The 230686-nt window shown below is 72.5% G+C and carries 188 protein-coding genes, 1 tRNA gene and 4 pseudogenes (2 of these 193 only partly in view); 108 read left to right on the forward strand and 85 right to left on the reverse strand.

All coding sequences use genetic code 11. The features are described 5' to 3' along the window. Positions 1–49, reverse strand: the start of a protein-coding gene (locus ACYQ8Q_RS35890) for a Gfo/Idh/MocA family protein (protein WP_460070825.1). Its footprint begins 956 nt before the window's first position; 49 of the gene's 1005 nt are visible here — the first part of the coding sequence; the start codon lies at positions 47–49; its stop codon lies beyond the left edge, outside the window. 129 nt (positions 50–178) lie between these two features. On the opposite strand from ACYQ8Q_RS35890, the gene ACYQ8Q_RS35895 reads away from it, so the two are divergent. The 9 genes from ACYQ8Q_RS35895 to ACYQ8Q_RS35935 all read left to right on the forward strand — a co-directional run bounded on the left by ACYQ8Q_RS35895 (position 179) and on the right by ACYQ8Q_RS35935 (position 11410). Further along, the gene (locus tag ACYQ8Q_RS35895; RefSeq protein ID WP_460073620.1) at positions 179–916 is read left to right on the forward strand and encodes a GntR family transcriptional regulator; all 738 of its coding nucleotides are present in this window, start codon (positions 179–181) and stop codon (positions 914–916) included. A gap of 149 nt (positions 917–1065) precedes the next feature. After that, complete coding sequence (locus tag ACYQ8Q_RS35900; protein ID WP_460070826.1) at positions 1066–2214, forward strand: ROK family glucokinase; 1149 nt, start codon at positions 1066–1068, stop codon at positions 2212–2214. Next, a complete protein-coding gene (locus tag ACYQ8Q_RS35905; protein WP_460070827.1) occupies positions 2211–2369 on the forward strand; it encodes a hypothetical protein in 159 nt (52 codons plus the stop codon). Before ACYQ8Q_RS35900 ends, ACYQ8Q_RS35905 begins: the two co-directional genes overlap by 4 nt. Next, entirely contained in the window at positions 2366–2959 is a 594-nt protein-coding gene (locus tag ACYQ8Q_RS35910; RefSeq protein ID WP_460070828.1) for a sugar kinase, read from the forward strand. Before ACYQ8Q_RS35905 ends, ACYQ8Q_RS35910 begins: the two co-directional genes overlap by 4 nt. 61 nt (positions 2960–3020) lie before the next feature. Then, the gene (locus ACYQ8Q_RS35915; RefSeq protein WP_460070829.1) at positions 3021–5891 is read left to right on the forward strand and encodes a DEAD/DEAH box helicase; all 2871 of its coding nucleotides are present in this window, start codon (positions 3021–3023) and stop codon (positions 5889–5891) included. Continuing rightward, entirely contained in the window at positions 5891–8410 is a 2520-nt protein-coding gene (locus ACYQ8Q_RS35920) for an SWIM zinc finger family protein (protein WP_460070830.1), read from the forward strand. Before ACYQ8Q_RS35915 ends, ACYQ8Q_RS35920 begins: the two co-directional genes overlap by 1 nt. 170 nt (positions 8411–8580) lie before the next feature. Continuing rightward, a complete protein-coding gene (gene pcaDC / locus ACYQ8Q_RS35925) occupies positions 8581–9912 on the forward strand; it encodes a bifunctional 3-oxoadipate enol-lactonase/4-carboxymuconolactone decarboxylase PcaDC (RefSeq protein ID WP_460070831.1) in 1332 nt (443 codons plus the stop codon). 52 nt (positions 9913–9964) lie between these two features. After that, positions 9965–10600: an MBL fold metallo-hydrolase gene (locus ACYQ8Q_RS35930; protein ID WP_460073622.1), complete on the forward strand. Its 636-nt coding sequence runs from the start codon at positions 9965–9967 to the stop codon at positions 10598–10600. Positions 10601–10630: 30 nt separating this feature from the next. After that, on the forward strand, positions 10631–11410 hold the full coding sequence (locus tag ACYQ8Q_RS35935) for an exodeoxyribonuclease III (protein ID WP_055634558.1): 780 nt from the start codon (positions 10631–10633) through the stop codon (positions 11408–11410). A gap of 20 nt (positions 11411–11430) precedes the next feature. Here the strand turns inward: ACYQ8Q_RS35935 and ACYQ8Q_RS35940 are convergent, their stop codons facing one another. After that, positions 11431–13155, reverse strand: coding sequence for a GDSL-type esterase/lipase family protein (locus ACYQ8Q_RS35940; RefSeq protein ID WP_460070832.1), 1725 nt, complete (start codon positions 13153–13155; stop codon positions 11431–11433). Positions 13156–13320: 165 nt separating this feature from the next. On the opposite strand from ACYQ8Q_RS35940, the gene ACYQ8Q_RS35945 reads away from it, so the two are divergent. Continuing rightward, positions 13321–13740 carry a DUF6278 family protein gene (locus ACYQ8Q_RS35945; RefSeq protein WP_460070833.1) on the forward strand — a complete coding sequence of 140 codons (420 nt, stop codon included), beginning with the start codon at positions 13321–13323 and terminating at the stop codon, positions 13738–13740. A 282-nt stretch (positions 13741–14022) separates the two neighbouring features. Here ACYQ8Q_RS35945 and ACYQ8Q_RS35950 read toward each other — a convergent pair whose 3' ends face one another. Both ACYQ8Q_RS35950 and ACYQ8Q_RS35955 read right to left on the reverse strand, forming a co-directional pair. Further along, positions 14023–15597 (reverse strand): CocE/NonD family hydrolase, encoded by a 1575-nt coding sequence (locus tag ACYQ8Q_RS35950; RefSeq protein ID WP_460070834.1) that lies wholly within the window; start codon positions 15595–15597, stop codon positions 14023–14025. A 79-nt stretch (positions 15598–15676) separates the two neighbouring features. After that, the gene (locus tag ACYQ8Q_RS35955; RefSeq protein WP_460070835.1) at positions 15677–16423 is read right to left on the reverse strand and encodes a hypothetical protein; all 747 of its coding nucleotides are present in this window, start codon (positions 16421–16423) and stop codon (positions 15677–15679) included. Between the two features lie 143 nt (positions 16424–16566). On the opposite strand from ACYQ8Q_RS35955, the gene ggt reads away from it, so the two are divergent. After that, positions 16567–18378, forward strand: a complete 1812-nt coding sequence (gene ggt / locus ACYQ8Q_RS35960) for a gamma-glutamyltransferase (RefSeq protein WP_460070836.1) — start codon at positions 16567–16569, stop codon at positions 18376–18378. On the opposite strand, the gene ACYQ8Q_RS35965 is transcribed toward ggt, so the two are convergent. Beyond that, entirely contained in the window at positions 18373–20910 is a 2538-nt protein-coding gene (locus tag ACYQ8Q_RS35965; protein WP_460070838.1) for an ATP-dependent Clp protease ATP-binding subunit, read from the reverse strand. The genes ggt and ACYQ8Q_RS35965 overlap by 6 nt on opposite strands. Positions 20911–21089: 179 nt before the next feature. Then, complete coding sequence (gene map / locus ACYQ8Q_RS35970) at positions 21090–21860, reverse strand: type I methionyl aminopeptidase (protein ID WP_460070839.1); 771 nt, start codon at positions 21858–21860, stop codon at positions 21090–21092. 32 nt (positions 21861–21892) lie between these two features. Here map and ACYQ8Q_RS35975 point away from each other — a divergent pair, with 32 nt between their 5' ends. From ACYQ8Q_RS35975 to ACYQ8Q_RS36015, 9 genes are all read left to right on the forward strand, one after another. Continuing rightward, on the forward strand, positions 21893–22144 hold the full coding sequence (locus ACYQ8Q_RS35975) for a helix-turn-helix domain-containing protein (protein WP_055634566.1): 252 nt from the start codon (positions 21893–21895) through the stop codon (positions 22142–22144). Positions 22145–22296: 152 nt separating this feature from the next. After that, positions 22297–24636 (forward strand): hypothetical protein, encoded by a 2340-nt coding sequence (locus ACYQ8Q_RS35980; RefSeq protein ID WP_460070840.1) that lies wholly within the window; start codon positions 22297–22299, stop codon positions 24634–24636. Between the two features lie 178 nt (positions 24637–24814). Beyond that, the gene (locus tag ACYQ8Q_RS35985) at positions 24815–25657 is read left to right on the forward strand and encodes a nitrilase-related carbon-nitrogen hydrolase (RefSeq protein ID WP_460070842.1); all 843 of its coding nucleotides are present in this window, start codon (positions 24815–24817) and stop codon (positions 25655–25657) included. Beyond that, positions 25654–26937 carry an aspartate aminotransferase family protein gene (locus ACYQ8Q_RS35990; RefSeq protein ID WP_460070843.1) on the forward strand — a complete coding sequence of 428 codons (1284 nt, stop codon included), beginning with the start codon at positions 25654–25656 and terminating at the stop codon, positions 26935–26937. The genes ACYQ8Q_RS35985 and ACYQ8Q_RS35990 overlap by 4 nt, the downstream gene beginning before the upstream one ends. 61 nt (positions 26938–26998) lie before the next feature. Continuing rightward, complete coding sequence (locus tag ACYQ8Q_RS35995) at positions 26999–28582, forward strand: PucR family transcriptional regulator (RefSeq protein ID WP_460070844.1); 1584 nt, start codon at positions 26999–27001, stop codon at positions 28580–28582. 192 nt (positions 28583–28774) lie between these two features. Then, the gene (locus ACYQ8Q_RS36000) at positions 28775–29617 is read left to right on the forward strand and encodes a nitrilase-related carbon-nitrogen hydrolase (protein WP_460070845.1); all 843 of its coding nucleotides are present in this window, start codon (positions 28775–28777) and stop codon (positions 29615–29617) included. 105 nt (positions 29618–29722) lie between these two features. Continuing rightward, positions 29723–31126, forward strand: a complete 1404-nt coding sequence (gene hydA / locus ACYQ8Q_RS36005; protein WP_460070847.1) for a dihydropyrimidinase — start codon at positions 29723–29725, stop codon at positions 31124–31126. An 11-nt stretch (positions 31127–31137) separates the two neighbouring features. Further along, positions 31138–32157 (forward strand): TIGR03842 family LLM class F420-dependent oxidoreductase, encoded by a 1020-nt coding sequence (locus ACYQ8Q_RS36010; protein ID WP_460070848.1) that lies wholly within the window; start codon positions 31138–31140, stop codon positions 32155–32157. Positions 32158–32282: 125 nt separating this feature from the next. After that, positions 32283–33812 carry an NCS1 family nucleobase:cation symporter-1 gene (locus ACYQ8Q_RS36015; RefSeq protein WP_460070849.1) on the forward strand — a complete coding sequence of 510 codons (1530 nt, stop codon included), beginning with the start codon at positions 32283–32285 and terminating at the stop codon, positions 33810–33812. 59 nt (positions 33813–33871) lie between these two features. Here ACYQ8Q_RS36015 and ACYQ8Q_RS36020 read toward each other — a convergent pair whose 3' ends face one another. Beyond that, on the reverse strand, positions 33872–34546 hold the full coding sequence (locus ACYQ8Q_RS36020; RefSeq protein ID WP_460070850.1) for a hypothetical protein: 675 nt from the start codon (positions 34544–34546) through the stop codon (positions 33872–33874). A 215-nt stretch (positions 34547–34761) separates the two neighbouring features. Between ACYQ8Q_RS36020 and ACYQ8Q_RS36025 the strand changes: the two genes are divergently transcribed. From ACYQ8Q_RS36025 to ACYQ8Q_RS36055, 7 genes are all read left to right on the forward strand, one after another. Beyond that, a complete protein-coding gene (locus ACYQ8Q_RS36025; protein WP_460070851.1) occupies positions 34762–36027 on the forward strand; it encodes a YhgE/Pip domain-containing protein in 1266 nt (421 codons plus the stop codon). A 29-nt stretch (positions 36028–36056) separates the two neighbouring features. Then, positions 36057–37874 carry a gamma-glutamyltransferase family protein gene (locus ACYQ8Q_RS36030; RefSeq protein ID WP_460070852.1) on the forward strand — a complete coding sequence of 606 codons (1818 nt, stop codon included), beginning with the start codon at positions 36057–36059 and terminating at the stop codon, positions 37872–37874. 99 nt (positions 37875–37973) lie between these two features. After that, a complete protein-coding gene (locus tag ACYQ8Q_RS36035) occupies positions 37974–38840 on the forward strand; it encodes an inositol monophosphatase family protein (protein ID WP_460070853.1) in 867 nt (288 codons plus the stop codon). A 130-nt stretch (positions 38841–38970) separates the two neighbouring features. After that, entirely contained in the window at positions 38971–40383 is a 1413-nt protein-coding gene (locus ACYQ8Q_RS36040) for a phytoene desaturase family protein (RefSeq protein ID WP_460073624.1), read from the forward strand. Between the two features lie 66 nt (positions 40384–40449). Continuing rightward, on the forward strand, positions 40450–40959 hold the full coding sequence (locus ACYQ8Q_RS36045) for an O-acetyl-ADP-ribose deacetylase (protein WP_460070854.1): 510 nt from the start codon (positions 40450–40452) through the stop codon (positions 40957–40959). Between the two features lie 64 nt (positions 40960–41023). Beyond that, on the forward strand, positions 41024–42100 hold the full coding sequence (locus tag ACYQ8Q_RS36050) for a right-handed parallel beta-helix repeat-containing protein (RefSeq protein WP_460070855.1): 1077 nt from the start codon (positions 41024–41026) through the stop codon (positions 42098–42100). A 48-nt stretch (positions 42101–42148) separates the two neighbouring features. Continuing rightward, positions 42149–43177, forward strand: a complete 1029-nt coding sequence (locus ACYQ8Q_RS36055; protein ID WP_460070856.1) for a methyltransferase — start codon at positions 42149–42151, stop codon at positions 43175–43177. Between the two features lie 82 nt (positions 43178–43259). Here the strand turns inward: ACYQ8Q_RS36055 and ACYQ8Q_RS36060 are convergent, their stop codons facing one another. From ACYQ8Q_RS36060 to ACYQ8Q_RS36110, 11 genes are all read right to left on the reverse strand, one after another. Next, positions 43260–43592 (reverse strand): TcmI family type II polyketide cyclase, encoded by a 333-nt coding sequence (locus ACYQ8Q_RS36060; protein WP_460070857.1) that lies wholly within the window; start codon positions 43590–43592, stop codon positions 43260–43262. Positions 43593–43614: 22 nt separating this feature from the next. Further along, a complete protein-coding gene (locus tag ACYQ8Q_RS36065; protein WP_460070858.1) occupies positions 43615–44094 on the reverse strand; it encodes an SRPBCC family protein in 480 nt (159 codons plus the stop codon). A 4-nt stretch (positions 44095–44098) separates the two neighbouring features. After that, positions 44099–44356 carry an acyl carrier protein gene (locus ACYQ8Q_RS36070; RefSeq protein ID WP_460070859.1) on the reverse strand — a complete coding sequence of 86 codons (258 nt, stop codon included), beginning with the start codon at positions 44354–44356 and terminating at the stop codon, positions 44099–44101. A gap of 48 nt (positions 44357–44404) precedes the next feature. Then, positions 44405–45655 (reverse strand): ketosynthase chain-length factor, encoded by a 1251-nt coding sequence (locus tag ACYQ8Q_RS36075; protein ID WP_460073625.1) that lies wholly within the window; start codon positions 45653–45655, stop codon positions 44405–44407. After that, positions 45655–46920 (reverse strand): beta-ketoacyl-[acyl-carrier-protein] synthase family protein, encoded by a 1266-nt coding sequence (locus tag ACYQ8Q_RS36080; protein WP_460070860.1) that lies wholly within the window; start codon positions 46918–46920, stop codon positions 45655–45657. Before ACYQ8Q_RS36080 ends, ACYQ8Q_RS36075 begins: the two co-directional genes overlap by 1 nt. Beyond that, positions 46917–47318 carry a cupin domain-containing protein gene (locus ACYQ8Q_RS36085; RefSeq protein WP_460070861.1) on the reverse strand — a complete coding sequence of 134 codons (402 nt, stop codon included), beginning with the start codon at positions 47316–47318 and terminating at the stop codon, positions 46917–46919. Before ACYQ8Q_RS36085 ends, ACYQ8Q_RS36080 begins: the two co-directional genes overlap by 4 nt. Positions 47319–47375: 57 nt before the next feature. Continuing rightward, entirely contained in the window at positions 47376–48473 is a 1098-nt protein-coding gene (locus ACYQ8Q_RS36090; protein WP_460070862.1) for a SchA/CurD-like domain-containing protein, read from the reverse strand. Between the two features lie 180 nt (positions 48474–48653). After that, positions 48654–49370: a class F sortase gene (locus tag ACYQ8Q_RS36095; protein ID WP_460070863.1), complete on the reverse strand. Its 717-nt coding sequence runs from the start codon at positions 49368–49370 to the stop codon at positions 48654–48656. A 118-nt stretch (positions 49371–49488) separates the two neighbouring features. Further along, positions 49489–50073: a hypothetical protein gene (locus tag ACYQ8Q_RS36100; RefSeq protein WP_460070865.1), complete on the reverse strand. Its 585-nt coding sequence runs from the start codon at positions 50071–50073 to the stop codon at positions 49489–49491. Positions 50074–50270: 197 nt separating this feature from the next. Next, positions 50271–51959, reverse strand: a complete 1689-nt coding sequence (locus ACYQ8Q_RS36105; protein WP_460070866.1) for an FAD-dependent oxidoreductase — start codon at positions 51957–51959, stop codon at positions 50271–50273. Between the two features lie 203 nt (positions 51960–52162). Beyond that, entirely contained in the window at positions 52163–54016 is a 1854-nt protein-coding gene (locus ACYQ8Q_RS36110) for a M1 family metallopeptidase (RefSeq protein ID WP_460070868.1), read from the reverse strand. Positions 54017–54406: 390 nt separating this feature from the next. Here ACYQ8Q_RS36110 and ACYQ8Q_RS36115 point away from each other — a divergent pair, with 390 nt between their 5' ends. The 6 genes from ACYQ8Q_RS36115 to ACYQ8Q_RS36140 all read left to right on the forward strand — a co-directional run bounded on the left by ACYQ8Q_RS36115 (position 54407) and on the right by ACYQ8Q_RS36140 (position 66698). Further along, the gene (locus tag ACYQ8Q_RS36115) at positions 54407–58462 is read left to right on the forward strand and encodes a molybdopterin-dependent oxidoreductase (protein ID WP_460073627.1); all 4056 of its coding nucleotides are present in this window, start codon (positions 54407–54409) and stop codon (positions 58460–58462) included. A gap of 118 nt (positions 58463–58580) precedes the next feature. After that, entirely contained in the window at positions 58581–62492 is a 3912-nt protein-coding gene (locus ACYQ8Q_RS36120; RefSeq protein ID WP_460070869.1) for a glycoside hydrolase family 2 TIM barrel-domain containing protein, read from the forward strand. Between the two features lie 70 nt (positions 62493–62562). Beyond that, entirely contained in the window at positions 62563–63975 is a 1413-nt protein-coding gene (gene lpdA, locus ACYQ8Q_RS36125; protein WP_460070871.1) for a dihydrolipoyl dehydrogenase, read from the forward strand. Between the two features lie 141 nt (positions 63976–64116). Then, entirely contained in the window at positions 64117–64641 is a 525-nt protein-coding gene (locus ACYQ8Q_RS36130; protein ID WP_460070872.1) for a DUF7144 family membrane protein, read from the forward strand. A 67-nt stretch (positions 64642–64708) separates the two neighbouring features. Then, positions 64709–66202 (forward strand): AlkA N-terminal domain-containing protein, encoded by a 1494-nt coding sequence (locus ACYQ8Q_RS36135; RefSeq protein ID WP_460073629.1) that lies wholly within the window; start codon positions 64709–64711, stop codon positions 66200–66202. A gap of 10 nt (positions 66203–66212) precedes the next feature. Continuing rightward, a complete protein-coding gene (locus tag ACYQ8Q_RS36140) occupies positions 66213–66698 on the forward strand; it encodes a methylated-DNA--[protein]-cysteine S-methyltransferase (protein WP_460070873.1) in 486 nt (161 codons plus the stop codon). Positions 66699–67002: 304 nt separating this feature from the next. Here ACYQ8Q_RS36140 and ACYQ8Q_RS36145 read toward each other — a convergent pair whose 3' ends face one another. Together ACYQ8Q_RS36145 and ACYQ8Q_RS36150 are read right to left on the reverse strand one after the other, a co-directional pair. Continuing rightward, positions 67003–67737, reverse strand: a complete 735-nt coding sequence (locus tag ACYQ8Q_RS36145; RefSeq protein WP_460070874.1) for an SIR2 family NAD-dependent protein deacylase — start codon at positions 67735–67737, stop codon at positions 67003–67005. A gap of 64 nt (positions 67738–67801) precedes the next feature. After that, positions 67802–69601 carry an endo alpha-1,4 polygalactosaminidase gene (locus ACYQ8Q_RS36150; RefSeq protein WP_460070875.1) on the reverse strand — a complete coding sequence of 600 codons (1800 nt, stop codon included), beginning with the start codon at positions 69599–69601 and terminating at the stop codon, positions 67802–67804. 209 nt (positions 69602–69810) lie between these two features. On the opposite strand from ACYQ8Q_RS36150, the gene ACYQ8Q_RS36155 reads away from it, so the two are divergent. Then, a complete protein-coding gene (locus ACYQ8Q_RS36155; RefSeq protein ID WP_460070876.1) occupies positions 69811–70011 on the forward strand; it encodes a DUF2191 domain-containing protein in 201 nt (66 codons plus the stop codon). A gap of 18 nt (positions 70012–70029) precedes the next feature. Here the strand turns inward: ACYQ8Q_RS36155 and ACYQ8Q_RS36160 are convergent, their stop codons facing one another. Then, on the reverse strand, positions 70030–70530 hold the full coding sequence (locus tag ACYQ8Q_RS36160) for an NUDIX domain-containing protein (RefSeq protein ID WP_460070879.1): 501 nt from the start codon (positions 70528–70530) through the stop codon (positions 70030–70032). Between the two features lie 122 nt (positions 70531–70652). Beyond that, positions 70653–71732, reverse strand: a complete 1080-nt coding sequence (locus ACYQ8Q_RS36165; RefSeq protein WP_460070880.1) for an ADP-ribosylglycohydrolase family protein — start codon at positions 71730–71732, stop codon at positions 70653–70655. A 216-nt stretch (positions 71733–71948) separates the two neighbouring features. Between ACYQ8Q_RS36165 and ACYQ8Q_RS36170 the strand changes: the two genes are divergently transcribed. Next, positions 71949–73067: a glycerate kinase gene (locus ACYQ8Q_RS36170; protein ID WP_460073631.1), complete on the forward strand. Its 1119-nt coding sequence runs from the start codon at positions 71949–71951 to the stop codon at positions 73065–73067. Positions 73068–73194: 127 nt separating this feature from the next. Here ACYQ8Q_RS36170 and pssA read toward each other — a convergent pair whose 3' ends face one another. From pssA to ACYQ8Q_RS36215, 9 genes are all read right to left on the reverse strand, one after another. Further along, on the reverse strand, positions 73195–74049 hold the full coding sequence (pssA, locus tag ACYQ8Q_RS36175; RefSeq protein WP_240512876.1) for a CDP-diacylglycerol--serine O-phosphatidyltransferase: 855 nt from the start codon (positions 74047–74049) through the stop codon (positions 73195–73197). After that, positions 74036–74692, reverse strand: coding sequence for a phosphatidylserine decarboxylase (locus tag ACYQ8Q_RS36180; RefSeq protein ID WP_460070881.1), 657 nt, complete (start codon positions 74690–74692; stop codon positions 74036–74038). Before ACYQ8Q_RS36180 ends, pssA begins: the two co-directional genes overlap by 14 nt. Positions 74693–74862: 170 nt before the next feature. Continuing rightward, positions 74863–76068, reverse strand: a complete 1206-nt coding sequence (locus ACYQ8Q_RS36185; RefSeq protein ID WP_460070883.1) for an acyl-CoA dehydrogenase family protein — start codon at positions 76066–76068, stop codon at positions 74863–74865. A gap of 3 nt (positions 76069–76071) precedes the next feature. After that, positions 76072–76584, reverse strand: coding sequence for a MaoC family dehydratase (locus ACYQ8Q_RS36190; protein ID WP_416977500.1), 513 nt, complete (start codon positions 76582–76584; stop codon positions 76072–76074). Between the two features lie 2 nt (positions 76585–76586). Beyond that, positions 76587–77546 (reverse strand): HpcH/HpaI aldolase/citrate lyase family protein, encoded by a 960-nt coding sequence (locus ACYQ8Q_RS36195; protein WP_460070885.1) that lies wholly within the window; start codon positions 77544–77546, stop codon positions 76587–76589. Continuing rightward, entirely contained in the window at positions 77543–79591 is a 2049-nt protein-coding gene (locus ACYQ8Q_RS36200) for a protein meaA (protein ID WP_460070886.1), read from the reverse strand. The genes ACYQ8Q_RS36195 and ACYQ8Q_RS36200 overlap by 4 nt, the downstream gene beginning before the upstream one ends. A gap of 17 nt (positions 79592–79608) precedes the next feature. Next, positions 79609–80952, reverse strand: coding sequence for a crotonyl-CoA carboxylase/reductase (gene ccrA, locus ACYQ8Q_RS36205; RefSeq protein WP_460070887.1), 1344 nt, complete (start codon positions 80950–80952; stop codon positions 79609–79611). A gap of 370 nt (positions 80953–81322) precedes the next feature. Beyond that, positions 81323–82138: a TetR family transcriptional regulator gene (locus ACYQ8Q_RS36210; RefSeq protein ID WP_460070889.1), complete on the reverse strand. Its 816-nt coding sequence runs from the start codon at positions 82136–82138 to the stop codon at positions 81323–81325. A gap of 169 nt (positions 82139–82307) precedes the next feature. Then, the gene (locus ACYQ8Q_RS36215; RefSeq protein WP_460070891.1) at positions 82308–84113 is read right to left on the reverse strand and encodes a 3-hydroxyacyl-CoA dehydrogenase family protein; all 1806 of its coding nucleotides are present in this window, start codon (positions 84111–84113) and stop codon (positions 82308–82310) included. A gap of 387 nt (positions 84114–84500) precedes the next feature. On the opposite strand from ACYQ8Q_RS36215, the gene ACYQ8Q_RS36220 reads away from it, so the two are divergent. Beyond that, the gene (locus ACYQ8Q_RS36220) at positions 84501–85076 is read left to right on the forward strand and encodes an adenylosuccinate lyase (RefSeq protein ID WP_460070892.1); all 576 of its coding nucleotides are present in this window, start codon (positions 84501–84503) and stop codon (positions 85074–85076) included. 163 nt (positions 85077–85239) lie between these two features. Further along, entirely contained in the window at positions 85240–86388 is a 1149-nt protein-coding gene (locus tag ACYQ8Q_RS36225) for a tryptophan dimethylallyltransferase family protein (protein ID WP_460070895.1), read from the forward strand. Positions 86389–86527: 139 nt separating this feature from the next. Here the strand turns inward: ACYQ8Q_RS36225 and ACYQ8Q_RS36230 are convergent, their stop codons facing one another. After that, a complete protein-coding gene (locus tag ACYQ8Q_RS36230) occupies positions 86528–88102 on the reverse strand; it encodes an alpha/beta hydrolase (RefSeq protein ID WP_460070896.1) in 1575 nt (524 codons plus the stop codon). 146 nt (positions 88103–88248) lie between these two features. Next, positions 88249–89301 carry an Rv2578c family radical SAM protein gene (locus tag ACYQ8Q_RS36235; protein WP_460070898.1) on the reverse strand — a complete coding sequence of 351 codons (1053 nt, stop codon included), beginning with the start codon at positions 89299–89301 and terminating at the stop codon, positions 88249–88251. A 210-nt stretch (positions 89302–89511) separates the two neighbouring features. On the opposite strand from ACYQ8Q_RS36235, the gene ACYQ8Q_RS36240 reads away from it, so the two are divergent. From ACYQ8Q_RS36240 to ACYQ8Q_RS36255, 4 genes are all read left to right on the forward strand, one after another. Beyond that, complete coding sequence (locus ACYQ8Q_RS36240) at positions 89512–89955, forward strand: SRPBCC family protein (protein ID WP_460070899.1); 444 nt, start codon at positions 89512–89514, stop codon at positions 89953–89955. 151 nt (positions 89956–90106) lie between these two features. Further along, positions 90107–92551: an MFS transporter gene (locus ACYQ8Q_RS36245; protein WP_460070901.1), complete on the forward strand. Its 2445-nt coding sequence runs from the start codon at positions 90107–90109 to the stop codon at positions 92549–92551. A 142-nt stretch (positions 92552–92693) separates the two neighbouring features. After that, positions 92694–95174, forward strand: coding sequence for an ATP-binding SpoIIE family protein phosphatase (locus ACYQ8Q_RS36250; protein ID WP_460070903.1), 2481 nt, complete (start codon positions 92694–92696; stop codon positions 95172–95174). A gap of 166 nt (positions 95175–95340) precedes the next feature. Continuing rightward, positions 95341–96066 carry a methyltransferase domain-containing protein gene (locus ACYQ8Q_RS36255; RefSeq protein WP_460070905.1) on the forward strand — a complete coding sequence of 242 codons (726 nt, stop codon included), beginning with the start codon at positions 95341–95343 and terminating at the stop codon, positions 96064–96066. A gap of 458 nt (positions 96067–96524) precedes the next feature. Here ACYQ8Q_RS36255 and ACYQ8Q_RS36260 read toward each other — a convergent pair whose 3' ends face one another. After that, on the reverse strand, positions 96525–97109 hold the full coding sequence (locus tag ACYQ8Q_RS36260) for a rhodanese-like domain-containing protein (protein WP_460070906.1): 585 nt from the start codon (positions 97107–97109) through the stop codon (positions 96525–96527). A gap of 80 nt (positions 97110–97189) precedes the next feature. Here ACYQ8Q_RS36260 and ACYQ8Q_RS36265 point away from each other — a divergent pair, with 80 nt between their 5' ends. Then, the gene (locus ACYQ8Q_RS36265) at positions 97190–97468 is read left to right on the forward strand and encodes a metal-sensitive transcriptional regulator (protein ID WP_460070908.1); all 279 of its coding nucleotides are present in this window, start codon (positions 97190–97192) and stop codon (positions 97466–97468) included. A gap of 57 nt (positions 97469–97525) precedes the next feature. Here ACYQ8Q_RS36265 and ACYQ8Q_RS36270 read toward each other — a convergent pair whose 3' ends face one another. Together ACYQ8Q_RS36270 and ACYQ8Q_RS36275 are read right to left on the reverse strand one after the other, a co-directional pair. After that, complete coding sequence (locus tag ACYQ8Q_RS36270; RefSeq protein ID WP_460070910.1) at positions 97526–98269, reverse strand: sulfite exporter TauE/SafE family protein; 744 nt, start codon at positions 98267–98269, stop codon at positions 97526–97528. Then, entirely contained in the window at positions 98266–99966 is a 1701-nt protein-coding gene (locus tag ACYQ8Q_RS36275) for a rhodanese-like domain-containing protein (RefSeq protein WP_460070911.1), read from the reverse strand. The genes ACYQ8Q_RS36270 and ACYQ8Q_RS36275 overlap by 4 nt, the downstream gene beginning before the upstream one ends. 171 nt (positions 99967–100137) lie before the next feature. On the opposite strand from ACYQ8Q_RS36275, the gene ACYQ8Q_RS36280 reads away from it, so the two are divergent. The 7 genes from ACYQ8Q_RS36280 to ACYQ8Q_RS36310 all read left to right on the forward strand — a co-directional run bounded on the left by ACYQ8Q_RS36280 (position 100138) and on the right by ACYQ8Q_RS36310 (position 107290). After that, positions 100138–101139 carry an Lrp/AsnC family transcriptional regulator gene (locus ACYQ8Q_RS36280; protein WP_460070913.1) on the forward strand — a complete coding sequence of 334 codons (1002 nt, stop codon included), beginning with the start codon at positions 100138–100140 and terminating at the stop codon, positions 101137–101139. 32 nt (positions 101140–101171) lie between these two features. Then, positions 101172–102005: a M55 family metallopeptidase gene (locus ACYQ8Q_RS36285; protein WP_460070914.1), complete on the forward strand. Its 834-nt coding sequence runs from the start codon at positions 101172–101174 to the stop codon at positions 102003–102005. A 65-nt stretch (positions 102006–102070) separates the two neighbouring features. Then, positions 102071–103387, forward strand: coding sequence for a M20/M25/M40 family metallo-hydrolase (locus tag ACYQ8Q_RS36290; protein ID WP_460070915.1), 1317 nt, complete (start codon positions 102071–102073; stop codon positions 103385–103387). Between the two features lie 15 nt (positions 103388–103402). Beyond that, on the forward strand, positions 103403–105466 hold the full coding sequence (locus ACYQ8Q_RS36295; protein ID WP_460070917.1) for a S9 family peptidase: 2064 nt from the start codon (positions 103403–103405) through the stop codon (positions 105464–105466). Further along, positions 105463–106392: a S66 peptidase family protein gene (locus tag ACYQ8Q_RS36300; RefSeq protein WP_460070919.1), complete on the forward strand. Its 930-nt coding sequence runs from the start codon at positions 105463–105465 to the stop codon at positions 106390–106392. Before ACYQ8Q_RS36295 ends, ACYQ8Q_RS36300 begins: the two co-directional genes overlap by 4 nt. Positions 106393–106428: 36 nt before the next feature. Continuing rightward, the gene (locus tag ACYQ8Q_RS36305) at positions 106429–106704 is read left to right on the forward strand and encodes a LapA family protein (RefSeq protein WP_460070920.1); all 276 of its coding nucleotides are present in this window, start codon (positions 106429–106431) and stop codon (positions 106702–106704) included. A 19-nt stretch (positions 106705–106723) separates the two neighbouring features. Then, positions 106724–107290, forward strand: coding sequence for a GNAT family N-acetyltransferase (locus ACYQ8Q_RS36310; protein WP_460070921.1), 567 nt, complete (start codon positions 106724–106726; stop codon positions 107288–107290). On the opposite strand, the gene ACYQ8Q_RS36315 is transcribed toward ACYQ8Q_RS36310, so the two are convergent. Further along, positions 107262–107609, reverse strand: a complete 348-nt coding sequence (locus tag ACYQ8Q_RS36315; protein WP_460070922.1) for a DUF6204 family protein — start codon at positions 107607–107609, stop codon at positions 107262–107264. The two genes, ACYQ8Q_RS36310 and ACYQ8Q_RS36315, sit on opposite strands and share 29 nt — an antisense overlap. A gap of 58 nt (positions 107610–107667) precedes the next feature. Here ACYQ8Q_RS36315 and ACYQ8Q_RS36320 point away from each other — a divergent pair, with 58 nt between their 5' ends. Beyond that, on the forward strand, positions 107668–108579 hold the full coding sequence (locus ACYQ8Q_RS36320; RefSeq protein ID WP_460070923.1) for an arginase family protein: 912 nt from the start codon (positions 107668–107670) through the stop codon (positions 108577–108579). On the opposite strand, the gene ACYQ8Q_RS36325 is transcribed toward ACYQ8Q_RS36320, so the two are convergent. After that, positions 108576–108704 carry a hypothetical protein gene (locus ACYQ8Q_RS36325; RefSeq protein ID WP_460070924.1) on the reverse strand — a complete coding sequence of 43 codons (129 nt, stop codon included), beginning with the start codon at positions 108702–108704 and terminating at the stop codon, positions 108576–108578. The genes ACYQ8Q_RS36320 and ACYQ8Q_RS36325 overlap by 4 nt on opposite strands. Before the next feature lie 483 nt (positions 108705–109187). Here ACYQ8Q_RS36325 and ACYQ8Q_RS36330 point away from each other — a divergent pair, with 483 nt between their 5' ends. The 3 genes and pseudogenes from ACYQ8Q_RS36330 to ACYQ8Q_RS36340 all read left to right on the forward strand — a co-directional run bounded on the left by ACYQ8Q_RS36330 (position 109188) and on the right by ACYQ8Q_RS36340 (position 112597). Next, positions 109188–111050: a transketolase gene (locus tag ACYQ8Q_RS36330; protein WP_460070925.1), complete on the forward strand. Its 1863-nt coding sequence runs from the start codon at positions 109188–109190 to the stop codon at positions 111048–111050. Positions 111051–111617: 567 nt separating this feature from the next. Beyond that, positions 111618–111698: pseudogene (gene gvpJ, locus ACYQ8Q_RS36335) on the forward strand (gas vesicle protein GvpJ); the annotation flags it as partial. 86 nt (positions 111699–111784) lie between these two features. Continuing rightward, positions 111785–112597: a GvpL/GvpF family gas vesicle protein gene (locus ACYQ8Q_RS36340; protein ID WP_460070926.1), complete on the forward strand. Its 813-nt coding sequence runs from the start codon at positions 111785–111787 to the stop codon at positions 112595–112597. Between the two features lie 44 nt (positions 112598–112641). Here the strand turns inward: ACYQ8Q_RS36340 and ACYQ8Q_RS36345 are convergent, their stop codons facing one another. Beyond that, a complete protein-coding gene (locus ACYQ8Q_RS36345; protein ID WP_460070927.1) occupies positions 112642–113463 on the reverse strand; it encodes a methyltransferase domain-containing protein in 822 nt (273 codons plus the stop codon). A 197-nt stretch (positions 113464–113660) separates the two neighbouring features. On the opposite strand from ACYQ8Q_RS36345, the gene ACYQ8Q_RS36350 reads away from it, so the two are divergent. The 3 genes and pseudogenes from ACYQ8Q_RS36350 to ACYQ8Q_RS36360 all read left to right on the forward strand — a co-directional run. Beyond that, positions 113661–114320: a histidine phosphatase family protein gene (locus ACYQ8Q_RS36350; protein WP_460070928.1), complete on the forward strand. Its 660-nt coding sequence runs from the start codon at positions 113661–113663 to the stop codon at positions 114318–114320. A gap of 42 nt (positions 114321–114362) precedes the next feature. Further along, positions 114363–115982 carry an ABC-F family ATP-binding cassette domain-containing protein gene (locus ACYQ8Q_RS36355; protein ID WP_460070929.1) on the forward strand — a complete coding sequence of 540 codons (1620 nt, stop codon included), beginning with the start codon at positions 114363–114365 and terminating at the stop codon, positions 115980–115982. Between the two features lie 27 nt (positions 115983–116009). Further along, a pseudogene (locus ACYQ8Q_RS36360) lies at positions 116010–116288 on the forward strand (DUF6158 family protein); the annotation flags it as partial. A gap of 198 nt (positions 116289–116486) precedes the next feature. Here the strand turns inward: ACYQ8Q_RS36360 and ACYQ8Q_RS36365 are convergent. Together ACYQ8Q_RS36365 and ACYQ8Q_RS36370 are read right to left on the reverse strand one after the other, a co-directional pair. Next, positions 116487–116777, reverse strand: a complete 291-nt coding sequence (locus tag ACYQ8Q_RS36365) for a hypothetical protein (protein WP_460070930.1) — start codon at positions 116775–116777, stop codon at positions 116487–116489. 202 nt (positions 116778–116979) lie between these two features. After that, the gene (locus tag ACYQ8Q_RS36370) at positions 116980–117360 is read right to left on the reverse strand and encodes a DUF2795 domain-containing protein (protein ID WP_460070931.1); all 381 of its coding nucleotides are present in this window, start codon (positions 117358–117360) and stop codon (positions 116980–116982) included. Positions 117361–117610: 250 nt separating this feature from the next. Here ACYQ8Q_RS36370 and ACYQ8Q_RS36375 point away from each other — a divergent pair, with 250 nt between their 5' ends. From ACYQ8Q_RS36375 to ACYQ8Q_RS36385, 3 genes are all read left to right on the forward strand, one after another. Next, positions 117611–118492: a hypothetical protein gene (locus ACYQ8Q_RS36375; RefSeq protein WP_460070932.1), complete on the forward strand. Its 882-nt coding sequence runs from the start codon at positions 117611–117613 to the stop codon at positions 118490–118492. 211 nt (positions 118493–118703) lie between these two features. Further along, complete coding sequence (locus ACYQ8Q_RS36380; protein ID WP_460070933.1) at positions 118704–119951, forward strand: aminotransferase class I/II-fold pyridoxal phosphate-dependent enzyme; 1248 nt, start codon at positions 118704–118706, stop codon at positions 119949–119951. Further along, the gene (locus ACYQ8Q_RS36385) at positions 119948–121048 is read left to right on the forward strand and encodes an MBL fold metallo-hydrolase (RefSeq protein ID WP_460070934.1); all 1101 of its coding nucleotides are present in this window, start codon (positions 119948–119950) and stop codon (positions 121046–121048) included. The genes ACYQ8Q_RS36380 and ACYQ8Q_RS36385 overlap by 4 nt, the downstream gene beginning before the upstream one ends. Positions 121049–121067: 19 nt before the next feature. Here the strand turns inward: ACYQ8Q_RS36385 and ACYQ8Q_RS36390 are convergent, their stop codons facing one another. After that, complete coding sequence (locus ACYQ8Q_RS36390; RefSeq protein ID WP_460070935.1) at positions 121068–121694, reverse strand: DedA family protein; 627 nt, start codon at positions 121692–121694, stop codon at positions 121068–121070. Then, positions 121691–122464: an MBL fold metallo-hydrolase gene (locus ACYQ8Q_RS36395; protein WP_460070936.1), complete on the reverse strand. Its 774-nt coding sequence runs from the start codon at positions 122462–122464 to the stop codon at positions 121691–121693. The genes ACYQ8Q_RS36390 and ACYQ8Q_RS36395 overlap by 4 nt, the downstream gene beginning before the upstream one ends. 85 nt (positions 122465–122549) lie before the next feature. Here ACYQ8Q_RS36395 and ACYQ8Q_RS36400 point away from each other — a divergent pair, with 85 nt between their 5' ends. The 6 genes from ACYQ8Q_RS36400 (at position 122550) to dnaK (ending at position 130998) form a co-directional block, all read left to right on the forward strand. Beyond that, positions 122550–122951, forward strand: coding sequence for a hypothetical protein (locus tag ACYQ8Q_RS36400; RefSeq protein WP_340374770.1), 402 nt, complete (start codon positions 122550–122552; stop codon positions 122949–122951). 118 nt (positions 122952–123069) lie between these two features. Then, the gene (locus tag ACYQ8Q_RS36405) at positions 123070–125238 is read left to right on the forward strand and encodes a phage holin family protein (protein WP_460070937.1); all 2169 of its coding nucleotides are present in this window, start codon (positions 123070–123072) and stop codon (positions 125236–125238) included. A 76-nt stretch (positions 125239–125314) separates the two neighbouring features. Then, complete coding sequence (locus ACYQ8Q_RS36410; protein ID WP_460070938.1) at positions 125315–126376, forward strand: ATP-binding protein; 1062 nt, start codon at positions 125315–125317, stop codon at positions 126374–126376. Between the two features lie 151 nt (positions 126377–126527). Beyond that, on the forward strand, positions 126528–128327 hold the full coding sequence (locus tag ACYQ8Q_RS36415) for a vWA domain-containing protein (RefSeq protein ID WP_460070939.1): 1800 nt from the start codon (positions 126528–126530) through the stop codon (positions 128325–128327). Between the two features lie 68 nt (positions 128328–128395). Further along, a complete protein-coding gene (locus tag ACYQ8Q_RS36420) occupies positions 128396–128821 on the forward strand; it encodes an OsmC family protein (RefSeq protein WP_460070940.1) in 426 nt (141 codons plus the stop codon). A 272-nt stretch (positions 128822–129093) separates the two neighbouring features. Then, complete coding sequence (dnaK, locus tag ACYQ8Q_RS36425; protein WP_460070941.1) at positions 129094–130998, forward strand: molecular chaperone DnaK; 1905 nt, start codon at positions 129094–129096, stop codon at positions 130996–130998. Between the two features lie 154 nt (positions 130999–131152). On the opposite strand, the gene ACYQ8Q_RS36430 is transcribed toward dnaK, so the two are convergent. Together ACYQ8Q_RS36430 and ACYQ8Q_RS36435 are read right to left on the reverse strand one after the other, a co-directional pair. Continuing rightward, positions 131153–131962 (reverse strand): SAM-dependent methyltransferase, encoded by an 810-nt coding sequence (locus ACYQ8Q_RS36430; protein WP_460070942.1) that lies wholly within the window; start codon positions 131960–131962, stop codon positions 131153–131155. Positions 131963–132029: 67 nt separating this feature from the next. Further along, positions 132030–132893, reverse strand: a complete 864-nt coding sequence (locus ACYQ8Q_RS36435; protein ID WP_460070943.1) for a helix-turn-helix domain-containing protein — start codon at positions 132891–132893, stop codon at positions 132030–132032. A gap of 277 nt (positions 132894–133170) precedes the next feature. On the opposite strand from ACYQ8Q_RS36435, the gene ACYQ8Q_RS36440 reads away from it, so the two are divergent. Further along, entirely contained in the window at positions 133171–133599 is a 429-nt protein-coding gene (locus ACYQ8Q_RS36440; protein WP_460070944.1) for a hypothetical protein, read from the forward strand. Here ACYQ8Q_RS36440 and ACYQ8Q_RS36445 read toward each other — a convergent pair. Then, positions 133585–134418, reverse strand: coding sequence for a helix-turn-helix domain-containing protein (locus ACYQ8Q_RS36445; protein WP_460070945.1), 834 nt, complete (start codon positions 134416–134418; stop codon positions 133585–133587). The genes ACYQ8Q_RS36440 and ACYQ8Q_RS36445 overlap by 15 nt on opposite strands. A 60-nt stretch (positions 134419–134478) precedes the next feature. Here ACYQ8Q_RS36445 and ACYQ8Q_RS36450 point away from each other — a divergent pair, with 60 nt between their 5' ends. The 4 genes from ACYQ8Q_RS36450 (at position 134479) to ACYQ8Q_RS36465 (ending at position 138967) form a co-directional block, all read left to right on the forward strand. Further along, the gene (locus tag ACYQ8Q_RS36450; protein WP_460070946.1) at positions 134479–135573 is read left to right on the forward strand and encodes an ADP-ribosylglycohydrolase family protein; all 1095 of its coding nucleotides are present in this window, start codon (positions 134479–134481) and stop codon (positions 135571–135573) included. 95 nt (positions 135574–135668) lie between these two features. Then, a complete protein-coding gene (locus ACYQ8Q_RS36455; protein WP_460070947.1) occupies positions 135669–135974 on the forward strand; it encodes a 4a-hydroxytetrahydrobiopterin dehydratase in 306 nt (101 codons plus the stop codon). A gap of 193 nt (positions 135975–136167) precedes the next feature. Beyond that, complete coding sequence (locus ACYQ8Q_RS36460; RefSeq protein WP_460070948.1) at positions 136168–136941, forward strand: class I SAM-dependent methyltransferase; 774 nt, start codon at positions 136168–136170, stop codon at positions 136939–136941. Positions 136942–137095: 154 nt separating this feature from the next. Beyond that, positions 137096–138967: a rhamnogalacturonan lyase gene (locus ACYQ8Q_RS36465; protein WP_460070949.1), complete on the forward strand. Its 1872-nt coding sequence runs from the start codon at positions 137096–137098 to the stop codon at positions 138965–138967. Between the two features lie 63 nt (positions 138968–139030). On the opposite strand, the gene ACYQ8Q_RS36470 is transcribed toward ACYQ8Q_RS36465, so the two are convergent. From ACYQ8Q_RS36470 to ACYQ8Q_RS36480, 3 genes are all read right to left on the reverse strand, one after another. Then, complete coding sequence (locus ACYQ8Q_RS36470; protein WP_460070950.1) at positions 139031–139378, reverse strand: hypothetical protein; 348 nt, start codon at positions 139376–139378, stop codon at positions 139031–139033. 107 nt (positions 139379–139485) lie between these two features. After that, on the reverse strand, positions 139486–142158 hold the full coding sequence (locus ACYQ8Q_RS36475; RefSeq protein WP_460070951.1) for a cellulose binding domain-containing protein: 2673 nt from the start codon (positions 142156–142158) through the stop codon (positions 139486–139488). A gap of 144 nt (positions 142159–142302) precedes the next feature. Then, a complete protein-coding gene (locus tag ACYQ8Q_RS36480; RefSeq protein ID WP_460070952.1) occupies positions 142303–145218 on the reverse strand; it encodes a glycoside hydrolase family 48 protein in 2916 nt (971 codons plus the stop codon). Between the two features lie 264 nt (positions 145219–145482). Between ACYQ8Q_RS36480 and ACYQ8Q_RS36485 the strand changes: the two genes are divergently transcribed. The 4 genes from ACYQ8Q_RS36485 (at position 145483) to ACYQ8Q_RS36500 (ending at position 152716) form a co-directional block, all read left to right on the forward strand. Further along, positions 145483–146979 carry a cellulase family glycosylhydrolase gene (locus ACYQ8Q_RS36485; protein ID WP_460070953.1) on the forward strand — a complete coding sequence of 499 codons (1497 nt, stop codon included), beginning with the start codon at positions 145483–145485 and terminating at the stop codon, positions 146977–146979. A gap of 93 nt (positions 146980–147072) precedes the next feature. Beyond that, positions 147073–148797, forward strand: coding sequence for a glycoside hydrolase family 6 protein (locus ACYQ8Q_RS36490; RefSeq protein WP_460070954.1), 1725 nt, complete (start codon positions 147073–147075; stop codon positions 148795–148797). 165 nt (positions 148798–148962) lie between these two features. Continuing rightward, on the forward strand, positions 148963–149949 hold the full coding sequence (locus tag ACYQ8Q_RS36495) for a class I SAM-dependent methyltransferase (protein WP_460073633.1): 987 nt from the start codon (positions 148963–148965) through the stop codon (positions 149947–149949). Between the two features lie 214 nt (positions 149950–150163). After that, the gene (locus ACYQ8Q_RS36500) at positions 150164–152716 is read left to right on the forward strand and encodes a hypothetical protein (RefSeq protein ID WP_460070955.1); all 2553 of its coding nucleotides are present in this window, start codon (positions 150164–150166) and stop codon (positions 152714–152716) included. A 65-nt stretch (positions 152717–152781) separates the two neighbouring features. Here ACYQ8Q_RS36500 and ACYQ8Q_RS36505 read toward each other — a convergent pair whose 3' ends face one another. The 3 genes from ACYQ8Q_RS36505 to ACYQ8Q_RS36515 form a co-directional block, all read right to left on the reverse strand. Further along, positions 152782–153618: an aldo/keto reductase gene (locus ACYQ8Q_RS36505; RefSeq protein ID WP_460070956.1), complete on the reverse strand. Its 837-nt coding sequence runs from the start codon at positions 153616–153618 to the stop codon at positions 152782–152784. Between the two features lie 144 nt (positions 153619–153762). Next, positions 153763–155589 (reverse strand): AMP-dependent synthetase/ligase, encoded by a 1827-nt coding sequence (locus ACYQ8Q_RS36510; protein WP_460073634.1) that lies wholly within the window; start codon positions 155587–155589, stop codon positions 153763–153765. A gap of 453 nt (positions 155590–156042) precedes the next feature. Further along, positions 156043–156948, reverse strand: coding sequence for a LysR substrate-binding domain-containing protein (locus tag ACYQ8Q_RS36515; protein ID WP_460070957.1), 906 nt, complete (start codon positions 156946–156948; stop codon positions 156043–156045). Positions 156949–157086: 138 nt separating this feature from the next. On the opposite strand from ACYQ8Q_RS36515, the gene ACYQ8Q_RS36520 reads away from it, so the two are divergent. Beyond that, positions 157087–158103 (forward strand): bile acid:sodium symporter family protein, encoded by a 1017-nt coding sequence (locus ACYQ8Q_RS36520; protein WP_460070958.1) that lies wholly within the window; start codon positions 157087–157089, stop codon positions 158101–158103. An 80-nt stretch (positions 158104–158183) separates the two neighbouring features. Beyond that, a complete protein-coding gene (locus ACYQ8Q_RS36525) occupies positions 158184–158711 on the forward strand; it encodes an isochorismatase family protein (protein WP_460070959.1) in 528 nt (175 codons plus the stop codon). Between the two features lie 73 nt (positions 158712–158784). On the opposite strand, the gene fdhD is transcribed toward ACYQ8Q_RS36525, so the two are convergent. The 5 genes and pseudogenes from fdhD to ACYQ8Q_RS36550 all read right to left on the reverse strand — a co-directional run bounded on the left by fdhD (position 158785) and on the right by ACYQ8Q_RS36550 (position 165227). Then, positions 158785–159633 (reverse strand): formate dehydrogenase accessory sulfurtransferase FdhD, encoded by an 849-nt coding sequence (gene fdhD / locus ACYQ8Q_RS36530; RefSeq protein ID WP_460070960.1) that lies wholly within the window; start codon positions 159631–159633, stop codon positions 158785–158787. 7 nt (positions 159634–159640) lie between these two features. After that, positions 159641–160501 carry a 2Fe-2S iron-sulfur cluster-binding protein gene (locus ACYQ8Q_RS36535; protein ID WP_460070961.1) on the reverse strand — a complete coding sequence of 287 codons (861 nt, stop codon included), beginning with the start codon at positions 160499–160501 and terminating at the stop codon, positions 159641–159643. After that, positions 160498–162320: pseudogene (locus tag ACYQ8Q_RS36540) on the reverse strand (NADH-ubiquinone oxidoreductase-F iron-sulfur binding region domain-containing protein). The gene ACYQ8Q_RS36535 and the pseudogene ACYQ8Q_RS36540 overlap by 4 nt, the downstream one beginning before the upstream one ends. Before the next feature lie 5 nt (positions 162321–162325). Further along, on the reverse strand, positions 162326–164245 hold the full coding sequence (locus ACYQ8Q_RS36545) for a molybdopterin oxidoreductase family protein (RefSeq protein ID WP_460070962.1): 1920 nt from the start codon (positions 164243–164245) through the stop codon (positions 162326–162328). Positions 164246–164255: 10 nt separating this feature from the next. Further along, positions 164256–165227, reverse strand: coding sequence for a 2-dehydropantoate 2-reductase (locus ACYQ8Q_RS36550; protein ID WP_460070963.1), 972 nt, complete (start codon positions 165225–165227; stop codon positions 164256–164258). 240 nt (positions 165228–165467) lie between these two features. Between ACYQ8Q_RS36550 and ACYQ8Q_RS36555 the strand changes: the two genes are divergently transcribed. The 4 genes from ACYQ8Q_RS36555 (at position 165468) to ACYQ8Q_RS36570 (ending at position 168980) form a co-directional block, all read left to right on the forward strand. After that, positions 165468–166853: an OFA family MFS transporter gene (locus ACYQ8Q_RS36555; protein ID WP_460070964.1), complete on the forward strand. Its 1386-nt coding sequence runs from the start codon at positions 165468–165470 to the stop codon at positions 166851–166853. Further along, positions 166819–166962, forward strand: a complete 144-nt coding sequence (locus ACYQ8Q_RS36560) for an MFS transporter small subunit (protein ID WP_167738980.1) — start codon at positions 166819–166821, stop codon at positions 166960–166962. The genes ACYQ8Q_RS36555 and ACYQ8Q_RS36560 overlap by 35 nt, the downstream gene beginning before the upstream one ends. 172 nt (positions 166963–167134) lie before the next feature. Continuing rightward, entirely contained in the window at positions 167135–168082 is a 948-nt protein-coding gene (locus tag ACYQ8Q_RS36565; protein WP_055633984.1) for a beta-ketoacyl-ACP synthase III, read from the forward strand. Positions 168083–168302: 220 nt separating this feature from the next. Then, entirely contained in the window at positions 168303–168980 is a 678-nt protein-coding gene (locus tag ACYQ8Q_RS36570; RefSeq protein WP_460070965.1) for a GntR family transcriptional regulator, read from the forward strand. A 140-nt stretch (positions 168981–169120) separates the two neighbouring features. Here the strand turns inward: ACYQ8Q_RS36570 and ACYQ8Q_RS36575 are convergent, their stop codons facing one another. From ACYQ8Q_RS36575 to ACYQ8Q_RS36595, 5 genes are all read right to left on the reverse strand, one after another. Continuing rightward, positions 169121–170545 (reverse strand): OFA family MFS transporter, encoded by a 1425-nt coding sequence (locus tag ACYQ8Q_RS36575; protein ID WP_460070966.1) that lies wholly within the window; start codon positions 170543–170545, stop codon positions 169121–169123. A 3-nt stretch (positions 170546–170548) separates the two neighbouring features. Next, positions 170549–171937, reverse strand: a complete 1389-nt coding sequence (locus tag ACYQ8Q_RS36580) for an OFA family MFS transporter (RefSeq protein ID WP_460070967.1) — start codon at positions 171935–171937, stop codon at positions 170549–170551. Positions 171938–172059: 122 nt separating this feature from the next. Then, a complete protein-coding gene (locus ACYQ8Q_RS36585) occupies positions 172060–174204 on the reverse strand; it encodes an acetate--CoA ligase family protein (protein ID WP_460070968.1) in 2145 nt (714 codons plus the stop codon). A gap of 4 nt (positions 174205–174208) precedes the next feature. After that, positions 174209–175441, reverse strand: a complete 1233-nt coding sequence (frc, locus tag ACYQ8Q_RS36590; protein ID WP_460070969.1) for a formyl-CoA transferase — start codon at positions 175439–175441, stop codon at positions 174209–174211. 11 nt (positions 175442–175452) lie between these two features. Further along, the gene (locus ACYQ8Q_RS36595; RefSeq protein WP_460070970.1) at positions 175453–177135 is read right to left on the reverse strand and encodes a thiamine pyrophosphate-binding protein; all 1683 of its coding nucleotides are present in this window, start codon (positions 177133–177135) and stop codon (positions 175453–175455) included. A 144-nt stretch (positions 177136–177279) separates the two neighbouring features. Here ACYQ8Q_RS36595 and sucC point away from each other — a divergent pair, with 144 nt between their 5' ends. Genes sucC through ACYQ8Q_RS36610 form a run of 3 tightly spaced genes read left to right on the forward strand, consistent with a single transcriptional unit; the run spans position 177280 to position 180876 of the window. Further along, complete coding sequence (gene sucC / locus ACYQ8Q_RS36600; RefSeq protein ID WP_460070971.1) at positions 177280–178416, forward strand: ADP-forming succinate--CoA ligase subunit beta; 1137 nt, start codon at positions 177280–177282, stop codon at positions 178414–178416. Positions 178417–178433: 17 nt separating this feature from the next. Beyond that, positions 178434–179324 (forward strand): succinate--CoA ligase subunit alpha, encoded by an 891-nt coding sequence (gene sucD / locus ACYQ8Q_RS36605; protein ID WP_460070972.1) that lies wholly within the window; start codon positions 178434–178436, stop codon positions 179322–179324. A gap of 10 nt (positions 179325–179334) precedes the next feature. Then, complete coding sequence (locus ACYQ8Q_RS36610) at positions 179335–180876, forward strand: aldehyde dehydrogenase family protein (protein ID WP_460070973.1); 1542 nt, start codon at positions 179335–179337, stop codon at positions 180874–180876. 11 nt (positions 180877–180887) lie between these two features. Here the strand turns inward: ACYQ8Q_RS36610 and ACYQ8Q_RS36615 are convergent, their stop codons facing one another. Together ACYQ8Q_RS36615 and ACYQ8Q_RS36620 are read right to left on the reverse strand one after the other, a co-directional pair. After that, positions 180888–181190 carry a hypothetical protein gene (locus tag ACYQ8Q_RS36615; RefSeq protein ID WP_460073780.1) on the reverse strand — a complete coding sequence of 101 codons (303 nt, stop codon included), beginning with the start codon at positions 181188–181190 and terminating at the stop codon, positions 180888–180890. Then, positions 181093–181578 carry an LLM class flavin-dependent oxidoreductase gene (locus ACYQ8Q_RS36620; RefSeq protein WP_460070974.1) on the reverse strand — a complete coding sequence of 162 codons (486 nt, stop codon included), beginning with the start codon at positions 181576–181578 and terminating at the stop codon, positions 181093–181095. Before ACYQ8Q_RS36620 ends, ACYQ8Q_RS36615 begins: the two co-directional genes overlap by 98 nt. 7 nt (positions 181579–181585) lie before the next feature. Between ACYQ8Q_RS36620 and ACYQ8Q_RS36625 the strand changes: the two genes are divergently transcribed. The 6 genes from ACYQ8Q_RS36625 to ACYQ8Q_RS36650 all read left to right on the forward strand — a co-directional run bounded on the left by ACYQ8Q_RS36625 (position 181586) and on the right by ACYQ8Q_RS36650 (position 186020). After that, positions 181586–181670 (forward strand) — tRNA-Leu (locus tag ACYQ8Q_RS36625). 482 nt (positions 181671–182152) lie between these two features. Continuing rightward, complete coding sequence (locus ACYQ8Q_RS36630) at positions 182153–183325, forward strand: ATP-binding protein (RefSeq protein ID WP_460070975.1); 1173 nt, start codon at positions 182153–182155, stop codon at positions 183323–183325. Then, positions 183322–183723, forward strand: coding sequence for a roadblock/LC7 domain-containing protein (locus ACYQ8Q_RS36635; RefSeq protein WP_055639150.1), 402 nt, complete (start codon positions 183322–183324; stop codon positions 183721–183723). The genes ACYQ8Q_RS36630 and ACYQ8Q_RS36635 overlap by 4 nt, the downstream gene beginning before the upstream one ends. Next, a complete protein-coding gene (locus tag ACYQ8Q_RS36640; RefSeq protein WP_460070976.1) occupies positions 183720–184097 on the forward strand; it encodes a DUF742 domain-containing protein in 378 nt (125 codons plus the stop codon). The genes ACYQ8Q_RS36635 and ACYQ8Q_RS36640 overlap by 4 nt, the downstream gene beginning before the upstream one ends. Then, positions 184072–184665, forward strand: coding sequence for a GTP-binding protein (locus ACYQ8Q_RS36645; protein WP_358995559.1), 594 nt, complete (start codon positions 184072–184074; stop codon positions 184663–184665). Before ACYQ8Q_RS36640 ends, ACYQ8Q_RS36645 begins: the two co-directional genes overlap by 26 nt. 8 nt (positions 184666–184673) lie before the next feature. Further along, positions 184674–186020, forward strand: coding sequence for a cytochrome P450 (locus ACYQ8Q_RS36650; RefSeq protein WP_460070977.1), 1347 nt, complete (start codon positions 184674–184676; stop codon positions 186018–186020). A gap of 125 nt (positions 186021–186145) precedes the next feature. On the opposite strand, the gene ACYQ8Q_RS36655 is transcribed toward ACYQ8Q_RS36650, so the two are convergent. From ACYQ8Q_RS36655 to ACYQ8Q_RS36685, 7 genes are all read right to left on the reverse strand, one after another. Then, positions 186146–187444 (reverse strand): flavin-containing monooxygenase, encoded by a 1299-nt coding sequence (locus tag ACYQ8Q_RS36655; protein ID WP_460073636.1) that lies wholly within the window; start codon positions 187442–187444, stop codon positions 186146–186148. Between the two features lie 168 nt (positions 187445–187612). Then, positions 187613–188323, reverse strand: a complete 711-nt coding sequence (locus tag ACYQ8Q_RS36660; protein WP_460070978.1) for a GntR family transcriptional regulator — start codon at positions 188321–188323, stop codon at positions 187613–187615. Positions 188324–188457: 134 nt separating this feature from the next. Further along, complete coding sequence (locus ACYQ8Q_RS36665) at positions 188458–189459, reverse strand: proline racemase family protein (protein ID WP_460070979.1); 1002 nt, start codon at positions 189457–189459, stop codon at positions 188458–188460. A 70-nt stretch (positions 189460–189529) separates the two neighbouring features. After that, a complete protein-coding gene (locus ACYQ8Q_RS36670; protein ID WP_460070980.1) occupies positions 189530–190426 on the reverse strand; it encodes a dihydrodipicolinate synthase family protein in 897 nt (298 codons plus the stop codon). A 183-nt stretch (positions 190427–190609) separates the two neighbouring features. Next, entirely contained in the window at positions 190610–192004 is a 1395-nt protein-coding gene (locus tag ACYQ8Q_RS36675; RefSeq protein ID WP_460070981.1) for an FAD-dependent oxidoreductase, read from the reverse strand. Then, entirely contained in the window at positions 191997–192296 is a 300-nt protein-coding gene (locus tag ACYQ8Q_RS36680) for a (2Fe-2S)-binding protein (RefSeq protein ID WP_460070982.1), read from the reverse strand. Before ACYQ8Q_RS36680 ends, ACYQ8Q_RS36675 begins: the two co-directional genes overlap by 8 nt. A 31-nt stretch (positions 192297–192327) precedes the next feature. After that, positions 192328–193488 (reverse strand): NAD(P)/FAD-dependent oxidoreductase, encoded by a 1161-nt coding sequence (locus ACYQ8Q_RS36685; protein WP_460070983.1) that lies wholly within the window; start codon positions 193486–193488, stop codon positions 192328–192330. A 222-nt stretch (positions 193489–193710) separates the two neighbouring features. On the opposite strand from ACYQ8Q_RS36685, the gene ACYQ8Q_RS36690 reads away from it, so the two are divergent. Both ACYQ8Q_RS36690 and fusA read left to right on the forward strand, forming a co-directional pair. Further along, positions 193711–194412, forward strand: coding sequence for a nucleotidyltransferase domain-containing protein (locus ACYQ8Q_RS36690; protein ID WP_460070984.1), 702 nt, complete (start codon positions 193711–193713; stop codon positions 194410–194412). A gap of 344 nt (positions 194413–194756) precedes the next feature. Further along, entirely contained in the window at positions 194757–196889 is a 2133-nt protein-coding gene (gene fusA, locus ACYQ8Q_RS36695) for an elongation factor G (protein ID WP_460070985.1), read from the forward strand. A 101-nt stretch (positions 196890–196990) separates the two neighbouring features. Here the strand turns inward: fusA and ACYQ8Q_RS36700 are convergent, their stop codons facing one another. After that, positions 196991–198829, reverse strand: a complete 1839-nt coding sequence (locus ACYQ8Q_RS36700) for a coagulation factor 5/8 type domain-containing protein (RefSeq protein WP_460070986.1) — start codon at positions 198827–198829, stop codon at positions 196991–196993. Between the two features lie 264 nt (positions 198830–199093). Between ACYQ8Q_RS36700 and ACYQ8Q_RS36705 the strand changes: the two genes are divergently transcribed. Continuing rightward, positions 199094–199462, forward strand: a complete 369-nt coding sequence (locus tag ACYQ8Q_RS36705) for a hypothetical protein (RefSeq protein ID WP_460070987.1) — start codon at positions 199094–199096, stop codon at positions 199460–199462. 89 nt (positions 199463–199551) lie between these two features. Here ACYQ8Q_RS36705 and ACYQ8Q_RS36710 read toward each other — a convergent pair whose 3' ends face one another. Both ACYQ8Q_RS36710 and ACYQ8Q_RS36715 read right to left on the reverse strand, forming a co-directional pair. Continuing rightward, positions 199552–199944: an SCO5389 family protein gene (locus ACYQ8Q_RS36710; protein WP_460070988.1), complete on the reverse strand. Its 393-nt coding sequence runs from the start codon at positions 199942–199944 to the stop codon at positions 199552–199554. A 62-nt stretch (positions 199945–200006) separates the two neighbouring features. Next, a complete protein-coding gene (locus ACYQ8Q_RS36715) occupies positions 200007–200954 on the reverse strand; it encodes an ATP-binding protein (protein ID WP_460070989.1) in 948 nt (315 codons plus the stop codon). A gap of 151 nt (positions 200955–201105) precedes the next feature. Between ACYQ8Q_RS36715 and ACYQ8Q_RS36720 the strand changes: the two genes are divergently transcribed. Genes ACYQ8Q_RS36720 through ACYQ8Q_RS36735 form a run of 4 tightly spaced genes read left to right on the forward strand, consistent with a single transcriptional unit; the run spans position 201106 to position 206376 of the window. Beyond that, a complete protein-coding gene (locus tag ACYQ8Q_RS36720) occupies positions 201106–201651 on the forward strand; it encodes a GNAT family N-acetyltransferase (protein ID WP_460070990.1) in 546 nt (181 codons plus the stop codon). A gap of 11 nt (positions 201652–201662) precedes the next feature. After that, positions 201663–203189: an ABC transporter substrate-binding protein gene (locus ACYQ8Q_RS36725; RefSeq protein WP_460070991.1), complete on the forward strand. Its 1527-nt coding sequence runs from the start codon at positions 201663–201665 to the stop codon at positions 203187–203189. 5 nt (positions 203190–203194) lie between these two features. Continuing rightward, positions 203195–205126, forward strand: a complete 1932-nt coding sequence (locus ACYQ8Q_RS36730; RefSeq protein ID WP_460070992.1) for an ABC transporter permease subunit — start codon at positions 203195–203197, stop codon at positions 205124–205126. Continuing rightward, positions 205123–206376, forward strand: coding sequence for an MDR family MFS transporter (locus ACYQ8Q_RS36735; protein WP_460070993.1), 1254 nt, complete (start codon positions 205123–205125; stop codon positions 206374–206376). Before ACYQ8Q_RS36730 ends, ACYQ8Q_RS36735 begins: the two co-directional genes overlap by 4 nt. A gap of 123 nt (positions 206377–206499) precedes the next feature. On the opposite strand, the gene ACYQ8Q_RS36740 is transcribed toward ACYQ8Q_RS36735, so the two are convergent. Continuing rightward, positions 206500–207258 (reverse strand): CDP-alcohol phosphatidyltransferase family protein, encoded by a 759-nt coding sequence (locus ACYQ8Q_RS36740; RefSeq protein ID WP_460070994.1) that lies wholly within the window; start codon positions 207256–207258, stop codon positions 206500–206502. Positions 207259–207378: 120 nt separating this feature from the next. Between ACYQ8Q_RS36740 and ACYQ8Q_RS36745 the strand changes: the two genes are divergently transcribed. The 5 genes and pseudogenes from ACYQ8Q_RS36745 to ACYQ8Q_RS36765 all read left to right on the forward strand — a co-directional run. Then, entirely contained in the window at positions 207379–208371 is a 993-nt protein-coding gene (locus ACYQ8Q_RS36745; RefSeq protein ID WP_460070996.1) for a zinc-dependent alcohol dehydrogenase, read from the forward strand. 116 nt (positions 208372–208487) lie between these two features. Further along, complete coding sequence (locus ACYQ8Q_RS36750) at positions 208488–208886, forward strand: 6-pyruvoyl trahydropterin synthase family protein (protein ID WP_055633342.1); 399 nt, start codon at positions 208488–208490, stop codon at positions 208884–208886. After that, complete coding sequence (locus tag ACYQ8Q_RS36755; protein WP_460070997.1) at positions 208883–210109, forward strand: glycosyltransferase family 4 protein; 1227 nt, start codon at positions 208883–208885, stop codon at positions 210107–210109. Before ACYQ8Q_RS36750 ends, ACYQ8Q_RS36755 begins: the two co-directional genes overlap by 4 nt. Further along, positions 210106–211251, forward strand: a complete 1146-nt coding sequence (locus tag ACYQ8Q_RS36760; protein WP_460070998.1) for a trans-aconitate methyltransferase — start codon at positions 210106–210108, stop codon at positions 211249–211251. Before ACYQ8Q_RS36755 ends, ACYQ8Q_RS36760 begins: the two co-directional genes overlap by 4 nt. Next, positions 211251–212474 (forward strand): annotated as a pseudogene (locus ACYQ8Q_RS36765) (lysylphosphatidylglycerol synthase transmembrane domain-containing protein); the annotation flags it as partial. The gene ACYQ8Q_RS36760 and the pseudogene ACYQ8Q_RS36765, both read left to right, overlap by 1 nt. Before the next feature lie 278 nt (positions 212475–212752). On the opposite strand, the gene ACYQ8Q_RS36770 reads toward ACYQ8Q_RS36765, so the two are convergent. Continuing rightward, positions 212753–213634, reverse strand: coding sequence for a creatininase family protein (locus ACYQ8Q_RS36770; RefSeq protein WP_460070999.1), 882 nt, complete (start codon positions 213632–213634; stop codon positions 212753–212755). Between the two features lie 38 nt (positions 213635–213672). Between ACYQ8Q_RS36770 and ribA the strand changes: the two genes are divergently transcribed. The 4 genes from ribA (at position 213673) to ACYQ8Q_RS36790 (ending at position 217884) form a co-directional block, all read left to right on the forward strand. After that, positions 213673–214332 carry a GTP cyclohydrolase II gene (ribA, locus tag ACYQ8Q_RS36775; RefSeq protein WP_460071000.1) on the forward strand — a complete coding sequence of 220 codons (660 nt, stop codon included), beginning with the start codon at positions 213673–213675 and terminating at the stop codon, positions 214330–214332. Positions 214333–214452: 120 nt separating this feature from the next. After that, positions 214453–215598: an NAD(P)/FAD-dependent oxidoreductase gene (locus ACYQ8Q_RS36780; RefSeq protein WP_460071001.1), complete on the forward strand. Its 1146-nt coding sequence runs from the start codon at positions 214453–214455 to the stop codon at positions 215596–215598. Then, a complete protein-coding gene (locus ACYQ8Q_RS36785; protein ID WP_460071002.1) occupies positions 215595–216677 on the forward strand; it encodes a saccharopine dehydrogenase in 1083 nt (360 codons plus the stop codon). Before ACYQ8Q_RS36780 ends, ACYQ8Q_RS36785 begins: the two co-directional genes overlap by 4 nt. After that, positions 216670–217884 (forward strand): saccharopine dehydrogenase family protein, encoded by a 1215-nt coding sequence (locus ACYQ8Q_RS36790; RefSeq protein ID WP_460071003.1) that lies wholly within the window; start codon positions 216670–216672, stop codon positions 217882–217884. The genes ACYQ8Q_RS36785 and ACYQ8Q_RS36790 overlap by 8 nt, the downstream gene beginning before the upstream one ends. Before the next feature lie 3 nt (positions 217885–217887). Here ACYQ8Q_RS36790 and ACYQ8Q_RS36795 read toward each other — a convergent pair whose 3' ends face one another. The 3 genes from ACYQ8Q_RS36795 to ACYQ8Q_RS36805 are packed head-to-tail and all read right to left on the reverse strand — an operon-like array spanning position 217888 to position 221199. Beyond that, entirely contained in the window at positions 217888–219117 is a 1230-nt protein-coding gene (locus tag ACYQ8Q_RS36795; protein ID WP_460071004.1) for a serine hydrolase domain-containing protein, read from the reverse strand. A 58-nt stretch (positions 219118–219175) separates the two neighbouring features. Further along, entirely contained in the window at positions 219176–220612 is a 1437-nt protein-coding gene (locus ACYQ8Q_RS36800; RefSeq protein WP_460071005.1) for an MFS transporter, read from the reverse strand. Next, a complete protein-coding gene (locus ACYQ8Q_RS36805; RefSeq protein WP_460071006.1) occupies positions 220609–221199 on the reverse strand; it encodes a TetR/AcrR family transcriptional regulator in 591 nt (196 codons plus the stop codon). Before ACYQ8Q_RS36805 ends, ACYQ8Q_RS36800 begins: the two co-directional genes overlap by 4 nt. 120 nt (positions 221200–221319) lie before the next feature. Here ACYQ8Q_RS36805 and ACYQ8Q_RS36810 point away from each other — a divergent pair, with 120 nt between their 5' ends. Further along, entirely contained in the window at positions 221320–221769 is a 450-nt protein-coding gene (locus ACYQ8Q_RS36810; RefSeq protein ID WP_460071007.1) for a PPOX class F420-dependent oxidoreductase, read from the forward strand. 122 nt (positions 221770–221891) lie between these two features. Here ACYQ8Q_RS36810 and ACYQ8Q_RS36815 read toward each other — a convergent pair whose 3' ends face one another. Both ACYQ8Q_RS36815 and ACYQ8Q_RS36820 read right to left on the reverse strand, forming a co-directional pair. After that, positions 221892–223235 carry an MFS transporter gene (locus ACYQ8Q_RS36815; RefSeq protein ID WP_460071008.1) on the reverse strand — a complete coding sequence of 448 codons (1344 nt, stop codon included), beginning with the start codon at positions 223233–223235 and terminating at the stop codon, positions 221892–221894. Positions 223236–223540: 305 nt separating this feature from the next. Further along, on the reverse strand, positions 223541–224224 hold the full coding sequence (locus ACYQ8Q_RS36820) for a TetR/AcrR family transcriptional regulator (protein ID WP_460071009.1): 684 nt from the start codon (positions 224222–224224) through the stop codon (positions 223541–223543). 172 nt (positions 224225–224396) lie between these two features. Between ACYQ8Q_RS36820 and ACYQ8Q_RS36825 the strand changes: the two genes are divergently transcribed. Together ACYQ8Q_RS36825 and ACYQ8Q_RS36830 are read left to right on the forward strand one after the other, a co-directional pair. Next, complete coding sequence (locus ACYQ8Q_RS36825; protein WP_460073638.1) at positions 224397–225275, forward strand: shikimate dehydrogenase; 879 nt, start codon at positions 224397–224399, stop codon at positions 225273–225275. Positions 225276–225347: 72 nt separating this feature from the next. Further along, positions 225348–227174 carry a bifunctional sugar phosphate isomerase/epimerase/4-hydroxyphenylpyruvate dioxygenase family protein gene (locus tag ACYQ8Q_RS36830; RefSeq protein WP_460071010.1) on the forward strand — a complete coding sequence of 609 codons (1827 nt, stop codon included), beginning with the start codon at positions 225348–225350 and terminating at the stop codon, positions 227172–227174. 11 nt (positions 227175–227185) lie between these two features. On the opposite strand, the gene ACYQ8Q_RS36835 is transcribed toward ACYQ8Q_RS36830, so the two are convergent. The 4 genes in view from ACYQ8Q_RS36835 to pgi are tightly spaced (at most 41 nt apart) and all read right to left on the reverse strand, a layout consistent with a single transcriptional unit that may run on beyond the window. After that, positions 227186–228628 carry a membrane-associated oxidoreductase gene (locus ACYQ8Q_RS36835; RefSeq protein ID WP_460071011.1) on the reverse strand — a complete coding sequence of 481 codons (1443 nt, stop codon included), beginning with the start codon at positions 228626–228628 and terminating at the stop codon, positions 227186–227188. 41 nt (positions 228629–228669) lie between these two features. Then, positions 228670–229263, reverse strand: coding sequence for a histidine phosphatase family protein (locus tag ACYQ8Q_RS36840; protein WP_460071012.1), 594 nt, complete (start codon positions 229261–229263; stop codon positions 228670–228672). 6 nt (positions 229264–229269) lie between these two features. After that, positions 229270–230151 (reverse strand): phosphogluconate dehydrogenase (NAD(+)-dependent, decarboxylating), encoded by an 882-nt coding sequence (gene gnd, locus ACYQ8Q_RS36845; protein WP_460071013.1) that lies wholly within the window; start codon positions 230149–230151, stop codon positions 229270–229272. Between the two features lie 9 nt (positions 230152–230160). After that, positions 230161–230686, reverse strand: partial view of a glucose-6-phosphate isomerase gene (gene pgi / locus ACYQ8Q_RS36850; RefSeq protein ID WP_460071014.1) — the end only. It continues 1115 nt past the right edge of the window; 526 of the gene's 1641 nt are visible here — the last part of the coding sequence; the start codon falls outside the window, past its right edge — the gene reads right to left on this strand; its stop codon occupies positions 230161–230163.

The following is a 230686-nucleotide window of genomic DNA, read 5'->3' on the forward strand; positions in this document are numbered from 1 at the left end:
TCGCATGAATCGTGCCGATGCGGCCCGTCCCGATGACCCCGATGCGCATGAAAACAAAGTGACCTCGCAGGCCGCACGATGTCAATCCGTATGTCCGGACAACCGAACTACACAACTTCCCGTCAACAGCGCCCGCGGCTACGCTCGGCGGGTGCCGAAACCAGAAGTGGACCCGACCGTGCAGCTCGAACTCCGCGTGGACCGAAGCTCCCCGGTGCCCTTGTACTTCCAGCTGTCCCAGCAGCTGGAGGCCGCGATCGAGCACGGATCGCTCACCCCCGGCAGCCTCCTGGGCAACGAGATCGAGCTCGCCGCGCGGCTCGGCCTCTCCCGCCCGACCGTGCGCCAGGCGATCCAGTCGCTCGTCGACAAGGGGCTGCTGGTGCGCCGCCGGGGCGTCGGCACCCAGGTCGTGCACAGCCAGGTCAAGCGCCCCCTGGAGCTCAGCAGCCTCTACGACGACCTGGAGGCGGCCGGCCAGCGCCCCGCCACGTCCGTCCTGGTCAACACCGTCGTCCCCGCCTCCGCCGAGGTCGCCGCCGCGCTCGCGGTCGCCGAGGGCAGCGAGGTGCACCGGGTGGAACGGCTGCGGCTCGCGCACGGGGAGCCGATGGCGTACCTCTGCAACCACATCCCGGGCGGACTGCTCGACCTGGACACCGGCCAGCTGGAGGCCACCGGGCTGTACCGCCTGATGCGGGCCGCCGGGATCACCCTGCACAGCGCCCGCCAGTCCATCGGCGCCCGGGCCGCCACCCCCGCCGAGGCCGAACGCCTCGCCGAGGAGCCCGGCGCCCCCCTGCTCACCATGCAGCGCACCACCTTCGACGACACCGGCCGCGCGGTCGAATTCGGCGACCACATCTACCGCCCGAGCCGCTATTCCTTCGAGTTCCAGCTGCTCGTACGGTCCTGAGGTCTGTCCGGGCCTTGCTGCGGCGGACCTCAGGGGCGCGAGGAACTGCGCGACCAGCCCCGATGCACCCGCACTCGGCACACGGCGTGCATTCCCCTTTGCTCCCCCGCACAGCACCCACCCGGAGGGTGAGGCAGAATCGGGCATTGATGAGCACCTACGGCAACTTCAGCGCCCCCATCGGCTCCAGGCGTGCCCCCGCACTGCGGACAGTGGGCACCAGAGAGCGCCGCTCACACCTGACGGCGCCCCGCGTGCCGACGGTGGGCATCGACATCGGCGGCACCAAGGTGATGGCGGGCGTCGTGGACGCCGACGGCAACATCCTGGAGAAGGTCCGCACCGAGACCCCGGACAAGTCGAAGAGCCCCAAGGTCGTCGAGGACACCATCGTCGAACTGGTCCTGGACCTCTCCGACCGGCACGACGTGCACGCCGTCGGCATCGGCGCGGCCGGCTGGGTCGACGCCGACCGCAACCGCGTCCTGTTCGCCCCCCATCTGTCCTGGCGCAACGAGCCGCTGCGCGACCGCCTCTCCGGCCGCCTCTCGGTCCCCGTCCTCGTCGACAACGACGCCAACACCGCCGCCTGGGCGGAGTGGCGCTTCGGCGCGGGCCGCGGCGAGGACCACCTGGTCATGATCACGCTGGGCACCGGCATCGGCGGCGCGATCCTGGAGGACGGCCAGGTCAAGCGGGGCAAGTACGGCGTCGCGGGTGAGTTCGGGCATATGCAGGTGGTGCCCGGCGGCCACCGCTGCCCGTGCGGCAACCGCGGCTGCTGGGAGCAGTACAGCTCCGGGAACGCCCTGGTCAGGGAGGCCAAGGAGCTCGCCGCCGCCGACTCCCCGGTGGCGTACGGGATCATCGAGCACGTCAAGGGCCAGATCGGCGACATCAGCGGCCCGATGATCACGGAGCTGGCCCGCGAGGGCGACGCGATGTGCATCGAGCTGCTCCAGGACATCGGCCAGTGGCTCGGCGTCGGCATCGCCAACCTGGCCGCCGCGCTCGACCCCTCCTGCTTCGTGATCGGCGGCGGTGTGTCGGCCGCCGACGAGCTGCTCATCGCCCCCGCGCGCGACGCCTTCAAGCGCCAGCTCACCGGGCGCGGCTACCGCCCGGAGGCCCGGATCGTCCGCGCCCAGCTCGGCCCCGAGGCCGGCATGGTCGGCGCCGCGGACCTCGCGCGCCTGGTCGCCCGCCGCTTCCGGCGCGCCAAGCGGCGCCGCGTCGAGCGCTACGAGCGCTTCGAACGGTTCACGGACGCCGCCCGCCGCACCCGGGACACGGCATGATCCAGGCACCACCCCGCACGACCCCCGCGTCCGGCCCCGGCCGTGGGGCCCGCACCACCCGCGACATCCGCACCACGGGTTACCTCCGCACCATCCGCACCATCTGTGACATCCGTGCCGCCCGCACCGCCCGCACCACCAGGGACATCGCATGACCGCCTCGCTGCCCCGCCAGGCGGCGCCCCCCGACGAGCCGCCCCGGCCGCCGGAGGACCGCCGCCATGTGATCCGGCGCAGGGCGCTCACCCTGCTGATCATCGTGCTGCTCATCGGCGTCCCGGCCGGGTACCTGGTGATCTCCGCCAACCAGAGCCGGGACAGCGGCAAGGACAAGGAGGCGAAGTACTCGGCGACCGGCCTGACCGCCGGCTGGCCCTCCAAGGTCCAGCGCCGCCTCTACCAGGTGCCGGTCCCGCACCCGTCCAACCAGGTCGCCTACTACGAGACGAACAACTGGAAGACCAGCCGGCTCTACGTGCAGTTCCAGACCACGCACGCCGGCCTCGACCAGTTCCTGCGCCAGATCGGCGCCGCCCGGACCGACCTCAGGCGCGGCGACATCACCATCAGCGCCCGGGACCAGGGCATCACGGGCTGGCGGTTCAAGGGACCGGGCGCCCGCACGGGCCAGTTCTACGGCATGGTCGTCGAGAAGAAGAACCCCACGCCCACCCTGGACGTCGTCGTGAACTACGGCAACCCCGTCTACCCCTTCGTGTACGTCGTCTCGCGCACGGTTCCCTAGGACAGGTCGCCGGGACCGGTTGTCAGACCCCGCCCGTAGAGTCGAAGACGAGTGATCCGGGATGCGGGCGGGAGGTGGACAAGTGCGTACGGGCGACAGCTCTCCGGCGGAACGGGCGGGCGTCCCGGTGCGCCTCGCCGCGGTCTTCCTGCCCGCCCCGCTCCCGCGCGAGGGCCGCATGGTGTTCTGGGACCCCACCGCGGCCTGGGACCCGCCGCCCGCCCCGGTGGACCTGACCGAGCTGACCGTCGTCCGCCCGCACGGCGCCACCGTCCGCCGTAAACAGGTCCCCGCCCTGACCCTGCCCCTGGACCGGGCGCTGCCGCTGCTGGTGCACGCCCGCCGCGACCCCGCCGCCCACCCCGCCACCGCCTGCTGGGGCGCGGCCGCGCTGCACGCGCTGCGGCTCACCGCCCGGGGCCGGCTGCTCCCCGGCCTGACCCCCTCCGGCCAGGACGCCTGGCGGGCCGGCCCTCTGGATCCGGAGGACATCGCGCATCTGCGCGCGATCGCCGCAGCCCTGCCCCACGAGGGGCACGCCGTCCCCCTGCCCGGCCCCGGACCGCTCCGGCTGCCGCAGCCGGAGGCCCTGGTGCGCGCCTTCCTGGACGCCGTCGCCGACACCCTGCCCCGCACCCCGGCCGCGCCGCACGCCGCCGGGAAACCCTTCGCCGACCGCCGCCCCCAGCGGCTGCCCGGAGCGCACGACTGGGCGGCGGAGGTCGCCGCCGGCATGGACGCGGGCGTGCGCGTCTCGCTCCGCCTCGACCTGTCCGCGTACGACATGTTCGACGCCTCCGACGCGTCGTCCGACGACGGCGGGCGCGGACGCGCCGCCGGTGCCGCGATCGTCCAGGTGCACAGCCTCGCCGACCCCACCCTGGTGACCGACGCGGCGGCCCTGTGGGCGGGCGAGGCGGACACGGCCTTCGGACCCCGCGCGCGCGTGGACGCCGCCCTCGCCGTGCGGCGCGCGGCGCGCGTGTGGCCGCCGCTGGCCCGGCTCGCCGAACAGCCCACGCCCGACGTACTGGCCCTTTCCGAGGACGAGTTGGGCGATCTGCTCGGCGTGGCGGCGACCCGGCTCGCGGCGGCCGGGGTCGCCGTGCACTGGCCGCGGGACCTGGCGCAGGACCTCAGCGCCACGGCGGTGGTCCGGCCCGCGCCGGGCTCGGCGACCGACGGCACCGGCTTCTTCGACAGCGAGGAACTGCTCCGGTTCCGCTGGCAGCTGGCGCTCGGCGGCGACCCGCTCAGCGAGGCCGAGATGGACGCGCTGGCCGAGGCCCACCGGCCAGTGGTGCGGCTGCGTGACCAGTGGGTGCTGGTCGACCCGGCGCTGGTCCGCAAGGCCCGCAGGCGCGAACTGGGCCTGCTGGACCCGGTGGACGCCCTGTCCGCCGCCCTCACCGGCACCGCCGAGGTCGACGGCGAGAGCGTGGAGGCGGTGCCGGTGGGCGCCCTCGCGGCCCTGCGCGACCGCCTCACGGCCGGGGTGCACCCGGCGGCCCCGCCCCCCGGTTTGCACGCCACCCTCCGCGACTACCAGCTCCGCGGCCTGGCCTGGCTGGACCTCATGACCTCCCTCGGCCTCGGCGGCTGCCTCGCCGACGACATGGGCCTCGGCAAGACGATCACCTTGATCGCCCTGCACCTCAAGCGGGAGCGCATCGAACCCACCCTCGTGGTCTGCCCCGCCTCCCTCCTGGGCAACTGGCAGCGCGAGATCACCCGCTTCGCCCCCGGCGTCCCCGTCCGCCGCTTCCACGGACCCGACCGTTCCCTGGCCGACCTGACCGGCGGTTTCGTCCTCACCACGTACGGCACCATGCGCTCCACCGCCGCGACACTGGCCGCCCAGCCGTGGGGCATGGTCGTCGCGGACGAGGCGCAGCACGTGAAGAACCCCTACTCGGCGACGGCGAAGGCACTGCGCACGATCCCGTCCCCCGCGCGCGTCGCCCTCACCGGCACCCCCGTCGAGAACAACCTCTCCGAACTGTGGGCCCTGCTGGACTGGACGACCCCCGGCCTCCTCGGCCCCCTGAAGTCCTTCCGTGCCCGGCACGCGCGCGCGGTGGAGAACGGCGAGGACGCGCAGGCGGTGGAGCGCCTGGCCCGTCTGGTCCGTCCCTTCCTCCTGCGCCGCAAGAAGTCCGATCCCGGGATCGTCCCCGAACTGCCGCCCAAGACCGAGACCGACCGTCCGGTGCCGCTCACCCGTGAACAGGCCTCCCTGTACGAGGCGGTGGTGCGTGAGTCGTTGCTCGCCATCGAGACGGCACAGGGGATCGCTCGCCGGGGCTTGGTGCTGAAGCTGCTGGGCGCGCTGAAGCAGATCTGCGACCACCCCGCGCTGTATCTGAAGGAGGAGACCGTCTCCGTCGGAGAGCGGCTGGCCGCCCGCTCCGGCAAGCTCGCCCTCCTCGACGAACTGCTGGACACCGTCCTCGCCGAGGACGGCTCGGTGCTGGTCTTCACCCAGTACGTCGGCATGGCCCGGCTGATCACCGCCCACCTCGCCGACCGGGCGATCCCGGTGGAGCTGCTGCACGGCGGCACACCGGTCCCGGAACGCGAGCACATGGTCGACCGCTTCCAGGCCGGCGCCACCCCCGTCCTCGTCCTCTCCCTCAAGGCCGCCGGCACCGGCCTGAACCTCACCCGCGCGGGCCATGTCGTCCACTTCGACCGCTGGTGGAACCCCGCGGTGGAGGAACAGGCCACCGACCGCGCGTACCGCATCGGCCAGACCCAGCCCGTCCAGGTGCACCGCCTCATCACGGAGGGCACGGTCGAGGACCGCATCGCCGAGATGCTCGCCTCCAAGCGGGCCCTGGCCGACGCCGTCCTGGGCTCCGGCGAGGCCGCCCTCACCGAGCTGACGCACAGTGAGCTGACCGACCTGGTGCGACTGCGGAGGGAGGCGTGATGAGCGGGCGGGAGGAGCGCGGGGAGCCGGTGACGGACCCGGCGGCCGAGCGGCCGGCCGACGCCGCACGGCGCGCCCTGCGGGCGGCACGGGAGGAGCCGGTGCAGACGCCGGGGGCGGGCGACACGGCGGCGGCCGAGCGGCCGGCCGATGCCGCACGGCGCGCCCTGCGGGCGGCACGGGAGCGGGGGAGCCGGGGCGAGGCACCGGCACCGGTCGGACCCGGTGCGGGGGAGACCCCGCCCGTCCGCGACGACCTGGTTCCCCCGACACGACAGAAGACACCACCCGAAGCCACCCCCACCGAAGCCGCACCACACCCGACGGCCGCCCCGGACGACGGTCTCGTCCCGGACGGCGGTCCCTTCCCGGGCGGTGGCCCCGCCCAGGCCACGGACTCAGCCGTGGGTGGCCCCGTCCCGGCCGTTGACTCAGCCGTGGGCGTGCCTGCCCCGGCAACCGACTCCACCGTGCGCGGGCCCGCCTCGGCAACCGACTCCACCGTGGGCGGGCCCGCCTCGGCTGCCGACTCCGCGCTGCGCGGCTCCGCCACGGGGGACCTTGTCGACCCGGGCGCCCCCGACGTGAACTCCCCCAGGCCGACCGCCCGTCCCGGGGACATCGCGCGGGAGGCGTTGCGGGCCGCCCGGGCCCAGGCGCGGCGGAACGCGGCCGAACCGGGGGAGCCGGACGCCGGGCGGCCCCGGCCGTCCGCCAGGACCAGGGGCGCCGAACGTCCCGCCGTCCCCGGCACCGCCGACCCGTTCCTGCGCCGCCCGAGCCGCCCGAGGGACCCCGCCGGCGGTGACCGCAAGGCCCGCGAACGCGCCCGGCTGGTACGGGAGTCCCTCGCCGACGCGTTCCGGATGCCCTCCGACGACCTGCCCCCGTCCACCGCACCTGACTCGGCCGCCACCACCCCCGACGCCGCCCCACGCCCCACCCCCGCACCGGACCGAGCCGCGACAACTCCCGACATCGCCCCACGCCCCACCCCCGCACCGGACCGAGCCGCGACAACTCCCGACATCGCCCCACGCCCCACCCCCGCACCGGACCGAGCCGCCACCACCCCCGACACCACCCCACGCCTCACCCCACGCCCCACCCCGACACTCGGTGACGCACCCCGCCCCGGCCCCGCCCACGAGCCGTACCCGACTCCTCTCACTCCAGCCGCATTCCCCGGCCCACCCCAGGCTGCCTCCGCTCCCACCCCCGTCTCCCCCCGCTCCATGGCCGCCCCCTCCCGTGACGGGGAGCACCGGCGTACCTTTCCCGCCTTTCCGGCCCTCCCGGGGCCCGGAGAGGGGGAGGAAGCCCGGTTCGCCGAGACCTGGTGGGGGCATGCCTGGGTGGCCGCGCTGGAGGAAGGGGCGCTGGACGTCAAGCGGCTGGCCCGGGGCCGGGGTTACGCCCAGCGGGGGCACGTGGACGCCATCACCGTCACCCCCGGACTCGTCCTCGCGTACGTGCAGGGCAGCCGGCCCCGCCCGTACCGCGTACAGGTGCGGCTGCGGACGCTCGGGGACGAGGACTGGGAGCGGTTCCTGGCCGCCGCGGTGGACCGCCCCGCGCACATCGCCGCACTGCTCGACAAGGAGATGCCGGAGTCCCTCGCCGACTGCGGGGTGCCGCTGCTCCCCGGCCCCGGCGACCTCGAACCGCACTGCAGCTGCCCCGACCGCGCCCACCCCTGCAAACACGCCGCCGCCCTCTGCTACCAGACCGCGCGGCTGCTGGACGCCGACCCGTTCGTGCTGCTCCTGCTGCGCGGCCGGGGCGAGCGCGAACTGCTGGACGCGCTGTCCCGTCGTAACGCCGCCCGCGCGGCCCGGGCCGCCCAGGAGCGGGAACCGGCCACCCTGCCGGGCGTCCGCGCCACGGAGGTGTTCGCCCCCGGCCCCGCGCGTCGACTGCCGCCGCTGCCCGCCCCCTTGCCCGTCCCGCCGCACCCGGAGCAGCCCCCCGCCTACCCCTCCGCACCGAACGGCCCCGACTCCTTCGCCCTGGACCAGCTCGCCACCGACGCCGCCGCGCGCGCCCACGCCCTGCTCGCCACCGGCCACGACGAGATCGGCGAACTGACCCTGTGGCAGGACGCCGTACGGCTGGCCGCCGCCCGTCCCGGCTCCGGACTCACCCTCGCCACCCGCGCCCTGTACGCCTCGCTCGCCTCCGCCGCCGGCCGCACCCCGTCCGAACTGGCCCGCGCGGTCGCCGCCTGGCGGCAGGGCGGACCGGACGGCCTCACCGTCCTGGAGGAGCCCTGGGACCCGCCGGCGGGCCGTTTCGACCGGGCCCGCCCGCTCCTCCTCGCCGCCGACCTCCCCGCCTTCCGCCCCTGGCGCAACCACCTCACCCACCCCGGCGGCCATGTCCAGCTCCGCTTCGGCCGCGACGGCCTGTGGTACCCGTACGAGTCCGAGCCCGGCCACGACGACTGGTGGCCCCGCGGCACCCCCGACCCCGACCCGGTGGGCGCCCTGACCGGCCTCGGCGGCACCGAGGAGCCGTAGCGGACCGCACCGTCTGTACGATGCACGCGCACCGGTGCCGCGGGCCGTGCCCGCCGGAGGGCCTTCCCGACGCCGCCACACAGGGCGGACGCTTCCACAAAGTGGGACGGGCCGCACGGGGTTCCGACCCAGGTGCGTGAGAAGCCGTGAGATGTGGGAGCGTGAGCCGGGTGAGTGAGAGTACGTCCAGCACCCTTCAATACCGCTTTGACGGGCCGGAAGACGCCCCGGTCCTGATCCTGGGGCCCTCCCTGGGCACCACCTGGCACATGTGGGACCGTCAGGTCCCCGAACTGGCCCAGCAGTGGCGGATCTTCCGGTACGACCTGCCCGGTCACGGCGGCGCCCCGGCCTACCCGGCCGGCTCCGTGTCCGATCTCGCCGAGCGGCTGCTCGCCACCCTCGACGGGCTCGGGGTGCAGCGCTTCGGCTACGCGGGCTGCGCCTTCGGCGGCGCGGTCGGCGTGGAACTGGCACTGCGTCACCCGGAGCGGGTCGCCTCGCTCGGGCTGATCGCCGCCTCGCCGAGGTTCGGCACCGCGGACGAGTTCCGCCAGCGCGGGGTGATCGTCCGTACGAACGGGCTCGACCCCATCGCCCGCACCTCGCCCGACCGCTGGTTCACGGCCGGCTTCGCGGCGGCGCAGCCCGCGATCACCGAGTGGGCCGTGCAGATGGTGCGCACCACCGATCCCGGCTGCTACATCGCGGCCTGCGAGGCGCTCGCCGCGTTCGACGTCCGCGCCGAACTCGGCCGGATCGGCGTCCCCACGCTCGTGCTCGTCGGCTCCGACGACCAGGTGACCGGCCCCGCCGAGGCGCGCACCCTGGTCGCCGGCATCCCCGACGCCCGTCTGGCCGTCGTACCCGGCGCCTCCCATCTGGTCCCGGTGGAGCAGCCCGCCGCCGTCACCGACCTCCTGGTGCGGCACTTCTCCACGGCCTGGCAGCCCGCCTACGAGACCACGACCGGGCAGACGGCCGTGCCGGGCATCCCCGTCCGCGCGGTGACGAACCAGACCCTGACCCAGCTCCAGACCTCGGTCCCGCCGCCGCAGCCGGTGGCCATCGCCGAGATCGCGCCCGCCCCCGTCGAGGAGCCGGTGCAGGTCATGGGCCGCCCGGATCCGTACGACGCCGGGCTGAAGGTGCGCCGCGAGGTCCTCGGGGACGCGCACGTGGACCGGGCGCTGTCCCAGGCCGACGACTTCTCCGGGGACTTCCAGGAGTTCATCACCCGCTACGCCTGGGGCGAGATCTGGGACCGCCCCGGCCTCGACCGGCGGTCGCGCTCCTGTGTCACGCTCACCGCCCTGGTCGCCGGGGGTCACCTCGACGAACTCGCGTTCCACACCCGGGCCGCCCTGCGCAACGGCCTCACCCCCGACGAGATCAAGGAGGTGCTGCTGATGGCGGCGGTCTACTGCGGGGTACCGGCGGCCAACAGCGCCTTCCGGGTGGCCCAGCAGATCATCCGGGAGGAGACCACCCCGGTCGACTGAGCCGCGCCGCCCGCGCCGGGGCAGGATGGACCCCATGACGAGCATGACGACCATGAAGCTGACGAAGAAGGCGCACTCCTGCGTCCGTCTGGAGAAGGACGGGCGCACGCTCGTCCTCGACCCGGGCGGGTTCAGCGAGGCGGACGCGGCCGTCGGCGCCGAGGCGATCCTGGTCACGCACGAGCACCCGGACCACTTCAGTGAGGAGCGGCTGCGGGCGGCCCTGGACGCGAATCCCGCCGCCGAGATCTGGACCCTGCGCTCGGTCGCGGAGAAGATCTCGGCGGCCTTCCCCGGCCGTGTCCACACCGTCGGCCACGGCGACACCTTCACCGCGGCCGGCTTCGACGTCCAGGTCCACGGCGAACTGCACGCCGTCATCCACCCGGACATCCCCCGCATCACCAACGTCGGCTACCTGATCGACGACGGCCGCCTCTTCCACCCCGGCGACGCCCTCACCGTCCCCGACCGGGCCGTCGAGACGCTGATGCTCCCGGTCATGGCCCCCTGGAGCAAGATCTCCGAGGTCATCGACTACGTCCGCGAGGTGGGGCCGCAGCGCGCCTACGACATCCACGACGCCCTGCTCACCGACCTCGCCCGCCCGATCTACGACAACCAGATCGGCGCCCTCGGCGGCGCGCCGCACCTCAGGCTGGCGTCCGGGGAGAGCGCGGCACTGTGAGTGTCGGTGGCGCCCGGTAGGTTGGAGGACATGCGCATCGCGACCTGGAACGTCAACTCGATCACCGCCCGCCTGCCCAGGCTGCTGGCCTGGCTGGAGAGCAGCGGCACGGACGTGCTGTGCCTGCAGGAGGCCAAGCTGGCCGAGGAGCAGTTCCCCTTCGACCAGCTGCGCGAACTGGGCTACGAGGCGACGGTCAACGCCACCGGCCGGTGGAACGGCGTGGCGGTGATCTCCCGGGTCGGCATCGAGGACGTGGTGAAGGGCCTGCCCGGCGACCCCGGTTACGACGGCTCCGTGGAGCCCCGGGCGATCTCCGCGACCTGCGGCCCGGTCCGCGTCTGGTCGGTGTACGTGCCGAACGGCCGCGAGGTGGACCACCCGCACTACGCCTACAAGCTCCAGTGGTTCGAGGCCCTGAAGGCGGCCGTCGCGGGCGACGCGGCGGGCGGCCGCCCGTTCGCCGTCCTCGGCGACTACAACGTGGCGCCGACGGACGACGACGTCTTCGACGTGGCGGCCTTCGAGGGCCTCACCCATGTCACCCCGGCCGAGCGCGCCGCCCTGACCTCCCTGCGCGAGGCCGGCCTGTCCGACGTCGTCCCACGGCCCCTGAAGTACGACCACCCGTTCACGTACTGGGACTACCGTCAGCTGGCGTTCCCCAAGAACCGCGGCATGCGCATCGACCTGGTCTACGGCAACGAACCGTTCGCGAAGGCCGTCAAGGACTCCTACGTCGACCGCGAGGAGCGCAAGGGCAAGGGCGCCTCCGACCACGCGCCGGTCGTCGTCGACCTCGACGTCTAGCCCTCACCCACGTCCGGCGCTCACAGCAGCCGCAGGTCCACCGCCCCGGCGAGCGCCGCGTACCCCGCGTCCCCGGGATGCAGATGGTCCCCGCTGTCGTACGTGGCGAGCATCCGCTCCGGGGCGGCGGGGTCGCGCAGGGCGCGGTCGAAGTCGAGGACGGCGTGGAAGGCGCCGGTGGTCCGGATCCAGGCGTTCAGCGCGGCCCGCTCGGCCTCCACGGCGGCCGTGCAGCCCGCGGAGCCCCCGCAGGGCGGCAGCGTCGCGCCGAGCACCCGCAGGCCGTGCGCCCGCGCCCGCCCGGCGATCTCCCGCAGCCCGGCGGCCACCGCGGCGGCCGCCGTCCCGTCCCGCAGGTCGTTGATGCCCTCGAACACGACCAGCGTGCGGACCGAGGTCTGCGCGAGGACGTCCCGGTCCAGCCGGTGCGGGGCGCTGACCCCGCCGCCGACCGGGGCGATCCCGTCGCCCGGGTAGCGGTCGGCCGCCACCCGGTTCGACGCGATCCCCGCGTTGAGCACGCCGTAGGACGGCACCGCGTGCTGTCGGCGCAGCCGGGCCGCGAGGGCGTCCGGCCAGCGCCGGTTCGCCCCCACCGTGGACCGGTCGCCGTCGGTGATCGAGTCCCCGAGCAGCACCACCGCACCGGGCCCGCCGCCCACGTCCACCCCGGTCAGCAGGGGCCAGGTCCCGATCGTGGCGGGGTACGCCGTCCCGTCCGCGTCCGCCGTGTGGTCGCCCGGTCCGCTCAGGTACGACCGCTGCACCGCGAGGCCGTGCCAGGGCACCGCGGTCACCGTGCCGGGCAGATGGAGACTCACCAGCAGATCCGTGTCCGCGGGCACGGTGAACGGCAGCGGATCGCCGACCGCCTGCGCCCCCGCGGGCACCTCGACGCCCGGCGGGCCCCCGAAGGACAGCGGCACCGGGGCCGACCGCGGTGCCGCGCCCGCCGAACGCACCGCCACCGTCGCCGCCCCGATCCGCACCGGCGCCGAGGCGAACGCGTTGTCGAAGCGGAGCCGTACCCGGGGCCCGCCCACCGAGGTGTGCACCACCAGCCGCAGAGTGCGGTCGGTCCACGGGCCGACCGCCGCCGACGCGGAGGGCGAGGCCGCCCAGGTGCCGGTCCAGTCCGTCGGCGCGGGGCGCACGGCCAGCGCGAACACATGCAGCCGGGGCGCGAAGGGCAGCCGTACCGAGACGACCTCGCGCCCCCGGGCCAACGGGACCGTCACCACGTACAGCCGGGGCCGCTCGGTGACGGGCCCGCCGGGGGTGCCGAGGTGCGCCAGGGCGAAGGCCTTGGTGGCGAGCGGGCCGGTGCGCCAGTCGGGGGCGGTCAGCAGGAAGGGGGAGCGTGTGCCGTCGGCGTAGGTGACGCTGCCCGGGCCGCCCGCCGCCCGGCCGCCGGTGCTCGTGACCAGGAAGGCGAGGGCGTCGCCGTGCCCGTCGGCCCGTACGGTCTGCGCGGCGGCGCGGACGTTGTCGGGGGAGCCCGGCGGGTGCGGGGGCCAGGCCAGCCGGGCGCCCCGTACGGTCGGCGCGCGTCCCGGGAGCCAGCCCGCGGCGGCCAGGGCGGAGGCCGGCAGATGGTTGCCCGCGCCGTCGAGGTCCACGGTGGAGGCGTTGTCGTACCACGCCTGGAGCGGGGGCGGCAGCGGCGGGGCGACGGCCCGCGCGGGCGCGAGGAACAGCCCGGACCAGACGAGGGCCAGGGCGACCCCCCACGCACGTCGGCGCATGAACCGATCCCTCCCGCACACCCGTCGGCCGGCAGCGCCTCGCGACGCTGGGCAGCGGGCGGGGCCCGGTCAACGCGCCATGCGGGCCCGGGCGGAGGATTCGACCGTACGTACGTGCCAGCGCGCCTGTGGTGCGCACGTCGGTGCGAATGACACGCTGGAGGCATGGACATCCCTTTCCTGGGCAACAGGCGCAAGAAGCACGGTGAAGCGGTCCTGGCCGCCGACCCCGAGGGGGTGGCGGAGCTCCTCTCCGAGTGCGAGCTGCTGCGCTCCCAGGCGGCCCGGGCGGGGATCAGACTCGACGACACGGTCGCCTCGTTGGAGGCGCTCGACCAGATGGTGCCGCGCTGGCGCGACGACGAGGAGACCCTGCCCTGGCTCGGTAACGACGCCGGGCTCTACCTGGGTACGGTCATCGTGCGGACCGTGCCCGGCGCCGGGTGGCAGTTCCGGGTGGACGGGCAGCCCGTCGTACGGCTCGCCTCGGGGCGGGAGTTCGACGTCGTGGACTCCGGGCGTGCGTGGGCGGCCAGTGGAGTGCCCGAACTGTCCCAGCTGTACGGCGAGGTGGCCGAGGCCTGAGCCCTCGCACGTCAGCGGTATAAGGCCGACGTAAATACGGCTTATGTCCCAGGGGTGCGTGTCGTGTCCTGGGGCGGAGCCGCGCTGGATAGTTTCCTCCAAGATTCTCAAGCACTGAAGGGGGCGACTAGGATGGGCCGTTCATCCCCCAGAACCGGGGTCGCGACCGCCGCGGCGGCAGAACCGGGGACGCTGCTGCCAGGTGGTGGGGGACTCTCCGCGGCAATCCGGCCGTAGGGGGCGGAAGTCACAGAGCCCTGCCCGGCCGGCGCCGGTCGCAGATCACTGCTCGCGCAGCGGGACCGACACGTACGACGGGTCGGTCGCCGGCGAGGAGAAGGTCAGCCGCGCGCCGGACGGGTTGTGCTCGAGGTAGAGCGGGTCGACCGTGTCGACCACCAGGGCCAGCCGATGCCCTGCCGGGACGTCGTAGGCCGTGGAGAACAGCTCCAGGTCGAGACCGAACGGCTTTCCGGGCGTTCGCCCGTGGAAGGTGTACGGCGCGTGCGAGACCAGCTTGCCGAGGCCGAGCGGCCCCACGTCATAGACGTAGGCGACGAGGGTGCCGCTCTCCTCGGTCGGGGTGAGCGTGGTGTGCAACCGGGCGGTACCGCGCACCTGTTGCGCCGTGGCGTACTTCTGCGACTGCCACACGGCGGCCCAGTACCGGGGGAGCAGGGGGATCGAGGCGACCGGGGGGACCCGTGCGACCTGGTCGAGGATGCTGGAGAGGAACACGATCCCGCCGTCGGCGCCCGAGTCGACGTTCGTGTGGATCGTGGTGGTGCCGGCCAGGGCGATCTTCTCGCGGGTGGCGCCCACCGACTTCCAGTCCGGATAGCCCTCGTAGCCGTCCGTGGAGCGGGACGTGAGCTGGACGGGCTGTTCGCGGTCGATGCCGTTGTCGACGCCCTTGAGGTAGTGGTCCATCCAGCGCCGGGTGTCCGTCCACACGTCGTTGGGCAGGCCGAACAGGCCGGGGAGTTCGGCGGTCGCGTGGTCGCCGGGGCGCAGTTCCAGCCGCTTGGGGCCGGTCAGCCGCTCGTAGAGGGCGGCGGACTGGTTGGGCGGGAAGATGGTGTCGCCCCAGGCGCCGGCCATCAGCACGGCCGTGCCGTTCTCGTCGAGCAGGTCCAGGTAGCTCGCGGGGGAACGTTTCCTCCCCCAGGCGACGATCTCCTGCTCCTTCGTCAGGTCGGAGTCGTAGAAGGCGGAGAAGATCTCCCGGGACTCCGCGCTCTGCCGGCCGGCGACCGTGCCCACCGTGTCGAGCACGGCGGCCGCCTGGAGGTGCTGGGTGCGGCCGGAGTAGATCGAGTCGATCAGATCTCCCCAACCGCTGAGCGAGGCCACGGCCTTGACCCGCGGATCGTGCGCGGCGGCCAGCAGGCTGATGCCCGCGCCGTAGGAGACGCCCGCCATGCCGATGTGCCGCGCGTCCGCCGGGGTGTGGGCGAGCGCCCAGTCGACGACCTTGGACGCGTCGGCCACGTCGCGCGGACCGGCCACGTCGATCTCGCCGCCCGACTGCCAGAAGCCGCGCACGTTGTAGCCCAGCACGACATACCCGTCGTCGGCGAGCCGCTGCGCCTGGGCGAGGTACTGCACCTGAGGGAAGCCCCAGCTGGTGGGGAGCACGATCAGCGGGTAGCGGCGGGCGCCGTCGGCGCCGGCCGGGGTGATCACGTTGGCCTTCAGGACCGTGCCGCCGTCCCCGGCGATGTCGACGTACCGGACCGCGCCCTCGGCGGCCTGCGCGGCGGGCGCGAGGCCCAGGACGCCACCGGCGACCAGGGAGGCGGACACGGCACCGACGGCGGTCGTGCGCAGGGCCCTACGGCGCGGTCGTCGTCCCACGGGTCACTCCTCGGCTGCGTCACTGCAAAAGTGACCCGACGGTAACCGGCGGCCTTACCGGAAGTAACCCGTCAGTAAGTTACGTGGCGGTAACGATTGGTTCGGCGGGCAGCGGCGCCTGGGACACCCGGGTCACGTCCTCGACCAGCTCGACCACATCGGGGCCGTACGCCTGCGAGTTGACGACCTTCAGGAGCAGGACGAAGGAGTTGCCGCCGTACTTGCGGGCCAGCCGCTCGTGATGCCGGACCAGATACCGGGTGGCGGCCTGGTTGTTGATGGCGCGCTGCCCGCAGAACAGGAACACCGGCCGCGCCTCGCGCCGCTGACCCGCCGTCAGCCGGGCCAGCAGCACGTACTCGGTGATGCCCGCGTCCATCCGGTACTGCTCGGTGCCGATCCGGAACGCGAGGCGGTCCGGCCCCGGCTCCCGGTCGGTGTTGACCCGCACCCCGGGCAGCATCGCCTGGAGATGGGCCGCCATCCGCCGGTTGGACCCCGGGCCGCCCATGCAGAACTCCGTCCGCTCCCCGAACCCCTGCCGGGCCGCGTCCTGGGTGACCACCTCGGCGCCCGCCCCGCAGTCCTTGATGAGCGCGGCGAGCTCCAGCAGCGCGAACACGTCGTGGCGGTGCACCGCGAGATCCGGGCCGCCCGCGTCACGGTTGACGACGAGCAGGCACTCGGAGTGCTCCGGCAGCCCGAAGAAGGCCTGCTTGCGCCGGAGTTTCCGGCGCCACAGGTAGGTCCGGGCCACCCAGCCGAGCGCGGCGCTCAGGCCGGTCGCGACGATCCCCAGGACGATGTTGCGCACGTCGTCGTTCATGGGCGCGCATGGTAGCGGGCGGACATGCCGTTGACGTACCCGTGTTCGAGGTGTGGCAGTCGTATGACAGTGCCCGGAAGGAGCCTGTCGAGGCCCCCCGAATCTGGCTACGCTGCGCGGACGGTTCCCGACTGGAGGTACGGATGCGTCGCCCTGTCGCGCGGAAACTGTCGGTCCTGGCGGTCTCGGCCGCCGTGGTCACGGTGGGGGCCGCAGCGCCGCCCGCCGCCGGGAGAACGACCCCTGGGAAGGTCCCCGTCGCCGTCGGGTACGGCGGTGCCGTCGCCAGCGTCGACGCGGACGCCTCCGCCGCCGGCATCGAGGTGCTCAGGAAGGGCGGCAACGCCGTCGACGCGGCCGTCGCCACCGCCGCCGCCCTCGGCGTCACCGAGCCCTACTCCTCCGGCATCGGCGGAGGCGGCTACTTCGTCTACTACGACGCCAAGTCCCGTACGGTGCACACCATCGACGGCCGCGAGCGGGCACCGCTCACCGCCGACGCGAACCTGTTCCTGGAGAACGGCGCCCCGCTCGCCTTCGCCGACGCCGTCAGCAGCGGCCTGAGCGTCGGCACCCCCGGCACCCCAGCCACCTGGGCGACCGCGCTGGACCAGTGGGGCAGCCAGCAGCTCGGTTCGGTCCTGAAGCCCGCGGAGCGCATCGCCCGCGAGGGCTTCACCGTCGACGACACCTTCCGCTCCCAGACCGCCGCCAACGAAACCCGCTTCCGCTACTTCCCGGACACCGCGAAACTGTTCCTGCCCGGCGGCCAACTCCCGTCCGTGGGGTCCACGTTCAAGAACCCCGACCTCGCGGGGACCTACCGGGAGCTGGGCCGCAAGGGCGTCTCGGCGCTCTACGAAGGCGACCTCGGCGAGGACATCGTCGACACCGTCAACCACCCGCCCGTGGACCCGGCCTCGGGCTGGAAGGCCCGCCCCGGCGCCCTGACCGCGAACGACCTCGCCGCCTACCGCGCCAAGCTCCAGGCGCCCACCAGGACGACGTACCGCGGCCTCGGCGTCTACTCCATCGCCCCCTCCTCCTCCGGCGGCACCACCGTCGGCGAGGCCCTCAACATCCTCGAGAACACGGACCTCACGAAGGCGAGCGAGGTCCAGTACCTGCACCACTACATCGAGGCCAGCCGGATCTCGTTCGCCGACCGGGGGCGCTGGGTCGGCGACCCCGCCTTCGAGGACGTCCCGACGAAGCAGCTGCTGTCGCAGAAGTACGCCGACTCGCGCGCCTGCCTCATCAAGGACGACGCGGTGCTCACCAGCCCCGTCGCACCCGGCGATCCGCGCAACCCGGCCGCCTGCGGCACCGGGGGCACGGCGGCGCCGACGACGTACGAGGGCGAGAACACCACCCATCTCACGGTGGCCGACAAGTGGGGGAACGTCGTCTCCTACACGCTCACCATCGAGCAGACCGGCGGCAGCGCGATCACCGTCCCGGGCCGCGGCTTCCTCCTCAACAACGAGCTGACGGACTTCTCCTTCACCCCCGCCAACCCGGCCGTGCACGACCCGAACCTGCCGGGTCCGGGCAAGCGGCCGCGTTCCTCCCTCTCCCCGACGATCGTCCTCGACCGGCAGGGCAAGCCGGTGGTGGCGCTCGGCTCGCCCGGCGGAGCCACCATCATCACCACCGTGCTCCAGACCCTCACCGAGTTCCTCGACCGGGGCCTGCCGCTCGTCGACGCGATCGCCGCGCCCCGCGTCAGCCAGCGCAACGCGGCCCAGACGGACATGGAACCCGCCCTCTACAACGACACCGGCCCCGACGGCATCAGGTCCCAACTGGAGGCGATCGGGCACTCGTTCAGGCTGAACGCCGAGATCGGCGCGGCGACCGGGGTGCAGCGGCTGCCCGGCGGGAAGTGGCTGGCCGCCGCCGAGACCGTACGGCGCGGCGGCGGTTCGGCCCAGGTCGTGCACCCGGCGTCATAGCTCCGGGGCGGGGACGGGCGGCTCGGTGCGGAACGCGAGCTGCCCGTCCTCCGCCTCCACCCGGACCCGGTCCCCGTTCTTGATCCGGCCGTCGAGCAGCAGCCGCGACAGCCGGTTGTCCACCTCGCGCTGGATCGTGCGGCGCAACGGCCGGGCCCCGTACTCGGGTTGGTAGCCGCGCTCGGCCAGCCAGTCCACCGCCCCGGCCGCGAACTCCACACCGATGCCCTGCGCCTGCAGCAGCCGCCGGGTCTTCTGCAGCAACAGGTCGGTGATCTGCCGCAGTTGGTCGCCGGTGAGCTGGTGGAAGACCACGATCTCGTCGATGCGGTTGAGGAACTCCGGCCGGAAGTGGTCCCGCAGCGGCCGCAGGATCTGCTCCCGCCGCGCCTCCTCGTCCGCCTCGGCGCCGCCCGGTCCGAAGCCGATGCCGGCGCCGCGCCGGCCGATCGCCTCCGATCCCAGGTTGCTCGTCATCACGATCACCGTGTTGGTGAAGTCGACCGTACGGCCCTGGGAGTCGGTCAGCCGTCCGTCGTCGAGCACCTGCAGCAGGATGTTGAAGACGTCCGGGTGTGCCTTCTCCACCTCGTCGAGCAGCAGCAGCGAGTACGGGTGCCGGCGCACCACCTCGGTGAGCTGACCGGCCTCCTCGTGGCCGACGTACCCGGGCGGGGCGCCCACCAGCCGGCTGACGGTGTGCCGCTCCTGGTACTCGCTCATGTCGAGCCGGACCATCCGCTCCTCGCTGCCGAACAGGGCCTCCGCGAGCGCCCGGGCCAGCTCGGTCTTGCCGACCCCGGTCGGCCCGAGGAAGAGGAAGCTGCCGATCGGCCGCTCCGGGCTCGACAGCCCGGCGCGCGAGCGCAGCACCGCGTCCGAGACGACCCGTACGGCCTCCTCCTGGCCCACCACCCGCTGGTGCAGATGCTCCTCCAGCCCCAGCAGCCGGTCCTTCTCCTCCTGGGTGAGGCTCGCGACCGGGATGCCCGTCTGCCGGGACACCACCTCGGCGACGGCCTCCGCGGTGACCTCCAGGTGCTGGCCCTCGTCGACCTCCTCCTCACCCGAGGTGTCCGCGATGCGCTGCTTCAACTCGGTGATCCGGTCACGCAGTTGGGTGGCCAGCTCGTACTGCTCGTCCGCGACGGCCTGGTCCTTGTCCCGGGCGAGCTGCTCGGCCTCGCGCTCCATCGCCCGTACGTCCGTGCCCTTGGTGCGGGCGCCGAGGCGCACCCGGGCCCCGGCCTGGTCGATCAGGTCGATCGCCTTGTCCGGCAGCCGGCGGTCGGTGAGATAGCGGTCCGACAGCTCCACGGCCGCCACCAGCGCCTCGTCGGTGTAGCGGACCTGGTGATGGGCCTCGTAGCGGTCGCGCAGCCCGCGCAGGATCTCGATCGTGTCCGGCACGGTCGGCTCGGGCACCAGGATCGGCTGGAAGCGGCGGGCGAGCGCCGCGTCCTTCTCGATCCGCCGGTACTCCTCCAGCGTCGTCGCCCCGACGACATGCAGCTCGCCGCGCGCCAGCGCCGGCTTGAGGATGTTCCCGGCGTCCATCGAGCCGCCCTCGCCGCCCCCGCCCGCGCCGACCACCGTGTGCAGCTCGTCGATGAACACGATCAGCTGGTCGGAGTGGGCGCGGATCTCGCCCACGATGCTGTTCAGACGCTCCTCGAAGTCGCCCCGGAAGCGGGTGCCCGCGACCACCCCGGTCAGGTCCAGGGCGATCACCCGGCGGCCGTCCAGCACGTCCGGCACGTCCCCGTCCGCGATGCGCTGGGCGAGCCCCTCCACCACGGCGGTCTTGCCGACGCCCGCGTCCCCGATCAGCACCGGGTTGTTCTTGCCGCGCCGGGACAGCACCTCGATGGTCTGCTCGATCTCGTCGTCCCGGCCGATCACCGGGTCGATCCGGCCCTGGCGGGCCAGCTCGGTGAGGTCGCGGCCGTACTTGTCCAGGGTGGGGGTGCCGGTGGGGCGCTGCCGCTCGGGGTGCGCCTGGGCGGTCTCCGTGGCCTCGGGCGGCAGCCCGGCGGGGGCGAACCGGGCCGCGTTCAGGATGTGCCCGGCCGCCGAGTCCGGGTTCGCGGCGAGGGCGCTGAGCACATGCTCGGGGCCGATGTACCCCGCCCCGCGCGACCGGGCCAGGTCGTGCGCGTCCAGCAGGGCCCGTTTGGCGGCCGGGGTGAGGGACAGCGAGGTCGGCGGGGGCGCCTCGCCCGGCGGGTGCTGCACCGGCCCCGACCGCTTGTCGATCTCCGCCGCCAGCGAGTCGGGATCCGCGCCGACCCGGCTGAGCAGGCTCCGGGTCGGCTCCGCGGAGAGGGCCGCGCGCAGCAGATGCTCGGTGTCCAGGTCACGGCTGCCGTGCTCGGCGGCGTACTGGGCGGCGCCCCGGACCAGTTCCCGGGCCGGCTGGCTCAGGAGCTGGCCGATGTTGATCTGGCGGGGGCCGGGGCGGGGGCCGCCGAAGAAGCGGGCCAGGAATTCACCGAAGGGGTCGCCCTCCGGGCCGATGTAGCCGCTGGTCATGGCGTTCCGTTCGATCGACGTGCGTGGCCGGGCGGACGGGTGCCCTGGCCGTGCCGGGCTACACCACGATTGCACGTTCCGAATGGCGCGGCATGTCCTGCGCGGTGCCGTTGTGTGGCGAGTGCGGGTGGTATGTGGTTGATCGCGCAGTTCCCCGCGCCCCTTGAGGTTGGCTGTGGTCACCGCCTCTCTGTCAGGACCCGGGGACCCTCCTCCGTGATCGCCACCGTGTGTTCCGTGTGGGCGGCTCTTGAGCCGTCGTTGGTGCGGAGGGTCCAGCCGTCGGGGGCCGTGTGCCAGTCGTCGCGGCCGCTCGCGATGAGCATGGGCTCGATGGCGATCGCCATGCCGGCGCGCAGGCGCAGGCCCCGGCCGGGGCGGCCCTCGTTGGGGACCCCGGGGTCCTCGTGCATATGGCGGCCGATGCCGTGGCCGCCGAAGCCGTCGGGGATGCCGTAGCCGCCCGTACGGCAGACCGTGCCGATCGCGTGGGCGATGTCGCCGATGCGGTTGCCGGGGACCGCCGCCGCGATGCCGGCCGCCAGGGCCCGCTCCGCCGTGTCGATCAGCCGGAGGTCCGCCGGGCGCGCCCGGCCGACGGTGAAGCTGATGGCCGAGTCGCCGACCCAGCCGCCCAGCCGTGCCCCGCAGTCGACGGAGACGAGGTCGCCGTCGCGCAGCCGGTGGGCGGTGGGGATGCCGTGCACGATCGCGTCGTTCACGGAGGTGCAGATCACCGCCGGGAACGGGGTCGGCGCGAAGGCCGGACGGTAGCCGAGGAAGGGCGAGTCCGCGCCCGCCTCCCGCAGGACGTCCCGCGCCACCTCGTCCAGTTCCAGCAGGGAGACGCCCACGCCGGCCGCCTCGCGCACCGCGGTCAGGGTCCGCGCGACGACCTGGCCGGCTTCGTACATGGCGTCGATCGACGCCCGGGTCTTGAGTTCCACCATGCCAATTACTATACCGGTATTAGAATGACGGCATGGTGCGTAACCCGTTGACCCCCGAAGAGCGCGAGCGCGGCGAGCGGCTCGGGCGGTTGCTGCGCGAGGCGCGCGGCGGCCGGAGCATGGCCGAGATCGCGGCGAGCGCGGGCATCTCCGCCGAGACCCTCCGCAAGATCGAGACCGGACGGGCGCCGACCCCGGCGTTCTTCACCGTTGCCGCGCTGGCCGTCGCGCTGGGGCTGTCCATGGACGAGCTGGCGGGGCGGTGTGCGTTGGCCGGGGTGTGAGGGCGGCGCGTACTCGGCCGGGGCGGGGCTCTTTCCGGCCAAGGCGCGTGCGGCGCCCTCCGCGTCCGCTTTGAAAACTCGTCGTAGCCCGGCTGTAACACTGCTGGTGTTTTCTGACGGTCGGAGTGTTCCGGTCGGGCGGGAGCTGTGCGATGGGTGTGGATCAACTCCCGGGCCGGGTGCGGGAGTTCGCGAACTACCTGAACGGGCTGCTGGCGCGCCTCGATCAGGGCGGCGGCTGGTGCGCGGTGTTCTGGCAGCGCGATCCCGACGGTATGCAGGCCTGCCTCGACGGGCGGGAGATGCCGCCCTGGGACGTCGTGGAAGCGGTGCTCCAGGACTTCGCCGCGGAGTACGGCACCCCGGCCGCCGCCCAGGAGGCCGATCGCGCCCGGTCCCTGCACGCGGCCGCGCTCCTCGCGTACGACGCGCGTCCCGGCGGCCGTGAGGCGCTCGGCGACCGGCTCGACGTGATGCTCCGCGAGCAGCGCTACGCCGCCGAACGCCAGGCCGAGTTGGGGCGGCTGCTCGGCGCCGCGGCCACCCAGGAGGACGCCGAGGCCATCCGTCTCGACCTCGCCTGGGCCCATGACGACCACGAACGCGCGGTCGCACGCTGCGCCGAACTCCGCCACCGGATGACCGAGTGGGAGCGCCGGGCGGGGGAGGACCGCATCGCCGACACCCATGCGCTACGCCGGCCGTCGACCACGTACGGGAGCACGTCGTCGTACGGGAGCGGGAGTGACAGTTGGGGCGTGAGGGAGGCGCAGGGCGACCCTGAGGCCTTCGGGAGCAGGGCCGCGGGCGGCCTCGCGGCCTCCGGCCGCGGCATGCAGGCCGAGGCGTCCCACCCGGACCCCCGACACGGCGGCGAAGCGGCGGCGGGACCCGGCGGCCACACACACGGACCCGAGGCCGTGCCGGCCCCCGCCGGTCACCTGCGGCCCGAGGCGGCGCCGGCCCCCGGCGGTCACCCGCACGCCGAGGCTGGCCAGGTCTCCGGCGGTCATGTGCGGGGTGAGGTGGGTCAGGTCTTCGGAGGTCATCCGGGGGGTGAGGCTGCGCGGGTCTCCGGCGGTCGTTTGCGGGGTGAGGTTGGTCAGGTCTCCGGTGGTCATCCGGGGGGTGAGGCTGCGCGGGTGTCCGGCGGTCGTTTGCGGGGTGAGGTTGGTCAGGTCTCCGGAGGTCATCCGGGGGGTGAGGCTGCGCGGGTGTCCGGCGGTCGTTTGCGCGGTGAGGCAGGCCAGGCTTCCGGCGGTCATCTGCGGGGCGAGGCTGCGCAGGCCCCCGGTAGTTCCTTGGGCGCCGAGGCGATCTCGGCGCCCGGCGGGCACCCGGGGGCCGAGACGGCGCCGGTGCCCGGCCCCTCGGGGTACGGCGTCGGTGCGGCGGCCGGTTCCCCGGATCCCGCCCGCGACGGGGAACCCTCGGTGGGCGGCCGAGGCGCCGCCGGACCGGCTGCCGGTTCCCCCGCGTTCAACCCGGCTTCCCCCTCCGCCTTCACCCCGGCCTCGGCCTCCGGCTCGGCCTACGCCCCGGCCGCCCCCTCCGCCTTCACCCCGGCCCCGGCCGTCTCCTCCGGCCACACCCCGGTCGCCCCCTCCACCTCCGTCTTCGACTCGGTCTCCGTGTTCGAGCCGGCTCCCGGGCAGGGGGCCGGGCGTCAGGACGGCGGTGAACTCGCCCCGGAGGAGGAGACCGGTCCCGCCCATGACCGGAGTGCGCAGGCCGACCCCGAGCCCGGGAAGGGCGCCAAGCAGAAGAAGCGGCGGCGGGGCAGTGCCCGGTTCGCCGGGATGGCTCAGGAGGAGGACGACGCCGTCGTCGTACCGCCGAGTGCCGCGCCCTTGGCGCCCGAACCCGGTCCCGCGGCCCGGCGTACGCTGCGCGGCGCCCGGTTCGCCGGGGCGGCCGCGCGGGCGGAGCGGCGGGAGGAGCCGCAGCGGGAGCCGCTGGACGCCGAGGCGCGGCGGGAGACCGTGCGGGCGGTGGAGCGGCTGGTGGGGCTGCGGGGGGAGGGCCGCAGCGGCGAGGCGCACGCGCTGCTCGTCGAGCTGGCGTACTGGCCGGCCGCCCGGATCCCGCTGCTCGCCGCGGAGCTCCAGCGCGCCGGGCTCAGCGCCGACTGGACGACCCTGCTCTGGGAGGCCGCCTCACTGCCCGCCGACCGGCTGGTGGAGGCCGCGGACGCCCTGGTCGCGGTCGGGCGCACGGCGGACGGCGAGCAGATCCTGCGGCAGGGCGTCGCGCGTCCGGCCGAGGAGATCGGCGAGGCCGTCCTCGGGCTGCACACGGGCGGCCGCCGCCGCGAGGCCCGCGCCCTGCTCGACGCCTACGTCCGCGTCCGCACCCCGGAGGAGGCCGCCCGCAGCGCCGCCCCCGACCCCCAGACCCTCGTCCCGCTGCTCCTGGAGGCCGCCCGGGGCGTCTCGGAACAGCGCCGCTGGGACCTGGTGCACGCCCTGCGGGTGGCCGGCTTCACCGCCTGACGGGGGCGCACGCTACGCCGTACGCCTCCCGGCTCACCCACGTGAGTGTGAAACGCGATCGACTCCGCGGGTTAACGACGATGGTCTTGGCAAGCCCCTCCCGGAGGCTTACGTTCGTCCCTCTACGACCTTCGTCTACGGGCGTAGAGGCTCTGACGTCCCGTCGAAGGAGCAGCTCATGACCGACGTCGTACGTGCCGCACTGGTCCAGGCCACCTGGACCGGCGACACCGCGTCCATGGTGGCGAAACACGAGGAGCACGCCCGCGAGGCGGCCCGGCAGGGCGCGAAGGTGATCGGGTTCCAGGAGGTCTTCAACGCCCCCTACTTCTGCCAGGTGCAGGAGCCCGAGCACTACCGCTGGGCCGAGCCGGTGCCGGACGGGCCGACCGTGCGTCGTATGCAGGACCTCGCGCGCGAGACCGGCATGGTGATCGTCGTCCCCGTGTTCGAGGTCGAGCAGAGCGGTTTCTACTACAACACCGCCGCCGTGATCGACGCCGACGGCTCCTACCTCGGCAAGTACCGCAAGCACCACATCCCGCAGGTCAAGGGCTTCTGGGAGAAGTACTACTTCCGGCCGGGGAACCTCGGCTGGCCCGTCTTCGACACGGCCGTCGGCAGGATCGGCGTCTACATCTGCTACGACCGCCACTTCCCCGAGGGCTGGCGGCAGCTCGGCATCAACGGCGCCCAGCTCGTCTACAACCCCTCCGCCACCCACCGCGGTCTGTCCAGCCACCTGTGGCAGCTGGAGCAGCCCGCCGCGGCCGTCGCCAACGAGTACTTCGTCGCCGCGATCAACCGTGTGGGAGTGGAGGAGTACGGGGACAACGATTTCTACGGGACGTCGTACTTCGTCGACCCGCGAGGGCAGTTCGTGGGCGAGGTCGCGAGCGACAGGAGCGAGGAACTCGTCGTCCGCGACCTGGACTTCGACCTGATCGAAGAGGTGCGGCAGCAGTGGGCCTTCTACCGCGACCGCCGCCCCGACGCCTACGAAGGGCTGGTACAGCCGTGAGCGACCTGTACGCGCGTCACCGGAACGTCCTGCCGGACTGGCTGGCGCTCTACTACGAGGAGCCGCTGGAGATCACGCACGGCGAGGGACGGCACGTCTGGGGCGCCGACGGCACGAAGTACCTCGACTTCTTCGGCGGCATCCTGACGACGATGACCGCCCACGCCCTGCCCGAGGTGACCAAGGCGGTCAGCGATCAGGCCGGGCGCATCGTGCACTCCTCCACGCTGTACCTCAACCGGCCGATGGTCGAGCTCGCCGAGCGGATCGCCCAGCTCAGCGGCGTCCCCGACGCCCGGGTCTTCTTCACGACCTCCGGCACGGAGGCCAACGACACGGCCCTGCTGCTCGCCACCACCTACCGGCGCAGCAACACCGTGCTGGCCATGCGCAACAGCTACCACGGCCGCTCCTTCAGCGCCGTCGGCATCACCGGCAACCGTGGCTGGTCCCCGACCTCCCTGTCCCCGCTCCAGACGCTGTACGTGCACGGCGGGGTGCGCGGCCGCGGACCGTTCGCCGAGCTGGACGACGAGGCGTACATCGCGGCCTGTGTCGACGACCTCAAGGACCTGCTGGGACACACCCGCCCGCCGGCCGCCCTCATCGCCGAGCCCATCCAGGGCGTCGGCGGCTTCACCTCGCCCCCCGACGGCCTGTACGCGGCCTTCCGGGACGTGCTGCACGAGCGGGGCGTCCTGTGGATCGCCGACGAGGTCCAGACCGGCTGGGGCCGCACCGGCGACCACTTCTGGGGCTGGCAGGCGCATGGCCGCAGCGGCCCGCCCGACATCGTGACCTTCGCCAAGGGCATCGGCAACGGCTCCTCCATCGGCGGGGTGATCGCCCGCGCCGAGATCATGAACTGCCTGGACGCCAACAGCATCTCCACCTTCGGCGGCACCCAGCTCACCATGGCCGCCGGCCTCGCCAACCTCACCTACCTCCTGGAACACGACCTCCAGGGCAACGCCCGGCGCGTCGGCGGTCTGCTCATCGAGCGGCTGCGGTCCGTCGCCGCCCAGGACCCCGGCGTACGGGAGGTGCGCGGACGCGGTCTGATGATCGGCGTCGAGCTGACGAAACCCGGCACCGACCGGGCCGACCCGGAGCGGGCGTCCGCCGTGCTGGAGGCGGCCCGCGCGGGCGGACTGCTGATCGGCAAGGGCGGCGGGCACGACACCAGCGCCCTCAGGATCGCCCCGCCGCTGTCCCTCACCGTCGCGGAGGCCGAGGAGGGCGCCGCGATCCTTCAGAGCGCGCTGAGGAGCACGCAGTAGCAGCGGCACCCGCCGCGCAGTCCCGGCGCCCACCGCGCCGGTCGAGCAAGGGAACACCGCCATGACCACCACCCTGGAGACCTGGGGCCCCGTCGAGCCCCTGGAACCCGCCCTGTCGGTCCGTCAGGTCCTGTCCCTGGAACGCGTCCTGGCCGGGGACCCCGAGGTGGTGGCCGGCGCGGACCGGCTCGACCGGCCGGTGCGCTGGGTGCACGTCGCCGAGGCGCCCGACGTCGGCGTGATGCTCACCGGCGGCGAGATGGTCCTCACCACCGGTGTGCTGCTCGCCGGGGACGAGACCGCCCAGGCCGAGTACATCCGGTCCCTGCACCGCGCCGAGGCCGCCGCCGTGGTCCTCGGCCTCGGGCGCGCCTTCCCCGCCCCGCCCGACGCGATGCGGCGTGCCGCCGAGCGCTGCGGGCTGCCCCTGGTCGTGCTGCACCGGCCGTTCCCGTTCGCCGAGCTGACCGAGGAGGTCCAGTCCCGGCTGGTGCGCCGCAAGTTCGCCGCCGTCAGCCTCTCGGAGGCCGTACGGACCGCCCTGACCGGGCTGATGACCGCCGGGGCGCCGCTGCAGCGGCTGCTCGACGAGATCGCCCACCACACCGGCTGTCCCGTCGTCGTCACCAACCTCGCCCACCGGGTGCTGGCCACCGGCGGGGAGCGGTCGGCGGTCGACGACGTGCTGCGGGACTGGGAACGCATCGCCCGGCAGGCCGGCGGCAACGAGGGCGACGGCTGGATCCGCGCCGAACTCGGCGGCCGCGGCGAACGGTGGGGCGAGATCATGCTCTGCGGCTACCGCGGCGACACCGCCGGCGGCCGGCTGCTCGCCGACCGGGCCGCCGAGGCGCTCGTCCTGCACCGCATGCTCGGCGGCGCCTCCGCCCACACCTGGGAGGAGCAGTCCGCGCAGAGCCTGCTCACCGACCTCGCCTCCGGTGTCGTACCGGCCCGCCAGCTGCTGCCGCGGGCCCGCGCGGCCGGACTGCCCGTCAACCGGCGCACCTTCGTCCCCCTCGTCGTCCGCGACGGCGAACCCGCCGCACTCGACCGCATGCTGCGGCTGCTGGGCCTGCCCGGACTGGTCGCGGAGCTCGCCGACGGGGCCACCGCCGTGCTGCTCAGCCTCGCCCGCGACCAGGACGCCGAGGTCCTCGCCGCACACTTCGCGGCCCGGCTGCGCACCGAGTCCGGCGAGGCCCGCACGGTCGTCGCCTCGGCCGGAGGGCGCACCCTCTGGGAGGACGTCCCGGCCGGACTGCGCGAGGCCCAGCACGTCGCCGACGCCGTCGCCGACTCCTCGGCCGCCCTCGACCTGCCGCCCGTCGTGCGGCTCAGGGACGTCCATCTGCGCGGTCTGATCAGGCTGCTGCGCGACGACCCGCACGTCCAGGCCTTCGCCGAGCGCGAGCTCGACGGACTGCTCTGCGCGGCCGGCGACGACCTCCTCGCGGTGCTGCGCACCTATCTCGCCACCGGCCGCAACAAGTCCCGCACCGCCCAGCTCCACCATGTCTCCCGGCCGGCCCTCTACCGCCGTCTGGAGGCGATACAGGCCCGGCTCGGGGTGGACCTGGACGACTTCGAACAGGCCGCCTCGGTCCATATCGCGCTGCTCGCGCACGACGCCCAGCAAGCCTGAACCCACCGGTCCCGGCAGCCCCGGGCAACAGCCCCGAAACATGGAACGACCTGCGAAAACGGCGGTGAAACATGGGACTTGGCGGACGTGACACGGTGGCACGCCCAGCTCCCCCAGACGTGACACCGTGCAACTCAAAGCGGGCTCGCGGGCTTTCTAAGGTCCTCTCACACCGAGCGACCGGAGGTCCCGATGAGCAGAGTGATCCGCGCCGCCGTGTTCCAGACGGCCTGGACCGGCGACAAGGAATCGATGATCCAGGTACACGAGCAGGCGGTCCGCGACGCGGCCGCGCAGGGTGCTCAGGTCCTGTGCTTCCAGGAGCTGTTCTACGGGCCCTACTTCTGCCAGGTGCAGGACCCGCAGTTCTACGAGTACGCCGAGCAGATCCCGGACGGCCCGATCGTCCAGCGCTTCCAGGCGCTCGCCCGCGAGCACGGCATCGTCCTGGTGCTCCCGATGTACGAGGAGGAGCAGCCGGGCGTCCTCTACAACACCGCCGCGGTGATCGACGCCGACGGCTCCTACCTCGGCAAGTACCGCAAGCACCACATCCCGCAGGTCAAGGGCTTCTGGGAGAAGTTCTACTTCCGCCCGGGGAACGTCGGCTGGCCGATCTTCGACACGGCCGTCGGGAAGATCGGCGTCTACATCTGCTACGACCGCCACTTCCCCGAGGGCTGGCGGGCCCTCGGCCTCGCGGGAGCCGAGATCGTCTTCAACCCCTCGGCCACCTCGCGCGGCCTGTCCGCCTACCTCTGGCAGCTGGAGCAGCCGGCGGCGGCCGTCGCCAACGAGTACTTCGTCGGCGCCATCAACCGGGTCGGCACCGAGGAACTCGGCGAGAACGACTTCTACGGGACCTCCTACTTCGTGGACCCGGAGGCCCAGTTCGTCGGCGAGGTCGCCAGCGACAAGGAGACCGAACTCGTCGTCCGCGACCTGGACATGGCCAAGCTCCGCGAGGTCCGCGACCGCTGGCAGTTCTACCGCGACCGCCGCCCGGAGGCGTACGGCCCGCTGACGACCCCGTGAACCTTGCAGTTCCCCGCGCCTGTGTCTTTCAGGGGCGCGGGGAACTGCGCGACCAGCCCCCACCGACCCGCACCCGACCGACCAACTACCTCTCCGGAGCCGGAAATGAGCAGCCGTAAAATCATCCGCGGCGGTCTCGTCATCACCGCGTCCGACGAGATCCACGCCGACGTCCTGATCGAGGACGGCCGTATCGCCGCCCTCGCCGCCTCCGGCACCCCGGCCGCCGAGGCCTGGACCGACGGGCAGGTCATCGACGCCACCGGGAAGTACGTCATCCCGGGCGGGGTCGACGCCCACACCCACATGGAGCTGCCGTTCGGCGGCACCTTCGCCTCCGACACCTTCGAGACCGGCACCCGGGCCGCCGCCTGGGGCGGTACCACCACGATCGTCGACTTCGCGGTGCAGAGCGTCGGGCAGAGCCTGCGCGACGGCCTGGACGCCTGGCACGCCAAGGCCGAGGGCAACTGCGCGATCGACTACGCCTTCCACATGATCGTCTCCGATGTGAACGAGGGGACGCTCAAGGAGATGGACCACCTGGTGGAGGAGGGCGTCACCTCCTTCAAGCAGTTCATGGCCTACCCGGGGGTCTTCTACAGCGACGACGGCCAGATCCTGCGCGCCATGCAGCGCTCCGCCGACAACGGCGGCCTGATCATGATGCACGCCGAGAACGGCATCGCGATCGACGTCCTGGTGGAGCAGGCGCTGGCGCGCGGCGAGCGGGACCCGCGCTACCACGGCGAGGTCCGCAAGGCCCTCCTCGAGGCCGAGGCCACCCACCGCGCCATCCGGCTCGCGCAGGTCGCCGGCGCGCCCCTGTACGTCGTGCACGTCTCGGCGATGGAGGCGGTCGCCGAGCTGGCCCGGGCACGCGACGAGGGGCTGAACGTCTTCGGCGAGACCTGCCCGCAGTATCTGTTCCTGTCGACGGACAACCTCGCCGAGCCGGACTTCGAGGGCGCGAAGTACGTGTGCAGCACCCCGCTGCGGCCGAAGGAGCACCAGGCCAAGCTGTGGCAGGGCCTGCGCACCAACGACCTGCAGGTGGTCTCCACGGACCACTGCCCGTTCTGCTTCGTGGGCCAGAAGGAGCTGGGGCGCGGCGACTTCTCCAAGATCCCCAACGGTCTGCCGGGCGTCGAGAACCGGATGGACCTGCTCCACCAGGCCGTCGTCGACGGGCACATCACCCGCCGCCGCTGGATCGAGATCGCCTGTGCGACCCCGGCCCGGATGTTCGGCATGTACCCGAAGAAGGGCACGATCGCCCCCGGCGCCGACGCGGACGTCGTGATCTACGACCCGCACACCGAGCAGACCCTCTCCGCCGAGACCCATCACATGAACGTCGACTACTCCGCGTACGAGGGCAAACGCCTCACCGGCCGCGTCGAGACGGTCCTGTCGCGGGGCGAACTCGTCATCACCGAGCGGGAGTACACCGGACGCGCGGGTCACGGCGTCTACACCCCGCGCTCCACCTGTCAGTACCTCACCTAGGAAGGGTGCCCATGGACTTCGGACTCGTCCTGCAGACCGACCCGCCGGCCTCGAAGGTCGTCGAGCTGATGCAACGCGCGGAGGACAACGGCTTCACCTACGGCTGGACCTTCGACTCCGCCGTGCTCTGGCAGGAACCGTTCGTGATCTACAGCCAGATCCTGGCCGGCACGAGCAGGCTGACCGTCGGGCCGATGGTGACCAACCCGGGCACCCGCACCTGGGAGGTCACCGCCTCCACCTTCGCCACGCTCAACGACATGTTCGGCAACCGCACGGTCTGCGGCATCGGCCGCGGCGACTCCGCGATGCGGGTGGCGGGCCGCGCCCCGAACACCCTCGCCCGGATCAGCGAGGCCATGAAGGTCATCCGCGCCCTCGGCTCGGGCCAGGAGGCGGACCTCGGCGGCACGGTGATCCGGTTCCCCTGGATCAAGGAGGGCGCGGAGCTTCCCGTCTGGATGGCCGCGTACGGGCCGAAGGCGCTGAAGATGACCGGCGAGGAGGCCGACGGGTTCATCCTCCAGCTCTCCGACCTGTACCTCACCGAGTACATGGTGAAGGCGGTCAAGGACGCGGCGGTCGCGGCCGGCCGTGACCCCGGCGACGTGAAGATCTGTGTCGCCGCCCCCGCCTACGTCACCGACGACGACTCGCCCGAGGCGCTCGCCCACGCCCGCGACCAGTGCCGCTGGTTCGGCGGGATGGTCGGCAACCATGTCGCCGACCTGGTCTCCAAGTACGGCGCGCACTCCTCCCAGGTCCCCGAGGAACTCACCGACTACATCAAGGCCCGTGAGGGGTACGACTACTCCCACCACGGCCGCAGCGACAACCCCGACACCGCGTTCGTGCCCGACGAGATCGTCGACCGGTTCTGTGTCATCGGCCCCGTCGAGAGGCACATCGAGAAGCTGAACGCCCTGCGCGAGCTGGGCGTCGACCAGTTCGCCGTCTACGACATGCACGACGCGCGCGAGAAGGTCATCGACGCGTACGGCACCACGGTCATCCCCGCCGTCAACGGCTGACACAGCCCGGACAGCCAACTCCCCATCCCCCCACTCCAGTTCTCCCCTCCTCCACCGTCCTGGAGGAGGGGGCCGGAGACCCGCACGGCCTTTCCGGATCCGCCCCTCGTTTGATTGGCCTGCCCATGACCGACACCGCTCCCACGGCCATACCCGTGTCCGACCAAGTCACCCTCCCCGACGGGCGCGTGGAGTTCGCCCCGGGCGCCCCGCCGCCCAGCGGCCCCTACGCCAACGAGGACCTCCTGCCGGTTCCCGTCGAGAAGCGCACCTGGACCACGTACAACTTCTCGGCGCTGTGGGTCGGCATGGCCCACAACACGGCGTCGTGGACGCTCGCCTCCGGTCTGATCGCCGTCGGCATGGACTGGAAGCAGGCGGTGTTCACCATCGCCCTGGCCAACGTGATCGTGCTGGTCCCGATGCTCCTCACCGGGCACGCCGGACCGAAGTACGGCATCCCCTTCCCGGTCTTCGCCCGCGCCTCCTTCGGCATCCGCGGCGCCAACCTCCCCGCCGTCGTCAGGGCGTTGGTGGCCTGCGGCTGGTTCGGCATCCAGACCTGGATCGGCGGTGAGGCGATCTACTTCCTCGCCGGAAAGCTGATCGGCAACGGCTGGAGCGACGCCGGGCAGATCGGCGGCCACCCCTGGACCATGTGGCTGTCGTTCGCGATCTTCTGGGCGATCCAGGTGGCCATCATCTACCGGGGTATGGAGACCATCCGCCGCTTCGAGAACTGGGCGGCGCCCTTCGTCATCGTCGGCGCGCTGGTGATGCTGATCTGGATGAGCAACAAGGCGGGCGGCTTCGGCCCGCTGCTCGACCAGCCCTCCAAGCTCGGCTGGGGCGGCGACTTCTGGAAGCTGTTCTGGCCCTCCCTCATGGGCATGATCGGCTTCTGGTCCACGCTGTCGCTGAACATCCCGGACTTCACCCGGTACGGGAAGTCGCAGAAGGCGCAGACCTGGGGCCAGGCGCTGGGCCTGCCCACGACGATGACGCTGTTCGCGCTGCTGTCGGTGCTGGTCACCTCCGGCTCGCAGGCCGTCTACGGCGAGACGATCTGGGACCCGGTCCAGCTGGCCGCCAAGACCGACAACGTCTTCGGGCTGCTGTTCGCGCTGGTGACCGTGCTGGTGGCGACCCTGTCGGTGAACATCGCGGCCAACCTGGTCTCGCCCGCGTTCGACTTCTCCAACGTGGCGCCGCGCCGGATCAGCTTCCGCACCGGAGCCCTCGCCACCTGTGTCATCGGGGTGCTGATCTTCCCCTGGAAGCTGTACTCCGACCCGCAGGGCTACATCTTCACCTGGCTCGGTCTGGTCGGCGGTCTGCTCGGCACGGTCGCCGGCATCCTCATCGCCGACTACTGGATCCTGCGCCGCGGCAGACTGGACCTGACCGACCTGTACCGGGCGGGCGGCCGCTACTGGTACGAGAGCGGCTGGAACTGGCGGGCCGTCGCGGCCTTCCTGACGGGCGGCGTCCTCGCGATCGGCGGCGCCAGCTTCAAGCCGATCATCGACGGCAGGCCCATCCCGGCCCTGGAGCCCCTCGCCGACTACGGCTGGGCGGTCGGCCTCGGCACCTCGACGGTGGTGTACCTGGCCCTGATGCTGCTGACCGGACGGCGCAAGCACATCGGTGGCTGACGCACGGACACAGCGGAACGGCCGGAGGAGTCCTGGACTCCTCCGGCCGTTCCGCGTGCTCAGCCGGCGCTCTTCTGCAGAGCGGCCACGGCCTCCTTCGCCGCCTTGATCGCCCCCGTGTTGATCACGTCCGTGCTGGGGGCCTTCTTCGACTCGAAGTCGCTGCCGTTGTAGGTGACGACGACCAGCGCGTTGGAGACGCGGGCGATGACGGTGCCCTCCCGGGTCTGCTGCTTGTCCTCCGTGGTCAGGTTCACCACCGAGTACCCGGCGTCGCCGAGGCCCGGCACATCGCCGCCGCCGCTCTTCTCCTTCAGCCGGTCCGTGTACGAGGACTGCGCCTCGGCGTCCGAGTCCGTGATCTCGAAGGAGATGTCGAGCCAGCGGTAGTCGAACCCCTTGAGCGCGTTCCAGGAGCAGGTGCGGCGCAGCTTGGTGTCCGTGGAGGGGATCTCCTTGCCGGCCGTCTTGGCGCCCGGCACCAGCGAGGTGATCGTCTTGGTGGCCACGCTCGTGCAGGGCGCGAGCGCGGCGTCGTACGTCTTGGACGCGGCGGCCTCGGACGAGTCGCCGTCGGCGGTCTTCTTCTCGGACTGGGTCTGCTGGGTGTCCTTGGCCGCGGTGTCCTGGGCGTCGGCGTCCGAACCGGACGTCATCGCCCAGCCCGCGCAGGCCAGCACGACCACCGGGGTCAGACGGGCGGTGAGGGCGAGCGGCAGTGGGAGAGAACGCACGGCGCACTTTCGTGGGGGACGGTGCGGACAGCAGTCCGCAGTGCGGACAAGGACGCCAGTGTCACACGACTCCCTGTGGGGCGGAAGCGAAAACTCGCAGCGTGCCTGCGCGGTGACGAAGGGGCACGAGCAGGCGCGCCCCTCCTGACATATCGTCGGATTTTTCGGGTGTACGGGGATAAATTGGCACCACGACCAGTCATCTACGGAGAGCCATGCCCGAATCCGCCGCCCCCGAGGCCCGCGCCCGCACCCTGCTGGGCCGCCCCAAGCTGTGGCTGCTGCCCACGGTCCTGACCGGACTGCTCGCCCTGCTGCTGTCCCTCCTCTACATGGGCGGCATCGTCAACCCCAAGGGCGACCTGCACGACCTGCCCGTCGCCCTCGTCAACAGCGACACCGGCAAGCCCCCCGCCGGGCAGCGGCAGAACCTGGGCACCCAGGTCGCCGCCGCCATCGCCGCCGACACCGCCGGCGGCTCGGTCGACTGGCGCCTCCTGACCCGCGCCGAGGCGCAGGACGAACTGGACTCCGGGAAGGTGTACGGCGCGCTCGTCATCCCCGCGGACTTCACCGACTCCCTCACCGCGCTCACCACCACCCACGCCACCGTGCGGCCGACGATCACCACCCTCACCAACCCCGGCAAGGGCAGCCTGGGCTCCTCCCTGGCGAGCCAGATCACCACCACGGCGGCCCACCAGGTCTCCCTCACCATCGGCAAGCAGCTCACCGCCGCCGCCCCCGCCGCCGACTCCACGACCGCGCTGCTGCTCGCCGACCCCGTGAACGTCGTCACCCAGGTCGGGCACCCCATCGGCACCCACAGCGGTCTCGGTCTGACCGCCTTCTACTACACCCTGCTGCTCGTCCTCGCCGGCTTCATGGGCGGCAACGTCATCAGCAACGGCGTGGACACCGCCCTCGGGTACGCCGACAACGAGATCGGCCCCTGGCACACCCGCCGCCCCACCGTGCCGATCGACCGCACCCAGACCCTGCTGCTGAAGATGGCGATGACCGCCGGCATCACCCTCGTCAGCGTCTCGCTGGTGATGCTCGCCTGCGTCGCGATCCTGGACATGGACGCCTCGCACCTGCCGCTGCTGTGGATCTACTCCTACTGCGCGACCCTCGCGGTCGGCCTCGGCGTCCAGGCCATCAACGCGGCCTTCGGCGGCATCGGCCAGCTGGTGTCCCTGTTCGTCTTCATCGTCCTCGGCCTGCCGTCCTCCGGCGCCACCGTCCCCCTCCAGGCCGTGCCCGACTTCTACCGCTTCCTGGCGAACTTCGAGCCCATGCGGCAGCTCAGCGACGGCGTCCGCGCCATCCTCTTCTTCGACGCGCGGGGCGACGCCGGACTGACCCGCTCCTGGATCATGATCGCGATCGGCACCGCCCTCGCCCTCCTCTTCGGCTTCACCATGACCCGCTACTACGACCGCAAGGGCCACAAGCGCCTCACCCCGCAGCCCGCGTGATCCCCACCCCGGCCGGATAGCCTTCCGGGATGAGCTTCACCACGCGGCCCACCCTCCAGGGCACCTTCGGCATGGTGTCCTCCACGCACTGGCTGGCCTCCCAGTCCGCGATGGCCGTCCTGGAGGACGGCGGCAACGCCTGTGACGCCGCCGTCGCCGGGGCGTTCGTCCTGCACGTCGTCGAACCGCACCTCAACGGCCCCGCCGGCGAGGTCCCCGTCCTGCTCGCCCCGGCCGGCGGCGAGGTCCGCGTGCTGTGCGGGCAGGGCGTCGCACCGGCGGGCGCCACGGTCGCCCACTACCGGGGCCTCGGCCTGGACCTCGTCCCCGGCACCGGCCCGCTGGCCGCCGCCGTGCCCGGCGCGTTCGACGCCTGGATGGTCCTGCTGCGCGACCACGGCACCAAGGACCTCGCCGACGTCCTGAAGTACGCCGTCGGGTACGCCGAGCACGGGCACGCGCCCGTGGAGAACCTCGGCGCGACCGTCGAGACGGTACGGGAGCTGTTCGAGACGGAGTGGACCTCGTCGGCGGAGGTGTACCTGCCCGGCGGCCGGGCGCCCCGGCCCGGCGCGCTCTTCCGCAACCCCGCCCTCGCCGCCACCTGGCGGCGGCTCCTCGCCGAGACCGCCGGGGCCGGGGACCGGGAGGCGCGCATCGAGGCCGCGCGGGAGGTGTGGCGCACCGGCTTCGTCGCCGAGGCGCTCCTGCGCCAGTCCGCCCGGCCCACCCTGGACACCAGCGGCGTGCACCACACCGGCACCCTCGCCGCCGCCGACCTCGCCGGCTGGTCCGCGGCCTACGAGACACCGGCGACGTACGACTGGAACGGCTGGACCCTGTGCAAGGCCGGCCCCTGGAGCCAGGGCCCGGCCTTCCTCCAGCAGCTCGCCCTGCTCCCGCCCGAACTGCCCGCGTACGGCTCCGCGGAGTACGTCCATCTGCTCGTCGAGGGCTGCAAGCTCGCCATGGCCGACCGCGAGGCCTGGTACGGCGACGCGGCCGAGGTCCCGCTGACCGACCTGCTCTCGGCCGGCTACAACGCGGGGCGCCGCGCGCTCGTCGGCGACAAGGCGTCGTACGAGCTGCGCCCGGGCAGCCCCGGCGGACGCCCGCCCCGGCTCGGCGCGCAGGCGCACACGGTGCTCTCCGACGAGCCGGGGTTCAGCCCGATGGGGGCCGGCGAACCGACCGTCGCCACGCCGAGGGGCACCGGGCCGCGGGTCACCGGGGACGGCCTCACCCGGGGCGACACCTGCCACCTCGACGTCGTCGACCGCTGGGGCGCCATGGTCGCGGCCACGCCCAGCGGCGGCTGGCTCCAGTCCAACCCGGTCGTCCCGGAGCTGGGCTTCCCGCTCGGCACGCGGCTGCAGATGACCTGGCTGGAGGAGGGGCTGCCCAACTCCCTCACCCCCGGCCGCCGCCCCCGCACCACCCTCACCCCCTCCCTCGCCCTGCGCGACGGGGTGCCGGTGCTGGCCTTCGGCACCCCCGGCGGCGATCAGCAGGACCAGTGGCAGCTGCACTTCTTCCTCGCGGTCGCCCACCACGCGCGCGTGCGCGGCGGCCTCGACCTCCAGGGCGCGATCGACGCCCCGAACTGGCACACCGATTCCTTCCCCTCCTCCTTCTATCCGCGCGGCATGCGGCCGGGCAGCGTCACCGTCGAGTCGCGGACGCCGGCCGAGGTGGTGGAGGGGCTGCGGCGGCGCGGCCACGACGTGACCGTCGGCGCGCCCTGGTCCGAGGGCCGGCTGTGCGCCGTCGCCCGCGACCCCGGGACGGGGATCCTGTCGGCGGCGGCGAACCCGCGCGGGATGCAGGGGTACGCGGTGGGCCGCTGACCGGTGCCCCTGGGGGCGGCACCGGTTCTTCATCCCGATTCCGCCCGGAGTGCACCGGCGGGGTGGGGAATGTCAGTGGGGCGTGCTCTCATGGGGGACATGATCGAAGAGAAGGAACCCCTCGACGGCTTCGACGAGTTTCTCGCCCGTCACTCGGCCGATGTGGAGGAAGCGGTCCGCAAGGCCGCCGAGGCCGAGATCATGCCCCGCTTCCGGCAGCTCGCCGAGCACGAGGTCGACCAGAAGAGCGGTCCCCACGACCTGGTGACCGACGCCGACCGGGGCGCCGAACTGTTCCTCACCGGGGCCCTCGGCGCCCTGCTGCCCGGCTCGGTCGTCGTCGGCGAGGAGGCGGTCCACGCCGACCCCACGACGTACGAGGCGATACGGCACGACGCACCGGTCTGGATCGTCGACCCGGTCGACGGCACCCGTCAGTTCGTCCGCGGCGAGGAGGGCTTCTGCACCCTGGTCGCCCTCGCCCACCGCGGTGTCCTGCTCGCCTCCTGGACCTACGCCCCGGCCCGTGACCAGCTCGCCACCGCGGTGCGCGGCGGCGGCGCCCTCCTCGACGGGGAGCGGCTGTTCGCCGGACCGCCCGCGCCCGGCCGCGACCTGGTGGTGGCCACCTCGCACCCGGACTACACCACCGACGAGCAGAAGCGCGCCCTGCTCGCCCTGCGCACGGAGGGCGTGGCCCCCCGCCCCTGCGGATCGGCCGGCCTGGAGTATCTCGCCATGGCCCGGGGCGAGTTGGACGCGACCGCCTTCTCCTGGGAGGCCGCCTGGGACCACGCGGCCGGACTGCTGCTGGTCGAGGAGGCGGGCGGCGCCCATCTGACCCTCACCGGCGAGCCGTTCCGCATCACCGGCGGCAACTCCCTGCCCTTCACCGCCGCCCGCGACGCGGCCACGGCCCGCCGCGTGGCGGACCTGCTGGCGAGCGGCCAGTCCACGGCGGGCTGACGTTCCACAGCGGGCCGACGCCCTGGGGCGGGTGCCCTTCGGCGGGGTGTCGTACCCCCGGCATATCCTGATCCCGGAGGCCGCCGGGCTGCGGGGGCCGCCCGCTGACGAAGGGGTCGAAGTGCCGTCGATGCTCGATGCGGTCGTGGTGGGGGCGGGGCCCAACGGGCTCACCGCCGCAGTGGAGCTGGCCCGCCGCGGCTTCTCCGTCGCCCTGTTCGAGGCGCGCGACACCGTGGGCGGGGGATGCCGCACCGAGGAACTCACCCTTCCGGGCTTCCGGCACGACCCCTGCGCGGCCGCCCACCCCCTCGGCATCAACTCACCGGCGTTCCGCGCCCTGCCGCTCCAGCGGTACGGCCTTCAGTGGCTGCACGCCGAACTGCCCATGGCGCACCCGTTCCCCGACGGCACCGCCGCCGTGCTGTCCCGCTCGGTCGCCGAGACCGCCGCCTCCTTCGGCCCGCGCGACGCCGGCACCTACCGCCGGCTGGTGGAGCCGTTCCTGCCCCACTGGGACACCCTCGTGCGCGACTTCATGTCGCTGCCGCTCACCGCGCTCCCGCGCGACCCCGTCACCCTGGCCCGGTTCGGCCTGGCCGGGCTGCCCCCCTCCACCTGGCTGATGCGCCGGTTCCGCGACGAACCGGCCAGGACCCTCTTCGCCGGACTCGTCGCCCATGTCATGGCCCCCCTCGGCGGCCTCGCCACCGGCGCCGTCGGCCTGGTCTTCGCCCTCGCCGCGCACGCCCGCGGCTGGCCGGTGGCCCGCGGCGGCTCCCAGGCGATCTCCGACGCGCTCGCCGCCTACCTGAAGGACCTCGGCGGCAGCGTCCACACCGACTACGAGGTCAAGCGCCTCGACGACCTGCCCCCGGCCCGCGCCTACGTCTTCGACACCACCCCCACCGCCCTCGCCCGTATCGCCGGCTTCGGCAGCCACTACGCGCGCTTCCGCTACGGCGCCGCCGCCTTCAAGATCGACTACGCGCTCGACGGACCGGTCCCCTGGACCGCGCCCGAGGCACGGGTGGCCGGGACCGTCCAGGTCGCCGCCGACAGCACCGAGATCCGCACCGCCCTGCGTGCCGCCTCCCAGGAGGGCCGGGCACCCGAGCGCCCCTTCCTGATCACGGTCCAGCCCGGAGTCGTCGACCCCACCCGCGCCCCGGCGGGCAAGCAGGTGTTCTGGGCCTACGGGCATGTGCCCAACGGCTGGACCGGCGACCTCACCGACGCCGTCGAACGCCAACTGGAGCGTTTCGCCCCGGGATTCCGCGACCGCGTCCTCGCCCGCGCGATCGCCGGCCCGGCCGAACTCGCCGTCCGCAACGCCAACTACGTCGGCGGCGACATCGCCGCCGGCGCGGCCACCGGCCTCCAGCTCCTGCTGCGGCCCAAGCTCTCCCTGCGCCCGTACGCCACCCCGCACCCGGCCGTGTTCCTCTGCTCCTCGTCCACCCCGCCGGGCCCCGGGGTCCACGGCATGTCGGGTCACAACGCGGCGAAGGCCGTGTGGCGGAGGCTGCGCGCCCAGTCCTGACACACCCGCGCAGAGCCCCCGCGAAATGCGCGGGCCCACCGGGGCGGCCGGTGGGTATACAGAGCCATGACCACCATCACGCTCGTGCAGGGCGACATCACCGGCCAGTCCGTGGACGCCGTCGTCAACGCGGCCAACTCCTCGCTGCTCGGCGGCGGCGGTGTCGACGGCGCCATCCACCGCCGGGGCGGCCCGGAGATCCTCGCCGACTGCCGCCGCCTGCGCGCCTCCCACTACGGCAGGGGCCTGCCCACCGGCCGGGCGGTCGCCACCACGGCCGGTGACCTGGACGCCCGCTGGGTCATCCACACCGTGGGCCCCGTGTACAGCGCGAGCGAGGACCGCTCCGAGCTGCTGGCCTCCTGCTACCGCGAGTCCCTGCGCGTCGCGGACGAACTGGGCGCCCGCACCGTCGCCTTCCCCGCCGTCTCGGCCGGTATCTACGGCTGGCCGCTGGACGACGCCGCCCGCATCGCGGTGGAGACGGTACGCACCACACCGACCCGGGTCGAGGAGATCAGGTTCGTCCTGTTCGACGAGCGGGCGTACGCGGCGTTCGCGCGGCAGGCCGGCTGAGAGGACACGCCGCCGGACGGCCCATGCCACGGCTTCCGCAGCATCCGGACATATCTTGTGAAATATGACCAAATGCCATGTGCTGTACCTGGCGTGCACCGCCGCGATCGTCGGGACGGGGCTCGGTGCCGCCCCGGCGGCCGCCGGGCACCACCCCCACCACGTGACCCATGTGGTCCGGCAGGGACAATCCATCCAGAAGGCGGTGGACGCCGCCGCCCCCGGTGACACCGTGTACGTGACCGCCGGGACCTACCGCGAGAGCGTCACCGTCGCCACCGACGGGGTGACGCTGGCCGGCGGCCCCCGCGCCGTGCTGCGACCGGCCCCGGTCAAGAAGAAGGCCGTCGGCACCTGCGCCGCCGACGGCAACGGCATCTGCGTGACCGGCACCAAGGCCCACAAGGTCAAGGACGTCACCGTCGCCGGACTGACCGTCACCGGGTTCACCAGGAACGGCGTCTACGCCACCGCCACCGACAAGCTGACCGTACGCAACGTCACGGCCGAGAAGAACGGCGTCTGGGGCATCGCCACCGAGGCCTCCGAGCGCACGCTGCTGCGCGGCAACACCGCCCGCGACAACGGCGACGCCGGACTGTTCCTCGCCAACACCGTCAAGGAGGAGCAGGGTGCCACGGAAACCCGGGGCACCCGGGTCCTGGGCAACAAGCTGGAGGGCAACCGCATCGGCGTCACCGTCCGCCGGCTGCGCGACCTCACCGTCGCCCGCAACGAGATGACCGGCAACTGCGCGGCCGTCTTCGTCGTCGGAGACGAGAACAAGCCCAAGGCCGGCCGCGTCACCGTCCGCGACAACCGCATCGTCGCCAACAACAAGTCCTGCCCGAAGACCGCCCGGCTCGACGCCCTCCAGGGCACCGGCATCGTCCTCACCGGCGCCGAGGACAGCGTGATCACCCACAACGTGATCCGCGACAACGCCGGCAACTCCTCGCTCTCCGGCGGCATCGTCCTGCTCAAGAGCTTCGTGGGCACCACCAGCGACCGGAACCGGATCAGCGACAACACCCTGTCCGGCAACTCCCCGGCCGACCTCGTCGTCACCGACACCGAGGGCAAGGGCAACACCTTCGAGCGCAACTCCTGCAAGGCCTCCAGGCCCGCGGGTCTGTGCTGACCGGACACCCGTCCCCCTGACAGGTTCCTTCGAGAAGAAAGGCGGCACATGACGACCGCTCAAAGCGCCCCGCCCCCACCCATGCGGCTGCGGGAGCTCGTGTTCGGGGCGGCATGTGCCGCCGCCCTGCGTGCCTCGGCCCGGCTCGGCGTCGCCGACGCCCTCGGCGAGGCCCCCATGACCGTGGAGGACCTCGCGGCCGCGGTGAAGACCGAGCCCAAGCCGCTGCGCCGGCTGCTGCGCGCCCTGTCCTGCTACGGAGTCTTCGCCGAGCGCCCCGACGGTATGTTCACCCACACCGACATGTCCCGGCTGCTGCGCGAGGACGACCCGCACAGCCTGCGCAACATCGCCCTGTGGTGCACCGAACCCTGGACCTGGGACGCCTGGCCCAAACTGGACGAGGCGGTGCGCACCGGCCACAACGTCGTGGAGGACCTCTACGGCAAGGAGTTCTTCACCTACCTCAACGAGGACGCCCCCGAGTCGGCCGAGGTCTTCAACCGGGCCATGACCACCTCCAGCGAGCAGTCCGCCCGGGAGGTCGCCGCCCTGCTCGACCTGTCAGGCGCCGCCTCGGTCGCGGACATCGGCGGCGGCCAGGGCCATGTGGTGGCCAGCCTGCTCGACAAGTACCCGGCGATGCGGGGCACCCTGCTCGACCTGCCCCGCGTGGTCGACAACGCCGTGCCCCGGCTGCGCGAGGGCGGCGACCTCGCGGGCCGCGCCCGGATCGTCCCCGGCGACGTCCGCAAGGCCGTCCCCGTCCAGGCCGACGTCTACGTCATCAAGAACATCCTGGAGTGGGACGACGAGTCCACCGCCAGGACCCTCGCCAACGTCATCGCGGCGGGCGGCCCCGGCACCCGGGTCGTCGTCATCGAGAACCTCGTCGACGACACCCCCTCCATGCGGTTCAGCACCGCCATGGACCTGCTGCTGCTCCTCAACGTCGGCGGGGCCAAGCACACCACCGAGTCCATGGTGAGCCGGCTCACCGAGGCGGGCCTGGTCATCGACGACATCCGGCCCGTCAACCCCTATCTGCACGCCTTCGACTGCCACGTCCCCGGCTGACCGAGGGGCCGTACACCCCCGAACCACCGGTCGCCGGGTCCGCGACGATGCGGACCCGGCGACCGGTGACACCGGCGCGGACTCAGCCGGCCGGGTCGCGCTCCCAGAGGTAGAAGCGCTGCGCCATGGCGTCCTTCGGGGAACGCCAGGTCTCGGGGTCGTACGCGCTGACGTACGCCGTCAGCCGCTCGCTGACGTCCCGGAACTCGGGGTGGTTCGTGACCTTGGCGATGGCCGGACCGGGGTCGCGCTCCGACTCGATCAGATGCAGGTACACATCGCCGAACTGGAAGAGGCTGCGCCGGACGACCCCGACGAGATGCGGCAGCTCTCCCCGGTCGGACTCCTCGAACACCTTGGCGATGCCGGGGGCCGAACCGGGGGCCATACGGGCGACGATCAGGGCTTGGTGCATGGGGGAGTGTCCTCCGTCCGGTTCAGTCGGTCAGGCCCGGAGTGGTTCCGCGCTCCGCGGCGGCCTTCTCGATGCGGTCCCGGATCAGGGCCAGCTGGACCTTGGAGTTCCGGTTGATGTTGTCGGTCATCCACTCGTCGTCGACCGGCGCGTCCGGCTTCATCGCGAAGTCCTGCGTCCAGATCATCCGCACCCCGGCCGGCACCTCCTCGTACCGCCAGTGGATGTCCATGTGGGCGAACGGACCCGTCTCCACCCGGCGGGCCCGGACGGTGAGCGTCTCGCGGTTCGGCTCGCGCTCGGAGACCCAGCTCCAGACCTTGCCGTTGTCGTCCGGGTGCATGGTCAGCCGGAACGTGGTCTTCCGTCCCTCGCGGGAGAGGACCTCCACGGACGCGTACTCGCTGAACAGCCGCGGCCAGTTCTCCAGATCGTTGGTCATGTCCCAGACCAGGTCGAGCGGAGCGCCGATGGTGATCTCGTTCTGCGTGTGTCCGGTCATGGCGTCACGCCCCCGCCGGCAGCGCGCTGTTGACCCGGTCGAGGAACTCCCGGGGTGTCCGGCAGGCCTCCAGGTCCAGGTCCAGGGCCGTACCGAAGCGGTTCTCCAGCTCGCCCACGATGCCGAGCATGCCCAGCGAGTCGATGCCGAGCTCGGCGAACTCGCCGTCCGCGTGCTCCTTCAGCTGCTCCGGCGGCACGGTGATCCCGGCGGCCTTCTTCATCAGACCGGCGAGATCGTCCAGGGTGATGCGGTCACTCATGCGATACCTCTCCTTCGTGCTGGTCCCTGCTGTGCGTGCCCCGCCTCGCTACGAGGCGTGGGCGGCGCCGTGCCGCAGCACCAGCGCCGAGTTCGACCCCATGAGGCCCCGGCTGAGGACCAGCGCCGTCCGCATCTCGGCGGGACGCGCGCGTTCGGTCACCAGATCCAGGTCATGGCAGATGTCGAAGACATGGGGGGTGGGCGGGATCAGACCGTGCTCCATCGCCAGCACCGCGGCCGCCGTGTCCAGCACCGGCGCCCCGCCGAAGGCCCGGCCGATCCCGGTCTTCGGCGCCGTCACCGGCACCCTGCGGCCGTGCGCGCCGAGCGCGTCGGCGATCGCGAGCGCCTCCGCCCGGTCCGCCTCCGGCACCCCGAGGGCGTCGGCGAAGACCACGTCGATCTCCTCCGGCGCACAGCCCGCCTCGTCCAGGGCGACCCGGACGGCCTGGGCGAGACCCTCCCGGGACTCCGCCCAGCGGCCGGCGCCGGTGAACGTCGCCGCGTGCCCGTCCAGGGTGGCCCGCACCCGGGCCCCCCGCTCCAGCGCCGAGGCCTGTGCCTCCACGACGAACATGGCGCCGCCCTCGGCGGGCACGAACCCGCACGCCGCGTCGGTGAACGGACGGTAGGCGCGCTCCGGCTCCGCCACCGTGCTCAGCGCGTCGTAACCGAGCTGGCAGACCATCGAGTACGGGGCGAGCGGGGCCTCGGTCGAGCCGGTCACCAGCACGTCCGTGCCGCGCCGCACCGCCCGCGCCGCGTGCGCGAGGGCGTCCAGGCCGCCCGCCTCGTCCGCGGCGAGGACCGAGCAGGGGCCCTTGAAGCCGCGGCGGATCGAGATCTGGCCGGTGCTCGCCGCGTAGAACCAGGCGATCGACTGGTACGGCCCGACGAACCGGCTGCCCTTGCCCCACAGCTGCTGGAGCTCGCGCTGCCCGAACTCGCCGCCGCCGCTGCCGGCCGCGGTGACCACGCCCACCGAGTAGGGGGCCTCGGCGGTGTCGGCCTGGCCGAGCCGGGCGTCGTCCAGCGCGAGATCGGCGGCGGCCATCGCGAAGTGCGTGAACCGGTCCGTCTGGACGAGGAAGCGCTCCTCGACGGCGGCCGCCGCGTCGAAGTCCCGGACCTCGCCGGCCACCCGCAGCGGCAGGTGCTCGCACCCCTCGCGGGTGACCCGGTCCAGGACGCTGATGCCTTCCTGCGTGGCCTTCCAGAAGGCCTGGGTGCTGGATCCGTTCGGCGCGACGACACCGATTCCGGTGACGGCGGCGCGCCGTGGCTGCGGTGCGCTCATCATGTCCTCTCCCTCGGCCGGGTCAGGACCACCGCGGACTGGAACCCGCCGAACCCGCTGCCCACGGAGAGCACGCTGTTCAGCGTCCGTTCGCGCGCGACCCGCGGCACGTAGTCGAGGTCGCACTCGGGGTCGGGGGTCTCGTAGTTCGCGGTGGGCGGTACCACCTGGTGGGCCATGGCCAGGACACAGGCGACGACCTCGATCGCGCCGATCGCGCCGAGCGAGTGACCCACCATGGACTTGATGGAGCTCATCGGGGTGGCGTACGCGTGCTGCCCGAGGGCCCGCTTCACGGCGGCCGTCTCATGACGGTCGTTCTGCAGGGTGCCCGACCCGTGCGCGTTGACGTAGTCGATGGCCGTGGGGTCGAGCCGGGCGTGGTCGAGGGCGAAGTCGATCGCCCGGGCCATCTCCAGGCCCTCCTTGGTCAGGCCGGTCATGTGGTACGCGTTGCCGAAGGTGGCGTAGCCGCCCAGCTCGCAGTACACGCGCGCGCCACGGGCCTTGGCGTGCTCCAGCTCCTCCAGGACGAGGACGGCGCCGCCCTCGCCCATCACGAAGCCGTTGCGGTCGGCGTCGAAGGGGCGGGAGGCATGGGCGGGGTCGTCGTTGTTCGGCGACGTCGCCTTGATCGCGTCGAAGCAGGCCATCGTGATCGGGGAGATCGGCGAGTCCGACGCGCCGGCTATGCAGACGTCGGCCCGGCCCTCCTCGATCGTGTGGAAGGCGTACCCGACGGCGTCCAGCCCCGAGGTGCAGCCGGTGGAGACCGTCTGCACCGGGCCGCGCGCCTCGAACCGCTCGGCGACCGTGGCCGCGAGCGTGGCGGGCGTGAACGCGCGGTGCAGCTCGGGCTCCGCGCGCCTCTGGTCGACGTCCCAGCGCTGCCCGTGATGGCTGACCAGGACGTAGTCGTGCTCCAGCCGGGTGGTGCCGCCGACCGCGGTGCCCAGCGACACCCCGACCCGCCACGGGTTCTCGCGGGCCAGGTCGAGGCCCGAGTCCCGCACCGCCTCCTCCCCGGCGACCAGCGCGAACTGTATGTACCGGTCGCTTCGGGCGACCTCCTCGGCGGCCAGCCCCGAGGCCGCCGGGTCGAAGTCGCACTCGGCGGCGATCCGCGACCTCAGGCCGGCCGGATCGAAGAAGGTGATGCCCCGGGTCGCGGTCCGCCCGTGCGAGAGCAGGTCCCAGAACGCCGGTGCGCCGATGCCGCCGGGTGCGACCACGCCTATGCCGGTGACCGCCACCCGCCTGCTCATGAGACGACCTCGGCGGTCTCCTCGGTGTCGACGTGACCGAGCGGCGGGCTCGGGGCCAGCGGCCCCAGGTGGAAGACGAGCCGCGCCTCCACCCTGCCGACATTGCGGAAGCGGTGCTTCATGTGCATGGGGATCAGCAAGCCCTGCTCCGGCTGGAGCGGGACCGGCTCGCCGTCCAGGTCGACCTCCAGCTGTCCGCACAGGACGTACACGAACTCCTCGGAGTACGGGTGGTAGTGCTCGCCGATGCGGTCACCGGGCTGGATGAGGGCCACGCCCATGAAACCGCTGGTGGAGCCGACCGTGGCCGGGGTGAGCATGGCGCGCAGGTCGCCGCCGCGCCGGGTGTTGGGCTCGACCTCGCTGAGATCCACGACTCTGGGACGGGAATTGATCACGACGTTGCTCCGATCGTGTGCTGTGCTGTGCTCTGCCGAGGGGCGGGGCGGGACGGGTCAGGCGCCGGGGGAGCGGCGGTCGGTGACGAGGGTCATCCGGGTGGGCCCGGCGGCACCCTTGGCGGCGCGGCCGTCCAGCAGCCGCTTCAGCTCGGCCGCCTTCGGGGACAGCGCCGGGTCGTCGGCGCGGACACCGTGCCGCACGTCCACCAGGCGCACCACGACGTCGTCGCGCTGGAAGATCGTGCTGCTCAGCACCGGGCACTTCGGGTCGTCCGCCGCCGCCTCGTCCTGCTCGGCCAGCAGCCGGGCCAGCTCCAGGCCGTGGCCGGCCTTCGCGGGGTAGTACAGGGCGTGCCGTTCGGCCTTCGGGTTCTCCTGGTCCGCCGCCACGTGGTGGACGGCGGGCAGTGCCGCCCGGGTGAAGAAGACCCGCGCGGAGTCCGGGTCGTCGAGGTCCCGGTCCTGCTCCAGATGGGGGTTGATGGCCTCCTCGACGGCCCGCACCTCGGGCTGCCGGGCGACGTGCCGCAGCGCGGCCATCAGGTCGCCGCGCACCTCGACGGCCCGCACCACCCGGTTGCCGTGCATGAACAGCGAGGTGCGGCACAGCCGGGTGGTCTCGTCGACCTTCGGCTCGGGCGAGGCGTAGTCGGCGAGGATCTTCGCCACGGCCTCCTCGCTGCCGGGCTTCACGGTGAAGGTGAGCGCGTGCCGGATCACGCCGTCGCCCATCCGGGGCGCGGTCTGCAGGCTGCGCGCGGTGGCCGACGCCGGGCCGCCGGTCTCCCGTACGACGTGGAAGCGCAGGCTGCGGGTGTCTCGGACGCAGCTGTGCAGCGGCTTGACCATCTCCACGTGCTCCTCGCTGTTCACCCAGGTGAGGAACGGCGGGGCGCTCTCCCATTCGCTGGTGATCAGCCACTGGGAGGGGTTCTCGATCGACTGGCAGAGCTGGTCGCTGACATGGCCGGGGACGGAGGCGACCTGGTTGCAGAGTTGCTCGTAGGCCTCCAGGAACTGCTGCTGGGCGCCGTCGTGGACGTCCACGAGCAGGACGACCCGCAGCCGGGAGCCGTCGAACACGGACTGGGAGACCCGCTGCGACACGCGGCGGGTGAGCGGGGCGGAGGCGGGAGCGGACGTGGTGGTCATGCGGGGCACATCTCCTTCGCGGGAAGAGGGCGGTGGACTTCGCCCGCGGTGCCGCGGGGTGAGGTCACCGTCCGCGCGGTGGGCGTGACTCGATCGTGGGCCGCTCCCCGCGGGCGCGCGATTCGGTGGGGACTACGCGGGTGACCGCTCACCCCTGGGGGTGACGGCCCGGGTGACGGTTCATCGGAGGTGGGCGAAGACGACCAGGTTGTCCTTGTAGTCCTTGGCCGAGTGGTCGTAGTTGCCGGCGCAGGTGATCAGCCGGGCCTCGGCCCGCGGTGAGTCGGCGTAGACCCGCTCGCTGGGGAAGTCGTCCTTGGCGAACGTCTCGGTGTCGTCGACCTCGAAGTGCGCGACGCTGCGGTCGGCCCGCACGACGTCGAAGACATCGCCCTTCTTCAGGTACTGCAACCCGGCGAACACGGCGGCGGAGGTCTTGGTGTCGACGTGACCGGCGATGATCGCGGTGCCCGTCTCGCCCGGGGAGGGGCCGGCGGCGTGCCAGCCGACGAGGTTGGTGTCGTTCGGGGGCGGCGCCTCGAGCTGTCCCTTGTCGTTCAGGGAGAGGTCGGTGAAGGGGGCGTCGACCGAGATCCGGGGGATGCGCAGCCGGACCGGCCGGGAGCGGGGCAGATGCCGGCCCACGGGCCGGTCGGCGCCCGCGCCGGGGGCGGAGGAACGCGGCGGCGCCGGGGAGAGCGCGGTCCCGGGGCCCTGGGGCGCCTGCCGGGCCTGCGGCGGGAGAGAGGGGGAGCCGGCGGACGACCCGTCGTTGCCGCCGATCAGGCTCACCGCCAGGATCAGCAGCGCCACGGCGCACAGCACGGTCAGCGTGGAGCGCGACTCCTGGCCGCCCGGCTCGTCGGCGGCGGCGGGGGAGGGAGGGGGGACTGCCATCGGGTAACACCTCGGACAGGGCAGGTCTGCGGGGGCGGACGGGCGGGGCCGGGAACCGGCCGGGCGGCCGCCACACGATGCACCGGTGGCGGCCGCGGCTCTATCGCGTCCGGCATGGTCAGGCCAGGCCGTGGGCCGACTTCTTGCGGCGCACGCCGTACAGACCGGCCCCGGCGACCGCGAGGACGGCCAGGCCGCCCGCGGTCACGGCCGGAGCGGCCAGGGCGCCACCGCCGGTGTGCACACCGCCGTGGGGCTTGTCCTTGCCGCTCCAGGAGTCCTCACTGTCCTCCTTGCTCCAGGACGAGTCGTCCTTGGCGGAGTCGTCCTTGGTCCAGGAGTCCTCCTTCGACGAGTCGTCCTTGCTCCAGGACTCCTCCTTGGAGCCGTCCTCCTTGCTCCACTCCTTGGCGCCCTTCTCGTGGCCGTCGGTCACGAAGGTCAGGGCGCCGCCGCCGGTGTGCATGCCGCCGTGGGGCTTGCCGTGCTCCTTGCCGGAGTCCTCCTTGCCGGAGTCCTCCTTGCTCCAGTCGGAGTCGTCCTTGGTGTAGCCGGAGTCCTCCTTGGTCGACGACTCGTCCTTCTTGCTGTAGGACGAGTCGCCCTTCTCCCAGTCGCCGTCGGCCGCGTAGGCGCCGGGCGCGGTGAGGGCGAGGACGGCCGAGGCCGCCGCGCTGGCCAGGATGATGCGAGCTGAACGCATGTGCGGGGATCCTTCCTTCCGTCATGGCCGGGCAGCTGGTGCTTCGTCAGCTGGGATGAACCGGCCCTGACGTGATCCACCGTCAGTCACGGTGTCGCGCCCCACCACTCGGGGCGGTCACGCGGGTGAACGGGCCCCGCCAAACGAGTCGGCCGGCAGCGCGGGGCTGCCGGCCGAGGTCGTGCGGGTCGTGCGGGTCAGGGCAAGGACAGGACGGTGTCCAGTACCTGACGCAGCGTCGACTGGGGGTCCGGGACCGGACCGGGGGAGCGCCAGGCGACGAATCCGTCCGGCCGGACCAGGACGGCGCCCCCGGGCCCGACCCCGTGCGCGGCGCGCCAGTCGGTGCCCGCGGGGCCCTCCAGCGGGGTCAGGTCGGCGTCGCGCGCGGCGCCCACCCGGTACGGGGCCAGCGGGATCGCGTCCCGGTCGGCGAGGCGGGCGGCGGCCTCCTGCCAGGCGCCCGGCTCACCGCCCGCGTCCTCGTCGTCGGCGTCGCTGAGCAGCACCAGGGTGCGCTCGTACAGGTCGAGCGTGGAGATCCGCTCGCCCGCGCGCCGTACCCACAGATGGGGCGCCCTGCTGCCGGGCTCCCCGGTCAGGGAGAGCCCGTCCGGGACGACGGGGGTCGACGGGTCGGCGCCGGCGACGGCGCCCCGCGGATAGCGGTAGCCGAGGGCCACGTTGAGGATGCCGCGCTGCGGTCCGCCGCCGCCGGCGCCGGGCGGCGGCGCGAAGCCGGGGTGGCTGTGCTCCGCCGAGCGGGCGGCGGCGCGGGCGCTGGTGGCCTCCGCGACCGGCCGGCGCTCCGCGTCGTAGGTGTCGAGGAGCCCGTCGCCCGCCCAGCCGCCGAGCACCGCCGCCAGCTTCCAGGCGAGGTTGTGGGCGTCCTGGATCCCGGTGTTGGAGCCGAACGCGCCGGTGGGGGACATCTCGTGCGCCGAGTCGCCGGCCAGGAAGACCCGCCCCGAACGGTAGGCCCGGGTCACCCGCTGGGCGGCGTGCCAGGGCGCCTTGCCGGTGATCTCCACGTCCAGGTCGGGGACCCCGACCGCCCGGCGGATGTGCGCGATGCAGCGTTCGTCGGTGAACTCCTCCATCGTCTCGCCGTGTTCGGGGTGCCAGGGGGCGTGGAAGACCCAGTTCTCGCGGTTGTCCACGGGCAGCAGCGCACCGTCGGCGTCCGGCTCGGTCAGGTAGCAGACGATGAAGCGGCGCTCGCCCACCACCTCGGCGAGGCGGCGGGAGCGGAACGTCATGCTGATGTTGTGGAACAGGTCGCCGGGGCCGCTCTGCCCGATGCCGAGCGCCTCCCGCACGGGGCTGCGCGGGCCGTCGGCGGCGACCAGGTAGTCCGCGCGGATCGTGGTGTGCTCGCCGGTGTCCCGGCTCTTGACCAGCGCGGTGACGCCCTGGTCGTCGGCTTCGAAGGACATCAGCTCGGTGTGGAAGCGCAGATCGCCGCCGAGCGCCGCGGCCTGGTCCAGCAGCACCGGCTCCAGGTCGTTCTGGCTGCACAGGCACCAGCCGCTCGGACTGAACCGGGCCAGGCCGCCGCCCGGGTCGATGTCCTTGAACAGCCACTCGCCCGCGTCGCCGACCAGGGTGGGCGTCTGCAGGATGCCGTGGTTCTCGGCCAGCGTCGCCGCGGCCTCGTGGATCCCGGGTTCGGCTCCGGCGACCCGGAACAGCTCCATCGTGCGGACGTTGTTGCCGCGGCCGCGCGGATGGACGGAGGTGCCGGCGTGGCGCTCCACCAGGGTGTGCCGCACCCCCAGCCGGCCCAGGAACAGGGACGTCGACAGGCCCACCAGGGAACCGCCGACGATGAGGACCGGGACCCTGTGGACCCTCTCGCCGGCTCCGCCGGCCATCTCGTTCGTCATTCCTTCATCACTCGCCTCCAGGCATCATGTCCGCCGGCTCCACCGGAATGGGTCCGCGGGTTCATGCATTGCCCCGCACGGCGGACACCGCCTCGGGCCGCGGCCGCTTCACCCGCTTGACCCACCCGATTCACCGTGCTGACGCCCTCACGGGCGAACGGGTGACGCCGCACCGGCGCCACCCGTGACGAACCGCCGCCCGCTCAGCCCTCGATGCGGTGCGTGCTCCAGAAGGAGGTGAGGTCCGTGGTCGTGGCGGCCTGCGCGGCCGCCTTGAACTCGGCCGTGGTCGACACGCCGTACCAGTGTGAAGTGGCGTAGCTCTTCAGCAGGTTGGCCATCGCCGTGTCCCCGATGAGCCGCCGCAGGTCGTGCAGGGCGCACTTGCCGTAGGTGTAGACGACCGTGCCGTACCGGGAGGAGTGGGCGTCCCAGTAGGCCATCGAGTTGGTGATCTTCTCCTCGGACGACGCCCACGACACGCTGTTCCAGCAGTTCGTGCCGGTGCTGCCCAGGGCCAGGTCGGTGGCGTAGTCGGTGAACGACTCGTCCAGCCAGGGGCTGTTGTACTCGTCGTCGCCGACGATGCCGTACCACCACTGGTGGCCGATCTCATGGGTGAGCGCGGTGGTGCTGACCAGGTCGAGGACGAATCCGGGGTACTCCATGCCGCCGAACCAGAAGTTGTTGTCGATGACGGCGTCCAGCTCGCCGTACGGGTACGCCCCGAAGCGTGCCGCGTGGGCGTCGACCGCGGTCTTCGCGGTGCTGAGCATCGACTGGGCGCTGCTGGAGCTGATGCCGGAGACCGAGTAGACGTTGATCGGCGTCCCCGCGGTGGAGGTGCCGGAGATCTTGCTGAAGGGCCCGGCCGCCCAGGCGAAGTCACGGACCTGGGTGGCGGTGGCCGTGGTGACGGTACGTCCGCTGGAGCCGGCCGCGTCGACGGAGGTGCCGGTGGCCGGGACCAGCAGGGTGGTCGGGTGGTCGAGGGTCACCTTGAAGTCGGCGGCCAGGGAGTAGAAGGACTCGCCGTTGTTGGTGTACGGGTCCAGGTGCCAGCCCGTGCCGTCCTTGACGGCGAGCACGGGCAGCGCGTTGCCGATGAAGCTGAAGGAGCCGTCGTAGCCGAACCGGTCCGCGCCGCTGGGCACCGAGATGCCCAGGTCGAAGCCGATGGTGGCGCTCTGGCCCTGGGCGAGCGGGGTGGCCAGGGTGATCGGCAGGGCGGTGCAGGAGACCGCGAGGGCGCCGGCCGTGCCGCCGGTGACGTTGGTGACGGTGATCGGCGGTGCGGAGCAGGTGCCGTGGTAGTTGTCCCACAGCCGCAGGTACACCTCGCTCAGCGCGGTGGCGGAGGCGTTGGTGAAGGTGGCCGTCTCGTGCCCGGTCCACACCGTGCCGGCGGTGTTGCTGGTGAGGCTGACGGTGTACGCCGGTGCGGCGGGCGTCCGGGTCGCGTCGGCGGGCGGAGTGGTCGCGGCGGAGGTGTCCAGGGCGATGTCGTCGAGGACGAAGCTCGACTGGAGGCTGGAGTCCTCGGTGCCGGTGAAGGACAGAGCGACGGTCTGGCCCGCGAACGCGGACACGTCGAACGACTTCTGGACGTACCCGGTGTTCTTGTCGAGGTTCGAGTACGTCGCGAGGGTGGTCGAGCCGATCTTGGCGGTGAGCTTGTCGTAGGCGGTGGAGGACGTCGTCTCGGCCGTGTCGATGTGCAGCCAGAAGGTGAGGGTGGCCTTCGCGCAGTCGGAGGGGACGGTGACGGTCTGCGAGAGCGTGTCGGTGTGCGTGCCGCCGGTGCCGTCCAGCCATGCGTAGTACCCGCCGCCGTGCGCGCTCTGGCCGGTGCGGTTGGTGACGACGGTGGTCGAGGACTGGGTCCAGGAGGTGGCACCGCTCTCGAAGCCGCCGTTGGCGACGGCCTGGGAGGGGGTGCAGGCCGCGGCCGCCGCCGCGGGGGCGGCGCCCGCCGGGACGGCGGGCAGGACGAGGGCGGCCGTCGCGGCGAGGGCGAGCGCGCTCGCGGCGAGGGCCTTGCGGGGTACGGGTCTCACACGTGGCTCCTTGTGGGGTGTGCGGAGGGTGAGCGGCGGTGTGCGACGGGTGGGGGAAGCCTGACAGAATTGACGGGTCCATGCCACAACGGCAAGGCAAAGGAATCTCACAGACGTATGCGCGGCCGACGCGCGGCTGACGTATCTCACACCGCGGAAGACCCCGCTCACACCCCGCCCGCCCCCGCTGTGCGGCACGCTTAACCCCCGGCGCCCCATCGGGGAGACACCTGCGTAATGCACACTTCGTACCTTCGACAAGGCCCCCACCAGGGCCGTTCACCAGAACGCGGCAGAACGAGAGGGGCGCCCGTGGCCGTGCCGGACCCGCGGACCGACAGCGCGACCAAGGTGCGCACGGTCTGCTCGTACTGCGGTGTCGGCTGTGGCATGGTCCTCGACGTCGGCCTCGGCCCCGACGGACGCCGTACGGTCCTGAAGGCGTCCGGCGACAAGGAGCACCCGGCGAACGCCGGCCGGCTCTGCACCAAGGGCGCCACCACCGCCGACCTGCTCGCCGCCCCCGGCCGCCTCACCGCCGCCCTGGTCCGCGCCGACCGGGGTGATCAGGCCGAGCCCGCCCCCGTGGACGAGGCCGTCGCCGAGACCGCGCGCCGGCTGCGGGCCGTCGTCGACGCGCACGGTCCCGACGCGGTCGCCCTCTATGTCTCCGGCCAGATGAGCCTGGAGGCCCAGTACCTCGCGAACAAGCTCACCAAGGGCTATCTGCGCACCAACAACATCGAGTCGAACTCCCGGCTGTGCATGGCGAGCGCCGGCACCGGCTACAAGCTGTCCCTCGGCGCCGACGGCCCGCCCGGCTCCTACGCGGACCTCGACCGGGCGGACGTGTTCCTCGTCATCGGCTCCAACATGGCCGACTGCCACCCCATCCTCTTCCTGCGCATGATGGACCGGGTCAAGGCGGGCGCGAAACTGATCGTCGTCGACCCCCGGCGCACCGCCACCGCCGCCAAGGCCGACCTGTTCCTCCAGGTCAGGCCGGGCACCGACCTCGCCCTCCTCAATGGCCTGCTGCATCTGATCCACGACAGCGGCCACACCGACCCCGCGTTCACCGCCGCGTACACCGAGGGCTGGGAGGCGATGGAGGAGTTCCTCGCCGACTACCCGCCCGCCACCGTCGCGGAGCTCACCGGCATCCCCGAGGCCGACCTGCGCGAGGCGGCCCGGCTGATCGGCGAGGCGGGGGAGTTCACCAGCTGCTGGACCATGGGCCTCAACCAGTCCACGCACGGCACCTGGAACACCAACGCCCTGGTCAACCTGCACCTCGCCACCGGCAAGATCTGCCGCCCCGGCAGCGGCCCCTTCTCCCTCACCGGCCAGCCCAACGCCATGGGCGGCCGCGAGATGGGCTACATGGGACCGGGGCTGCCCGGCCAGCGCTCGGTCCTCGTCGACGCCGACCGCGCCTTCACCGAGGAGGTGTGGGGCCTTGGGCCCGGCACGATCCGCGCCGACGGCGTCGGCAGGGGCACGATCGAGATGTTCCGGAAGATGGCCGACGGCGAGATCAAGGCCTGCTGGATCATCTGCACCAACCCGGTCGCCTCCGTGGCCAACCGCAGGACCGTCATCGAGGGCCTGGAGGCCGCCGAGTTCGTCGTCGCCCAGGACGTCTTCGCCGACACCGAGACCAACGCGTACGCCGACGTCGTGCTGCCCGCCGCCCTGTGGACCGAGACCGAGGGCGTCCTCATCAACAGCGAGCGCAACCTCACCCTCGCCCGCCCCGCCGCCGACCCGCCCGGCGAGGCCACCGCCGACTGGCGCCTGATCGCCGACGTCGCCCGCGCGATGGGCTACGAGGACGGCTTCTCCTACACGAGCGCGGAGGAGATCTTCGAGGAGATCAAGCGCTTCCACAACCCGCAGACCGGCTACGACCTGCGGGGAGTCACCTACGACCGGCTGCGCGAGACCCCCGTCCAGTGGCCCGCCGCCACCGCCGACGGCCCCGACCGCAACCCGGTCCGGTACGTGAACCCCGACGGCACCCTCACCTTCGCCACCCCCTCCGGCCGCGCCGTCTTCCACGCCCGCCCGCATCTCGACCCCGCCGAGATGCCGGACGACGACTACCCGTTCGTCCTCAACACCGGCCGCCTCCAGCACCAGTGGCACACCCTCACCAAGACCGCCAGGGTCGCCAAGCTCAACAAGCTTAACCCCGGACCCTTCGTCGAGGTGCACCCCGAGGACGCGGCCGCGCTCGGTCTCGCCGACGGCGACTCCGTCGAGGTCGCCTCGCGGCGCGGCCGGGCCGTGCTGCCCGCCGTCGTCACCGACCGGGTGCTGCCCGGGTCCTGCTTCGCGCCGTTCCACTGGAACGACCTGTTCGGCGAGTACCTCAGCGTCAACGCCGTGACCAGCGACGCCGTCGACCCGCTCTCCTTCCAGCCGGAGCTGAAGGTGTGCGCGGTGTCCCTGACGAAGGTGTCGACCCCGGTGAGCGTGTCCGGGCCGGTGAGCACGCCGGAGCCGCAGGTGCTCGCGCCCACCGCCGTGCTGCCCTCCGCCGCCTCCGTCTTCGGCCTGGAGCCCGCCCCGCCGCCGGTCCTCACCGAACACGAACGCCGGTACCTGGTCGGCTTCCTCGCCGGCATCCCGGCCGGCGCCCCCGGCGTGCCCGTCCTGCCGCCGGACGCCCCCTTCAGCCCCGACCACGCCCTGTGGGTCAACGGCACCCTCGCCGGCATGTACTCCCGCACCGCGACCGCACCGGCGCCCGAGGAGCGCGCCGGGCGCCAGGTGGTGATCCTCTGGGCCTCGCAGACCGGCAACGCCGAGGAGTTCGCCGCCACCACCGCCGAGCGCCTCACCGCGGGCGGCCACACCCCCTCCCTCGTCGCCATGGACGAGGCCGACCCGGCCGCCCTGCCCGCCGGCGCCGATCTGCTGCTGATCACCAGCACCTTCGGCGACGGCGACGCCCCCGACAACGGCGCCGGCTTCTGGGACGGCCTCGACGCGTTGGACACCGGCCGCCTGGAGGGCCGCCGCTACGCCGTCCTGGCCTTCGGGGACTCCTCCTACGACGACTTCTGCGGGCACGGGCGGCGCCTGGACGACCGTATGGGCGAACTCGGCGCGGTACGGCTCGCCCCGCGCACCGACTGCGAACCCGACTACGAGCCGCAGGCCGAGGTCTGGCTGGACCAGGTGCTCACGGCGCTGAAGGAGGCCACCGACCACGGCGGCGCGGCCTCCTCCGTGGCCACCCCCGCCGTCCCGGCGGCCGTCCGCGCACCGGTCCCGGCACCCGTCCCGGCACCGGCCGCCGCCCCGCCCCGCCCGAAGCGCCCCACCCCCGTCACCGCCCGGCTCGCCGGGAACCGGCTGCTCAGCCGGGCCGGTTCCGGCAAGGAGGTGCGCCGCTTCACCTTCGACACCCGAGGCGGCGAGACCCCCCTGGTGTACGAGGCGGGCGACGCCCTCGGCGTACGGCCCCTCAACTCCCCCGCGCTGGTGGAGGAGTGGCTGGCCGTCACCGGTCTGGACGCGGACGCGGCCGTCCAGGTGGCCGGGACCGGCGAGGTCGGTCTCGGCCAGGCCCTGCTGCGGCACCTCGACATCACCCGGATCACCCCGGCCCTGCTGCGCTTCACCGCCGACCGCGCCCGCGACCCGCGCGAGCTGCGCAAGCTGCTGCGGCCGGACAACAAGGGCGAGCTGGCGAAGTGGTCCTGGGGCCGGCAGGCCGTCGACGTGGCCGCCGAGTTCGGGATCCGGGCCGGCGCCCAGGAGTGGACCGAGGCGCTGGGCCGCCTCCAGCCGCGCCTGTACTCGATCTCCAGCAGCCCGCTGACCGACCCCCACCTGGTCTCGCTGACCGTCTCCGTGGTGCGCTACGAGAACCTCGCCGGCCGTCCCCGCCAGGGCGTCTGCTCGCCGTTCCTCGCCGACGCCGCCCCGGACACCGAGGTCCCGGTACACGTCCAGCGCTCGCCGCACTTCCGCCCGCCCGCCAACCCGAACACCCCGATGGTGATGGTCGGGCCCGGTACCGGTGTGGCGCCCTTCGTCGGCTTCCTGCAGGAGCGCCGGGCCCGTGGCCACCGGGCCCCCAACTGGCTGTTCTTCGGCGAACAGCGCCGATCCACCGACTTCTACTACGAGGAGGAGCTCACCGCCCTGCTCGCCGACGGCGGCCTCGCCCGGCTCGACACCGCCTTCTCCCGCGACCAGCGCGCCAAGGTGTACGTCCAGGACCGGATGCGCGAGCACGGCTCCCACCTGTGGTCCTGGCTCCAGGACGGCGCCCACTTCTATGTCTGCGGCGACGCCTCCCGGATGGCCAAGGACGTCGACCAGGCGCTGCGCGACGTCGCCGTCGTGCACGGCGGACTGGGCGAGACGGAGGCCGCGGCGTATGTCAAGCAGCTCGCCTCGGACAAGCGCTACGTGCGAGACGTGTACTGACCGGTGAAATCCGGCCAGAACGGCGCGCCCCTGTTCGGTTTATCAACACTATCCGACAAGATCTGACGCACCCTCCGTCCGTGCCGTCGCACGGGTCCCCCAGAGGAAGGTCGTGGTCATGTCGCACCCGCACGCGTCGCCCATGGACCGGCCGGACCGCCCCGCGCGGGTGGCCGTCAGCCGTCGCCGTCTGCTCGAGGGATCGGCCGCCGTCCTCGGCGCCCTCGCCCTGTCCGCCCCCGGCGCCCACCGCGCCGCCGCCGCGGGCGCCGTCGTGGACAACCCCGAGTGGAACGGCCGCCTCGACGTCTTCCGGCTCGGCACCGAGGCCCCGCACGCCACCCTCATGCCGTACGCCGACCTCGCCCAGGCCCTCGCCGCCGACCGCACCCGCTCCCCGTACCGGCTGAGCCTCGACGGCACCTGGAGGTTCGCCCACGCCGACCGGCCCGACGACCGCGACCCCGACTTCCACCGCACCGACCTCGACGACAGCGACTGGGCGACCCTCCCGGTCCCCTCCGCCTGGCAGCTGCACGGCTACGACCGCCCGCTCTACGTCAACATCACCTACCCCTGGTGGGGTCCCAACGGACTCGGCGAGGACGCCCAGCCGCCGGCCGCGCCCACCCGCTTCAACCCCGTCGGCCAGTACCGCCGTACCTTCACCGTCCCGCGCGGCTGGGCGGGCCGGCGCACCTTCCTCCACTTCGAGGGCGTCAAGTCCGCCCACTACGTCTGGATCAACGGCGAACTCGTCGGCTACCACGAGGACTCCTACACCCCCGCCGAGTACGACATCACCCCGTACCTGAGACCCGGCACCAACCAGATCGCCGTGGAGGTCTACCGCTACTCCGACGGCGACTGGCTGGAGGACCAGGACATGATCCGGCTGAGCGGCATCTTCCGCTCGGTGTACCTCTACTCCACCCCGGCCGTGCACCTGCGCGACTTCCGCCTCGACACCCCGCTCGGCGACGGTCACACCACGGCCGCGCTGTCGGTCACCGCGAGCGTGCGCGACTACGGCGGCGAGGGCGCCGGCCGGTACGCCGTCGAGACCCAGCTCTACGACGCGGGCGGCCACCCGGTGTGGTCCCGGCCGCTGCGCCAGGCGGCCGACCTCGGCTCCGGCGAGGAGCGGACCGTACAGGCCGAGAAGGCCGTGCCCGCGCCGCGCCTGTGGTCGGCCGAGCATCCCTACCTCTACACCGCCGTGCTCCGGCTGCGCGACCCGGCCGGCCGGGTGATCGAGACCCTCTCGCACCGCGTCGGCCTGCGCGAGTTCGTCCTGAAGGACGGGCTGATGCGCATCAACGGCAAGCCGGTCTCCCTGCGCGGCACCAACCGGCACGAGATGCACCCGGCGCGCGGCTCCGCCCTGACCCGCGCGGACCTCGTCGAGGACATCCGGCTGGTCAAACGTCTCAACATCAACACCGTGCGCACCTCCCACTACCCCAACAACCCGCTCTGGCTGGAGCTCGCCGACGCGTACGGCCTCTACCTCGTCGACGAGACCAACCTCGAGACCCACGGCATCCGCGGCCAGTACCCCGGCGACCACCCCGAATGGACCGCGGCCTGTGTGGCCCGCGCCCAGAACATGGTCCACCGCGACAAGAACCACGCCTCGGTCGTCATCTGGTCCCTCGGCAACGAGGCCGGCGGCGGCAGCACCTTCACCGCCATGCACGACTGGATCCGCTCCTACGACACCACCCGGGTCATCCAGTACGAGGGCGACGACCGCCCCGGCATCAGCGACATCCGCTCCGAGATGTACGACACCCCCGCCCGCGTCGAGGCCCGCGCGCAGGACACCGCCGACACCCGGCCGTACGTGATGATCGAGTACGCCCACTCGATGGGGAACTCCACCGGCAACCTCACCGAGTACTGGGACCTGGTCCGCGGTCACGACGTCCTCCAGGGCGGCTGGATCTGGGACTTCGTCGACCAGGCCCTGAGCTGGCCCACCCCGGTCCGCACCCTGTTCACCGAGTCCGGGCCCGCCGCGCTGGCCGGCGAGATCGTCAACCCCAGCGGAAGCTTCCGCCGCGACCGGGGCGTCTCGGGCGCCACGGTCTTCGCGCGCGACCCGCGCCTGGACCTCACCGGCTCGCTCACCCTGGAGGCCTGGGTCACCCCGCACGTCACCGGCTACCACCAGCCGATCCTGGTCAAGGGCGACACCCACTACTCCCTGAAGCAGTCGGGCCGCACCCTGGAGTTCTTCATCTACGGCAGCGGCCAGTGGATCAGCGCGAGCTGGGCGGTCCCCGACGACTGGACCGGCCGCGAACACCACGTCGCGGGCGTCTTCGACGCCGACGCCGGCACCCTCACCCTCCATGTCGACGGCGCGGTCCGGGCCACCCGCACCACCACCGTGCGCCCCGCCGTCAACACCGCGCCCCTGTCCCTGGCCGGCGACGTCGACAACGCGACCCGGGAGTTCAGCGGCACGATCCGCGCCGCCCGCGTCCACGCCCGCGCCCTGACCGCCGCCGAACTCGCCTCCGACGACCGCGGTCCCGGCGACGACGGCGTACGGTTCTGGTTCGACGCCGCCACCGTCGACGTCACCGAGAAGCGGCCCCGCGGGAAGACCTTCCTGGCCTACGGCGGCGACTGGGGCGACAACCCCAACGACGGCGCCTTCTCCGGGGACGGCATCGTGCTGGCCGACCGCGGCCTCACCGGAAAGTCCGCCCAGGTCAAACGCGTCTACCAGGCCGTCCGGGCCCGCCCCGCGACGGGCGAGCGGCTGGCCCCCGGCGACCGGGTCACCCTCACCAACGAGTACCTCTTCACCGACCTCCGCGACTTCGACGGCCACTGGGAGCTGCTCGCCGACGGCAGGGCGGTGCAGCGCGGCAGGCTGAGCCGGGACCGGCTGAAGCTGCCCCCGCTGTCCGCCAGGGACATCACCGTGCCCTTCGCCCCGCCGCGCGACCCCGCGCCCGGCACGGAGTACTTCCTGAACCTGTCCTTCACCACCCGGGAGACCACCCCGTGGGCCAGGGCGGGCTTCGAAGTGGCCCGGCAGCAGATCCCGGTCGACGCCGGCAGCCCCGCCGTCACCCCCGTGCCCCTCGCCGCCGTCCCCGCCCTCACCCACGAGGACGGCGCCACGTCCGTCACCGTCACCGGCAAGGACTTCTCCGTCACCGTCGACAAGCGGACCGGCGTCATCACCTCCTACCGCTCCGGCGGCTCCCCCCTGATCGTCTCCGGGCCCGCCCCGAACTTCTGGCGCGCCCCCACCGACAACGACCGCGGCAACGGCCAGCACACCCGCAACCAGACCTGGCGCGACGCCGGCGCCCGCCGCAAGGTCACCGGCATCGCCGTACGGGCCCTGCGCGACCGGGCCGTCGAGATCGAGGTCACCGGCACCCTGCCCACGACCACCGAGTCGGCGTACTCCACCACCTACACCGTCTTCGGCAACGGCGAGATCAAGGTCGACCACACCCTCCACCCGGGCGCCGCCACCCTGCCGTACCTCCCCGAGGTGGGCACGCTGCTCTTCCTGCCCGCCCGGCTCGAACACCTGCACTACTACGGCCGCGGCCCCGAGGAGAACCACTGGGACCGCAACGACGCCACCGACGTCGGCCTCCACACCGGCACCGTCAGCGGCCAGTGGACCCCCTATCTGCGCCCGCAGGAGAACGGCAACAAGACCGACGTCCGCTGGGTCGCCCTCACCGGCGGCGACGGCCCGGGACTGCTCGTCAGCGGCGAGCCGCTGCTGGAGTTCAACGCCTCGCACTTCACCCCCGAGGACCTCTCCGTCGGCGCCCGGCACGACTACCAGCTCACCCCGCGCAGGGAGGTCGTCCTGCGGGTGAACCACCGCCAGATGGGCGTCGGCGGCGACAACAGCTGGGGCGCCCACACCCACGACGCGTACAAGCTCCTCGCCGACCGCGACTACTCCCACACCTACCGGCTGCGCCCCCTGACCGACCCGGCCCGGGCGACGCGGGCCTCGCGCCGGCCGACGGCCACGCAGTAGCGGGCGGACCGTCCCTGGGTACCGTTTCCTGACGGAACACGAAACGGTACCCAGGGAACAGGAACCTCTCATGACCGAGCAGGACGAGCGATTCGACGTTGTCGTACTGGGCGCCGGCCCCGGCGGCTATGTGGCCGCGGTCCGTGCCGCCCAGCTGGGCAAGCGCGTCGCCGTCGTCGAGGAGAAGTACTGGGGCGGGGTCTGCCTGAACGTGGGCTGCATCCCCACCAAGGCCCTCCTGCGCAACGCCGAACTCGCCCACATCTTCACCCACGAGGCGAAGACCTTCGGCATCAAGGTCGACGGCCAGGTCTCCTTCGACTACGGCGAGGCCTACCGCCGCAGCCGCAAGGTCGCCGACGGCCGCGTCAAGGGCGTCCACTACCTGATGAAGAAGAACGGGATCACCGAGTACGACGGCCGCGGCACCTTCCTCGACCCGCACACCCTCCAGGTCACCGGCTACGACGGCGAGACCCGCACGATCGGCTTCGAGGACTGCATCATCGCCACCGGCGCCACCCCCAAGCTGCTCCCCGGCACCCGCCGCACCTCCCGGGTCGTCACCTACGAGGAGCAGATCCTCGCCGAGGAGCTCCCGCAGTCCGTGATCATCGCGGGCGCCGGTGCCATCGGCATCGAGTTCGCCTACGTCCTGAACAACTACGGCGTGAAGGTCACCGTCGTGGAGTTCCTGGACCGCGTCGCGCCCCTGGAGGACGCCGAGGTCTCCGCCGAACTCGCCCGCCAGTACCGCAAGCTGGGCATCGACGTCCTCACCTCCACCCGGGTCGACTCCATCGACGAGTCCGGGCCCCAGGTCCGGGTCACCGTCACCGGCAAGGACGGCGCCCCGCGGGTCCTGGAGGCCGACAAGGTCCTCCAGGCCATCGGCTTCGCCCCGAACGTCACCGGCTTCGGCCTGGAGAACACCGGCGTCACCGTCACCGAGCGCGGCGCGATCGAGGTCGACGGCCGCTGCCGCACCTCCGTGCCGCACCTGTACGCCATCGGCGACGTCACCGCCAAGCTGATGCTCGCCCACACCGCCGAGGCCATGGGGGTGATCGCCGCCGAGACCCTCGCCGGCGCCGAGACCATGGAACTCGACTACGCGATGATCCCGCGCGCCACCTACTGCCAGCCGCAGATCGCCAGCTTCGGCTACACCGAGGCCCAGGCCCGCGAACTCGGGTACGACGTCAAGGTCGCGAAGTTCCCCTTCACCGCCAACGGCAAGTCCCACGGCCTCGGCGACACCACGGGCTTCGTGAAGCTCATCTCGGACGCGAAGTACGGCGAACTGATCGGCGGCCACCTCATCGGCCCCGACGTCACCGAACTCCTGCCGGAGCTGACCCTGGCCCAGCAGTGGGACCTCACCGTCCACGAGGTCGCCCGCAACGTCCACGCCCACCCCACCCTCGGCGAAGCCGTCAAGGAAGCCGTCCACGGCCTCGCCGGTCACATGATCAACATGTGAGCCCGGGCGGCGGGGCCGTCCGGGGCACCCACCCGAACGGCCCCGCCGCGCTCGCCGCCCGCCGACGCCCGGGATGTCCTGGCACCAGCCGCAGGACCTTCAGCGACGGCACGCGGCGCAGCACCGGAAGGGACGCCCCCCATGACCTCCCACCCCTCTCCGCACAGCCCGAACGGCCCCACCGGCCACACCCAGGGTGAGATCGGCACCGCCTGGTCCGTCCCGCCCGGCGGCCCGCGCCGGTCCGCGGCGGCCGCCCGCGACAGCTTCGCCTCCGGCGGGATCGTCTTCGCCGGCGTCCTGCTGCTCTGCGGCGGTCTCCTGTCCGTCGTCCAGGCCGTGGTCGCCCTCGCCGGTGACGACGTCTACGCCAGTGTCGGCTCCTACGTCTACGAACTCAGCCTCACCGGCTGGGGCGCGATCCACCTCACGCTCGGCGTCCTCGCCGCCGCGACCGGCGCGGCGCTCCTGCGCGGCGTGGCCCGGGCCCGCTTCCCCGGCATCCTCCTGGCCGCGCTCAGCCTGGTCGCCCAGTGGCTGTTCCTGCCCTACGAACCACCGTGGTCGGTCACCGTCATGGCGATCGACGTGTTCGTGATCTGGTCCCTGGCCATGCTCCCGGAGCGGACCCGACCGGAACCGCCCCGAGCCCGCCGGAGCGGATGATGTCCATGTCGGATTCTCGCCAGCGCCGACGCGGCCGGTGGCCGATGCTGGACGCATGCAGAACGCGATGCACACCGACCGCGAGCGCTGTGTGCGCGCCGTGCAGTCGAAGGACGCACGGTTCGACGGATGGTTCTTCACCGCGGTCCTGACCACCGGTATCTACTGCCGGCCGAGTTGCCCCGCCGTGCCGCCCAAGCCGCAGAACATGGTCTTCCACCCGAGCGCCGCCGCCTGTCAGCAGGCCGGCTTCCGCGCCTGCAAGCGCTGCCGGCCGGACACCAGCCCGGGGTCCCCGGAGTGGAACCAGCGGGCCGACCTGGTCGCCCGCGCCATGCGGCTGATCGCCGACGGGGTCGTCGACCGGGACGGTGTGCCCGGACTCGCCGTCCGCCTCGGCTACAGCACCCGCCAGGTGGAACGCCAGCTCCTCGCCGAACTCGGCGCGGGCCCCCTGGCGCTGGCCCGCGCCCAGCGTGCCCAGACGGCCCGCCTCCTCGTCGAGACGACCGGACTGCCCATGGCGGACGTGGCGTTCGCCGCCGGCTTCTCCTCGGTGCGCACCTTCAACGACACCGTGCGCGAGGTGTTCGCGCTGTCCCCGAGCGCGCTGCGCGCCCGCGTCCCGAAGAAGGACCAGCCCCCGCCCACCGGCCCCGCGGCACCGGCCACCGGCGGCACCCTCCAGCTCCGGCTGCCGTTCCGGGCCCCGCTCAACCCCGACAACCTCTTCGGACACCTCGCCGCGACCGCCGTCCCCGGTGTGGAGGAGTGGCGCGACGGCGCCTTCCGGCGCACCCTGCGGCTCCCGTACGGCCACGGAGTCGTCGCGCTCACCCCGCACCCCGACCACATCGGCTGCCGGCTCACCCTCACCGACCTGCGCGATCTCACCGTCGCCACCAGCCGCTGCCGGCGCATGCTCGACCTCGACGCCGACCCGGTCGCCGTCGACGACCAGCTGCGCACGGACCCGCTGCTCGCGCCCCTGGTCGACAAGGCGCCCGGCCGCCGGGTGCCGCGCACGGTCGACGAGGCCGAGTTCGCCGTACGCGCCGTGCTGGGCCAGCAGGTGTCCACGGCGGCCGCCCGCACCCACGCGGCCCGGCTGGTCACCGCGCACGGCGAGCCGGTCGACGACCCGGAAGGCGGCCTCACCCGTCTCTTCCCGTCCCCCGAGGCCCTGGCCGACGTCGACCCCGAGTCCCTGGCGATGCCCCGCACCCGCCGCACCACCTTCACCACCCTCGTCCGCCATCTGGCCGACGGAACACTCCATCTGGGCCCCGAGAGCGACTGGCCGGAGACCCGCGCCCAGCTCCTCGCCCTCCCCGGCTTCGGCCCCTGGACCGTCGACGTCATCGCCATGCGCGCCCTCGGCGACCCCGACGCCTTCCTCCCCACCGACCTCGGAATCCGGCGTGCCGCCCAGGAACTGGGCCTGCCGTCCACCCCGGCGGCCCTGACGGCCCGCGCGGCGGCCTGGCGCCCCTGGCGGGCGTACGCGGTCCAGTACCTGTGGGCGACCGACAGCCACCCGATCAACTTCCTGCCTGTCTAGGGACGTTCCCATGAAGAAGCACACCGTCATCGACAGCCCGTACGGCCCCCTCACCCTCGTCGCCGACGACGACGGCGTGCTGTGCGGCCTCTACATGAGCGGACAGCGCCACCGGCCGCCGCAGGAGAGCTTCGGCCCGCGCGACGACACCCTCTTCGGCGCGGCCGAGGAACAGCTGGAGGCCTATTTCGAGGGCGGACTGAAGGAGTTCACCCTCCGACTCCGCATGACGGGAACCCCGTTCCAGCGCGAGGTGTGGGACCAGCTCCGCAGGATCCCGTACGGCGAGACCCGCTCCTACGGCGAACTCGCCGAGTTCCTCGGCAACCCGGGCGCCTCCCGCGCCGTGGGCCTCGCCAACGGCAAGAACCCGATCGGGATCATCGTCCCCTGCCACCGCGTGGTCGGCGCGAACGGCGGCCTCACCGGTTACGGCGGCGGCCTGGACCGCAAGCAGCGCCTGCTGGACTTCGAGAGCGGCACGGCACTGTTCTGACCCGCGGACCGCTCACGTCCCTCTCCCCCAACCCCACACAAGCACTTGAAGGTCATGCTCGAACCATGCGTATGGAGCAGATCCACCGGGGGGCGACCTTCCCGAGAGCGCGTGGGGAGACGCGTTCCTCTCCTACGCCCCCGACGGCCGGATGCCCTCGCGCGGCCAGCCGTACGGGACGATCGTCACGAAGGACGGGGAGGATCGCGGTGGTCAACCCCGCCGAGGGGACGACGGAGTTGGTCCTGCGACTCCTGCACGCCGCCCATGCCATCGCCCGCGCCCGCCGCGAGCGGTGAGGCGCTCAGACCGGCCGGGGGTCCAGCTCCCGCAGCAGCCGTGGCAGGGCGGTGCCGATCGGTTCGCGGACGACCTCGTCGGCGATCTCGTCGTACGGGGTCGGCTCGGCGTTGACGATGAGCAGGCGGGCGCCGTGGTCGGCGGCGACACCGGCGAGGCCCGCGGCGGGCTGGACCTGGAGGCTGGTGCCGACGGCGATGAACACGGTGCAGGCCTTGGTGATCGCGAGCGCGTCGCCGAGGACGACCGGGTCGAGCCGCTCGCCGAACATCACGGTGGCCGTCTTCAGGATCCCGCCGCACTCCAGACAGGGCGGGTCCGGCTCGCCGGCGTCCACGCGGGCGAGGGCGTCCGCCATCGACCCACGGGCGTGACACTTCGTGCAGACCACGCCGTGCGCGGTGCCGTGCAGCTCCAGCACCTTGCGGTCGGGCAGGCCCGCGCGCTGGTGGAGGCCGTCCACGTTCTGGGTGATCACCCGCACCGGGGTCCCGGACCGCTCCAGCTCGGCGACGGCCAGGTGCGCGGCGTTCGGCTCGGCCCGCAGTGCGCCGGTCTCCCGCCGCATCAGCCAGGAGCGCCGCCGGATCTCCGGGTCCCGCATGTAGAAGTCGTAGGTCACGAGCTTCTCGGCCTCGGGGTCGCGCCGCCACAGCCCGTTCGGACCGCGGTAGTCGGGGATCCCGGAATCGGTGGAGATGCCGGCACCGCTGAGGAGGGCGACGAGTGGCCTGTTCATGGGCCTGAGGGTAAGGTGCCCGCCCGCTCGGGGCGAACGGATATCCGGTGCGCCGGCCGGGGCGTCAGCAGGTCTGGCGGACGTAGCCGGCGGAGCCCTCGGGCACGACCTCCTCGTCGCGGCGCACGACGCCGAGGGTGTCGCCCCAGCCGGAGCAGGCCTGCGCCAGCCCCTTCGCCGTGTACTCGACCACCAGCACGTTGTCGTCGAACGCCTCGGCGAACGCGCCGCACTCGTCGTAGTCGGCGCACTCCTCCACGATGGCGAAGTCCAGGCCCACGGCCTCCCGGTCGGCCACGAGTTCGACGGTGTTCTTCTGGGCGATGGCCAGCCCGTCGGCGTGCGCGTGTGCCGCGAGCAGCTTCATGAGCGCCTCGGCCTGGTCGGCCCGGAGGTAGGACGGGAAGCGGGTGAAGGTGTCGTAGTTGTCGGGCTCGACGGCCCGGTAGCCCTTGGCCGCGCACCCGTCGATCCAGGTGTTCAGCTCGGCGGCGATACGGCGGCGCTTGGCGTCGGTGCGGATGTCCAGGACCGCCTCGTCCCAGTCCTTGTCGTAGACGACCTCGCCCTCGGCGTCGCGCAGCAGCAGATCGGCGTCCCAGTCGCCCTCCGCGCCCTGCTGCGCCTGGAAGGCGTTGATGTTGCAGATGGTGTAGACACCGGGCGCGGGGGCGCTCTCGTGGCTGCGGCTCACCACCTTCACCCCGGCCTGCGGGGTGTACGCGCCCCCTATCTGGTAGTCCCACCGCACATGCTTCGGCGGCGGCGTCACGGCGCCGGCGGACGCGGAGGCAGAGGGGGAGGGGGAGGGGGAGGGGGAGGGGGACACGGACGGGGTCTCCGACGGGGACGCGGTCGCGCCGGGCGCGTGCGCCGCGGTGGCGCTGCTCTGGGGACGCGAGGTGATCTTCACGGCCGCGACGCCCAGCCCGGTGACGGCCAGGACCGCGGCGAGGCCGACGAACACGCGCCGCCTTCGACGCCCGCGTCCGTTTCCGGAGCCGGGCGGGGGCGGCGCGGCGGGCTCCCCGGGCTCCCCGGTCTCCACCGGCCCCTCGGAATCCGGCAACGCCCGCAGCGTACGGCGCAGTTCGTCGAGGCCCGGGCGGGCCGCCGGGTCCTTGTCGAGGCAGCGTTCGGCGATGCCGCGCAGCGGTTCGGCGACTCCGTCCAGGGCCGGCGCCTCGTACATCACCCGATAGCCCGTCAAGTACGGGCTGCTGCCGTCGAACGGGCGGTTGCCGGTGGCCGCGTAGACCAGCAGCGACCCCAGCGAGAAGACGTCCGAGGCACCGGTGACCTCGCGCGGCGCGGTGAACTGCTCCGGCGACATGAAGGGCGGGGTGCCGATCAGCCGGCCGGTCATGGTGAGGGCCTCGTTGTCCACGGCGTGCGAGATGCCGAAGTCGATGACACGGGGGCCGTCCTCGGCCATCAGGACATTGCTCGGCTTCAGATCACGGTGCACCACACCGGCCCGGTGGATGTCCCGCAGTGCCTCGACGAGCCCCAGCGCGAGCACCCGCAACGCGCGTCCGCGCAACGGGCCGTCCTCGGCCACGATGTCCGACAGCGTGCGGCCCGGGATGTACAGGGTCGCCATCCACGGCTGCGCCGCGTCCGGATCGGCGTCCACCACCGGCGCGGTGAAGGCCCCGCTGACCCTGCGGGCCGCCGTGACCTCCTGCCGGAAGCGCGTGCGGAACTCCTCGTCCAGCGCGTACGGCGGGTGCACGACCTTGACCGCGACCCGCCGTCCGGAGTCCGACAGGCCCAGATAGACGATGCCCATGCCACCACTGCCGAGCCGGTCGACCAGGGTGTAGCCGCCCATGGACTGCGGATCGCCGGGGCTCAGCGACATCGCGCGTCACCTTTTCCAAGTGCCGGGCTCCGAGAAGCTGTTCAAGGGGCAACAGACTAGGCCCTGTCCGGGCACGCACCCCCGCCGGGCCCTCGGCCGCCGTCGGCCGATCATGACGCATGCCCCGCATGCTGTCGATGTCCGTTGTTGCTCGGACCTTGTTCGCCGGTTGCCTGTGCGGATGCCGCGCGCGGTGTTAGCGTCCCGGCATGGCCAAGGTCACCGTCTCCCTCGATGCCCGGCTCGTCGTCGAGGTCATGGTTCTCTCCGGGGTCGGCAACCCCCAGGACGCCGTCGAACTCGTCGTCCGGGACTACATCGAGCGCGGGCACCGCACGGAGGCCCGGGTCGCCGCCCGCGACGAGGCGCTGCGCGAGGTGGACGGCGCACCGCCCAACCCCGAGGGCTGAGCCGGCGGCGTCCATGGCTCAGGTCGCCGGGTGGCCGTTCTCCAGTTCGACCGGTCCCGAGCCGTCCGCGAGGGCGTCGAGGGCGGCCAGGACACGGTGGCCGAGGGCGCCCAGCAGATGGCCGGTGATCTCCTCGCGCGGGACCAGCCGCCAGGACAGCAGTTCCTCCTCCTGGAGCCGGATCGCCTTGAGGTCGTCCTCGTCGAGGATCCCGCCGTCGTAGAGGTACGCCACCAGCGGCGGCCTGCCCGGTCCGACCGACCAGTCCACCGCGAGCAGCCGCCCGAGCGGACGGTCGAGGCCGATCTCCTCCAGCGTCTCGCGGCGCGCGCCCTGCCGGGGGGTCTCGTTCAGGTCGGACTCCACGGTGCCGCCCGGCAGCGCCCAGCCGTCCCGGTAGTTGGGCTCGACGAGCAGCACCTGCCCGCGCGCGTCCCGGAAGAGGACGGCGGCGCCGGCCAGGATGCGCGGCAGGGAGGCGATGTACGCGGCGAAGTCGGAGGCGCTGGAGGCAGTCATCCCAGCAGGGTATCCAGCCCCCTCGCCCGGTTCCGCCGCCCGCGCCCGCACGCGCCCGCCCATGACACCCCGGTGCGCTCGCACACCCACCCGCGCGCCCCTCGCGCCCCCCTTCCGTTCCCTTACGCCTCCACCAACCGCACCGTCCGCTCCGCCAGCTCGCTGATCCGGGCCCCGTCGAAGCCGAACACCGCGCTGTGCACGGTGTCCTCCAGCGGGTCCGTCCAGTGGGCGGGGATCGCCCGTGCCCCCGCCAGGACGCCGGCCACCGAGCCCGCCGTGGCGCCGTTGGAGTCGGTGTCCAGGCCGCCGCGGACGGTGAGGGCGAGGGTGCGCGTGAAGTCGCCGTCGCCGTAGAGCAGCCCGGCGGTGAGGACGGCGGCGTTCGGGACGGTGTGGATCCAGCCCAGGCCGGACGTCTCGGCGCCGATCGTGGCGAGGGTGTCCTCCCAGCTCAGGCCCGTGTCGTGGAGAGCGGCGACCCGGCGCACGGTCCGGGCGAGACGGCTGCTCGCCGGGATGACGGCCATCGCCTCCTCGAACGCGCCGCGCACCGTCGGCGCGGTGAACGCCGCCGCGATCAGCGCCGCCGACCACATCGCGCCGTAGACCCCGTTCCCGGTGTGCGAGAGCACCGCGTCCCGGCGGGCGAGGGACGCGGCGCGCCGTGGGGCGCCGGGGCTGGTCCAGCCGTAGACGTCGGCGCGGATGAGGGCGCCGATCCACTCCTGGTACGGATTGTCGTACGTCGCCGTCAGCGGCGGTCTGATGCCGCCCGCGAGGTTGCGGTAGGCGGCGCGTTCCGCGGTGAACGTCTGCAGGTACGGCAGCCGCAGCAGCCACAGGTCGCCGACCTGCTCGGTGGTGAAGGCGAAGCCGTGGGTCTCCAGCAGGTCGAGGCCGAGGATCGCGTAGTCGACGTCGTCGTCGCGGCAGCTGCCGTGGACCCGGCCGCGCACACAGCTGCGCCACTCGGGCCGCAGCCGCCCGCGGTCCTCCTCGGTGGCGGGCTCGGGCAGATAGTCGGTGAGGGGGAGCGCGCCGGCGCGGCGCAGATAGCCGTCGATGCGCTCGCGGGTCCACACCTCGCCCTGTTCGACCGGTTTGCCGAGCATGTTGCCGGCGATCCGGCCCAGCCAGCCGCCGAGCACACGGTCGGCGAGGGCGGGCCCGGTGGTCCGGGAAGTCCCCATGGGGGTCATGGATCCGGTTTACCCGATTCCGGGCGGGCGCGCGCGGTTTTCGGCGGCCTCCACAGGCGGCCCTCAGGCTGTCCCAGGGTGCGGGCAACGCATGACGGCGGGGGCGTCCTCCGGTTAAGGTCGCTGCGGCGCGACTGGCCCTGACGTGCGCGGGGCCCGGAGAGCAAGGGGATGGAAACGGTGGCGGACGCTGCAACGCAGGGCACCCGACAGCGGGTGCTCGTGGCCGCGGACAAATTCAAGGGGTCGCTGACGGCCGTACAGGTCGCCGAGCGGGTGACGGCCGGGCTGCGCCGGGCCGTGCCGGACGTCGAAGTGGAGGCCCTGCCGGTCGCCGACGGCGGCGACGGCACCGTCGACGCGGCGGTCGCGGCCGGGTTCGAGCGCCGGGAGGTACGGGTCGCCGGTCCCCTCGGGCACGAGGTCACCGCCGCGTTCGCGCTGCGCGGCGACACCGCCGTGGTGGAGATGGCGGAGGCGAGCGGTCTGCAACGGCTGCCCGCCGGTGTCTTCGCCCCGCTGACGGCCTCGACGTACGGCTCCGGAGAGCTGCTGCGGGCCGCGCTGGACGCGGGTGTCCGGACGATCGTGTTCGGGGTCGGCGGCAGTGCGACCACCGACGGCGGCGCGGGCATGCTGTCCGCGCTCGGGGCCCGGTTCCTGGACGAGGACGGCGAGCCGGTGGCGCCGGGCGGCGGCGGACTCGCGGACCTGGACCGCGCCGACCTGTCCGGTCTCGACCCGCGGCTGAAGTCCGTGGAACTGGTCCTCGCCAGCGACGTCGACAACCCGCTGACCGGCCCGAAGGGCGCCCCGGCGGTGTACGGGCCGCAGAAGGGCGCCTCCCCGGACGACGTGGAGGCGCTGGACGAGGCGCTCGCGCACTACGCGAAGGTCCTGGAGGCGGCCGTCGGTCTGCGGGCCGCGGAGTACGCGGTCGCGCCGGGCGCCGGGGCCGCGGGCGGCATCGGCTACGGCGCCCTGCTGCTGGGGGCCCGGTTCCGGGCCGGCATCGAGGTGATGCTGGACGTGCTGGGCTTCGCGCCGGCCCTGGAGCGGGCGGAGCTGGTGATCACCGGCGAGGGCTCGCTGGACGCGCAGACGCTGCACGGCAAGGCCCCCGCCGGGGTCGCGGCCGCCGCCCGTGCCGCCGGCAAGGAGGTCGTCGCGGTCTGCGGCCGGCTCGCCCTGCCGCCGGAGGCCCTCGGCCGCGCCGGCATCCGCCGGGCATACCCCCTGACGGAGATCGAGCCGGACGTCTCCACGTGCATCTCGGACGCGGGCCCGATCCTGGAGCGGGTCGCCGAGCGCATCGCCGGGGACTTCCTGACCTGACAGCACCACAAGCGCCCCTCAAGGGGCGCGGGGAACTGCGCGAAGGGCCACGACGGCGCAGCAGACGAACAACCAGCACGAAGGGCCCCGGACCACATCGGTCCGGGGCCCTTCGACACGCGTACCGCTACGGCAACTGGGCCGCCCGTGCCTCACGCCGGTTGTCGCGGAAGTTGTTCACCCGGCGGGCCGTGGCGAACAGCGGGATCACCGCGCCCATGACGAGCTGCAGCGCGCAGCCGGTCTGCAGCAGCAGCTGACCGCTCGGGGCGTCGAACGCCCAGGCCGCCAGCAGCCCCATCGACAGCACGATCCAGACGAGCACCGCGCCGGCGAGGCGGCCCCGCGGCTTGGGGTACTCGACCCGGCTCACCATCAGCCAGGCGGTGCCCAGGATGGCCAGCAGCGTCGCCACGAAAGGCAGCTCGAGCAGCACGATCGAGACGACGGTGAGCGCGCCGAACGGCGAGGGCATGCCCTGGAACATGCCGTTCGGCGGTGTCACGCACGAGAATCTCGCCAGTCGCAGCACCACGGCCAGCAGGACGACGATCGCGCCGAGCGCCGCCACCCGCTGGTGGGCGTCGTCGGCGACCATGCCGTAGACCAGGACGAAGTACGCCGGGGCCAGGCCGAAGCTGATCAGGTCGGAGAGGTTGTCCAGCTCCGCGCCCATCGGCGAGCTGCGCAGCTTGCGCGCGACCAGGCCGTCGAACAGGTCGAACACGGCCGCGCAGAGCATCAGGATGACGGCGGTGGCCGCGCTGTGGCGGGCCATGCCGGTCTCCTGGTCCCCGGTGAGGTGCGGGATCAGGATGCCGGTGGTGGTGAAGTACACCGCCATGAAGCCGCACGTGGCGTTGCCGAGGGTGAGGGTGTCCGCTATCGACAGACGCAGCGAGAGGGGCATCTCCTCCTCGTCGTCCGCGTCGTCGGCCTCGGGCACCCAGCCCGCCTGGGTCTCAGGGTCAATCACGGTCAATGCGAGTCACCCCCGCCACGGTCTTCTGGCCGACCTCGACCGCGACCTCCACGCCCTCGGGCAGGTAGATGTCGACGCGCGAGCCGAAGCGGATGAGGCCGATCCGCTCGCCCTGCTCGACCTTCGTGCCCTCGGGGAGGTAGGGGACGATACGGCGGGCGACGGCACCGGCGATCTGGATCATCTCGATGTCACCGAGTTCGGTGTCGAAGTGCCAGACGACGCGCTCGTTGTTCTCGCTCTCCTTGTTGAACGCCGGAACGAACCCGCCGGGGATGTGCTCCACGGACGTGACCGTGCCGGAGAGCGGCGCGCGGTTGACGTGGACGTTGAGCGGGCTCATGAAGATCGCGACCCGGGTGCGTCCGTCCTTCCACGGCATGATGCTCTGCACCACTCCGTCGGCGGGGGAGATGACCCGGCCCGGCGCGATCTCGCGCTCGGGGTCGCGGAAGAACCACAGCATGCCCGCCGCGAGAGCGGTGGCGGGTACGGCGACGGCCTTGGCGACGCCCGAGCGGCGGGCGCGGACCAGGCTGACGGCTGCGGTGGCGACGGTCGGCAGAAGCCACGGCGATGCTCCGCGCGCGAGGCGTGCGCCTACCAGGCGGTCGCGGTGTGCAGAGGTTTGGCTGTGGGGCATGGATGACCTTCGTAGCGGACGATGCCGCGCTTCGACGGGGGACGGCGGCTTTCCGGCGATCGTAGCGGTTCGGGGGCGCAACTGGGTAAGCCAGGAAGCCGAGTCGACGGCCGGGGGAAGTTGACGGGGTGTGATCTTCTTCTCGAAGAAAACACCCCCAACCCGGACATCTAGCCCTGGAACCGATACTCTTCGAGCAGTCGGCGCCCGATGATCATTTTCTGGATTTCGGCGGTACCTTCACCGATCAGCAGCATCGGGGCCTCCCGGTAGAGGCGCTCGATCTCGTACTCCTTGGAGAAGCCGTAGCCGCCGTGGATCCGGAAGGCATCCTCCACGACCTCCTTGCAGTACTCGGAGGCGAGGTACTTCGCCATACCGGCTTCAAGGTCGTTTCGTTCCCCGGAGTCCTTTTTGCGTGCCGCGTTCACCATCATGGCATGCGCGGCCTCGACCTTGGTAGCCATCTCGGCGAGCTTGAACTGGATCGCCTGGTGCTGGGCGATCGCCTTGCCGAACGTGTGCCGCTGCTGGGCGTACTGAACGCCCAGCTCGAAGGCACGCTGAGCGACGCCGCAGCCACGCGCCGCCACATTCACGCGTCCCACCTCGACGCCGTCCATCATTTGGTAAAAACCTCGGCCGGTGACCCCGCCGAGCACCCGATCGGCGGGAAGCCGCAGGCCATCCATGATCAGCTCGGTGGTGTCGACACCCTTGTAGCCCATCTTCTCGATCTTGCCGGGGATCGTGAGGCCGGGGCGGACCTCTCCGAAGCCGGGCTCCTTCTCGATCAGGAAGGTGGTCATCGACTTGTGGGGGGCCGTGCCCTCGGGGTGTCCTTCGTCACTTCTGACCAGAACGGCCACCAGCGACGACGTACCGCCGTTCGTCAGCCACATCTTCTGACCGTTGAGGACGTACTCCTCGCCGTCCCGCACCGCCTTCGACGTGATCGCCGACACGTCCGAGCCGAGACCCGGCTCCGACATCGAGAACGCGCCCCGGACGTCGCCGGCCGCCATCCGCGGCAGGAAGTGGTCCTTCTGCTCCTGCGTGCCGTGCTGCTTGAGCATGTACGCCACGATGAAGTGCGTGTTGATGATCCCGGAGACCGACATCCAGCCCCGGGCGATCTCCTCCACGCACAGCGCGTAGGTGAGGAGCGACTCGCCCAGACCCCCGTACTCCTCGGGGATCATCAGGCCGAACAGGCCGAGTTCCCTGAGGCCGTCGACGATCTGCTGCGGGTACTCGTCGCGGTGCTCCAGCTCGGTGGCGACCGGGATGATCTCCTTGTCCACGAAGTCGCGGACGGTGGAGAGGATCTCCTGCTGGACGTCGGTCAGACCGGCGGTCTGGGCGAGACGGGCCATGGCCTACTTCTCCTGCTGCTTGAGTTCGGGGCGGCCGGGCTGCTCGCCGCCGCGCTCCTTGATGTACGTCTCGGTCGGCACCATCACCTTGCGGCGGAACACGCACACGAGCGTGCCGTCCTGCTTGTAGCCCTTGGTCTCGACATGGACGATCCCACGGTCGTTCTTCGACTTCGAGGGCCACTTGTCCAGCACGGTCGTCTCGCCGTAGATCGTGTCGCCGTGGAAGGTCGGCGCCACGTGCCGGAGCGACTCGATCTCCAGGTTGGCGATCGCCTTGCCGGACACGTCCGGCACGGACATGCCGAGCAGCAGGGAGTAGATGTAGTTCCCGACCACCACGTTCCTGCCGAAGTCCGTGGTGTTCTCGGCGTAGTTGACGTCCATGTGGAGCGGGTGGTGGTTCATGGTGAGGAGACAGAACAGATGGTCGTCGTACTCGGTGACCGTCTTGCCCGGCCAGTGCTTGTACGTCGCCCCGACCTCGAACTCCTCGTAGGTGCGTCCGAACTGCATCGTCACGCCTCCGGGATCTCGAACGCCGACGTGCGCTTCATGCCGGCCGCGCGGCCCTTGCCCGAGATGACCAGCGCCATCTTGCGGCTGGCCTCGTCGATCATCTCGTCGCCGAGCATCGCCGAGCCCTTCTTCCCGCCCGCCTCGGACGTGTAGTAGTCGTACGCGTCCAGGATCAGCTCGGCGTGGTCGTAGTCCTCCTGGGAGGGCGAGAAGATCTCGTTGGACGCCTCGACCTGGCCGGGGTGCAGCACCCACTTGCCGTCGAAGCCGAGCGCGGCGGCGCGCTGCGCGACCTCGCGGTAGCCGTCGACGTTGCGGATCTGGAGGTAGGGGCCGTCGATCGCCTGGAGGTCGTTGGCGCGGGCGGCCATCAGGATCTTCATCAGGATGTAGTGGTAGGCGTCGGCCGGGTAGCCGGGCGGCTGCTCACCCACGACCAGCGACTTCATGTTGATCGACGCCATGAAGTCGGCCGGGCCGAAGATGATCGTCTCGATGCGCGGGGATGCCTGCGCGATCTCGTTGACGTTGTTCAGGCCCTGGGCGTTCTCGATCTGCGCCTCGATGCCGATCCTGCCGACCTCGAAGCCCATGGTCTTCTCGATCTGCGTCAGCAGCAGGTCCAGGGCGACGATCTGCTGGGCGTTCTGCACCTTCGGCAGCATGATGCAGTCGAGGTTCGGGCCGGCGCCCTCGACGACCGTGACGACGTCACGGTACGTCCACTCGGTCGTCCAGTCGTTGACGCGCACGACCCGGGTCTTGCCGGTCCAGTCGCCCTCGTTGAGGAACTTGACGATGGTGTGCCGCGCCTCGGGCTTGGCGAGCGGGGCGCACGCGTCCTCCAGGTCGAGGAAGACCTGGTCCGCCGCCAGGCCCTGCGCCTTCTCCAGGAAGCGGGGGTTGCTGCCCGGGACCGCGAGACACGAGCGGCGCGGACGCAGACGGTTGACGGTCATGCGGGGACCTCCAGGGGGTCGAGCTTGTTCGCTTTGCGGATCTCGTCGACGATGCGGCCGATGATCCCGGTGATGTCGAAGTCCTTCGGGGTGAAGACGGCGGCCACTCCGGCGGCCCTGAGCTGCTCGGCGTCACCATTCGGGATGATGCCACCGGCGATCACCGGTATATCTGTGGCACCGGCCACACGGAGCCGTTCCAGCACGTCCGGCACGAGTTGCGCGTGCGAGCCGGACAGGATCGACAGGCCCACCGCGTGCACGTCCTCGGCCAGCGCCGCGTCCACGATCTGCTCCGGGGTGAGCCGGATGCCCTGGTAGACCACCTCGAAGCCGGCGTCGCGGGCGCGCACGGCGATCTGCTCGGCGCCGTTGGAGTGCCCGTCCAGGCCCGGCTTGCCGACCAGGAAGCGCAGCTTGCCCGTGCCGAGGTCCTGCGCGGTCGTCTCCACCCTGCGGCGGACCTCCGACATGGCCGAGCCCTCCTCGGCGGGGACCGCCACCGGAGCCGAGGAGACCCCGGTCGGCGCCCGGAACTCGCCGAACACCTCGCGCAGGGCCCCGGCCCACTCACCGGTCGTGACCCCGGCGCGGGCGCACTCCAGGGTGGCCTCCATGAGGTTGTCGGTGCCCTTGGCGGCCTCCTTCAGCTTCTCCAGCGCCTTGCAGGGCCGCGGGTGGTTGAAGGGCGGCTGGTAGCGGGTGTCGCGCCAGGTCCGCAGCGATGAGACGACACGAGCCTCGACAGCCGGATCGACTGTCTGGATGGCTGTATCGAGATCGGCCGTCAAGGGATTCGGCTCGGTGGTGTTGAAGATGTTGACGCCGACGATCTTCTCTTGACCGGACTCAATACGAGCGCGGCGCTCGGCGTGCGAGGAGACCAGCTGCGACTTCAGGTAGCCGGACTCCACCGCGGCCATCGCGCCGCCCATCTCCTGGATCCGCCCGATCTCCGCGAGCGACTCCTCGACGAGCTTGGCGACCTTCGCCTCGACGACGTGCGAGCCCTCGAAGAGGTCCTCGTACTCCAGCAGATCGCTCTCGTGCGCGAGGACCTGCTGGATCCGCAGCGACCACTGCTGGTCCCAGGGCCGGGGCAGGCCCAGCGCCTCGTTCCAGGCCGGCAGCTGCACGGCACGCGCGCGGGCGTCCTTCGACAGCGTCACGGCCAGCATCTCCAGCACGATCCGCTGGACGTTGTTCTCCGGCTGCGCCTCGGTCAGCCCGAGCGAGTTGACCTGGACGCCGTACCGGAAGCGGCGCTGCTTGGGGTTCTCGATGCCGTACCGCTCCCGTGTGATCTGGTCCCAGATCCGCCCGAACGCCCGCATCTTGCACATCTCCTCGACGAAGCGGACGCCCGCGTTCACGAAGAAGGAGATCCGGGCCACGACGTCGCCGAACTTCTCGGCGGGGACCTGTCCCGAGTCGCGCACGGCGTCGAGCACCGCGATCGCGGTGGACATCGCGTACGCGATCTCCTGGACCGGCGTGGCGCCCGCCTCCTGCAGGTGGTAGCTGCAGATGTTGATCGGGTTCCACTTCGGGATGTGGGAGACCGTGTACGCGATCATGTCCGTCGTCAGGCGCAGGCTCGGTCCCGGCGGGAAGACGTGCGTGCCCCGGGACAGGTACTCCTTGACGATGTCGTTCTGGGTCGTGCCCTGGAGCCGGGTGATGTCCGCGCCCTGCTCCTCGGCGACGACCTGGTAGAGCGCCAGCAGCCACATGGCGGTGGCGTTGATCGTCATCGAGGTGTTCATCTGCTCCAGGGGGATGTCCTGGAACAGCCGGCGCATGTCACCGAGATGGGCCACCGGCACGCCGACCCGGCCGACCTCGCCGCGGGCGAGGACGTGGTCGGAGTCGTAGCCGGTCTGGGTCGGCAGGTCGAACGCCACCGACAGGCCCGTCTGGCCCTTGGCGAGGTTGCGCCGGTACAGCTCGTTGGACGCCTCGGCGGTGGAGTGGCCGGCGTACGTGCGCATGAGCCACGGCCGGTCCTTCTCCCGCGTGCCGTCGGCGGGCTGACGCTCAGTCATCTATGACCCCGGGTGTCTCAGATGTTGCGGAAGCGGTTGATGGCGTCGAGGTGCTGGGCGCGCATCTCCTCGTCGCGCACGCCGAGGCCTTCCCCGGGGGCGAGGCACAGGACGCCGACCTTGCCCTGGTGGAGGTTGCGGTGCACGTCGTACGCGGCCTGGCCGGTCTCCTCCAGGGAGTAGGTCTTCGACAGGGTCGGGTGGATCCTGCCCTTCGCGATGAGCCGGTTGGCCTCCCAGGCCTCGCGGTAGTTGGCGAAGTGCGAACCGATGATCCGCTTCAGGGACATCCACAGGTAGCGGTTGTCGTACTCGTGCATGTAGCCCGAGGTCGAGGCGCAGGTGGTGATGGTGCCGCCCTTGCGGGTGACGAAGACGGAGGCGCCGAAGGTCTCGCGGCCCGGGTGCTCGAAGACGATGTCGATGTCCTCGCCGCCGGTGAGTTCACGGATGCGCTTGCCGAAGCGCTTCCACTCCTTCGGGTCCTGGGTCTGCTCGTCCTTCCAGAACCTGTAGCCCTCGGCGTTGCGGTCGATGATCGCCTCGGCGCCCATCGCACGGCAGATGTCCGCCTTCTGCGGCGAGGAGACGACACAGATGGGGTTGGCGCCGCCGGCCAGCGCGAACTGGGTGGCGTACGAGCCGAGTCCGCCGCTCGCGCCCCAGATCAGGACGTTGTCGCCCTGCTTCATGCCGGCGCCGTTGCGGGAGACCAGCTGCCGGTAGGCGGTGGAGTTGACCAGACCGGGGGCGGCGGCCTCCTCCCAGCTGAGGTGGCCCGGCTTGGGCATCAGCTGGTTGGACTTGACCAGGGCGATCTCGGCGAGGCCGCCGAAGTTGGTCTCGAAGCCCCAGATGCGCTGCTCCGGGTCGAGCATCGTGTCGTTGTGGCCGTCGGAGGACTCCAGCTCGACGGACAGACAGTGCGCGACGACCTCGTCGCCCGGCTTCCAGGCGTTGACGCCGGGGCCGGTGCGCAGGACGACGCCCGCGAGGTCGGAGCCGATGATGTGGTACGGCAGGTCGTGGCGCTTGGTCAGCTCGCTGAGCCGGCCGTAGCGCTCCAGGAAGCCGAACGTGGACAGCGGCTCGAAGATCGAGGTCCACACGGAGTTGTAGTTGACCGAGGAGGCCATGACGGCCACCAGGGCCTCGCCCGGGCCGAGCTCGGGCAGCGGAACCTCGTCGAGGTGGATCGACTTGCGCGGGTCCTTGTCGCGGGTCTCGAGCCCGGCGAACATCTCGGTCTCGTCCTTGTGGACGGTGATCGCACGGTACGACTCGGGCAGCGGCAGGGCGGCGAAGTCGGCCGGCGTCACGTCCGGCGACTGGATCGCGTCCAGGATGTCCTGAGTGGTCACGGTGTTGCCTCCGGCGGTGAGCGCCCTGAGGGAGGGGCGCTGTGAGGGTTGGTTCGGTGCTGTTCGGCGGCGCTTTGTGGCGCGGGAGGTTGCCTGTGACGCAGGCGTCCGGGCGCGCAGGCCATGAGCTGCGGGGACAGCCGGCGTACGAAAGGTCTCTGCACGCCGGCCGCCCGGACACCTCCAACGTATGACACCGCGTGTCACCTCGCAAGGCACTGAGTGCCAGAACTTCCTCTCAGATGAAATCTTTACGTAACAAATGAGCGATGATCGATCGAACGGGGTCTGAAATCCGCCTGAAAAGATGCCCTGACATGCCAAAACGGCCACCCGGGCGGGTGGCCGTCATCACAGGGCGAAAGCGCGGTCAGCGCTCCTTGAGGGCCTGCTCGATGGCGCGCATGACCTCGTCGAGCGGGGCGTCGGTACGGGCGACCGTCACCAGCACCTCGCCCTGCGCGGAGATGGCCGCGGGGGCCGGCCTGGCCGGCGCGCCGCCGCTGCGTCCGGCGCCGATGCCGGTGCCGAAGGTCCGGCGGACGATGGCGAAGGCGTGGTCGAGCTGGGTCTCGACGTCGCCCTGGCCGCCCGCCCGCAGCCAGCGCCGCAGGACGTGGTTGTGGGCGGTGACCACGGCGGAGGCGGCGACCTCGGCCAGCAGCGGGTCGTCGTTGGCGTCGTCGTCGTGCGCGTGCTCGTCGAAGTGGCCGAGGAGGTAGCGGGTGAACAGCCGCTCGTAGCGGGCCACCGAGGCGATCTCCGCCTCCCGCAGGGTGGGCACCTCACGGGTCAGCTTGTAGCGGGCGACCGAGATCTCCGGCCGCGCCGCGTACATCTTCATGACCTCCTTGATGCCGCGGCACACGGTGTCGAGGGGGTGCTCGTGGGCCGGGGCCGCGTTGAGGACGGCCTCGGCGCGGATCAGGGTGTCGTCGTGGTCGGGGAAGATCGCCTCTTCCTTGGAGCGGAAGTGGCGGAAGAAGGTGCGGCGGGCGACGCCGGCCGCGGCCGCGATCTCGTCGACGGTGGTCGCCTCGTACCCCTTCGTGGCGAACAGTTCCATGGCCGCGGCCGCCAGTTCGCGGCGCATCCTGAGCCGCTGGGCGGCCGCGCGGCTGCCCGCGGCACTCTCCGAAACGTCGGGCGTGGCTGGTGTACGTGGGGACCTGGCGGGCTGGGACATGCCCCGAACGTACTGCATGTGCGCAGCTCTCTGCGCAGGTCCGGGGTTTCCCCCGCTCCCGGGGAGCGGGGGAGAACCGGGCCCGGCCGGCGCCAGGGGCCCGCCGGGGTCGAGCAGTCCGCCCCAGGCCCCACCGTCGGCTGAGCCTTCGAGCCGGTCGCCGACGCCGTCAGCGGCGGGCATATTCGCGGAAACCCCGGCCCGTCTTGCGGCCGAGGCAGCCCGCGGCCACCAGGTGCTCCAGGAGCGGGGCCGGGGCGAGGCCCGGGTCGCGGAACTCCCGGTGCAGGACCTTCTCGATCGCGAGGGAGACGTCCAGCCCGACGACGTCCAGCAGTTCGAACGGACCCATCGGGTAACCGCCGCCCAGCTTCATCGCGGCGTCGATGTCGTCGAGAGACGCATAGTGTTCCTGCACCATCTTGATCGCGTTGTTGAGGTACGGGAACAGCAGGGCGTTCACGATGAATCCCGCACGGTCCCCGCAGTCCACGGCGTGCTTCTTGATCCGTCCGCACACCTCGTGAACCGTCGAGTGGACGTCCTCGGCCGTCAGCACCGTACGGACGACCTCGACCAGCTTCATGGCCGGCGCCGGGTTGAAGAAGTGCATCCCGATGACGTCCTGCGGGCGCGAGGTGGCCCGGGCGCAGGCGACGACCGGCAGCGAGGAGGTGGTGGTGGCCAGCACGGCACCCGGCTTGCAGACCTTGTCGAAGGTCGCGAACAGCTGCCGCTTGATCTCCAGGTCCTCGGCGACCGCCTCGACGGCCAGGTCGACGTCGGCGAACGCGTCGTAGGAGCCGGCCGGGGTGATCCGCTCCAGGGTCTGCGCGGCGGCCTCGGCGGTCATCCGGCCCTTGTCGACCGAGCGCGCCAGGTTCTTGCCGATCCGGGCCTTCGCCGTCTGCGCCTTCTCCTCGCTGCGGGCGGCCAGGACGACGTCGTAGCCCGCCTTGGCGAACACCTCGGCGATCCCGGAGGCCATCGTGCCGGAACCGGCCACCCCGACGCTGCGGACCTCGCGGCCGGGGACGCCGGAGCCGCCGGTGGCGGGCGTCAGCGCGTCCGGGACGACGGTCGCGCTGCCCGGCGCCTCGTAGGTGTAGAAGCCGCGGCCCGCCTTACGGCCCGTCAGACCGGCCTCGCTGAGCTGCTTGAGGATCGGGGCGGGCGCGTGCAGCCGGTCGCGCGACTCGGCGTACATCGCCTCCAGGACCGTACGGGCCGTGTCGACGCCGATCAGGTCGAGCAGCGCCAGCGGGCCCATCGGCAGCCCGCAGCCGAGCCGCATCGCGGCGTCGATGTCCTCACGGGAGGCGTAGCGCGCCTCGTACATCGCGGCGGCCTGGTTGAGGTAGCCGAACAGCAGCCCGTCCGCGACGAATCCGGGGCGGTCGCCGACCGCGACCGGCTCCTTGCCGAGGTCCAGGGCGAGGTTGGTGACGGCGGAGACGGCGGCCGGCGCGGTCAGCACCGAGGACACCACCTCGACCAGCTTCATCGCGGGCGCCGGGTTGAAGAAGTGCAGACCGAGCACGCGCTCCGGACGGGCCGACTCGGCGGCGAGCCGGGTCACGGACAGGGCGTTGGTACCGGTGGCGAGGATCGTCTCCGGCCGGACGATGCCGTCCAGCTCGCGGAAGATCTGCTGCTTGATCTCGTACGACTCCGGAGCCACCTCGATCACCAGCTCGGCGTCGGCCGCCGCGCGCAGGTCGGTGGCGGTGCGGATCCGGGCCAGGGCGCCCGTGCGCTCCTGCTCGGTGAGCCGGCCGCGCTGCACGGCACGGGCGGTGGAGGACTCCAGCACGGCGAGCGAACGGGCCGTGCGCTCCTCGCTGATGTCGATGCCGATCACCTCACGGCCGGCCTTGGCCAGGACCTCGGCGATGCCGGTGCCCATGGTGCCGAGGCCGACGACGGCGATCGTCCGGAGCGGGGACAGAGAGGTGTCGGAGAGGGGAGTGGCCATCGCGGGACTCCAGAAGAAGAGGGTGACGACTGGGAACGCCCCCGGGTGCGCCGGGAGAACCTCTGCGAGGCCTGGGCGCACCGGGTGCGGAAAGGGTTGCGGGTGGTGCCGGGCTACGAGCGCACACGCCCGGTGCCGGTCGCCGGGGGCGCGCACAACGCCCTGCGGACGAACGGGAGATCCGACCGGCCCTGTCCCGTGGCCGGGTCGTACAGCGGTACGTGGTACCGAACCGACTTCCTTCGCGGAGGCTGCGTCACCAGGCCGCCGCGAGGAGGATGCGAGTGGGTGACTCGCTCTCCTGAGCTTAACCGGCGGGTAACGAGCGCGCCAGCCCCCGAAATGTGAGCTGACTCGCTCCGCCGTCCACCGCCTAGGCTCGCCCTCATGGACGAAGAGTTGCGGGCGCTCACGGAGCGTTTACGGCAGGAGTCGGGCGGCACGGCGGCGTACGAGCGGCTGGCGGCGGACGCCGGCCCCGACGAACTGGCGGCGGTGCTCACCGAACCGGGGCGGCCGCTGTGGGCCCGGGAGCTCGCCGCCTTCCGGCTGGGCCTCGCCGGGGACCGGCGCGCCTTCGAGGCGCTCGTCCTGCTGCTCAACCACCGTGACCCGCCGCGCTGTGCCGGTGCCGCCCACGCCCTGGCCCGGCTGGGCGATCCCCGGACCGCCCGTGCGGCGGCGGCCCTCGCCACCAACGAACTGCGGGTCGCCTACGCCCTGCACCCGGTCCGCCTCCTGGTGGAGCTGCGGGCGCCGGAGTCGGTGCCCGCGCTGATCACCACCCTCCGGCGGCGGCTGACGCCCCACGACCCCTACCGGCGCGTGGCCCTCGCCTGTGTGGAGGGTCTCGGTGCGCTCGGCGACGCCCGCGCCCGGCCCGTTCTGAGCGACGCCCTCGCCCATCCGGCGCTCGCGGAGGCGGCCGTGCACGCGCTGGCGCGGATCCCCCGACAGCGCTGACTTACCGTCAACAGCGTTTTATCGCCAATTAGTTCGAGATTTGAATACCCGTTCGAGGGGAAGATCGCCTTCCGCCGAAATCCGGCTCGGTGTGCCCGCAGGGCTGCTGCCGAACTGACCGCGGACAAGGCCGGACCTGTCCGGCTACGGAGGGTGAGAGACAGTGACCAGTGCGCAACTCCCGGACGAGATGGACGAGATATCCGACCTGGCCCTACGTCAAGACCCGGTAAAAACGTTCGGCCGGTTCCTCGAGGAGAAGTGGACGGCGGTCTGCCGGGGACTGGAGATAGACCCGTGGCAGACCGAGACCGTCCTCGGGGATCTGCGAGAGGTGCTCCACCCCTGGGGCGAGCGGCCCGTCGGCACGCGCTGCGAACCGCCCTCGTTCGTCTCGGCGGACGGCTTCCCCGCCGAACTCTCCGTCAGCTGGAAGGCCGGCCGGCCCGAGGTCCGCATCCTCTTCGAGTCGCTCGGCTCCGACGGCACCCCGCTCGGCTGCCAGGAGGCCGGCCGGGACCTGACGCGCCGGCTCGCCGGGAGCCCCAGGACGGACATCGCGCGGTACCTGGGCATCGAGGACCTGTTCCTCACGTCGGACCCCGAGCGCTACCGGGCCACGCTCTGGCACTCCCTGGCCTGGAGACCGGGACACCGGCCGCACTACAAGGTCTACCTCAACCCGCAGGTGAACGGCCTGGACCGGGCGTACGAGGTGATGGCCGAGGCCATGCACCGGCTCGGCCTGGCCGACGCCTGGCGGCCGGTGGCCGAGCGCGGCAGGGAACTCGCCAAGCAGGGGCACGAACTGGAGCTCATGGCCCTCGACCTGGACGCCGGGAACACCTCCCGGGTCAAGGTCTACTACCGGCACCTTCCAATGGAGATGGAGGAACTGGACACGGTCGCGGCCCTGGCGCACCGCTACGAGCCCGAGCGGGCGGCCCGGGCGCGGTCCGTCATCTACGGGCGGGACAGCGGCACCGTGAGCAACGAGCCGATGACCTGCCTGGCGTTCCGGGAGGGCACCCCCGGTCCCGAGGAGGCCAACCTCTATCTGCGCCTGCCGGACAACACCCACGACGACGCGGAGGCGGCCGCGCGTGTCGCCCGGCTCATGGACCTGGAGGGGGTCGACCCCCGTCCGCTCGCCAAGATCCTGCGGGAACTGGGGGCGGGCGGCCCGGGGGTCACCGGCGCGCTCCAGGAACTGTGCAGCTACCGGACGATCTCGCCGCGGACGCCCGCGGACATCGGCCTGTACCTGCGGTTCGGCACGTACGCCGAGCACCAGGCCGGCCTCCCGGTCTGACCCCGGAGCGACCCGTCCGAGCGAGGTGACGGCCCTTCAGGGGCCCCTCCGGGACCGGCGCAACGGCTCCGTGCGGTCAACGGCGACCTCGCGGAGCCCTCGCGGAACCCTTCTCGCGGCAGGGTCCTCGCGGCAACGGTCAGCCGCGGAAGCCCAGCAGCCCGTGCAGCACCGAGCCGTGCGCCGCCGGTGAGGCGACCTTGCCGGTCGGCGGCCTGGGGTCGGGCTGGGCCCGGCATGTCGCGTCGACCGCGCCGATGCCGCGCGGGACCGTGCCGTCGGTCAGATAGGCCGCCAGGTGCCGGTCGAGGCAGCTGTTCCCGCTCAGCGTGATGCCGTGGTTCCCGCCGCCCTGTTCGACCACGAGACTGGAGCCGCGCAGCAGGGCGTGGACGATGGTGCCGCCCTCGTACGGGGTGGCCGCGTCGTTCGTCGCCTGGAACAGCAGGACCGGCGGCAAAGCCCCGCCCGCGATGTTCACCGGGCCCCGCGACCGGGTCGGCCAGAACGCGCACGGCGCGTTGTACCAGGCGTTGTTCCAGGCCATGAACGGCGCCTTGCGGTACGTCTCCCAGTTGTCCGAGCGCCACTCCTCCCAGTCGTGCGGCCAGTGGGCGTCCCGGCACTGCACCGCGGTGTAGACGCTGTACCCGTTGTCCCCGGAGGCGTCCACGGCGGCGAAGTTCTCGTACGCCCGCACCAGCGGGTCGGCCTTCTTGTCGTTGACGTACGCCGCGAACGCGTTGGCGAGGTGCGGCCAGTAGCCGTTGTAGTAGCCGCCCGGCAGGAAGGTGTCCTCCAGCTCCGCGGCGCCCACCTTGCCGCCGGCGGGCCTGCGGGCGAGCGCCGCCCGCATCGCGTACCACTTCCGCTCGACCTCGTCCGGGTCGCGGCCCAGCCGGTAGGTGTCGTCGTACCGGGCGATCCATGCCATCAGCGCGCGGTGCCGGTCGTCGAACGCGCGGTCCTGGGTGAGGTTGTCGTCGTACCAGACGCCCGTGGGGTCGACGATCGAGTCGAGGACCAGGCGCCGCACCCGCTGCGGGTACAGCTTGGCGTAGACCGCGCCGAGGTAGGTGCCGTACGAGTAGCCGAAGTAGTTCAGCTTCGGCGCGCCGGTGGCGGCGCGGATCGCGTCCATGTCGCGCACGGTGCTGATCGTGTCGATGTACGGCAGCACGCGCGCGTACTTCCTGCCGCACGCCTCGGCGAAGGACCGCGCCCGCTCCAGGTTGGCCTTCTCGACCGCCTCGGCGGCCGGCACGGAGTCCGGGCGCACGGGCGCGAAGTGGCCGGGGGCGCAGTCCAGCGCGGGCGTGCTCTTTCCCACCCCGCGCGGGTCGAAGCCGATCACGTCGTACTGGGCCGCGACCGCCTTCGGCAGCGCGGAGGCGACGAAACCGGCGAGGGACAGCCCGCGTCCACCGGGCCCGCCGGGGTTGACCAGCAGCGGACCCTGGTACGTCTGCGCGGTGTGCGGGACCCGGGAGAGCGCCAGGGTGATCCGCTCCCCGTCCGGGTCGTCGTGGTCGAGCGGCACCTTCAGGGACGCGCACTGGAGCGTCGGCTGGTCGGCGGTGGCGCACTTCTTCCAGGTGAGCTGCGTCGCCCGGGCGGCGGCCGCGGGCGCCGGGGACGCCCCGGCCGGTACGGCCGTGACGGTCCCGGCCAGGACGACGGCGGTGGCGCACAGCACGGCTGCGCGAGTGTTCAAGAAGTCCTCCCAGGACGGAGGGGGGCCTTAAGACGGCCGGGCCGCGTGGCTCACGGCCCTCGCGGCATCGTCCCGGAAAGATCGTCCGGAGATAGGTATTGCCGGGCGATTTGACCCGTTCGGGCGCGTGACGCGCCCGGACGCGCTCAGATCAGGGTGAGCTGGGTCGGCGCGGACACCTCCTCGGCCGGCGCGTGCTCCTCCTGCTCCGGCGGCCGGATCCGGCGCGGCATCCCCGCGGGCGCGGGCCCGATGCCGTACTCCTGGGCCAGTTCGTGCACCTGGCGGGTGATCCGGCGCTGGTACCACTTGGGGGCGTACGCGCCGTCGGCGTACAGCCGCTCGTAGCGGCGCACCAGGTGCGGGTGGTGCTGACCCAGCCAGGCCATGAACCACTCGCGCGCCCCGGGCCGCAGATGCAGCACGAGCGGGGTGACGGAGGTCGCCCCCGCCGCCGCGACCGCCCGCACGGTGGCCCGCAGCTGCGCCGGTTCGTCGGACAGGAACGGGATCACCGGCGCCATCAGCACGCCGACGCCCAGACCGTGCTCGGTGAAGGTCCGTACGACGTCCAGCCGCCGCTCGGGGGCCGGGGTGCCCGGCTCCACGGTCCGCCACAGCTCGGTGTCGGTGAAGCCGACCGAGACGGAGAGGCCGACGTCGGTCACCGCGGCGGACTGCTTCAGCAGCTCCAGGTCGCGCAGGATCAGCGTGCCCTTGGTCAGGATCGAGTAGGGGTTCGCCCGGTCGCGCAGGGCGGCCAGGATGCCCGGCATCAGCCGGTAGCGGCCCTCCGCGCGCTGGTAGCAGTCGACGTTGGTGCCCATCGCCACGTGCTCCCCGTTCCAGCGCGGCGAGGCCAGCTGGCGGCGCAGCACCTCGGGCGCGTTCACCTTGACGACGATCTGGGTGTCGAAGCCGATCCCGGTGTCCAGGTCGAGATAGCTGTGCGTCTTGCGGGCGAAGCAGTACACGCACGCGTGGGTGCAGCCCCGATAGGGGTTCACCGTCCACTCGAACGGCATCCGGGAGGCCCCCGGCACCCGGTTGAGGACCGTGCGGGCCCGCACCTCGTGGAACGTGATGCCGGCGAACTCGGGCGTGTCGAACGTCCGGGTCGTGACCGCGTCCGCGCCGAACAGCGCGGGGTCGGCCGGACGGTCGTGGCGGGACTCCGGGGCGAGATTCTCCCAGCGCATGACGCCTCCTCCGTAGCACTCCCCTGCACCTGGACCCACAATAGAACATCTGTTCCCATGATCGTGCGAACGGGCGTCTGCCTCGGCGTTTCGCGCACCCCGTGATCGTTTACCCCACCCCGATTTGGGCGGCCGTGGAGCGGGGTGGTTGGCTTGCCCTTCCCGGGAAACCCCGAGCAATCCTGAGCAACACGGACCTGGAGGAACTTCATGGCGCAGGTCGAGGCCACCACCGAGCGGGTCGTCGCGGCGGACCCCGACAAGGTGTTCGACACGCTGGCCGACTACAGCGGCACGCGCGCGAACCTGCTGCCCGCCCACTTCAGCGAGTACGAGGTGCGCGAGGGCGGCGACGGCGAGGGCACCCTCGTCCACTGGAAGCTCCAGGCCACCAGCAAGCGGGTCCGCGACTGCCTCCTGGAGGTCACCGAGCCCACCGACGGCGAACTGGTGGAGAAGGACCGCAACTCCTCCATGGTCACCGTCTGGCGCGTCACCCCGGCCGGCGAGGGCAAGGCCCGCGTGGTCGTCACCAGCACCTGGAAGGGCGCCGGCGGCATCGGCGGCTTCTTCGAGCGGACCTTCGCGCCCAAGGGCCTCGCCCGTATCTACGACGAGATCCTCGCCAAGCTCGCCACCGAGGTCGAGAAGTAGCAACCCCCGGGCGACCGCCGCCCGTTGCACCCCCTCACCGGTTCGGGTGGATTCCGCCCGCGACCGGGACGGCGCCGTAACCCCGCGCACCTGCCCCGAGTTGCCGCTTCACGCGGGAACCGTGCGGCAGGTGCGACGAGGGGAGCGGCCCATGGGCGGGACCACACGGGCACGGCACGAGCCGGTTCCGGCACCCCGGCCCCAGTTAGGCCCCGAACGCTCGGACCCGCCGCCCTCGCCGCCCGGCACCGGGACGACCCCGAGCCCCCGCCGGGCCCGCCCCGCCCTGCTCGGACTGCTGCTCGCCCTGTTCCTCGCCACCGTGGAGCAGCCGGCCGTCGTCGTCGCCCTGCCGACGATCGCCGGCGACCTGCACGCCCTGGACCGGATGACCTGGCCGGTCACCGCCTCCCTCCTCGCCGCCGCCGTCGCGCTGCCCGTGCACGGCCTGCTGGGCGCCCGCTTCGGCCGCAAGGGCGCCCTCCAGTGCGCGATCCTGATCTGCGTCGCGGGCGCCGCGCTCGCCGGACGCGCCCGGACCATGGACCAGCTGATCGCCTTCAGCGCCCTCCAGGGCCTCGGCGCCGGCGGCATCCTGAGCGGCGTCCGGAACCTCCTCACCCACCTCGTCCCGCCCCGGCGGCGCGGCAGCCGCGCCGGACTCGCCGGAGCCGTGTCCGGACTGGCCTGGGTCACCGGACCACCCCTCGGCGGCCACCTCACCGACCAGCTCTCCTGGCGCTGGTGCTTCTCCGCCGCGATCCCCGCCGGGCTGCTCGCCCTGGCCCTCGTCAGCCTCGCCCCGAAGCCGCCCGAGCCTCGGTCCGGGCCGCGCCTCGACGTGCTCGGCACCCTGCTGCTCACCGCCGCCGCCACCTGCGCGGTGCTGCTGGCCGGCCTGGCCGGCACCCGCCACGCCGGGGACTCCGCCGTCGTCGTCGGCCTCGCCGCGGGGGCGGCCGCCGCCGTCCTCCTCTTCCTCCTCGCCGAGGGCGTCGCCACCGACCCGCTCATCCCGCTGCGGCTGCTGCGCGACCCCGTCTTCACCGTCACCGGCCTGGTCGGCCTGATCACCGGCGCCGCCCTGTCCGGCGCGGCGAGCTGTCTGCCGGCCTATCTCCAACTGGCCGACGGCACCTCCGCCACCGAGGCCGGACTCCGCACGCTCCCGCTCACCGGCGCCGTCGCGGGCGCCTCCCTGCTGTGCGGACGGCTGGTCCGGCGCACCGGCCCCCACCGGACCTTCCCGGTCCTCGGCAGCGCCCTCATCGTCCTCGCCACCTGGCTGCTGTCCCGCCCCGACCCCGGCACGCCCCGGCTGACGCACGGTCTGTGGACCGCCGTCCTCGGCGCGGGCATCGGCCTCGTGACCCCCGTTTTGCTGCCCGCCGTGCGCAACGCCGCCCGCCCCGCCGACCTCGCCGCCGCCACCGGTGCCCACACCGGCCTGTACCGGCTCGGCGGCGCACTCGGCGCCGCCCTGTGCGGCGCCCTCCTCGCCCACCGGCTCACCGGCGCCCTCGCCGACCGTCCGCCCACGGCCCCCGGCCTCCCCGACCCGCGCTCCCTCACCCCGGACCTCGTGCACACCCTGCCCCCGGCCCCGCGCGCCGCCTGGACCGGCGCCTACGCCGACGCCCTGCCCGGGATCCTCCCCCTCCTCGTCCCGGTCCTGCTGCTCGCCCTGCTCACCGCCTGCTTCCTCAAGGAGACCTCCCCGCCCCGCACCCGGACCCCCCGCCCGACCGCAGCGCCCGCCCGCCCCGCCGCCGAAACGGAGCCCGTGACCGTGACCGCCCGCATCCCGCAGGCCCGCACGCCGTACACCGCCGGCCTCCCCCTCTCCGGCACCGTCCGCCACCACGACGGCACCGCCGTACCCCACGCCGCCCTCACCCTCATCGACGCCACCGGCGCCCAGGTCGGCCGGGGCGCCGGCGGCGAGGACGGCCGCTACGCCCTGTCCACGCCCGGCCCCGGCGCCTACGTCCTGATCGCCGCCGCCGGTGGTCACCGCCCCCAGGCCGTCACCGTCACGGTCGCGGAGCGGCCCGTCGCACTCGACCTCGTCCTCGGCGGCGCCGGACGCCTCACCGGGACCGTCGTCACCGCCGACGGCAGCCCCGTCCCCGACGCCGTCGTCACCCTCGCCAACGCCCACGGCGAGGTCGTCGCGAGCACCCGCAGCGACCGCGCCGGCGACTACGCCGTCACCGGACTGATCGCCGGCGCGTACACCCTCGCCGCGAGCGCCCCCGCCTTCCGGCCGTCCGCCCTCCCGGTCACCGTCACGGCCTCCCTGGAGACCCGCCAGGACATCGAACTCGCGGGCGGCTCCGTGGTCCGCGGCACCGTCCGCGACGGCACCGGCCGGCCCGTCGAGGACGCGCGCGTGACCCTCCTCGGCGCGGCGGGCACCGTCCTCGACACCCTCACCACCGGCCCCGACGGCACCTTCCGCTTCGTCGACCTGGCCTCGGGCGAGTACACCGTCATCGCCACCGGATACCCGCCCGTCGCCACCGTCCTGAAGGTCGCCGGCGGCACCCGCACCGAACACGACGTGCGGCTCGCCCACGCGGACCGAGAGGACTGAACGGAGCGTGAGCCCCGCGGCGTACCCCGGCGCGCTCCGGTGAAACCAATTACAGAATTGCCGCACATCCCGACCTGCGCGCGCCGTACGGTTGGTGCTGCGGACAGATCTTGCACAGCTCTGGGGAGAGAGGGCCTGGGCCATGGACCGTGGCACCGAGAGGGACGCACCTCCCAGCCGCGGAGCGAACAGCGCGGCGGCGGACGACACCGCCGATCCCGGGCGCGTCCCCCTGGCCGTGGTCGTCGTCGACCGCGACGGCCTCGTCTCCCACTGGAGCACCGGCGCACGCCGGCTCTTCGGCGTCGCCAAGGAGGAGGCGATCGGCGAGCCCGCCATCGATCTCCTCCCCGTCTCCGGCGCCCTCCCCGAACCCGAGGACACCTACGGCGAGTACGGCGCCTACGACGGCCTGGGACCGGGCCTGGACTCCTCCCTCGACCAGGGCCTGGGCTACCCCGCCGCCGGACGCGCCCGCCTCACCGTCCCCGGACGGGACCGCGAGCGCGCCGACGTCCTGTGGTGGGCCTACCCGCTGGTCGGCCCCGGCCGCGAACGGCTCCTGGTGCTCGCCGCCGACGCGGGCGCACTCCACCAGGAGCAGCCCGCGGACCCGTACGCCGTCGAACGCATCGCACCCGGCTTCGCCCTGCACACCGACTTCCCCGGCGCCGAGGACCTCGCCCGCAGACTCCCCGACATCCTGCCCAGCATGAGCGTCGGCGAGAGCGCCCGCATCGTCGCCCAGATCCTCGAACTCGGCTATCCCGTCCTGGAGTTCAGCCAGAACGACCGGGTGCCCGTCACCCCCGACTGGGGCGTGACCCGGCGCACCGAACGCAGGGTCCGCCGCGAACGCGCCGTCCGCGCGGCCGCCGAGGGCCGGCCGCTGCCGCAGGACCTCGCCGACGAGGCCGAGGACCTCGAGTACGCCGCCGTCCGCGAGCGCCTGGAGTTCCTCAACGAGGTCAGCGGAAGGATCGGCACCTCCCTCGACCTGTCCCGCACCATCAACGAGGTCTGCAGGGCCGTCGTCCCCCGCTTCACCGATGTCGCCGGCACCTATCTGCGCGAACAGGTCGTCGCCGGCGAGGGGTTCGCGGAAGGTGTGCCGGACACCACGACCATGTGGCACCGGGTCGCCGTCGAGCACACCGACGAACCCGGCCGCTGGGACGACGTCATCCCCGTCGGCGAGGCCATGCCCTTCCCGGCGCACACCCCGTTCTTCCAGTGCATGACCACCGGCAAGCCCGTCCTGGTGCCGCGGATCAGCGAGCAGATGGGCCACGCCATCGCCTCGCAGTTCGAAAAGCGCGACATCCGGCCCCTCATCAACGGCCGCTCCATGCTCGTCGTCCCGCTCAAGGCCCGCAACGTCGTCCTCGGCTTCATGGTCCTGCTACGCCACCCCGCACGCGCCGAGTTCAACGACATGGACCGCGTCACCGGCGCCGAACTCGCCGCCCGCGCCGGCCTCGTGCTCGACAACGCGCGCATGTACACCTACCAGGAGTCCGTCGCCGAGACCCTCCAGGACAGCATGCTGCCGCACATCCCGCCGCGCATGGCGGGCTGCGACATCGCCACCCGCTATCTGCCCGGCACCCTCCTCGGCCGGGTCGGCGGCGACTGGTTCGACTCCGTGAAACTCCCCGGCGCCCGCACCGCCCTCGTCGTCGGCGACGTCATGGGTCACGGCCTCAACTCGGCCGCCATGATGGGCCAGTTGCGCACCGCCGTACAGACCATGGCCGCCCTCGACCTGCCGCCCGCGCAACTCCTGCGCAACCTTGACGACCTGGCGCAGCGCCTCGGCGACACCTACCTCGCCACCTGCCTGTACGCCGTCTACGACCCGATCGAGGGCGAACTGCACCTCGCCAACGCCGGCCACATCCCGCCGGTGCTGGTGCGGGCCGTCGACGGCCGCAGCGAACTCCTCGCCCTGCCCACCGGAGCGCCCATCGGCGTCGGCGGAGTGCCCTTCGAGTCCGTACGCCTGCGCGTGGAACCCGGCGACCGGCTCGTGATGTGCACCGACGGCCTGGTGGAGGTGCGCGGCGAGGACATCGGCGTGGGCCTGGCGGCCCTGTGCGAGTCCGCCGCCCACCCGGCCGCCTCCATGGACGACGCCTGCGACACCATCATCCGCGCCCTGGCTGCGACATTTTCGGAAGCGGGCCGCGGCGGCCGCAAGGACGACGTGGCCCTGCTGATGGCCCGACTGAACGGCATCGAACCCGACGACGTCGCCGAATGGCGCTTCCGCCTCGACCCGGCCGAGGTCCCCCGGGCCCGCGCGGCCGTCCGCGAACAGCTCCACGACTGGGGGCTCGCGAAACTGGCGTACCCCGCGGAGCTGATGGTCGGCGAGCTGGTCACCAATGCCGTACGGCACTCCCACCGGCTGCCCGTCGCCCTGCGGCTGGTGCGCGGCGAGACGCTGCTGTGCGAGGTGGACGACGACCACCACGATCTGCCGACCCTGCTGAGCGCCGGACCCGAGGACGAGGCCGGACGGGGACTGCGGGTGGTGAGCACCCTGGCCCGTGAGTGGGGGACCAGCCGCACCGGCACCGGCAAGTCGGTGTGGTTCGAACTGACGCTGCCGAGACGCTGAAGAACGTGCGCCCACCCCTTTCGACACAAGGGGCGCACAACGGCGTACGCGGCGCGCACCAGGCGTGAAGGAACCGCGCGTTCTGCTTGTCGCGGCAACCCGGGGGCGGTAGACCGTACTCGCCCGTCACTCATGACGGATCGGCGCCGCACCCTGGGGAGTTGGGATGAGCGTGACGATGCGATACCGGGAGGCCTGGGAGGGCTTCTGGCGTGAGGCCCCTCATGACACCGGCGCGGTGTTCTGGGACGCGGACCCCAAGGTGACCGCGGCCCTCCACCTCGCCCTGTTCGAGCCGTACGTCGCCGACACCGTACTGCCGTTGATCGACCTCGGCTGCGGCAACGGCACCCAGACCCGCTTCCTCGCCGACCGCTTCCCGCAGGTCCTCGGCGTCGACCTGGCGGCCGCCGCCCTCGACCACGCCCGGCAGGCCGACCCCGAGGGCCGTGCGCGGTACCGGCTGCTGGACGCCGCCGAACGGGGTGCCGTCGAGGCCCTGCACGCCGAACTCGGCGACGCCCACGTCTATATGAGGGGCGTCCTGCACCAGTGCGAGCCCGCCGACCGGCAGCCCCTCGCCGACGGGATCGCCGCGCTCCTCGGCGAGCGGGGCCGGGTCTTCCTCGTCGAACCGTCCCAGGCCGCCGGCGCCGTGCTCGGCGGCCTCGCCCACGGGCCGGCCGGCCCGCCCCCGAAGCTCGCGCCGATCTTCCGCCACGGCATAGCGCCCGGCGAGGTCGCGGACGCCGCCGTGCCCGCCCACCTCGAGGCGGCCGGCCTCACCGTCCTGGCGAGCGGCGAACTCCCGCTCACCACCACGGAGTCCACCCCGAACGGCACCCTGATCGAACTACCGTCGAACTGGCTGGTGGCGGGCCGACCGACCTGACCACCACACGAGCCCTCACCGGTCCCGGCCGACCGCCGCGTCGGTTCGCCGACCGGCTGGGGCGGGGCGGGGTTCGTCCTTGCCGGCCTAGGTCGGGTGGCGCGTTCGTACCGTCCCGGTTCTCCGGTCGGGCGGGGTAGGGCGGTGTGCCGTCGGCGGTTCCGGCCGGGTGGGGTGGGGTTCGTCCTTGCCGCGTCGGTTCGCCGACCGGGCGGGGCGGGGTGGTTCGCCCATGTGGGTCTCGGTCGGGTGGTGTGTTGGTGCCGCGTGGGTTCGTTGGTCGGGCGGGCGGGGCCGGGGGGGGGCGACACCACCCGGCCCCGCCCGCCCGGGTGGCGAGGCCGTGGGCTGTCCGCCCGGCCGGTGGGCCGGTCAGGCGTGCGTCCTGCCCGTCTGCCGGCGGGCGAGCCGGTCAGGCCGGGCGCCTCGCCCCTGGACCGTTGGACCGTCGAACCGGGTCAGGCGGTGAGCCGGGTCAGTGTCTCCTCGAAGGGGAGTGCGTCCCGGCCCGGACGGTTGTGGGGGAGGCGGGCGAGGAGGGCCGCCATGCCGCAGGTGTCGGTCGCGCCGGAGAACACCAGTCCGGCGCCGATCAGCCCCGACAGCCAGTGCGCCGGCGGCCAGGCGAGGCCCGCCAGGAATCCGGCGACGACCAGGGAACCGGCGGCCAGCCGCACCTGGCGGTCCATCGGCCACGGGGTGCGGGCACCGACCGCCCGCTCCAGCCGGTGCCCGGCCGCGGCCCACGCCCCGGTGCCGCCCTCCAGCGTGGCCGCCGGGACCCCGAGGTCCGCGAGCCGGGCACAGCCCCGCGAGGACCGGGCCCCGGAGGCGCACACGATCAACAGGGGGCGCCGGAGTGCCGCCTCCGTCAGCGCGGCCGAGGCCTCGCCGAGCCGGTCCAGCGGCACGTTGTGCGCGCCGGGCAGATGACCCGAGGCGTACTCGCCCGGGGTACGGACGTCCACGACAGTGAACGCGTCGAGCCGGGCGGCCGCCTCGGCGGTGGCCAGTGCGGCCGGGGTGGTCTGCGGACCGTTCACGGAACAGAACCTTTCTGTGGGGTGTTGTCCCGCACGGGTAGGATACCCGCGGGGGTATGTGGGGATATGGAGGAGGAACCGTGCAACTCGACATGTCGGCCGAGGAGCTGAAGTCCGCGCTCAACCGGCTGCGACGCGCCCAGGGGCAGCTCGCGGGCGTGATCCGGATGATCGAGGAGGGCCGGGACTGCGAGGACGTGATCACCCAGCTCGCCGCGGTCTCCCGGGCCCTGGACCGGGCCGGTTTCGCGATCATCGCCACCGGCCTGGAGCAGTGCATGACCAGCGAGGACCCGGAGGTCCGGGACTCCACGCAGATGCGCGCCCGCCTGGAGAAACTGTTCCTGTCGCTGGCCTGAGCCGGGCGTCGGGCCCGCGGGCCGGGCCGGGGAGGGGCCATCTGCGGCGGCCGGCGGTCACAGCACGGCCGTCAGGCCCATCCCCGCCGCGACGGTGAGCAGCACCGCGCCGAAGATCCGCTGGAGGGTGGCGGGGGAGACCCGCGCGGCGAGCCGCCGCCCGTCCCAGGCCCCCAGCACGGCCGTCGCCAGGAACGGCAGGATGAGGGCCCAGTCCAGCCCGCTCGCCGTGTAGGCGCGCGCCCCGAGCGCCACCAGCGCGTTCGTGACGATCACCAGCAGACTCGTGCCCACGGCGGCCCCCATGGGCACCGCCAGGACACCCACCAGCGCCGGCACGGCGAGGAAGCCGCCGCCGACCCCGAGGAACCCGGTCACCGCGCCGAGACCCGCCCCCGCCCCGGCCGCCCGGGCCGCCGAGACCGACGTCCGCGCGCGGGGGGTGACGCGACGCAGCATCCGTACGGCCGCCACGGCGGCGAGCACCGCGAACATCGCCGTCAGCACGGTCTGCGGGATCCGCGCGGAGAGGGCGCCGGCCGTCGCGGCGGGCAGTACCCCCGCCGCCGCGAACAGCAGCCCCGCCCGCCAGCGCACCGCCCCCGCGCGGGCGTGGGCCACGAGCGCGGTGACCGAGGTGACGATCACGATGACCAGGCTCGCGGTGGTCGCCGAGGCCGGGTCGAAGTCCAGCAGGTAGATCAGCGCCGGTACGGTCAGGATGCTGCCGCCCGCCCCCAGCGCGCCCAGGGCGACACCGACCAGGGCCCCGGCGAGCAGTGCCAGCGCGAACGCGCTCACCGCACGGTCCCGGCGGCCCCGCGCGCGCTCTCGACGGGCAGACCCAGGGCGGCCCACTCCCGCATCCCGCCGACCACGTCCGGCGCGGACACACCCCGCGCGGCGAGCAGCCCGGCCGCCTGCCGGGAACGGCTGCCGGACCGGCAGATCAGCACCGGGTCCCGCCCGTCGGGCAGCCCCGCCACCTCGTCGGCCATCCCGTCCGTCAGCGCGGACAGCGGCAGGTGGACGGCGCCCGGCGCATGACCGGCGGCGAACTCCTCCTCCTCGCGGACGTCGACCAGCACGGCCGTACCCTCCTGGAGCAGCCGGTGGGCCTCGGCGGGGGTGACCCGGCCCGTGGCGAGCCGCAGACCGGCCCCGGCCGCCGCGGCGAAGCCGTCGTCGACGGCCACCACCGCCCGGCCCGCCGCGTCGAGCAGGGACGCGGCGATCGCCGCCCGCATCCCGCCCGCGCAGTGCACCCACACCGGGCCGGCCGGCACCTCCGCCAGCCGCCGGTGCAGCTGGTGCACCGGGATGTGGACGCTGCCCTCGATCCAGCCGGCGGCCCGCTCGCCGTCGCGGCGCACGTCCAGCACGACGACGTCGTCGCGGCGCGCCCGGGCGGCGGCGAGTCCGGCGAAGGTCGACCGGGGGAAGGAGGCGGGGGCCGTCCCCTCGGGGAGCCAGTCGGCCGGGGAGCCGACGGCCGCCGCGGCCGGCCGGTCGATGCCGACCCGGCTCAGCTCCCGCTGCGCCCGGGAGACGTCCTCGGCGCTCGCCGCGAGCAGCGTCACCGGCTTGCCCCACGGGACCATCCAGGCGAGATAGGTCGCCAGCTGCCCGTCGACCTCGAAGTTGAACGCGCCCGCCACATGCCCCTCGGCGAACGCCACCCGGCCGCGCAGGTCCACCACCCACTCACCGGCCGCGAGCCGCCGGGCGAGCTCGGCCGCGTCGGCCCGCCGGGGCGGCGTCAGATCCACCGGCGCCGGCCCGCCCGCGTTGGCCGGGCCCATGTGCGCGTAGTACGCGGGCACGTCGTCCAGCCCGGCCAGCAGCTCCTTCACGAACGTGTCCACGTCCTGCGCCAGCGCCGGATTGGACGCCTTCTCCGCGCCGATCGTGCTGCTCTCGCCGTCCGTCTGCGCGGCGGAACAGAAACTTCCGAAGCCGTGCGTCGGCAGCACGGACACCTCGTCGCCCAGCTCGGCGGCGAGCCGGTGCGCGGAGGCGTGCTGGGCCCGGGCCAGCCGCTCGGTCAGCCGCGGTTCCACCAGGTCGGGGCGGCCCACGCTGCCGATCAGCAGCGACCCGCCGGTGAACGCCGCCACCGGCCGCCCCGACTCCTGAAGGACGTACGCCGTGTGGTGCGGGGTGTGCCCGGGCGTGGCCACCGCGCGCAGCACCAGGTCCTCGTCGACCGGCTCCAGGTCCCCGTCGGCGACCGGCACGCGCGGGTACGCCACCTCCGCCCCGGCCGGCACCAGATAGCGGGCCCCGGTCAGCCGGGCCAGCTCCAGGCCGCCGGTCACGTAGTCGTTGTGGACGTGGGTCTCGGCGACGGCCACGATCCGCACCCCGCGCCGGGCCGCCGCGGCGATCACCCGGTCGATGTCCCGCGGCGGATCCACGACCACCGCGGCCCGGACGCCGCCCGCCAGATAGCTGCGGTTTCCCAGCCCCTCGGTCTTGAGGACGTCGGCAAAGAACACGGCACTCTCCCTCGCTGAAGAATTACCCCCCGGGGTATCTGTCCCTCACCGTAACAGAGATACCCCCAGGGGTATTCCGGCGGGCGTTCCGGTCCCCGATCCGCGCGCCTTCACCCGCCCCGGATGACACGGTGTCCCCGGACATCCACGCCCCGGCCCAGGAGAACCCCGGTGAACCCACCCGCACTCGACGCCCTCGACCTGAAGCTGCTCCAGGCGCTGCAGCTCGACGGCCGGGCGCCGTTCAGCCGTCTCGCCCAGGTCCTGGGGGTCTCCGACCAGACCGTCGCCCGCCGCTTCCGCAGGCTGCGCACCACCGCCGGGCTACGCGTCCTCGGCATGACCGACGAGGTCCGGCTCGGCCGCAGCAACTGGATCGTCCGGCTCTCCTGCACCCCCGACGTCGCCGACCCGCTCGCCGCCGCCCTCGCCCGCCGCCCCGACACCATGTACGTCGCCCTGATCTCCGGCGGCACCGAGGTGATGTGCGCGATGCGGCCCCGCAGCCGCCGCGAACGCGACGAACTCCTCCTCGGCCACCTCCGCCGCATCCCGCGCGTCACCTCGATCAGCGCCCACTGCCTCCTGCACTCCTTCTACGGCGGCCCCCTCGGCTGGCTCACCAAGACCGACGCCCTCACCCCCGACGAAGCCGCCGCACTGCGCCGGCCCCACCCCGAGGCCCCCGCCGGACCGGTCGGCGTCGACGCGGACGACGAACGCCTCCTCGCCCTGCTCCACGAGGACGGCCGCACCCCCCTCACCGCACTCCAGACCGCCACCGGCCTCACCGAGTCCGTGGTCGCCCGCCGTCTGGAGCGGCTGCTCGCGACCGGCGTGCTCTACTTCGACGTCCAGCACGACGTCGAACCCCTCGGCCAGGAGATCGAGGCACTGCTCTGGCTCACCGTGGAACCCGCCGCCCTGGCCGCCGTCGGCCACGCCCTGGCCGCCCACCCCGAGGTCCGCTTCGCCGCCGCCACCACCGGGCAGGCCAACCTCTTCGCCGCCACCCTGCACACCGGCCCCGGCGCCCTCTACGCCTACCTCAGCGAGCGCATCGGCGCCCTGGCGGGCGTACGGTCCGTCGAAACCCTCCTGACACTCCGCCAGGTGAAGCAACTCGCCTACGACCGGAGTCGCTCCCCGGGCGGCCGGGGAACCGCCCACTAGGCTCGGCACCCTCCAGCGGAAGGGAACGGGACGTGAAGATCCTGATCAGCGCCGACATGGAGGGCGCCACCGGCGTCACCTGGCCGGCCGACGTACTGCCCGGGACCCCGCAGTGGGAACGGTGCCGGTCGATGTTCACCTCCGACGTCAACGCCGCCGCCCTCGGCTTCTTCGACGGCGGCGCCGACGAGGTGCTCGTCAACGAGGCCCACTGGACCATGCGCAACCTCCTCCTCGAACGCCTCGACGACCGCGTCGAGATGCTCACCGGCCGCCACAAGTCCCTCTCCATGGTGGAAGGCGTCCAGCACGGGGACATCGACGGCATCGCCTTCGTCGGCTACCACGCCGGCGCAGGCATGGAGGGCGTCCTCGCCCACACCTACCTCGCCAACTCCCTCACCGGCGTCTGGCTGAACGACGTACGCGCCAGCGAGGGCCTCCTCAACGCACGTGTCGTCGCCGAGTACGGCGTCCCCGTCGTCCTGGTCACCGGCGACGACGTGGCCTGCGAGGACGCCCTCGGCTACGCCCCCGAGGCCCTGAAGGTGGCCGTCAAGGACCATGTCTCCCGCTACGCCGCCGTGTGCCGGACACCGGCCCGCACCGCCGCCGACATCCGCGCCGCGGCCAAGGAGGCGGCGGCCCTCGCCGTACGACGGGATCCGGCCGACGGCGGACCGTACACGGTCGCCGTCGAGGTCGACGCCGAACACCTCGCCCTCGCCGCCACCGTCGTACCCGGCGTGAGACGCACCGGCGAACGTAGGATCGCGTACACCAGCGGCACGATGTACGAGTGCATCCGCACCTTCAAGGCGGTCACCACCGTCGTCTCGGCCGCGATCGAGGAGCAGTACGGCTGAGCAGCGGTACGGCGGTACGGCAGAGCGGCAGAGCGGCAGGGCCGCACGGCGGGAACAGGAGCGGGATGGCTGACGCGCAGGCTCGGGACGAGGTCGTCCGGTTCACCTCCGACCTCATCCGTATCGACACCACCAACCGGGGCGGCGGCGACTGCCGGGAACGGCCCGCCGCCGAGTACGCGGCCGCACGGCTGGCCGACGCCGGCCTCGACCCCGTCCTCCTCGAACGCACCCCCGGACGCACCAACGTCGTCGCCCGCGTCGAGGGCACCGACCCCTCGGCCGACGCCCTGCTCCTCCACGGCCACCTCGACGTCGTCCCCGCCGAGGCCGCCGACTGGACCGTGCACCCCTTCTCCGGCGAGATCCGCGACGGGGTGGTGTGGGGCCGCGGCGCCGTCGACATGAAGAACATGGACGCGATGATCCTCGCCGTGGTGCGCGCCTGGGCCCGGCAGGGCGTGCGCCCCCGCCGCGACATCGTCCTCGCCTTCACCGCCGACGAGGAGGCCAACGCCGAGGACGGCGCCGGATTCCTCGCCGAGCGGCACGCCGCCCTCTTCGAAGGGTGCACCGAGGCCGTCGGCGAGTCCGGCGCGTTCACCTTCCACGACGGCGCCGGCCGCGAGATCTACCCCATCGCGGCGGGCGAGCGCGGCACCGGCTGGCTCCGCCTCACCGCCCGCGGCCGCGCCGGACACGGCTCCAAGGTCAACCGGGAGAACGCCGTCACCCGCCTCGCCGCCGCCGTCACCCGGATCGGCGAGCACGCCTGGCCGCTGCGCCTGACCCCCACCGTCCGCGCCGCCCTCACCGAACTCGCCGCCGTCTACGGCCTGGAGAGCTCCCTCCACGACCCCGAAGCCGTGGACATCCTGCTGGACAAGCTCGGCCCGGCCGCGTCCCTCGTCGAGGCGACGGTCCGCAACAGCGCCAACCCGACCATGCTGGAAGCCGGTTACAAGCTCAACGTCATCCCCGGCGAGGCCGTCGCCCATGTCGACGGACGCTATCTCCGGGGCACCGAGGACGAGTTCGCCGCCACCCTCGACGAACTCACCGGCCCCGACGTCGACTGGGAGTTCCGCCACCGCTCCGTCGCCCTCCAGGCACCCGTCGACGCCCCCCTCTACGCCAAGATGCGGGCCGCCGTCGAGGAGTTCGCCCCCGGGGGACACGTCGTGCCGTACTGCATGTCCGGCGGCACCGACGCCAAGCAGTTCTCGCTGCTCGGCATCGACGCCGCCTACGGCTTCGCCCCGCTGAAGCTGCCCGAGGGCTTCGACTACCAGGCCCTCTTCCACGGCGTCGACGAACGCGTCCCCGTCGAGGCCCTGCACTTCGGCGTCCAGGTCCTCGACCGGTTCCTGCGCACGGCCTAGACGAGCGGGGAGAACGTGCAGATCCTGCCGTACGGTTCCTGGCCCTCACCTCTCGACGCCCGCCTCGCCGCCGCCCACGACGGGCGGCCCGAGTACGTCGGTTTCGTCGGCGACGAGGTGTGGTGGACCGCGCCCCGCCCCACCGAGGACGGCCGCCGCACCCTCGTCCGCCGCCACCCCGACGGCACCGAGGAGTCGCTGCTGCCCCCGCCCTGGAACGTCCGCAGCCGCGTCCACGAGTACGGCGGCCACCCCTGGGCGGCCGCCCCGCTGGCCGACGGCCCGCTGCTGGTGTTCGTCCACCACGCCGACCAGCGTCTGTACATCCGCCGCCCCGGCCACGAGCCGCGCCCGTTGACACCCCTTTCCGCCCTCGGCGGCGGACTGCGCTGGGTGGAACCCCTGTTGCTCCTCGACCGGGGCGAAGTCTGGTGCGTCCTGGAGGAGTTCACCGGCCCCGCCCCCACCGACGTCCGCCGTCTCCTGGCCGCCGTCCCCCTCGACGGCTCGGCCGCCCACGACCGCGGCGCCGTCCGGGAACTCACCGGCGACCACCACCGCTTCCTCACCGGCCCCCGCCTCTCGCCCGACGGCCGGCACGCCGCCTGGCTGGTCTGGGACCACCCCCGGATGCCCTGGGACGGCACCGAGGTGATCGTCGCCGAGGTCACCCCGGCAGGGACCCTGAGCGGGGCACGGGTGGTGGCGGGCGGCCCGGAGGAGTCGATCACCCAGGTGGACTGGCAGCGGTCGACGGGCGGCGGTATGCGGTCCGCAGGCTTCGGTATGCAGTCCGCGGTCGACGGCGTCCGGTCCGCGGACGACGGTATGCAGTCCACCGGCGACCGTAGCCGGCCTCCCGTCGACCGCCTCCTGTATGCGAGCGACCGCACCGGCTGGTGGAACCTCTACCGGGACCACCAACCCCTCTGCCCTCGTGAGGAGGAGTTCGGCGGCGCCCTCTGGAAGCTCGGCCTGTGCTGGTTCGCCCCGCTGGACGACGGGCTCGTCGCCGTCGTGCACGGCCGGGGCGCCACCGCGCTCGGCATCCTCGACCCGGAGACCGGGGAACTGGTCGACGCGGCGGGGCCGTGGACGGAGTTCGCCCCGACGCTGGCCGTGCGCGGGAACCGGGTGGTCGCGGTGGCGGCCAGCCCGCGGACCGGCTACGAGGTGGTGGAGCTGGACGCCCGGACCGGCCGGGCCCGGGTGATCGGCGGCGCGCACGAGGACTCCGTGGATCCCGTGTACTACCCCGAGCCCCAGATCCGCACCTTCGCCGGCCCCGACGGGCGGGAGGTCCACGCCCACGTCTACCCACCGCACCACCCCGCCTGCGCGGCGCCCGGGCACGAGCTGCCGCCCTACGTGGTGTGGGCGCACGGCGGGCCCACCGACCGGACGCCGCTGGTGCTGGACCTGGAGATCGCCTACTTCACCTCCCGGGGCATCGGGGTCGCCGAGGTCGACTACGGCGGGTCGACCGGATACGGCCGGGAGTACCGGGAGCGGCTGCGCGAGCAGTGGGGAGTGGTGGACGTCGAGGACTGCGCCGCCGTCGCCCGGGCGCTCGCCGACGAGGGCACCGCCGACCGGGCCCGGCTGGCGATCCGCGGCGGCAGCGCCGGAGGCTGGACCGCCGCCGCCTCACTGACCGGAACCGAGGTGTATGCGTGCGCCACCATCCGGTATCCCGTACTGGACCTGGTGGGCTGGGCGACGGGCGGGACCCACGACCTGGAGTCCCGCTACCCGGACACCCTGGTGGGCCCGCTCGCCGAGGTGCCCGCCCGCTACGCGGAGCGCTCGCCCGTCGAGCACGCCGAGCGGATCACCGTACCGTTTCTGCTGTTGCAGGGCCTGGACGACGTGATCTGCCCGCCGGCCCAGTGCGACCGGTTCCTGGCCCGGCTGGCGGGACGGCCGGTGCCGTACGCCTACCTCGCGTTCGAGGGCGAGGGCCACGGCTTCCGGCGGGCCGGGACCACCGTGCGGGCGCTGGAGGCCGAGCTGTCCCTGTACGCTCAGGTGTTCGGGCTGCGCCCGCCCGGCATCCCCACCCTGGAGTTCACGCAGTGAAGGACCTCGTGCGGCCGTCCCGGCTGGCCCCCGGCGCCCGGGTGGCCGTCGTCGCCCCCAGCGGCCCCGTGGCGGAGGAGCGGCTCCAGGCCGGGCTCGATCTGCTGCGCGGCTGGGACCTCGACCCGGTGGCCGCGCCGCACGTCCTGGACCGCCACCCGGACCTCGGACATCTCGCCGGCACGGACGCCGACCGGGCCGCCGACCTCCAGCGGGCCTGGTGCGACCCGTCCGTGGACGCCGTGCTGTGCGCCCGCGGCGGCTACGGCGCGCAGCGCGTCGTCGACCTGCTGGACTGGGAGGCGATGCGGGCGGCCGGGCCCAAGGTGTTCGTCGGGTTCAGCGACAGCACCACGCTCCACGAGGCGTTCGCGGTCCGCCTCGGCCTGGTCACGCTCTACGGCCCGGTCGCCGCCGGCATCGACTTCGTCAAGAACGCCCGCGCCCAGGACCACCTCAGGGCCACCCTCTTCGCCCCCGAGACCGTCCGCACCCTCACCTCCGCCACCCCCGGCCGCGCCCTCGCCCCCGGCCGGGCCCGGGGCGTCACCCTCGGCGGCTGCCTCACCCTCCTCGCCACCGGACACGGCACCCCGCACACCCGGACCGGCGCGCGCGGTGGGCTGCTGCTCATCGAGGACGTGGCCGAACCGCCGTACGCCGTGGACCGCGCCCTCACCCAGCTGCTGCGCACCGGATGGCTGGACGGCGTCGCCGGGATCGCGCTCGGCTCCTGGGACCGCTGCGGGCCGTACGAGGAGCTGCGGCCGGTCTTCGCCGACCGGCTCGGCGGGCTCGGCGTGCCGGTCGTCGAGGAACTCGGCTTCGGGCACCGCGAGGGCGCGCTGACCGTGCCCTTCGGGGTGGGCGCCGAGCTCGACGCGGACGCCGGCACCCTCACCCTGGACGGGCCGGCCCTGCGCTGACGTGCGGGGCGGCCGTTCGCGGCCCACCCTGGACGTATGACCGCGAAGACCACGAAGACGGGGAAGTCCGCGAAGGCCTCCGGCACCCACCGCGGCTCCGGTGGCTGGCGCGCGTCGATGACACCCGGCCGGGTCACCATGATGGTGCTCGCCGCGCTCACTCTGATCTTCATCTTCGAGAACACCCAGGAGACGAAGATCAGACTGCTGATCCCCGAGGTGACCATGCCGCTGTGGGCGGCGCTGCTCGCCACCGGGCTGATCGGCGCGCTGTGCGGGGCGTACTTCGGCATGGGCCGCCGTCGCCGCTGACCGGCCGTAGGCTGACGGGATGCCGCACACCGCCTCCCGCCATCTCGCCGAGGGCCCCCGCGTGGGGATACGCCATTTCACCTATGCCGACGGGGCCGAGTTCACCGCGCGGGTCCGTGAGAGCGCGGACCTGCACCACCCGTGGCTGTTCCCGCCGGCCACCCCCGAGGCGTACGACGCCTACGCGGGACGGTTGATCGAGGACCCGACGAAGGCCGGGTTCCTGGTCTGCGAGACATCCGGCGACGTGCGGGGCGACGGCGCGATCGCCGGGTTCATCAACATCAACAACATCGTGCACGGCGCCTTCCAGTGCGGTGCGCTCGGCTACGGCGCCTTCGCGCACGCGGCCGGCCGCGGGCTGATGCGCGAGGGGCTCGACCTGGTGGTCGGGTACGCGTTCGGGCCGATGCGGCTGCACCGGCTGGAGATCAACGTGCAGCCGGGGAACGCCGCGTCGATCGCCCTCGCCCGCGCGTGCGGGTTCCGGCTGGAGGGATTCTCCCCGAAGATGATCAACATCGACGGGGAGTGGCGGGACCACGAACGATGGGCGCTCACCGCCGAGCTGCGGACTTCCGGTTGATCTTCATGGTGTCGAGGTCCGTCACCGTCGACCTCAGCCCGGCGAACCCGTAGCCGAGCTCGCGCAGGGCCGTCTCCGCCCGGTCCTCGGCGAGCGCGCCCGCCATCTCCTCGCCGTCCGCCGGGTCGGACACCACCACGAACCGCATCGAGAAGTGCTTCAGCGGCCGCGGCTCGTACGACAGCGTGCCCTCCTCGGTGAAGCGCATGCTGGTCATGCCGTGGTCGGCGGCCTCGGCGACCAGCCGGGCACGGGCCTCCTCGGTCAGACCGTCCCACGTACCCCGGACGATCACCCGGTAGGTGTGCCGCTCGCTCATGTTCGCTCCTCGCTCAACTCCTTGGACGGCCGAGGGTACGTCGGCGAGGATGCGGCGCATGCGGAATTTCGTCGTGGTCGACGCTCCCTCGAACCTGGGGCTGCGGCCGCCCGCGCCCGGTACCGTCCCCGGCTGCCACAAGCTCGCCGGCGCCCTGCGGGACCAGGGGATCCTGCGGCGGCTCGGCGCGGCCGAGGGCGGGGTGGTCGTGCCGCCGCGCTACGACCGGGGCGACTGGCAGGAGGGCGACGGCGTCTTCAACGCGGCCGCGCTCGCCGTGTACACCCGCCGGCTCGCCGACCGGATCGAACGGCATGTGCGGGCCGGCGGCTTTCCCGTCGTCCTCGGCGGGGACTGCTCGATCCAGCTCGGCGCGTCGCTCGCCCTGCGCCGCCTCGGCCGGTACGGGCTCGCGGTCGTGGACGCCTCGCCCGACTTCCGGCACCCGGGCAACTCCGACCGCGTCGGAGCCGCGGGCGGCGAGGAGGCCGCCCTCGCCACCGGCCGCGGCCAGCGCGACCTCACCAACCTGGAGGGCCTCGGCCCCTACCTCCGCGACGAGGACATCCGCTTCCTCGGCGTCCGTGACGCCTACCTCGAGGATCCCGAGGTCGTCGAACTCCGCGCCCTGAAGGTGCCCGTCGTCACGGTCGGCGAACTGCGCACCTGGGAACCCGAGGCACTCGGCGACGCCACCGCCCAGGCCTTCGAGATCCCCCAACTGGACGGCTTCTGGGTCCACTTGGACGCCGACGTCCTCGACCCGACGGTCATGCCGGCCGTGGACAGCCCCGACCCCGACGGACTGCTCCCCGGCGAACTCCTCGCCCTGCTGCGGCCGTTGCTCGCCTCCCCGCGCTGCGTCGGCCTCAACGTCACCATCTACGACCCCGACCTGGACCCCGACGGCACCGCCGGCGCCCTCCTCACCGACCTCGTGGTGTCCGCGCTCACCCCGGACACGACCTAGCCGACGGCACTGCGGTCGACGTACTCGTACACCGAGCCGTCCGGGTGGCGGACGATCAGGTTGCGGCCCGGCCGACGACCGGGGGAGAGGCGGAACTCGGCCACGCCGCCCGGCGCGCGGAACACGGCCCCGACCCCGGCGCCATGCCCCCGGCCGGCCCGGCCGCCGGTCTCGGCACCCCCTACCCGCCGATGCCGCCCGCCCCGCCCGGTACGGACACGGACAAGATCGACCCGGAGAACCCGCACCACCGGGCGTGACACCGCATGCCGGGCCCGGGCCGCGCACGTTTGGCCGTCCCGGCCGGGGGGACGCGGAAGTCCCGTACACGCGACACCCCGCACGGAGGTGATCCGTGGCACCGCCTCGCACCGTGAGCACCGGCGGAACCGGCGACCGCGACCGGCACGCCGCCGTGGTGGCGCCGACCCCCGAGGCCGTGAAGAACCGCCGGCGACCGGATTCGCCCGAACCCGACCCGACGGACGGCACCTCGGAGGAGGCCCGCCACGCCGCCATCGTGGCGCCGACCCCGGAGGTCGCCAAGCGCCGGTCCGGCGCCCGTGCGACCCGCCCCCGCCCCCCTTCCGAAGGAGGCCAGTTATCCGATGGACACCGCCGAACTCACCGCACTCACCGAACTCGGACAGCAGTTGCGCGTGGACAGTGTGCGTGCGGCCGCCGCCGCCGGTTCCGGGCATCCGACGTCGTCGATGTCGGCCGCGGACCTGATGGCGGTGCTGCTCGCGCACCACCTGCGCTACGACTTCGACCGTCCCGCCCACCCGGCCAACGACCGCTTCGTCCTCTCCAAGGGGCACGCCTCCCCCCTCCTGTACTCCGCCTACAAGGCGGCCGGCGCGATCGGCGACGACGAGCTGCTCACCTTCCGCACGCTCGGCAGCCGGCTGGAAGGGCATCCCACCCCGCAGCGGCTGCCCTGGGTCGAGACGGCCACCGGTTCGCTCGGCCAGGGCCTGCCCGTCGGCGTCGGCATCGCCCTCGCCGGCAAGCGACTGGACCGCACCGGCTACCGGGTGTGGGTGCTGTGCGGGGACAGCGAGCTCGCCGAGGGCTCGGTGTGGGAGGCCGCCGAGCACGCGGCGTACGAACATCTGGACGATCTCACCGCGATCGTCGACGTCAACCGGCTCGGCCAGCGCGGCCCGACCCGGCACGGCCACGACCTCGACGCCTACGCCCGCCGCTTCCAGGCCTTCGGCTGGCACACCGTGGAGATCGACGGCCACGACGTGGCCGCGATCGACCGGGCGTACGGCGAGGCGGTCTCCACCCGGGGGCAGCCCACCGTGATCCTCGCCCGTACCCTCAAGGGCCGCGGCGTGGCGGGCGTCCAGGACCGCGAGGGCCTGCACGGCAAGCCGCTGCCCGACCCCGACGAGGCGATCGAGGAACTGGGCGGCCCGCGCGACCTGCGCGTCGAGGTCCATGAGCCGCCTGCCGCGCGCGCACTGCGCTCCGTCCCCACCGGACGGCCGGACCTGCCCCGCTGGGAGAAGGACTCCGGCGAGCAGGTCGCCACCCGGGACGCCTACGGGCAGGCCCTCGCCGCCCTCGGCGCCGCCCGCCCCGACGTCGTCGCCCTGGACGGCGAGGTGAGCGACTCGACGCGCGCCGAGTACTTCGCCAAGGAACACCCCGACCGCTTCTTCGAGTGCTACATCGCCGAACAGCAGCTCGTCGCCGCCGCGGTCGGTCTCGCGACGCGCGGCTGGGTGCCGTACGCCTCCACGTTCGCCGCCTTCCTGACCCGCGCCCACGACTTCGTGCGGATGGCGTCCGTCAGCGGTGCCGGCATCAACCTGGTCGGCTCGCACGCGGGCGTCGCCATCGGGCAGGACGGGCCCTCGCAGATGGGGCTGGAGGACCTCGCGATGTTCCGGGCCGTACAGGGCTCGACCGTGCTCTACCCGTGCGACGCCAACCAGACCGCGCGGCTGGTCACCGCCATGGCCGGGCTCGACGGCATCCGCTACCTGCGCACCTCGCGCGGCGGCGGCCCGGCGCTGTACGGGCCCGACGAGGAGTTCCCGATCGGCGGCAGCAAGGTGCTGCGCGCCTCCGACCGCGACCGGATGACGATCGTCGCGGCCGGGGTCACCGTCCCCGAGGCCCTCTCGGCGGCCGACGCGCTGGCGGGCGCGGGCATCGCGGTCCGGGTCGTCGACCTGTACTCGGTCAAGCCGGTCGACCGGGTCACCCTGCGCCGCGCGGCCGAGGAGACCGGTGCTCTGCTGACGGTGGAGGACCATCATCCGCAGGGCGGCCTCGGCGACGCCGTCCTCGACGCGTTCCTCGACGGCCGTCCCGTGCCCCGGCTGGCGCGGCTCGCGGTCCGTACGACACCGGGCTCCGCGTCCCCGGCCGAGCAGCTGCACGCCGCGGGCATCGACGCCGAGTCGATCGCCGCGTCCGTCCGGCTGCTGGTGGAGACGGCGGTCGTGCCGTGAGCCGGGACCACGCTCGCGGCCGGAAAGCGGCTGAACCTGACCCCGCAGGCGGTCACGGAGCTGCTGTCGCAGCAGCTGAAGGACAAGCGCCACCGGCGCCCTGGTCGAACGCCGGACGGAGGCCCTCGCCGACCGGCTGCACGACCGCACCTCGGAGGTGCGCGACCAGCTGGAGAGCGGGATGTCCGACAACGAGGAGGACGACTCCGAGGCCGAGGCGGAGTACGAGGGCGGAGGGGACGCAGGGGACGAGGGGACACAGAGGACACGGGAAAGACCGAGGACGGAGGGTGCCAGGGCACCACGAAGGGTGTCGTCTCCTTCCACCGTCCATCTGGCGTGCCCAGGGCCGCCGCGCCCGGCTGGGCCTGACGAACTTCGCCCGCTTCATCAGGCTCAACACCTCCCACGAGGACGCGGTAGCGGAGGAGGACGCCCGGGAGGACGATGAGGGGAACCGGGAGGAGGACGAGGAGTACGAGGACGACGAAGAGGAGGGTGAGCCCGAGGACGAGTACGACGAGGAGGAGCCCGAGGACGACTACGAGCAGGAACCGGAGGACGCCTGTCATCGCCGGCGGCATCCGGATCAACCTGCTCGACATCGAGCTGCTCACCGTCAAGCTCCGGCTCGTGGTGCGACTGGTGGGCGACCCGGGTGCGCGCCCGGCTCAACCGCCTCGAGGAACTGGCCCCGGCACGTGCCCCGCAGGACGTCCGTGAGGAGAGTCTCGATGACCGGACTGCGTTACGTCTACGCCGTGTGCCGGCCGCTCGGCGCACCCTTGCAGGCCGATCTGACGGGGGTCGCGGGCGATCCGCCCCGGCTGCTCACCCACCACGGTCTGATCGCCGTGGTCAGCCACGTACCGGAACGGGACTTCTCCGAGGAGGCGCTGCGCCGCCATCTGGAGGACCTGGACTGGCTGGCCGCCACCGCCCGCGCCCATCAGCAGGTCGTCGACGCGCTCACCGCCGTCACGACCCCGCTCCCGCTGCGGCTCGCCACCGTCTTCCGTGACGACAGCGGCGTACGCGTGATGATGGAGCAGCAGGAGGACCACTTCCGCCGCACGCTGGACCGGCTGACCGGGCGTGTGGAGTGGGGCGTCAAGGTGTACGTCGAACCGGAGCCCGAGCCGGTGACGGCCGCGCCGTCGCCCGTGCGGCCCGCCTCCGGGCGGGACTCTCTCCAGCAGCGCCGGCGGCAGGCCAGGACACAGGAGGACACCTTGCAGCGCGCCGAGCGGTTCGCGGCCCGGCTGCACTCCACGCTCCGCGCGCACGCCGAGGACGCCCGGCTCCATCCGCCGCGGAACTCCACGCTTTCCGCGGCCGGCGCGGGGCAGAACGTGCTGAACGCCGCCTATCTCGTGCCGCGCGCCCGGTCCGAGGAGTTCGTGGAGATCGTGGACCGCACGAAGGGCGAGGAACCCGGAATCCGCGTGGAACTCACCGGACCGTGGGCCGCCTATTCGTTCGTCGAGCAGGCCGAAGAAGTCGAGCAGGCCGAAGAAGAGGGTGGCGAGGAGAAAATGAGCCCTTGAGGGCCCGTGGGAAAACCGTGGTGTGAACCTCCTGCGGCCATGGCTCAGGCGTTCTTTCGGCACAGGATCTCTCCGTGCAGCACGGCGAACCAGCCGTCCTCCTGCCGGCCCCACTCCCGCCAGGCCTCCGACACGGCCCGCAGCTGCTCCGGCGTGGCGTGCCCGCCCTCGACGGCGCGTTCCGCGTACGCCGACGCCAGGGTCCGGTCGGCCCACAGGCCGCTCCACCACGCCCGCTCCTGCGGGCTGCTGAACGTCCAGGTGGCGGAGGTCGCCGTGATGTCGGTGAAACCGGCTGCCAGCGCCCAGGACTTCAGCCGCCGTCCGGCGTCCGGCTCGCCCCCGTTGGCCCGTGCCACCCGCCGGTACAGGTCCTGCCAGTCGTCCATGCCGGGCGAGGCGGGGTGCCAGATCATCGCCGAGTAGTCCGAGTCGCGCACCGCGACGTACCCGCCCGGCTTCGTCACCCGCCGCATCTCGCGCAGCGCCTGCACCGGATCGCCGACGTGCTGGAGCACCTGGTGGGCGTGGACCACGCAGAACGAGTCGTCCGGGTGTTCCAGTGCGTGGACGTCGGCGACGGCGAAGTCGACGTTGGTCAGGCCCCGGTCGGCGGCGGTGGCCCGCGCCTGTTCCAGGACGTCCTCGGCGCGGTCGACACCGGTGACGTGCCCGTCGGGGACCAGGGCCGCCAGGTCGGCGGTGATCGTGCCCGGGCCGCAGCCGATGTCCAGGATCCGCATGTGCGGCTTCAGCGAACCGAGCAGGTAGGCCGCGGAGTTGGCGGCGGTTCGCCAGGTGTGGGAACGCAGCACCGACTCGTGGTGCCCGTGGGTGTAGACGGCGGTCTCCTGTGCCTTCGGCATGGCTCGGTCCCTCTTCTCGACGTACCGGCCCCCGGGCTCGGGGAGTCCGGGGCGATGCTCGTCACCGTACGCGCATCGACCGCATCTTGAGACCATCTGTTTTGCCATGTGGACTGACTGGGCGTCAGAAAGTGGTCGGCTACCCTGAAGCCGCCGCCTCCCGCGCGGGCGGCGTCCGCGACCGGGAGGGTCCCCGTATGCGCCTGCTGCTCGTCCGCCACGGCCAGACCCCCACGAACGTCCACTGCCTCCTCGACACCGCCGCCCCCGGCCCCGGCCTCACCGCGCTCGGCGAGCAGCAGGCGGCCGCCCTGGTCGACGCCCTCGCAGGCGAGCACCTCGACGCGGTGTACGCCTCCACCCTGGTGCGCACCCAGCTCACCGCCGCCCCCCTGGCCGCCGCCCGCGGCCTCGACGTGCAGGTCCGCGACGGCATCCGCGAGGTCTTCGCGGGAGACCTGGAGATGCGGCCCGGCGAGTCCCCGCAGGCCGCGCTCTACATGCGCACGGTGTTCGCCTGGGCCGACGGCGACCTGGACCTGCGGATGCCGGGCGGCGAGAGCGGCGCCGAGTTCCTCGCCCGCTACGACGCCGTGGTCGCCGAGGCCGCCGCCGGTGCGTCGGCCGCGGCCCTGGTCAGCCACGGCGCCGCCATCCGCACCTGGACCGCCGCCCGCGCCCGCAACGTCGACGTCCCCTTCGCCGCCGCCCACCGCCTAGCCAACACCGGCGCGGTGATCCTGGAGGGCGACCCCGTGTCCGGCTGGCAGGTCCTGACCTGGGCGGGCGCCACGGTGCGGCCGGCGGGCGAGGGCGGCCCGGCGGGCGAGCCCGCCACCGGGGACCGGGAGGATTAAGAGTTTGCCGCCCGGCGGGGGCGGACCGCAGAATGCCTCCTCATGGGACACCTGGAAGCCGCGCACCTCGAGTACTACCTCCCCGACGGGAGGGCGCTGCTCGGCGACGTGTCCTTCCGGGTGGGCGAAGGGGCCGTGGTCGCCCTGGTCGGCCCCAACGGCGCCGGCAAGACCACCCTGCTGCGCCTGATCTCCGGCGAGCTGAAGCCCCACGGCGGCACCGTGACCGTCAGCGGCGGCCTCGGCGTGATGCGCCAGTTCGTCGGTTCCGTACGCGACGAGACGACCGTGCGCGATCTGCTGGTGTCGGTGTCCTCGCCCCGGATCCAGGACGTCGCGAAGGCCGTCGACCGGGCCGAGCACGCGATCATGACCGTCGACGACGAGGCCGCCCAGCTCCAGTACGCGCAGGCCCTCTCCGACTGGGCCGAGGTCCGCGGCTACGAGGCCGAGACGCTGTGGGACATGTGCACCACGGCCGCGCTCGGGGTGCCGTACGACAAGGCGCAGTTCCGGCTCGTGCGCACGCTCTCCGGCGGCGAGCAGAAGCGGCTCGTGCTCGAGGCCCTGCTGCGCGGCACCGACGAGGTGCTGCTGCTCGACGAGCCCGACAACTACCTCGACGTCCCCGGCAAGCGCTGGCTGGAGGAGCGGCTCAAGGAGACCCGCAAGACGGTCCTCTTCGTCTCCCACGACCGCGAACTCCTCTCCCGCGCCGCCGAGAAGATCGTCTCCGTGGAGCCCTCGCCCACCGGCGCCGACGCCTGGGTGCACGGCGGCGGCTTCGCCACCTACCACGACGCCCGCCGTCAACGCTTCGCCCGCTTCGAGGAGTTGCGCCGCCGCTGGGACGAGAAGCACGCCCAGCTGAAGAAGCTCGTGCTGAACCTCCGTCAGGCCGCCTCCATCAGCCCCGACATGGCCTCCCGCTACGCGGCCGCCCAGACCAGGCTGCGCAAGTTCGAGGAGGCCGGCCCGCCGCCGGAGCCGCCGCGCGAGCAGGACATCAAGATGCGTCTCAAGGGCGGCCGCACGGGCGTACGGGCCGTCACCTGCAAGGGACTTGAGCTCACCGGCCTGATGAAACCGTTCGACCTGGAGGTCTTCTACGGCGAACGGGTCGCCGTCCTCGGCTCCAACGGCTCCGGCAAGTCCCACTTCCTGCGCCTCCTCGCCGGCGACGGCGTGGCCCACACCGGCGAGTGGAAGCTCGGCGCGCGGGTCGTGGCCGGGCACTTCGCCCAGACCCACGCCCACCCCGAGCTCCAGGGCCGCACCCTCCTCGACATCCTGTGGAAGGAGCACGCCCAGGACCGGGGCGCGGCGATGTCCCGGCTGCGCCGCTACGAGCTCACCCAGCAGGCCGAACAGGCCTTCGACAAGCTCTCCGGCGGCCAGCAGGCCCGCTTCCAGATCCTGCTGCTGGAACTGGAGGGCGTGACCGCGCTCCTGCTCGACGAGCCGACCGACAACCTCGACCTGGAATCCGCCGAGGCGCTCCAGGAGGGGCTGGAGGCCTTCGAGGGCACGGTCCTCGCCGTCACCCACGACCGCTGGTTCGCCCGCTCCTTCGACCGCTACCTCGTCTTCGGCAGCGACGGCCGGGTCCGCGAGACGCCGGAGCCGGTGTGGGACGAACGACGGGTGGAGCGCGCCCGGTAGCGGACGCCCGGGGGCCCGGGGGGCCGAATGTTCGTACAGTGGAGTGGACGCAGTAGGCGGAACGACGAGCGGGGCACCACCATGACCGGAGTCGACCCTGACCGGCTGGACGACCAGCAGCTCATGAAAGAGCTGGAGACGATCCACCGCACGCGCCACGACACCCTGCTGTACGGCTCGAACGACGCCCTGCGCGCCCACAACGACCGCATGGCCCGGCTGGAGGGCGAGTACCTGCGCCGCAACCCGCGCCGCTTCGTCGCCCCCGGCCGCACCCGCGAGGGGGCCAGGGAACGAGCCGTCGCGGCGAACGGGGGCCGCGGCGCACGCCCGGCGACCGGGACGGCCGCGGCGGAGACTCCGGTCGGCAAGTGGGGGCCGGGCTCGGCGGGCGGGGGCTCCGGGGCGAGGTGAGCGGACGGACGGCCGCGGCGGCCGTCCGGGCGCGAGGCGGCCCCGGGATCCGCGGTCGGATCCTGGGGCCGCCCTGTTCAGCGCTGTGCCTTACTGGCCGCTGTCCTCGCCGCCATCGGCCTGGACGCTGCCGTTGCCGTTGCCGTTGATGCAGCTGTACTGGGCGCCGTTGTCCTGGTTGGCCGACCCGAGGCCGAGCAGCGCTCCGAGTCCGAGGTTCAGCTTCGAGAGGTTCACCAGGCCGACGTTGACCTCGCCCGTCTGGGTGCAGTTCTGGGCGTTGCCGTCCGAGCCGCCGTAGGCGGAGGCGGCGCCCGCACCGGCCAGGGTGAGGCTGCCGATCATTGCGGCCACGAGGCCGGCCTTGCGAAGCGTGCGCATTACATCCCCTTTGCTTTCTGGGTGGTGTGTCTCGTGATGTAACTGAACGTTACGAGTGTGCACCGTATGTTACGATTGCACCTTTTGCACCCCAACACGCCGACCCATTCACGGCAACCACCGGCATGCCACTCGGGGGACACGGGGCCGCCGAAGTCGCCTGTTCGGAGCTGTACCGCGGACCTCAGCGGCCTCAGCGGCCTCAGCGGCCGCTCGCGACCACCGCCTCGGCCAGTTCGGACGCGTTGGCGTAGCGCTTCCTGTGCGACAGCCGGTGCACGGCGTCCACCAGCGCGTCGGGCGCGTTCTCGCGGCGCAGGGCCACGGACAGCTCCCGCGGATCCGCGGGGAAGGAACCGCGCCCCAGGATCCGGCCCAGCTCCTGCCGGACCGTCGCCAGCGACGCCTGGGGGGAGCCCGGTACCACCGGACCGCCCCAGATCTGCGGATCGTCCTCGGCGGACGGCTCCGGATCGTGCCACTCCGTGGACCGCGTGGGGTGTCCCGAGCGGAGCAGGCCCTGCAACTCGTGCTTCATCTCTTCGTCCCGGTGCACGCTCAACCGGTCGCTGCCTCGCTGCATGTCTCCCTCCAGATCTTCGGGCTGGGCCCACCGCGTACCCGGGCCCCGGGGGCCGACACGGGATCCCGGGGATCCTTCACCGCCGCGCGCCCCTGGCCGGGTGCCCGGCCTGCGTTCCGCAGGTCACCCGTGTGGCGGGCCCCGTCCCGCCAATGGACCGTGGCCGCGCGCGGTCGCGCGGGTCTGCGGCTGTGATGGGGGCGGGGCGTGAACGCCGTGCCCCGTCCTCGTCGGCCGAAGGAGCCGTCCCATGCGCCGCACCGCCCCCTTCCTCCTCGCCGCCGCCCTGCTGGTCGCCGCCGGGCCGGTCGCGGCCGCCGATCCGGCGGCCGAGGTCGGCCCGGGCAGCGTCGCCCCCGGGGGCAGCGTCACCGTGTCGGTCACCTGCGACCCCCTCGGCGGCACCGCCCCGGAGACCCTGGACGCCGCCTCACAGGCGTTCTCCGCGGGGACCGTCAAGCTGACCAAGGTCCCCGGCGCCGACGGGACCGCCGCCGGGCCCGCCTACCAGGGCAGCGCCCTCGTCGCCGCCGGCCTCGGCGCGGACGACGGCGGGCTCGGCCCGGACACCGCCTGGACCGTCGACGGCACCTGCCCGGCACCCCCCGGCGGCCAGGGCAGCCCCTGGAGCGCCACCTTCGACGTCAACCGGCCCACCACCGCGGACGGCACCACCGGCGGGGACGGGGGCGGGGGCGCAGACACGGGAGCGGACGGGGGAACCGGCGGGAGCGCAGGCGCGGGCCTGGACGGGGGAGCGGGTCTCGACGCAGGCGTCGGTGCGGATCTCGGTGCGGATCTCGGTCCCGATCTCGGCGGGGCTGTCGGTGGAGGCGTCGGCGGGGGCGGCATCCCGCCCTGCCCCCTGACCCCCGGCCAGAGCGCCCCCTCCTGCGACGGCGGCCGCGCCTGCCCGCACGACAAGCCCTGCCCCACCGCCCGCCCCACGCAGCACCCCACGGAGCGTCCCACCGCCCCGGCCTCCGTCGACCACGGCGTACGGGCCGGCACGGGCGGCGCCTTCCGTGACTCCGTGCCCGCCCTCGTCGCCGGCGGACTGCTCATCGCGGGCGCGTTCGGCGCCGCCGCCCACCGGCTGCTGCGCCGCCGCAGGACCCCGGCGGACGCCTGACCCGGCCCGACGGCCGGCCCGGCCCCCGCTGTGACCGGCGCGACGCGGGCGGGCGGCCATGGGCCCGGGACCCACGGGGTACACACAGCACGGGGGCACGACCCGCCCCGTACGAGACGGCACGCACCACCGGCACCCCGGGCACCGCACCCCACGTGGCCCCGGCGGACGCCGGCACCCGGCACCAGGGACGGACTGCGCGGAGGACCCCATGCGGCGCACGGAACCGGAGGACCACGGACCCGTCCGCTACGGCCCCCCGCTCCCGCCCGACGGACTGCCCGTCCTGCCCGAACTCGCCGACGTCCTCGCCCGGGCCGCCACGCGCGCGTACGGCGAACCCGTCGGCGGCAGCCCCGAGCTGCTGGACGCCGCCCGCGGCCACCTGGAACGACGCGGCGCCCCCGCCGGGCACGGGCGGGTCGTCGCCGCGCCCGGAGCGCCCGCGCTGCTGGTCGCGCTGACCGCCGCGCTCGGCGGCGACGTCCTGGTGCCCCGGCCCTGCGCGGCCTGGTGGGCGCCGTACGCCCGCCTCCTCGGCCGGCCCGTCTTCCATGTGGCGACCCCCGCCGAGTGCGGCGGCGTACCGGACCCGTACGCCCTGCTGGAGACCGTGCGCCGAGTGCGCGCCGAGGGCGGGGAACCGCGGCTGCTGGTGCTGTCCCCCGCCGACGACCCCACCGCCACCGTCGCCCCGCCCGAGGTGCTCCACGAGGCCGTCGAGGCCGCCGCCGGGGAGGGCCTGCACCTGGTCAGCGACGAGACCTGGCGCGACACCCTGCACAGCCCGCACGACACCGTGCCGGTCGGCCCCGCCGAGATGCTGCCCGAGCGGGTCACCGTCGTCACCGACCTGGCCGGCGCGCTGCTGCCCGGCGGCTGGCCCGCCGCCGTCGCCCGGCTGCCCGCCTCGGCCGCCGGGGACGACCTGCACGCGCGCGTGCTCGACGTCCTCACCGCGCTCGACGCCCGCGTGGCCGCGCCTGTCGCCGCGGCCGCCGCGTACGCCCTGGCCGACCCCGAGGCGGTCACCGCGCGCGTGGCCGCCACCGTAGGGCTGCACGCGCGCGTGGCCCGCGCCCTGCACGCCACGGTCGTGGCCGCGGGAGCCCTCGCCCCGCCGCCGCAGGCCGGACGCCACCTGTACGCCGACCTCGGCCCCCTGCGGGAGGCGCTCGCCGCGCGCGGGGTGGGCGACGCCCAGGACCTGGAGGACTTCCTCACCGCCCGGCTCGGTATGCCCGCGCCCGGCGGCCACCGCTTCGGGGACGACCTCGGCGCGCTGCGCGTCCGCCTGTCCACCGGCCCCCTGCTGGGCGGCACGGACGCCGAGCGCGCGGAGTGCCTCACCTCGCCCACGCCGTTGGAACTGCCACACGTGCAACGCGCGTTGACGCTTCTGAGGTCGGTCTTCGACGATCTCCGTGACGACGCTCAGCGACGGGAGTCTCCTCGATGACGCAGCAGTCCGAGTCGCCCACCACCGCCGGACCCGTGCCCCGGCCGGACACCGACACCCTGGTCCCGCCCCCTTTTCCCCCGCTCGCCGAGCCCCGCCCGCCGGGCGAGCGGCGGGTGTGGCCGCGCTCCTTCCGCGACCGGCTGACCGCCCCGCTGCCCGGCCTCAAGGCCCTCGCCCGCTTCGCCCGCGAGGGCTCCGTACGCCCCGGCAGGGAAGGCCTCGCCGACGTCCCCCGGCTGCCCTTCGCCCCCGCTCCGCTGCCCCGCGCGGACGCCGGCACCCTCGCCGTCACCTGGGCGGGACACGCCAGCTGGGTGCTGCGCATCGGCGGACTCACCGTCCTCACCGACCCGGTCTGGTCCCGCCGGATCCTCGGCACCCCGGCCCGCATCACCCCCGTGGGCCTGCCCTGGGAGGACCTGCCGCCCGTCGACGCGGTCGTCATCAGCCACAACCACTACGACCACCTCGACGCCCCGACCCTGCGCCGACTGCCGCGCGACACCCCCGTGTTCGTGCCCGCCGGGCTCGGACGCTGGTTCCGGCGGCGCCGGTTCACGGCCGTGACCGAGCTGGACTGGTGGGAGGCGGCCGAACTGTCCGGCGTCCGCCTCGACTTCGTCCCCGCCCACCACTGGTCCAAGCGCACCCTGCTCGACACCTGCCGTTCCCTCTGGGGCGGCTGGGTGCTCACCGCCCCCGACGGACAGCGCCTGTACTTCGCCGGCGACACCGGCTACGGCCACTGGTTCTCCCTCATCGGCCGCCGCCACCCCGGCATCGACCTCGCCCTGCTGCCCATCGGCGCCTACGACCCCCGCTGGTGGCTCAGCGACGTCCACTGCGACCCCGAGGAGGCCGTCCGGGCCACCCTCGACCTCGGCGCCCGCCGTATGGCCCCCATGCACTGGGCGACCTTCGTCCTCTCCGCGGAACCGGTCCTGGAACCCCTGGAGCGGGTACGGGCCGCCTGGGCGAAGGAAGGCCTGGCCCACGACGACCTCTGGGACCTCCCCATCGGAGGCTCGCGGCTGCTGCAACCCCCTCAGGGGCGCGGGGAACTGCGCGACCGGCCACAACCGGCCCGCAGATGACCACGGGCTCCTCCCGGCTTCACCTGGCGGAGCGGAACCTCCGCCACACACTCGGCGCCGCGCCGACCAGAACGGTCAGCGCGACCGCCGTCACCACCCCCTGCCACGGCTCCGGGAACAGCGAACCCCCCAGAATCCCGATCAACTGATAAGTGAGCGCCCACGCCAGACAGGCCGGAAGGTTGCCCCGCGCGAACCGCCGCAGCGGCCAGTCCGCCATCAGACAGGCCAGCATCACCGGGATCCGGCCCGCCGGCACCAGCCGCGACAGCACCAGCACCGCCACATCGTGCTCGGCGAGCCGGGTCTGCGCCTGCTCCAGCCGCTGCTCCGGCGCCCGCGCACGGATCGCCTCCAGCCAGCGCGAGCCGTTCCTCGAACGCATCCCGCGCCGCCCCAGCCAGTACAGGGTCGCGTCCCCGAGGAACGCCGCCAGCGACGCCGTCACGAACACCAGCGCCAGCGAGAACGGCGCGGTCTGATGAAACGCCACCACCGCCGCCGAACTCACCAGCGCCCCCGTCGGCACCACCGGCACCAGGGCCCCGATCAGCACCAGCAGGAACAGCGACGGATAGCCGATCGCCTGCTGCGTGGACTCCGTCGGCACGACCGTCGTGGCGGCCGCGGCGAGCCACCACCTCACCGCACGACCTCGGGGCGCACGCTCTCGCCGTGTTCCAGCCGGTGCACCGTCACGCCCGGCGCACGCAGCGCCGCCAGGCGCACGAACTCCTCACCCGGCGCATGGAACTCATGGGGGCGCACGGCGTCCATCCCGATGGGCCAGTACGTGCCGTAGTGCACCGGCACCGCGCTCCCCGGCGCCAGCCGGGCCAGCGCCTCGGCCGCCCGGCCCGCGTCCAGATGCCCCTCGCCCAGGTACGGGCCCCAGCCGCCGACCGGCAGCAGCGCCACGTCGACCGGCCCGACCTCACGCGCCATGTCCTCGAACAGCCCGGTGTCCCCGGCGAAGTAGGTGCGCGCCTCGCCCTCGACGACGTACCCGAGCGCGGGGGAGCGGTGCCGGCCCACCGGCAGCCGCCGCCCGTCGTGCCGCGCGGGCACCGCCCGTATCCGCACCCCGCCCACCGAGGTCACCTCACCCGGCTCCACCTCGCTGACCTGGAGATGCGACAGCCGCCGCAGCGCCGGGACGGCGCGCGGCGCACCCCGGGGCACCAGCAGGCGCGTACCCGGCGCGAGGCGCGCCAGCGACGGCACATGGAGATGGTCGGCGTGCAGATGGGAGACGACCACCACGTCCGCCCGCCACGCGGCCGGCGGGGGGAGCACACCCCGGCGGCGGCGCAGATGCGCGAGCCGGCGCACGAACAAGGGGTCGGTCAGCACGCGCACGTTCGCATCCTCGACCGTACAGGTCGCGTGACCCCACCAGGTGATCTCCACCGGCACCCCCTTTGCCTCCTTCGCGCGACTCCCCCGAAGCCTACGGGCAGGAGTAGGGTCGGCGGCGAAACCCGGAGGTGAGGGGGACGCCATGGGACCGGTGCGGGTCACGGCGATCGCGAGTCTGACACCGCTCGAGGAACTGGACGCCGATCCCTTCCTGGTGGACTCCCGCAGCCAGCACGCGATGTGCGCGCGCTGGGCCGCCCAGCGCGGCTACACCGTCAGCCGCGAGCTGCTGGTGCGCGGACTGCGCGCCGACCACTGCGTGCTCTGGGACGGGGTGCGGCCCGGTGTCGACCTGTTCGTCGCGCCCAGCCGCCGGGTCCTGGAGAGCGCCCTGTCGGACGTCGAGGAGTTCACCGAGGAGTGCGCCCGCCGCGGGGTGCGCGTGGAGACCGTCGGCTACGCCGAACCCGCCTACGACGCCCAGATGAAGGCCCACGTCCACCGACGCCTGTCGATGCCGACGGCCGGCTACGACGGACGCTGAGGGCCGGGCGCGACGGACGGTGAGAACGCCGACCGGGCCGGTTGTCAGTCCCGTGTGACAGGGTGGACGGCGGCCCCTCCTCTCGGTGTCGGGGCCGGAAGGGGCGAGGTGACGGGGCGTGCACGGGGTGCGGTGGCGGCGGGCCGTCAGCCAGGCGGGGCGGAGCCTCGCCGTGTGGGCCGTCTCCACGCTGACGATGCTGGTGCTCGCGGGGATCCTGCCCGACTTCCGGCTCCAGTCCGCCGACGGCGACAGCGCCACCACCATCGCCGTCACCGCGGCCGTCGGCGCCGGCGTCTTCGGTCTCCTCTCCGCCCTGGTCTGGCCCCTCCTCGTCCGCCTCCTGCTCCTGGTGCCGGCGCTCGTCCTCGGCCTGCTGGTGTTCTTCCTCAACGGCTCCCTGCTGCTGATAGCGCTGCGGCTGACGCCCTCCGGACAGACCGAGGCCGCGCCCGAGACCGCCGTCATCGTCGCCGCCGTGATGTCCGCCGTCGCCTCCGCGACCGGCGGCGCCCTCGCCGTCCGCGACGACGACGCCTACCGCCGCCGCCTCTACCGCCTCGCCGACCGCCGCCGCCGGGGCGGCCCGCCCTGCGCCGCCACCCCGGGCACCGTGTTCCTCCAGCTCGACGGCGTCGGCCACGACGTGCTCTCCGCCGCCGTCGACAAGGGCCTGATGCCGACGATCGCCACCTGGCTCGGCCGCACCCCGGGCACCGCCCCGGCCTTCGCCGCCGACGGCACTCCGGGCACCGCGCCGGCCTCCGCCGCCGACGGCACCCCCTGCCGGGGCACCCGCCCCACCGCCCTCCCCACCCACCGCCTCACCCCCTGGCACACCGACTGGTCCAGCCAGACCGGCGCCAGCCAGCTCGGCATCCTGCACGGCAGCAACCACGACGTGCCCGCCTTCCGCTGGTACGAGAAGGACAGCCGGGAGGTGATGGTCTGCAACCGCCCCACCAGCGCCGCCGAACTCCAGCGCCGCGCCGTCGAGCGCACCGGCGACGGCGGACTGCTCACCCTGGACGGCGCCAGCCGCGGCAACCTCTTCGGCGGCGGCGCCGACGAACAGGCCCTCGTGCTGTCCATCGCCACCCGCCGCAGAGGCCGCGACACCCGCTCCCGCGCCGGCTACTTCGCCTACTTCTCCGACCCCGCCAACGCCGTGCGCACCGCCCTGTCCTTCGTCGCCGAGGTGGTCCGCGAGATCGCCCAGTCCACCCGCGCCCGGCTGCGGGGGGAGCGCCCGCGCGTGAGCCGCGGCGGCCTGTACCCGTTCGTCCGCGCCTTCGCCACCGTCGTGGAACGCGACGTCGTCGTGGCCGCCGTCATGGGCGACCTGCTGGCCGGCCGCACCGCCGTCTACGCCGACCTGGTCGCCTACGACGAGGTCGCCCACCACTCCGGCCCGCTCGGCCGGGACACCGGCCAGGTCCTCGGCCGCCTCGACCGTGCCCTCGCCCTGATCGAGAAGGCCGCCGAGCACGCCCCCCGCCCCTACCGGATCGTCGTCCTGTCCGACCACGGCCAGAGCCCCGGCGAGACCTTCCGCGCCCGCTACGGCCTCACCCTCGGCGACCTGGTGCGCGCCGGCAGCGGCCTGCCCGTGCCGCGCCGCGCCGAGAGGACGCACAGCGGCGCCGAGGCCCGCGCGGCCGTCCGCGCCGCGCTGCGCCGGCCCGTCGAGGAGAGCGGCGAACGGCACCGCCCGGCCGGCCGCCGCTCCGAGCCGATCGTCCTCGCCTCCGGGAACCTCGCCCTGATCTCCTTCCCCGACGTCCCGCACCGGATGACCAAGGAGGAGATCGACGCCCGTCACCCCGCCCTGCTGTCCACCCTCGCCAACCACCCCGGCATCGGCTTCCTCCTCGTCCGCAGCGAGGAGCACGGCGGGGTCGTCCTCGGCGCCCACGGCGCCGAGACCCCCCTGGACCGGCTCGACGACGACCCCGGCCCGCTGGCCCCGTTCGGGCCCGGCGCCGCCGACGCCGTGCGCCGCACCCACTCCTTCCCGCACACCGCCGACATCATGGTCAACTCCTGCCACGACCCGGCCGACGGCGAGGTCCTCGCCTTCGAGGAGCAGATCGGCTCCCACGGCGGCCTCGGCGGCGCCCAGTCCAGACCCTTCCTGCTGTCCCCGCTCGCCCTGTCCGCCCCCGTCGACGACGGCGGGATCCTCACCGGCGCCGAACACGTCCACCGCGTCCTGCGCCGCTGGCTGCGCGAGTCCGACGGACCCCAGATACCGCTGGAGCCGGCCCCGGAGGAACGGGCCGCCTGAAAATCGGCTGCGCCGCCACGGCCGTACACCCACACTGGCCGTGTCGCCCTCCCCCCAGCCCCAAGGAGCAGCAGCGTTGCAGGCTGCCGTCACCGTCACGCCCTCCCGCATCCCCGACCTCCTTCTCGGTCTCGCCACCGTGCGGCCCGTCTTCCTCTGGGGCGCCCCCGGCATCGGCAAGTCCTCCCTGGTCCGGGAGTTCGCCCAGTCGCTGGGACTGGAGTGCGTGAGCCTGCTCGGCACGCAGCTCGCGCCGGAGGACCTGATCGGCGTGCCCCAGATCCGCGAGGGACGCTCGGTGTTCTGCCCGCCGGAGGCGATCGCCCGCGACGAGCCGTACTGCCTGTTCCTGGACGAGCTGAACGCGGCCGGCCCGGACGTGCAGAAGGCGTTCTACTCGCTGATCCTGGACCGCCGTATCGGCACCTACGAACTCCCCAAGGGCTCGATCGTCATCGGCGCCGGCAACCGCGCCACCGACAACGCGCTCGCCCGGCCCATCGCCTCCGCGCTCGTCAACCGCCTCACCCACGTCCACCTGGAGGCCTCCCCGAGGGACTGGCTGGCCTGGGCGGCCGCCCACGGCATCCACCCCTGGATCCTCGACCACCTCACCGACCGGCCCGACCACCTGTGGTCCAAGCCGCCGAAGACCGAGGAGCCCTTCTCCACGCCCCGCTCCTGGCACATGCTCTCCGACGCGCTGCACTCCTTCGGCCGTGACCTCGACGAGGACACCCTCAAGGTCCTCGCGCACGGCACGCTCACCCCCGCGCACGCCACCGCCTTCTGCGGCTACGTCAAGATCGTCCGCAGCCGGTACGGCATCGAGGCCGTCCTGCGGGGCGACGCGCCCTGGCCGCACCGCGTCGAGGACCGCGACCTGCTCTACTACCTCGCCGACTCCTTCCGCGGCCGGCTGATCAAGGAACTCCCCGCCGTCAAGGAGCACATGCCGGCGAACGGCCGGCAGACCGCGTACCGCGCCAAGTCGCTCCTCGTGCAGCTCGCCGAGATCTCCGTCGAGGTCGCCCAGACCGTCATCGCCTCCGACCCCGACGGCAACCCCGTCCTGCCGGCCTGGTTCCTGGTGGAGGCGGCCCGTGACATGCCCCGGCTGGTGGAGGCACGGCGATGACGCGGGCGGACCGGGCGGACCAGGTGGACCGGGTGAAACAGGTGAACGGGGTGAACCGGCGGGGACGCGGCCGGGAGCGGGATGCGGGCACGGCGACGAGCGGAGCCACCCCGCAGACGGGCACGGCGCCGGAGCGGACGCGGGAGGGGCGATGAGCAAGGGCGGGCGGGGGAGGAAGAAGCGGGACCTGGCGGCGGAGGCGTTCACGGAGGGGCTGCGGCTGATGCACGCCAACCCGGCCCTCGACGCCGTCGCCTTCGACGTGTGCCGCGAGGAGGACTGCGAACTGGCGCCCCGCGACGGCCTCGTCCGGGTCGACTCCGAAGGCACCGCCCACGCCCACCCGGCCCGCATCGCCGACCCCGCCGTCTGGGCCTGGTCCCTCGCCCACGCCGCCCTCCACCTCGGCTTCGGCCACCTCCCGGCGGCCGAGGGCGCCCGCGTCCAGCCCGACCGGTACGACATCGCCGCCCGCTGCACCGTCGTCAACCGCTTCCTGCTCACCTTCCCCGTAGGCAGACCCCCCGAGGACCGGCCGCTCACCTACCCCGACGGCGACGAGGAGCAGCTCGCCGCCCGCTGGCGCCGCGACGGCCTCCCCACCGCCTACCAGCACTGCGGCACCGCGGGCCCGGACCCCGACCAGCTGCTGCTGCCCTGGGACACCCGGTGGCGCGGCCGGCCCCCCGACCGGCAGCTCGCCTTCGCCACCGCCCTCACCCGGACCGTATCCGCCGCCATGGACATGGCCGGCGGCCGGCGCGCCTCCCTCGACGACGACCTGGACCCCGCGCGCCCCTGGGAACGGGCCCTGAGCTGGTTCATCTCCTCCTACCCGCTCCTCGGCGGCATCGCCGCAGGCATCACACTCGTCCCCGACGCCGAGCTCGCCCGCGCCCACGGCATCCGGATCGCCGCCGTCGACGCCGAGGCCGGCGAGATCTACCTCAACCCCCTGCACCACCTCGAGGACGACGAATGGCGCTTCGTCCTCGCCCACGAGATGCTGCACGCCGCCCTGCGCCACGGCGACCGCTGCGGCACCCGCGACCCCTACCTCTTCAACGTCGCCTGCGACTACGTCATCAACGGCTGGCTGCGCGAGATGCAGATCGGCACCATGCCCGAGGGACTGCTGTACGACCCCTCGCTCGCCGGTCTGTCCGCCGAGGAGGTCTACGACCGCATCGCCGGCGACCTGCGCCGCCTGCGCCGGCTGTCCACCCTGCGCGGCAAGGGCGTCGGCGACGTCCTCGGCGGCCCCCTCGGCCCGCCCCGCGACTGCGTCGACCTCGACGGCTTCTACCGGCGCGGCCTCGCCCACGGCCTCGACCTGCACCAACGCGAGGAACGCGGGCTGCTCCCCGGCGCTCTCGTCGAGGAGATCCGCGCCCTCAGCCACCCTCCGCTGCCCTGGGACGCCCGCCTCGCCCGCTGGTTCGACGAGTTCGTCCCCCGCCCCGAGCCCGTCCGGTCGTACGCCCGCCCCGCCCGCCGCCAGGCCTCCACCCCCGACATCCCGCGCGCCGGCCGCCATTTCCCGCCCGAGGAGGTGCCCCGCTGCACCTTCGGCGTCGTCCTGGACACCTCCGGCTCCATGAACACCTCCCTCCTCGGCAAGGCCCTCGGCGCCATCGCCTCCTACGCCGAGGCCCGCGACGTACCCGCCGCCCGCGTCGTCTTCTGCGACGCCGTCCCGCACGACGCCGGCTATCTCCCCGTCACCGAGATCGCCGACCGGGTCAGGGTCCGCGGCCGCGGCGGTACGGTCCTGCAGCCCGGCATCGACCTGCTGCACCGCGCCGACGACTTCCCGCGCGACGCTCCCGTGCTGGTCATCACCGACGGCTGGTGCGACGTCCTGCGCGTCCGGCGCGAACACGCCTACCTGATCCCGCAGGGCGGCCGGCTGCCGTTCACGGCTCAGGGGCCGGTGTTCCGGGTGCGCTGAGCCAGAGTGTGATCGGATGGGGCCCACGGAAACCCGTCCGACGGGAAACCCACGCGAAAGGAACAACCGTGGCCACCACGCGCTCCGCTCACACCGTCTGGGAAGGCAACCTGCTCGAGGGCAACGGCGTCGTCACCTTCGACTCCTCCGGCATCGGTCAGCAGCCGGTGTCGTGGCCGTCGCGCGCCGAGAAGGCGAACGGCAGGACCAGCCCCGAGGAGCTGATCGCCGCCGCCCACTCCAGCTGCTTCTCCATGGCCCTGTCGCACGGGCTGGCGGGCGCGGGCACCCCGCCCACCAAGCTCGTCACCTCGGCCGATGTCACCTTCCAGCCGGGTGAGGGCATCACCGGCATCCACCTCACCGTCGAGGGCACGGTCCCCGGCATCGACGACGACGCCTTCGTCGCCGCCGCCGAGGACGCCAAGAAGAACTGCCCCGTCAGCCAGGCCCTCACCGGCACCACGATCACCCTGTCGGCCAAGCTCGCCTGACCGACACCCCCACCCCGCCACCGGCCGGCCCGCACCCCGCGTGCCGGCCGGTGCCGTACACCCGCTCGCAGGCGCGGTGCGGCCGACCCGCGCACGGGCTGGTGCGGCCCGCTCACGCTGCGGGTCCACCTCCCGCGCGGGCCGCCCGTACGACGGCCCCGCCGGGGAATCCGCCCGGGGTGTGCCCCGGGCGCCCCATTGACAGAATCCCGCGCACGATTTGTGCTGGAAGTCCGGTGGCACGGGTGGCTCCCTGGCGGAAGGGGACGGCGATGGGACGTCCGGTCGGCATCGATCTCGGCACCACGAACTCGGTGGTGGCCGTCCTGGAGGGCGGCGACCCCACGGTCATCGCCAACGCGGAGGGCGCACGGACCACCCCGTCCGTCGTGGCCTTCGCCAAGAACGGCGAGGTGCTCGTCGGCGAGGTCGCCAAACGGCAGGCCGTCACCAACGTCGACCGCACCGCCCGCTCGGTCAAGCGCCACATGGGCGACGTGCACTGGCGCTTCCCCGAACAGGGCGACGTGGACGGCACCCGCTACCGCGCCCAGGAACTCTCCGCCCGTGTCCTGCAGAAACTGAAGCGGGACGCCGAGGCCTACCTCGGCGAGGACGTCACCGACGCCGTGATCACCGTCCCCGCCTACTTCGACGACTCCCAGCGGCAGGCCACCAAGGAAGCCGGGGAGATCGCCGGTCTGAAGGTGCTGCGGATCATCAACGAGCCGACCGCCGCCGCCCTCGCCTACGGACTCGACCGCAGCCAGGAACAGACGGTCCTCGTCTTCGACCTCGGCGGCGGCACCTTCGACGTCTCGCTCCTGGAGATCGGCGACGGCGTCATCGAGGTCAAGGCCACCAACGGCGACACCCTGCTCGGCGGCGACGACTGGGACCAGCGGGTCGTCGAGCACCTCGTGAAGAAGTTCAAGGGCCAGTACGGCATCGACCTCGGCAACGACAAGATGGCGGTGCAACGGCTGCGCGAGGGAGCCGAGAAGGCGAAGATCGAACTGTCCTCGTCCTCCGAGACCACCATCAACCTCCCCTACATCACCGCCTCCGCCGAAGGCCCCCTGCACCTCGACGAGAAACTGACCCGCGCTCAGTTCCAGGAGCTCACCGCCGACTTGCTCGACCGCTGCCGCACGCCCTTCCACCAGGCGGTCAAGGACGCCAAGGTCAAGCTGTCCGCGATCGACCACGTCATCCTCGTCGGCGGCTCCACCCGGATGCCCGCGGTCACCGATCTGGTACGGGAGCTGACCGGCAAGGACCCGCACAAGGGCGTCAACCCCGACGAGGTCGTCGCCGTCGGCGCCGCCCTCCAGGCGGGCGTGATCCGCGGTGACGTCAAGGACGTCCTCCTCCTCGACGTCACCCCGCTGTCCCTCGGCATCGAGACCAAGGGCGGCATCATGACCAAGCTCATCGAACGCAACACCACGATCCCCACCCGCCGTTCGGAGATCTTCACCACCGCCGCCGACAACCAGCCCTCCGTCGGCATCCAGGTCTACCAGGGCGAACGCGAGATCGCCGCCTACAACAAGAAGCTCGGCGTCTTCGACCTCACCGGTCTGCCGCCCGCCCCGCGCGGGGTCCCGCAGATCGAGGTCGCCTTCGACATCGACGCCAACGGGATCATGCACGTCTCCGCCAAGGACCTCGCCACCGGCCGCGAACAGAAGATGACCGTCACCGGCGGCTCGGCGCTCCCCAAGGACGACATCGACCGCATGATGCGCGAGGCCGAGCAGTACGCCGACGAGGACCGCGCCCGCCGCGAGGCCGCCGAGACCCGCAACCAGGCCGAGCAACTCGTCTACCAGACCGAGAAGTTCCTCCGCGAGAACGAGGAACGGGTACCCGCCGAGACCAGGGAGGAGGTGTCCTCGGCGGTCACCGAGCTGAAGGGCCTGCTGGAGCAGCAGGCCGACACCGCCGCTCTGCGGACCGGCCTCGACAAACTGGCCGGCGTCAGCCAGAAGATGGGCCAGGCGATGTACGCCCAGGCCCAGCAGCAGCCGACCGCCACCCCCACGGGCGACCACGACACCGACCACGACACCGACCGCGGCCGCCGGGACACCGGCCGGACGGCGGACGACGACGAGACGGTCGTCGACGCGGAGATCGTCGACGACGACACCGACCAGGCCAGGGGAGCCTGACGCGGCAGCGGCAGCGGCAGCCGCAGCCGCAGTGGCAGCCGAAGCCGCAGCCGCAGTGGCAGCGGACGTGGGTGGCGTGTGACGCCGCAGCCGACGCGGAGGCGCTGCCCGGGACACCCGGGCGCGCCCGCCGCGCGCCCCCCGCCTCCCTCGCTCACGCCTTGCGGGCGACCCCCGCGTACACCGGCACGATGCCCTCCGCCTGCGCCGCCACGTCCTCCGGCTCCGGCCGCCAGCCCGAGACCGGGATCAGACCGGGGCCGAGCAGTTCCAGCCCCTCGAAGAACCGCGCGAACTCGGGGAGGGAGCGCGGGAAGAACGGCGTGCCGCTGCGCCGGAAGTGGTTCGCCGCGTTCTCCATGGCCTCGGGGCTGAGGTCCGGGGTCACCTGCGAGAGGATCAGCCAGCTGCCCGGCGCGAGCCGCGCGACGTACTCCCGTACGAGGTCGTAGGCCCCGTCGTCGAGGTAGTGCGTCAGCGCCACCAGGGACAGCGCCACCGGCTGTTCGAGGTCGAGGGACTGCGCGGCCCGCTCCAGCAGCGCCGCGAGGTCACGGACGTCGGCGTGCACGTACTCGGTGGAGCCCTCCGCGGTGCCGTGCAGCAGCGCCTCGGCGTGCCGCAGCACGATCGGGTCGTTGTCCGCGTACACCACCCGCGCCTCCGGCGCCACGCCCTGGGCGACCTGGTGCAGGTTCGGCTCGGTGGGGATGCCCGTGCCGATGTCCAGGAACTGCCGGATCCCCGCCTCGGCGGCCGCCCGCACGGCCCGCTGCATGAAACGCCGGTTGCCGCGCGCCCCGCGCAGCACCGTGCCGTCCACGGCGAGGATCTTCCGGGCCAGCTCCTCGTCCACCGGGTAGTTGTCCTTGCCGCCCAGCCACCAGTCGTAGACGCGCGCCGGATGCGGCCTGCTGGTGTCGATACGGACGGGTGCCTTCCGGTCCTCGGATCCGGTCGTCATACGGGCTCTTCTCCTCGCGAGTGGGGCGGACAGGGCGGACAAGGGGGGCAGGGCGGTCAGATGGTGCTCAGAGGGTCTCGCGGAGGTCCTCCAGGAGCCCGCGGGTCTCCTGGGCGGACGCGGCGTGCGTCGTCAGATGGTCCAGGACCTCCAGATGCGCGGAGACCTCCTTGCGCGAGTCGAGATACAGGGCGCCCGTCAGATACTCGGTGACGACCATGTCGGGCAGCTCGGGCTCGGCGAAACGGAACAGCGAGAAGGGCGCGGCCGTCCCCGGATGCGGGCCGTCGGCGAACTCGGCGATCTGCAGGGTGATCCGGTCCCGCTCCGTCAACTCCAGCAGTTTGTCGAGCTGTTCGCGCATGACGGAAGGGTCCTCGCACACCGGCCGGCGCAGCACCGTCTCGTCCAGCACCGCCCACAGATGCGGGGGGTTCAAACCCTCCAACAGCCGCTGCCGCGCCATCCGCAGCGACACATGCCGTTCGATCGCGTCCGGGGTCGTCCGCCCGACCGTGCCGGCCTCCAGCACGGCACGGGCGTACCGCTCCGTCTGCAACAGCCCCGGCACGAAGTGCGGTTCGTAGCTGCGGATCAGCCGGGCCGCGCCCTCCAGGCTGACGTAGAGACTGAACCACTCCGGCAGCACGTCGTGGAAGCGCTGCCACCAGCCGGGGAGGTTCGCGTCCTCGGCGAGCCGGACGAACGCCGCGGCCTCGCCCTCGGAGACGCCGTACGCCTCCAGCAGCACCTGCACGTACGGGATCTTCAGCGCGACCTCGGCCGTCTCCATGCGCCGTACGGTCGCCGGAGCCACCCGCAGCGCGCGGGCAGCCTCCTCACGGCCGATACCGGCCGCCTCGCGCAGCTCCTGAAGCCGTCTGCCGAGCACCACCTGGCCCACCGTAGGCGCGGGCCGCCGTTCACTCACGCCACGTCTCCCCTACGTGTCGAGGCACGCGGGTCAGTGTGTCATGTTCCGGCCGCAGTCTCACCGGTACGGCGATGATGTCCTCGCCACGCGTGACACCAGAGGTACGTGGGGTGGGCGGGGCATGACGTCCGGGGTAATCGACTCGTCCCGATCCGGGCGGGATCGTGGAGCCATCGGGTTCCGGGCCGGCGCACTCCGGCCCGGAACCCGTCCGAGACCCCGATCCCCCAGCCGATCCGCAGCTGATTCCGACCTCGACGGAGGGGGATTCGCCATGTCCGCAGCCCAGCCCGCCCCACTCACCGCACTTGCCCGCACCGCCGAGCCGTACACCGCACTGCGCCGCTTTTTGGCCGCGGACGCCGTCGTCACCGGCGTGAACGCTCTCGCCTATCTCGCCGCGTCAGGCCCGCTGGGCCGCCTCCTGGGCGTCGACGCCACCCTGCTCCTCGCCCTCGGCGCGTTCCTCACGATGTACGCGGTCGCCGTCGGCGCACTGGCCTCGCGGACCCGGCCGGCCGCGCTGCCGGTGCGGGCGGTGGTGGAGGCCAACCTCGCCTGGAGCGTGCTCAGTTGCCTCGCCCTCGCCCTCTGGCTGTCCCCGACCGCGGCGGGCGCGGTGTGGACGGTGCTCCAGGCCCTGACGGTGGCCGGTTTCGCCGTACTCCAGCACTTCGCCCTGAAGGCGTCAACTCATCAGTGAGTGCAGATACTTGACCGTCGCCGGGTCCGCCGGAAGCAGCGTCTCGACGGCCAGCTCGGCGACGGTCACGTCCATGGGCGTGTTGAACGTGGAGATCGACGAGATGAACGACAGGGTCCGCCCCGCGTGCTCGATCTGCATCGGCAGCGCGAAGTACGGTACGGGCTCCGCAGGTTCGGCGGTCCGCCCGCTCCCCTCCGGCACCGGATAGGCGGCGACCTCCTCGTACAGCGCCCGCAGCGGAGCCGAACGGTGCAGGGCGATCTGACGCTCCATCTGGGCGAGGAGATGCCCCCGCCACTCGGGCAGATTACGGATGCGCGGCGCCAGACCCCGCGGATGCAGCGTCAGCCGCATCGCGTTCAACGGCGGCGCGAGCAGCGACTCCGGCAGCCCCTCCAGCAGCATCGCGATGCCCCGGTTGGCCGCCACGACGTCGTACCTCGCGTCCACCACCAGCGCCGGATACGGCTCGTAGCCCTGGATGAGCCGCTCCAGACCGGCCCGCAGCGCGTCCAGCGCCGGGTCGTCGAGCGGGGTCTCCGGGTAGCGCGGGGCGTAACCCGCCGCCAGCAGCAGCGCGTTGCGCTCGCGCACCGGCACCTCCAGATGCTCCGCCAGCCGCAGCACCATCTCCTCGCTGGGCCGGGAGCGGCCCGTCTCCACGAAACTGATGTGCCGCGCCGACGAACCCGCCCGCAGCGCCAACTCCAGCTGACTGACCCGCCGCCGCTCGCGCCAGGCCCGCAGCAAGGGGCCCACCCCCGGCTCGGCGGGGACGGCGGACGCGGCGTTCGTACGGGTCGCGACAGTGGCCATAGGGTCGACCGTAGTCGACAGAGCCCGCGCAGGGGTGCGGGCGAGAGGTGGTGGACGACCGTGCCGTGGATCGCACGCCGGAACGCGTTCGAGGCCGAGGCGGTGTACCGGGCACGAGTGCGCGGCTGTCTGCTGGGCGGGGCCCTCGGCGACGCGCTGGGCTACCCGGTGGAGTTCGACTCCCTCGCCCGGATCCGCGCCGCGCACGGCGAACGCGGCGTCACCGGGCTCGTCCCCGACGCGGCCGGCGTGGTCGGCCGGATCAGCGACGACACCCAGATGACCCTCTTCACCGCCGAGGGCGTCGAACAGGCCGTGCGCCGCGAACGCGAGAAGGGGATCGGCGGCGGAGCGCCCCGACTGGTGCGCTGGGCCTACGAACGCTGGCTGCACACCCAGCGCGTCCCCGCACCCGACGGCGGCCCCACCGCCCACGGCTACGCCGGACCGGCCGGCGGACTCGTCACCGAGCCCTGGCTGTACGCCCGCCGCGCCCCGGGCAACGCCTGCCTGAGCGGTCTCCAGCAGGACTTCGTCCCCGAGCCCTGGACCGAACTCGGCCCACCCGGACCGGTCAACCCGGACTCCAAGGGCTGCGGCGCCGTCATGCGGGCGGCACCCTTCGGCCTCACCGGCGCCTCCGCGGAGTCCGCCTTCCAGCTCGCCGCCGTCTGCGCCCAGATGACCCACGGCCACCCCACCGGCTACTACGCGGCCGGTGCCCTCGCCGCCATCGTCCGGCACCTCCTCGACGGCGAGTCCCTCGAGGGCGCGGTCCTGCGCACCCTGCGCCTGCTGGCCCGGCACCCCGGCCATGAGGAGACGAGCACCGCCCTGCGACAGGCCCTGGACCTGGCGGCGGACGGCGACCCCACCGCCGAGAAGACCGAACGCCTCGGCGCCGGCTGGATCGCCGAGGAGGCCCTCGCCATCGGCGTCTACGCAGCCCTGGCCCACACCGACGTGGAACGCGCCCTGCTGCTCGCCGTCAACCATTCGGGCGACAGCGACTCCACCGGCTCCCTCTGCGGCAACCTCGTCGGCGCCCGCCACGGCGACCTGGGCCTCCCGCACACCTGGCTGCGCCGACTGGAGGGCCGGGCCCGGATCGCCGCCGTGGCCGACGACCTCGCCGACGAGGCGGCCCGGGCCTGAGCGGCTGCGTCGCGCCATGGCTTGCGACCAGGGCCGCCGCAGCTCCGCTGTGGCAGGCTGGACGGGTACGCGACACCCACGAACGGAGTCACCCCGTGGCTGTGGAACCGCTTTCCCAGAAGGAGATCGAGGACCGTCTGTCCGAACTGCCCGGCTGGGCCGTGGACGGCGACCGCCTCACCCGCTCCTACCGTCTGGCCTCCCATTTCGCCGCGACCGCCCTCGTCGTCCAGGTGGCGCAGATCCAGGACGCGCTCGACCACCACTCGGACCTCACCCTCGGCTACAACACGGTCTCCCTCGCGGTGAACACCCACAGCGTCGGCGGGGCCGTCACCGCGCTGGACTTCGAACTGGCGCGGCGGGTGGAGGCGGCGGCGGGCGGACACGGGGCGGAGTGACGCACACCGCCGGGGCGACGGCATACAGTCCGCGAAATAGTGCGTACGGAGGTCGGTCGCCGGTCACCTGTATGCCGCATCCGGTCCACAGCATTCGATAGATGACATACGGCGAGCTGTATGCGGCTCGCGGCATACAGTGTGGCGCACATCGCACATCGCATACAGCCGACGGGCGGACCGGGGAGCGCGCGTGCTGGACTACGACAAGGAAGCCGAACGCTACGACGCCTCACGCGGCGGCGAACCCCGCGCGGCCGCCGCCGCTGACGCCGTCCTCGGTCTGCTGCCGCCCGGTACCCGCAGTCTGCTGGACGTCGCCTGCGGCACGGGCATCGTCACCCGCCGGCTCGCCTGTGGCCGCGGCGCCCCGCGGGTGACGGGCGTCGATCTGTCGCCCGAGATGGCCCGGCACGCGGGCGCCCGGCTGCCCGGCGCGATCGTCCGCGCGGACAGCCGCCGACTGCCCTTCCGCGACGGCCGGTTCGACGCGGTGAGCAGCGTGTGGCTGCTGCATCTCGTCGACGACCCGGGGGACGTGCGGAGGATCGTCGCCGAGTGCGCCCGGGTGCTGCGGCCGGGCGGGGTGTACGTCACCACCGTCGACAAGGGCGCCTCGCACAACGTGGGCAGCGACATCGACGCCGTCCTCTCGTCCCGCCCGCGCCGCCCCGCCTCCGACGCCACGGCGCTCGTCGAGTCGTACGCCGCCGGGTGTGGTCTGGTCCCCGCCGGGCAGGCCCGTTTCGCCGGCCGCGGGCAGGGGCGCAGCCCGCGCCGGGCGATCGCCGACCTCAGGCGCGGCTGGTTCGTCACCTTGCCGCCCGGCGACCCGCTGGCCGACGAGTTCGCCGCCCGCCTCGCGGCCCTGCCCGACCAGGAACGCCCGCGCCCGGAACCGGAGTTCACCCTGCGCGCCTTCCGGAGACCGCGGCAGGCGCTGCCGGACCCGGAGTCGAACCGCTGAACCCGTCGGTCCTGTCGAACCTGCCCGGTCGGACCGCCCGGTCGAACCGGCCGCCGAAGTGAACGCAGAAGTGGCCGAAACACACGGCAACGTGGCCGGACCCCACGGCGACTGAGAGTGCGGAACCCGTCCGTCCTCTCTGGAGGTTCGTCCCGTGCAGCACCCGCGCAAGCACCGCAGACGCCGAGCCCTCCTCTCGGCGACGACAGCCGCCGCGGCCCTGGTCGCCGCAGGCCTGACCGCCCTCGGCACCGGCACCGCCACGGCCGCCACCGCCCGCCAGGTCGAGGCCCTCGACCGGGGCGTGGTCAGCGTCCACACCGACAGCGGCAACCTGGTCAGCTGGCGCTGGCTGGGCACCGACCCCGACAGCGTCTCCTTCAACGTCTACCGGGCCGGCACCAAGGTCAACGCGACCCCGATCACCGGCTCCACCGACTACTTCCACTCCGGCGCCCCCGCCCAGGCCGACTACACGGTCCGCGCGATCGTCAATGGTGTCGAACAGGCCGACTCGGTCCACGCGATCCAGTTCCGCACCGGCTACAAGGACGTCCCGATCACCCCGCCGGCCGGCGGCACCACCCCCGACGGCGTCGCCTACACCTACGAGGCCAACGACGCCTCCGTGGGCGACCTCGACGGCGACGGCGCCCTGGACTTCGTCCTCAAGTGGCAGCCGACCAACGCCAAGGACAACTCCCAGTCGGGATACACCGGCAACACGATCGTCGACGGCATACGACTGGACGGCACCCGGCTGTGGCGGGTCGACCTGGGCCGCAACATCCGTTCCGGCGCCCACTACACGCAGTTCCAGGTGTACGACTACGACGGCGACGGCAAGGCCGAGGTCGCGATGAAGACCGCCGACGGCACGGTCGACGGCACCGGCGCGGTGATCGGCGGTTCCACCGCCGACTACCGCAACTCCAGCGGCTACGTCCTGTCCGGCCCCGAGTACCTGACCATGTTCAACGGGCAGACGGGCAGGGCGATGCAGAGCGTCGACTACGTCCCGGCCCGCGGCACGGTCTCGTCCTGGGGCGACTCGTACGGCAACCGCGTCGACCGCTTCCTCGCGGGGACGGCGTACCTCGACGGCTCCCGGCCCTCCCTGATCATGGCGCGCGGCTACTACACCCGAACGGTGATCGCCGCCTGGGACTGGCGCGGCGGCGCCTTCACCCGCCGCTGGACCTTCGACACCAACTCCTCCACCAACAGCGGCAAGGGCTACGACGGCCAGGGCTCGCACAGTCTCTCCGTCGGGGACGTCGACGGTGACGGCAAGGACGAGATCGTCTACGGGGCGATGGCGGTCGACGACAACGGCAACGGTCTGTGGACGACGAAGACGGGCCACGGCGACGCCCAGCACCTCGGCGACCTCGACCCGTCCCACGCGGGCCTGGAGTACTTCAAGGTCTCGGAGTCGGGCAGCCAGCCCGCCGAGCTGTACATCAACCCGGCGAACGGCACGGTCAACTGGCAGCTGGCCGCCTGCTGCGACAACGGCCGCGGGGTCGCGGGCGACATCTGGGCGGGCAACGACGGCGCCGAGGTGTGGTCGGCCTCCGACTCCTCCATCCGTGACGAGGCGGGCGCGACGAAGGGCCGCGAACCCTCCTCGGTCAACTTCCTGTCCTGGTGGGACGCCGACACCACCCGGGAACTCCTCGACGGCACCCACATCGACAAGTACGGCACGTCCTCCGACACCCGCCTGCTGACCGGCTCCGACGTCCACTCCAACAACAGCACCAAGGCCACCCCGTCGCTGTCCGGGGACATCCTCGGCGACTGGCGCGAGGAGGTCGTCTGGCCCACCACCGACAACACCGCCCTGCGGATCTACTCGACCCCGTACGAGACCACGACGCGCATCACCACGCTCCTGCACGACACGATGTACCGCACCGGCCTGGCCTGGCAGAACACGGCCTACAACCAGCCCCCGCACCCGAGCTTCTTCATCGGCGACGGCATGGCGACGGCTCCCCGGCCGACGGTGTACACCCCCTGACCGGGGCGTGCGGAAGGCCCCGCCCGAGGTTGGACGGGGCCTTCCGCACGGCCGTGCGACGGATCAGTTCAGCGCTTTGGACACGTTCCCGTAGAACGTGATGGCGGGCCAACCGCGCGAGGTGAGCAGCTCGTTGATGGCGTTGGCGACCTCCAGCGCCGTGACGTCCATCGCCGGCGGCCCGGGCATCTGGTCGATGGTGAAGTTGACGATGATGTATCCGTCCTCCGCCGGGTCCGGCTGATTGGCGACCCCGCGGAACGCGACGCCGTTGCCCCACGCCGGAGTCGACTCGTCCGTCTGCTCGGCGACTTCGCTCTCCTCGGCCCCGGCCGCGCCGGCGGACGCGAGGACCGCGCCTGCCGCCGCGGAGCCCGAAGAGACCAGTAGGGCACGTCTGGACACTCCCATGTTCCCCTCCCCACTCTCCTGCCTCCTGGGTGAAGGCGGGATCGATCGTATGAGCGAAACTCGGGCTGTAGTGCTGAACGAAATCATCCGGTTCGCCGGTGCCGGACTCACCCCACCGTGCAGCTCTGATCACCCAGCTTGAACGCAGTCGGTTTCGCGTTCGTGCCCGTCCAGCTGCCTGTGAAGCCGAAGCTCACGGAGGCGCCCGCCGCCACGTTGGCGTTCCAGGTGACGTTCTTCGCGGTCACCGCCGCACCGGACTGGGTGTAGTCGGCGTTCCAGAGCTGGGAGACCGTCTGGCCGTTGGGGAAGGACCAGTTGAGACTCCAGCCGGACCACGCGCTGGTGCCCGTGTTGGCGAGTTTCACGTCCGCCTGGAAGCCGCCGGTCCACTGGTTGGTGATCGTGTACGTCACCGCGCAGGCCCCGGTCGGGGTGGGATCCGTACCGCCGCCACCGTCGCCGCCCCCGCTTCCGCCGCCGCTCGTGTCGGAGGTGTCGCCGTAGACGACGCCCCGGCCGTTCGTCGACACGTACACCCGGCCGTAGACCCGCGGGTCACCGGTGATCGCGGCACCCGTCCAACCCCACTGGTGCGCATCGTCGTTGACACGGGTCCAGGTCGCGCCCTTGTCGGTCGAACGGAAGATCCCGCGCACACCGGCGATCTTCGCGCTGGTGTAGAGCGTCTGGTACGAGGCGCCGGTCGCCGCCTTCCCGAAGCCGATGGTGTCGGCCTGCTCGACGGTCGACAGCTTGGTGAACGTCGCGCCGGAATCGGTGGAGTGCCACAGCCCGTACGCCCCGTCGCTCGCCCCGCCGGCCAGCCACACATCGCCCTTCGTACCGGCGAGCGCCTTGAAACGCACGCTGTCCCCGCTGGGCAGGCCCGTCGCCGACGACGCGGTGAAGGTCGCCCCGCCGTCCGAACTGACGTAGAACTTGCCGGACTTGAAGCCGTAGAAGGTCTTGGGGTCGACCCGGTCCGATTCGACGACCGCACCGGAGGGGATCCCGCTCGACGCCTGCCACGACGTACCGAAACCGGTCGTGTACTGCACCCCGGTGCCCGCCGGGCTCCACACGAACCGGCTGCCGTCCGCCGCCGCGGCCACCGTCCCGCCGCCGCTCACCCCCGAAGGATCCGTCCCGGCGAACCAGTTGGCCCCGTTGTCCGTCGAGAACGCCACATGCGGGCCCGAGTCCAGATTGCCGACCCTGACCACCGTGTTCGGGGTGGTCTCCGCGAAGTCCAGGCTGGTGGTCGTCGTGAAGTTCGGGGAGGTGAACATCATCGACGGCACCTTGGTGAGATCCGTGTGCCGGAATCCGCCGACGTCACCGAGCGCGCTGAGCAGCGGGGCGCCGGTCGGGGGAGAGGCGAGGTCGTTGACCGCCGTCTCCTCCAGCCCCTGGACCATCGGCTTGACGGTGAACTGGCTGCCGCTGTCCCAGTTGGTGAGGTTCTCCGTGCCGTAGATCGTCGCGCCCGTCCCGTACATCATGCGGGCGGAGTTGAACGGGTCGATCTCCAACGCCTCGGTCATCCACCCGAGTTTGGGCGTCTGCTCCGGCGGCGACGGGTTCGCGCCCCAGGTCAGCCACGGCGACGAGGAGACATCCATCGTGAACCGGTTCGCACGGTTGGGGTACGACGTGTAGTCCCACGCCTTCGTCCAGGTCCCGCCGCTGTCCGTGGAGCGGAAGATCTGGGTGTCGGGCCACCAGGAGCTGTAGGCGGTCGCCATCACGGTGCCGGGCTTCTGCCGGTCGACCGTCAGCCCGCTGAAACCGTAGTAGGTGTCGGCCTCCGCCACCGGGCTGATGTCCGTCCAGGTCCCGGTCGCCGTCGCGTACCGCATCAGCCGGCCCTTGCCGCCGTCGTACGGACCGCCCTTGTCGCTGTATGCGATGTACAGATAGCCGTTGACGGTATCCAGTACACCCTTGTGCGCCAGATATCCCGTCGGCTGACCGGCCAGCCGCGACCAGGTCGCCCCCGCGTCCGTCGACCGGTACACCGCGTTGTCCTTGTCCGCGACCCCGACGTAGATCGTCTTCGTCGCGGTGCCGGACGTGCCCGTCGACTCGTCGAAGGTGACCCAGACGATCCCCTGGTTGTCGCTGGCGTACCCGCTGGTGTCGCTGGGATCCTGTACATAGTTGCCGACATTCGGGAAATTGCTCACCTGCGACCAGGTCACCCCCGAGTCCGTCGACCGCCACAGCCCCTTGCCGCTCGGCGCGCCGAGGTACAGCACGCTGTTCCGGTTCGGGTCGACGGCGAGCCGCTCGCCCATGCCCCGGCCGGGCATGTTCCCGCCCAGCTTGAAGGGGAGGTCCGTCTTCTGCCAGCTGGCGCCCCGGTCGCCGGACCGCAGCACGGCGCCGTTGGCCGGATCCCAGCTGTTGGTGTATGTGCCGACCGCCGCGTACACCTTGTTCGGGTCGAGGGCGTCGGAGGCCAGGCTCACCACACCGGTGTGCCCCCAGTCCGCCCAGCCGACCGAGTCCAGCAGCGGCGTCCAGGTCTTCGTCGACTCCTGCCAGCGGTAGGCGCCGCCGATGTCGGTGCGGGCGTACGCGAGGTTCTTCTCCTTGCGGTTGAAGACGATGCCCGGGACGAAGCCGCCGCCGTCGATCCGGGCGTTCTTCCAGGTGTACGACTCTGCGGCCAGCGTCGCCCGGGGGGCGGTGTCGGCGGCCAGCGCGGGCGGGCTGCCGACGAGCAGGCCGGCGGCGAGCGCCAGCACAGCCGTCAGAATGCGCTTTCTTCGCACGGTGGGGGTCCTTCCTCGCGAAGCCATGTGTGCGGGGGGAGGTGCGGGAAGTACGACGTGCCGGGTGCGGGATGCGCCACGACCGGGCGGCCCCCCATGCGGGAAGGGGCCGCCCGGCGCGGTACGCGGAGCGTTAGCGGGGACTTATTCGAGGAGCTCCGCGTACGAGCCCATGGCCAGGGCGATGTCGGCCTGGGCCCAGAACCGGTGGTACGTGAACACGGGCGCGGCGCCGCCCGCGAGATAGCTCTCGATCTTCGACCACGCCGGGTCGCTCTTGTAGAACGAACGCAGTGAGGTGAAGGTCGAGGAGGAGCTGATCGTGTCGCCGTTCGGCATCTTCCCGCTCCAGCCGCTCGGGACGTACACGCCGTCGTCGAAGCGGTTGTAGTCGGCGCGGGTCTCGGGGACCGCGATGCCGAGGGTGTCCTGGTAGTTGGTCCACATGCCGTCCAGCAGGGCCTTGGCGGTCGACTTGGCCTCCGTGTCACCGGACCTGGCGGCGTAGTACGTGAGGGTCTTGGCGTACGCGGCGGCCACGCCGACGTCGTTGGTGTAGTCGGCGACGGTGACGTGAAGTCCCGTGTTGGCGCCGGGACTCGAGGCGTTCCAGGTGTCGGGCTGGCCCGACCACTGGAGGGTGGAGGGGATCAGGAAGGTGCCGTCCGGGTTGATCGTGGTCTTGGACAGCGCCCAGTCGACCCACTTGTCGAGGACCGTCTTGGCCGCCGCGTTCCCCGTCTGCTGGTAGTACTCGGCGACCCGCTCCATCGACCAGGCCTGGAACCCGAACCACTGGTTGGACGGCGGGTCGTGGTAGACGGGCTGCTGGTCGTAGTACATGCCGTAGAAGGTCGACGTGCCGGACGGGGGAGTGGCGTAGCGGCCGGCCCAGCTGTTGGTCGCGCCGCCCGCGATGGCGCCCTCGCTGGACTGCAGCCAGCGGTAGAACTCCATCTGCCGGGTGAGGGACTTGGCCCAGTCGGCCTGTCCCGTCGCCGACTTGGGCTTGAGGTCGGCGTAGCTGCTCAGCGCGTAGGCGGCCAGGGGGTTCTGGTAGCCGCCGTGGGTGTGGCTGGAGCCGATGCGCCAGGCCCAGCCGGCGCTGGTGTCCGTGGCGCCGCCCCAGGCGTAGTACCAGGACAGCAGATAGTGCGAGGCGTCCTTGCCGGTGCCGGCCGCGCACGCGGTCGGACCGACACAGCTGCCGATCTTCTTGAAGTACTTGTCGTACATCGCATACCGCAGATAGTCGCCCATCTTCGCGGCCTTGCCGACGGTCGCCGAGACGTCACCGCCCTTGCCCTGCGCGGTCGCCCAGACGTCCGCCCAGTACGCCGCCTGCACCGCCCGCGCGTCGGCGTCCGGGGCGTTGGTGTACTTCCACTGCTTGGCGTAGGACGAGTCGCCGGTGAACAGGTCCAGATACCCGTTCGTGCCGCCGTACTTGAAGGCGTCGCAGGTCGGCTGCGGGACCGTCTCCCACACCGACTCCTGCGCACCGCGCTGGAAGGTGTTGATGTACGACGGTCCGGTCGCGGTCGGGCCTGCCTCGCACTTGCCGGGCTCGTTGCCGTAGCCGTAGACGTTGTCGACGTCCTGCAACCAGTGCATACCGTAGACGTCGTCCGTGCTGTATGCGGTCTTCAGTTCACCGGCGATCGGATCCGATCCCACCGACACACCCGTGTCCAGCCGCGCCGGATACTCGTTCGGCGTGTCCAGCTCCGGTGCGTACGTCGCCGGTTTCGACGCGTTGTAGAAGGAGTTCGTCGGCTGGTCGGCGTGGGTGGGGATCATGTACTTCTCCATGATGTCCCACGCGCCGTTGAACTTGGTCCAGTCGCCGGTGATCTTGCCGTACATGGCCTGCAGCCAGAGAAGGTAGCTGTAGGCCTCTGACGTGGTCTCGTGGCCCTGGTCCGGCGCCTCGACGATCAGGGTCTCCACCGAGTGGTAGGGGATGCCCTCGGGGGAGAAGTAGCCGTTCGCCGGGTTGGTGATCTTGCCGTAGAGGTCCAGGAACCGCGCGTCGTACACCTTGCTGCCCGCGATCTCGGTGACCGTGACCGATGCCTTCGCGTGTCCGGTGGCCGTCGACTCGAACACGGCCGCGCCGGTGCCGGAGGCGTTCGCGGTGACGGTCACCTTCTGGGCGGTGCTCCAGTTCGACGGGGTGAACGTGAGCGAGGCGCCGCCGGTCACCGTCAGACCCGTGTTGCCGCTGGCCCGGGCGGTCGTGACGGTCACATTGGCCGACGGCTGGGTCGACAGCTTCACCTCGTAGGTGCCGGTCTTGCCCTGCTGCACCGCCAGCTGGTTGGTGGAGGCGACCACGGCCGGTCCCGAGGCGACCGTGATGCCGACCGGCGTCGACGTGCCCGACGCGCCCAGGCTGTCGTAGGCCCTCGCCACCAGCGAGTGACTGCCCACCGCCAACCCGGCGGCCGACAGCGTGTACGGCGCGGTGGTGTCCGTGCCCAGCAGGGTCGTGTCGTCGTAGAACTCGACCTTGGTGACGGTCGCGCTGTCGGCGGCCGCGGCGGTCGCCGCGAGCGGCACCGCGTCGCCCTGGGTGTAGACGGCGCCCGCCGCGGGGCTGGTCAGCACCGTGATCGGCGGCTGGTGCGCACCGGTGCAGGTGGTGCCGTTGATCGCGAAGGCGGCGGGCGCGGTGTTGGTGCCGCTGTAGGTGAACTGCGCGCCGGTGCTCACCGCGGCACCCGCCGCGATGGTCCCGTTGTAGGTGGCGTTGTTCACCGTGATCTGCTGGCCGGACTGCGCCCAGGTGCCGTTCCAGCCGTTCGACAGCTTCTGGTTGCCCGTGTAGGCGTACGTCAGGGTCCAGCCGCTGATGGGATCGGTGCCGCGGTTGGTGAGGGTGAGGTCGGCGGTGAAACCGGAGCCCCAGTCGTTGGTCTTGTAGTCCACGCTGCACTGGAGCGCCGCCGCCTGGGCGGGCGTCGGGAGCGTGCTCAGCATGGCGAAGGGAAGCGCGAGGGCCGCGACTACGGCGGTCCACAGGCGCCGCGTCGCACGACGTCTGCGTACGGGATCCATGGTTCCGGTTCCTCCTTGCGGCTCTAAGCGGTGGGGGGAGGAGCAACAAGCCCTGAACCAGTGGGAGCGCTCCCATAGTGGGGAAAGGGGTGAAGGCGGTCAAGGTGCTTGAAGAGTCGAAAACATTCGACGCGAGAAGTTGAGGGAAAGTCAGCGTCTCCCCTGTTCTTTGCCAGTGCTTGGCGCTAACTTCGAGACACCAGTGGGAGCGATTCCATCAGTCGACGCGTCCGTCACGACGCGCTGAGCTGCAAGGAGTCGCTCATGCGACACCCCCCTCGTTCAATCCTTTTAGCCGTCGCCGGCGCGGTCGCCCTCGGGACGGGCGTGGCCCTGCCGGTCATGACGGCCCAGGGAGCCACGCCTGCCTGCACGGTGGAGTACTCCGTCACCAGCCAGTGGGACGCCGGCTTCCAGGGCGCGGTGCGGATCACCAACAACGCGGCCGCCGTGAGCAGTTGGACCCTGACCTTCGACTTCGCGAACGGGCAGAAGGTCACCCAGGGCTGGAGCGCCAAGTGGTCCCAGTCGGGTACGGCCGTCACCGCGGCGAACGAGAGCTGGAACGGCTCGCTCGGCACCGGCGCGAGCGTCGACGCGGGCTTCATCGCGTCGAAGGGCGCGACGAACGCCGTACCCACGACGTTCCGGCTCAACGGCACCGTCTGCAACGTGGACGGCGGCTCCACCCCGACACCGACCCCGACCCCGACCGCGACGGCCACCACCCCGCCCGGCACCGGTGACGCACCGCCCCGGCTGAGCGTGTCCGGCAACAAGCTCGTGGACGCCGACGGCCGCACCCGCAGGCTGCTCGGCGTGAACCGGTCCGGCGGCGAGTTCATGTGCGTCCAGGGCCGCGGCATCTGGGACGGCCCGGTCGACGACGCGGCGGTCCAGGCGATCGCCGACTGGAACGCCAACACGGTCCGCATCCCGCTCAACGAGGAGTGCTGGCTGGGCCTGTCGAACATCAACTCCGCCTACGGCGGGGCGAACTACGTCAACGCCGTCAAGGACCTGGTGGCCCGCGTCGAGGCGCACGGCATGACCCCGGTCGTCGAACTGCACTGGACCTACGGCCAGTACACCGGCAACTCGGCCGGCTGCTCGGACGTGCACGCCAGCTGTCAGAAGCCGATGCCCGACATGCAGTACACCCCCGCGTTCTGGACGTCGGTCGCGAACACCTTCAAGGGCGACCAGGCCGTCGTGTTCGACCTGTTCAACGAGCCCTACCCGGACCGCGCCACCTCCACGACCACCCAGGCCTGGCAGTGCTGGCGGGACGGCGGCACCTGCCCCGGCATCGGGTACGAGGTCGCCGGTATGCAGGATCTCGTCGATTCCATACGGTCGACCGGCGCCCGCAATGTGATCCTCGCCGGCGGCCTCGCCTACTCCAACGACCTCAGCCAGTGGCTGACGTACAGGCCCACCGACCCGACCGGCAATCTCGCCGCCGCCTACCACGTCTACAACTTCAACTCCTGCGCGAACGAGAGCTGCTGGAACTCCACGCTGGCCCCCGTCGCCGCCCAGGTGCCGCTCGTGGCCGGCGAGATCGGGGAGAACACCTGCTCGCACACGTTCGTCGACCAGGTCATGAAGTGGTTCGACGACCGGGAGCTGTCGTACCTGGGCTGGACCTGGAACACCTGGGACTGCTCCTCGGGCCCGTCCCTGATCTCCAGCTACGACGGGACCCCCACCGCGTACGGCACCGGGCTGCGCGACCACCTGCGCGCCCTCGACGGATAGGCGCCATCAGCAGCAAGGGACGTCAGGAACGGACGGAACGAACGGAACGAACGGCACGGACAACACCCGCGACGGACAAGGAAACCCGCACTCATGAGCCGTAGCAGAACAGCGATGCTCGCCGCGCTGGCGCTGGTCGCCGGCGCCTCCGGGACGGCACTCGCGGTGGTCCCGGGCGATCCGGGCATCGCCGCCATCCCGTGCACCGTGGCCTACACCGTGCAGAACCAGTGGGACACCGGCTTCACCGCCAACGTCACCGTGACCAACAACTCGGCCGCGAAGACGAGTTGGTCGGTGAAGTGGGCGTACGCCGGCAACCAGAAGATCACCAACGGCTGGAACGCGAAGATCACCCAGTCCGGTACTGCCGTCACCGCGAACAACGAGACCTACAACGGGACGCTGCCGAACGGCGGTTCGGTCAGCTTCGGGTTCCAGGCCTCCTACAGCGGCACCAACGCGGTCCCGGCCTCGTTCACGCTCGACGGGGTCACCTGCAACGTCGACAGCGGCACCGGCACGCCCACCGATCCCGGCACCCCGACCGACCCGGGCACCCCGTCCACCAAGGTCGACAACCCCTACGCGGGCGCCAAGGTGTACGTGAACCCCGAGTGGTCGGCGAAGGCGGCGGCCGAGACGGGCGGCTCCCGGATCTCCAGCCAGCCCACCGGCGTCTGGCTCGACCGCATCGCCGCGATCAACGGCACCAGCAGCAGCATGGGCCTGCGCGCCCACCTCGACGCGGCCCTCGCCCAGAAGGGCAGCGGCGAAGAGGTCGTCCAGCTGGTCGTCTACGACCTGCCCGGCCGTGACTGCGCCGCCCTCGCCTCCAACGGCGAGCTCGGCCCGACGGAGATCGACAAGTACAAGACGCAGTTCATCGACCCGATCGCGGCGATCCTCGCGGACAGCAAGTACGCCTCGCTGCGGATCGTCACCACCATCGAGATCGACTCGCTGCCCAACCTGGTCACCAACACCGGCAGCCGGCCCACCGCCACCGCGGCCTGCGACACCATGAAGGCCAACGGCAACTACGTGAAGGGCGTGGGCTACGCGCTGAACAAGCTTGGCGACATCCCCAACGTCTACAACTACATCGACGCCGGTCACCACGGCTGGCTCGGCTGGGACGACAACTTCGCCCCGTCCGCCCAGCTCTTCTACCAGGCCGCCACCGCGGAGGGGGCGACCGTGGACGATGTGCACGGCTTCATCACCAACACGGCGAACTACAGCGCCCTGAAGGAGAACAACTTCACCATCAACGACAGCGTCAACGGCACCTCCGTACGCCAGTCGAAGTGGGTGGACTGGAACCGGTACGTCGACGAGCTGTCGTACGCGCAGGCCTTCCGCACCCAGCTGGTGTCCACCGGCTTCCGGTCGGGCATCGGCATGCTGATCGACACCTCCCGCAACGGCTGGGGCGGCACCGCACGGCCCACCGGTCCGGGCGCCACGACCAGCGTCGACACCTATGTCGACGGGGGCCGCTACGACCGCCGTATCCACGTCGGCAACTGGTGCAACCAGTCCGGCGCCGGCCTCGGCGAGCGCCCGCAGGCCGCACCGGCCGCCGGGATCGACGCGTACGTGTGGATGAAGCCGCCGGGCGAGTCCGACGGCTCCAGCTCCGCCATCGCCAACGACGAGGGCAAGGGCTTCGACCGCATGTGCGACCCGACGTACACGGGCAACGCCCGCAACGGCAACAACATGTCGGGGGCCCTGGCCAACGCCCCGCTGTCCGGGCACTGGTTCTCGGCCCAGTTCCAGCAGCTGATGCAGAACGCCTACCCGCCGCTGTAGGAACCGGCGCGGGTCCCGTCCGGCCGCTCCCGAGCCCGGGGAGCGGCCGGACGCGGCGGATTCCGGGACCGGAGGAGCGAAGTTTTTGCCGTCCCGGCAACAATCGTGGCCCTCGCGCGGTGTGCCGGAGCACTCTTGCGGCACACCGACGAGAGGCTGACCACCATGGCGCACCACCCGCACGAGCACGGCGACCACGAGCACGGCGACCACGAGCAGAGCGCGCACCGGCGGGACGCTCACGGCCACGGCGGGCACAAGCACCGTCACGGCCACGGCCCCGGGCACGGCCAAGGGCACGGCCATCACACCGACATCGACTGGGCGGAGATGGCCCCGCACCTCGTGGCCCAGGCGGAACTGTTCACCCCGCTGTACGAGCGGGCCCTGACCTGGCTCGGCAAGGAGGTGACCGAGCCGGGGCTGATCGTCGACCTGGGCAGCGGTCCGGGCGTCGTCTCGGGGCTGTTCGCCGAGACCTTCCCCGGCGCCCGGGTCCTCGCGGTCGACGGCTCCGAACCGCTGCTGGAGCAGGCCGAGGCCCGCGCCGCCCGGCTCGGGTACGCCGACCGCTTCGGCACCCTCGCCGGAGAACTCCCCGGCATCCTGGACGAGTTGGACTATCCCGCCGACCTGCTGTGGGCGGGGCGCAGTCTGCACCACCTGGGCGACCAGCGGGCCGCCCTGACCGCCTTCGCCGAGCGGCTCGCGCCCGGCGGCACGCTGGCGATCATGGAGGGGGGCCTGCCGAGCCGGTTCCTGCCGCGTGACATCGGCATCGGCCGCCCCGGCCTGGAGGCACGGCTCGACGCGCTCCAGGAGGAGTGGTTCGCACAGATGCGGGCCGACCTGCCGGGCACCGTCGAGGTGACCGAGGACTGGCCGGCCCTGCTCGGCTCCGCGGGCCTGAAGCACACGCGCAGCCGCAGCTTCCTCCTCGACCTGCCCGCCCCCGCCTCCGACCGGGCCCGCGCCTACATCGCCGACTCGCTGGGCCGGCTGCGCGAGATCTACGGCGACGTCCTCGACCCCGAGGACCGCGCCGTGCTCGACCGCCTCCTCGACCCCGCCGACCCGGCCGGCGTCCGGCGCAGGTCCGATGTGTTCGTGCTGGCCGCACACACCGTGCATACGGCGGTGAAGCCCGCGTAGTCCGGACGGCGAGCCCCCGCACACCCGCCTCCCGTCCGTCACCTCCTGCGCCGACTCCTGCGTCGTCTCCTCCCTCATCTCCTCCTTCATCTCCTCCGTCACGTCCCGTGTCGTCCATAGTGACCTGGGTCACATTTCGGCAGTAGGATGGGAGCGCGGTTCCGCTCGGACGCGGCATCCCTGACGCGGTCCGTGCGGGGAGACGGGGGCCGTCATGGACCGTTACGTCAGTCAGGACACCAGCGGCTGGACCGAGTTGCGCGTCCACGGGGTGTCGGGGACGCCACCCGAGGCCGAACTCTGCCACCCCGCCGTCGCGTTGGTGGCGGGCGACCGGCTCGCCGGCTTCTACCGGCGGATCTGGGAGCGCGCCCGCGGCGCCCCCGACGGTCCGGACTTCCGCCGCGAGGGATACTCCTGGGGAAAGCTCACCTCGGGCGACAACTCCCGTGCCCTGTGGCTGCTTCTGCTGCCCTTCATGTTCCTCAACCTCGCCTACTACATGGACCCGGACCACCGCGTCGTCGACGGCGGCACCCGGGTCGTGCCCGAACGCATGGCCGTCCAGCGGCTCCTCGCGCTCTCTCTCACCGGCACCTATGTCCTGGCCGCCACCTCCGTGTCGATGGACCTGGTCGGCTGGCAGTGCGCAGCGCACACCGGCCCAGGCCGACCGACCTGCTCCAGCGGCGGGTTCTGGCTCAACTGGCTGCACTACAGCTGGCTGGACTCCACCGGCCGGCACCTCGCCGTCGCCTCGATCGTGCCGCTCGCCCTCGTCGCCCTGCTGTGGTGGACCGCCCGCAGGACCTGGGCCACCATGGAGGCCCAGCAGGTCCCCCAGGTCAAAGGCACGGTGGACGTCCGACTGCCCCTGGAGGACCGCCGGTTGTGGAACGGCCGCGGACCCGTGCGCGAGCTGCGCGCCCTGCACGTCGCCGGCGCCCTCGCCGTCGTGGGCGTCCTGCTGCTCGCGCCGCTGCTGCCCGGCGCGGACCTCACCAGCCTGTCCCACGGCGGCACCTGGCACCCGGCGGCGGCCGTCGTCCGCAACCTCCTGCTGCTCGCCCTGCTCCTCGTCGTGGCGCTGGTCGTGGTCCAGGTCCCGCGGGTGAAGGACCGGGACCGGCCGGACCGGCCGGACCGGCCCGAACAGCACGCGACCCGCACGGACGACGACCTCGACGGCCACCGCGTCCTGCCCTGGCTCGTGACCGCGCTCGTGGCCGGTGCCCTCGCCGTGGCCTGCTGGGGCGCGGCGGACGCCGGTCCGTCCGACGCGGCCCCCGGGACCCATGCCCTGCCCTGGCAGACCGGTGCCGTGCGCTGGCTGCTCGTCGCCCAGGGCGCGCTCCTGCTGCTCCTCGCCGCCTCCCATGTCGTACGCGGAACGGCGAGGACGACACCCCCCGACCGCGACCTCCTCGACAGCCCCGACTTCCCGCGCCCGGTCTGGGGCGGCATGAGCATGGCCGGGGTCGCCCTCCTCGCCACCCTGCTGGCGACCGCCCTCGCCGCCGGCGTCACCCTCCGCGCGGCGGAGATCCTCGGCGCGCCCACGGTCCCCGGACACCCCACCGGCGACCAACGGCCCCTGCTCGTGCCGACCGCCTACTTCTGGGCGGCGGTGTGCGCGCTCGCCCTCGCCGTCGTGGCGCTGCTCCCCGCCGCCCGCGCCTGGGCGGGCATGCGCCACGGCCGCGTGGAGGCGCTGCACCACGTCAAGGAGTTCTACCCGCTCGACGACTTCGGCCGCGCACCGCTGGCACGGCGCCGGCACATCGCCGACGTATGGGCCCGCGCCCGGGGGCTCGGTCCCGCCGCCGCGGGCGGACTCGGCCTGCTGCTGCTCGCCGCCGCCGTGATCGCGGCGGCCGGAGTCGCCCTGGACCTGGCCCTGGGCACCCGGCTCGTCAGCGACGGCTCCCGCTGGCTGACCACCGCCGCCAACCTCGTCCTGACCGGCCTGGTCGCCGGACTGCTCTGGGCCGGACGCCAGGCCTACCGCAGCGCGAGCTTCCGGCGCACGATCGGCATCCTCTGGGACGTCGGCACGTTCTGGCCGCGCGCCACCCACCCCTTCGCCCCGCCCTGCTACGCCGAGCGGACCGTGCCCGACCTGCTGACCCGCCTGGAATACCTCACCGGTACGGCCGAGGAGCAGCTGGAGCACCAGGAGCGGCCACGCGGACGGGTGCTGCTGTCCTGCCATTCGCAGGGCTCCGTGATCGGGGCGGCCGTCCTGATGCAGGCGAGGACCGCGGCCGGCGTCCGCGCCGCCCTGCTGACCTACGGCTGCCCGCTGACCGGGCTGTACGCGCGGTTCTTCCCCGCCTACTTCGGCGCGGACGCCGTACACCGCCTCGGGCGGATCCTGGCCAACACGGAGGACCCCCTCCCCGCCCACGGGGGGAGTCCCGGCCTCGCCGAGGACACGCGCTGGTACAACCTGTACCGCGCCGGCGACCCCATCGGCGGGTGGGTCGTACGGGACACGGCTCCGTTGCGGCCGAGCGACCCACTGCGCCGCGGGGACCGGCAGCTGCTCGACCCGACGCAGTTGTGCAAGCAGCCCGGCGACACCTGCTACCAGCCCCCGAAGGGACACTCCGACTACTTCTCCGACCCGGCCTTCGACGTGTGCGTCCGTGATCTCGTCGCCGGCGGCACGGGTCCGCCGCCGACCGACCCGCCCTCCACCGTCGTCCCCGTGGTCCTGTCCGAGTCCGTGGACGGCGCGGCCCCGGTCACCCGGGCCCGGCTGTGAGGGCCCGGCCATGAGACGAGGGGCGCGGCCGACGGCCACGCCCCTCGTCCACGACAAGCCCGGGTTCAGCCGATGTCGAACGTCGACGGGTCCGGACCGATCCGCCGGTCCTCGTTGAGCGCGCTGATCGCCGCCAGGTCCTCGGTGTCCAGACTGAAGTCGAACACCTCGATGTTCTCCCTGATCCGCGACGGCGTCACGGACTTCGGGATCACCACGTTGCCGATCTGGAGGTGCCAGCGCAGCACCACCTGGGCCGGGGTGCGGTTGTGCTTCTGGGCGATCGCGACGATCGCCGGGACCTCCAGCAGCCCCTTGCCCTGGCCCAGCGGCGACCAGGCCTCGGTGGCGATGCCCTGCTCCGCGTGGAACTCCCGCAGCGCGTGCTGCTGGAGGTGCGGGTGCAGCTCGATCTGGTTGACCGCCGGGACGACCGCCGTCTCGCCCGTCAGCCGCTCGAGCTGCTCGACGGGGAAGTTGGAGACACCGATCGCCTTGGCCCGGCCGTCCGCGTACAGCTTCTCGAACGCCTTGTACGTGTCGACGTACTTGTCCCGGGCCGGCAGCGGCCAGTGGATGAGGTACAGATCGACGTACTCCAGGCCCAGCTTGCCGAGCGAGGTGTCGAACGCGCGCAGGGTCGCGTCGTAGCCCTGGTCGGAGTTCCAGAGCTTGGTGGTGACGAAGATGTCCTCGCGGGGCACCCCGGAGGCGGAGATCGCCTTGCCGGTGCCCTCTTCGTTGCCGTAGATCGCCGCTGTGTCGATGCTGCGGTACCCGGCCTCCAGCGCGGTGGAGACCGCCCGCTCCGCCTCGTCGTCCGGCACCTGCCAGACGCCGAAGCCCAGCTGGGGCATCTCCACGCCGTTGTTGAGGATGATCGGGGGGACCTTGCTGCTCACGAGCTCTCGATCCTTCGGTTGTCCGTCAAAGTCGTACTCCCATCGTCAACGATCACACGCCGTGATGCATTCCTGACCCCGAATCGCGAATTCGGACCCCAGGGCTTCACGTCCGATGGAGGGCTTTTCGTCCGGTACGGGGATTCATGTCCGGTACAGCGCGTCGACCTCGTTGGCGTACGCGTTCTCGATCGCCTTGCGCTTCAGCTTCAGCGACGGCGTGAGCAGCCCGTGCTCCTCCGTGAACGGCTGGGCCAGGATGCGGAAGGTGCGGATCGACTCCGCCTGCGAGACCAGCGTGTTCGCGGCCACCACCGACCGGCGCACCTCCGCCTCCAGGTCCGGGTCCCGCACCAGCTCGGCGGGCGTCATCCGCGGCTTGCCGCGCATCTGCAGCCAGTGCTCCACCGCTTCCTGGTCGAGCGTGACCAGCGCGGCGACGAACGGCCGGTCGTTGCCGACGACGATGCACTGGCCGACCAGCGGATGGTCGCGCACCCGCTCCTCCAGCAGCCCCGGCGAGACACTCTTGCCGCCCGAGGTGACGAGGATCTCCTTCTTGCGGCCGGTGATGGTGAGATAGCCGTCCTCGTCGAGGGAACCCAGGTCGCCGGTGGCCAGCCAGCCGTCGTGCAGGGTCTCGTCGGTCGCCTTGGGGTTGTTGAGATAGCCCTGGAACACATTGTCGCCGCGCAGCCAGATCTCCCCGTCGTCGGCGATGTGCACGGTCATCCCGGGGATGGGCTGCCCGACCGTGCCGTAGCGGGTGCGGCCGGGCGGGTTGGCGGTCGCGGCCGCCGTCGTCTCGGTCAGCCCGTACCCCTCGTACACCTGCACGCCCGCGCCCGCGAAGAACAGCCCCAGCCGGCGGTCCATCGCCGAACCGCCCGACATCGCGTGCCGCACCCGGCCGCCCATCGCCGCGCGCACCTTCGCGTAGACGACCTTGTCGAAGAACTGGTGCTGCATCCGCAGCCCCGCCGACGGGCCCGGCCCGATGCCCCACGCCTTCGCCTCCACCGCCTCCGCGTACGCCGTCGCCACCTCCACCGCCTTCTCGAACGGCCCCGATCTGCCCTCCCGCTCGGCCTTGCGGCGGGCCGCGTTGAAGACCTTCTCGAAGATGTACGGCACGGCCAGGAAGAAGGTCGGCCGGAACGCGGCCAGGTCCGGCAGCAGGGCCGCCGCGTGCAGCTGGGGCTGATGGCCGAAACGGACCTTGCCGCGGATCGCGGCGATCTGCACCATTCGCCCGAACACATGCGCGAGCGGCAGGAACAGCAGCGTCGCCGCCTCGTCGCCCTTGCGGGAGTGGAACACCGGCTCCCAGCGTTCGATGACCGTGTCCGCCTCGAACATGAAGTTGCCGTGCGAGATCACACAGCCCTTGGGGCGGCCCGTGGTGCCCGAGGTGTAGATCACCGTGGCGACCGAGTCCGGCGTGACCGCCTCCCGGTGCCGGTGCACCACCTCGTCCTCCACCGAGGCGCCCGCGTCGTACAGCTCCTGCACACACCCCTCGTCCAGCTGCCACAGCTGTCCGAGCCGCGGCAGCCGGTCGATGACCGTGGCGATCGTCATCGCGTGGTCCTCGTGCTCCACCACCGCGGCCGTGCACTCCGCGTCGTACAGCATCCAGAAGCACTGCTCCGCCGACGACGTGGGATACACCGGCACCACCTGCGCGCCGATCGTCCACAGCGCGTAGTCGAACAGGGTCCACTCGTAGCGGGTGCGGGACATGATCGCGACCCGGTCGCCGAACCGGACACCCCGCGCGAGCAGGCCCTTCGCGAGCGCGAGGACCTCGTCGCGGAACTCGGCCGACGTCACGTCCCGCCACTGGTCGTGCTCGTCCTTGCGGCCCAGCGCCACATGGAGCGGGTCCTCCTGGGCGTGCCGGAACACGACATCGGCCAGACCGCCGACCGGCGGCGCCAACGCCAACGGAGGGTTGGTGAACTCGCGCAAAACCAGCACCCCGCTTCTCAAGGCCGCGCAGCGCCGTGAAAGCTACCCCACGCTCGGGCGGGGCGGGAGGGGGCCGGAAAGCGAGCGATGCTCTCGTCTGGGCTGGTCAGTGCCGGAAAATGGGCTCACATGGGGAAGGGTCGGACAGAAAACTGACGGTTCAGTAAGTTTCGGTGCCGTAATCTCCACCGAATCTGCCCGCAGCGCTTACGCCGCCCGGCCCCTCCCTGCGGGGCTCCCGGACGGCGCGCCGCCTTCTCCTCGGTCAGCGCCGCGGCGGCCGATTCCGTCACTGTGGCTGTACTGGACGCTTGCGGTATGCGGTATGCGGTATGCGGTATGCGGTATGCGGTGTACGGCGAGAGGTATGCGGCATACGGCGGGCGCTGTGCCGGATACTGCGGGCGGTATGCCGCATGCGGTACGCGGACGTTCGAATGGTGTACGCACCTCTCACTCGCCCCGGCCGCCCCGCCCACCCCCACCCCCCGCCGTCGGCCGCCGTTGCAGCCGGTCCCCGCCCGTCAGGATCGCCGCCGCCAGCGCGTCCGCCGCGCCCTGGGCCGCCGCGTGCCGCCGTCCGTGCACCAGGACGAAGTCGACGCGGCCCAGTTCCGGCAGTCCCGCCCGCTCGGGGATCCGGACCAGGCCCGGTGGGACGAGGCCGCGGGAGTGCGCCATCACGCCGAGGCCGGCCCGGGCCGCGGCGATCAGCCCGTTGAGGCTGCCGCTGGTGCAGACGATCCGCCAGGCGCGCCCCTGCCGTTCGAGCGCCTCGAAGGCCAGGGCGCGGGTGATGCCCGGCGGCGGGAAGACGATGAGCGGCACCGGTCGCTCGGGGTCCAGGCGGAGCCGCTCCGCGCCGATCCACACCAGGTCGTCGTGCCAGACCACTTCGCCGCGCGGGTCCTCTGGGCGCCGTTTGGCGAGCACCAGGTCGAGCTTTCCGGCGGCGAGGTGTTCGTAGAGGGTGCCGGACAGCTCCACGGTCAGTTCGAGGTCGACCTCCGGGTGGTCGTGGCGGAAGCCTTCGAGGATCTCCGGCAGCCGGGTCAGGACGAAGTCCTCGGAGGCGCCGAAGCGGAGCCGGCCGCGTAGGCGCGTCCCGGCGAAGAAAGCGCTTGCCTGCTCGTGGACCTCCACGATCCGGCGCGCGAAGCCGAGCATCGCCTCGCCGTCCTCGGTGAGTTCCACGGAGTGCGTGTCCCGGGTGAACAGGGCCCGCCCGGTCGCGTCCTCCAGCCGCCGTACGTGCTGGCTGACGGTGGACTGACGCAGCCCGAGGCGGCGCGCGGCCTGGGTGAAGCTCAGCGTCTGGGCGACCGCGAGGAAGGTCCGCAGATGGGAGGGGTCGTACACGGTAGGCACTGTACTGGTTATCGCATACCACGATCACAGTCAGAGCGGTATGACGGATTCCCGATCACGGAACGGAAGAGGACGATGGAGAGGGGCCCTCCGGCCCCGACGCACCCCATCGAACGTACGTGGAGCACCGTGAAACGCCTGCAGTGGCCGAGCCGGATGCCGGTCGACCCCTACATCCTGCTGTTGCTCGGGACGGTCGGGCTCGCGGCACTGTTCCCGGCCCGCGGCACCGCCGCCGACGTGGCCTCCGGAGCCTCCACGGCCGCCATCGCCTTCCTCTTCTTCCTCTACGGCGCCCGCCTCTCCACCCGCGAGGCCCTCGACGGCCTCAGGCACTGGCGGCTGCACACCACCGTCCTCATCTGCACCTTCGTCGTCTTCCCGCTGCTGGGCCTCGCCGCCCGAGGCCTCGTGCCGGTCTTCCTCACCCAGCCGCTCTACCAGGGGCTGCTCTTCCTCACTCTCGTCCCCTCGACCGTCCAGTCGTCGATCGCCTTCACCTCGATCGCCCGAGGGAACGTTCCTGCCGCGATCTGCGCCGGATCCTTCTCCTCCCTGGTCGGCATCGTCGTCACGCCGCTGCTCGCCGCCGCGCTCCTCGGCAGCGGCGGAGGGGGCTTCTCCGCCGACTCGCTGGTGGAGATCGTGCTGCAGTTGCTGGTGCCGTTCGCCGCCGGACAGCTGCTGCGCCGCTGGATCGGCCCCTTCGTCGCCCGGCACAAGAAGGTCCTCGGGCTGGTCGACCGCGGCTCGATCCTCCTGGTCGTCTACACCGCGTTCAGCGAGGGCATGGTCCAGGGCATCTGGCACCAGGTGAGCCCCCTGCGCCTCGGCGGGCTGCTCGTCGTCGAGGCCGTCCTGCTCGCGGTGATGCTCGCCCTGACCTGGTACGGCGGCAAGGCGCTGCGTTTCGGCCGGGAGGACCGGATCGCCATCCAGTTCGCGGGCTCGAAGAAGTCCCTCGCCTCCGGACTGCCCATGGCGAGCGTCCTGTTCGGCGCGCACGCCTCCCTCGCCGTGCTGCCGCTGATGCTGTTCCACCAGATGCAGCTGATGGTGTGCGCGGTGATCGCCAAGCGGCGGGCGCGCGACCCGCTGGAGGAGTCGCGGCCGGACGTCGCCCAGCGGGCCTCGGCGGCCGTGTGAGACACCCGAACGCGACCGCCGTACGGGCCCGTTGATCCGGATGCCGGGCACGCATCGCTCATGACGGATAACGTTCCGTCATGACCGCACCCCTCACGCTCGCCCCCGCGCGCACCGCCCTCGTCCTCGTCGACCTGATGGACCGGATCGTCGCCCTGCCCCTGGAACCCCGCAAGGGCGCCGAAGTACTGTCCGTCGCCGCGGAGTTGGCCCATACCTTCCGCTCGGCCGGCGCCCCGGTCGTCCTCGTCCGCGTCGAACGCCCCGGCGTCGCCGAACAGCCCCCCGGCAGCGGACTCGTCCACGGGCTGCACGCCCCGGGCGACGTGGAGATCGTCAAGCGGACGATCGGCGCCTTCCAGGGCACCGGCCTGGACGAGGCGCTGCGCGCCCGGGGCGTCACCACCGTCGTGTTCGGCGGCATCGCCACCAACCTCGGCGTCGAGTCCACCGCCCGCGCCGCCGGCGACCTCGGCTACGACCTCGTCTTCGTCGAGGACGCCATGGCCGCTCTCACCGAGGCCGAGCACGAGGCGTCGGTGAAGCTGGACTTCCCGCGCCTCGGCACCGTCGTACCGGCGGCGCGGCTGCGCCTGGCGGCGGACTGAGGCGGGGCCCCCGCGGCGCAGGGGGCGCTCCCCGCCGTTCGGGGCCCCGCCGCCGTGCCGCGGGGGGACCGGGTCACCCGCGGGCGGCCGCGGTCCGCAGGGCGATGCGGTCCTCACCCGCGTACACGTTCATGGAGCTGCCCCGCAGGAAGCCCACCAGCGTCAGTCCCGTCTCCGCGGCCAGGTCCACGGCCAGCGAGGACGGCGCCGAGACCGCCGCGAGCACCGGGATGCCCGCCATCACGGCCTTCTGCGCCAGCTCGAAGGAGGCCCGCCCCGACACCAGCAGGATCGTGCGCGACAGCGGCAGGTCACCGTTCTGCAGGGCGCGCCCGACGAGCTTGTCGACCGCGTTGTGCCGGCCCACGTCCTCGCGTACGTCCAGCAGCTCGCCGTCCTCGCTGAACAGGGCCGCCGCGTGCAGCCCCCCGGTCCGGTCGAACACCCGCTGGGCCGCGCGCAGCCGGTCGGGGAGCGCCGCGAGCAGATCGGCGTCGACGCGGACCGGGGGAGTGTCGGCGATCGGCCAGCGGGCCGTCGTCCGCACCGCGTCCAGGCTGGCCTTGCCGCACAGACCGCACGACGAGGTGGTGTACACGTTCCGCTCGAGGGTGATGTCGGGGAGTGTCACCCCGGGGGACGTCTTCACGTCGACCACGTTGTAGGTGTTGGAGCCGTCGGCGGTCGCCCCGGCGCAGTAGACGATGTTCTGCAGATCGGATACGTCGGCCAGCACGCCCTCGCTGACCAGGAACCCGGCCGCCAGCGCGAAGTCGTCGCCCGGTGTGCGCATGGTGATGGCGAGCGGCTTGCCGTTCAGCCGGATCTCCATCGGTTCCTCGGCGACGAGCGTGTCCGGGCGGGTGGAGACCGCCCCGTCGCGTATGCGGAGCACCTTGCGTCGTTCGGTCACTCGTCCCATGTGGTGATCAGCCCCGGTTCTGTACGTGCTGGTAGCCGAAGCGGCCCTTGATGCAGAGATTGCCGTGGGTCACCGGGTTGTCGTGCGGCGAGGTGACCTTCACGATCTCATTGTCCTGCACGTGGAGGGTCAGATTGCAGCCCACTCCGCAGTAGGCGCACACCGTCGTCGTGCGGGTCTGCGCCGACTCGTCCCAGGTGCCCGCCTCCCGCCGGTCGTACTCGGAGCGGAACGACAGCGCCCCCGTCGGACACACCTCGATGCAGTTCCCGCAGTACACACACGCCGAATCGGTCAGCGGGGCGTCCTGCTCCACCGCGATCCGGGCGTCGAAACCCCGGCCCGTCACGGAGATCGCGAAGGTGTTCTGCCACTGGTCCCCGCAGGCGTCGACGCACTTGTAGCAGAGGATGCACTTGTCGTAGTCGCGGACGTAGAGGTCGTTGTCGATCTTCGGCTCTTCGTTCAGCCGGGCCGCGTCCGGGCCGAAACGGTCGGGCTTCGCGTCGTACTCCTTGATCCACTCCGCGGCCCGGGGGGTCGTGGACAGGTCGACCGAGGAGGCCAGCAGCTCCAGGACGATCTTCCGGCTGTGCCGCGCCCGCTCGGTGTCCGTCCGCACCACCATCCCCGGCTCCGCCCGGCGCGAGCAGGCCGGCACCAGCGTGCGCGCCCCCTCGACCTCGACGACGCACACCCGGCACGCGTTCTTCGGCCGCAGTGTGTCGCCCTCGCACAGGGTCGGCACGTCCTTCCCGGCCGCCCGGCAGGCGTCGAGGACCGTCGCCCCCTCCGGAACCCGGACCTGCGTCCCGTCGAGCGTGAACTCCAGCAGCCGACGCGGTATCCCCAGCGGTGTCACGGTCATGCGTACGCCCCCAGACGGTCGATGGCGGATTCCACGGCGTTCCACGCGGTCTGCCCCAGACCGCAGATCGAGGCGTCCCGCATCGCCCGCCCCACCTCCCTGAGCAGGGCGATGTCGTCGGCCGCCGCCGCACCCGCACGGTCGGCGATCCGGCGCAGCGCCTCCTCCTGGCGCACGGTCCCCACCCGGCACGGCACGCACTGCCCACAGGACTCGTCGCGGAAGAACTCCGCGATGCGCAGCAGCAGACGGGGCAGTGGCACGGTGTCGTCGAACGCCATGACCACCCCCGAGCCGAGGGTCGTGCCCGCCTCACGGGTGCCCTCGAAGGTGAGCGGGATACCGAGCTCGTCGGGCCGTACGAACCCGCCGGCCGCACCGCCGAGCAGCACGGCCCGCAGCCCGGGCCGCACCCCCGCCCGCTCCAGCAGCTCGCCCAGCGTCGCGCCGAAGGGCAGCTCGTACACCCCGGGGCGCTCGACGCTCCCCGACACGCAGTACAGCTTGGGGCCGGTGGAGCGTGCCGTGCCGATCGCCGCGTACGCTGGTGCGCCCATCGTCAGGATCGGCAGGACGTTGACGAGCGTCTCCACGTTGTTCTCGACCGTCGGCTTGCCGAACAGGCCCTTCTCCACCGGGAACGGCGGCTTCGACCGCGGCTCGCCCCGGAAGCCCTCGATCGAGTTGAACAGGGCGGTCTCCTCGCCGCAGATGTAGGCGCCGGCGCCGCGCCGGATCTCGATGTCGAAGGCGAAGCCCTGGCCGAGGACGTCGTCGCCGAGCAGCCCGCGGGCCCGCGCCTGGTCGACGGCATACTGCATACGGTGTATCGCCCGCGGATACTCGCCCCGCAGATACAGGTATCCGGTATGCGCGCCGATCGCATACGCCGCGATCGTCATCGCCTCCACCAGCGCGTACGGATCGCCCTCCATGATCACGCGGTCCTTGAAGGTGCCCGGCTCGGATTCGTCGGCGTTGCACACCAGGTGGTGCGGACGGTCCGGCTGGGACGCCGTGGCCTGCCACTTGCGGCCCGTGGGGAACGCGGCCCCGCCCCGGCCGACCAGCCCGGAGTCGGTGACCTCACGGATGACCCCGGCGGGGCCGAGCGCGAACGCCCGCCGCAGGGCCGCGTATCCGCCGTGCGCCCGGTAGTCGTCCAGCGACGACGGATCGACCACCCCGACCCGGCGCAGCAGCGTCAGCGACGGATCGCCGGCCTGCGGGACCGCCAGCGCCGCCGACGGCTCCTGCGGCGCCGAGTCGGGCGCGGTCGCGGCGAGTACGGCCGCCTCGACGGCCGACGGCGCCGACACCGCCGTACGCACCGGATCGCCCGCCCTGATCGCGAGGGCGGCCGGGGCGCGTTCACACAGGCCGAGGCAGGGACTGCGCTCCACGGCCACCCCGCTGCCCGGGCCGAGCCGGGCCTCGACGCCAGCGCACAGACCGGCCGCGCCGGCCGCCGTGCAGGCGAGGTCCGTGCACACGTGCAGCACGGTCGCCGGACGGGGCCGTACCGAGAACATCGCGTAGAACGTGGCGACGCCGTACGCCTCCGCCGGCGGCACGGTCAGCCGCCGGCACAGGTAGTCGAGGGCGCCCTCGCTGATCCAGCCGACGCGGTCGTTGAGGGCGTGCAGCCCCGGCAGCAGCAGGTCACGGCGGTCGCGGGCCTCGCGGCCGCCGCGCGCCCAGCGAGGTCGGCGTCCGTGCGGTCGGCGCCCTCCCACGACGACCGCGGAGGGCCGAGCAGGGCGTCCACGGCCGCCCGTTCCTCGTCGGTGGGCTTGCTGTCACCGAAGTGCAGGTCCACGTGCGTCACCTCACAGTGATCGGGGCGGGCAGCTTCTCGATCCGGATCGCCGACGCCTTGAACTCCGCCGTTCCCGCGATCGGGCAGTTCGCCTCGATCGTGAGCTGGTTGGTGTCCACCTCGTCGGGAAAGTGCATCGTCATGAACGCGAGCCCGGGCCGCAGCGCGGTGTCGATCCACACCGGCGCCACGACCGTGCCGCGCCGCGAGGTGACCCGCACCTGCTCGCCGACCACGACCCCGTACCGCTCGGCGTCCTCCGGACACAGCTCGACGAACTCGCCGCGCCGCAGCGGGGAGGCGAAACTCCCGCTCTGCACACCGGTGTTGTAGGAGTCCAGTCGCCGTCCGGTGGTCAGCCGGATCGGGTACCGCTCGTCGGTCAGATCGACGGGAGGGTCGTGCCGCACGATCCCGAACGGCGCTCGCCTGCCTCGCCGTTGCGGATCGGCCTCCCACAACCGGCCGTGCAGGTAAGTGGGTTCGAGGCGCTCGGTGCTCGGGCACGGCCACTGGATGCCCTGGTGCTCCTCCAGCCGGGTGTACGTCATGCCGTGGTGGTCGGGGGAGAGGGACCGGAGTTCGTTCCACACGGCCTCGGCGTCGGCGTACTTCCAGTCGTGGCCGAGCCGCGCCGCGAGGTCGCAGATGATGTCGATGTCCTCGCGCGCCTCACCGGGCGGGGTGACCGCGCGGCGCACCCGCTGCACCCGCCGCTCGCTGTTGGTGGTCGTGCCGTCGGTCTCCGCCCAGCCGGCGGTCGCGGGCAGCACGACGTCCGCCAACTCGGCCGTCCTGGTGAGGAAGATGTCCTGCACGACGAGGAAGTCCAGCTGCCGCATGCGCCGTACGGCCTGCTCGCTGTCGGCCTCCGACTGCGCCGGGTTCTCGCCGATGCAGTACACGGCCCTCAGCGTCCCCTCCTCCATCGCCTCGAACATCTCCGTCAGGTTCATCCCGTAGTGCGGCTGGATGACGGTGTCCCACGACGACTCGAACTTCAGCCGGGCCGCGGGGTCGAGGATGTCCTGGAAACCGGGCAGCCGGTTGGGGATGGCGCCCATGTCGCCGCCGCCCTGCACGTTGTTCTGACCGCGCAACGGCTGCAACCCGGCTCCGTAGCGCCCGATCTGACCGGTCAACAGAGAAAGATTGATCAGCGCGCGCACATTGTCGGTGCCGTTGTGGTGCTCGGTGATGCCGAGGGTCCAGCACAGCTGGGCGCGCTCGGCACGGGCGTAGGCGTGCGCCAACTCCCGGATGGCGGCGGCCGGGACGCCCGTCACCTTCTCGGCCAGCGACAGCGTCCAGGGCTCGACGAGCGCCCGGTACTCCTCGAAGCCGGAGGTCGCCCGCTCGATGAACGTCTCGTTGGCCAGGCCCGCCCGGATGATCTCGCGGCCGATCGCGTGCGCCATCGGGATGTCCGTGCCGACGTTGAGGCCGAGCCAGCTCTCCGCCCACTCGGCGGTGGAGGTGCGGCGCGGGTCCACCGCGTACATCCGGGCGCCGTTCCTGATCCCCTTCAGCACGTGCTGGAAGAAGATCGGGTGCGCGAAACGGGCGTTGGAGCCCCACATCACGATGAGGTCGGTGTGCTCGATCTCCTCGTACGACGACGTCCCGCCGCCCGAGCCGAAGGCCGCCGACAGCCCCGCGACGCTCGGCGCGTGACAGGTGCGGTTGCACGAGTCGACGTTGTTGGTGCCCATCACCACCCGGGCGAACTTCTGCGCCACGAAGTTCATCTCGTTGGTGGCCCGGGCGCAGGAGAACATGCCGAACGCCCCCCGGTTGCGCCCGAGTCCACGACTCGCGCGGTCGAGCGCCTCCTCCCAGCTCGCGGGTCGGAAGGGCTCGTCGCGGGAGTCGCGCACCAGCGGGTGGGTGAGCCGGGTGTAGGTCTTCGACGGCCGCTTCCTCATACGTCACTCCTCATGCGGCGCTCCTGATCGCGAGCAGGTCCGAGATGGCGTGCACGGTGCGCAGGGTGGGCACGTCGACGCCGGTGATCTCCGCCAACTCGACGACGGCCGCGAGCAGTACGTCGAGTTCGAGCGGCTTGCCGCGCTCCAGGTCCTGGAGCGTGGAGGTGCGGTGGTCGCCGACCCGCTCCGCGCCCGCGAGCCGGCGTTCGATGGAGACGCCCACCTCACAGCCGAGGGCCTCGGCGACGGACAGCGTCTCGCGCATCATCGTCTCGATGACCCGGCGGGTGCCGCCGTGCAGGCACATCTGCCGCATGGTGGCGCGGGCGAGCGCGCTGATCGGGTTGAAGGAGATGTTGCCCAGCAGCTTCAGCCAGATGTCGTTGCGCAGATCCGGCTCCACCGGGCACTTCAGGCCGCCCGCCGCCATCGCCTCGCTGAAGCGGGAGCACCGGCCCGAGACACTGCGGTCGGGCTCGCCGACCGAGAACCGGGTGCCCTCCAAGTGCCGTACGACGCCCGGCGCTTCGAGTTCGGTGGCCGCGTACACCACGCAGCCGACGGCCCGTTCGGGCGCGAGCACCGCACTGACCGCGCCACCGGGGTCCACACTCTCCACACGGTGACCGTCGTAGGGGCCGCCGTGCCGGTGGAAGTACCACCAGGGGATGCCGTTCTGGGCGGCGATCACCGCCGTGGTGCCGTGCAGCAGAGGCTCGATCAGCGGCCCGCACGCCGCGTACGAGTGGGCCTTCAGCCCCAGGAACACGAAGTCGGCCGGGCCGATCTCGGCCGGGTCGTCGGTGGCGTGGGCGCGGGCGGTGAAGTCGCCGCGCGGACTGTGCACCCGCACTCCGTCCCGCCTCATGGCCGCCAGATGCGGTCCACGGGCGACGAGATGCACATCGGCGCCCGCGCGATGGAGCGCTGCACCGACGTAGGCGCCGATCGCACCGGCGCCGAGGACTGCGACTTTCATGGTGAGGGAGCTCCGTTCGGTCGAGGGTACCGAGGAACTGCCGAACACTGTCGACTGAATATTGTCTACAGTATGGTGGTTACGGCGGCAAGGGTCCGCGCACGGGTCCGCGCCACCACCGGTCGCGCCGCGGGGAAACCGGCCGGTCCGACCGTTCGGCGCAGGCTGCATACCGTTCACCGCATACGGTCGACGCGCCGCCTTCTCAACACCCTTGATCCTTCCTACCGTTCGGGATTCATGAGTCCCCCTGTCGCACCGCCCGGCTGGAGCCGCTGGCTCGTGCCCCCGGCCGCCCTCTCGGTCCACCTCTCCATCGGCCAGGCCTACGCCTGGTCCGTCTTCAAGCCCCCGCTGGAGTCCGCGCTCGGCCTCAGCGGCACCCAGAGCGCACTGCCCTTCCAGCTCGCCATCGTCATGCTCGGTCTGTCCGCCGCGTTCGGCGGCACGCTCGTCGAGCGCAACGGGCCGCGCTGGGCGATGACGGTCGCCCTGGTCTGCTTCTCCTCGGGCTTCCTGATCTCCGCGCTCGGCGCCGCCACCGAGCAGTACTGGCTGATCGTCCTCGGCTACGGCTTCGTCGGCGGCATCGGCCTGGGCATCGGCTACATCTCGCCGGTCTCCACCCTGATCAAGTGGTTCCCCGACCGGCCCGGCATGGCCACCGGCATCGCCATCATGGGCTTCGGCGGCGGCGCGCTCATCGCCTCGCCCTGGTCGGCGCAGATGCTGGAGTCGTTCGGCGCGGACCACTCCGGGATCGCGCTCGCGTTCCTCGTCCACGGAATATCGTATGCAGTCTTCATGACCCTCGGTGTGCTCCTCGTCCGCGTGCCCCGCACCGTCCAGGCGGTCCCCGACGGGACGAGCGACGGGACGAGCGACGGGACGAACGACGAGACGAGCGACGGGACGAGTGGTGTCACGGGCGTGCAGGTCTCGGCCCGCTCCGCGGTGCGCACCCCGCAGTTCTGGTGCCTGTGGGTCGTCCTGTGCATGAACGTGACCGCCGGCATCGGCATCCTGGAGAAGGCCGCCCCGATGATCACGGACTTCTTCGCCGACACCTCCACCCCGGTGACCGTGACGGCCGCCGCCGGGTTCGTCGCCCTGCTGTCCTCGGCCAACATGGCCGGCCGCATCGGCTGGTCGTCCACCTCCGACCTGATCGGCCGCAAGAACATCTACCGCCTCTACCTGGGCGTCGGCGCCTTCATGTACGCGTTGATCGCGCTGTTCGGCGACTCCTCCAAGCCGCTGTTCATCCTCTCCGCCCTGGTGATCCTCTCCTTCTACGGCGGCGGCTTCGCGACGATCCCCGCCTACCTCAAGGACCTCTTCGGCACCTACCAGGTCGGGGCGATCCACGGCCGGCTCCTCACCGCCTGGTCCACGGCCGGCGTCCTCGGACCGCTGATCGTCAACTGGATCGCCGACCGCCAGGAGGAGGCAGGCAAGCACGGCGCGGACCTCTACTCCCTGTCCCTGTTCATCATGATCGGGCTGCTCGCCGTCGGCTTCGTCGCCAACGAGCTGGTCCGCCCCGTCGCCGCCCGCCACCACGTGCCCGCCCCGCCGAAGGAGGCCGCCGATGTCACAGCCCGACAGCAGCCCGAGTCCGCCTGAGCCGGACCGCCGGCCGCTCATCGCGCTCGCCTGGCTGTGGGTGGGCGCCCCGCTCGCCTACGGACTGTACGAGCTGGTGCAGAAGGCGGCGAAACTGTTCACCGGGTAGCCGTTCAGGCTGCTCATGGGCAGGTGTTCGGGAAGTGCGCGGGCGTCCGGGGGTTAGAGGGAAGCCGACAACCCCGGCGCCCGTTTCCTGTCGCAACACCTGTCCCCGTACCCGCGAGTCACTGATCAGACTGGTGGATCCCGCTACCCAAGGCAACGAGGGGGACCCCCACATGAACGGCTCGCGCATCGCCGCCGTCGGCCACTACCAGCCCGCCAAGGTGCTCACCAACGAGGAACTGGCGGGCATGGTCGACACCAGTGACGAGTGGATCAGGAGCCGGGTGGGCATCCACACCCGCCACATCGCCGGCCCCGACGAGCCCGTGGACGAGCTCGCCGCGCACGCCGCGGCCAAGGCGCTCGCCGCCGCCGGCCTCGCCCCCGCCGACATCGACCTGGTGCTGGTCGCCACCTCCACCGCCGTCGACCGCTCGCCCAACATGGCCGCCCGGGTCGCCGCCCGCCTCGGCATCCCGCGCCCGGCCGCCATGGACGTCAACGTCGTGTGCGCCGGCTTCACCCACGCCCTGGCGACCGGCGACCACACCGTCCGCGCGGGCGCCGCGACCCGCGCCCTGGTCATCGGCGCCGACAAGATGTCCGAGGTCACGGACTGGTCCGACCGCACGACCTGCGTCCTCGTCGGCGACGGAGCGGGCGCCGCGGTCGTCGAGGCCTGTCCCGACGGCGTCGAGCCCGGGATCTCGCCCGTGCTGTGGGGGTCGGTGCCCGAGATGGGGCACGCGGTGCGGATCGAGGGCCAGCCGGCGCGGTTCGCCCAGGAAGGGCAGAGCGTCTACCGGTGGGCCACCACCCAGCTGCCGCCGCTCGCCCGCCAGGCCTGCGAACGCGCCGGACTGCGCCCCGAGGATCTCGCCGCCGTCGTGCTGCACCAGGCGAACCTGCGGATCATCGAGCCGCTCGCCCAGAAGATCGGCGCCGTCAACGCGGTGGTCGCCCGCGATGTCACCGCTTCGGGGAACACCTCCGCCGCCAGCATCCCGCTCGCCTTCTCCAAGCTGGTCGAGCAGGGCGCGATCTCCACCGGGGATCCGGTGCTGCTGTTCGGCTTCGGAGGCAACCTGTCGTACGCCGGACAGGTCGTACGCTGCCCGTGAACGGCCCGCCGGAGGCGGTGTGACGCGTCCGACGGCCCGGAGGGCTGGCCACAGTGCGCCGTAGACTGTAGACGAAAGACAATCGATACTCGGCTGTAGACAGTACGCAGTACACAGTGGACAGCCGACTCCATACAGTCTGACTCCATACGTCTTTCGCATGCGTGGCTACTCCGGCCGGCCGTTGCTGCCCGGCGCTGCCCAGGAGGGGAACCGACCGATGTTGTCGACAGGACTGCCGCAGGGCGCGGTGCCCAAGCTCGAACGGCCAGGCCCGCTGCGCGACCGCGTCTACGAGGCGCTGCTCGAGCTCATCACCACCCGGGCCCTCCAGCCGGGTCAGCACCTCGTCGAGAGCGAGCTGGCGAACCACCTCGGCGTCTCGCGCCAGCCCGTCCGTGAGGCGCTGCAACGGCTCAACACCGAGGGCTGGGTGGACCTCAGGCCCGCGCAGGGCGCGTTCGTGCACGAGCCGACCGAGGAGGAGGCCGACCAGCTCCTCACGGTCCGCACGCTGCTGGAGGCCGAGGCGGCCCGCCTCGCGGCCGCGCGGGCGAAGACGTACGACGTCGACGCCCTGGACGAGATCCTGGCCCTCGGTCTGCAGGCCGTGGCCGACGACGACGTGGACGCCGCCGTCGCCCTCAACGCCCGGTTCCACGCCAAGATCATGGAGCTGGCGGGCAACGCGGTCCTGGCCGAGCTGGCGGCCCAGGTCGACCGGCGGGTGCGCTGGTACTACACGCCGGTCGCCCGGCAGCGCGGCGAGCAGTCCTGGATCGAGCACCGTGATCTGATCACCGCGATCCTCAACCGCGACGAACAGCTCGCCACCCGGCTGATGCGGGAGCACACGGAGCACACCCGGCGCTCTTACCACGCCCGCGCCAAGTCCTGAACCTTCCCCGGGGGTGCAGGGCCTGGCGGTCCTGCACCCCCGGGGTTCCCGGCGTACCTGACGGCTCCTCGAAAACCGACGTGGGCACGCCGATCAGGGCCCGCCACGTCGTGGTGGGGGCCCCGATCCGGTACGCCCGTCTAGGCGGTGGCGCCGCTCGCGCGTGCTCCCTTCCCGCCGACCGGTCCCCGCGCCGTGGCCCCCGGCTGCCGCAGCAGCAGGGCGATGCCCGCCGCCGCCATGGAGACACCGCCCGCCAGGGCGTACGCGCCGTCGTAGCCCCAGGCCGCGACCACCAGCGAGCCCAGCCCGCCGCCGAACAGGCCGCTGACGAGCTTGCCGCTGTACACCAGGCCGTACGTGGTGGCGTTGTAGTTCTCGCCGAAGTAGTCCGGGGTGAGCGCGGCGAACAGCGGGTAGAACGCGCCGCCGCCGAAGCCGGAGAGGAAGGCGAAGAACAGGAACAGCCCCTCGCTTTGGACGTCACCGGCCCAGATCACACCGAACTGCGCGAGCCCCAGCACGACGATGACGAACACCAGGGTGGACCTGCGGCCCCAGCGATCCGACAGCCAGCCCACGACCCCGCGGCCCACACCGTTGACGACCGCCATGACGCCCATCGAGGAGGCCGCGACCAGGGGGCCGAATCCGACGTCCTTGGCGTAGTCGACCTGGAAGGAGATCCCGAAGACGGACACCCCGGCCGTCAACACGATCGAGACCCACATCAGGGGCAGCACCCCGGTCCGGATCGCCTCCTTCGGCGTGAACTGCCGTACCGCGGGAGGGTTCTTGGCCAGGATCATCGCGCTTGTGCCGTTACCGGCGGCGTACGTCAGCGGATCGATGTCGGCCGGCCACCAGTTCTTCGGCGGATCCTTGAAGAACAACGCGCACCCGAACACCACGATCATGATGTAACAGCCGATCAGATCGAGGACCCGGTGGTAATTGGCCGTGTCGAAGCCGTAGTTGAAGATGAAGATGAACGGCAGCGAGCCGTACGCGAAGCCGCCGTTGACGAAGCCGGTACGGGCGCCGCGCCGTTCCGGGAACCACTTGCCGACCATGTTGATGCAGGTCGCGTAGACCAGTCCGGCGCCGAGGCCGCCGATCACCCCGAACCCGAGGATCGCCATCAGCACATCGCTCAGGTGCGACAGTGCGAGGAATCCGATCAGGCACATACCGGATCCCGTATACATCGCGCCGCGCGCCGACAGGATCCCGCGCTCCCGCAGCCAGCCCGCCGGAAACGCGACCCCCGCCTGGAAAAACACCCAGACGCTGAGGATCCAGAAGGTGTTCGACTGCGTCCAGCCGTGCGCGTGGGACAGGGTGTCCTCCGCGGAGCCGTACGCGTACTCGAAGACGCTGATCGCCATCATGGCGATCCACGGCAGATAGATCATGAGCTTGCGGGAGTGCCCGAGGAGGTCCCGGTCGCTCTCGCCGATGCGGTACACGCGGCCGCGCGCGTCGGACACTTCCCGGTAGGGAAGCCCTTCGCGGGCGCCGGAGTCGGTCGACGAGCCGTTCGCCTGTATGCGATCCGCCGTCATTGTCTACGCCATCTCCTCGCCGAGCGGTTGCGGGTTGGGGACGATGCTCCGGGCCTTCGGTGTGTTCGGGGACTTCAGGAACAGCGCCAGGACCGCCGAGGCCAGCCCGATGGAACCCGCGAGCACGAACGCGCCCTCGTAGTCCCACGCGTCGACGACGAGCGCGCCCACCCCGGAGCCGACGAGTCCCGAGATCAGCTTCGAGCTGTAGACCATGCCGTAGTTGCTGGCGTTGTTGTTCTCGCCGAAGTAGTCGGCCGTCATGGCCGCGAACAGCGGGAAGATCGCCCCGCCGCCGAAGCCGGAGACCATCGAGCAGAACAGGAAGAACGGCATGCTGCCCATCTGGCCCGACACCAGCACACCGAACTGCGCGGTGCCCAGCACGAGGCACACGATGATCAGCGTGTTGCGGCGGCCGTACCGGTCGGAGATCCAGCCGATCACCCCGCGGCCGGTGCCGTTGACGATCGCCTTCAGGGACATCGCGGTGGCCACGATCCCGCCCGCGAACCCCATGTCCTTGCCGAACGGCACCTGGAAGGCGATACCGAAGATGTTGATGCCGGCCGTGCACAGCAGACAGAACCACATCATCCACAGCACGGGGGTGCGCGCGGCCTCCCTCGGGGTGTACTGCCGGGCCGCCGGCGGGTTCTTGGCCAGCGCCCGGCGGATCTTCGGGTCGTCGGTCACCTTCAGCGGATCGACCTGCGCGGGCCACCAGTTCTTCGGCGGATCCCGGAAGAACCAGCCCGCCGTGGCCACCACCAGACACAGCCCGACGCCCACCGACGCCAGCACGCCCCGGTAGTTGCCGAGGTCCATGTACGAGGTGAACAGGAACACGAACGGCACCGACCCGTAGGCGAAGCCGCCGTTGACGAAGCCGGTCTTGCCGCCCTTGCGCTCCGGATACCACTTGCCGACCATGTTCACGCAGGTCGCGTACACCAGACCGGCGCCGATACCGCTGCACATGCCGAAGCCGAAGTAGGCGACGAGCACGTTCGGCGCGTACGCCAGCGAGAGATAGCCCAGCAGCGTCCCGACCGCGCCGATCAGCATCGCCGTACGGGCGGGCAGCCTGCCGCTCTCCCGCAGCTGCCCGGCCGGGAAGGCCACGGCCGCCTGGAAGAACACCCAGACGCCCATCAGCCAGAAGATGTGCCCGCTGCTCCACAGATGCGCCTCGTGGAGCGTGTCCTCCGCCGACGTGAACGCGTACTCGGCGGAGCTGATGCCCATCATGCCCACCCAGGGCAGGATGACCATCCACTTGCGTGTGCGGCCCATGATGTCGACGTCGGACTCGCCGATCCGGTACACGCGGCCGTTGCGGTCCGTCACCTCCCGGTAGGGGAGGGACATCGAGTAGTCGGTTGTTGTCATGTCGCTCAGCACCCCTTGCGTCGAAAGTTCTGGCCAGCGCCCCCTGTCCATTGCCTTTCGTGCGCGCACGGGTCCCGGGGCCGGCCGGCGCGCACCCGCCGGCCGGCCCCCTCCGCGTCACCTCATGAACCGCCCCCCAACAGCCCCGCCGCCCGCGCCCAGCGGTACTTCGCACCCAGCACGGCAACCGGTTTCTCGGTCGTGTACGGGTACGCCACCACCCCCCGCTCGAACAGGTACTGGCAGGCCTCCTCGACCTCGACGTCACCGGCGAGCGACGCGACGACGGGCTTTTGTATACCGCGTGCACGGAACTCGTCGACCACCCGCGCGGTGAGCTCCGCGAACACCATCGGCGGGGTGACGATGGTGTGCCAGTAGCCGAGGACGAGCGCGTGGATGCGCGGGTCCTCGAGCCCCAGCCGGATCGTCGCCTCGTACGTCGACGGCGGCTCGCCCCCGGTGATGTCGACCGGGTTGCCCGCGGCGCCGAACGGGGGGATGAACTCCCGGAACGCCGCGTCCAGGTCCGGCGGGATCTCCATCAGGGTCAGCCCGTTGTCGGTGACCGCGTCGGACAGCAGCACCCCGCTGCCGCCGGCCCCGGTGATGATCACCACGTTGTCGCCCCGCGGGGCCGGCAGCACCGGCAGCGCCCGGGCGTACTCCAGCATGTCGTTCAGGCCCGGCGCACGGATCACGCCCGCCTGCCGAAGGATGTCGTCGTACACGGCGTCGTCGCCGGCGAGCGCCCCGGTGTGCGAGCCGGCCGCCTTCGCCCCCGCCGCCGTACGTCCCGCCTTCAGCACGACGACCGGCTTCTTCGGCACGGTCGCCCGCGCCGCCTCGACGAACGCGCGCCCGTCCTTGAGGTCCTCCAGGTGCATCGCGATGCACTGGGTGTGCGGGTCCTCGCCGAACCAGGTCAGCAGGTCGTCCTCGTCCAGGTCCGACTTGTTGCCGAGCCCGACGATCGCCGACACGCCCGTCTTCGTGGTGCGGGCGAACCCGAGGATCGCCATCCCGATGCCGCCCGACTGCGAGGTCAGCGCCACCGAGCCCCTGACGTCGTACGGCGTGCAGAACGTGGCGCACAGGTCGTGCCAGGTCGAGTAGTAGCCGTAGATGTTGGGCCCCAGCAGACGGACGCCGTGCCGCTCGGCGATCGCCACGATCTCCGCCTGGAGTTCGTGTTCGCCGGTCTCGGCGAAACCGGAGGGGATGAGCACGGCATTGGGGATCCCCTTGCGTCCCACCTCCTCCAGGGCCGAGGCCACGAACCGGGCGGGGATCGCGAAGACCGCCACATCCACCTCTCCGGGAACGTCCGTGACACTCTTGTACGCCTTGCGGCCCAGGATGTCATCGGCCCGGGGGTTCACCGGATGGATGTCTCCGGCGAAGCCGCCGTCGACGAGGTTGCGCATCACCGAGTTGCCGATCTTGCCCCGCTCGTTGGAGGCGCCGATGACGGCGACGGAGCGGGGCTGCATCAGCCGGCGCATCGTCGACAGGATCTCGTCGCGTGCATACCGTCGACGGGATACCGGCTGCGACCGACTGAGGATCACCCGGATGTCGGCGGCGACCGCCCCCTCCGGCGTCGCGATCACCGGATTGAGGTCGACCTCCGCGATCTCGGGGAAGTCGGCGACCAGCCGTGACACCCGCCGGATCTGCTCGGCCACCGCCCACCGGTCCACCCCGGCCTGCCCCCGCACCCCGCGCAGGATCTCCGCCGACCGGATCGAGTCCAGCATCGACAGCGCCTCGTCCGCGTCCACCGGCGCCAGCCGGAAGGTGACGTCCTTGAGCACCTCGACGAGCACCCCGCCGAGCCCGAACGCCACCACCTTCCCGAACGTGGGATCGGTGACCGCCCCGACGATGACCTCCTGGCCCTTCGGCAGCAGCTCCTGGATCTGCACGCCCTCGATCCGGGCATCGGCGTCGTAGGCCCGCGCGTTCTCCACGATCCGGTGGAACGCGGCCCGCACCTCCGCCGCGCCCTCGACGCCCACGACGACCCCGCCGGCATCGGTCTTGTGCAGGATGTCCGGCGAGACGATCTTCATCACCACCGGCCCGCCGAACCGCGCCGCGTACGCCACGGCCTCCTCGACGTCCGTCGCCAGCTCCTCGCCCGGCACGGCGATCCCGTACGCGTCGGCGACCACCTTGCCCTCCGGCGCGGTGAGCGCGGTGCGCCCCTGCTCCCGCACGGCGTCGAGCAGCGCGCGCACCCGCGCGATCCGGTCCTCGGCCATCACGTCAGATCACCCCGTTCGACTTGAGCAGCGACAACTCCTCGTCACCGAGGCCGAGTTCACCGACGTAGATCTCCTCGTTGTGCTCGCCGAGCAGCGGGGAGGAGGTCACCTCGACGGGGGAGTCGGACAGCTTCAGCGGGCTGCCGACGGTCGTGAACTCACCGCGCTGCGGGTGTGGGACGCGGACCACCATCTCGTTGGCGACCAGCGACTCGTCCTCGATGATCTCCCGCGTGGACAGGATCGGCCCGCACGGGATGTTGTGGGCGTTGAGCCGCTCCAGCACCTCCCACTTGGGCAGCGTCGAGGACCACTCCTCGATCAGCTGGAACATCTTGTTCAGCTTGGGCAGCCGGGCCTCGGGCGTCGCCCACTCGGGGTCGTCGGCCAGTTCGGGCCGGCCGATCAGCTCGGTGAGCGGCCGCCAGCCGACGGGCTGCACGATCACGTACACGTAGTCGTTGGGGCCGCCCGGCGCGCACCTGACCGCCCAGCCGGGCTGCCCGCCGCCGGAGGCGTTGCCGGAGCGGGGCACCTCGTCGCCGAAGTCGTCATTGGGGTACTCGGCGAGCGGTCCGTGCGCGAGACGCTGCTGGTCGCGCAGTTTTACCCGGCACAGGTTGAGCACGGCGTGCTGCATGGCGACATTGACCCGCTGGCCGCGTCCGGTCCGCTCCCGCTGGAAGAGTGCCGCCAGTATCCCGGCGACTGTATGCACTCCGGTGCCCGAGTCACCGATCTGCGCCCCCGTCGCCAGCGGTGGCCCGTCCTCGAAGCCGGTGGTCGCCATCGACCCGCCCATGGCCTGGGCGACGACCTCGTACGCCTTGAAGTCGGTGTACGGCCCCTCCCCGAAGCCCTTGATCGACGCATACACGATCCGGGGATTGATGTTCTGTATGCGATCCCAGGTGAACCCCATACGGTCGACCGCACCCGGGCCGAAGTTCTCCACCATCACATCCGAGCGCCGGATCAGCTCGGTGAGGATCTCCTTGCCACGCTCGGTCTTGGTGTTGAGGGTGATGCTCCGCTTGTTGCAGTTGAGCATCGTGAAGTAGAGGGAGTCCACGTCCGGGAGGTCGCGCAGCTGCCCCCGCGTGATGTCACCGGAGGGCGCCTCCAGTTTCACGACGTCGGCGCCGAGCCAGGCGAGCAGCTGGGTCGCGGAGGGCCCGGACTGGACGTGGGTCATGTCGAGGACGCGAATGCCCTCGAGTGCCCTGGCGGTCATGGGCGTTCACCTCACTTGTACATGGTCTGGTTCATGGTTCCGGGGGCGTACGCGTCCGGGTCCACCCAGACGTTGATCAGCGAGGGCTTGCCCGACTCGCGGGCGCGGCGCAGCGCCGGGCCGATGTCGGCGGGGTCGCGCACCTCCTCGCCGTGACCGCCCAGCATCTGGGCGAACTTGTCGTAGGGGACGTCACCGAGGGTGTTGCCGATCCGCTCGCGCTCCACGCCGTACTTGGCGGCCTGGCCGTAACGGATCTGGTTCATCGAGGAGTTGTTGCCGACGATGCCGACGAACGGCAGGTCGTAGCGGACGAGCGTCTCGAAGTCCCAGCCGGTGAGGGAGAACGCGCCGTCGCCGAAGAGCGCCACGACCTCCTTGTCGGGCCGTGCCTGTTTGGCCGCGAGGACGAAGGGGACGCCGACGCCGAGGGTGCCCAGCGGACCCGGATCCATCCAGTGGCCGGGCGACTTGGGCTGGACAACCTGGCCGGAGAAGGTGACGATGTCGCCGCCGTCGCCGATGTAGATCGAGTCCTCGGTGAGGAAGTCGTTGATCTCGCTCACCAGACGGTAGGGGTGAATGGGGGTGGCGTCCGAGCGCAGTTGGGGCAACCGCTTCTCGATCGCGCTCTGTTCGGCGGCGCGCAGCTCGTCGAGCCACTCCTTGCGTTTGGCGGCGCCCCCGTTGATCCGTCCGGAGGCCGCCTCCGTCACCGACTTCAGCACCAGGCCCGCGTCGCCGACGATGCCGAGGTCGATGTCGCGGTTCTTGCCGACGGTGCGGTAGTCGAGGTCGATCTGCACGACGGTCGCGTCCGGGGAGAGCCGCTTGCCGTAGCCCATGCGGAAGTCGAAGGGAGTGCCGACGATCACGATGACGTCGGCGTGGGAGAAGGCGTACCGGCGCGAGAGCTGGAAGTGGTGCGGGTCGCCGGGCGGCAGGGTGCCGCGGCCGGCGCCGTTCATGTACGCCGGGATGTTCAGGGTGCGCACCAGCTCGACTGCGGTCTCCGTGCCCCGGGTCGTCCAGACCTGGCCGCCCAGCAGGATCGCGGGCTTCTCGGCGTGCACGAGGAGGTCGGCGAGCTTCTGCACCGCCTCGGGGTCGCCGGCCGACCGCGTCGAGGCGCGGTAGGCGCCGGCCTCGGGGACCCGGGCCCTGGACACCGGCACCTTGGCGTCGAGGACGTCGCGCGGGATCTCCAGGAAGGACGGCCCGGGCGCGCCGTGGTAGCACTCGCGGAACGCCATCGACACCATGTCGGCGGCGCGCGCGGTGTCCGGCACGGTCGCCGCGAACTTGGTGATCGGCGTCATCATGTCGACGTGCGGCAGGTCCTGGAGGGACCCCATCTTGTGCTGGGTGAGCGCGCCCTGACCGCCGATCAGCAGCATCGGGGACTCCGCGCGGAAGGCGTTGGCGACGCCGGTGACGGCGTCGGTGGTGCCGGGTCCTGCCGTGACCACCGCGCAGCCCGGCCGCCCCGTGATGCGGGCGTAGCCGTCGGCGGCGTGCGCGGCGACCTGTTCGTGTCGAACGTCGACGACTTCTATGCCCTCGTCGACGCAGCCGTCGTAGATGTCGATGATGTGGCCGCCGCACAGGGTGTAGATGCGGTCGACCCCCTCCGCCTTCAGGGCTTTGGCAACGAGATGGCCGCCGGAGATCACGTCCTGCGTGTCGTCGGGCATGGCGCAGTCCTGTCCCTTCGTAGGGGGGTGGGATGCTGTATGCGGTACATTGCATACAGTCGACGAATACTGTATGAAGCTTGTTATCCCGCATCCGGTGGGTGGTGTCCAGGGGGCGTGCGGCACTTTCAGACAGGAGCCGAAATGGACCTGTACGAACACCAGGCAAGGGAACTCTTCGAGGAACACGGCATCCCGGTGCCGAGGGCCGAGGTCACCGACTCGCCCAAGGAGGCACGGGGGATCGCCCGCCGGCTCGGCGGGAAGGTCATGGTGAAAGCCCAGGTCAAGACGGGGGGACGGGGCAAGGCGGGTGGGGTCAAGTTGGCCGCCGACCCGGCCGCGGCCGAGCTCACGGCCCGGCAGATCCTGGGCATGGACATCAAGGGGCACCGGGTCGGCTCGGTGATGCTGGCCCAGCCCGTCGACATCGACACCGAGTTCTACGTCTCCTACGTGCTGGACCGCGCGGCCGGCCGGTTCCTCGCGATCGCCTCCGCCGAGGGCGGCATGGACATCGAGACGGTCGCCGCCGACCGGCCCGAGGCGGTGGCCCGCATCCCCGTCGACCCGGCCGTGGGCGTCACCTCGGCGAAGGCCGCCGAGATCGTGGCCGCGGCCGGACTCCCCGCGCAGACCGCGGACGTCCTCATCCGGCTGTGGCAGGTCCTGGTCCGCGAGGACGCCCTGCTCGTCGAGGTCAACCCGCTGGTACGCACCCGGCAGGGGCGGATCCTCGCCCTCGACGGCAAGGTCACCCTGGACGACAACGCCGCGTTCCGGCAGGCCCGTTGGGCCGCGGGAGCGGACCCGGACGGGCCGGCCGACCCGCTGGAGGCGGCCGCCGCGGCCCGGGGCCTGAACTACGTCCGGCTCGACGGCGAGGTCGGCGTCATCGGCAACGGCGCCGGCCTCGTCATGTCCACCCTCGACGTGGTGGCCGGCTGCGGCGCCCGCCCCGCCGACTTCCTCGACATCGGCGGCGGAGCGTCCGCGCAGGTCATGGCCGACGGACTGGCCGTCATCCTGGCCGACCCCGCCGTGAAGTCCGTCCTCGTCAACGTCTTCGGCGGCATCACCGCCTGCGACGCGGTCGCCGAGGGCATCGTGCGGGCCCTGGACACGGTACGGCTGACCAGGCCGCTCGTCGTCCGGCTCGACGGCAACAACGCGGACCGGGGGCGAGCGATCCTCGACGAGAGGCGCCATCCCCTGGTCCAGCAGGTCACCACGATGGACGGCGCCGCGCGCCGTGCCGCCGAACTCGCCACCGCGGGCTGAGGACACCGGAGGACACCATGGCCATTTACCTCACCAGGGAGAGCAAGGTCCTCGTCCAGGGCATGACCGGCGGCGAGGGCATGAAGCACACCCGGCGCATGCTCGCCGCCGGCACGAACGTCGTCGGCGGCGTCAACCCGCGCAAGGCGGGCCGTACCGTCGACTTCGACGAGCGATCCGTATCCGTTTTCGGGTCGGTCGCCGACTGTATGCAGTCGACCGGCGCCGATGTGAGTGTCGTCTTCGTGCCGCCCGCGTTCGTCAAAGCGGCGGTGACCGAGGCCGCCGACGCCGGTATCGGCCTCGTCGTCGTCATCACGGAGGGCGTCCCGGTCCATGACTCCGTCGCCTTCACCGCGTACGCCAAGGCGCGCGGCACCCGGGTCGTCGGACCCAACTGCCCCGGTCTGATCACCCCCGGGCAGTCCAACGCGGGCATCATCCCGGCCGACATCGCCAAGCCGGGCCGTATCGGACTGGTCTCCAAGTCCGGCACGCTCACCTACCAACTCATGTACGAACTACGGGACATCGGGTTCTCGACCTGTGTCGGCATCGGGGGCGACCCGGTCGTCGGCACCAGCCACATCGACTGCCTGGCCGCCTTCCAGGACGACCCCGACACCGAACTGATCGTGCTCATCGGGGAGATCGGCGGTGACGCCGAGGAGCGGGCCGCGGCCTACATCCGTGACCACGTCACCAAGCCCGTCGTCGCCTATGTCGCAGGTTTCACCGCGCCCGAGGGCCGCACGATGGGCCACGCGGGCGCGATCGTGTCCGGTTCGTCGGGCACCGCGCAGGCCAAGAAGGAGGCGCTGGAGGCGGCCGGGGTCCGGGTGGGCGCCACGCCGACCGGGACCGCACGGCTCGCCCTCGCCGTACTCGACGAAGACGAAGGGGTGTGACCGCGTCCCCATGGCCACCGCCCTCACCCTGAAGTCCGGTACCTCCTGGGACGACGTCTGGCGGCGCTGCCTCGCCGTCGCCCCGGAGGCCTTCCGTGACGACCGTGTGCTCAACCTCTGGAACGCCGGCTGGCACGCGGACGGCCGGGTGCTGCCCGCCACCAGCCCCGTCGACGGCACGCCCGTCGCCGGACCGCCCCGCCTGGACGCCGACACCGCGCACCGGGCCGTCTGTGCCGCGCTCGACCGGCACCGCGCCTGGCGGCACGTCCCGCTCGACGAACGCCGGGCCCGGATCGCCGCCACCCTCGACGCCCTCGCCGAGCACCGTGAACTCCTCGCCCTGCTGCTGGTGTGGGAGATCGGCAAACCGTGGCGGCTCGCGCAGGCCGACGTGGACCGGGCGGTCGACGGGGTGCGCTGGTACGTCGACGGGATCGAGCCGATGCTGGCCGGCCGGGCCCCGCTGGACGGCCCGGTCTCCAACATCGCCAGCTGGAACTATCCGATGAGCGTCCTCGTGCACGCGGTGCTGGTGCAGGCACTGGCGGGCAACGCGGTCATCGCCAAGACCCCCACCGACGGCGGCGTCGCCTGTCTGACGCTCGCCTGCGCGCTGGCCGCCCGGGAGGGGATCCCCGTCACCCTGCTGAGCGGCAGCGGGGGCGAGCTGTCCCAGGCGCTGGTGCGGGCTCCCGAGATCGGCTGTGTCTCCTTCGTCGGCGGCCGCGACACCGGCGCCGCGGTGGCCACGGCCGTCGCCGACCTCGGCAAACGGCATGTCCTCGAACAGGAGGGACTCAACACCTGGGGCATCTGGAACTGTTCGGACTTCGACACCCTCGCCGAGGTGATCCCCAAGCTGTTCGACTACGGCAAACAGCGCTGTACGGCGTATCCGCGGTTCGTCGTCCAGCGCGAGCTGTTCGACGCGTTCCTCACCGCCTACCTCCCGGCGGTGCGCACCCTGACGGTCGGACACCCGCTGGCCGTGGAGCGGCGCGCCGACCCCTACCCCCGGCTGGACTTCGGACCGTTGATCAACGCGGCCAAGGCCAAGGAGCTGCGCGACCAGGTCGCCGAGGCCGTCGACCGCGGAGCCGTCCCGCTGTACCGCGGCGACCCGGCCGAGGCCCGGTTCCTCCCCGGCCAGGACACCTCGGCGTACGTCCAGCCCGTCGCGCTCCTCAACCCGCCGCCGTCCTCGCCGCTGCACCACGCGGAGCCGTTCGGGCCGGTCGACACGATCGTCCTGGTCGACACGGAGGCGGAGCTGCTCGCCGCGATGAACGCGTCCAACGGCGCGCTCGTCGCCACCCTCTCCACGGACGACCGCGCCACGTACGAACGGCTGGCGCCGCAGATCCGCGCGTTCAAGGTCGGACACGGCCGGCCCCGCTCGCGCGGCGACCGCGAGGAGCTGTTCGGCGGGTTCGGCGCGTCCTGGCGGGGCGCGTTCGTCGGCGGCGAGCTGCTGGTGCGCGCGGTGACCCGGGGACCGGCGGGGGAGCGGCTGCCGGGGAACTTCCCGGAGTACCAGCTGATGCCCTGACGCCGTCCGCGTCACCTCACCCGGGCGACGACCTCGTCCGCCGGCCACCGCGCCACGCCCCGCGGGGAGGGGCGCGGCAGGCTGGGCACGATGTGGTTCACCCCGGCGTCGACGAGCCCGGCGACCGTCTCACGGGTGGCCGGGTGGCCGGGTGGCCGGGTGGGCGTGGCGGGGGAGCGGCCGAGGTTCCGGGCGCGCTGGGCGACGTAACCGACCTCATGGTGCCGCCATGGTCCGGGGATGGTCCCGATGCCGACCTGCTCGGCGACCAGCCGCGGCAGCCGGTGCCCCGGCCGCCGACGAGCAGCGCGCATCCGCGGGGCGAGCGGGGGCCCGGCCGCCGGGCGGCCTGGGCTCGGAGCGGGTGCTCCTGAGCCGGTGGTGGGCGCCGTGGAAGTCGAAGACGTCGCGGGTCCACGTCCGCCGGAGGATCTCCAGGGTCTCGGCGAGACGGGCGAGGCCCTCGGCGGGCGGGACGAGGGTGAGGCCGTACGCTTCCGCTGCCGGCGCTGCGGATCCTGCTCGCCGGGGTGCCGGGGTGCCGGCGGCCCGACATCGCCGTGACCGGCGCGTCACCCCGGGTGACGCCCCTCGCCCCGCCCCCGCCGCGGCCGTCTGGCGTGCGGATATGCAGGTGAAACGCACTCCGAAAGCTTGGTATTGTTGTCCATGTCGCCGCGGGGAACACCCTCCGGCCGACACACACCTTGTCCGGGTGGCGGAATGGCAGACGCGCTAGCTTGAGGTGCTAGTGCCCTTTATCGGGCGTGGGGGTTCAAGTCCCCCCTCGGACACTCTCACTCTCCGTACGGAGCGCGATCCGCTCGGTGAGTACATGAGGCCCGCACCAGGCTCCTGCCGGTGCGGGCTTTCTCGTTGTCGCGCTCGACCGGTGTGGACGGGGCGGCCGTTCGGGAGCGCTCCCGGGCCTTCCCTGCCGCACTGCAATTGTTTACATCTCGGCCTGATTGTCGCGGAAGACCGTTTATCACTTGTTCTGTCGCGGTCCTCGTGCGGGCGGTGGCGTGGCCGCACCCCAGTACGGCTGACGGTTCGTCAATGTTCATCAGGGTCCGCATATTGACGGTCTGTAGCGCCATCTTGTGGTGATACGATCACGCTCGCTTGTAGAGCGGGCGGATGGGTGCAAGACGACATCTCCGACTACGGGGACAGTCCGGGCGGCAACCCCGATGCGGGCGGTCCGCCGATCCACCCGCATATTGACGGGAATTCAGCAACTGGCCGTCAGTCGAGGCCGCCTGAAGAGAGTCTTATGACTGATTACATACAGAACCCGGTACTCTGGGCTCTCCTCGTCGCCGTACTCGTCGCAGTCGCCGTCATTGTTCGCCAGCGCAGGGCGGCGCGGACGTTAAGGCAGGAGTTCGCAGATGTCCGGGCTCGCCATGCCGAGCTCGAGAACGGGTACGCGAAATCCGTCGAGGCAGCTCAGGAAAGAGCCGAAGAGGCTACGAAAACGGTCCTGAAGTCCGCCATGCGGACCCTCCAGGGCCTCGCCGCGGAACAGCAGTTGATTGTCTCCCGGCTGCAGAACAAATACGGTGAGTCGGTCATCCTCCAGGACCTGTTGGAGATCGACCACACCAACTCCCAGTTCGGCCGACGCGCCCAGTCCATCGCCGTCCTGTGCGACGGCTGGCTCGGACGTCAGCGCGATGTCGCCTCGGTCTACGACGTCGTCCGCAGTGCCCAGGGCAGGGTCCGTCATTACCGGCGGGTGGAAATTCTCTCGCAGGTCGACTTCGGCATCACCAGCCGCGCCGTCGAACCGGTCGCCCTGGCCCTCGCCGAACTCCTCGACAACGCCACCAGCTATTCCAGCCCGGACACCGTCGTCGAAATCAACATCCGCACCGTGCCCAAGGGCATTTGCATCGTCGTGGACGACGCCGGTGTCGGCATGAACGACGAGGAACGGGCCCGCGCCGAGAAACTCCTGTCCAGCGAGCGCGTCTCCGGCGTCTCCGCACTCGGCAACCCGCCGCAGTTCGGCTTCGCGGTCATCGGCGTGCTCAGCGAGCGCTTCGGCTTCGAGGTGTCCGTGGACTCCTCCTCCCCGTACGGCGGCGTCCGCGCGGTCCTTCTCCTGCCGCACGACCTGCTCACGACCGCACCCGAGCAGAAGGACCCGACCCCCGCCCCGTCCGCCGTGACCGCAGCGCCGGCCCCCGGCGGTCCCGAGGCCCCGCTGACCATGGCCACCACCGCCGACGGGCTGCCGAAGCGGCGCCGCAAGCGGCCCATGGCCATCGTGCCCGGCAGCGCCTCGAACGGCACCGGCCCCGCCCGCTCGGGCGCGGAGACGGCAGCGATCATGGGCGCCTTCCAGCGCGGCACCCGCTCCGGCCGGGCCACGCAGACGGACCCCGCGGAACAGTCGAGCAGCACCCGTGGTGCAAGCAGCGAAGGGCATGAGTTCTCGTGAACGACGACCTGTCATGGATGCTTGACAGCGCCCTGGAGATCCCCGGGGCCCTGCACGCCGTCCTGATCTCCGCCGACGGCCTGCTGATGGCACGGACGCAGGACTTCGGCAAGGACGACGCGGACCGGGTGGCGGCGGCGATGAGCGGTGTGCAGTCGCTCAGCCGCTCGCTCGCCTTCTTCTGCGAGGACGCCGGCCAGCGGTGGCGCCAGACGCTCGTCGAGTTCGACGGGGGCTGGGTCTTCCTGATCTCCGCCGGCGAGGGCGCCTACCTCGGCGTCTCCGCCTCGCCCGACGTCGACATGCAGGACATCACCTTCCGGATGCAGCAACTCGTCGGTCAGCTCGGCAAGGCCCTGACGACCCCGCCGCGCGAGAACCTCGGCGTACGGTCATGACCGGTTTCGACGAACTGGAACCCCAGACACCGGAATTAGTGCGTCCGTACGTCATCACCAAGGGACGCGGACTGCCCGATGAGGACAAGCTCTCCCTCATCACCCTGGTCACCGCTGTCGCCGACCGGCAGCAGCGGCCCACCCGGCTGTCCCCGGAGGAGCAGAACCTGCTCGACCTCTGCTCGGCGGGCTACCTCTCGGTCGCCGAGATCGCGGGGCACACCCAACTGCCCCTCGGCGTGGTCAAGATCCTCCTCGCCGCCCTCACCGAGGGCGGCTACCTCGTCACCCGCCCGCCCGTACAACGGGCCCCGCTCGCCGACAGGGACATCCTGGAGGAGGTGCTGAATGGTCTCAGGGCCAAGTTTGGATGAGACGGCGTACGTCCGAGAGGGCGCGACGCAGACTGCGGTGAAGATCCTCGTGGTCGGCCACTTCGCGGTGGGCAAGACCACGTTCATCGGGGCCATCTCCGAGATCCAGCCGCTGTCCACCGAGGAGACGATGACGCGGGCAGCGGAATCGGTCGACGACCTCAAGGGAGTCCAGGGCAAGACCACCACCACGGTCGCCATGGACTTCGGCCGCCTGACCATCAGCGACCGCGTCGTGCTGTACCTGTTCGGAACGCCGGGCCAGCAGCGCTTCGTGCAGATGTGGGAGGACATGGCACGCGGCGCGCTCGGCGCGCTGGTGCTGGTCGACCCCGAGCGGCTCGCGGACTCCTTCGCCGTGATCGACCTGATCGAGCAGTACGGACTCGACTACGCCATCGCCGTCAACCACTTCGACGGCGCGCCCCCGCGTGACGTGACGGCCCTGCGCGAAGCACTGGACCTGCTCGACGACACCCCCGTCGTCACCTGCGACGCACGGGACGAGAAGTCCTCGGCCCACGCGCTGATCACCCTCGTCCGTCACTTGCAGGACCGTGCCCACTAGGAGCAGAAATGGACGCCCAACCCACCGCCCCCGTGCCCCCTCCGGGTTGCCCGGCGCACCAGCCCGGCGGCAGAGTGCCGCTGTACGGGCCTGAGTACGCGGCCGATCCGCAGGCCTACTACACCTACCTGCGGCACTACGGGCCCACCGCGCCCGTGGAGATCGCCCCAGGAGTCGAGGCCACCCTCGTCACCGAATACGCGACCGCCCTCCAACTCCTCCAGGACTCAGGTTCGTTCCGCAAGGACGCACGCCGCTGGCGGGACTTCAACGAGGGCCGCATCGCCCCCGACAGCCCCGTCCTTCCCGTGCTCGCCTACCGGCCCAACTGCATGTCCTCCGACGGCGCCGAACATCTGAGGCTGCGTCAGTCCATCACGGACAGCATGGCCCGTATCGACCCGATGCGACTGAGCCAGAGCGTGGAGCGGATCTCCGACTTCCTCATCTCCCAGTTCAGCGAGCGCGGTTCGGCCGACCTCGTCGGCGCCTACGCCAAGCAGCTCCCGCTGTTCGTGTTCAACGAACTGTTCGGCTGCACCGCCGACATCGGCGACCGTGTCTTCTTCGGCATCTCCGGCATGTTCGACGGGATCAACGCCGAGCAGGCCAGCGAGGTGCTGTTCCAGGCCGTCGGCGAGCTGATCGCCCTCAAGCGGCGCAAGCCCGGCGAGGACGTCACCTCCTGGCTGCTGAAGCACCACACCAACCTGTCCGACGAGGAGATGGTCCATCAGGTCTCCCTGCTGCTGGGTGCGGGCGCCGAGCCGCTGGTCAACCTCATCGGCAACACCCTGCACCGGCTGCTCACGGACGACCGGTACGCCCACGAGGGCGGGCTGATCGAGGAGGCGATGGACGACACGTTGTGGGAGAACCCGCCCATGACGAACTTCGCCGCCCACTACCCGGTGTCCGACATGGAGTTCGCCGGGCAGAAGCTCACCGCCGGCGACCTGATGCTGGTCAGCATCGCCGCCGCCAACACCGGCCCGACGCTGTCGGCGGCCCGCAAGGCCGGCAGCAACCGCGCGCACCTGGCCTGGAGCGCCGGCCCGCACGCCTGTCCCTCGAAGGAGCCCGCCCGCCAGATCGTCGTGTCGGCCGTCGAGAACCTCCTCAACCGGCTGGCCGACGTCGAGATCAGCGTGCCCGAGCAGAGCCTGACGTGGCGTCCGGGCGCCTTCAGCCGTGGTCTCGTCACCCTGCCCACGCGGTTCACCCCGATCAAGCCGGTGAGCCGGCCGATCCGGCAGACCACCGTCCAGGCACCGCAGCGCCCGGTCGCACCGGGCGGCCGTCAGCCCGAACAGGCGGGCGTGTGGAGCAAGTTCCTCAACTGGCTGACCAAGTAGACCACCCCGTGGCCGCGCCGGCCCCTTGAAGCACCGGCCGTACCCACGGGAAGACGATGCCCGCCCTCCGGGGCGGGCATTTCCTTGCCCTCCTTGCCCTTCCTGCGCTCCTTGCCCCGGGCGGGTCACCGGGAGGCGTACTCCTCCCGCAACTCCTGTAGATACGGCGCCACGTTGACCTGCACCGACGCCCCCTCACGCTGCCCGTACTGTCCCGCGACACCGCTCAGATAGGTCGCGATCTCCTTGCGCATCAGCTCCTCGTCCGGCAGCACCGCCTCGCCGGTCACGAGCCGAGTGATCCACCGGGCCTGCGCTTCCACCAACCGCGTGATCGAACCGACGGGGCGGACCAGACCGACGAAGAACAGCCCCGGACGATCCGGGGGGACGACCCGCTTGTACAGCTCGACGACACCCTGCGCGCCGACGGGGGAGCCGGGCTCCAGGAACGGGAAGGACATCCGGTACCCGGTGCAGTACACGATCGCGTCGGCCTGCACGGACGTGCCGTCGGCGAACAGGACCCGGTCGCCGTCGAGGGAGTCGATCGACGGCTTCGGTGTGACCGCGCCGTGGCGGATACGGCTGAGGATCTCGTCGGAGATGGTGACGGCGGAGGAGAACACCGGATGGTCCGGCTCCGGCAGCCCGTGGTCACGGAGCTTGCCGCGGGCCACCAGCAGGGCCTGTTCGATGAAACGGCGCTGCTCGGGCAGGGACATGCTGACCCACCACGCGGCGTCCGCGATCTGGTCGAGGGCCATGCCGAACAACTGCTTGGGCATGATGTGCAGTCCCCGCCGCACCGACAGGACCGTCAGCTCGGCGTGCCGGGAGAGGTCCGCGGCGATGTCCACCGCCGAGTTGCCGAGCCCCACGACGATGACGCGCTGTCCGGCGAACTCGCTGCCGTCGAGGTAGTCGAGGGAATGACGAATCGTTCCGGTGAACGTGTCCGCGCCCGGCGGCAGCGCGGGCATCGACGGCTCCGAGTTGTGCCCGGAGGCGACGACCACATGCGTGAAGCCGCGGGACGAGACGGTGCCCTCGGCATCCCGGCTGACGACCGTCCACCCGCCGTCGGCGTCCCGCCGTACGGACTCCACGGTCGTCCCCAGCTCGATACGGTCCCGGATGCCGGCCCAGTCGGCGAACGCGCGTAGATACGAGGCGATCTGATCGTGCCTCGGATAGAGCGGGTAGGACGTCGGCATCGGATAGTCCGCGTAACCGGTCAGATTCTTGGCGGTGTTGAGGTGCAGCGACAGATAGCCGGGACCGCGCTCGCCGGCCTCCGGCCGACGCCAGAGACCCCCGACGTCGCTCGCCTGCTCCAGGCAGACGAAGTCGACCCCCGCGGCCTTGAGGGCGTGTGCCGTCGCCAGACCTGACAGACCCGCACCGATCACACACAGCCGCACGAATTCCCCCACAAGTGAGATGCCATCCTTTCACGCACGGGCAAGTGACTGCCCATCCGGCGCATCCGCCACGCTTCACCCGCCCGCGACAAGGATCACAGGCGAGGGGAGGGGGAGAAGGTGTGATCAGGGGCGCAAGCGGTTACTCCCTGGTCGGTCGGCCGCCGGTCACCCGTCGGCCGACGCCCACAGACCCCGTACATGCCCGAGATGCCGTGTCATGACCTCGCGCACGGCGCGCTCGTCGCGAGCCAGGAGGGCGTCCAGGAGCTCGAGGTGCTCCTCGGCGGAGGCCAGCAGCCGTCCCGACGCGGACAGCGCGGTCAGGCCGTAGAGCCGGGCCCGGCCGCGCAGGTCCCGCACCACCTCCACCAGATGGGCGTTCCCGGCCAGGGCGAGCAGGCCCAGGTGGAAACGGGTGTCGGCCTCCACATAGGCGATGAGATCACCCGCCACCGCGGCGGCCACGATCTCCCGGGCGGCCGGGCGCAGCGCCTCCAGCGACACCGGGTCGGCGGTCGTCGCCAGCCCCGCCACCGTGGGGATCTCGATGAGCGCGCGGACGTGCGTGTACTCGTCGAGCTGCCGGTCGGAGACCTCCGTGACCCGGAACCCCTTGTTGGGCACCGCGTCCACCAGCCCCTCCTTGGCCAGATCCAGCATCGCCTCGCGCACCGGCGTCGCCGACACGCCGAAGCGGGCGGCCAGAGCCGGCGCCGAGTACACCTCGCCCGGCAGCAGCTCGCCCGCGATCAGCGCGGCCCTGAGCGCGTCCACGACCCGCTCGCGGTAGCTGCTGCGCCGGCCGCCGAGCACGGGGAGCGAGAGCGGAGACGGCACTGCGGGCGTCGGGCTGCTGCTCGGGGGCGGGGCGGCCATGGGGGATCTCCTCGGTGCGGGCTGTGCGGGCTGTGCGGGCTGTGCGGGCTGTGCGGGCTGTGCGGGCTGTGCGGGCTGTGCGGGCTGTGCAATATCACGCATCACCAGTATCTACGGCGGTGAAGTCGCCGGTGTCACAGCACGAACCCCGCCGGAAACGGGTCCGTCGGGTCCAGCAGGTACTGTGCCGTTCCGGTGATCCAGGCCCGCCCGGTGAAGCTGGGAAGAACAGCGGGACGGCCGGCCACCTCCGTCGTGCCGAGCAGCCGGCCCGTGAACCGGGTGCCGATGAACGACTCGTTCACGAACTCGGTGTGCAGGGGGAGTTCACCCCGCGCGTGCAACTGCGCCATCCGCGCGCTCGTGCCCGTACCGCAGGGGGAGCGGTCGAACCAGCCGGGATGGATGGCCATCGCGTGCCGGGAGCGGCGGGCGGTGGCGCCGGGCGCGTAGAGGTGGACGTGGTGGCAGCCGCGGATCGACGGGTCCTCCGGATGGACCGGTTCCTCCTCGGAGTTGATCGCCTCCATCAGCGACAGCCCGGCCGCGAGGATGTCGTCCTTGCGTGCCCGGTCGAAGGGGAGCCCGAACTCCTCCAGCGGCAGGATGGCGTAGAAGTTCCCGCCGTACGCCAGGTCGTACGTCACCGTCCGGCCGTCGGCCAGGGTCGCCTTGCGGTCCAGGCCGACGCAGAACGACGGCACGTTCCGCAGGGTGACCGCCGTGGCCGCGCCGTCCTGGACCGCCACCTCGGCCACGACCACCCCGGCCGGCGTGTCCAGCCGGATCGTGGTGACCGGCTCGACGACCTCGACCATGCCGGTCTCCACCAGCACGGTCGCCACCCCGATCGTGCCGTGCCCGCACATCGGCAGATAGCCGGAGACCTCGATGTAGACGACACCCCAGTCGCAGTCCGGCCGGCTCGGCGGCTGAAGGATCGCACCGCTCATGGCGGAGTGGCCGCGCGGCTCGTTCATCAGCAACTGCTTGATGTCGTCGCGGTGTTCACGGAAGTACAGCCGCCGCTCGTTCATGGTCACGCCCGGAATGGTGCCGATCCCGCCGGTCACCACCCGGGTGGGCATGCCCTCCGTGTGCGAGTCGACGGCGTGCAGGACGAGTCTGCTGCGCATGAAGTCCCCTTCTGAGCCGTGATGTTGTGACGCCGCGCCAAGCCGGACGAGACCGGCTGGACGAGACCGGCTAGGCGAGACCGGCGGCGACCGCCTTCTCGGTGGCCGCGCGGACCGCCGCCTCCTGCTCCGGCAGCAGCGCGACGCGCGGCGGACGGCACCGGCCGCCGTGCCGGCCCACCACGTCCATCGACAGTTTGATCGCCTGCACGAACTCGACGCGCGAGTCCCAGCGCAGCAGCGGATGCAACTGCCGGTACAGGGGCAGCGCGGTGGTGAGATCCCCCGCGACCGCCGACCGGTACAGCTCCACCGAGGCCCTCGGCAGCGCGTTGGGGTATCCGGCCACCCAGCCCTTCGCCCCGGCCACCGCCAGCTCCAGCAGCACGTCGTCCGCTCCGATCAACAGATCGAGCTCCGGGGCGAGTTCGGCGATCCGGTACGCGCGCCGCACATCGCCCGAGAACTCTTTCACCGCATGGATGAGTCCCTCCGCGTGCAGCCTGGCCAGCAGCTCCGGCACCAGGTCGACCTTGGTGTCGATCGGGTTGTTGTACGCCACCACCGGCAGCCCCGCCTCGGCGACCGCCGTGTAATGGGACAGCACCGCGCGCTCGTCGGCGCGGTAGGCGTTGGGCGGCAGCAGCATCACCGCCCCGCAGCCCGCCTCCCGCGCCTGTTCCGCCCAGCGCCGCGCCTCCGCCGAGCCGTACGCCGCCACGCCCGGCATCACCCGGTCCCCGCCGATCGCGGCCACCGCGGTCTCCACGACCCGGGCGCGCTCCTCGGGTGTGAGGACCTGGTACTCGCCGAGCGAGCCGTTCGGTACGACGCCGTCGCAGCCGTTCGCCACCAGCCAGGCGCAGTGCTCGGCGTAGCGGTCGAGGTCGACGGAGAGGTCGTCGCGCAGCGGGAGCGCGGTGGCGACGAGGACGCCTCGCCAGGGGCGGTGCTCGGAGGTGGTCATGGGAGCGGGCCTCTCTTCCGGACTTTCACCTACGACATGTGACATGGCACTGGGTGGGGCGGGTGGCAGTGGGTGCGGTACGGCTGAGCTACGGCTACGGCTATGGCTGCGGTACGGCTCAGCGCTCGGGCGGGGCTCGGTGCGGGCGGTTCATGCAGGGGGGCCGGGGGCGGTGCGAGCGCCTCACGGTGGCGGCGGGGGCTCGGCCAGGACGCCGAGGGGGACCGGGCGGGCCAGCAGTCTGCGGGCCGGCGTCGGAGCGCAGCCCGCCACGCCCGCCACCCCGGGTTCGCACATCCGGCCCTGGCACCAGCCCATTCCGGCCCGGGTCAGCAGCTTCACGGTGCGCAGATCGCCGGCGCCGAGCGAGGCCACGGCCGCACGGACCGCCCCGGCCGTGACCTCCTCGCACCGGCACACCACCGTCCCGTCGGTCACCTGCTTCGCCCAGTGCGCCGCGGGGGCGTAGGCGCCGTCGAGTGCGGCGAAGAAGGCACGCAGTCGGGTACGGGTGCGGGCCGCCGACGCCCAGGCGCCCGGGTCCGGGACGGCGCCCCGCAGCCGGTCCGCCGCCGAGCGTCCGGCGATGTGGCCCTCGGCCAGCGACAGGGCCGCACCGCCGATGCCCGTGGCCTCACCGGCCGCCCAGACGCCGGAGACGTCGGTGCGCTGTTCCTCGTCCACGCGCACGGTCGCCCCGTCGATCCCGCAGCCGAGCCCGTCCGCGAGATCGGTGTGAGGCAGCAGCCCATGGCTCAAGGCCAGGGCGTCGCAGGGGACACGGCGTGCGCTGCCCGGGACCGGGCGCCCCTCGGCGTCGAGCGCCGCGATCGTCACGGACTCCAGGCGCTCGGCCCCGTGCGCCTCCAGCACCGTATGACGGGTCTTCACGGACACTCCATGCCACAGGAGTTGAGCGGCGTAGCCGACGCCCTCGGCGAGCTTGTCCGGGGCTCCGGCGAAGGACCGGGCGCTGCGTCCGAAGGCCCTCGGACCGGCTGACTCGACCAGGGCGGCCACCTTCGCGCCCGCCGCCGCGAGACCGGTCGCGACGGGCAGCAGCAGCGGGCCCGTCCCGGCCACGACCACGGTACGGCCCGGCAGCACGAGTCCGCCCTTCAGCAGCGCCTGCGCGCCCCCCGCGGTCACCACACCGGGCAGCGTCCAGCCCGGGAACGGCAGGACCCTCTCGTATCCGCCGGTCGCCAGCAGCACCCCGTCGGCACGCAGTGCGACGGACTCCCGCTGCTCCGGGCCGAGCAGCGCGTGCACGGTGAAGCCGGTCGACTCCCGCTCCACGCACCACACGTGACGCTCGCTCAGGTATGTGATCCGTCCGGCGGCGATGCGGGCGTCGAGTCCGGTGCGCAGGCGCCGCCAGGCGCGCCACTGATGGTGGAGCGCCTCGGGACGGCGAGCGCCGAGGCCGCGGGCGGGCTGCCGGTAGAACTGACCGCCCGGTTCCGCGGCCGAGTCGACCAGCGTCACCCGGACGCCGCGCGTGGCCGCCGCCAGGGTCGCGGCGAGACCCGCCGGTCCCGCCCCGATCACCGCGAGCAGCGGAGCCCGTTCAGTCATCGTGGCCCGTCCCCTCCTGCGTACGGACGTCCGCGCCCGGCACGGCGGCAACCAGACAGGCCCGCTGGTTGGGGCGGCCGTCGACGGTGACCAGGCAGTCGAAGCACACGCCGATCCCGCAGAACACCCCGCGCGGCCGGCCCTCGCCCCGCGTGCCCCGCCAGGCGGTGACGCCCGCGGACCACAGCACGGCCGCGAGCGTCTGTCCCGGCAGCGCCTCGATCTCACGACCGTCGAAGGTGACGGTGAACGGTGCGCCGGGCCGCGCCCGCACCAGCCGCAGCGGGTTCAAGAGCGCTCTCCACAGCATGACTTGTACGTGCTCACGGTGCGGCCTCCTCGGTCTCGGCGAACCGCTCGGGACGGAACGGAGTCAGGTCCAGCTCCGGGTTCTCGCCGGTCAGCGCCTGCGCGAGGAGATGACCGGTACCGGTGGCGAGCCCGATGCCCGCGCCCTCGTGACCGCAGGCGTGGAACAGCCCCGGCACCCGCGGATCGGGCCCGATCGCGGGCAGATGGTCCGGCAGGTAGGGACGGAAGCCGAGATACGTGCGCATCACCCGTACGTCCGCCAGGAAGGGGAAGAGCCGGGTTGCCCCGGCGGCGAGCTCCCGTACGACCGGCAGCGAGAACGACCGGTCGAAGCCCACCCGTTCACGGCTCGCCCCGATCAACACGGGCCCGGCGGCGGTGCCCTCGACGACCGGTGAGGTCTGCAGGGAGGCGGAGTCGCTGGCGACATCGGCCACATAGTCGGCGGCGTACACCTTGTGCCGCACCCGTCGCGGCAGCGGCTCGGTGACCAGCACGAACCCACGGCGGGGACGTACGGGCAGGGCCGCCCCCGCCAGCGCCGCGATCTCACCGCCCCAGGTACCGGCCGCGTTCACCACGGCCGGCGCGAGCAGATCGCCCCGGTCGGTGCGCACCCCGCGCACGGCACCGTCGGCGCCACGCAGGACGCCCGTCACGGTCCGGCCCGTCTCCAGTCGCGCGCCGGAGATCCGCACCAGATGGGCGGCGGCCAGCGTGGGCATCACCTGGGCGTCCTGCGGATACAGGACACCGCCCGCGAGACCGGACGCCAAGTGCGGTTCCTGATCGTGGAGTTGACAGGCCTCGACGGCGACGGCCGTCACCCCGGCCGCCCGCTGGCCGACGGTCAGGTCCGTCAGGGCGGCGAGCGACTTTGCCGTGGACGCGACGACCAGTCCGCCCTTCGGCTCGTACTCCACAGCCGGGCCCAGCGTTTCGGCGAGCTCTGCCCACAACCGCAGGGACAGCAGGGCGAGTCGGAGTTCGGGACCGGGCTCCTTGTCGGAGACGAGGAGGTTTCCCTCACCCGCGCCGGTGGTGCCGCCCGCCACCGGACCGCGGTCCACCAGTACGACATCGAGCCCGGCACGGGCCGCGTACAGCGCACAGGCGGCGCCCACCATGCCGGCGCCGACGACCACCACGTCACCGCAAGGTCGCTTGGTCACCACAGTAATATGTCACATGGCTCTGAGCTGAGGAAGAAGGCCGGAACGAGGCTGATCCGCCGGAACGCCGGAACGCCGGAACGCCGGAACGCCGGAACGAAGCCGGAACGGCGGGCCGGTCGCCGTGCGCCTAAAAGGTGAGGTGGGCGGGGTGCGCGCCGGGGCATCATGGCGGTTCCGACGCCCGGGCACCTCGCAGGGCGCCCATCAACGGGGGCACCAGTGACCGTCCACCACATCCTTCTGTCCGGCGTCGTCGGCTCGACCGCCTACGGGCTCGCCCACGCGGGATCCGACGTGGACCGCCTCGGCATGTTCGCCACCCCCACCGAGGACCTGCACGGCCTGCACACACCGAAGGAGTCCCACGTCTCCACCGCGCCCGACCGCACCCTGCACGAGGCCGCCAAGTGGTGCCGGCTCGCCCTCGCCGGCAACCCGACCGTGATGGAACTCGTGTGGCTCCCGGAGGAGTTGTACGAGGTCCGCACCCCCCTCGGAGACGAACTCCGCGACATACGCACCACGCTGCTCGGCTCCCGGCGGATCCGCGACGCCTACCTCGGCTACGCCACCCAGCAGTTCCGCAAGCTGCAGAACCGTGGCGACGGCGCACCCACCGAACAGACCACGAAGCGCATCGCCAAGCACGCCCGGCACCTCAAGCGGCTGTGCACCCAGGGCTACGAGCTGTACGCCGAGGGCCGGTTGGCGATCCGCGTCGATGACCCGGAGAGCTACCACCGCTTCGGCGAACAGGTCGCCGCCGACCCCGAGGCCGCCCTCCCGCTGCTGCGCGGCTTCGAGGAGAAGTTCGACGCCACCCCGAGCGTGCTGCCCGAACAGCCCGACGAGCGCGCGGCGGAGGCCTGGCTGCGCCGGGTGCGACGGCACTTCTACACGGAGTCGACCACACCGGTGTGAGGTAAATGCCGTGCGGGGCACCCCGCCCCGCTCCTACACTCACCGCAGGCCGAGCGCCGCCCACGACCGGGCCGCGGCCCACCAGGACGAACCGGTGCCATGACGAACGAAGGGAGCACGGCCATGCGAGACCGCACCACCGCCGTCGCTCCCCGCGCACGCTACGAGGTGATCCTCGTGTCCCGGTCCGTCCGGTGTCCGCTGCGCGCCGGACACCGGATGCGCTGACGCCCGTCCGGGTACACCGCGCGCCGTCCGCTCCACCGAGCCGACGGCGCGCCCCTCACACGGCATCAGCCCATCGCGCCGCCCGTTCCCCGAGAACACCCGAAAGGCCAAGGGCCGTGCGCAACAACCTCGACCGTCGTCACCTCGCCGCCGTGCGCAACCTGGGCATCCTCGCTCACGTCGACGCCGGCAAGACCACCGTCACCGAGCGGATCCTGTATGCCACCGGGACCACGCACAAGCGCGGTGAGGTCCACGACGGCACCACCGTCACCGACTTCGACCCCCAGGAACGCGACCGCGGGATCACCATCTTCGCCGCGGCTGTCAGCTGCGACTGGAACGGCCACCGCGTCAACCTGATCGACACCCCCGGACACGTCGACTTCGCCGACGAGGTGGAACGCGCCCTGCGGGTCCTCGACGGGGCGGTGGCGGTGTTCGACGCCGTCGCCGGCGTGGAACCGCAGAGCGAGTCGGTGTGGCGGCAGGCCGACCGGCACGGCGTACCGAGGATCGCGTTCGTCAACAAGATGGACCGCGCGGGCGCCGACCTCGACACCGCCGTCGCCTCCCTCCGCGCCCGCCTCCACCCCGTCCCGCTCGTCGTTCACCTCCCCATCGGCGCCGAAGACACCTTCACCGGGGTCGTGGACCTGCTCCGCCTGCGGGCACTGACCTGGGGCGACGGCAGCGACACCGCCGTCGAAGAGGACGTACCGGAGGCGCTGCGGGAGGAGGCGCTGCGCCGGCGCCGGCTCCTGGAGGAGACGGTCGCGGAACGACACCCGGCCGCGCTGGAGGAGTTCTGCGACCGGGAGACGCTCTCCGCCGAGACCCTCACCACCGCCCTGCGGGACCTGACCCGCACGGGGGACGGGGTGGTCGTCCTGTGCGGATCGGCGTACCGCAACCGGGGGATCGAACCGCTGCTGGACGCCGTCGTCGACTATCTGCCGTCGCCGCTGGACGTGCCGGCGGTATGCGGGATCCGGGATGGTGTCGACCGTACGCACGATGTCGCCGACCGTATGCCGCACATCCCCGACCGTATCCCGCACACGGCCGACCGTATCCCGCACACGGCCGACGAGCGGCGCCCCGCCGACCCCGCCGCCCCGTTCGCCGCCCTCGCCTTCAAAGTCGCCGCCACCCCCACCGGCAGGCTCACCTACCTGCGGGTGTACTCCGGAACGATCGAGAAGGGAGACCCGGTGTGGGAGTCCGGTACGGGGCGTGTCGAGCGGATCGGCCGGATCCTGCGGGTGCAGGCCGACCGGCACGCCCAGGTGGACCGGGCGGTCGCGGGGGACATCGTGGCCGTGGTCGGGCTGAAGTCGGCCCGGCCGGGCTCGACCCTCTGCGCGCCCGGGGCCCCGCTGGTCCTGGAGCCGCCCGGGGTCGCCGACCCGGTGGTGTCGGTGGCGGTCGAGGCGTGCCGGAGCACCGACACCGACCGACTGGCCCCGGCGCTCGCCCGGCTCGCGGAGGAGGATCCTTCGCTCGTCGTGCGAACCGATCCCGAGACCGGGCAGACGGTGCTGTCGGGCATGGGTGAACTGCACCTGGAGGTGGCGGTGGAGAAGATCCGCCGTGCCCTCGGGCTGGACGTCAACGTCGGCCGCCCCAGGGTGACGTACCGGGAGACGGTGGGCCGCGGGGTGTCCGGTGTGGTGTACCGGCACGTCAAACAGGACGGCGGGGCCGGGCAGTTCGCGCACGTCGTGCTCGATGTGGAGGCGCTGGAGGGCGGGTTCGAGTTCCGGTCGTCGGTGGTCGGCGGACGGGTGCCGCAGGAGTACGTGCGGGCCGTCGAGGCCGGCTGCCGTGACGCCCTCGCCGAGGGCCCCCTCGGCGGTCACCCGGTGACGGGGCTGCGGGTCACCCTGACCGACGGCGCGACCCATGTGAAGGACTCCTCCGACACGGCCTTCCGCACGGCGGGCCGGTTCGCGCTCCGGGAGGCCCTGCGCGCCTGCGCGATGGTCCTGCTGGAACCCGTCGTCGAGGTCACGGTCACCGTGCCCGAGGACGCGGTCGGCGGGGTCCTCGGTGATCTGGCCGCCCGGCGCGGCCGGGTCACCGAGTCGGTGGTCCGCGGCGGGTCGGCGGTGGTCACCGCCACCGTCCCGCTGGCGGAGCTGTTCGGCTACGCGACCCGGCTGCGCAGCCGCACCCAGGGCCGCGGCACCTTCACGGCCCGGCCGACGGGGTACGCCCCGGCACCCGCGGCGGCGATGACGCCGTAGGTTCTGGCCGCCGCGCTCGGGGGCTCCTGTACATGGAGCCCCCGAGGGTCTCACCGGAGTCGACCGTATGCCGTATGCGATACCGCCTCAGGGATTCACACTCAGGGATACGACACCACTGTCGACGGCACGGTCGAGGTCCCCGACGTCGGCGCCCCGGAGTCGTTGATCACCGCCTCGTACTGGCCGTTGCCGCCGAGGGAGATCACCAGCAGGTCGTGGAACTTCACGCCCGGGGTGTTCGGGGCGGCGAAGCCGTGGTGCTGCACGATCGTGGGGTCGACGTTGTAGTAGCAGTAGCTGCCCAGGCCCCAGGCCTCGTGCGTGGTGACGTCGTCGCCGACCTTGTAGGCGGCGTACCCCTTGAGCGCGCCGTTCTGGACGGCGGCCTGGTTCGGGGCGTCGTAGGCCTTCTCGTTCTGGAAGAACACGGTGCGGCCACGCTCGCCGTACCACTGCACGTCGTACTTGTTGAAGTGCTCGACGAACAGTCCGGTGGCGAGCACGTCGTGGCCGTTGACGACGACGCCGTAGTCGGCGCGGTTGGTCTCCCAGCCGACGCCGTCGCCGTGGTCGGCGCGCCAGACCCAGGTGTGGTCGACGATGGTGTGCCGGTTGTTGACGACCAGGCTGGTGGTGGCCCGGCCGGCGCCCGCGCCGCCGATCCGGACGAACACGTCCTGGAGGGTGGTGGGGTTGGCGGAGTGGTCGCGTCGGGCGCCGCGCGGCCCGATCTCCAGCAGGGTGGGCGAGTTGACGGGACCGGCGTCCACCAGGAAGCCCGCGAGGCGGACCCCGTCGACGTCGGCGACCTTCAGCGCGGTGACGCCGTTGTCCGGGATGAGGGTGGCGTACCCGAGGCCCAGGACGACGGTGTCGGCGCGGTCGACCCGGATCGGCCGGTCGAGGTGGTAGATGCCCGGGGTGAGCAGCAGGTGGAGGCCCTGCGCGAGGGCCAGGTTGAGGGTCGCCGCCGGGACGCCCGGCCGGGCGACGTAGAAGCGTGACAGGGGCAGGGAGGTGCCGCGCGGGGTGCCGTTGCCCCAGCTGACCCCGCGCGCATGCGTCCGCTTGGCGGGCAGGAACACCCGGAAGGCGCCGCCGCCGTCGACGTACAGGAACGGCTTCTCGCGGGAGACGGGAGTCGTGTCGAGCGTGGTGTAGGGCGGGTCGGGGAAGCTCTGCGCGGGCGCGCCCTCGACGCCGGAGAAGACCATGTTCCAGACGCCGTTGAGCCAGCTGCCGATCGCGCTGTCCCGGGTGTACCACTGCTGCTGCGAGTAGGGTCCGATCTGGCCCTCGACGCGGCTGTCGGCGATGTAGCCACCGCTGGCCCAACCGTAGCCGGAGGGGGCGAGGTTGAGGCCCCCGTGGACGTGCATCCGGCGGAAGGGGGCCGCTTGGGCGACCGCCCACCGGTTGGTGCCGTTCGCGGGGACGAGGGCGAGGTTCTCCGCCGAACGCCAGAAGTTCTGGGTGGCGTTGCCGCCGAACCAGCCCGCGTCGACCGTCACGTCCCCGTTGATGGTGGTGTCGTCGGGGGAGAGCCCGAGGCCGGCGATGGAGGTGTAGAAGCCCAGTTGGGCGTTGAGGCCGTGGTACGTGCCGGGCTTGAACAGCAACGCGTGGCGTCCGGTGCCGAATTGGGCGGACTCCTGCTGCCGGAACACCTCGTCGAGGCGGGCCTGGATGTCCGGGGTGGACGGGTCGAAGACCTGGACGTTCGGGCCGAGATCACCCCCACCCGGCAGGAGGCGAGGGCGTGGGGCGCGCGGGGCGTGTGGAGCGGCGGCGGCCGGGGCGGCCGGCACCCCGGTGAGCGCGAGGGCGGGCGCGGCCGCGGCGGCCGCCGCGAGGACGGCTCTGCGGCCCGGGGCCGCAGGCTCCCCGGCGGACGCTGTGGGGGACGGCGCGGGGAACTGCTCGGGGGTGTGGGGCATGGGCGGCTCTCCTCGGTGGGGCGGCTCGGGCGGCTCGTGGCGAACGGCTGACACACGGGACGGAGGCTGCTGATTCAGGAAGTGAACCGCAGCGCTGTTGAGAGCGCTCTCTCGACGCTGAATGCTTCAACTGCCCGAACGCTTACGTCAAGTGGTGGCGCGTGAGTTCCCCGAGCGATGCCGCACCTCTTGACGCCTCCTTCCCGCGATGTTTAATTCACGTCATGAATTAAGGCATGGGCGCCCTCCGAACAGGAGGGCGACTTGGCGACCTTGATCCAGTACGCGCCGAGCCTGGCGCTCGACGAGATCCGGGAGGGGCGGTCGGACGAGTCGGTGATCTCCGTGAAGGAGCTCCCGCTGACCGACATCGGTGGCCGGAAGGCCATGAGCTGGACCATGGGTGCCGATGTGCTCCCGGACTGCGACGGCTCGCGCAAGAGCGGCCATCGCGTGTGGTGGCTGCCGTACAGCAAGTACCCCCTCTCCACCTATGGGAAGCCGGACGAGACCACCGGCGCGGCCGTGTACGAGCTGATCGAGGGGATCGAGGGGCTCGACAAGGCGGCCGCGAGCGGTGAGCAGGCCGACGGCCACGGCGCCCTCGCCAACTGCCAGGACGCCGCGGTGTAAGGCTCCGACCAGCTGGACCCGGGGACCGTGGACACCGGGACCGTCCGGACTGGGGGTTGTGACGCCGGAGAGGGTCCGAGGTCTGCCCGTCAGCAGTCCCGCAGCTCCGCCGACTGGTTCAGCACCTGTGCCCGGGTGGAGGTGAAGCGGGTGTACGTCTGCCCGTCCCGGGCCTCGGGACGGAAGGCCGCGACCCGGTGGCAGTTCTGGAAGGCGAGAGCCACGCCGAAATGGCGCTCCAGGCTGCCGCGGATCGCGTCGCTGGCGAGGGCGCGCAGCAGCTGGCCGCGCTCCTGCTCGGACGGCGGCGGGGTCTGGTTGTCGGTGAACTCGGCGATACCGGCGTGCAGTCGGGCGGAGAGCGACTCCACGAGGTCGTAGGCGTACGGCAGTGAGGTGCGGACGGTGTCGACGAAGTCCGCCTCGCGGATGTCACCAGCTTCGGCCTCGGCGAGGAGCTTCGGGGAGACGTCGAGAGACATGGGTGTCCTGTTTCTGTGGTGGGGGAGGGGAAACGCGGGGAAGGGAGATGTCTGCCGGGTGGTCAGATCAGGGAAGAGGGCCCGGGGACGAACTCCGGGTCCACCTGGGCCGCCAGGTCCTGGCCTGTCGCCGTGTCCGCCCAGGCGCGGGCGTTGCGCAGATGGAACTCGACGGCGTGCCGGTGGAGGGTCGGCCAGTCCTTGGGGCGGGCGTCGACCGTCTCGCGCAGGACGGTGAGCGCGTGCCGGTTGGCCTCCTCCAACTCTCCCTGGGGCGTGCCGCGTTCGGCGGAGCGGACCCAGGGGGACAGGGCCAGGTGGGTGAGGAGGTCGTCGCCCACCTGCTCCTTGAGGAACAGCAGATCGTCCTCGCCGGTCACCTTGTTGCCGACCACGGCGAGCGGGATGCCGAACTCGGCGGCGTGGTCGCGGTACTGGCGGTAGACGGAGACGCCCCTGCGGGTGGGTTCGGCCACCAGGAACGTCATGTCGAAGCGGGTGAACAGTCCGGAGGCGAAGGCGTCGGCGCCCGCGGTCATGTCGACGACGACGTACTCGCCGGGGCCGTCGACGAGATGCCCGAGGTAGAGCTCGACGGCGCCGAGCTTGGAGTGGTAGCAGGCCACCCCGAGATCGCTCTCGTCGAACGCGCCGGTGACCATCAGCGGTACACCGCCGACCTGTTGGACGTGCCGGGCGTGCAACGCGTCGTCGCCCAGCATGCGCAGCAGGCGTGAACCCCGGCCCGGCGGGGTGGTCTTGACCATCGCCTCGCGGGAGGTGATCCGCGGGTTGGTGCCGCGCAGAAGGTCCTTGATCTCACCCGTGTGCGCGGCCAGGGGCGGAGCGGCGAACGGGCCGGCGGCGGGGTCGAGTGCCTCGGCCAGGTGCTGGTTGATGTCGCCGTCGACGGCCAGTACGGGTGCGCCCGACCGTGCCAGTTCGCGGGCGAACAGGGCCGACAGGGTGGTCTTGCCGCTGCCGCCCTTGCCGACGAACGCGACGCGCATCTACCGGCCCGCCGTTTTGAAAATGAATGTCATGTGGCTAGGTTTAGGGCTCGATCGTGATCACTGTCAAGTCGGGGGAGTCGAGAGGGTGCGGCGGCATGTCGGGGTGGGGGATGATCATTGGTGCGGGCTTAATGCATATGATGTGCAAGTGCGTGACTACTGCATAAGGCCCGCGGGCCCTGACGACCTCGACGGTGCCCGCGCCGTCATGCTCGACACCGTCTACCGCGACTTCGGCACCGGATACGTCCCCCGCTGGCACGGCGACATCATCGATCCGGCCGCCGCGTATCTCGCCCCGGTCCGCCACACCCTGCTGGTGGCACTGGACGGCGTCCGCGGCGAGGCGGTGGGTACCGCCGCGCTCGACTCCCGCGGGCCCGCCCACCCGCCGAACCCGAGACAGGTCGCCGCACGCTTCCCGTCCGGTGAGAGCGCGCAGTTGCGCCGGGTGTACGTACGCCCCGAGCACCGGCGGCGCGGACTCGCCCGCCGACTCGTCACGGAACTCCTCGCCTTCGCCGCCGCCGACGGTGGATACCGCTCCGTCTATCTGCACACCGACCCGGCCGTCGAGGGAGCCGAAGGCTTCTGGCGGTCCCTGGGCAAGGTCGTGCACGACGAACGCGAGGACCCCGGCGGCGGCCAGAGGATCGTCCACTTCGAGATTCCCCTGCCCTCCCTCACCCCCTAGGTCGTCCCCCCATGCGCCCTCGCCGCCGCTCCGGCCGCTTTCGCCTCCTCACCGCGTTCCTCCTCGCCCCGCTGCTCACCGGCTGTTTCGCCCCCACCGGCGACGCCGGAGAGGCGGCCGACGGCAAGGGCGGCGCTCGGCTGCGCGTCGCCCTCGCCTTCCCGCCCACCGAGAACCTCTCCCCGTACGGCGCCGACGCCACGATCCTCAGCCGCCTCGGTGTGACCGAGGGCCTGACCGCCCTCGACGCCAACGGCGCCGCCGCACCCGCACTCGCCTCCTCCTGGCGCCGCGTGGACGACCGGACCTGGCTGTTCGCCCTGCGCGAGGCCGTCTTCCAGGACGGCACGGAGGTCACCCCTGCCGCCGTGGTCACCGCCCTCACCCGCGCAGGCCGCGCCGCGCCCGCCCCGGCCGCCCTGTCCGGCGTCACCCTCACGGCCCGGGCGCAGGGCGCGACCGGCGTACGGATCACCACGACCGCACCCGACCCCGTCCTGCCGCTGCGACTGGCCGGCCCCGGCCTCGCCGTGTTCGCCCCGAAGGCCTACGCGCACGAGGACATCGTCGATCCGGTCGGCACCGCCACCGGCCCCTTCGCCCTCACCGAGGTCTCCGGCACCACCTCCGCCACCCTCGACCGCTTCGACGACCACTGGGCGGGCCGCGCCCGGGCCTCCGGCATCGACGCCCGCTTCATCGCCGACGGCACCGCCCGCACCAACGCCCTGCGCACCGGGCAGATCGACATCGCCGAGGCGATACCCGTCTCCCAGGCCGCCGCGCTGGACGCCGACAGCCGCCGCGAGACCGCCACCACCCGCACCACGAGCCTGCTCCTCAACACGGAGTCGGGCACGTTCAAGAACCCCGCCCTGCGGGCCGCGGCCCGGGAAGCCGTCGGCACCGGCGCCCTCGCCGACGGCGTCTACGAGGGGCACGCCGACCCCGGCACCGGACTGTTCGGCCCCGCTGTCACCTGGGCCGAGGCCCAGCGGGTCGCGCCCACCGGACGCGCGAGGGCCGGGCGGCCCGACGGCGCCTCCATCACCCTCGCCACCTACGACAACCGGCCCGAACTCCCTGAGGTCGCACAGGTGTTGAAGCAGCAGTTGGAGAACGCGGGGTTCACCGTGGAGCTGGAGGTGCGCGAGTACGCGCGGCTGGAGAGCGACGCGCTCGCCGGGAGATTCGACGCCTTCGTCGGCGCCCGCAACAGCCTCCTCGACACCGGCGACCCCGTCTCCCTGCTCGGCAGCGACTTCACCTGCGACGGCGGCTACAACCTGGCGCTGCTGTGCGACAACGACGTCGACCGGGCCGTCGAGCGGGCCCGGGCGGTCGCCGACACCGGCGAACGGCAGGATGCCGCGCTGGCCGCCGAGGCCGTGATCCTCGCGACCGACGCCGTCGTGCCCCTGGTCCACCAGCGTGTCGTCACCGGGGTCGCGGACACCGTCGGCGGAGTGCTCCTCGACCCGTACGAGCGCACGCTGGTCGGCACCGGCACCGGCACCGGCACCGGCACCCGGCGCTGAGCCGCATGGGGCACAGGGTGGGCACGCTGCTGTGGCGGGCCGGACTGGCGGCGGCCCTGCTGTGCGGGATCGGGCTGCTGCCCTGGCTCTCGCACACCGACCCGGCGCTCACCGTCCTCAAGGCCCGCTCCGCCGACCGCGACCCCGACCCCGGGGCCCTGGCCGCCGTACGCTCCCAACTCAGCCTGGACGACGGCCCCTTGGTGCTTCTTGGGCGATGGCTCGGCGGGTTGTGGCGCGGGGACGCCGGACGGTCCTGGATCTCCGGCGCCGAGGTCGCCCCCGCCGTCGCCCAGTCCCTGGGCGCGTCCCTGCTGCTGATGGCGGTCTCGCTCGTCGTCGCCTGCGGCACGGCCGCCGCCGTGTGCGCCCGCACCCTGTACCTCGGCACCCGGCGCCGGCTCCACGGACGGACCCCGGGCGGCTCCCTCCCCGCCGTGCTCGCCGCGCTGCCCGAGTTCCTCACCGCGTCCGTCCTCGCCACCGTCGTCGGCGTCCACCTCGGCTGGCTGCCCGCCCTCGGCTGGTACGGCCCGCGGTGGACCGTCCTGCCCGCCCTCGCCCTCGGCCTGCCCGCCGGCGCAGTCCTCGGCCGCCTCCTCGACGACCAGCTGCCCGCCGCCTTCGCCGAACCCTGGGCTCGGGCCGCCGCCGCACGCGGACTGCCCGGCCGCACCGTCGCCCGCCACGCGCTGCGCCGCTGCCTGCCCGGACTGCTGCCCAACCTCGGGCTGTTCGCCGTGGGACTGGCCGGAGGGGCCGTCGCCGTGGAACAGATCTTCGACATCCCCGGCCTGGGCCGGACCACCCTCCAGGCCGCCCTCGCCCAGGACCTCCCGGTTCTTCAGGCCGGCACGCTCGCGCTCGTCGCGCTCGCCGCCGTCACCACGGCCGGGGCCCGCCTCGCCGTGAGGCGGCTCGTCGGCACCGCCCTGGGCGACGGGGCGCTGCATACACTTCACCGGCCATCGCATGCGGTACACCGGCGACCGCAGACAGTTGACCGGCTGCCGCATCCATTTCGCCGGTCACCGTATACATCGCCATCGCACCCATCGCACCCATCGCACCCATTGCATACATCGCAGACGCGCAGCGAGTCACTGTATGCACTGTCACTGCCAAGGCGATCGCATGCGGTCCACGGCCTGCCGTCGACCGTCCGCAGGATCCCGCCCATTGCATACAGCCTCCCTGTCGCCTACGGCCTCCTCCTCACCGTCGTCATCGCCCTCGGCCTCCCCCGCGACCCCCTCGCCGTCGACACCGCCACCCGCCTCCAACCCCCCGCCCCCACCCACCCCTTCGGCACCGACGCCCTCGGCAGGGACCTGCTCGCCCGTGTGGCCCACGGGGCCCTCGACACCCTCCTGCTCGCCTTCGCCGTCAGCGCGTCGGCCCTGGTCGCCGGTGTGCTGCTCGGGTTGCTGCCCTGGCTGTCCGGGCCGCTCGTGGACACCGTCAACGCCGTCCCGCCGGTCGCGGCCGCGCTTCTCGTCACCGCGTTGTGGGGTGGCGGGGAGGGGACTCCGGTGGCCGCGGTGGCCGTCGTGGCGTGGGCGCCGCTCGCCGCGCACACCTCCGCGCTGCTGCGGCAGGAGCGGGCCACCCTGCATCTGGCCGCCACCCGTGCTCTCGGTGCCGGGCGCTGGTACCTGCTGCGCAGGGGGGTCCTGCCCGCCGTGCTGCCGCCGGTGGTCCGGCACGCGGTGCTGCGGCTGCCGGGGATCGCCCTCGCGCTCGCCTCGCTCGGCTTCCTCGGGCTCGGCGCCCAGCCACCATCCCCCGAATGGGGGTTGCTGCTCGCCGAGAACCAGCCCTACGCCGAACGCGCCCCCTGGGCCGTGCTCGCCCCCGCCACCGCCCTCGCCCTGCTGGGAGCCCTCGCGGTCACCGCAACTGGGCGCAGGGAGCGACGAGTTCGAGACGATCGATGAACCTCCTCCGGCTCCCCCCGCTCCTCCGGCTGCTCGTCCTCACCCAACTCGCCTTCAACATCGGCTTCTTCGCGGTGCTGCCGTTCCTGTCCGAGCATCTGGGCGGGGCCGTCGGCATGGCGGGATGGCTCGTGGGCTTAGTGCTGGGCCTCAGGACCTTCAGCCAGCAAGGGCTGTTCGTGGTCGGCGGTGCCCTGGCCGACCGGTACGGGGTGCGGCCCGTCGTCCTGGCCGGCTGTGCGCTGCGGATCGCCGGGTTCGTCTGGCTCGGGTACGCCGAGCGGGCCTGGACGGTGACCGGCGCGGTCCTGCTCGTCGGGTTCGCCGCCGCGCTCTTCTCCCCGGCGGTCGAGTCGGAGGTGGCCCGGCAGGCCGTCGCCCACGAGGAGGCGGGTGGCGGTCCGCGGACCCGGGTGCTGGCCCTGTTCACGGTCGCCGGACAGGCCGGGGCGTTCGTCGGACCGCTGCTGGGCGCGCTGCTGCTGTCGGTCGACTTCCGGACCGTGTGTCTCGCCGGCGCCGCTGTCTTCGTCCTGGTGCTCGCCGCGCACGCCCTGCTGCTGCCGCAGCGCCTTCCCGGCCGGGAGCGGGTCCAAGTGCGGGGAGGGATCCGCCCGTTGCTGCGCAACCGCCGCTTCCTCGCCCTGTGCTGCGCCTACGGCGCCTACCTCCTCGCCTACCACCAGCTCTACCTCGCCCTGCCTGCCGAGGTGGAGCGCGCGGCGGGTTCGCAGGCGCCGCTGGCCTGGCTGTTCGCGCTGTCGTCACTGCTGGTGGTGACCGCCCAACTGCCCGTCACCCGCTGGGCGGGGGAGCGGATCGGCGCACGCCGTTCGGCGGCGGCCGGGCTGGCGCTGATCTCCGCCGGGTTCGCGGTGGTGGCCGCGGCGCTGCCCGCCGGGCGGACCGGGACGGCGGGGCTGCTGCCCGCCGCGGGGTTCGTCGTGCTGCTCACCCTCGGTCAGATGCTCGTCGCACCCGCGGTCCGCGCCTGGGTTCCCGACCTCGCCGAGAGAGGCCGACTCGGCCTGTACACGGGGGCGTTGTCCTCGGTCTCCGGGCTGATCGTGCTGCTCGGCAGCGCGGCCACCGGCACCCTCCTCGACACCGGGCTCCCGCCGGCCGTGCCCTGGCTGCTGCTCGCCGCGGTGCCGGCCGCCGCGATCGCCGTGCTGCCCGGCCGGGGTCGCCCGCACCGTCGTAACGACGTCGCCGACACGGCCGTACAACCGGACACGGCACGGCCGTAGACACAGCCAGGGCAGGATTCCCAGGAGACCGGCCATACGGAAGGGCCCGGACCGTCCGTGACGGTGCGGGCCCTTCCCCGTGGGGGGCGGTGGGGGGGCCAGGGGCCTGAACCCCCGGTCGGTCTAGGCGAGTTCCAGCACCCGCTGCTCCGCCGGGCGGGCCGTGCGGATCCGGGAGGTGCGGTACAGCCACAGCACGTCGCGGCCGAAGGACCACAGCAGGGTGCCGAGGGCCAGCAGCATGACGGCGACGTTGCCGGAGTGGGGGAGGAGGTCGGCGCCCGCGACCAGCAGGCAGATGCCCTGGAGGGCGGCGACGGTCTTGCGGGCCATGCTCGGCGGGAGCGGGGCGTTGAGCCAGGGGGCGACGCGGGCGGCGGCGACGAAGACGTAGCGCATCGCACCGACCAGCAGCACCCACGGGCCGAGCGCCATGGAGACGTACACGCTCAGGACGAGGATGAGGAACGCGTCGACCTCCATGTCGAAGCGCGCGCCCAGCGCGGTCGAGGTGCCGGTGCGGCGGGCGACCTTGCCGTCGACGCCGTCGAGGATCAGGGCGACGGCGGTGAGGCCGACCAGCAGGGTCACCGGCGGGGCGGACTCGAAGGAGTCGGCGACCAGGGCGGTCACCCCGCCGACGAGGGTGGCACGGCCGAGCGTGACCCGGTTGGCGGGACCGAAGGAGCGCAGCCGCGAGCGGTGCAGTGCCCGGGAGAGGACCGCCCAGGTGGCGACGGCGAAGACGAGGCCGGTGACCCAGCCCGCCGGCCCCATGCCGATCGCCGAGCCGAGCAGGGCCAGCAACAGGATCTGAACGCCCGCTCCCACAGCGGTCTCCTGCTGGACCAGCCTTGCGTCGTAAGTGTTGTTCAGGGCCACCGCACATTCCTCCGGCCAGGTGACAGAGATGATCAGTGCCGCGTACTGTGCGCGACCTGTGCACACCTCGGTACGTGCACCGGTTGCAGATCGTTCAGCAGATCGTTCAGGAGGATGCCGATGGACCGCAGCGGACGCGCGTTCTGGATCGACGCCCCGGGCCGGGGCGGGATACGGGACGTCGCCCTGCCCGAGCCCGCCGAGGGCGAGGTCGTCGTCCGTTCGCTGTACTCCGGGATCAGTCGCGGCACGGAGACCCTCGTCTTCCGCGGACAGGTGCCCGAGAGCCAGCACGCGGTCATGCGGGCGCCGTTCCAGGAGGGCGACTTCCCGGCGCCCGTGAAGTACGGCTACCTCAACGTGGGCGTGGTGGAGGAGGGCCCCGCGCGGCTCGCCGGGCGGACCGTGTTCTGTCTGTATCCGCACCAGACGCGGTACGTCGTCCCCGAGACGGCCGTCACCGTCGTACCGGAGGCCGTGCCCGCCGGACGGGCCGTGCTCGCCGGCACCGTGGAGACCGCCGTCAACGCGCTGTGGGACGCGGCGCCGCTGGTCGGGGACCGGATCGCGGTGGTCGGCGGCGGCATGGTCGGCTGCTCGGTGGCCGCGCTGCTGGCCCGCTTCCCCGGTGTGCGCGTGCAGTTGGTGGACGCCGACCCGGCGCGCGCGAAGACCGCCGAGGCGCTCGGCGTCGGCTTCGCGCTGCCCGGGGACGCGCTCGGCGGCTGCGACCTCGTCGTGCACGCCAGCGCCACCGAACCGGGCCTGACCCGGTCGCTGGAACTGCTGCGCGCCGAGGGCACCGTCCTCGAACTGAGCTGGTACGGCGACCGCAGGATCGCGCTGCCGCTCGGCGAGGCCTTCCACTCGCGCCGGCTGGTCCTCCGCAGCAGCCAGGTCGGCACCGTGTCCCCGGCCCGCGCCGACCGCAGCTACGCCGACCGGCTCGCGCTCGCCCTCGACCTGCTGACCGATCCGGCACTCGACGCGCTCGTCACGGGAGAAAGCGCGTTCGAGGAGTTGCCGGAGGTGATGCCGGGGCTGGCGTCGGGCGAGATCCCCGCGCTCTGTCACCGTGTCAGGTACCCGTCGGAGACCAGCAAGAGCGCCTGACCTGAGAAAAGAGTGAGATCGCTCTGAACAAGGGGAAGGCGAGAGCCGTACTACACGGCATCCCCCGGCGGCCAATGGCCGGGGGACCAGACGCGCCGCACCTGGAGGGTCGTCCGTTGTTCAGTGTCACCGTCCGCGATCACATCATGATCGCCCACAGCTTCCGCGGCGAGGTCTTCGGACCCGCGCAGCGCCTGCACGGAGCGACGTTCCTGGTGGACGCCACGTTCCGCCGCGAGCAGCTGGACGACGACAACATCGTCGTCGACATCGGACTGGCCACCCAGGAGCTCGGGGCCGTGGTCAGCGAGCTGAACTACCGCAACCTGGACAACGAGCCCGACTTCGCCGGGATCAACACCTCCACGGAGTTCCTCGCCAAGGTCGTCGCGGACCGGCTCGCCGAGCGCATCCACAAGGGCGCCCTCGGTGAGGGCGCCCGCGGTATCGCCTCGCTCTCCGTCACCCTGCACGAGTCGCACATCGCCTGGGCGAGTTACGAGCGTGCGCTGTGACCGAGGTGACCCTGGCGAAGGCCCCGCTCGCCTACGTGCCCGTGCAGACCGCGGCACCCAAGGCCCCCACCGCTCCGACGGCACCGACGGCTCCGACGGCCCGGAAGGCGGGTGACCTCATCCCCATGTCTCTGCGCTCCGTGCACTTCGTGATGCCGGGCGGGGTCTACGACACCGCCAACCCCAGCGGCGGCAACGCCTACGACCGGCGGGTCTGCCTGGACCTGCCCGGCTTCGGCTGGCAGGTGCACAAGCACCTGGTGAACGGCCTGTGGCCGCGTCCGGAGACCGCCGCCCGCACCGAACTGGCGCGCACTCTGGCCGAACTCCCCGACGGCACGGTCGTGCTGCTCGACGGGCTCGTCGCCTGCGGTGTCCCGGAGATCGTGGTGCCGGAGGCGGAGCGGCTGCGGCTCGCGGTCCTCGTGCACCTGCCCCTCGGCGACGAGACCGGCCTCGAACCGCTGGTGGCCGCCGAGCTCGACGCCAAGGAGCGGGCCGTGCTGCGGGCGGTGCCCGCGGTGATCGCCACCAGCGACTGGGCGGTGCGCCGCCTCGTCTCGCACCACGGCCTGGCCCCGGAGAAGGTGCACTGCGCCGCCCCCGGCGCCGACATCGCGCCCCTCGCCTCCGGTACCGACGGTGTCTCCCGGCTGCTGTGCGTGGCCGCCGTGACCCCGCGCAAGGGCCAGCACCGGCTGGTGGAGGCGCTGGCCGCGGTGACCGACCTCAGGTGGTCCTGCGTGTGCGTGGGCGGCCTGAACCAGGACCCGGAGTACGTCGCCCATCTGCGCGGTCTCATCCGCCGGTACGGCCTCGAGGACCGGCTGGAGCTGGCCGGGCCGAAGGCGGGCGCCGAACTCGACGCCGCGTACGCCTCCGCCGACCTGATGGTCCTCACCTCCTACGCCGAGACGTACGGCATGGCGGTCACCGAGGCCCTGGCCCGCGGCATCCCGGTCCTCGCGACCGACGTCGGCGGGCTGCCCGAGGCCGTCGGCCGCGCCCCCGACGGCGGGATGCCCGGCATCCTCGTCCCGCCGGAGAACCCGGCGGCCCTCGCCGCGGAACTGCGCGGCTGGTTCGGCGAGGCGGACGTGCGGCGCCGGCTGAAGGCGGCCGCGCGCAGCCGCCGGGCCGCCCTGAACGGCTGGGCGTCCACCGCCCAGAGCCTGGCCGGTGTGCTGGGCCGGCTTCCCGGCGAACCCCGGAGGGCGGCATGAGGAAGACGACGGCGAGCCCGGCGGACATGGCACGGCGTGTGGGGGCCATCCCCACCCAGCCGGGCCCGAAGGAGGCCTCCACCATGACGGACATCGCGACCGAGACCGTGACCGACACCGTGGCCCATGACGCGGCGGACGGCGTGACCGACACCGTGGCCCATGACGCGGCGGACGGCGTGACCGACACCGTGGGCCAGGACGTGACGGACAGCGCGGCCGACCCCGACGCGGTGATAGCGGGCGCGGGCCCCGTCACCCGCCCCGGCGAGCGGCCCACCGTACGGCTGCGGGAGGCCGGTCCCGAGGACCAGCCCCGGTACGCGCCCGAGTGGCTCCAGCTGCGTGAGCCCGCGGACGCGGCGGCCCGGGCGGTGGACCTGCTGGACCCGCTGCGGATCCGGCTCGCGAACCTGCCGAACGGGCTCAGCGGCGGCCTCGCCGTGCACGACCTGGGCTGCGGCACCGGCTCGATGGGCCGCTGGCTCGCGCCCCGCCTGGACGGCGGCCAGCACTGGATCCTGCACGACCGCGACCCCTACCTGCTGCACTTCGCGGCCGTCGCCTCGCCGCGCGCGGCCGCCGACGGCAGCCGGGTCACCGTCGAGACCCGGCGCGGCGACGTCGCCCGGCTCACCCCGGACGCCCTGACCGGCGCCTCCCTCGTCACCGCCTCCGCCCTCCTCGACGTCCTCACCCGCGAGGAGGTCGAGACGCTCGCCGCGGCCTGCGCGGGTGCCGGCTGCCCGGCGTTGCTGACGCTGTCCGTCGCCGGCCGGGTCGAGTTCTCCGTGCCGGACCCGCTGGACGAGGAGCTCGCCGCCGCCTTCAACGACCACCAGCGGCGCGGCGGCCTCCTGGGCCCCGACGCGGTGGGTGTCGCCTGCGAGGCGTTCGCCGACCACGGCGCCACCGTCAAGGTCCACCCGAGCCCGTGGCGGCTCGGCCCCGAGCACGCCGCGCTCACCGCTCAGTGGCTGCGGGGCTGGGTCGGCGCGGCCGTGGAGCAGCGCCCCGACCTGGCCGAACGCGCCGAGGGCTATCTCGCCGGCCGCCTCACCGCCTGCCAGGCGGGCGAGCTCAGGGTCACCGTCCACCACAGCGACCTGCTCGCCCTGGCCCGGCCGACGGGGCGCGTCTGATGAGCGCCGAGACGGTGAGCGCGCGGGCCGGGACGGCCGCGCCCGCGGTGTGGGGCGAGGGCACCCCGGTCGTACGGCGGCCGCCCCGCGCCCCGTCGGTGGCGCGTACCGGGCCCGCCGTGTCCGAGGCCCGCATCGGGGTCATCGTGACCGAGCCGCACCGCACGCCGTCGGCGTGGCGCAGGGTGTTCGCCTCGCGCGCCCTGCGCACCCACTTCGGGACCGTCGCCGGCGTCCTCATCCTCACGGTGCTGCTGTGGCGGATGGGGACCGGCGTGTTCCTGGACGGACTGCGCCGGATCGACGCGCCGACCGTGCTGGTCGCGCTCGGCATCGGCGCCGTCACCACCGTGTTCAGCGCCTGGCGGTGGGCGCTGGTGGCCCGCGGGCTGCGGATCCGGCTGCCGTTCGGCGCGGCGGTCGCGGACTACTACCGGGCGCTGTTCCTGAACGCGGCGCTGCCCGGCGGCATCCTCGGCGACGTGCACCGCGCCGTGCGGCACGGGCAGAGCGCCGGTGACGTCGGGCGCGGTGTACGGGCGGTCGTGCTGGAGCGCACGGCGGGACAGCTCGCGCTGGCCGGCGCAGGCGTAACGGTCCTGCTGGTGCTGCCGTCGCCGGTCATGGGCGAGCTGCGCAGCCTCGCCCCGCTGGTCCTGCTGGCCGGTGCGGGGGCGCTCGCCGTCGTCCTGGCCCTGCGCATGAACTCCTCCCGGCCGCGCCGGGCCGGACGCCTGGGCAAGGCGCTGGCCGAGGCGCGCGAGGGGCTGCTGTCCCGGCGCAACGGGCCCGGGGTCGCCGTGTCGTCGCTGGTCGTGCTCGCCGGGTACGTCGCGATGTTCGTCGTCGCCGCCCGGGTGGCAGGCTCCGGCGCCTCCGTGCCCGGCCTGCTGCCGATCGCGATGCTCGCCCTGCTGGCCATGGCCGTGCCGCTGAACGTCGGCGGCTGGGGCCCCCGCGAGGGCGTCACCGCCTGGGCGTTCGGCGCGGCCGGCCTCGGCGCGGACACCGGCCTGTCGGTGGCGGTGGTGTACGGCGTGCTGAGCTTCGTGGCCGCGCTGCCGGGGGCCGTCGTCCTCGTGGTGCGCTGGTACGCGTCCGTACGCGCCGACGGGACGGCGCGGGGGGCCCGCGCGGCGGGTACGGACGAGACGGCCGGGGCGAACGAGACGGCCGAGGTGAGCAAGACGGCCGGGCCGAGCGAGGCGGCCGGGGCGGGCGGGACTGCCGGGGCCGGCGAGACGGGCCGGGCGGGCGAGACCGCTGGGGTGGAGGAGACCGACGGGGCGGGCGAGACCATCGGGCTTGGTGGGACCGCCGGGGCGGCTGAGGTGTCCGGAGCTGCTGAGGTGTCCGGCGCGGGCAAGGTGCCCGGGGCGGCCGAGGCGCTCGCGACGGCCGGGATCGTTGAGGCCACTGAGGCCACTGAGGCCGCCGAGGCCTCTGAAGCCGCCGAGGTCGCCGAGGCCGGTAAGACTGCCGGCCCCGTGTCCCCGGCCGCCTACAGCGAGCCGGTGTCTCCGGCGTCGTCCCCGGTGTTCCCGAAGTCCGCCGAGACTCCCGGGTTCTCCGGGGCCGGTGACTTCTCCGGGCTCGACGGCTTCTCCGAGGCCGGCTCCGAAGTCAGCAGCGAGAAATACGCGCCGAAGGAATCCGCCAGGCTCGCCAGGAGTTCCTTCCCCTTTTCCGCGGACCCCAGGGAAGGACGGCCGATGACGCCCGAATCGGTATAGGCGGACATTCCCAGCGTGAGCAGATGGCGACGGTCGTCCGCGGTGAAATCGGCGGACTCGAAACCGGGCCGGACGAGTTCCGGATGGGCGTGCAGCAGGATCGAGGTCTCGATCTCCCCGGCGTGCATGTCGGTGAGGAGCGAGGTCACCACCCCGGACCGTTCCCGCGCCGCCTCCCAGTCCTCCGGGGCCGGGAAGAGCGCCATCCGCTCGCCGCGGGCGGAGGACTCCTGGACCGCGTTGCCCAGGACGTAGTTCCCGCCGTGTCCGTTGACCAGCACCAGGGCCTCGACGCCCGAGCGGCGCAACGACGCCGCGATGTCCCGTACCACCGCGTGAAGGGTCACGGAGGAGATGCTGACGGTCCCCGGCCAGGCCGCGTGCTCGTGCGAGCAGGCGATGGTCACCGGCGGAAGGAGGTGCACCGGGTACGCCCCGGCGATCTCCCGGGCGATGGCGCAGGCGACCAGCGTGTCGGTGGCGAGCGGCAGGTACGGACCGTGCTGTTCGAAGCTGCCGACCGGCAGGACCGCCACCTGCGTGGTGACGCCCGCGCCCCGGGAGCGGACGTCCTCGGTGGTGTCCACGGGCACCAGGCCGTACGTCGCCGCCACCGCCGTCGCCGCCGTCCTTATCTCCGAACCACTCATCTTTTCCCGGCCTTTCGTCTCCGCTTAGGAATCAGATCATGACAGAGAACATTGGCGTACTCGGCAAGAAGACCGCGCAGCGCACCGGTGTGGAACGCGTGGTGAATGCCCCCTTGCCCACCGTGTACGGGAAATTCCAGGCGGTGGGCTACCTCGACCACGACCGCGGTGACGAACAAGTCGCCCTGGTGTACGGCGAGATCGGCAGCGAGGACGTGCTGACCCGGCTGCACTCGGAGTGCCTGACCGGCGACGCGTTCGGCTCCCAGCACTGCGAGTGCGGCGATCAGCTGGAGTCGGCGCTGCGGGCCGTCGTCGCCGCGGGCAGCGGCATCGTCGTCTATCTGCGCGGCCACGAGGGCCGCGGCATCGGCCTGCTCGGCAAGCTGCGCGCGATGGCCCTCCAGGCGGAGGGGCTGGACACCGTCGAGGCGAACGTGGCGCTCGGCTTCCCGGTGGACGCCCGTGACTACAAGGTGGCCGCCGACATCCTGCGCGACCTCGGCGTACGGTCCGTGCGGCTGATGTCGAACAACCCGCGCAAGCGCGAGGCGCTCGTCGACAACGGCATCCAGGTCGCCGAGGAGGTGCCGCTGCTGATAGAGCCGTGCGAGAACAACATCACCTACCTGCGCACCAAGCGGGAGCGCATGGACCACCGGCTGCCGCACCTGGACGCGGTGGCGCACTGGTCCTGAGCGCGCTCCGGTCGGGATCCCCGCGCCGCCCCGCGGGTAGGGATCACGACGGTCAGTGCAGGTGACAGCCCCGGCCTCGGTACTCGGGCCGGGGCCGCCGCACAGTAAGGAGCCGCTCGCGTGAACACGCATGCCTCGGTCGTCGTCATCGGCGGTGGAGTGATCGGGACCAGCATCGCCTACCACCTGGCCGCCGCGGGCGTACGGGACGTCCTGCTGGTGGAGCGGGACGACCTCGCCGCCGGGTCGACCTCGAAGGCCGCCGGAGGGGTGCGCGCCCAGTTCTCCGACGAACTGAACATCCAGCTCGGGGCGCGCAGCCTGGAGGCGTTCGGGCGGTTCGGCGAGGAGTTCGGGCACGACATCGGACTGCACCGGGTCGGCTACCTCTTCCTGCTCTCCACCCCCGAGGAGGTCGCCTCCTTCGAGGCGGGCGTGCGGCTGCAGAACGCGCTCGGGGTGCCCAGCCGCATGATCGACCCGGCCGAGGCCCGCCGGCTCTCCCCGCTGATCACCACCGACGGCTTACTGGCGGCCGCGTTCTCGCCCGACGACGGGCACTGCACGCCGGAGGCCGTCGTCCAGGGGTACGCGGACGCCGCCCGCCGGTGCGGTGCGCGCATCCTGCGCCGGACCGCGGTGACCAGCATCGAGACCCGCGGCGACACCATCACCGGCGTCACCACCACCCTCGGCCCGGTCACCACCGACACGGTGATCTGCGCGGCCGGCGCCTGGTCCCGGTCGGTCGGCGCCATGGTGGGCGTGGACCTGCCGGTGCAGCCGCTGCGCCGCCAGATCGCGGTCACCGAGGCGGTGCCCGGACTTCCGCCGGACCTGCCCATGACGATCGACTTCAGCACCACCCTCTACTTCCACTCCGAGGGCCCCGGTCTGCTGGTCGGCATGTCAGACCCCGACGAGCGTCCCGGCTTCGCCACCGACACCCACGACCGCTGGATCCCCCGGCTCGCCGCCGCGCTGGAGCACCGCGCCCCCGACATCCTGGAGCTGCGCCGCACGGGCGGCTGGGCCGGCCTGTACGAGGTCACCCCGGACCACAACGCCCTGATCGGCGAGGCGCATTCGGTCTCCCGTTTTCTGTATGCGACCGGTTTCTCCGGGCACGGCTTCCTCCAGGGACCGGCCGTCGGCGAGGTCGTCCGCGACCTCTACCTGGGCCGCGTACCCTTCGTGGACGTCACCCCCCTGAGCGCCGGCCGGTTCGCGGCCGACGCCCCGCGTCCGGAGGTCAACTGCGTATGACGGCACCGACCGCCCCCCACCTGTGGCTGCGCCACGAGGCCCGCTCCACCGAACGGCGCACCCCGGTCGTCCCCGACGACGCCCGCCGCCTCGTCGAGGCCGGAGTGCGGCTGACCGTCGAGGAGTCCCCGCAGCGGATCTTCCCCGTCGAGGAGTACGAGGCGGTGGGCGCCGAAGTCGCCCCCGCGGGCTCCTGGGTGTCGGCGCCGCCGGACACGGTCGTCCTCGGTCTGAAGGAACTCCCCGACCTGCCAGCCGAATTGACGCACCACCACATCTTCTTCGGGCACGCCTACAAGCAGCAGCCCGGCGCCGCCGACCTGCTCCGCCGGTTCGCCGCTGGAGGAGGGGCGCTGCTGGACCTGGAGTACCTGGTCGACGAACAGGGCCGCAGGCTCGCCGCGTTCGGCTTCTGGGCCGGCTACCTCGGCGCCGCCCTCGCGGTGCTCCACCACCGGGGCCGGCTCACCGCACCGCTGCTCCCCACCGACCGGGAGGCACTGGACGAGAGCCTGCGCCCGCGCCCCGGCGACGCGGAGTTCACCGCCCTCGTGGTCGGCGCCCTGGGCCGCAGCGGCCGCGGCGCCCGCGCCGCCCTCGCCACGGCCGGCGTCGACCCCACCTGCTGGGACCTCGCCGAGACCCGCGACCTGGACCGCCGCGCCCTCCTGGACCACGATCTGCTCGTCAACTGCGTCCTGGCCACCACCCCGGTGCCGCCGTTCGTCCGCGAGGAGGACCTGGACGACCCGGCCCGCAGCCTGCGCACCCTCTCCGACGTCACCTGCGACGTCGGCTCCCCCCTCAACGTCCTGCCCGTCTACGACCGCACCACGGAGTGGACGGACCCCGTGCGCACCCTGCGCAAGGAACCTGCGCTGGACCTGATCGCCATCGACAACCTGCCCTCACTGCTCCCGCGCGAGTCCAGCACCGACTTCTCGGCGGCCCTGCTGCCCCAGCTCCTGGAACTCCCCGCGGGGGACGCGTGGGTACGGTGCCTGGCGCGGTTCCGGCAGGCGGGACGTGAACTCGGCGTCGAACTCGGCACCGGAGGAGGGGTGTTCGGTCATGAGTGAAGTGGTTCCCGCGAGCGGCGCCGTCCACTGGGTGGGTGCCGGACTGTCCACGGGCAGCGGGCTCGCCGACCTGTGCGCACGCACCGACGGCGTCCGCCTCTGGCACCGTACGGCGGACCGCGCGGCCGAGGCCCTGGACCGGCTGGGCCTGACCGGACGCGCCGCGCCCCGCGCCTACACGCTCGACGCGCTCACCGCCGAACTCGCCCCCGGTGACATCGTCGTATCGATGCTGCCCGCCCCGGACCACGCCCCGCTGCTCGCCGCCTGCGTCGCCCGGCGCGCCCACTTCGCGTGCTCCAGCTATGTCTCGGACGCGGTGCTGGAGCAGGTCCCGGCGGCGGAGAAGGCGGGGCTGGCCGTCCTCACCGAGGCCGGGCTCGACCCCGGCATCGACCACCTCTTCGCCCACGCCCTGGTGGCCCGCGCACGGGAGGCGATCGGCGCGGACACGGCGGCCTCGTACCGCCTCACCTCGTACTGCGGAGGCGTTCCGGCGGTCCCCAACGACTTCCGCTACCGCTTCAGCTGGGCTCCGCTCGGCGTCCTCAACGCCCTGCGCTCGCCCGCCCGTTACCTCGAGGACGGTGCCGAGACCGTCGCCGCCCGGCCCTGGGAGGCGACCCGGCCGTACGTCGTGGACGGGGAACCCTTCGAGGTGTACCCCAACCGGGACAGCGTGCCCTTCGTCGAGCAGTACGGGCTGCCGAAGGCCTGGAGAGCGGACGGGTTCGTGCGCGGCACCCTGCGCCTGGACGGCTGGCTGCACGCCTGGCAGCCGGTGTTCGAGGAGCTGAAGGCGGGCGACGACACCCGGATCGCCGCCCTGGCACGGGAGTTGGCCGACACCTATCCGACGACCGAGACCGACCGTGACCGGGTGATCCTCGAAGTCGCCCTCGAGGTATCCCCGCAGGCCGACGCGGCGGCGGAGTCAGATGCGGAGGAGGTCGGCGCGACCCGCTCGGCCTCGGGCAAGAGCGCGTCCTGGTCGGGGAGTTGTCTGCTGGACCTGGTCGGCGACGAGGCGGAGAGCGCGATGGCGCGGTGCGTCTCGCGCACGCTCGCGCTCGGCGTCCGGCAGATCCTGGCCGGCGCGCTGCCGCCGGGTCTCAACCGGGCGGCCGAGACGGCGGCCCGGTCGGTGGAGTGGCTCGATGAACTGGCCGCGGAGGGACTGGAGTTCACCTGGCGCGGGGACGGCTGACGGTCAGTCGAGCAGGGCCTCGTGCACCAGCCGCTTGAGATCGGGGTACAGCTTCAGCGACCGCCTCGGCCGCACCTGGGTCAGGAACTGCACGCTCAGGTCGTGCTCCGGATCGATCCAGAAGGTGGTCGTGGCGACCCCGCTCCAGCCGTAGGCGCCGAGGCCCGTCGGGGCCTGGGTGCGGTCCGGGTCGACGACCACGGACACGCCCAGGCCGAAGCCGACCCCGTCGTTGCCCGGTTCGTCGTGCGCCGGACGGCTGCCGAAGGCGCGCAGGTCCGCGCCGTCGGGGAGGTGGTTGCGGGTCATGAGGTCCACGGTCCCGGGGGCCAGCAGCCGCACCCCGTCGAGTTCGCCGCGGCGGCGCAGCAGCTCGCTGAAGCGGTGGATGTCGTATGCGGTCGCCACCATACCGCCGCTCCCCGACAGGAACCGGGGGCGGCCGAACAGCGGCAGGCCGGCGATCGGTTCGATGCCGCCGGCGTCGGTGTCGCCGTACAGCTCGGCGAGCCGGCCCGCCTGCTCGTCGGTGACCTGGAAGCCGGCGTCCGGCATGCCCAGCGGGCGGAGGATCCGCTCGGCGACGAACTCGTCGAGGGGCTGCCCGGACACGACCTCGATGATCCGGCCGAGGACGTTGGTGGACACCGAGTAGTTCCACTGTGTGCCCGGCTCGAACTGGAGCGGCAGCCGCGCGTATGCCTCCACGGTCTCGGCCAGGTTCGAGCCGGGCAGCACCGCCGACTCCAGCCCGGCCTCGCGGTACAGGGCGTCGACGGGGTGACAGTGGTAGAAGGCGAAGGTCAGACCCGAGGTGTGGGTCATCAGATGCCGCACCAGCAGCGGCTGCTGCACCGGGCGGGTGGTGAGGTCCGCGCCCGAGCCGCCCGCGTACACGCGCTGGCCGGCGAAGGCCGGGAGGTGGTCGGCGACCGGGTCGTCGAGCCGCAGCCGGCCCTCCTCCACCAGTATCAGGGCGGCGACGGAGGTGACCGGCTTGGTCATCGAGTAGATCCGGTACAGGGTGTCGGCCTCGACGGGCAGTCCGGCGGCGACGTCACGGTGGCCGTGCGTGGTGAGGTGCGCGACGCGGCCGCCCCGGGAGACCGCCATGAGGAAACCGGGCAGCCGTCCCTCGTCGACGTAGTGGGCGACGTGCTGGTCGAGGCGGTCGAGCGCCTTCGCGTCCAGCCCGACCTCGCTCGGGTCGACCTCTTGTCGCAGCAGTGCCATCGTTCTCCTCCGGTGCGTTCGTGCGAGGTGCGGTCCGGGTTCCCGCTCCGGTACGACCTCAGTGCTCATGGTCGCCCAGGGAACGGGCGCACGGACCGCTTTCCACGCCGTGAGCGGTGTGGGGTGTGTCGCTTCGGCCGGCCGCCGCGCCGGCGAGGGCGGGGGCAGGGACGTCGGTTCCGGCGGGCCCGGGGGCACCGGTGGGGGCGGGGCGTCCCGGCAGGGCACGGCACAGCGGGAGCGCCGCGAGGGCCGCCATGCCCAGCACGGCCAGGGGGGCCCGGTCCGGGCCGAGGCCCATCAGCACGGTCGCCGAGGCGATGCCCAGCACCGGCCCGACGTTCATCGCCGTCTGTTGGAGGCCGCCCGCCACCCCGGCCGCCTCGGCGGGAGCCTGCCGTACGACCACATGGGTGGCCGCCACCATCACGGTCCCGAACCCGGCGCCGACCAGCGCGAACCCGGCGGCGAAGGCCGTCTCGCCCGGCGCCCGGGCCAGCACCAGCAGACCGGTGCCGAGCACGGCCGTCGCCCCCGTGACCGCGGCCCGGGCGCCCACCCGGCGCAGCAGCACCGCCGACACGGGAGCCGCCGCGATCAGACACACCGCCAGCGGCAGACTGAGCAGCGCACTGTGCAGGGCGGTCAGCCCGAGGCCGTCCTGGAGGACGTAGACACAGGCGAACAGTCCGCCGTTCAGTGCCGCCGACGCGGTGACCAGCAGGGCGAGGGCGCCGGCGATCGCGGGGGAGCGGACGACGTCCGGCGGCAGCAGGGGCGCGGGCGTCCGCCGCTCGTGCCGTACGAAGGCGACCGCGGTGAGGAGCGCGGCCGGCGCGGACCAGGTCACGCCCGGCAGAGTGACGAGGGCGTGCACCAGACAGGCCGACGCCACGGCGAGCAGCAGGGCGCCCGGCAGGTCCAGCGGCGCGTCGGCCGGCGGCCGTCTCCCCTCCCGTGCGGCCAGCGCGAGCACGCCGAACAGCAGCGCGGGCACCACGTTGAGCAGGAACACCGCCCGCCAGCCGAACGAGGTGGCGAGCGCACCGCCCAGCACCGGCCCGGCCGCCGCGGCCACCCCCATGGCCGCCGTCCGCACGGCGATCGGCGTACGCAGCCGGTCCGGCGGGAACGATGCCCGCAGCATCCCCAGCGTCGCCGGTTGCAGCAGCGCCCCGAACACCCCCTGGACGACGCGCAGTCCGATCACCCAGCCCACGCCCGGCGCCATCGCGATGCCCGCCGAGGCGGCGCCGAAGCCGAGCATGCCGACCGCGAAGGTACGGCGGTGTCCGTACCGGTCGCCGAGCCGTCCGGCGAAGACCAACAGGCCCGCCACGGCGACGAGATAGCCGGTGCTCGTCCACTGCGCCAGGGTGAGGGAGGCGTGCAGGTCGTGGCGCATTGTCGGCTGGGCGACGGTGAGCACGGTGCCGTCCAGGGCGACGACCACGGCCCCCGCCACACTGCTCGCCAGCGTCAGCGGACGGTTCACCGGTCGTCCTCCGGCCCGAGGTGCGCGTCGAGCGCGGTCCGCAGAAGGGGGGTGAAGTCATCAGTTCCTGTGGCGAGTTGGAGGCTTCCCCAGCCCCACAGCTGGGCGATGCCGTGCAGATTCGCCCACAGCGCGCCCGCGACCGCCCGGGCGTCGACGTCGGGACGGGCCCGGCCCACCAGGTCCACCAGGACGCCGAACAGCGGAAGGCTGGTGTCCCGCAGCCGCAGATGCCCGCTCTCCAGCAGATCGTGACGGAACATCAGCTCATACATTCCGGCGTTGTCCAGAGCGAACTCCAGGTAGGCCTGCCCCAGTTCGGTGAGCCGGGCGCGCGGGGCCGCGTCGCCGTCGGCGAGCGTCGCCGTCACCCGGATCCCCAGCTGGGTGAAGCCGCGGCGGGCGATGGCCGACAGCAGCTCCAGATGGGTGGGGAAGTAGCGGCGCGGCGCACCGTGGGACACGCCGGCCCGGCGGGCGATCTCCCGCAGGGTCAGCGCACCGGCCCCCTCCAGGGCGACCAGATCCACGCCGACGTCGACGAGGTGCGTCCGCAGATCGGGGTCCGGCTTCTCGGATTCGCTCATAGACACTGTCTACCACTCGTCCGTAGACAGTGTCTACGCCATCGTCGGCTGCTCACGGGAGTGCGGTGACGGCGCGCGGGCGGGGGAATGCGCCCCGGTGGTGCGCCGGTTGTACGGACCATGACTCGGGACTCGACGCGACATGCCCTGCTCGCCCTGCTCTCCGAGAGCCGCGGCGGAGTACTGGTCACCCTCAAACGCGACGGCCGCCCCCAGCTGTCCAACGTCAGCCACCACTACTACCCGGACGAGGGCGTGATCCGGATCTCCGTCACCGACGACCGCGCCAAGACCCGCAACCTGCGCCGCGACCCCCGCGCCTCCTACCACGTCACCACCGCAGACCGCCGCGCCTACACCGTCGTCGAGGCCGTCGCCGACCTCGCCCCGGTCGCCGCCGACCCCTACGACGACACCGTGGAGGAACTCGTCCGCCTCTACCGCGACGTCCTCGGCGAACATCCCGACTGGGACGACTTCCGCACCGCCATGGTCCGGGACCGGCGCATGGTCGCCCGGCTCAGGGTGGAGCGGGCGTACGGGATACCCCGGCAGGCCGACGCCGTGTGACGCCGACGCCGAGAGGGGCGTACGACGGCGCGGGACGGCACATGCCCGAGCCCCCGGAGCCGTGGCGGCGTCCGGGGGCTCGGGAGTCCGGGGAGCGGGGGTGTGGGGATGCGGGGGTCCGGTCAGGCGGTCACCGTCTCCGGCTGGGAGACCTCGCGGGCGCCCCGCGCGCCGAGCTGCTCGGTCGGGATCCTCGCGGTCTCCCGGGCCGACAGCGCCGCGATCACCGGCGGCACGCACAGCGCCGCCGTGAACAGGGCGACGGAGGACCAGTCGTCCCCGCCCGGGCCGGCGATCTGCGCCGCGAAGGTGACCGCGAAACCGGCCACGGCGAAACCGATCTGGGTGCCGATCGCCATGCCCGACAGCCGCACCCGGGTCGGGAACATCTCGCCGTAGAAGGAGGGCCACACACCGTTCGCGGCGCTGTAGACCACACCGAAGGCGACGATGCCGAGGACCAGGATCAGCGGGTAGGAGCCGGTGGAGATCGCCCACAGGTACCCGAACATCGCCACCGCGCTGCCCACCGCGCCGATCAGGTACACGGGACGGCGGCCGATGCGGTCGGAGAGCGTGGCCCACGCCGGGATGGCGCCCAGCGCGACCAGGTTGGCGAGCGCGCCGACCCACAGCATCGAGGAACGGTCCATGCCGACCGCGTCGCTCGTCGCGTACGCCAGCGCCCACACGGTGAAGATGGTGCTGACCGAGGCGATCAGCGCGCCCCCGATCACCCGCAGCACATCCGCCCAGTGCTCCCGCAGCAGCACCGCCAGCGGCAGCTTCACGACCTCGCCGGTGGCCTGCTGCGCCTCGAACGCCGGGGTCTCCTCCAGCTTCCGCCGGATCACATAGCCGACCACGGCGACCGCGATGCTCATCCAGAACGGCACCCGCCAGCCCCACGACAGCAACTGGTCCTCGGGCAGCGCCGCGACCGGGATGAAGACCAGGGTGGCCAGCAGCTGCCCGCCCTGGGTGCCGCTCAGGGTGAAGCTGGTGAAGAAGCCGCGCCGGTGCGGCGGTGCGTGTTCGAGCGTCATCGAGTTGGCGCTGGCCTGCTCGCCGGCGGCGGAGATGCCCTGCAGGACGCGGCACAGGACCAGCAGGACGGGGGCGAGGGCGCCGACCTGGGCGCGGGTGGGCAGACAGCCGATCAGGAACGTCGACACGCCCATCAGGATCAGCGTGAACACCATGATCTTCTTACGGCCCAGACGGTCCCCGAAGTGCCCGAGGAAGAGCGCCCCGACCGGCCGCGCCGCGTAGGCGACACCGAAGGTGGCGAGCGACAGCAGGGTCGCGGTGGCCGGGTCCGACTCGTCGAAGAAGACCTTCGGGAAGATCAGCGCGGCCGCGCTGCCGTAGATGAAGAAGTCGTAGTACTCCAGGGCGCTGCCGATCCATGCCGCGGTGGCGGCTTTCTTCGGCTGGCCGGGGGGCGCTGCGGCGGGGACGGACACGGCGTGCTCCTTCGGGGGAACTCCAACGTACGCAGGAGTGGGACAAAAGGGGAGAAGGGCCGGATCCCTGGGGTGCGGGGCGGCTGCGCCGGGTCGAGGTCGATGACCCGGCTAATTAACCCACTGGGTAGTTAGTAGCGGATGGCCAGTGATGTTGCGCCGTTGTTTCGTCGCTGTCAATAGGTCTCGGCGAAGGGAAGCGGAAGCAGCGCGCCGGCCTGGGCGGCGGTATGCGATCTGCCGTACGCGGTCGATCGGCGACTGTCGTCCGTCGATCGCATACCGTCGACGGCCGCCCTCAGCCCTCAGCCCTCTTCCCGCTCCGCCCGCTCCGTCCGCTCCGCCGTCAAGTACGCGATCACCATGTCCCCGAGCATGGTCCGGTAGTGCTCCCGCTGCGCCGGATCCACCAGGTCGCGCCCGAACAGCGCGCCGAAGGTGTGCCGGTTGGCCACCCGGAAGAAGCAGAACGAGCTGATCATCGCGTGCAGGTCCACGGCGTCCACCTCGGCGGTGAACAGCCCGGACTCCCGGCCGGCGGCGAGGATGCGGCGGATCACGTCGAGCGCGGGGGAGCCCATCCGGCCGAGTTTCTCGGAGGCGGCGATGTGCTCGGCCTCGTGGATGTTCTCGATGCTGACCAGCCGGATGAAGTCCGGGTGCCGCTCATGGTGGTCGAAGGTCAGCTCGGCCAGGCGCCGGATCGCCGCCACCGGGTCCAGGTGCTCGACGTCGAGCCGTTGCTCGGCCTCGCGGATCACGCCGTACGCGCGCTCCAGGACGGCGGTGAACAGTTGCTCCTTGCCGCCGAAGTAGTAATAGATCATCCGCTTGGTGGTGCTGGTGCGGGCGGCGATGTCGTCGACGCGGGCCCCGGCGTAGCCGGCGCGGGCGAACTCCCGGGTCGCCACGTCCAGGATCTCGGCCTGGGTCCGGGCGGCGTCGCGCGTGCGCCCGTTGGATCGTGCCGGTTCGTCGACGCTGGTCATCGGGTTCCTTCGGGCGGTGTGGCTGCGTGCAGCGATTCTAGGAGCCGTTCCCGTCCCGCGAGGCGAGAGGGGCTTCCCCGTCGGCCTGGCGGGATGCTATGACTAACTCACCAGTTCGTACATTAGCCAGCCGCTCAGGAGGTCCTCCGTGACCAAGGACGTGACCCAGGACGTGACCAAGGACTCGTATCTCGTGGGTCTGATCGGTTCCGGTATCGGCCCGTCGCTCAGCCCGGCGCTGCACGAGCGGGAGGCCGACCGGCAGGGGCTGCGCTATCTGTACCGGCTGATCGACATCGACGTCCTCGGGGCCGCTCCGCAGGCGGTCGGCGATCTGGTGCGGGCCGCCCGTGACCTGGGCTTCGACGGGCTGAACATCACCCACCCGTGCAAGCAGCTGGTCATCGAGCACCTCGACGCGCTGTCCCCGCAGGCCGAGGCGCTCGGCGCGGTCAACACGGTCGTCTTCGAGGACGGCGGCCGGGCCGTCGGCCACAACACGGACGTCACCGGCTTCGCCGCGTCGTTCGCCCGCGGCCTGCCGGACGTCCCGCTGGAGGGGGTCGTGCAGCTGGGCGCGGGCGGCGCGGGCGCGGCCGTCGCGCACGCCACGCTCACGCTCGGCGCCGGCCGGGTCACCGTCGTGGACGCGCTGCCCGAGCGGGCCGCGCAGCTCGCCGCCGCCCTGAACCGCCACTTCGGCGAGGGCCGGGCCGCCGCGTCGGGACTCGACCGGCTGCCCGGGCTGCTCGCGCACGCCGACGGCGTCGTCCACGCCACCCCCACCGGCATGGCCGCCCACCCCGGCCTGCCCTTCCCCGCCGCACTGCTGCGACCGGGACTGTGGGTCGCCGAGGTCGTCTACCGTCCCCTGGAGACCGAGCTGCTGCGCACCGCCCGCGCCCTCGGCTGCGCCACCCTCGACGGCGGCGGCATGGCCGTCTTCCAGGCGGCGGACGCGTTCCGCCTGTTCACCGGGCGGGAACCCGACAGCGCCCGCATGCTCGCCGACATCGCCGCACTCGCCGGTGCCGTCCCCGCCCCCAAGTAGCCACGGTCTCCCCGTCCCCCGGGCGGACAAGCCGCCGCGACCCCGAAGCGACCAGAACCACGAGGTGCCCAGGTGCGTACGTCCATCGCCACCGTCTCCCTGAGCGGATCCCTCACCGAGAAGCTGACGGCCGCCGCCCGCGCCGGCTTCGACGGCGTCGAGATCTTCGAGAACGACCTGCTCGCGAGCCCCCTCACCCCCGAGGACATCCGCGCCCGCTGCGCCGACCTCGGCCTGAGCGTCGACCTCTACCAGCCGATGCGCGACGTCGAGGCCGTCCCCGAGGCCGAGTTCGCCCGCAATCTGCGCCGCGCCCGCCACAAGTTCGAGCTGATGGGCCGGCTCGGCGTGGACACCGTCCTGGTCTGCTCCAGCGTCCACTCCCTCGCCGAGGACGACGACGCCCTCGCCGCCGAGCAGCTCGCCCGGCTCGCCGACCTCGCCCAGGACTTCGGCGTCCGGGTCGCCTACGAGGCGCTCGCCTGGGGGCGGCACGTCAGCACGTACGACCACGCCTGGCGCATCGTCGACACCGCCGGCCATCCCGCGCTCGGCACGTGCCTGGACAGCTTCCACATCCTGTCCCGGGGCGCTGAGCCCAAGGACCTCAAGGGCATTGCGGACATCCCCGGCGAGAAGATCTTCTTCCTTCAGCTCGCCGACGCCCCGCTGCTCGGTATGGACGTCCTCCAGTGGAGCCGCCACCATCGCTGCTTCCCGGGGCAGGGCGGATTCGATGTGGTGGATCTCGTACGCCGTGTACTGCATACAGGATACGATGGTCCGCTCTCCCTCGAAGTCTTCAACGACGTCCTCCGCCAGGCCGAGGCCGGCCCCACCGCCGTCGACGCCCGCCGCTCCCTGCTGCTGCTCCAGGAGGAACTCGGCATCGCCGGCCTCCCCGCCCCGGCCACCCCCACCGGGATCGCCTTCGCCGAACTGGTCACCCCCGACGCGGAACCCGTCAGCGCGCTCCTCGGCTCCCTCGGCTTCGCCCGCACCGCCCGCCACCGGCGCAAGCCCGTCGAACTGTGGGAGCAGGGCCAGGCCCGGATCCTCGTCAACACCGGCCCCGCCGCCCTCCCCCACTCCCGGCTCCGCTCGCGCGTCGGGACACCCCTCGACGGCACCACCCTCACCGCGATCGGCCTGGAGTCCCCGGACCCGGCCGCCGCCGCCCGCCGCGCCGAGGCCCTCCTCGCCCCCGTGCTGCCCCGCCGCCGCGCCGCCGAGGACGCCCCGCTCGACGCAGTCGCCGCCCCCGACGGCACCGAGCTCTTCCTCTGCGCCACGAACCGCCCCGGGCTGCCCGACTGGCGCGCCGACTTCGAGAACGACCCGCACACCCCGGCACCCCCCGGCGAGCTGCGCGTCGACCATGTGGCGCTCACCCAGCCCTGGCACCAGTTCGACGAGGCCGTCCTCTTCCACCGCGGCGTCCTCGGCCTCGACGCACAGGAGAGCGTCGACGTCGCCGACCCCTACGGGCTGCTCCGCAGCCGGGCCGTGGCCAGCGCCGACGGCGCCGTCCGCTTCCCGCTCACCGTCGGCGCCGCCCCCGGCGACGACACCGCGCACGCCCGGCACATCGCCCTGGCCACCGACGACGTGGTCGCCGCCGCCCGCCGCTTCACCGCGGCCGGCGGACGTCTGCTGCCGATCCCCGCGAACTACTACGACGACCTCGCCGCCCGCTTCGAGTTCGCCGACGGTGAGCTGGAGACGTACCGGGAACTCGGCATCCTCTACGACCGGGATCCGCACGGTGTCTTCCGGCACTGCTACACCCGCACCGTGGGTCGCGTGTTCTTCGAACTCGTCCAGCGCGACGACGGCTACCGGGGCTATGGCGCCGCCAACGCGCCGGTGCGGCTGGCCGCGCAGCACACCGCCCGCTGACCCGGGCCGGCCTACTGGCGGCTGATCGTCCTGGTCACACCGGCGGCGACGGTCGTGGCCAGGATCCAGCCGGCGACGACGAGGACGTACGACAGCGTCTGGTACCCGCCCCGCGGGGCGAACGCGCCCTCCTGCCCGAACGAGATCACCGGCAGCAGCAGGTCCAGGGTGTAGAAGACGGGGTCGAAGACGGGGGCCTCGTCCGCCTTGAGCGGCGGCGGATGGTGCCCGGCGTACGCGATCGAACCGGCGGCGAGCAGCGACAGCAGCCAGACGGCGGCGCGCAGCGGACGGAAGCCGTAGCCGACGGCCGCGTCCTGGAGGTGGCCCCACAGCCGCCCGTGCCAGGGGAGCGTGGACCGGCGGCGGCGCTGCTTGGCGAGCTGGACGACCCGGGCGGCCTGGTCGTCGCCGGTCCTGCGGTATGCGGCCGTCAGTTGTTCGTATGCGTGCGGGTCGAAGCCCTGGCCGTCCCGCTCCAGCATCGGCAGCCGGTCCTCGGCGGGCACGTGCGGGGTGAGGAAGGTGTAGGTGAGGTCGAGCAGGCGCACCTGGTCCGGGAGCATCCCCGGCTCCAGGCTGAGCTGGTTGATCTCGGCCCGCCGCAGATTCAGCATGCCCTCCATCCGGGGGCCGCGGCGCAGCCAGAGCTCGCCGATCACACAGCTGCTGGCCCGCAGGGCGCCGCCGCCGGGGTTGGACAGCCGGGCGTGCAGCAGGTCCATCCGGCCGGGTATCCGGGCACCGCGCAGGTCGATCCGGCCCCGCGCGCTCAGCCGGCGACCGAGCAGGTTGGCGCCCACTTCCAGCGCGTCGGCCTCCAGCACATTGGCGCCCGGGTTGCTCAGCTCGGCGTCCTGCAGGTCGAGCGACCCGGCGACGGAGGCCCCGTCGAGCCGGATCAGGCCCTCGGCGCGCAGACCGCGGGCGCACAGGTCGTCGGCGACGGTGATCTGGTGGAGGTGGAGGGCGGGCCGGTCCGTGTCCCCGGCGGTGGCCTCGGCCTCCTCCAGGAACAGCGCGCCGGCGATCTGCGCGCCGTCCGCGCGGACCGGCCCGCCGAACCGGCAGCGGGTCAGCCGCAGACTGCCGTCGATGCGGGCCCGGGTCACCTGCAGACCGGGCATGTCCGAGTCCCGCATGCTGACGTAGCGCAGATGGGCGCCGATGAGGTCGGGCGGCTCGTCGAAGCGGCAGTGCGTGAGATGGACGACGCTGTCGACGGTGGCGTACCGCAGCTCCAGGGCACCGGTGACGCGGGCACCCCGTACCTTGAGGGCCGCTATCTCGCCCTGTTCCTGAGGGCCGTTGAGGAGCAGGGCCCGCAACACCGTGGCGCGTACGGTCCGTTCGGGTCCCCAGTCGTCGGATCCGTCGCGGAAGTCCACCTCCGCGCCGGTGGCGAAGGCCCGCCAGACACGTCGTTCGGCCGGTGTCAGATCGTCGATCTCCATCAGCCGCGACTCTGGCGGGCCCCTTGAACGGTGTCAACCGGTTACGGCCTGACGTTCCACTCCGCGATCACGGGCCACCCGTGCTCGGTGGACAGCCTGCTGTACGTTCCCGTCGCCAGCTGGAACAACCGGCCCTGCGCGGGCGGGAGTCCGAGCCGACGGGCCGTCAGCACCCGCAGGAAATGCCCGTGGGCGACGAGCACGGCGTCCCCGCCGCAGTCGGCGAGCGCCGCGTCGACCCGGGACAGCACCCGGTCGGCGCGCCGCCCGATCTCCTCGGGCGACTCACCGGGGTGACCGTCGGTGCCGGGCGGCACCCCGTCGGTCCACAGGTCCCAGGTGGGCCGGTCGCGGTGGATCTCGACGGTGGTGATGCCCTCGTACCCGCCGTAGTCCCACTCGTGCAGGTCGGGCGCGGCGACCGCCCCGCCGATGCCGGCGAGCTCGGCGGTGCGCATCGCTCGGCCGAGCGGGCTGGTCAGGGCGGTGCAGAAGGTCCGGCGGGAGAAGAACGGGGCGAGCGACTTCGCCTGGAGCTCGCCGTTCTCGGTGAGCGGCAGGTCGGTGAAGCTGGTGTGCTGTCCCGACCTGCTCCACTCCGTCTCCCCGTGGCGGACCAGCAGCAGATCCCCCACGGCCGGCTACTCCTTCGCCGACTCGACGGCGTGGCCGCCGAACTGGTTGCGCAGCGCCGCGATCATCTTCATCTGCGGCGAGTCGTCCTGGCGGGACGTGAACCGTGCGAAGAGGGAGGCGGTGATGGCGGGCAGCGGCACGGCGTGGTCGACGGCGGCCTCGACGGTCCACCGTCCCTCGCCGGAGTCCTGGGCCCAGCCCCGCAGCTTGTCGAGGTGCTCGTCCTCGTCGAGGGCGTTGACCGCGAGGTCGAGCAGCCAGGACCGGATGACGGTGCCCTCCTGCCAGGAGCGGAAGACCTCGCGCACGTCCGTGACGGAGTCGACCTTCTCCAGCAGCTCCCAGCCCTCGGCGTAGGCCTGCATCATGGCGTACTCGATGCCGTTGTGGACCATCTTCGAGAAGTGCCCGGCGCCGACCTTGCCCGCGTGGACATAGCCGTACGGGCCCTCCGGCTTGAGCGCGTCGAAGACCGGCTGCAGCCGGTCGACGTGGCTCTTGTCGCCGCCGACCATGAGGGCGTAGCCGTTCTGCAGGCCCCAGACGCCGCCGGAGACACCGGCGTCGACGAACCCGATGCCCTTGGCGCCCAGTTCGGCCGCGTGCTTCTCGTCGTCCGTCCAGCGGGAGTTGCCGCCGTCCACGACGACGTCGCCAGCCTGGAGCAGGTCGCCGAGCTCGTCGACGACGGACTGGGTGGGGGCGCCGGCCGGGACCATCACCCAGACGGTGCGCGGCGCTTGGAGCTGCTGGACGAGTTCCGCGAGGTCCTTGACATCGGAGAGTTCGGGGTTGCGGTCGTAGCCGACGACAGTGTGGCCCGCGCGGCGGATGCGCTCGCGCATGTTGCCGCCCATCTTGCCGAGACCGATGAGACCGAGCTGCATATCAGTTCACTACTTCCTGAGTTCGCGGTACGCGGCCACGAGGGCGGCGGTGGAGGGATCGAGGCCGGGGACGTCCGCGCCCTCGGTGAGGGCGGATTCGACGCGCTTGGCGAGGACCTTGCCGAGCTCCACGCCCCACTGGTCGAAGGAGTCGATGTTCCACACGGCCCCCTGCACGAACACCTTGTGCTCGTAGAGGGCGACGAGCTGGCCGAGGACCGACGGGGTCAGCTCCGCGGCGAGGATCGTGGTGGTGGGGTGGTCGCCCCGGAAGGTGCGATGCGCGACCTGTTCCTCGGGCACCCCCTCGGCCCGCACCTCGTCGGCAGTCTTGCCGAAGGCCAGCGCCTGGGTCTGGGCGAAGAAGTTCGCCATCAACAGGTCGTGCTGGGCCTTCAGTTCACCGCTCAGCTCGTCGACCGGGCGGGCGAAGCCGATGAAGTCCGCGGGGATCAGTCTGGTGCCCTGGTGGATCAACTGGTAGTAGGCGTGCTGCCCGTTGGTGCCGGGCGTGCCCCACACCACCGGCCCGGTC

Source organism: Streptomyces sp. YKOK-I1, from assembly GCF_054660435.1.

What these genes read in the sequence shown, in the direction of transcription:
- ACYQ8Q_RS36730 (WP_460070992.1), top strand. Translation starts at nt 203,195, where the DNA reads ATGGGGCACAGGGTGGGCACGCTGCTGTGGCGGGCCGGACTGGCGGCG.
- ACYQ8Q_RS36630 (WP_460070975.1), top strand. Translation starts at nt 182,153, where the DNA reads ATGACTGATTACATACAGAACCCGGTACTCTGGGCTCTCCTCGTCGCC.
- ACYQ8Q_RS36215 (WP_460070891.1), bottom strand. Translation starts at nt 84,113, where the DNA reads ATGGCCACTCCCCTCTCCGACACCTCTCTGTCCCCGCTCCGGACGATC.
- ACYQ8Q_RS36155 (WP_460070876.1), top strand. Translation starts at nt 69,811, where the DNA reads ATGGCCAAGGTCACCGTCTCCCTCGATGCCCGGCTCGTCGTCGAGGTC.
- ACYQ8Q_RS36715 (WP_460070989.1), bottom strand. Translation starts at nt 200,954, where the DNA reads ATGCGCGTCGCGTTCGTCGGCAAGGGCGGCAGCGGCAAGACCACCCTG.
- ACYQ8Q_RS35980 (WP_460070840.1), top strand. Translation starts at nt 22,297, where the DNA reads ATGGGTGTGGATCAACTCCCGGGCCGGGTGCGGGAGTTCGCGAACTAC.
- ACYQ8Q_RS35900 (WP_460070826.1), top strand. Translation starts at nt 1,066, where the DNA reads ATGAGCACCTACGGCAACTTCAGCGCCCCCATCGGCTCCAGGCGTGCC.
- ACYQ8Q_RS36200 (WP_460070886.1), bottom strand. Translation starts at nt 79,591, where the DNA reads ATGACTGAGCGTCAGCCCGCCGACGGCACGCGGGAGAAGGACCGGCCG.
- ACYQ8Q_RS36585 (WP_460070968.1), bottom strand. Translation starts at nt 174,204, where the DNA reads ATGGCCGAGGACCGGATCGCGCGGGTGCGCGCGCTGCTCGACGCCGTG.
- ACYQ8Q_RS36550 (WP_460070963.1), bottom strand. Translation starts at nt 165,227, where the DNA reads ATGAAAGTCGCAGTCCTCGGCGCCGGTGCGATCGGCGCCTACGTCGGT.
- ACYQ8Q_RS35975 (WP_055634566.1), top strand. Translation starts at nt 21,893, where the DNA reads ATGGTGCGTAACCCGTTGACCCCCGAAGAGCGCGAGCGCGGCGAGCGG.
- ACYQ8Q_RS35955 (WP_460070835.1), bottom strand. Translation starts at nt 16,423, where the DNA reads ATGAACGACGACGTGCGCAACATCGTCCTGGGGATCGTCGCGACCGGC.
- ACYQ8Q_RS35945 (WP_460070833.1), top strand. Translation starts at nt 13,321, where the DNA reads ATGGACATCCCTTTCCTGGGCAACAGGCGCAAGAAGCACGGTGAAGCG.
- sucD (WP_460070972.1), top strand. Translation starts at nt 178,434, where the DNA reads ATGGCCATTTACCTCACCAGGGAGAGCAAGGTCCTCGTCCAGGGCATG.
- ACYQ8Q_RS36045 (WP_460070854.1), top strand. Translation starts at nt 40,450, where the DNA reads ATGACCACCATCACGCTCGTGCAGGGCGACATCACCGGCCAGTCCGTG.
- ACYQ8Q_RS35905 (WP_460070827.1), top strand. Translation starts at nt 2,211, where the DNA reads ATGATCCAGGCACCACCCCGCACGACCCCCGCGTCCGGCCCCGGCCGT.
- ACYQ8Q_RS36430 (WP_460070942.1), bottom strand. Translation starts at nt 131,962, where the DNA reads ATGACGACCGGATCCGAGGACCGGAAGGCACCCGTCCGTATCGACACC.
- ACYQ8Q_RS36640 (WP_460070976.1), top strand. Translation starts at nt 183,720, where the DNA reads ATGACCGGTTTCGACGAACTGGAACCCCAGACACCGGAATTAGTGCGT.
- ACYQ8Q_RS36820 (WP_460071009.1), bottom strand. Translation starts at nt 224,224, where the DNA reads ATGACCAGCGTCGACGAACCGGCACGATCCAACGGGCGCACGCGCGAC.
- ACYQ8Q_RS36805 (WP_460071006.1), bottom strand. Translation starts at nt 221,199, where the DNA reads ATGAGCGAATCCGAGAAGCCGGACCCCGATCTGCGGACGCACCTCGTC.
- ACYQ8Q_RS36245 (WP_460070901.1), top strand. Translation starts at nt 90,107, where the DNA reads ATGGGCGGGACCACACGGGCACGGCACGAGCCGGTTCCGGCACCCCGG.
- ACYQ8Q_RS36770 (WP_460070999.1), bottom strand. Translation starts at nt 213,634, where the DNA reads ATGAGTGGTTCGGAGATAAGGACGGCGGCGACGGCGGTGGCGGCGACG.
- ACYQ8Q_RS35985 (WP_460070842.1), top strand. Translation starts at nt 24,815, where the DNA reads ATGACCGACGTCGTACGTGCCGCACTGGTCCAGGCCACCTGGACCGGC.
- ACYQ8Q_RS36545 (WP_460070962.1), bottom strand. Translation starts at nt 164,245, where the DNA reads ATGAGGAAGCGGCCGTCGAAGACCTACACCCGGCTCACCCACCCGCTG.
- ACYQ8Q_RS36190 (WP_416977500.1), bottom strand. Translation starts at nt 76,584, where the DNA reads ATGCAGTTCGGACGCACCTACGAGGAGTTCGAGGTCGGGGCGACGTAC.
- ACYQ8Q_RS36315 (WP_460070922.1), bottom strand. Translation starts at nt 107,609, where the DNA reads ATGAGCGAGCGGCACACCTACCGGGTGATCGTCCGGGGTACGTGGGAC.
- ACYQ8Q_RS36355 (WP_460070929.1), top strand. Translation starts at nt 114,363, where the DNA reads ATGGGACACCTGGAAGCCGCGCACCTCGAGTACTACCTCCCCGACGGG.
- ACYQ8Q_RS36745 (WP_460070996.1), top strand. Translation starts at nt 207,379, where the DNA reads ATGGACCGCAGCGGACGCGCGTTCTGGATCGACGCCCCGGGCCGGGGC.
- ACYQ8Q_RS36565 (WP_055633984.1), top strand. Translation starts at nt 167,135, where the DNA reads ATGAACGGCTCGCGCATCGCCGCCGTCGGCCACTACCAGCCCGCCAAG.
- ACYQ8Q_RS36340 (WP_460070926.1), top strand. Translation starts at nt 111,785, where the DNA reads ATGACCGGACTGCGTTACGTCTACGCCGTGTGCCGGCCGCTCGGCGCA.
- ACYQ8Q_RS36350 (WP_460070928.1), top strand. Translation starts at nt 113,661, where the DNA reads ATGCGCCTGCTGCTCGTCCGCCACGGCCAGACCCCCACGAACGTCCAC.
- ACYQ8Q_RS35935 (WP_055634558.1), top strand. Translation starts at nt 10,631, where the DNA reads ATGCGCATCGCGACCTGGAACGTCAACTCGATCACCGCCCGCCTGCCC.
- ACYQ8Q_RS36595 (WP_460070970.1), bottom strand. Translation starts at nt 177,135, where the DNA reads ATGCCCGACGACACGCAGGACGTGATCTCCGGCGGCCATCTCGTTGCC.
- ACYQ8Q_RS36185 (WP_460070883.1), bottom strand. Translation starts at nt 76,068, where the DNA reads ATGGCCCGTCTCGCCCAGACCGCCGGTCTGACCGACGTCCAGCAGGAG.
- ACYQ8Q_RS36040 (WP_460073624.1), top strand. Translation starts at nt 38,971, where the DNA reads ATGCTCGATGCGGTCGTGGTGGGGGCGGGGCCCAACGGGCTCACCGCC.
- ACYQ8Q_RS36195 (WP_460070885.1), bottom strand. Translation starts at nt 77,546, where the DNA reads ATGACCGTCAACCGTCTGCGTCCGCGCCGCTCGTGTCTCGCGGTCCCG.
- ACYQ8Q_RS36495 (WP_460073633.1), top strand. Translation starts at nt 148,963, where the DNA reads ATGGCGCACCACCCGCACGAGCACGGCGACCACGAGCACGGCGACCAC.
- ACYQ8Q_RS36000 (WP_460070845.1), top strand. Translation starts at nt 28,775, where the DNA reads ATGAGCAGAGTGATCCGCGCCGCCGTGTTCCAGACGGCCTGGACCGGC.
- ACYQ8Q_RS36485 (WP_460070953.1), top strand. Translation starts at nt 145,483, where the DNA reads ATGCGACACCCCCCTCGTTCAATCCTTTTAGCCGTCGCCGGCGCGGTC.
- sucC (WP_460070971.1), top strand. Translation starts at nt 177,280, where the DNA reads ATGGACCTGTACGAACACCAGGCAAGGGAACTCTTCGAGGAACACGGC.
- ACYQ8Q_RS36500 (WP_460070955.1), top strand. Translation starts at nt 150,164, where the DNA reads ATGGACCGTTACGTCAGTCAGGACACCAGCGGCTGGACCGAGTTGCGC.
- ACYQ8Q_RS35910 (WP_460070828.1), top strand. Translation starts at nt 2,366, where the DNA reads ATGACCGCCTCGCTGCCCCGCCAGGCGGCGCCCCCCGACGAGCCGCCC.
- ACYQ8Q_RS36480 (WP_460070952.1), bottom strand. Translation starts at nt 145,218, where the DNA reads ATGGATCCCGTACGCAGACGTCGTGCGACGCGGCGCCTGTGGACCGCC.
- ACYQ8Q_RS36795 (WP_460071004.1), bottom strand. Translation starts at nt 219,117, where the DNA reads ATGGCACTGCTGCGACAAGAGGTCGACCCGAGCGAGGTCGGGCTGGAC.
- ACYQ8Q_RS36650 (WP_460070977.1), top strand. Translation starts at nt 184,674, where the DNA reads ATGGACGCCCAACCCACCGCCCCCGTGCCCCCTCCGGGTTGCCCGGCG.
- ACYQ8Q_RS36070 (WP_460070859.1), bottom strand. Translation starts at nt 44,356, where the DNA reads ATGAGTGACCGCATCACCCTGGACGATCTCGCCGGTCTGATGAAGAAG.
- ACYQ8Q_RS36090 (WP_460070862.1), bottom strand. Translation starts at nt 48,473, where the DNA reads ATGACCACCACGTCCGCTCCCGCCTCCGCCCCGCTCACCCGCCGCGTG.
- ACYQ8Q_RS36615 (WP_460073780.1), bottom strand. Translation starts at nt 181,190, where the DNA reads ATGCGCGCTGCTCGTCGGCGGCCGGGGCACCGGCTGCCGCGGCTGGTC.
- ACYQ8Q_RS36330 (WP_460070925.1), top strand. Translation starts at nt 109,188, where the DNA reads ATGGACACCGCCGAACTCACCGCACTCACCGAACTCGGACAGCAGTTG.
- ACYQ8Q_RS36725 (WP_460070991.1), top strand. Translation starts at nt 201,663, where the DNA reads ATGCGCCCTCGCCGCCGCTCCGGCCGCTTTCGCCTCCTCACCGCGTTC.
- ACYQ8Q_RS36240 (WP_460070899.1), top strand. Translation starts at nt 89,512, where the DNA reads ATGGCGCAGGTCGAGGCCACCACCGAGCGGGTCGTCGCGGCGGACCCC.
- ACYQ8Q_RS36075 (WP_460073625.1), bottom strand. Translation starts at nt 45,655, where the DNA reads ATGAGCGCACCGCAGCCACGGCGCGCCGCCGTCACCGGAATCGGTGTC.
- ACYQ8Q_RS36810 (WP_460071007.1), top strand. Translation starts at nt 221,320, where the DNA reads ATGACTCGGGACTCGACGCGACATGCCCTGCTCGCCCTGCTCTCCGAG.
- ACYQ8Q_RS36555 (WP_460070964.1), top strand. Translation starts at nt 165,468, where the DNA reads ATGAGTCCCCCTGTCGCACCGCCCGGCTGGAGCCGCTGGCTCGTGCCC.
- ACYQ8Q_RS36255 (WP_460070905.1), top strand. Translation starts at nt 95,341, where the DNA reads ATGAGCGTGACGATGCGATACCGGGAGGCCTGGGAGGGCTTCTGGCGT.
- ACYQ8Q_RS36080 (WP_460070860.1), bottom strand. Translation starts at nt 46,920, where the DNA reads ATGAGCAGGCGGGTGGCGGTCACCGGCATAGGCGTGGTCGCACCCGGC.
- ACYQ8Q_RS36380 (WP_460070933.1), top strand. Translation starts at nt 118,704, where the DNA reads ATGCGGCGCACGGAACCGGAGGACCACGGACCCGTCCGCTACGGCCCC.
- ACYQ8Q_RS35930 (WP_460073622.1), top strand. Translation starts at nt 9,965, where the DNA reads ATGAAGCTGACGAAGAAGGCGCACTCCTGCGTCCGTCTGGAGAAGGAC.
- ACYQ8Q_RS36560 (WP_167738980.1), top strand. Translation starts at nt 166,819, where the DNA reads ATGTCACAGCCCGACAGCAGCCCGAGTCCGCCTGAGCCGGACCGCCGG.
- ACYQ8Q_RS36305 (WP_460070920.1), top strand. Translation starts at nt 106,429, where the DNA reads ATGACCGCGAAGACCACGAAGACGGGGAAGTCCGCGAAGGCCTCCGGC.
- ACYQ8Q_RS36575 (WP_460070966.1), bottom strand. Translation starts at nt 170,545, where the DNA reads ATGACGGCGGATCGCATACAGGCGAACGGCTCGTCGACCGACTCCGGC.
- ACYQ8Q_RS36735 (WP_460070993.1), top strand. Translation starts at nt 205,123, where the DNA reads ATGAACCTCCTCCGGCTCCCCCCGCTCCTCCGGCTGCTCGTCCTCACC.
- ACYQ8Q_RS36030 (WP_460070852.1), top strand. Translation starts at nt 36,057, where the DNA reads ATGAGCTTCACCACGCGGCCCACCCTCCAGGGCACCTTCGGCATGGTG.
- ACYQ8Q_RS36490 (WP_460070954.1), top strand. Translation starts at nt 147,073, where the DNA reads ATGAGCCGTAGCAGAACAGCGATGCTCGCCGCGCTGGCGCTGGTCGCC.
- ACYQ8Q_RS36645 (WP_358995559.1), top strand. Translation starts at nt 184,072, where the DNA reads ATGGTCTCAGGGCCAAGTTTGGATGAGACGGCGTACGTCCGAGAGGGC.
- ACYQ8Q_RS36115 (WP_460073627.1), top strand. Translation starts at nt 54,407, where the DNA reads ATGGTCCTCGACGTCGGCCTCGGCCCCGACGGACGCCGTACGGTCCTG.
- ACYQ8Q_RS36150 (WP_460070875.1), bottom strand. Translation starts at nt 69,601, where the DNA reads ATGTCGCTGAGCCCCGGCGATCCGCAGTCCATGGGCGGCTACACCCTG.
- ACYQ8Q_RS36165 (WP_460070880.1), bottom strand. Translation starts at nt 71,732, where the DNA reads ATGACCCCCATGGGGACTTCCCGGACCACCGGGCCCGCCCTCGCCGAC.
- ACYQ8Q_RS36785 (WP_460071002.1), top strand. Translation starts at nt 215,595, where the DNA reads ATGACGGCACCGACCGCCCCCCACCTGTGGCTGCGCCACGAGGCCCGC.
- ACYQ8Q_RS36345 (WP_460070927.1), bottom strand. Translation starts at nt 113,463, where the DNA reads ATGCCGAAGGCACAGGAGACCGCCGTCTACACCCACGGGCACCACGAG.
- ACYQ8Q_RS36385 (WP_460070934.1), top strand. Translation starts at nt 119,948, where the DNA reads ATGACGCAGCAGTCCGAGTCGCCCACCACCGCCGGACCCGTGCCCCGG.
- lpdA (WP_460070871.1), top strand. Translation starts at nt 62,563, where the DNA reads ATGACCGAGCAGGACGAGCGATTCGACGTTGTCGTACTGGGCGCCGGC.
- ACYQ8Q_RS36035 (WP_460070853.1), top strand. Translation starts at nt 37,974, where the DNA reads ATGATCGAAGAGAAGGAACCCCTCGACGGCTTCGACGAGTTTCTCGCC.
- hydA (WP_460070847.1), top strand. Translation starts at nt 29,723, where the DNA reads ATGAGCAGCCGTAAAATCATCCGCGGCGGTCTCGTCATCACCGCGTCC.
- ACYQ8Q_RS36675 (WP_460070981.1), bottom strand. Translation starts at nt 192,004, where the DNA reads ATGACTGAACGGGCTCCGCTGCTCGCGGTGATCGGGGCGGGACCGGCG.
- frc (WP_460070969.1), bottom strand. Translation starts at nt 175,441, where the DNA reads ATGACCGCCAGGGCACTCGAGGGCATTCGCGTCCTCGACATGACCCAC.
- ACYQ8Q_RS36100 (WP_460070865.1), bottom strand. Translation starts at nt 50,073, where the DNA reads ATGCGTTCAGCTCGCATCATCCTGGCCAGCGCGGCGGCCTCGGCCGTC.
- ACYQ8Q_RS36835 (WP_460071011.1), bottom strand. Translation starts at nt 228,628, where the DNA reads ATGGAGATCGACGATCTGACACCGGCCGAACGACGTGTCTGGCGGGCC.
- ggt (WP_460070836.1), top strand. Translation starts at nt 16,567, where the DNA reads ATGCGTCGCCCTGTCGCGCGGAAACTGTCGGTCCTGGCGGTCTCGGCC.
- ACYQ8Q_RS36140 (WP_460070873.1), top strand. Translation starts at nt 66,213, where the DNA reads ATGAAGAAGCACACCGTCATCGACAGCCCGTACGGCCCCCTCACCCTC.
- ACYQ8Q_RS36060 (WP_460070857.1), bottom strand. Translation starts at nt 43,592, where the DNA reads ATGCACCAAGCCCTGATCGTCGCCCGTATGGCCCCCGGTTCGGCCCCC.
- ACYQ8Q_RS36445 (WP_460070945.1), bottom strand. Translation starts at nt 134,418, where the DNA reads ATGGCCACTGTCGCGACCCGTACGAACGCCGCGTCCGCCGTCCCCGCC.
- ACYQ8Q_RS36095 (WP_460070863.1), bottom strand. Translation starts at nt 49,370, where the DNA reads ATGGCAGTCCCCCCTCCCTCCCCCGCCGCCGCCGACGAGCCGGGCGGC.
- ACYQ8Q_RS36760 (WP_460070998.1), top strand. Translation starts at nt 210,106, where the DNA reads ATGAGGAAGACGACGGCGAGCCCGGCGGACATGGCACGGCGTGTGGGG.
- ACYQ8Q_RS36130 (WP_460070872.1), top strand. Translation starts at nt 64,117, where the DNA reads ATGACCTCCCACCCCTCTCCGCACAGCCCGAACGGCCCCACCGGCCAC.
- ACYQ8Q_RS36670 (WP_460070980.1), bottom strand. Translation starts at nt 190,426, where the DNA reads ATGACCACCTCCGAGCACCGCCCCTGGCGAGGCGTCCTCGTCGCCACC.
- ACYQ8Q_RS36220 (WP_460070892.1), top strand. Translation starts at nt 84,501, where the DNA reads ATGGACGAAGAGTTGCGGGCGCTCACGGAGCGTTTACGGCAGGAGTCG.
- ACYQ8Q_RS36250 (WP_460070903.1), top strand. Translation starts at nt 92,694, where the DNA reads ATGGACCGTGGCACCGAGAGGGACGCACCTCCCAGCCGCGGAGCGAAC.
- ACYQ8Q_RS36375 (WP_460070932.1), top strand. Translation starts at nt 117,611, where the DNA reads ATGCGCCGCACCGCCCCCTTCCTCCTCGCCGCCGCCCTGCTGGTCGCC.
- map (WP_460070839.1), bottom strand. Translation starts at nt 21,860, where the DNA reads ATGGTGGAACTCAAGACCCGGGCGTCGATCGACGCCATGTACGAAGCC.
- ACYQ8Q_RS36535 (WP_460070961.1), bottom strand. Translation starts at nt 160,501, where the DNA reads ATGACCGTGACACCGCTGGGGATACCGCGTCGGCTGCTGGAGTTCACG.
- gnd (WP_460071013.1), bottom strand. Translation starts at nt 230,151, where the DNA reads ATGCAGCTCGGTCTCATCGGTCTCGGCAAGATGGGCGGCAACATGCGC.
- ACYQ8Q_RS36525 (WP_460070959.1), top strand. Translation starts at nt 158,184, where the DNA reads ATGACCGCACCCCTCACGCTCGCCCCCGCGCGCACCGCCCTCGTCCTC.
- ACYQ8Q_RS36010 (WP_460070848.1), top strand. Translation starts at nt 31,138, where the DNA reads ATGGACTTCGGACTCGTCCTGCAGACCGACCCGCCGGCCTCGAAGGTC.
- ACYQ8Q_RS36700 (WP_460070986.1), bottom strand. Translation starts at nt 198,829, where the DNA reads ATGCCCCACACCCCCGAGCAGTTCCCCGCGCCGTCCCCCACAGCGTCC.
- ACYQ8Q_RS36120 (WP_460070869.1), top strand. Translation starts at nt 58,581, where the DNA reads ATGTCGCACCCGCACGCGTCGCCCATGGACCGGCCGGACCGCCCCGCG.
- ACYQ8Q_RS35920 (WP_460070830.1), top strand. Translation starts at nt 5,891, where the DNA reads ATGAGCGGGCGGGAGGAGCGCGGGGAGCCGGTGACGGACCCGGCGGCC.
- ACYQ8Q_RS35940 (WP_460070832.1), bottom strand. Translation starts at nt 13,155, where the DNA reads ATGCGCCGACGTGCGTGGGGGGTCGCCCTGGCCCTCGTCTGGTCCGGG.
- ACYQ8Q_RS36235 (WP_460070898.1), bottom strand. Translation starts at nt 89,301, where the DNA reads ATGCGCTGGGAGAATCTCGCCCCGGAGTCCCGCCACGACCGTCCGGCC.
- ACYQ8Q_RS36210 (WP_460070889.1), bottom strand. Translation starts at nt 82,138, where the DNA reads ATGTCCCAGCCCGCCAGGTCCCCACGTACACCAGCCACGCCCGACGTT.
- ACYQ8Q_RS36310 (WP_460070921.1), top strand. Translation starts at nt 106,724, where the DNA reads ATGCCGCACACCGCCTCCCGCCATCTCGCCGAGGGCCCCCGCGTGGGG.
- ACYQ8Q_RS36105 (WP_460070866.1), bottom strand. Translation starts at nt 51,959, where the DNA reads ATGACGAACGAGATGGCCGGCGGAGCCGGCGAGAGGGTCCACAGGGTC.
- ACYQ8Q_RS36290 (WP_460070915.1), top strand. Translation starts at nt 102,071, where the DNA reads ATGGCTGACGCGCAGGCTCGGGACGAGGTCGTCCGGTTCACCTCCGAC.
- ACYQ8Q_RS36135 (WP_460073629.1), top strand. Translation starts at nt 64,709, where the DNA reads ATGCACACCGACCGCGAGCGCTGTGTGCGCGCCGTGCAGTCGAAGGAC.
- ACYQ8Q_RS36180 (WP_460070881.1), bottom strand. Translation starts at nt 74,692, where the DNA reads ATGCCCCACAGCCAAACCTCTGCACACCGCGACCGCCTGGTAGGCGCA.
- ACYQ8Q_RS36415 (WP_460070939.1), top strand. Translation starts at nt 126,528, where the DNA reads ATGAGCAAGGGCGGGCGGGGGAGGAAGAAGCGGGACCTGGCGGCGGAG.
- ACYQ8Q_RS36580 (WP_460070967.1), bottom strand. Translation starts at nt 171,937, where the DNA reads ATGACAACAACCGACTACTCGATGTCCCTCCCCTACCGGGAGGTGACG.
- ACYQ8Q_RS36050 (WP_460070855.1), top strand. Translation starts at nt 41,024, where the DNA reads ATGACCAAATGCCATGTGCTGTACCTGGCGTGCACCGCCGCGATCGTC.
- ACYQ8Q_RS36015 (WP_460070849.1), top strand. Translation starts at nt 32,283, where the DNA reads ATGACCGACACCGCTCCCACGGCCATACCCGTGTCCGACCAAGTCACC.
- ACYQ8Q_RS36660 (WP_460070978.1), bottom strand. Translation starts at nt 188,323, where the DNA reads ATGGCCGCCCCGCCCCCGAGCAGCAGCCCGACGCCCGCAGTGCCGTCT.
- ACYQ8Q_RS36470 (WP_460070950.1), bottom strand. Translation starts at nt 139,378, where the DNA reads ATGGGAGTGTCCAGACGTGCCCTACTGGTCTCTTCGGGCTCCGCGGCG.
- ACYQ8Q_RS36055 (WP_460070856.1), top strand. Translation starts at nt 42,149, where the DNA reads ATGACGACCGCTCAAAGCGCCCCGCCCCCACCCATGCGGCTGCGGGAG.
- ACYQ8Q_RS36160 (WP_460070879.1), bottom strand. Translation starts at nt 70,530, where the DNA reads ATGACTGCCTCCAGCGCCTCCGACTTCGCCGCGTACATCGCCTCCCTG.
- ACYQ8Q_RS35965 (WP_460070838.1), bottom strand. Translation starts at nt 20,910, where the DNA reads ATGACCAGCGGCTACATCGGCCCGGAGGGCGACCCCTTCGGTGAATTC.
- ACYQ8Q_RS36365 (WP_460070930.1), bottom strand. Translation starts at nt 116,777, where the DNA reads ATGCGCACGCTTCGCAAGGCCGGCCTCGTGGCCGCAATGATCGGCAGC.
- fdhD (WP_460070960.1), bottom strand. Translation starts at nt 159,633, where the DNA reads ATGGGACGAGTGACCGAACGACGCAAGGTGCTCCGCATACGCGACGGG.
- ACYQ8Q_RS36440 (WP_460070944.1), top strand. Translation starts at nt 133,171, where the DNA reads ATGTCCGCAGCCCAGCCCGCCCCACTCACCGCACTTGCCCGCACCGCC.
- ACYQ8Q_RS36570 (WP_460070965.1), top strand. Translation starts at nt 168,303, where the DNA reads ATGTTGTCGACAGGACTGCCGCAGGGCGCGGTGCCCAAGCTCGAACGG.
- ACYQ8Q_RS36370 (WP_460070931.1), bottom strand. Translation starts at nt 117,360, where the DNA reads ATGCAGCGAGGCAGCGACCGGTTGAGCGTGCACCGGGACGAAGAGATG.
- ACYQ8Q_RS36665 (WP_460070979.1), bottom strand. Translation starts at nt 189,459, where the DNA reads ATGCGCAGCAGACTCGTCCTGCACGCCGTCGACTCGCACACGGAGGGC.
- ACYQ8Q_RS35915 (WP_460070829.1), top strand. Translation starts at nt 3,021, where the DNA reads ATGCGGGCGGGAGGTGGACAAGTGCGTACGGGCGACAGCTCTCCGGCG.
- ACYQ8Q_RS35995 (WP_460070844.1), top strand. Translation starts at nt 26,999, where the DNA reads ATGACCACCACCCTGGAGACCTGGGGCCCCGTCGAGCCCCTGGAACCC.
- ACYQ8Q_RS36320 (WP_460070923.1), top strand. Translation starts at nt 107,668, where the DNA reads ATGCGGAATTTCGTCGTGGTCGACGCTCCCTCGAACCTGGGGCTGCGG.
- ACYQ8Q_RS36610 (WP_460070973.1), top strand. Translation starts at nt 179,335, where the DNA reads ATGGCCACCGCCCTCACCCTGAAGTCCGGTACCTCCTGGGACGACGTC.
- dnaK (WP_460070941.1), top strand. Translation starts at nt 129,094, where the DNA reads ATGGGACGTCCGGTCGGCATCGATCTCGGCACCACGAACTCGGTGGTG.
- ACYQ8Q_RS36065 (WP_460070858.1), bottom strand. Translation starts at nt 44,094, where the DNA reads ATGACCGGACACACGCAGAACGAGATCACCATCGGCGCTCCGCTCGAC.
- ACYQ8Q_RS36790 (WP_460071003.1), top strand. Translation starts at nt 216,670, where the DNA reads ATGAGTGAAGTGGTTCCCGCGAGCGGCGCCGTCCACTGGGTGGGTGCC.
- ribA (WP_460071000.1), top strand. Translation starts at nt 213,673, where the DNA reads ATGACAGAGAACATTGGCGTACTCGGCAAGAAGACCGCGCAGCGCACC.
- ACYQ8Q_RS36145 (WP_460070874.1), bottom strand. Translation starts at nt 67,737, where the DNA reads ATGAACAGGCCACTCGTCGCCCTCCTCAGCGGTGCCGGCATCTCCACC.
- ACYQ8Q_RS36025 (WP_460070851.1), top strand. Translation starts at nt 34,762, where the DNA reads ATGCCCGAATCCGCCGCCCCCGAGGCCCGCGCCCGCACCCTGCTGGGC.
- ACYQ8Q_RS36400 (WP_340374770.1), top strand. Translation starts at nt 122,550, where the DNA reads ATGGGACCGGTGCGGGTCACGGCGATCGCGAGTCTGACACCGCTCGAG.
- ACYQ8Q_RS36710 (WP_460070988.1), bottom strand. Translation starts at nt 199,944, where the DNA reads ATGTCTCTCGACGTCTCCCCGAAGCTCCTCGCCGAGGCCGAAGCTGGT.